Genomic DNA, 223,831 nt, shown 5'->3' with positions numbered 1-223,831 from the left:
GCGAACTGATGGAAAACCAGTATCGCGTCGGCCTGCTGCGCATGGAACGTGCGATCAAGGAGCGTATGTCGTCCGTCGATATCGACACCGTCATGCCGCATGACCTGATCAATGCGAAGCCCGCCGCGGCCGCCGTGCGCGAGTTCTTCGGTTCCTCGCAGCTTTCGCAGTTCATGGATCAGACGAACCCGCTTTCGGAAATCACGCATAAGCGCCGTCTTTCGGCGCTTGGCCCGGGCGGTCTTACGCGCGAGCGGGCGGGCTTCGAGGTGCGCGACGTGCATCCGACGCATTACGGCCGTATCTGCCCGATCGAGACGCCGGAAGGTCCGAATATCGGTCTCATCAACTCGCTGGCGACTTTCGCGCGCGTGAACAAATACGGCTTCATCGAAAGCCCGTATCGCCGCGTGAAGGAAGGCACGATGACCGATGAGGTCGTCTATCTCTCCGCCATGGAAGAGAGCCGCTACCGCGTCGCGCAGGCGAATATCGAAGTCAGCGACAAGGGCGAGATCCAGGGCGAACTGGTGAACTGCCGCGTCGACGGCGATTTCGAGATGGTGCCGCCGGAACAGGTCGACCTCGTCGACGTGTCGCCGAAGCAGATCGTGTCGGTGGCCGCGGCGCTCATTCCGTTCCTGGAAAACGACGACGCCAACCGCGCTCTCATGGGCTCGAACATGCAGCGTCAGGCTGTGCCGCTCATTCGTGCCGAGGCGCCGCTTGTCGGCACCGGCATGGAAGAGGTCGTGGCGCGTGACAGTGGTGCTGCAATCAGCGCCCGCCGCGCCGGCATCATCGACCAGGTGGATGCGGAGCGTATCGTCATCCGTGCGACCGAAGAGGTCGACTCCTCCAAGTCGGGCGTCGACATCTACAATCTGCGCAAGTTCCAGAGGTCGAACCAGAACACCTGCATCAACCAGCGTCCGCTGGTGCGTGTGGGCGATCAGGTGGCCAAGGGCGATATCATTGCCGACGGTCCGTCCACGGAGCTTGGCGATCTGGCCCTCGGCCGGAACGTGCTCGTCGCGTTCATGCCGTGGAACGGCTACAACTTCGAGGACTCCATCCTCATCTCCGAGCGCATCGTGCGCGACGACGTCTTCACTTCGATCCATATCGAGGAATTCGAAGTGATGGCGCGCGACACGAAGCTGGGCCCGGAGGAAATCACCCGCGACATTCCGAATGTGGGTGAAGAGGCGCTGAAGAACCTCGACGAGGCGGGTATCGTCTATATCGGCGCGGAAGTGCATCCGGGCGATATTCTGGTCGGCAAGATCACGCCGAAGGGCGAGAGCCCGATGACGCCGGAAGAAAAACTTCTGCGTGCCATCTTCGGCGAAAAGGCGTCCGACGTTCGCGACACGTCGCTGCGTCTGCCGCCCGGCGTTGCCGGTACGGTCGTCGAGGTCCGTGTGTTCAACCGCCACGGCATCGACAAGGACGAGCGCGCCATGGCGATCGAGCGCGAAGAGATCGAACGCCTTGCCAAGGACCGCGACGACGAATTCGCGATCCTGGACCGCAACGTCTATGCGCGTCTGGCCGATATTCTCGTCGGCAAGCAGGCGGCGAGCGGACCAAACGGCATCGAGGAAGGCGCCAAGATCACCCAGCAGATGCTGGACGATCTTTCCCGCGGCCAGTGGTGGCAGATCGCCCTTGGCAACGAGAAGGCGCAGGCCGAACTCGAAGCGCTGAAGAAGCAGTATGACGACGGCAAGGAGCGTCTCGAAGCCCGTTTCGCCGACAAGGTGGACAAGCTGCAGCGCGGCGACGAGCTGCCGCCGGGCGTCATGAAGATGGTGAAGGTGTTCGTCGCGGTGAAGCGCAAGCTGCAGCCCGGCGACAAGATGGCCGGCCGTCACGGCAACAAGGGCGTGATTTCCAAGATCGTGCCCATGGAAGACATGCCGTATCTGGAAGACGGGACGCCGGTCGACATCGTGCTGAACCCGCTCGGCGTGCCGAGCCGCATGAATGTCGGTCAGATCCTGGAAACCCATCTGGGCTGGGCCTGTGCGGGCCTTGGTCGGAAGATCGACACGGCGCTTCAGACCTATCAGCGTGAAGGCAAGCTCGACGAGCTCAAGTCGACCGTCAACACGATCTATGGTGACGACGCGACCGTGGCTTCGCTCGACGACGATCAGCTGATCGAAATGGCGGGCAACCTGACCAATGGCGTGCCGATGGCGACGCCGGTCTTCGATGGCGCTCACGAGGAAGACATCTGTGAGATGCTGGAGAAGGCGGGCATCGACCGCTCCGGTCAGGAACAGCTTCACGACGGACGCACGGGCGAACCGTTCGACCGCCGGGTGACGGTTGGCTACATCTACATGCTGAAGCTTCATCACCTTGTGGACGACAAGATCCATGCCCGTTCCATCGGCCCGTACAGCCTGGTGACCCAGCAGCCGCTGGGCGGCAAGGCCCAGTTCGGCGGCCAGCGCTTCGGCGAAATGGAAGTGTGGGCGCTCGAGGCTTACGGAGCGGCCTATACGCTGCAGGAAATGCTGACTGTGAAGTCGGACGACGTGGCGGGCCGTACCAAGGTCTATGAGGCCATCGTGCGCGGCGACGACACGTTCGAAGCCGGTATTCCGGAGAGCTTCAACGTGCTCGTGAAGGAAATGCGTTCGCTCGGCCTCAATGTGGAGCTTGCCGCCTCTCAGGCAAGCTGACGATCAGGACGAAAGGCGGTGCGCCCATGACGGGCGCGCCGCCGTCTTCCCGCGAAACGCGCGGAAGGGAATTATGGGTATCGAAATACGGGGTAGGCGGAAGGAAGGCCCCACCATCCGCGAAAATCACCCCCGTTGGCCTGGCGGCCAAAGCTCAGGAGACGTCTCATGAACCAAGAGGTCATGAACATTTTCAATCCGACGGCGCCCACGCAGACCTTCGACCAGTTGAAGATCTCTATCGCGAGCCCGGAACGGATCCTGTCCTGGTCTTACGGCGAGATCAAAAAGCCCGAGACAATCAACTACCGTACGTTCAAGCCGGAACGCGACGGCCTCTTCTGCGCGCGCATCTTCGGTCCGATCAAGGACTATGAGTGCCTGTGCGGCAAGTACAAGAGGATGAAGTACAAGGGCATCATCTGCGAAAAGTGCGGCGTGGAAGTGACGCTCTCGAAGGTTCGCCGCGAGCGGATGGGCCATATCGAGCTTGCCGCTCCCGTGGCGCATATCTGGTTCCTGAAGTCGCTGCCGAGCCGCATCGGCCTGCTTCTCGACATGACGCTGAAGGATCTGGAACGGGTTCTCTATTTCGAGAACTACATCGTTCTGGAGCCGGGCCTCACGCCGCTCAAGGAGCGTCAGCTCCTGACGGAAGAGGAGTATATCGACGCCCAGGAGCAGTATGGCGAAGACAGCTTCACGGCGGGTATCGGCGCTGAAGCGATCCGCGAAATCCTGATCGGTCTCGACCTTGAAAAGACCGCGGCCGATCTGCGCGTGGAAATTGCCGAGGCGACCACCGAGCTGAAGCCGAAGAAGCTCGCCAAGCGTCTGAAGATCATCGAGGCCTTCCTCGAATCCGGCAATCGTCCCGAGTGGATGATCATGACGGTCGTTCCGGTCATTCCGCCGGAGCTTCGTCCGCTGGTGCCGCTGGATGGCGGCCGCTTCGCGACGTCGGATCTCAACGACCTCTATCGTCGCGTCATCAACCGCAACAATCGTCTGAAGCGGCTGATGGAGCTGCGCGCGCCGGATATCATCATCCGTAACGAAAAGCGCATGCTTCAGGAATCCGTCGATGCGCTGTTCGATAATGGTCGGCGCGGCCGCGTCATCACGGGCGCCAACAAGCGTCCGCTGAAGTCTCTCGCCGACATGCTGAAGGGCAAGCAGGGCCGTTTCCGCCAGAACCTGCTCGGCAAGCGTGTGGACTATTCCGGCCGTTCGGTGATCGTGGTGGGTCCGGAGCTGAAGCTCCATCAGTGCGGCCTGCCCAAGAAGATGGCGCTCGAGCTGTTCAAGCCCTTCATCTATTCGCGTCTGGAGGCCAAGGGTCTTTCGGCGACGGTGAAGCAGGCCAAGAAGCTTGTGGAGAAGGAGCGCCCGGAGGTCTGGGATATCCTCGAAGAGGTGATCCGCGAACATCCGGTGCTGCTCAACCGTGCGCCGACGCTTCATCGCCTCGGTATCCAGGCGTTCGAGCCGACCCTCATCGAAGGCAAGGCGATCCAGCTTCATCCGCTGGTCTGCGCGGCCTTCAACGCCGACTTCGACGGCGACCAGATGGCCGTTCACGTGCCGCTGTCGCTCGAAGCCCAGCTTGAAGCCCGTGTGTTGATGATGTCGACGAACAACATCCTGCATCCGGCGAACGGTCAGCCGATCATCGTGCCGTCTCAGGATATCGTTCTCGGCCTCTATTACGTGACGCAGCAGAAAGAGAACGAACCGGGCGAGGGCATGGTCTTCGGTTCCCTGTCGGAAATCGAGTATGCGCTGGAGAACAAGGCCGTCACGTTGCACGCCAAGGTGAAGGCGCGCCGCCAGACGAAGAACGAGGATGGCGAGCTCGTCTGGGAAGTCGTGGACACGACCCCGGGCCGCATGATGGTGGGCGAACGTCTGCCCAAGCATCCCAACGTGCCGTTCGATCTCGTGAACCGTCTGCTCACGAAGAAGGACATCTCCAACATGATCGATGTGGTCTATCGCCACACCGGCCAGAAGGAGACGGTCATCTTCTGCGACCAGATCATGGCGCTCGGTTTCCGTCAGGCTTTCAAGGCCGGTATTTCCTTCGGCAAGGACGACATGGTCATCCCTGACGAGAAGGAAGCGCTGGTCGAGGAGACCAAGAAGCTCGCGACCGAATACGAGCAGCAATATATCGACGGCCTCATCACGCAGGGCGAAAAGTACAACAAGGTGGTCGATGCCTGGGCCAAGTGCACCGACCGCGTCGCCGATGTGATGATGCAGAAGATCTCCGCCGTTCAGATCGACGAGGAGACCAAGCGCGAGAAGCCCATCAACTCGATCTACATGATGGCTCACTCCGGCGCGCGCGGTTCGCCCGCCCAGATGAAGCAGCTTGCCGGCATGCGTGGCCTGATGGCCAAGCCGTCTGGCGAAATCATCGAGACGCCGATCATCTCGAACTTCAAGGAAGGCCTCACCGTTCTCGAGTACTTCAACTCGACCCATGGTGCGCGTAAGGGCCTTGCCGATACCGCGCTCAAGACGGCGAACTCGGGTTACCTGACCCGCCGTCTGGTGGACGTGGCGCAGGACTCGATCATTACCGAGGAGGATTGCGGTACGGATGCGGGCATCACGGTTCAGGCCGTGATCGAGTCCGGCGACGTGATCGTTTCGCTGGGCGCGCGCGTCCTTGGCCGTACCACGGCCGACGAAGTGACGAACCCGGCAACGGGCGAAGTGATCGTTCCGAAGAACCACCTCATCGAAGAAGCCGATGTGGACCGGATCGAGGAAGCGAATATCCAGTCTATCCGCATTCGTTCGGTTCTGACCTGCGAAACCCGCGGTGGCGTTTGCGGCGCCTGTTACGGCCGCGACCTTGCGCGCGGTACGCCGGTCAATATGGGCGAGGCGGTCGGTGTGATCGCAGCCCAGTCGATCGGCGAGCCGGGCACCCAGCTCACCATGCGTACCTTCCATATCGGTGGTACGGCGCAGGTGGCCGACAACTCCTATGTGGAGTCCAATCATGAAGGTACGGTACGCATTGCGAACCGGAACATCGTGACGGATTCCACCGGTCAGCTCGTGGTGATGGGCCGCAACGTGCAGGTGCAGGTGATCGACGAACACGGGACGGAACGCGCCTCGCACAAGCTCGTCTATGGTTCGCGCCTGCGCGTGGACGATGGCGACAAGGTCGAGCGCGGTCAACGCATCGCGGAGTGGGATCCCTATACCATGCCGCTGCTGACCGAAGTCGACGGCACGGTGGAGTTCGAGGACCTCATCGAAGGCGTTTCGATCCGCGAAGTGGCGGACGAGGCGACGGGTATTTCGAGCCGCGTCGTGGTCGATTGGCGTGCCGCGCCGAAGGGCAATGAACTTCGTCCGGCCATGGTCATTCGCGATGAGAATGGCGAGATCCGTACGCTGGCCAACGGCAATGAAGCCCGTTACCTGCTTTCGGTGGATGCCATTTTGTCGGTCGAAAACGGTTCCAAGATCCATGCCGGCGACGTGCTGGCGCGTATCCCGACCGAAGGCGCCAAGACGCGCGACATCACGGGTGGTCTGCCGCGCGTGGCGGAGCTCTTCGAGGCGCGCCGTCCGAAAGATCACGCGATCATTTCGGAGGTCACGGGCCGCGTCGAGTTCGGCAAGGACTACAAGAACAAGCGCCGCATCATCGTGCATCCGTCCGACGAGAGCATGGAGCCTGTCGAGTATCTGATCCCGAAGGGCAAGCATATTGCCATTCAGGAAGGCGACATCATCGAGAAGGGCGAGTTCATTCTGGACGGCCATCCGGCCCCCCACGACATCCTGGCGATTTCGGGTGTCGAGGAGCTGGCGGCCTATCTGGTGAACGAGATCCAGGACGTCTACCGCCTGCAGGGCGTGGGCATCAACGACAAACACATCGAAGTGATTGTTCGCAACATGCTCCAGAAGGTGGAAGTCACCGATCCGGGCGAGTCCAGCACGCTGTCAGGCGAGCAGATGGACCGTATCGAGTTCGATCAGATGAACGAGCGTCTCGAGGCGGAAGGGAAGCGGCCCGCGGTGGCGAGCCCGGTGCTGCTCGGCATCACCAAGGCCAGCCTGCAGACGCGTTCCTTCATCTCGGCCGCCTCCTTCCAGGAGACGACCCGGGTGCTCACCGAAGCCGCAGTCGCCGGCAAGGCGGACGAGCTGATGGGCCTGAAGGAAAACGTCATCGTGGGCCGTCTCATTCCGGCGGGCACGGGCGGTATGCTGCAGCGCCTGCGGGGTGAGGCCGGCAAGCGCGACGCCGAACTTCTCGAAGCCCAGGGCGGCGATGAAGTGGTGGCCAGCGAGATCTCTCCTGAGCCGACCGGCGAAGAAGTGATCTGAGGCCGTCTCCGACGATCCGGGAAACGGGCCGCGCGGGACTACCGCGCGGCCCTTTTTCTTTCACGAGGATATTTCAGGCATGTTCGGGCAAGTCATCCGATCGCTTCTGGCATTTTGCCTGGCTCTGCCATTGGCCGCCGTTCCGGCGTCGGCGCGACCGCTCGATAAGGATGAACTGGACATTTTGCGGACCGAATATGTCCTTGCGAATGCGGAGTTCACCCTGCTGCATGAGTTCGGTCATGCGGCCTTCGATGTTTTCGACGTGCCGCTCTTCAGCCGGGAGGAGGAAGCCGCCGATACGTTGGCGACCGTGCTCATGGTCCTCAATTACGACGTGCAGAGCCGGCCGAGCGGCGTCGACCGGCTACTGATGGTTTCGGCCGAGTGGCATCAGGAGTGGGAAGCCAGGGGACGGGCGACGGAGCTGAAGCCCTATTGGGACGAACACCCGCTCTCCATCGTGCGTTTCTACAACATCAACTGCCTCGCCATGGGGGCTAATCAGGATTTGCTCTCCCTCTCGCTCGATACGAAGCTCCTGCCTGTGGAGCGAGGCTGGTTCTGCGACCGGGAGTTTGCCCGGGCCAAGCGCGCGGTGGAGTGGCTGTACAGTCAGCACAGGCGTGCGCCGGAGGTGGCGAAGAGGCGGGGCGCGCGACTGCCGATGCTCTCGATGCAATACGACAAGCCGGTTGGCCCGGATAACCGGCATGTTTATGAGATCCTGAGGCGGAGCCGACTTTTCGACCGTATCGCAGACCGGCTGGACGGGCTGATGGACTGGCCGGTTCCCGTCAAGGTGTCCGTCACGAATTGCGGCGGGAGCCCCGATGCTTTCTACAAATCGCAGGTCCGTACCATCTTCATTTGTCTGGACCTCCTGGCCGATTTCGGCCGACTTGCCGACCGGCGGGCGGCGGAGGGATTCGCCGAGCTGTGTGCGAATCCGGTCATTTTCCGCGTCATGGGCCGCCGGCTGGGGTGCGATTCTGACTCGGGAGCCAACGATTCCCCCTGAAAACACCCGTCCGGCGCCCGCCGGATACAGGTTTGAGAGTGATTTTTCAGCTCCCGAGCGGACGCGGGAGCGATATTTTCCGGATTTTGCCCTCGATGCTCTCCGGACGGCAGAAATCTGGGCATTTCGTTAAGGTTGGGGTTGACGGGGGCAGGGGCCGGAAGTAACTTCCGCGCACTTTCGCTTCAGGTAGTAGAGCACTGGGCCCGAAGGCAGCCGAAACAGGCGCCGTCTCAAGGCCGATCTAGACACTGAGGCCGGTAAACCGAATACGAGGAATGGCGCATGATCCCGGGTTCCGGGGTCCTCTGCATTCTGGGACATGAGGGCCGAAAACGGCCTCGTGTTCCGCAGCGCGCTCAGCCCATTTCGATACGAAAAGGGGCTGTGCGACGTTTTTGTTTTGGACAATCAAGGTCGACAGGCGAAAAGACGAATGCCCACAGTCAACCAGCTAATCCGCAATCCGCGCAAGCCGCAGGTGAAGCGGAACAAAGTACCGGCGATGCAGGCTTGCCCGCAGAAGCGAGGCGTGTGCACGCGCGTTTATACGACGACCCCGAAGAAGCCGAACTCGGCCCTTCGTAAGGTCGCGCGTATTCGCCTGACCAACGGTTACGAAGTGACCGGCTATATCCCGGGCGAGGGCCACAATCTCCAGGAACACTCCGTGGTGATGATCCGTGGCGGCCGCGTGAAGGACTTGCCGGGCGTTCGCTACCACATCATCCGTGGCGTGCTCGATACGCAGGGTGTCAAGGATCGCCGCCAGCGCCGTTCGAAATATGGCGCGAAGCGTCCGAAGTAAGAGGATCTAGAGATGTCTCGTCGCCATCGCGCAGAAAAGCGGGAAGTCATCCCGGACGCCAAATTCGGTGATTTGGTTCTCGCCAAATTCATGAACAGCCTGATGTATGACGGCAAGAAGTCCGTTACCGAACGCATCATCTACGGGGCGTTCGACAAGATGCAGGACAAGGCCGGCGTCGATCCGCTTCGTACTTTCCATGAAGCGCTCGAAAACGTGATGCCCGCAATCGAAGTGCGCTCCCGCCGTGTGGGCGGTGCGACCTATCAGGTCCCGGTCGAGGTTCGTCCGGAGCGCCGCCGTGCGCTGGCGATCCGCTGGATCATCGCCGCGGCCCGGGCGCGCAACGAAACGACCATGGTCGACCGCCTGTCGGGCGAATTGCTCGATGCGGCCAACAATCGCGGTGCCGCGGTGAAGAAGCGTGAAGACACGCACCGCATGGCGGAAGCCAACCGCGCTTTCTCGCATTATCGCTGGTAATCAAAGGGCCCTGACGGGATCCAAGTCGCTGAGGCTGCTGCTATGACGCGTACGCATAAAATCGAGGATTATCGGAACTTCGGCATCATGGCCCACATCGATGCGGGCAAGACGACGACGACCGAGCGTATCCTTTTCTACACCGGCCGCAGCCACAAGATCGGCGAAGTGCATGATGGCGCGGCGACGATGGACTGGATGGAGCAGGAGCAGGAGCGTGGCATCACGATCACGTCCGCTGCGACGACCTGTTTCTGGAAAGACAAGCGTCTGAACATCATCGACACGCCCGGCCATGTGGACTTCACCATCGAGGTGGAGCGCAGCCTTCGTGTGCTGGACGGCGCGGTGGCGCTGCTCGACGCCAATGCCGGTGTGGAGCCGCAGACCGAGACCGTGTGGCGCCAGGCCGACAAGTATCACGTGCCGCGTATGTTCTTCGTGAACAAGATGGACAAGACCGGCGCCGACTTCTATCGCTGCGTCGACATGATGAAGACGCGCCTGGGTGCGAAGCCGGTATGCATGCAGCTGCCGATCGGCGCCGAAAGCGACTTCCGCGGCGTGATCGACCTTCTTCACATGAAGGCGATCATCTGGGACGAGGAGGGTCTGGGCGCCGAGTTCCATGAAGAAGACATTCCCGCGGACCTTGCCGACCGGGCGCAGGAATATCGCGATTACCTGATCGAGAATGCCGTCGAGCAGGACGAGGCCGCGATGGAGGCCTATCTCGAGGGCAACGAGCCCGACATCGACACGATCAAGAAGCTGATCCGCAAGGGCACGATCGCGAACGAATTCGTGCCGGTTCTCTGCGGCACGGCGTTCAAGAACAAGGGCGTGCAGCCCCTGCTCGACGCGGTGGTGGACTACCTGCCGAGCCCGATTGAAGTGGCGTCGATCAAGGGTATCGACCCGAAGACGGATGGCGAGATCGTCCGCAAGTCGGGCGACGACGAGCCGCTCTCTCTGCTGGCCTTCAAGATCGCGAACGACCCGTTCGTCGGTTCGCTGACCTTCTGTCGCATTTATTCGGGCGTGCTCGAAAAGGGCGTTTCCCTGCTCAACACGGTCAAGGACAAGCGCGAGCGCGTCGGCCGCATGATGCAGATGCATTCCAACAGCCGTGAAGACATCACGGTGGCCTATGCCGGCGACATCGTCGCCATCGCGGGCCTGAAGGAAACGACCACGGGCGATACGCTTTGCGACCCGCTGAAGCCGGTCATTCTGGAGCGCATGGAATTCCCCGAGCCCGTGATCGAGATCGCGGTCGAGCCGAAATCCAAGGCGGACCAGGAAAAGATGGGCCTGGCGCTTCAGCGTCTCGCCGCCGAGGATCCCTCCTTCCGTGTGAAGTCGGACGAGGAATCCGGTCAGACGATCATCGCCGGCATGGGCGAGCTTCATCTCGACATCATCGTCGATCGCATGAAGCGCGAGTTCAAGGTCGAGGCGAATATCGGTGCGCCGCAGGTGGCGTATCGCGAAACGATCACGCAGCTTGCCGAAATCGACTACACGCATAAGAAGCAGACCGGCGGTTCCGGTCAGTTCGCCCGCGTGAAGCTCGTTTTCGAGCCGACGGAGCAGGGCGAAGGCTTTGTCTTCGAAAGCAAGATCGTCGGCGGTTCGGTGCCGCGCGAATATATTCCGGGTGTTCAGAAGGGCATCGAGAGCGTCAAGGACAGCGGTCCGCTGGCCGGCTTCCCGATGATCGACTTCAAGGCCACTCTGATCGACGGTGCCTATCACGATGTGGACTCCAGCGTGATGGCCTTCGAAATCGCGGCGCGCGCCGCGTTCCGCGAGGCCGCGCCGAAGGCCGGTGTGAAGCTTCTCGAGCCTGTCATGGCCGTCGAGGTGGTGACGCCGGAAGAATATATGGGTGACGTCATCGGCGACCTGAACAGCCGCCGTGGACAGATCCAGGGTACGGAACAGCGGGGCATCGCCCAGGTGATCCACGCGATGGTTCCGCTTGCGAACATGTTCGGTTACGTGGGCACGCTGCGCTCGATGAGCCAGGGTCGTGCGCAGTACACCATGCAGTTCGATCACTACGAGCAGGTGCCGCAGGCGGTGTCCGACGAAGTCCGGGCGAAGCTCGCCTGATCCCGTTAAACGAAGTCAGTTCCAGAAGGATGGAGCGCCGAAATGGCTAAAGAGAAATTTGAGCGCAGCAAGCCGCACTGCAATATCGGAACGGTTGGTCATGTTGACCACGGCAAGACGACGCTGACGGCGGCGATTACGAAGGTTCTGGCCGAGACGGGCGGGGCGACGTTTTCGGCGTATGACGCGATCGACAAGGCGCCTGAAGAGAAGGCGCGCGGGATCACGATTTCGACGTCGCATGTTGAGTACGAGACGGAGAACCGTCACTACGCGCATGTGGACTGCCCCGGCCATGCGGACTATGTGAAGAACATGATCACGGGCGCGGCGCAGATGGACGGCGCGATCCTGGTGGTTTCGGCGGCGGACGGCCCGATGCCGCAGACGCGCGAGCATATCCTTCTTGCGCGCCAGGTCGGCGTGCCGGCGCTTGTGGTGTTCATGAACAAGGTGGACCAGGTCGACGACGAGGAGCTTCTCGAGCTCGTCGAAATGGAAATCCGCGAGCTTCTCTCGGCTTACGAGTTCCCGGGCGACGAAATCCCGATCATCAAGGGCTCCGCGCTTGTGGCGCTTGAGGGCGGCGATCCGAAGATCGGCGCGGAAGCGATCCTGGAGCTGATGCGGGCGGTGGACGAGTACATCCCGCAGCCGGAGCGTCCGGTTGACCAGCCGTTCCTGATGCCGATCGAGGACGTGTTCTCGATCTCGGGCCGCGGCACGGTTGTGACGGGCCGCGTTGAGCGCGGTATCGTGAAGGTCGGCGACGAGCTTGAGATCGTGGGCATCAAGGACACGCAGAAGACGACCTGCACGGGCGTCGAGATGTTCCGCAAGCTTCTGGACCAGGGCGAGGCGGGCGACAATGTGGGCGTTCTGCTTCGCGGTACGAAGCGCGAGGACGTTGAGCGCGGCCAGGTTCTTTGCCAGCCGGGCTCGATCACGCCGCATACGCGCTTCGAGGCTGAAGCCTACATCCTGACGAAGGACGAAGGCGGTCGTCATACGCCGTTCTTCACGAACTATCGTCCGCAGTTCTACTTCCGGACGACGGATGTGACGGGTGTTGTGACGCTTCCGGAAGGGACCGAGATGGTCATGCCGGGCGACAATGTGAAGATGGTGGTGCAGCTGATCGCGCCGATCGCGATGGAAGAGAAGCTGCGCTTCGCCATCCGCGAAGGCGGCCGTACCGTCGGCGCCGGCGTCGTCTCCAAGATCATCGAGTGATGTAAGAAACAGGTGAGGGCGCGCCTCGATGGCGCGCCCCGCCCAAGCCGATTACAGGCAAGGATTGAAGATGCAACAGCAGAAGATCCGCATCAGGCTCAAGGGTTTCGACCACCGTGTGCTGGACGTGTCCACGCGGGAAATCGTGAACACGGCGAAGCGTACGGGCGCCCAGGTTCTGGGTCCTATCCCGCTGCCGACGCGGCTTGAAAAATTTACGGTGCTTCGCGGCCCGCATATCGACAAGAAGAGCCGTGAGCAATTCGAAATTCGGACGCACAAGCGTGTGCTCGACATCGTGGACCCCACGCCCCAGACGGTGGACGCTCTTATGAAGCTCGACCTGGCGGCCGGTGTGGACGTGGAAATCAAGCTCTAAGCAGCTTGTTTTCTGGATCAAGACGAGGAATGGGACCATGCGTTCCGGTGTGATTGTCAAAAAGATGGGCATGACCCGCCTGTTCACCGAAGACGGGCGGCATGTACCAGTGACGGTGCTGAAGCTGGATAACTGCCAGGTTGTCAGCCAGCGGACCGAGGAAAAGAACGGCTACACCGCCGTTCAACTCGGTGCGGGGCTTGCCAAGGCGAAGAACGTGTCCAGATCGCAGCGCGGCCAGTTTGCCGTGGCGAGCGTTGAGCCGAAGCGGGAGATCGTGGAATTCCGCGTGACCCCCGAAAACATGCTCGATGTGGGCGTGGAACTGACGGCGGATCATTTCGTCGCCGGCCAGCTCGTGGATGCTTGCGGCACGTCGATCGGTAAGGGCTTTCAGGGTGCGATGAAGCGGCACAATTTCGGCGGCCTGCGTGCGACGCATGGCGTGTCGATCAGCCACCGCAGCCACGGTTCGACCGGTCAATGCCAGGATCCCGGCAAGGTGTTCAAGGGCAAGAAGATGGCCGGCCACATGGGTGCGCGTCGCGTGACGACGCAGAACCTTGAAGTGGTGCAGACCGACCCCGAGCGCGGCCTCATCATGGTGCGCGGCGCGGTACCGGGCTCCAAGGGTGGCTGGATCATGCTTCGCGACGCCGTGAAGTCCAAGCTTCCCGAAGATGTGCCGATGCCGGGCGGGTTCCGCCGGGCCGGTGAAGAAATTGCGAAGCCTGCCGAGGAAGCCGCGGAAGCGGCCGCCGAAGAGGCTCCCGCCGAGGCGCCGGCTGAAGAGACGAATGGTGCCGAAGGCGCCGACAAGGAAGGTGCGTGATGAAGGCGGACGTAACCACGCTTGATGCCGGCAAGGCAGGCTCCGTCGAGCTTCTCGACGATGTGTTTGCGCTGGAACCCCGCGCGGACATCCTGCATCGTATGGTCAGCTACCAGCTCGCCAAGCGCCAGGCCGGTACGCACAAGACGAAGGGCCGCAGCGAAATCTCGGCCACGGGCAAGAAGTTCGTGCGCCAGAAGGGCTCTGGCGGTGCGCGGCACGGCGACCGTAAGGCGCCGCAGTTCCGCGGTGGCGGCAAGGCGTTCGGCCCGGTCGTGCGCAGCCATGCGATCGACCTGCCCAAGAAGGTTCGCGCCCTTGCGCTGCGCCATGCGCTGTCCAGCAAGGCAAAGAGCGACAACCTCGTCATCCTGGACGAGGCGAAGCTGGCCGAGCCGAAGACCAAGGCGGCAAAGGATGCCCTGGCGAAGCTGGGACTGAGCAATGCGCTGATCATCGACGGCGCGGAGCTCGACACGAATTTCGCCAAGGCCGCGAGCAACATCCCGAATGTGGATGTGCTGCCGGTGCAGGGCATCAATGTGTACGACATTCTGCGGCGCGAGAAGCTCGTGCTGACCAAGGCCGCAGTCGAGAGCCTGGAGGCGCGGTTCAAATGAGCGAGACGCATTACGACATCATCGTGGCGCCGATCATCACCGAAAAGTCGACCTTCGCGGCCGAGAACAACCAGGTGGTTTTCAAGGTCGTCGATACCGCGACGAAGCCCCAGGTGAAGGAAGCGGTCGAAGCTCTCTTCAAGGTGAAGGTGAAGGCGGTCAACACGCTGAACCGGAAGGGCAAGACCAAGCGTTTCCGCGGCATCAAGGGTAAGCAGAGCGACGTCAAGAAGGCGGTCGTGACCCTCGAAGAGGGCCATTCGATCGATATCACGACGGGTCTTTGAGGAACTGGGTCCGCTAGGGCCGCCAAGGTAAGAAGCTTAAAGCTATGGCACTGAAGAAATACAAACCGACAAGCCCGGCGCAACGCGGCCTGGTGATTGTGGACCGGTCGGGTCTTCACAAGGGCAAGCCCGTGAAGACCTTGACGGAAGGCCTGACAAAGTCGGGTGGCCGCAACAACAAGGGCCGCGTGACCACGCGCTTCCGCGGTGGCGGGCACAAGCGCAGCTATCGCCTTGTGGACTTCAAGCGTCGCAAGGCCGATGTCTCCGCGACGGTCGAGCGGCTCGAATACGATCCGAACCGGACCGCGTTCATCGCGCTCATCAAGTATGACGATGGCGAGCTGAGCTACATTCTGGCGCCGCAGCGTCTGCAGACCGGCGACAAGGTGGTTTCGGGCGAGCGCGTCGACGTGAAGCCGGGAAATGCGATGCCGCTGAAGAACATTCCGGTCGGCACCATCATCCACAATGTGGAGATGAAGCCGGGCAAGGGCGGTCAGATCGCACGGTCCGCGGGCGCCTATGTGCAGCTCGTCGGCCGCGACCAGGGATATGCGCTTGTTCGCCTTTCTTCCGGCGAGACGCGCATGGTGTCGGGCGAGTGCATGGCGTCGATCGGCGCGGTGTCCAATCCGGACCACATGAACATCACGATCGCGAAGGCCGGCCGCAAGCGCTGGATGGGCAAGCGCCCGCATGTTCGCGGCGTGGTCATGAACCCGGTCGACCATCCGCATGGCGGTGGTGAAGGGCGTACTTCGGGCGGCCGTCATCCGGTGACGCCGTGGGGCAAGCCGACCAAGGGCAAGCGCACGCGCAAAAACAAGGCGACCGACAAGTACATCGTCCGTAGCCGTCACAAGCGTAAGGGTTAAGGGAACTCATTATGGCTCGTTCAGTCAAAAAAGGCCCCTTCGTCGACGGGTATCTGCTCAAGAAGGCAGAGAAGTCGGGTTCTTCGGGACGCAAGGAAGTCATCAAGACCTGGAGCCGCCGCTCGGTCATCCTGCCGCAGTTCGTCGGCCTGACCTTCGGTGTGCATAACGGCAAGAAGCATGTGCCGGTCCTGGTCACGGAAGACATGGTGGGCCACAAGCTCGGCGAGTTCTCGCCGTCGCGGACCTATTACGGCCACACGGCCGACAAGAAAGCGAAGAGGTAAGCCATGGGCAAACCTGCAGCAAAAAGGCGTCTGCCTGAGAATGAGGCGCAGGCCGTGGGTCGCATGATCCGCATCAGCCCGCAGAAGCTGAACCTCGTCGCGCAGACCATTCGCGGCAAGAAGGTGGAGACGGCGCTCGCCGACCTGACCTTCTCGCGCAAGCGTATCGCGAAGGACGTGAAGAAGATTCTGCAGAGCGCGATCGCGAATGCGGAAAACAACCACGACCTCGATGTCGACGATCTCGTCGTCTCCGAGGCCTATGTTGGCAAGAACCTGGTGATGAAGCGGTGGCATGCCCGCGCGCGTGGTCGCGTCGGCCGCATCGAGAAGCCGTTCAGCCAGCTCACGATCGTCGTTCGCCAAGTCGAGGAGACGGCCTGATGGGTCATAAAGTTAATCCGATCGGTCTGCGGCTGGGTATCAACCGCACCTGGGACTCCCGCTGGTATGCCGGCCGTCACGAATACGGCAAGCTGCTGCACGAGGATCTGAAGATCCGCGAGTTCCTGGAAAAGGAAGTCAAGCAGGCCGGCGTGTCGCGCATCGTGATCGAGCGTCCGCACAAGAAGTGCCGGGTCTCCATCCACACGGCGCGTCCGGGTGTGGTGATCGGCAAGAAGGGCCAGGACATCGAAGTCCTTCGCCGCAAGATCAGCAAGATGACGGGTTCGGAAGTTCATCTGAACATCGTCGAGGTCCGTAAGCCCGAGATCGACGCGACGCTGGTCGCGGACAATATCGCGCAGCAGCTCGAGCGCCGTGTGGCGTTCCGCCGCGCGATGAAGCGGGCGGTGCAGTCGGCTATGCGTCTCGGCGCGGGCGGCATCCGTATCACCTGCTCGGGTCGTCTGGGCGGCGCGGAAATCGCGCGCACGGAATGGTACCGTGAAGGCCGCGTGCCGCTTCACACGCTGCGCGCCGACATCGATTACGGCGTTGCGACGGCGAAGACGGCTTACGGCACATGCGGCGTGAAGGTTTGGATCTACAAGGGCGAAATCCTTGAGCACGATCCGATGGCGTCCGAACGCCGCGCGCTGGAAGGCGATGGCAGCGGCCAGCGTCAGCGCCGCGAGCACCAGAACGGCTAAAAGGGCTTAAGCACAATCGGCGGGACGAAAACATTCCCGCGATCGAGCGATAGAGAGTAACGACGATGCTGCAACCGAAGCGCACAAAGTTCCGCAAGCAACACAAGGGCCGTATCCACGGCGCCGCGAAGGGCGGAACGAATCTGGATTTCGGCGCCTATGGCCTGAAGGCCCAGGAGCCGGCTCGCGTCACCGCGCGCCAGATCGAGGCGGCACGCCGTGCGATCACGCGTCACATGAAGCGCGCGGGCCGTGTGTGGATCCGTATCTTCCCGGACGTTCCGGTTTCGCAGAAGCCGACCGAAGTCCGCATGGGTAAGGGTAAGGGCACGCCGGAATACTGGGCGGCCAAAGTGAAGCCGGGCCGGATCATGTTCGAGATCGACGGTGTTCCGCATGCGATCGCCGAAGAGGCGCTGCGCCTCGGGGCGGCCAAGCTTCCGGTCAAGACGCGCTTTGTCGCGCGTCCCGGCGAGCACGGTTGAGCGTAAGGACGGTTAAGGCAAATTTCCCGCCGTGCGGCGGCGACGAAATGAAAGGGTCGGGCCATGAAGGCCAGTGAAGTGAGAGACATGACGCCGGACCAGCTCGATGACGAGCTGGTGAAGCTGAAGAAGGAACAGTTCAACCTTCGCTTCCAGCAGGCGAGCGGCCAGCTGGAGAAGACTGCGCGCTTCCGTCAGATCCGCCGAGACATTGCGCGGATCAAGACCATGCAGCGGCAGGCCGCGCCGGCTGAACAGAACAAGGGCTGAGGACGAGAACCATGCCGAAGAGAATCCTCCAGGGTGTCGTTGTCAGCGACAAGAACGAAAAGACGGTGACAGTGAATATCGAGCGCCGCTTCAAGGACCCGCTCCTGAAGAAGATCGTGCGCCGCACCAAGAAGTATCACGCTCATGACGAGAGCAATCAGGCGAAGGTCGGCCAGATCGTGAAGATCCAGGAATGCCGCCCGCACTCTCGTAGCAAGCGATGGGAAGTCATTACGGACGAGGCCTGAGCCCCAAGGGTGAGGTTCGGTCCGAGCGAAGGCGGATGAAGTTATGATTCAACAGGAAACAAACCTGGAGGTCGCCGACAACTCTGGTGCGCGTCGCGTGATGTGCATCAAGGTTCTGGGTGGTTCCAAGCGGAAATACGCTTCCGTGGGCGACATCATCGTCGTCAGCGTGAAGGAAGCCATTCCGCGCGGCAAGGTGAAGAAGGGCGATGTGGTCAAGGCCGTGATCGTCCGCACCGCGAAGGATATCCGCCGCGCAGATGGAAGCGTCATCCGTTTCGACCGCAATGCGGCGGTGCTTGTGAACAATCAGGGCGAGCCGATCGGCACCCGTATCTTCGGTCCGGTGACCCGCGAACTTCGCGCGAAGAACCATATGAAGATCGTCTCGCTGGCCCCGGAGGTGCTCTGATGGCCCAGAAGATCAAAAAGGGTGACAAGGTCGTTGTCCTGGCGGGCAAGGACAAGGGTCGGACCGGCGAAGTTCTCGCCGTGCTTCCCAAGGAGTCCCGCGCTCTCGTTCAGGGCGTGAACATGGTGAAGCGCCACGAGAAGCCGTCCCAGGTGTCGGCCGGCGGCATTTCGACCCGCGAGGCGTCCATTCACCTGTCGAATCTCGCCATTGCCGATCCCGCTTCCGGCAAGGCGACGCGAGTTGGTTTCAAGACGCTGGACGACGGCCGCAAGGTTCGTTTCGCCAAGGCGTCGGGAGATGTGATCGATGGCTGAAGCACAGAGCTACGCGCCGCGTCTGCGCGCACAGTATAACGAGGCCATCCGCGGCCAGATGAAAGAGCAGTTCAATTACGCGAACGTGCTTCAGATCCCGCGGATCGACAAGGTCGTGATCAATATGGGCGTCGGCGAGGCCGTTGGCGACTCCAAGAAGATCAAGTCCGCCTTCGAGGACCTTCAGGCGATTACCGGCCAGAAGCCGGTCATCACCAAGGCCAAGACCTCGATCGCCGGCTTCAAGCTTCGCGAAGATATGCCGATCGGCGTGAAGGTTACGCTACGCCGCGACCGCATGTACGAGTTCCTGGACCGCCTGATCACCATCGCGCTGCCGCGCGTGCGTGACTTCCGCGGCCTGAACCCGAAGAGCTTCGACGGGCGCGGCAATTTTGCGATGGGCCTGAAAGAGCACATCGTTTTTCCCGAGATCGAATACGACAAGGTCGATCAGGTCTGGGGCATGGACATCATCGTGTGCACCACGGCGGAGACGAACGACGAAGCGCGCGAGCTGCTTCGGAAGTTCAACTTCCCGTTCACGAAGTAAGTTTCTCACGGTCCGCATGGGGCGGACCCGACGGAGGTAGGAATGGCTAAGAAAAGCGCCATCAACCGGGATCAAAAGCGCCGCAAGCTTGTTGCGCAGTATGCCGAAAAGCGCGCCAAGCTGAAGGCGATGACCAAGGACGAGTCTCTTTCGATGGAAGAGCGTTTCCAGGCGCAGCTCAAGCTCAACGAGCTGCCGCGCAATTCGTCCAAGACGCGGCTTCATAACCGGTGCGAAGTCACCGGTCGTCCCAAGGCGTACTACCGCAAGCTGCGCATGTCGCGTATCGCGCTCCGGGACCTTGCGTCCAAGGGGCAGATTCCCGGCATGGTGAAGTCGAGCTGGTAAGGAGACTACGCGCATGACAATGTCCGATCCTCTTGGCGATATGCTGACCCGGATTCGCAACGCGCAGACGCGCGGCAAGTCCAAGGTGGTGACGCCGGCTTCCAAGCTTCGTGGCTGGGTGCTTGACGTTCTCGCCGATGAAGGCTTTATCCGCGGCTATTCGAAGACCGAATATGCCGACGGCAAGAGCGAGTTCGAGATCGAACTGAAATATACCGAGGGTGAGCCGGTCATCCGGGAGATCGAGCGTGTCTCGACGCCGGGCCGCCGGGTGTACTCTTCGGTGAAGACGATGCCGACGGTCCATAACGGGCTCGGCATTTCGATCCTCTCCACGCCGAAGGGCATCATGTCCGACGCGGCGGCGAGGGAACAGAATGTAGGTGGCGAAGTCCTGTGCCGCGTCTTCTAAGACGCGACAGACCGGCTGCAACGAGTTGACGACAGGAAGCAGAGACCATGTCTCGAATTGGCAAAAGACCCATTGAGGTTCCCAAGGGCGTCGAAGCGAAAATCGACGGCCAGAAGGTGTCGGTGAAGGGCCCCAAGGGGACTCTGGAACTGACGCTGGTTGACGACGTCACAGTGGAGATGGGCGAGAACGGCATCTCCGTGCAGCCGCGCGAAGGCGCGTCGCGTGGCCGTGCCATGTGGGGCCTGAGCCGTACGCTGGTGCAGAACCTGGTGACGGGCGTGACCGAAGGCTTCACCAAGAAGCTCGAGATCAACGGCGTCGGCTACCGCGCAGCGGTGCAGGGCAAGGCGCTCCAGCTCAATCTCGGCTTCAGCCATGACGTGAAGTATCCGATCCCGGACGGCATCGAGATCAAATGCGCGAAGCCGACCGAGATCGAAGTGAGCGGTATCGACAAACAGCGCGTCGGTCAGGTCGCGGCGGAAATCCGCGCCTATCGCGCTCCGGAGCCCTATAAGGGCAAGGGCGTGAAATATGCCGGCGAGTACATCTTCCGCAAGGAAGGCAAGAAGAAGTAATCGGGTGTATCCATGAAGAACATGACCCTTTCCCAGCGGCGCGCAATGCGCAACCGCTCGCGGCTCGCGAAGAACGCGAATGGGCGCCCGAGGCTCTCGGTGTTCCGTTCGTCCAAACATATCTATGCCCAGGTGATCGACGACAAGGAGGGCAAGACGCTTGCCCATGCTTCGTCGCTCGATCCCGATCTCGGCATCAAGGCCGGCGGCAATGTCGGTGCGGCGACCAAGGTCGGCGAACTGCTGGCGAAGCGTGCCAAGGATGCAGGCGTCACCGAGGTGGTGTTCGACCGCGGCGGCTATATCTATCACGGTCGGGTCAAAGCGCTCGCGGACGGTGCGCGCGAGGGCGGACTCAACTTCTAAGGGAATTGACACGTGGCACGTAAAGACAATCGTGAACGGGAAGATCGCGACAGCGAATTCGTGGACAAGCTGGTCCATATCAATCGCGTCGCCAAGGTGGTGAAGGGCGGCCGTCGTTTCGGCTTTGCCGCGCTCGTCGTGGTCGGCGACCAGAAGGGCCGTGTCGGCTTCGGTCACGGCAAGGCGCGCGAAGTGCCGGAAGCGATCCGCAAGGCGACCGAGGCCGCCAAGCGCTCGATGATCCGCGTTCCGCTTCGCGAAGGCCGCACGCTGCATCACGATGTCGATGGCCGTCATGGCGCGGGCCGCGTGGTGCTCCGCGCGGCGCCTCCCGGCACCGGTATCATTGCCGGCGGCCCGATGCGCGCCGTTTTCGAGACGCTGGGTGTGCAGGATGTCGTGGCGAAGTCGCTCGGCACCTCCAATCCCTACAACATGGTTCGCGCGACGTTTGACGCGCTGAAGAACGAGCAGAGCCCGCGCATGGTTGCGGCGCGCCGCGGGAAGAAGGTCAGCGAAATCGTTGGTCGTCGTTCCGATGCCGCCGCCGAGAGCGGCCTCGAGTAAGCGCGGAGAGGTAACGGACAATGGCTGCCAAGAAGTCGGCGAAGACCATCACGGTTCAGCAGGTCGGAAGCCCGATCCGCCGCAAGGCGGACCAGCGAGCCACGCTGGTGGGCCTTGGACTGAACAAGATGAACAAGACGCGGACCCTTGCCGATACGCCGGCGGTTCGCGGCATGATCAATAAGCTGCCCCACCTCGTTCGCATTGTGGACGAAGGCTGATCGGGCTCAAGTGGTTGCAGAGGCAAAGCCAATGAAACTCAATGAAATCGCCGACAATGAAGGCGCCCGCAAGTCGCGCATGCGCGTGGGCCGCGGTATCGGCTCAGGCAAGGGCAAGACCGGCGGTCGCGGCGTGAAGGGTCAGAAGTCCCGCAGCGGCGTGGCGATCAAGGGCTATGAGGGCGGCCAGATGCCGATCCACATGCGCCTGCCCAAGCGTGGCTTCAAGAACCCGTTCCGGCTGGACTACAACACGGTCAATCTCGGCCGTGTGCAGCAGGCCGTCGAGGCGGGCAAGCTTGCCGAGGGTGCGACGGTCGATGCGGCCGCGCTGGTCGAGGCCGGTATCATTCGCCGGGTGAAGGATGGCGTGCGCCTGCTCAACAAGGGCGAGCTCAAAGCCAAGCTCAGCTTCCAGGTCGCGGGCGCGTCGGAAGCGGCCAAGGCCGCGGTCGAGAAGGCCGGCGGTTCGGTGACGGTTGTCGAGCCGAAAGCCAAAGCCGCTGCCGAGTAATCGACAGGGCGTGAGTTAAACGGGATTCGCATTTCTCAAGGGGCGCCAGGCGATCGGCGCAGAGGTGAGTTGAATGGCATCAGCGGCGGAACAACTTGCAGCGAATCTCAATTTCTCCGCCTTTGCGAAGGCGGAAGAGCTGAAAAAGCGCATCTGGTTCACACTGGGTGCGCTCATCGTTTACCGGCTGGGCACCTATATTCCGCTGCCCGGCATCGACCCGGCGGCGCTGGCGCGGGTTTTCAACCAGCAGCAGTCCGGCCTGCTCGGCGTGTTCGACATGTTCGCGGGCGGCGCGGTTGGCCGTATGGCCATTTTCGCGCTGGCGATCATGCCCTACATCTCGGCGTCCATTATCATCCAGCTGATGACGAGCGTTTCGCCCCATCTTGAGCAGCTCAAGAAGGAAGGCGAGCAGGGACGCAAGCAGATCAACCAGTATACGCGCTACGGCACGGTGTTCCTGGCCGCGATCCAGGGCTATGGCATCGCGATCGGCCTTGAAGGCGCGCAGAATGTGGTGATGGATCCGGGACTCTTCTTCCGGGCGACGACGACCATCACGCTTGTGGGCGGTACCGTGTTCCTGATGTGGCTCGGCGAGCAGATCACCTCGCGCGGCGTCGGCAACGGCATTTCGCTCATCATCTTCTCGGGCATCGTGGCGCAGCTGCCTCATGCGATCGTCGGCACGCTGGAACTCGGCCGGGAAGGGGCGCTGTCCACCTTCGTGATCCTGTTCCTCGTCGTCATGATCGTCGCCGTCATCATGGCGATCGTCTTCATGGAGCGCGCGCAGCGAAAGCTGATCGTGCAGTATCCGAAGCGGCAGGTGGGGAACAAGATGTATGGCGGCGACAGCTCGCATCTTCCGCTGAAGCTGAACACGGCCGGCGTGATCCCGCCGATCTTCGCCTCCTCGCTGCTGCTGCTGCCGGTGACGGCCGCCAATTTCAGCGGCGGGCAGGGCCCTGAATGGCTGAACACGATGACGGCGCTGCTGGCGCATGGTCAGCCGCTCTACATGCTGCTTTACGCGGCGGGTATCATGTTCTTCGCCTTTTTCTATACGGCAATCGTCTTCAATCCTCAGGAGACGGCCGACAATCTGAAGAAGTATGGCGGCTTCATTCCCGGCATCCGTCCAGGCACCCGCACGGCGGAATATATCGACTACGTTCTGACGCGGCTCACCCTTGTCGGCGCGATCTATCTCGTGGCCGTCTGCCTGCTGCCGGAAGTGCTGATTTCGCAGTACAAGGTGCCGTTCTATTTCGGCGGTACGTCGCTGCTGATCGTCGTCAGCGTGACCATGGATACGGTTTCGCAGATCCAGAGCCATTTGCTGGCTCACCAGTATGAAGGACTCATCAAGAAGTCGAAACTGAGGGGGCAGCGTCGATGAAACTCATTCTTCTTGGTCCGCCCGGCGCGGGCAAGGGAACCCAGGCAAAGCGGCTGGAAGAGCGATACGGCTTTACCCAGCTTTCCACCGGCGACATGTTGCGCGCCGCGGTGAAGGCCGGGACGGAAGTCGGCAAGAAGGCCGAAGCGCTGATGGAAGCCGGCGAACTCGTGCCCAACGAGGTCGTGGTGGGCATCATTGAGGAACGCATTTCCGAGCCGGATTGCGCCAAGGGCTATATCCTGGACGGTTTCCCGCGCAATGTGGCCCAGGCCGAGGCGCTGGACGCCATGCTGGCCCGTCATGGCACCCAGCTGGATGCGGTCGTGGAACTCAAGGTCGACGATAACGCGCTTCTGGCGCGCATCGAGGGCCGCGCGGCGGAGACCGAAGGCGGTCCGCGCGCCGACGACAATGCGGAGGCGCTGGCCAAGCGCCTCAAGGTCTATCATGAGCAGACGGCGCCGCTTTCCGCCTATTACGCAGGCAAGGGCCAGCTCAAGACCGTGGACGGCATGAAGGATATCGATGAGGTTACCCGCCAGATCGAGGCGGTCCTCGGGGTTTAAGGAAGACCCGGCGGCAAGCCGGTTGGACGTTGAAAAACAAAGAGGAATCTCGCTTAACGCGGTTGACTGGGATGGGGTAAATCCTATAATCCCGGCCTTCGCGACGGCTCCGATGATGTAGATTCCGGTTGGGTCCGAAAAATTGGCGGGTTTCCGCGGTTTTTCCGGAGCTAGACAACCGGTTTTTCGTGCAGGCGCCGTGTAAGCGATTCCAGGTTGCTCTAAGGAAAAGTGCCTCTCTGACAGAAGAGGGCAGTTTTCCGCCAAAAAGAGCGATCTAACCATATGAGTTAGAGCGTTTTCGCGGAAAGCGCTCTGGGTGAGCAGGAGAAAACATTGGCTCGTATCGCTGGCGTCAACATCCCGACCAATAAGCGGGTTGTCATCGCACTGACCTATATCCACGGCATCGGTGATGCCAAGTCGAAAGAGATTTGCGATCAGGTCGGCATCCCGGCCGAGCGTCGCGTCAATGAACTGACAGATGCCGAAGTCATCCAGATTCGCGAAACGATCGACCGCGACTACCTCGTGGAAGGCGATCTTCGCCGCGACGTCGCGATGAACATCAAGCGCCTGATGGATCTTGGCTGCTATCGCGGTCTGCGCCATCGTCGCGGGCTTCCGGTTCGCGGGCAGCGCACGCATACCAATGCGCGCACCCGCAAGGGGCCGGCCAAGGCGATTGCCGGTAAGAAGAAGTAAGGTTTCGAGGTTTTCACCGCGGGTGTTTGCCACGCGGTACAAGAGGTTTAGAGACGCATGGCCAAGGAAAAGGCGCGCGTGAAGCGCAAGGAACGCAAGAATATCTCGTCGGGCGTTGCTCACGTGAATTCGACGTTCAACAACACCATGATCACCATCGCCGACGCGCAGGGGAATGCGATCTCCTGGTCTTCGGCCGGTATGATGGGGTTCAAGGGGAGCCGCAAGTCCACCCCCTTCGCCGCGCAGATGGCTGCCGAGGACGCGGGCAAGAAGGCCCAGGAACATGGCATGAAGACCCTCGAGGTCGAAGTGTGCGGCCCGGGCGCCGGTCGCGAGTCCGCGCTTCGTGCGCTGCAGTCGGTGGGGTTCACCGTGACGTCGATCCGCGACGTGACGCCGATCCCGCATAATGGCTGCCGCCCTCCGAAGCGCCGCCGCGTCTGACACGACCTATCTGACAGAACCCGTTGCATGCCGGCATCGGGTTCGTCACGTCCGCTCGCACGAATGAATGGTGGAGGGGACGTTAAACAGCTCAGATGGCGGGTTAGCCCGCCCGGATGCTCCGGCATCCGTTAACGGCACGAGGTTCAAGACGTGATCCAGAAGAACTGGGAAGAGCTGATCAAGCCGAACAAGCTTGAGATCAATCCGGGCCATGATGCCCAGCGTTTCGCGACCGTTGTCGCCGAGCCGCTCGAGCGCGGTTTCGGCCTGACGCTCGGCAATGCGCTGCGGCGTGTGCTGATGTCGTCGCTGCAGGGCGCGGCGGTGACCGCGGTGCAGATCGACGGTGTGCTGCACGAGTTCTCCTCCATCGCGGGCGTCCGCGAGGATGTGACGGACATCATTCTCAACATCAAGCAGCTGGCGCTCCGCATGCACGCGGAAGGCACCAAGCGCATGACGCTGACCAAGACGGGCCCCGGCGTCGTGACCGCCGCCGACATCACCACGCCGGCGGATATCGAAGTGCTGAACCCGGAGCTGGTGATCTGCACGCTCGACGAAGGCGCCGAGATGCGCATGGAATTCAGCGTGTCGCAGGGCAAGGGCTATGTGGCGTCCGACCGCAACCGTCCCGAAGACGCGCCGATCGGCCTGATCCCGATCGACAGCCTTTACAGCCCGGTGAAGCGCGTTTCCTACAAGGTAGAAAACACGCGCGAAGGCCAGATCCTCGACTATGACAAGCTCACCATGCAGGTCGAGACCAATGGCGCGATTTCGCCGGACGACGCGGTCGCCTATGCCGCGCGCATTCTGCAGGACCAGCTCCAGACCTTCGTGAATTTCGAAGAGCCCGAGCAGAAGCAGGTCGAGGAAGCGCGCCCGGAGCTGGAGTTCAATGCCGCCCTTCTCAAGAAGGTGGACGAGCTGGAACTGTCGGTCCGTTCGGCGAACTGCCTGAAGAACGACAACATCGTCTATATCGGCGACCTCATTCAGAAGACCGAGAGCGAAATGCTCCGCACGCCGAATTTCGGCCGCAAGTCGCTGAACGAGATCAAGGAAGTGCTGGCGCAGATGGGGCTTCATCTCGGTATGGAAGTGCCGAACTGGCCGCCGGAGAATATCGAAGAGCTGGCCAAGCGCTACGAAGACCAGTATTGATTGCCCAATCGGGCGTTTGAGTTGACCGCAGCGTCTGGGAGACGCCGCAATAGACAAGGAGACGGGTCATGCGTCACGGAAATTCCGGCCGCAAGCTCAACAGGACGGCAAGCCATCGCAAGGCGATGCTCGCCAATATGGCTGTCGCGCTGATCAAACATGAGCAGATCGTTACGACGCTGCCCAAGGCGAAGGAGCTTCGTCCCTATGTGGAGAAGCTGGTGACGCTCGGCAAGCGTGGCGACCTCCATGCCCGCCGCCAGGCCTATTCGGCCCTGCCGGACAAGGAATGGGCTGCGAAGCTGTTCGACGTGCTGGGCCCGCGTTATGCGGAACGCAATGGCGGTTACACCCGTGTGCTGAAAGCCGGCTTCCGCCATGGCGACAGCGCGCCGATGGCCGTGATCGAGTTCGTCGACCGCGACGAAACGGCTCGTGGGCAGGATTCCGGCCCGGTCTATGTCGAAGGCGAGCAGGAAGCGGAGCTCGAGAACGCCTGATCATTCAGGGCGATCGAAGAATTCAAAGGGGCGGTTGCTTTGGGCAGCCGCCCCTTTCGTTTTGTGACAATTCGGTCAGATCGCCGATCGGCGCTTGAAAGCGGTGCGGCGAACCCGGAAAATCCGTTTGCGGCGGTTGGAATGGACGGGTGGAATGAGAGGCCATGAGCCACCTGTCGGTTTCTGCCGGGGGGCGAGCCGTATGTTGGTGGAGATTATGTCGCAATCGTCATTTGGGAGCGTATTGCTGATGCTGGTCACGGCGATCGTGCTCAGCGTTACGCTGGCGCTTTTCCCGTGGAGCTGGAGCAAGGCGCACGCCGAAACGCAGGTGCCGCAGAGCCGCGAGCAGATCCAGCTCTCCTACGCGCCCGTCGTGAAGCGCGTCGCACCCGCGGTGGTGAATGTCTATGCGCGGCGCGTGGTGAAGGAGCGGGCCTCGCCGCTTTTCAACGATCCCTTCTTCCAGCGGTTTTTCGGCGGTCCGTTTCAGGGCGGCCCGTCGCGCGAACGTGTGGCGCAATCTCTCGGCTCCGGGGTGATTGTTTCCGAAGACGGGCTCATCGTGACCAACAATCATGTCATCGATGGCGCGCAACAGCTCACCATTGCGCTGACGGACCGACGCGAATTCGACGCGAAGGTGGTGCTCGCGGATAAACGCACCGACCTTGCCGTGCTGAAGATCGACACGCAGGGCAAGGATCTGCCTTATCTGAAGTTCCGGGACTCAGACACGCTCGAAGTGGGGGACCTGGTCCTTGCCGTGGGTAATCCGTTCGGCGTGGGGCAGACGGTCACCACGGGTATCGTTTCGGCGCTGGCGCGCACGCATGTGGGCGTTTCCGATTATCAGTTCTTCATCCAGACCGACGCGGCGATCAATCCGGGCAATTCCGGCGGAGCGCTCGTCACGATGGATGGCAAGCTTGCCGGCATCAATACGGCGATCTTCTCGCAATCGGGCGGCAGCGTCGGTATCGGGTTTGCCATTCCGGGCAATATGGTTCGCCTCATCGTGGACGGCGCGCGCGATGGCGGCCATATCGAACGGCCCTGGCTCGGCGCCCAGCTTCAGGAGGTCGACAAGGAGATGGCGGGATCGCTCGGCATCGACCGGCCCGGCGGCGGCATCATTCGCGACATCTATCCCGACGGGCCCGCTGCGCAGGCCGGCCTGAAGGTCGGCGATGTTATCCGGGCGGTAGACGGGCACGACGTCATCGACCCGGCGGCGGTGCGCTACCGCTTTGCCACGAAGGGGCTCGGCGGCAAGGCGGATGTCTCCTATATGCGCGACGGCGAATTGCGCACGGCGCGCGTCACGCTTGCGGCGCCGCCGGAAGATCCGCCTGCGCATGAAACCGATATCGACGGACGCAATCCGTTTTCGGGCATGCGTGTCGCCAATCTTTCGCCCGCGATTGCGGACCGCCTCGGCCTGTCGGTGATGGGCGGGCAGGGCGGCGTGGTGGTGCTCGACGTGGAGCAGGGGTCGCCCGCCTCGCGTATCAAGTTCCAGCGCGGGGATGTGATCCTGGAGGTCAATCGGCGCAAGATCGGACAGGTAAAAGACCTGACCGGCCTTCTCGGCACCAGCCGTGCGCAATGGGATTTTTCAGTTCGCCGGGGCGACCGGGTGTTCAATGCGATGGTGAGCGGGTAAGGCGCCTCAGCTTTCGTCGCCTTCGCCGATCTGGGTCTGGAGATAGTTTTCGCTGCCGACCTTCTTCGCCAGCTCGAGCTGGGTTTCAAGGAAGTCGATATGGTCTTCCTCGCCTTCTAGAATGTCCTCGAAGAGTTCGCGGGTGACATAGTCCTTGGCGCCTTCGCAATAGGCGACCGCCTCGCGATAGAAAGCCTGCGCTTCCATCTCCAGCTTCAGGTCGCATTCGAGGCACTCGACCACGTCCTCGCCTATATAGAGCTTGCCGAGATCCTGCAGATTGGGCAGGCCTTCCAGGAAGAGAATCCGCTCGATGAGCTTGTCGGCATGCTTCATCTCATCGATGGATTCTTCGTATTCCTTGTCCGCGATGCGCTTGAAGCCCCAGTCCTTGAACATGCGGGCATGCAGGAAATACTGATTGATGGCGGTCAGTTCCATCTTCAGCGCCCGGTTCAGATACTCGATGACCTTGGTGTCGCCTTTCATGGGGTGCCTCTTGGATCACGCAGGGAGGAATCGCGCATCATCGTCCCCCTTCAGGCGAACGGGGTCAAATGATGAAAAGACCGGCTCTGCGGATTAATCGGCAGCTTGAACGGAGGAGGCGAGAGCGGTTTCGAGCTTCGACTCGGCGATCAACTCTGCAAGGCTCGGCAGGCAGCGGCCGCATTGAGCCTTGCAGCCATGGGCGCGGTGAAGGGCGGCGGGCGTTGCAATATGCGGCGCAGTCGCGAGCGTTTGCTTCACGGAGCGGTCGTTAATGGCATTGCAGACGCAGACGATCATGTCGATGGCCTTCCCTTCGCTCGGGAATTCTCCCGATTCCAGTGTCTTTATGTCATGGCTGCATCGTTATTGCAAGGCATTCGCAATTGCAAATTGTCGCAGGCCCAACTTTTTGCAGCGGCTTTTCCGGGTGTGGGTGAGTGTGCCCGGCAAACGTGATAAATCCCGCCCATGAGCAATCTTTTTGAAGCAGCCGGGATGGATGAGGGGGCGCCGCGTCCGCTCGCCGACAAGCTGCGCCCGCAAACGCTGGAAGAGGTGGTCGGCCAGGCGCATCTGCTGGGCGAGAAGGGGCCGCTTGCGCGGATGCTGGCGTCCGGGCACCTCTCCTCGATCATCCTCTGGGGGCCGCCGGGCACGGGCAAGACGACCATCGCCCGGTTGCTGGCGACCCGGGTGGGGCTTCATTTCGAGCCCATGTCGGCGATCTTCAGCGGCGTGGCGGATCTCAAGAAGGTGTTCGACGCCGCCCGGGCCCGCCGTCAGACGGGGCAGGGAACGCTCCTCTTCGTGGATGAAATTCACCGTTTCAACCGGACCCAGCAGGATAGTTTCCTCCCCGTGATGGAGGACGGCACGGTGACGCTGGTCGGCGCGACGACAGAGAACCCGTCCTTTGAGCTTAACGCGGCGCTTCTCTCACGCGCGCAGGTGCTGGTGCTGAACCGGCTCGACGATTCCGCGCTGGAAGAATTGCTGGCGCGAGCCGAGGCGCATAAAGGTCGCCCGCTGCCGGTAACCGACGATGCGCGGGCGAGCCTGCGCGCCATGGCCGATGGCGATGGCCGCTATGCGTTGAACCTCGCCGAAGAGGTCTATGCGCTGGCGCCGGACGAGCCGTTCGAGACGGCCGATCTCATTGCCGCGATCCAGCGCCGCGCGCCGCTCTACGACAAGGGCCGGGAAGGACATTACAATCTCGTCTCCGCGCTTCACAAATCCATTCGTGGCTCCGATTGCGATGCGGCGCTTTACTGGCTGGCGCGTATGCTCGTCGGGGGTGAAGACCCGCTCTTCATCGCAAGACGGTTGGTGCGCGCTGCGATCGAGGATATCGGCCTGGCCGACCCGGAAGCGGTGCACCAGGCGTTGGCGGCCAAGGAGGTTTTCGATTTCCTCGGTTCACCGGAGGGCGATCTGGCGCTGGCGCAGGCGACGATCTATCTCGCCACCGCGCCCAAATCGAATGCGGGCTACAAGGCGTTCGGTGCCTCGAAACGCGCGGCCAGGGAGACGGGTTCCGTCTCGCCGCCGGCCCACATCCTCAATGCGCCGACGCGGCTCATGGAAGATCTCGGTTATGGCGCAGGCTATGAATACGACCATGACGCGCCCAATGCGTTTTCGGGGCAGGACTATTTCCCGGAGGAGATGACGCGGCAGAAATTCTACTCGCCGGTGGATCGCGGCTTCGAGCGCGAGATCGCGAAGCGGTTGGCCTATTGGCAGAAACTCAGACAGGAGAAGGGTCAGTGAACGGACTTTTCGCAGTGGCAATCGGCGGTGCGGTCGGCGCGAGTGGGCGATACTTGCTTACCGCGCAGATGCTGCATTGGTTTGGTCCGAATTTTCCTTGGGGCACGTTCAGTGCGAATGTGATCGGTTCTTTCATTATGGGCTTTGTCGCGGAAGGGCTGGCGCTGAAATTCCACTTCTCTCCCGAAATGCGCAGCTTCGTCATGACGGGCCTTCTCGGCGGCTTCACGACCTTTTCCGCTTTTTCCCTCGACGCGGCCAACATGATGGAGCGCGGCGACGGGCTTCTGTCCATGCTCTATGTGGGCGGCTCGGTGGTGGGTGCAATCGCTGCGCTCTTTGCCGGGCTCTATTTCGTACGGCTGGTTCTCGTATGAGCGCTGTCGAGCAGATCGAGGTTTCGCAAGACGAAGACGGGACACGGCTCGACCGCTGGTTCAAGCGCCGTTACCCGGCGCTGACGCATGGCCGTCTCGAAAAGCTCCTGCGCACGGGGCAGGTTCGCGTGGACGGTGCGCGGGCCAAGGCCAATCTGCGGCTCGAGGCCGGGCAGACGGTGCGTGTGCCGCCGATGGGAGAGGATGTCGAAAAGCCCGCTCCGAAGAAGGAGCAGACGCTTACCGCGACCGATGCCGATTTCGTTCGCTCGCTTGTCATCTATCGCGACGATGATGTGATTGCGATCAACAAGCCGGCGGGGCTAGCCGTGCAGGGCGGAACCAAGACCGAGCGTCATCTGGACGGGATGCTGGATGCGCTCAAATTCGATGCGAAAGAACGGCCGAAGCTGGTGCACCGGCTGGACCGAGATACCTCCGGCGTGCTCGTGCTGGCGCGTCATACGAAAGCCGCGACGGAGCTTGCCCGTGCCTTCAAACAGAAGGATGCACGCAAGGTGTATTGGGCGCTGGTCGTCGGCGTGCCCTCGCCGCAGCGAGGCACGATCAAGCTGGCGCTGTCCAAGCAGGGCGGCCCGCGGGCGGAGCGTGTGTTCCCCGCCGCCAAGGGCGATCCCGAGGGTAAATATGCCGAGACGCATTATGCGGTCGTCGCAACGGCGTCTTACAAACTTGCCTGGGTCGCTTTCATGCCGATGACGGGGCGCACCCATCAGATCCGCGCTCATGCGGCGGCCATCGAAACGCCGATTGTCGGCGACGGGAAATATGGCGGTGTGAAAGCGCATCCGGGCGGCGAGATCCCACGCCAGCTTCACCTGCATGCACGCTCGCTCGACATTGCGCATCCGGCAGGCAAGGGAAAACGCCTTCACCTTGTGGCGCCCTTGCCGCCGCATATGCAGAAGAGCTGGAAGTTGCTCGCCTTCGATATGGAAGACGACGAAAACCCGTTCGAGGAGCTGGAGCTTTGAGCGATCGTCTGAAACTCGTGGTTTTCGATTGCGACGGCACGTTGATCGACAGCCAGCACATGATCGTCGCCGCCATGACTCATGCCTTTGCCAGGCACGAGATGGAGCCGCTTCCGCGCGAACAGGTGTTGTCGATTGTCGGGCTTTCGCTGGACGAGGCGATCGCGACGCTGGTGCCGCATGTGGAGCTTTCCAGGCGAGACGAGCTGACGCTTGCCTATAAGGATGCGTTTTTCGAATTACGCAAGCGAGCGGATCTGGTGGAGCCGCTGTTCGAGGGTGCGCGGGCCGCGCTGGAAGGGCTTTATGGCATCGACCATGTACTGATGGGGGTGGCGACCGGCAAATCGCAGCGGGGACTCCGGCACGCACTGGAGGCGCATGGGCTCGGGCGCTATTTCGTGACCCTCCAGACGGCGGACGATGCGCCGTCCAAGCCGCATCCGGAAATGCTGCGCCGCGCCATCAGAGAGGCCGGGGTGGAGCCCGCCGACACCGTGCTGGTAGGCGATACGACCTATGACATGGAGATGGCCCGGGCGGCGGGCGCATATGCGCTGGGTGTCGATTGGGGCTATCATGAAACGGATATGCTGAAGCGCGCCGGGGCGGGAAAAGTGCTTACCCATTTCGACGAGCTTCTGCCGGCACTCGACCGCTTATGGGCGGCGGAAGCGCCAACGGGATAGGAGATGGTGGCATGAAGGGTCTGCTGAAGGTTCTCGTCGTTCTCGTCCTTGTTTTCGGGGGCGCGCTGGTCGCGCTCAGCTTCGTCGATCTCGGGCGCTTTTCGCCGCAGATCGAGCAGGCTGCGAAAGAGGCTACGGGGCGGGAGCTCAAGATTTCCGGTCCGCTCCATATCGGCGTTTCGCTGGTGCCCACCGTCGTTGCGGAGAATGTGAGCTTCGCCAATGCCGATTGGGGCTCGCGTCCCAATATGCTCACCGCCAGGAAGCTCGGCATCCAGGTCGCGCTGGTGCCGTTGCTGGGCGGTAAGCTGGACGCGCGTTCGGTGGAGATCGACGGCGCGGACATTTATCTGGAGACGAACAGGAAGGGTGTGGGCAATTGGGAGCTGTCGACCGGCACCGCGCCCGAGCCTGCGCAATCCGAAGAGTCTTCCGGCGGTCCGAGCCTGGCTGGCATCCCGGATGTGAATATTACCGATCTCGCCATCACCTATCGCGACGGCGTGACGGGCAAGGTGAACGAAGCCAGCTTCGACGAAGTGCGGATCGATCCCGGGTTCGCCTCGACCGACGTCAAGGTCACGGGTGAGGTGAACGGCACCGAGGTTTCCCTGGCCTCGGTCGTTTCGGGAGATGCCTCGGACCTGTCGCTTGAAGATACGGCGCTTGCGATCGGCGATACCAGCGTCAGCGGCGATCTCTCGTTGAAGCGCGGTGCGAACAAGAGGATGGTGCTGAAGGGTGCGTTCACGAGCCCCGAGCTCGATGTGACGCCGCTGTTGAAAGGCGGCCGGAGCGGCGCCGCGCCGGCCAAGTCGGACGGCAAACTCTTCAGCCGCGATCCGCTTCCTTTCGATGCGCTGGAAGCGGTGGACGCCGATCTCGACCTTTCCATCGACAGGCTCGTTTATGGCGGGGTGACGCTCACGGCTCTCAAGGCGCCGCTCAAAATAGAGAAGGGCAGGCTCGATCTGCCGCTGAGCGTGCACTATCTGGATCGTCCGGTCACGGTGGATATCGGTGTCGACGGAAAGGCAAAATCGGTGAGCCTCGATGCAACATCTTCCGCCCTGGATTTCGGCCGGCTGCTGAAGGATGCGGAGGTAACGGACCTTTTGAGCGCCAAGGCGGATTTCGGCGCGTCGCTTCGCGGGCGTGGCGCCTCGCTCCATGCGATCGCGGCCAGTGCAAGCGGGCAGACCAATTTCGCGCTGGGCGAGGGAAGCATCAATTCTCGCGCCTTCGCCATGGTGTCGGACGATCTGGTGAATGTTCTCATTCCCAACGGCAAGAGCGGCGAGCGGGCGAAGCTCGTTTGTGCGCTCAGCCGGTTCGACTTCAAGAACGGCGTCGGCACGTCGAAGGCGCTGGCGCTGGAGACGAACAGCCTCGTCACAACGGGCGGCGGCACGGTCAATCTCGGGTCTGAATATGTCGACCTGTTGTTGAAACCGAAGCCGAAGAACCCCTCCCTCGTCAGCCTTGCCTTCCCGGTGCGGCTTTCCGGTCCGCTGACTGCGCCTTCCGCCGGACTGGACAAGACGGGTGTGGTGAAGGGCGTAGCGACGGCGGTGGCCGGTACCGCCCTGACGGGTGGGATCGGCGCGCTGCTGCCGCTGATGAGCACGGGCGATCAATCCGTGGCGAGTTCCGGCGGTTGCGCCGCGCTTGCGGCGACGGCGGCCAAGGACAGCGGCGTGACCGGCATCGTGAAGGGCGTCGGCGAGACGGTCGGCGGTGCCGCCAAGGGCGCCGTGGAAGGTGTCGGCGGCGCGCTTGAGGATGTCGGCAAGGGCATTGGCGATCTATTCGGCAAGTAAGGATTTCATGCAGGACGACAACGACAAGAGCGGCGGCATTTTCGATCTCGCCGGGCGGAAAGAGGGCGACGAACAGGCCGCCCATCCCGGCGGACAGAAGCTCAGAAAGCTGCCCAAACGCTTTTACGAGAAGGCGGAGGCCGCGCCCGGGGAAGGCGGGCACACGGTGCTGCTGGACGGCAAGGGTGTGAAAACTCCTTCACGCCGGTCGCTTGTCGTGCCGAGCGAGGCGCTGGCCCGTGCCATGGCAGAGGAGTGGAACGCGCAGACCGAGGAAATCGACCCCCGCGTCATGTGGTTCACACGGCTTGCCAACACCGCGCTCGATCTCGTGGAGCCGCGACATGACGTCGTGACGGAGGAAATCGTCAAATATGGCGGTTCGGATCTTACCTGTTACCGGGCGGAATACCCCGAAGGGCTCGTGGCCCTGCAGGCGGCGCATTGGGACCCGGTGCTGACCTGGGCGCGGGACGAGCTCGGGGCCTCCTTTGTCACGACCAGCAGCATCATTCAGGTACCGCAGGACGCCGATGCGCTCGACCGGCTGCGTCGCGCCGTGGCCGGCCTCGACGCCTTCCGGGTGGCGGCGCTCCACAATATGACCACGCTGACGGGCTCGGCCCTGATCGCGCTGGCCATGGTGCGGGGCAGGATGGACGCGGAGGCGGTCCATCAGGCAGCCCATGTCGAGGAAGCCTGGGCCGTGCAGCTTTGCGGCGAGGATGAGGAGGAGCGAATCCGCCTTGAAACCCGCCGCTCGGAGATCGCCGATACGGCACGGTTTCTGGCCTTGCTGGACGAGGGAGCGGTCTGACGCAGCGTCGGCGCGCCGGGGAACCGGAATAGCCTCGGAAAACCGCCGTAAACTGCCCGTACCATTGGCAATTTCTCGTACAGGGTGCTATTGAAAGCGCCTCGCACAAGGATGGCGTCCGCAGCCGCCCTGCGCCTCAGATCGGGGGGGAGGGGCAGGCCGTTTCCGGCGCCGGATAATGTCATCACGCCCGGCCACAGCCCGCCTGATTTCCAGCGGCGGGAAGCCAGCCAGCAAATAAGGGGGCGGCATGAAGGAAATTCTTCGCCAGCTTGAGGAGAGGCGTGCCACGGCGCGGCTCGGCGGCGGTCAGAAGCGCATCGACTCGCAGCATTCCAAGGGCAAGCTGACGGCCCGCGAACGCATCGAGCTTCTGCTCGACGAGGGCTCCTTCGAGGAGTTCGACATGTTCGTGGAACATGACTGCCACGATTTCGGGATGGACGGGCAGAAGATCCCCGGTGACGGTGTGGTCACCGGCTGGGGCACCGTCAATGGCCGCCCTGTCTATCTTTTCGTGAAGGATTTCACCGTCTTCGGCGGTTCGCTGTCGAAATCCCATGCCCGCAAGATGACCAAGGTGCAGGACATGGCGCTGAAGACCGGTGCGCCGATCATCGGTCTGTTCGACGCGGGCGGCGCGCGCATTCAGGAAGGCGTGGATGCGCTGGGCGGCTATGGCGAAGTGTTCACGCGCAACGTGCTGGCCTCGGGCGTGATCCCGCAGATTTCCGTCATCATGGGCCCCTGCGCGGGCGGCGACGTTTATTCGCCGGCCATGACCGACTTCATCTTCATGGTGCGCGATACCTCCTACATGTTCGTGACCGGCCCCGATGTGGTGAAGACGGTGACGAACGAGACCGTGACGTCGGAAGAGCTGGGCGGCGCGTCCATCCACACGGTGAAGTCTTCCGTCGCGGACGGTGCCTGGGACAATGACGTCATCACGCTGGGGCAAATTCGCCGCCTGATCGACTTCCTGCCGTCGTCGAACCGCGATGAAGTGCCGGAGCGTCCGTTCTTCGACGACGCGAACCGCAGCGAGCGCTCGCTCGATACGCTCATCCCCCGCAACCCCAACATGCCCTATGACATGAAGGAGTTGATCCTGAAGACGGTGGACGAGGGCGATTTCTTCGAACTGCAGGAAAACTTCGCCAAGAACATCGTCACCGGTTTCGGCCGCATCGAGGGCCGCACGGTGGGCATCGTCGCGAACCAGCCCATGGTACTGGCGGGCGTGCTGGACAGCGATGCGAGCCGCAAGGCCGCGCGCTTCGTACGCTTCTGCGACTGCTTCGATATTCCGATCGTTACCTTCGTCGACGTGCCGGGCTTCCTGCCGGGGACGGCGCAGGAATATGGCGGCCTCATCAAGCATGGCGCGAAGCTGCTCTTTGCCTATACGGAAGCGACGGTGCCGAAAGTGACCGTCATCACCCGCAAGGCCTATGGCGGTGCTTATGACGTGATGTCGTCCAAGCATCTGCGCGGCGACATCAACTATGCCTGGCCGACCGCCGAGATCGCGGTGATGGGTGCCAAGGGCGCGGTGGAAATCATCCACCGTCAGGACCTTGGCGACGATGAAAAGATCGCATCCCACACCAAGGCCTATGAAGATCGCTTCCTCAACCCCTTCGTCGCGGCGGAGCGGGGCTATATCGACGAAGTGATCATGCCGCATTCCACGCGGCCGCGGCTTGCCCGCGCGCTCGCGCTCCTTCGCGACAAGGAGCTCGAGAATCCCTGGAAGAAGCACGACAACATTCCGCTCTGAGGGCGATCTCCATGTTCAAGAAAATCCTGATCGCCAACCGAGGCGAAATTGCCTGCCGCGTCATCAAGACGGCGCGTGCCATGGGCATCAAGACGGTGGCCGTCTATTCCGAGGCGGATGCCGATGCACTTCATGTCGAGATGGCGGACGAGCATGTGTTCCTCGGCCCGCCGCCGGCGTCGGAATCCTATCTGATCGCGGACAAGATCATCGAAGCCTGCAAACAGACGGGTGCCGAGGCGGTTCATCCCGGCTACGGCTTCCTGTCGGAAAACGCGAAATTCGCGCAGGCGCTGGCCGATAACGGCATTGCCTTCATCGGGCCGAACATCAAGGCCATCGAGGTGATGGGCGACAAGATCGAGTCCAAGAAGTTCGCCAACGAGGCCAAGGTCAACACGGTGCCGGGCTATCTCGGTGTGATCGAGACGGCGGAAGAGGCGGTGAAGATCGCCAACGACATCGGTTATCCGGTGATGATCAAGGCGTCGGCCGGCGGCGGCGGCAAGGGCATGCGTATCGCATGGTCTGAATCGGAAGTGGCGGACGGGTTTGCCTCCTCCATGTCCGAGGCCAAGTCGAGCTTCGGCGACGACCGCGTCTTCATCGAGAAATTCGTGACGCAGCCGCGCCATATCGAAATTCAGGTGCTGGCCGACAAGAAGGGCAATGCGATCTATGTGGTGGAGCGCGAATGCTCGATCCAGCGCCGCAACCAGAAGGTGATCGAGGAGGCGCCGTCGCCCTTCCTCGACGAGGAAACCCGCAAGGCCATGGGCGAACAGGCCGTGGCGCTCGCAAAGGCCGTGAACTATGAGAGCGCGGGCACGGTGGAGTTCATCGTCGACAAGGACAAGAACTTCTATTTCCTCGAAATGAACACGCGCCTGCAGGTGGAGCATCCGGTGACGGAACTCATCACCGGCATCGACCTTGTGGAACAGATGATCCGCGTCGCCAATGGCGAGGAACTGAAGATCAAGCAGTCGGATGTGGAGATCAACGGCTGGGCGATGGAAAGCCGCATCTATGCGGAAGATCCGTACAGGAACTTCCTGCCGTCCACGGGGCGTCTGGTGCGTTACCAGCCACCGCAGGAGGGGACGGAAAAGGGCCTTACCATCCGCAACGATACCGGCGTCTTCGAGGGCGGCGAGATTTCGCTGTTCTACGACCCGATGATCGCCAAGCTCTGTACGCATGGGCCGGACCGGCTCTCCGCCATCGACCATATGTCGAAGGCGCTGGACAGCTTCCATATCAAGGGGATCGGTCACAATATCCCGTTCCTCGCGGCGATCATGGAGCATCCGCGTTTTCGCGAAGGCCGTCTGACGACGAATTTCATTCCCGAGGAGTATCCCGACGGCTTCAAGGGCGTGGACCTGGCCGATGAGCGCGCCGTCATGCTCGCCGTTATCGCCGTGCATATGAACAAGCTGCATGCGGACCGCGCGGTTCAGATTTCCGGTCAGTTGCCCAACAGGCCGCGTGTGCTGCCGACGGAGTGGATCGTGTCGCTGGACGAGTGGAACCAGCGTGTTTCCGCCACGGATGTGGCGGCGGGGCTGGAAGTCTTCTTCCTCGATGAAAACGGCAAGCGGCTCTCCGAGCATCTGGTGCGGTCGGACTGGACGCCAGGGCAGGCCGTCTGGCAGGGCATGATCGACGGCAAGGAATATGTCGTCGAGACGGACCGCGCCAAGCAGGGGTATCTGCTGCGTTATCGCGGTGCGACGGCCAATGCCGTCGTCCATACGGTGCGCGGCTATGCGCTTGCAGCGCTGATGCCCGAACTCAAGGTTGCCGATACATCCAAGATGCTTCTCTGCCCCATGCCGGGCCTTGTAAAGAAGCTGCACGCGGAGGTCGGCCAGGAAGTGAAGGCGGGCGAAGCGCTTGCCGTCGTCGAAGCCATGAAGATGGAAAATATTCTCCGCGCCGAAGTGGACGCGGTGGTGAAAAGCATCGAGTGTGAAGAAGGCGACAGTCTGGCGGTCGATGCCGTCATTATGGAATTCGAATAGGCGTTCCTTTCGGGGATTACGCGAAAAGGGCGCTTTCGGGCGCCCTTTTTCATATGCGGCGCTTGTGCCTATAGTGCGGGTCGAGCGTTACAAGCTGAAAGGACCGACGATGCGCGCGTTTCTGCTGGCCCTGGTGCTGCTGACCCTCCCGGTTCTGTCCGCCTTGCCGGGCGGTGCCGCCCATGCGGCCCAGAAAGGCTATGAATGGGGAACGGACGACGCTCTGTTCCTGACCGGGCAGGAAGTGACCTTCTCGCGCAAGACGGACCGGGGCCTCAATATCCTTGCCGAGACAGTGATCCTGACGCCGGATGCCGATGTCGACGGGGGTGTCTGGATCGCGGCGCGGCGCGTCGCGATGAGCGGCAAGGTCGATGGCGATGTTTCCATCCGCTCGCAGGACGCGCTCATCAATGGCGAGATCGACGGGACCGTCACCTTCTATGGCAGCCGGCTGACGCTCGGGCCGGATGCGAGGATCGACGGGGATGTGAATTACTACGCCGCCTCGCGGGCCGACATCGATCCGGGGGCGGAGATTTCCGGCAAGGTAAGCGAAAACGCCTGGTCGTCCCGCAAGGCCGAGCCACGGGCGATGCCGCAAGACCGGCGCCTGCCGCGCGAATGGGAAGAGCGAAGCCGGTCGGGCTGGTCGGCGCCGGGCTATCGCGTGTCGGCCGGCGGCGCGGTCGTGTTCGGCATTCTCGCAGCGCTGTTCGCTCTGCTGGCGCCCGAAGGGAGCGCTCGCTTGCGTGACGGGTTTACCGAAAACCCGTTGCTTGCCTTCCTTCTCGGTCTGGCCTGGATCGTCGGCGTGCCCGTTCTAGCGGTTGCCGTTGCGTTGACGATTATCGGCATTCCGGCGGCGTTCATCCTGATCCTGCTCTGGCCGCTGGGCGTGATCGCGGGGTTCCTTACCTCCATCGTCGCGGCAGGCGCCTTTATCTGGACGAAGCTCGGCGCGGTGGGCGAGGGGGCACTGGGGCGCGTCATCGGCGTCGCGATTGCGACATTCGTGTTCTGGATCGCGCTTTCCATGCCGATAGCGGGCGGCCTGTTCTGGCTTGCCATCGTAACGGCGGGGATCGGCTCTATCGTGCTGGGGATGAGGCAGGCGGATTTGCCCTAGGCGGTTTCGCTTTCGCCGAAAACCTCTTCAAAGGTTTCGCGCAGCACCATGTCGACTTCCGGAATCGAGACGAGATGTCCGAGATCGGCAAGGCTCGTCACGCCGTGCTGGCTGATGCCACAGGGCACGATGCCGGTGAAATGATCGAGGTCGGGATCGACGTTCAGGCTGATGCCGTGAAACGTCACCCAGCGGCGCAGGCGGACGCCGATGGCGGCGATCTTGTCTTCTCGGCCCGGGCCTTTTTCGGGGCGGCGAACCCAGACGCCGACGCGGTCGTCGCGGACCTCGCCTTTCACGTTGAACCGTTGCAGCGCGGCGATGAGCCATCGCTCCAGGTCCTGCACATAGGCGCGGACATCCGGCTTGCGGCGCTTCAGGTCGAGCATGACATAGGCTACGCGCTGTCCGGGACCGTGATAGGTGTACTGCCCGCCGCGGCCCGTCTTGAAGACGGGGAAGCGATCCGGCGTCAGCAGGTCCCTGGCGTCCGCGCTTGTGCCTGCCGTGTAAAGCGGCGGGTGCTCCAGCAGCCAGACCATCTCAGGCGCCTCGCCGGCGGCGATGGCGGCCGCGCGTTCTTCCATGACGGCGACGGCCTCTTCATAGGGGACGGGCGCGTCCGACACGCGCCATTCCACCCGATGCGACGCATCGGATGAGGGGGCAGGCCTGCTCGACTGGTTAACCACGGGGTAACTCCGCCATGCGAATTTGGGCTTCGGGTGGTGCTCCTCAAAGGGGCAGATAAGCTAATGGGCGCGAAAATGAATACCGTCAACAAGGTCTTTGTCGAACTATCGGTGGTGCTTGGCAAGACCACCTTGCCGATTCAGCAATTGCTGAAGATGGGGCGCGGCGCCGTGATCGAGCTCAATGCGCGCCATGAAGACGATGTGCTCCTGCTGGCCAACAATGTTCCGATCGCACGCGGCCAGATCGTTGTGGAAGGCGAAAGGATCGCCGTTTCGGTGACGGAACTGATCAGCCAGAAAGCCGATTAGACGGCTGAAACAGGGTAAATTCGCAGGAAGGGCCGGGAACGGCCCTTTTCTTCGCCTATAAACAACGTGAAAATAGTGTTATTATTGGTATAATACGTTATCTTCTTGAATTATTTTCTCCGGTTCCATATCTCTTTGGGGAATTGGAGTGTAGCAGGAGGCCGGGCGTCGATGTTTCCGATCCTGATCGATACCGACAGCGTGAATATCGTACTGATCGGGGAGGGCGACGATGCCCTGCGTCGGCTGCGCTTGCTGGATGAGGCCGGTGCGTCGCGGCTGGATGTCTATGCGCGCGATCCGGCGCCGGACTATGCCTCGGCGATCGGCGACAGGTTGCGCGGCGCGCGGCCGGAGGCCGGGGCGCTGGAGGCCGCGCGGGTGGTTTTCATCGCCGGGCTCGAGGAAGCCGAGGCCGAGAGGCTTGCCGAGGCGGCACGGGCGGCAGGCGCACTTGTGAACACGGAAGACCGCCGGGCGCTCTGCGATTTCCATGTGCCCGCCATGCTGAGGCGGGGCGAGCTGACGCTCACCGTTTCGACGGGCGGCAAATCGCCGGGCCTGGCACGCCGCCTGAAGCGCTATCTGGCCGAGAAATTTGGCCCGGAATGGGGCGGGCGGCTGGACGAACTGGCTCGCCAGCGCGAGATGTGGCGGGACGAAGGAACAGGCATTGCCGAACTCGGACGCCGGACCGATGCCCTTATCGACGAGAAAGGCTGGTTGTCATGACCGCACTCGATCTCACAAGAAAAAGCACGGGGCTGACAGACCGGCAGGCGGCGGTGATGGATGCCGAGCCCGTCACGTCCGCGCGTCTGCGCGAATTGCGCGACGCCTATGAAAGCCTTGCGCCGCAGGACCTTCTCGAGGTCATGATCAAGTCGGAGTTTCAGGGCCGGATCGCGGCGGTTTCCTCTTTCGGGGCGGAATCGGCCGTGCTGCTTCACATGATTTCGCAGATCGATCCGACGACCCCGGTCATCTTTCTCAATACGGGAAAGCTTTTCGGCGAGACGCTACGCTATCGAGACCGGTTGCAGGAAAAGCTCGGACTTGCGGATCTGCGTGCCATCGGCCCGCATCCGGACGATCTGGCGGCCCAGGACCCAAACGGGGGCCTGTGGAACGCCAATCCGGACCAGTGCTGCCATATCCGCAAGGTGCTGCCGCTGGAGCGCGCGCTCAAGGGCGTGGAGATGTCGATTACGGGCCGGAAGCGTTTCCAGACGAGCGCCCGCTCTGCCATGCACAAGATCGAGGAAGAGGCGATCCGGGGCACCGGAGAAGCGGGAGCGGCTAAATCGGGGTCCCTGGGGACCCGCTTCAAGCTCAATCCGCTGGCGGACTGGGATCAGGAGGCGCTGGAGGCCTATCTGGACGAATACAGGCTGCCGCGTCATCCCCTGGTGAAAGACGGCTATCTGTCCATCGGCTGCATGCCCTGCACGGAACGCGTGCCCGAAGGCGGGTCCTATCGCGACGGGCGCTGGGCCGGGCAGGACAAGGACGAATGCGGTATCCACCTTCCGGTGACCAATACCGACGGCGACGGCATTTAATCTCAACTTGTGCGTTCGGATGCATTTTGCCGCTTGAGTAGCCGTCAGGGATTTGTTACATGGGCGGCTCTCCAGAACGGAATCTGGTCTGGGACATGCGTGCGCGGTCGTGGCGGAATTGGTAGACGCGCAGCGTTGAGGTCGCTGTGGGGTAAAACCCGTGGAAGTTCGAGTCTTCTCGACCGCACCATGTCCTTCGGACCTGTCGGATTTCCGGTCCTCCTTCTATTCGTTCGCCGGTTCTAGCGGCTGGCAGGCAATCGCCAAATAGCGCACACTCTGCACGCTTATGCGTCGGATTCGCTTTGCCGTATCCGCGCCGTGTTTGAGTGATCCGGAGGTGCCCGTTTGGCAGATTTGGCGACCAGGACTGATACGGAAGAACCGGACGACCTTTTGAGCCCGGCCTTTGTTCGCGCGGTGGTCGATGCCATCGACCGGGCCGACCGGCCGCAGGTCCGTTCTCTGGTTCTCGACCTCAGACCGGCCGATCTCGCCGAATTGCTGGAGCTGGTGCGTCAGGACGAGCGTCATGCGCTTGTCGAGATGATCGGCTCCGATCTCAACCCCGAAACGCTTCACGAACTTGACGAATCCGTCCGCGACGACGTGATGGAGATGCTCGATCCGAGTGTGATCGCATCGGCCGTCGCCGAGATGGATTCCGACGACGCGGTCTATCTGCTGGAGGATATGGACGCGCAGGATCAGCGCGAAATCCTCGAACAGCTTCCGGCGACCGACAGGGCGGTCCTGGAAAAGTCGCTCGAATATCCCGACTATTCCGCCGGCCGTCTCATGCAGCGCGAGCTGGTGGCCGTGCCGCCGTTCTGGGACATCGGCCAGACCATCGACTATCTGCGCGAAGCCGACCAGCTTCCAGACGAGTTCTATGAAATCTTCGTCGTCGATCCGGGCTACAAGCCGGTGGGGACGGTGCCCCTTTCGCGCGTCATGCGTACCAAGCGGCCCGTCAAGATGTCGGAAGTCATGGAGGAAGAGCAGACCCTCATCCCGGTGAACATGGACCAGGAAGACGTGGCGCTGCTTTTCAGCAAATACGACCTTATTTCGGCCGCCGTGGTGGATGAGGACGAGCGTCTGGTCGGTGTGATCACGGTGGACGACATCGTCGAAGTCATCACCGAAGAGGCGACGGAAGATATCCGGCGTCTCGGCGGTGTCGGCGAGGAAGCGATTTCCGATACGGTCATCCAGACCACGCGCAGCCGTTTCTCATGGCTGTTTCTCAATCTGCTGACGGCCATTCTCGCCTCGGCGGTGATCGGGCTTTTCGACGGGACGATTTCGCAAATGGTGGCGCTGGCCGTGCTTATGCCCATCGTCGCCTCGATGGGCGGCAATGCGGGGACGCAGACGATGACGGTGGCCGTGCGCGCATTGGCGACGAAAGATCTCGTGCCCTTCAATGCCTCGCGTATCGTGACGCGCGAAGTGATGGTCGGTTTCCTGAACGGCATCATGTTCGCGCTGCTGATGGGCGTCATCGGCGGGCTCTGGTTCGAGAACCCGGCGCTGGGGATGATTATCGCGGCGGCGATGATCATCAATCTGGTGGCGGCCGGGCTTGCCGGTATTCTGATCCCGATCGGTCTCGACAAACTGGGCGTGGACCCGGCCGTGTCCTCCGCCGTTTTTCTTACAACGGTGACGGATGTGGTCGGGTTTTTTGCCTTTCTGGGGCTCGCCGCCCTGTTCCTCTTCAACTAGGCTTGCAGGTCGTTGGGGAGAGTGCGGTGTGGCAGCCTAGGTATTGTGAGGCAGGGGAAGGAGAGAAGATGACCCGGATTCGGCGTATCGTTCGTTTCGTGTCGAGCGGGATTGCGGTCCTCGTGCTTTTGGCCGCCAGCGGCATGGAGGCTTGCGCCGAAAGCTGGACGGAGGGCGCTCCCATGCTCAATGGCCGCGTCATGGCCGCCGGTGCATTGCTGGGCGACGAGCTTTATGTGCTGGGCGGCGACGCGATTGCGGGCCCGCGTTCGGATACGGAAATCTTCGACCTCAAAGGCAATTTCTGGCGGTCGACCTCGGCGCTGCCCGCGGGTGTGCAACAGGCAGCGGCGGCGGCGCTTGACGGGCGCGTCTATGTGTCCGGCGGCTACAAGGCGAACAAGACCCGGCCGGAAAAGGCTGGCGGTCCGAGCCGTTCCTTGTGGATTTTCAATCCGCGTATCGGCACCTGGGTGGACGGTGCGTCCATGCCCGCGCCGCGTGTGGGGCATGGGCTCGTGGCGGTCGACGGCAAGCTTTATGCGGTCGGCGGCAAGGGGCCTGATGCGGCCCGTGTGACCGCCTATGATCCCGCTGAAAACAAATGGACGCAGACGGGCGCCGCCATGCCCGCGCCGCGTGTGGAGGCCGCCTATGTGGCGGCGGACAACCGCATCTATGTCATTGGCGGTCTTTCCGCCTCGGGCGCTGCCATGTCGCGCGTCGACATCTTCGACGTTGCGAAGGGGAGCTGGTCGCGCGGTCCCGACCTGCCGTCGCCCCGGGCAGGGCATGTCGCAGTCGTTCTGGACGATGCCATTCACGTCTTGGGTGGCGAGCGGCGCGATCCGCCCAAGACGCATGGCGATCATTTCGTGATGGATCTGGAAGGGCAGGCGGGCTGGCGCCGTTCCGCCGCGCTGCCGACCCCGCGTCATGGCGCGGTCGCGGCGGCGGATGACAGCAAGCTCGTCGTCGCGGGCGGCAGTCCCGGCGCCGGTTTCTATTCGGTGTTCACCGAGAGCGACGTCGTGGAAATTTTCACCGCGACCGACTAATCCAGAAGCCGAAACCGACGAGGGGACTCCGTTCTATGCCGTGGCGTGAGCCGTGCCCGGTTTCATCAGGCCGAGCTTGCGAAATACCCAGGGCGCGATGCCGGTAGCATAAAGCCCAAGCAGGGCGGAGACTGCCAGCCCGGCAACGGGGTGGCCGAGGTCTGTCGCTTCCACCAGTCTCGTGGCGCCGGCCCGCAGCGCGAAGAGACCGAGCGTACCGCCTATGGCCATGACGATCCGGAGCCACCAGGCGGGAAGAACCGGCTTGTGCGGGGCGGCTTTTTTGTCGAGCGCCGCGCCGGCGAACCAGCCCAGCAGCAGGAAAAGAACGCTGGCAATCGGTCCGGGGTTCTCGCCGTTCGGCCAGATGAGCCAGAGGGCCGGGATCGAAACGACAATGACGGCGAATTCGAACCCCGCGGGCAGACTGCGGATGAAAGCGATGATCCGTTCGCTGACCAGCCAGGCGAAGATACCGAGCGTGATGAAGCCGAGGATGGTGCCGGCCAGCACATCGTCGATGTCGTGAACGCCAAGGTAAAGACGGCTGAAAATGACACCGGCGGCGATGATGGCTGCGCCGATCCATGCCCAGGGGCGACGCAGTTCCCAGGCGAGCCAGAACCACATGGCGATGGCGACCTGGGCATGGCCCGACGGGCGCCCGTAGGAATCCGCTACGCGATCGGCGTCGAGCTGAAACCGGGCTGCCGGGCGCGGGTCCTGCCAGAAATCCTTCAACCAGCCGTTCAGGACGGCGGTCAGGCCGATCAGCACGACGAGGCGGGTGAACATATCGCGGTCCCATAGCCAGTAGCCGATGGGCAGGAAGATGAGGAAGAAAGGCGCGTAGCCCAGAAAGGTAAAGCCGTAAAATACGGTCGTCGCGAGGTCGTTCCGCAGCGGAAGGACCCAGTTCATATCGTGAAGAACGCTGTACAAGGCTTTTTCCCCCTCTCCATCTCTCTTATTGTGCTCACCGATCGTTCATCGTCGGCGGCTCAAGCCGACAACAATACTCATGGGAAGCGGAAATGTCAGACGTCACCAAGGATCCCATCGTTATCGTCAGCGCTGCGCGCACGCCCATGGGCGGCTTTCAGGGCGCCCTGTCGGGTTTCAAGGCGCCGCAACTCGGTGCGACCGCCATCGAGGCGGCTTGCGAGAAAGCCGGGCTCAGCCATACGGCGGTGGATGAGGTGCTGATGGGGTGTGTGCTGAGCGCGGGTGTCGGCCAGGCCCCGGCGCGACAGGCGGCGCTGGGTGCGAAGCTCGACGAAAGCACGCCCTGCACCACGGTGAGCAAGGTATGCGGCTCCGGCATGAAGGCCGTGATGCAGGCGCATGACGCGCTGGCGCTGGGCAACGGCGCGGTCATCGTGGCGGGGGGCATGGAGAGCATGTCCAACGCGCCGTATCTTCTGCCCAAGGCGCGTGGCGGGATGCGGCTCGGCCATGCGGAGGTGAAGGACCACATGTTCCTGGATGGCCTCGAGAACGCCTATGACGGCTATCTGATGGGGCATTTCGCCGAGGAGACGGCGAAGCATTATCAGTTCAGCCGTGAGATGCAGGATGCCTATTCCATCGAGTCGCTGAAGCGCGCGCGGGCGGCCAATCACGATGGGTCCTTTTCTCATGAAATCGTGCCGGTGGAAGTGAAGTCGAAAAAGGGCGCGGTCGAGGTGACAGGCGACGAGCAGCCGGACAAGGCCGACCCCGCCAAGATCCCGACGCTGAAGCCAGCCTTCGCGGCAGGCGGTTCGGTGACGGCGGCGAATTCCTCTTCCATTTCGGATGGCGCGGCGGCACTCGTCATGATGAAGATGTCGGAGGCGGAACGGCGCGGGCTGAAACCGCTTGCCGTCATTCGCGGTCATGCCTCCCATGCGCGTGCACCGGAATGGTTCACCACCGCGCCGGTCGGCGCGATCGAGACGCTGATGGAAAAGACGGGATGGAAGACCGGCGACGTCGATCTGTGGGAGATCAACGAGGCCTTTGCCGTGGTCGCCATGGCGGCGATGCGCGAGTTGGATATCCGTCATGACAACATGAACGTCTATGGCGGTGCCTGCGCGCTGGGCCATCCCATCGGCGCGTCGGGCGCACGCATCATCGTGACACTCTTGAATGCGATGAAGCAGAAAGATGCGACAAAGGGCGTCGCCTCGCTCTGCATCGGCGGCGGCGAAGCGACGGCGGTGGCGGTCGAGCGTCTCTAGGAGGCGGCGTTCGCCAGCGCGGCCTTTACGTGCTCGGCAAGAGCGATCAAACCATTCAGCGGGCGGATGAGAACCTCGATATGTTCCATCTGCCCGTTTTCATTCACGGTGATGCGGTCGATGCCCTTGAGCTTCGTGTCGCCGAGACGTCCCTCGAATTCGAGGATCATCTCGTTCCCGTCGAACCATTCCTTCGTATATTCGAAATCCTGCAATCCTTCCGCCACGGCGCGCAGGATCGCCATCACATAGGGGCGGTCGTATTTCGGCGTGAAGAAGGCGGGGGAGGAGATGCCGGTCTTTTCCGCCACGAGCCTGTCCAGCAGGTCGGGATCGTGGTTTTCGACATAGGCATACCAGAGGGTAAGAAATTTCTCGGCTGCGGGGCTTTTCGACATGGGAGTCCTCACCTGTTTTTTGTGACGCCGTCGAGCACGAGCCGCTCGTGAATGCGGATCAGCGCTTCCCGGTCGATGCGTCCGCCGGGATCGTACCATGTGCAGATGCCCGTCAGCATGGCGAGAATGGCATAAGTCGCAACCCGAACATCCTCCACAACGAAATCGCCCGAGGCGCGGCCTGCGTCCAAAATCGCGCAGAGGCGATCTTCATAGGTTCGGCGCAGGTCGACGATGATGTCGCGGTTTTCAGGGTCGAGGCTTCTCAGCTCCGCCGAGCCGATGAAGACCTCCCGCTTTCTCTCGATGTGATAGGTGAGGTGGAAGGCCGTGAACGCCTTGAGGCTCTCTACGGGGGCGGTATGGCCCTCCAGCGCTTTGTCCAGGCTCTCCAGCAGCGTGATCATATGATTGTGGATGAGGTCGAAGAGCAGTTCCTGCTTGGTCGCGATGTGATTGTAGAGCGAGCCCGGCTGCAGCCCGACCTCCCGGGCGAGGCGCCGCAGCGTCATCGCTTCATAGCCATGTTCGTAGATAAGCTGCAGCCCGGCCTCGCGGATCGCGGCCAGCGTCTTGGCGCCAGATGAGCCGGCGGTTCTGGACATATCGGACGGGTTCCCCGCTTGCGGCGAAAAATAAAAGAACGTATGTTCGTTTTTATAATAAGCAATGACGGCTGCCGGTCAAATGCGCAATCCAGACGCCCGGCGCCGCCGACCCGGCATTCTGTGAGGAGAGGCTTCCATGCTGCCCAACGAATACCCCTCGCTCGATTTCGACCTTGGCGAGACGGCCGATGCGATCCGCGACACGGTGCGGTCCTTCACGGCGGACAAGATCACCCCTCGCGCCGATGAGATCGACAAGACGAACGAGTTTCCGCGCGATCTCTGGCCACAGATGGGCGAGCTGGGCCTTTTGGGCATGACGGTCGAAGAGGAGTATGGCGGCACGGGGCTCGGCTATCTGGAGCATGTCGTGGCTATGGAAGAGATCAGCCGCGGTTCGGCGAGCGTCGGTCTTTCCTATGGCGCGCATTCCAATCTCTGTGTGAACCAGCTCCGCCGCTGCGGCTCGGAAGAACAGAAGCGCAAATATCTTCCCAAGCTGATGACGGGCGAGCATGTCGGTGCGCTGGCCATGTCGGAGCCGGGGGCGGGGTCGGATGTCGTCTCCATGAAATTGAAGGCGGAGAAGAAGGGCGACCGTTACGTTCTCAACGGCAACAAGATGTGGATCACCAACGGTCCGGACGCCGATGTGCTGGTCGTCTATGCCAAGACGGACCCGCAAGGCGGCCCGCGCGGCATCACGCCCTTCATCGTCGAAAAGGGCATGAAGGGGTTCAGCCCGGCACAGAAGCTCGACAAGCTCGGCATGCGCGGGTCCAACACAGCCGAACTCGTCTTCGAGGATTGCGAGGTGCCGGAGGAGAATATCGTCGGCAAGCTCAATGAAGGCGTGCGCGTCCTGATGTCGGGGCTCGACTATGAGCGCGCCGTGCTTTCCGCCGGACCGCTCGGTATCATGCAGGCCTGCATGGATGCGGTGATCCCTTACGTGCATGAGCGCAAGCAGTTCGGCGAGCCCATCGGCACGTTCCAGCTCATGCAGGGCAAGCTTGCCGACATGTATTCGACCATGAATGCCTGCCGTGCTTACGTCTATGCCGTCGCCAAGGCGTGCGACCGCGGGCAGACCACGCGCAAGGATGCGGCGGGGGCTATCCTCTATGCCGCGGAGAAGGCGACCTGGATGGCGCTGGAAGCGATCCAGACGTTGGGCGGTAACGGCTATATCAACGACTATCCGACGGGCCGGCTGCTGCGCGATGCGAAGCTTTACGAGATCGGCGCGGGCACGAGCGAAATCCGCCGCATGCTGATCGGGCGCGAACTCTTCAACGAGACGGCATAAGGGGGAGGGCATGACGGTCCTGCAAAGCAGCGTCTCCACGCGCGACGACAAGTTCAAGGCCAATGCCGAAGCCATGGCGGCGCTGACCGCCGATCTCAATGCGCAGCGTGAAAAGGCTGCGCTGGGCGGCGACGAGCGCTCCCGCGAGCGGCATGTGAAGCGTGGCAAGATGCTGCCGCGCGATCGCGTTTACGGGCTGATCGACCCCGGCACGCCGTTTCTCGAACTCTCGCCCATGGCCGCGCATGGCCTCTACGGCGAGGACATCAATGCGGCGGGCATCATCACCGGCATCGGCCGCGTGGCGGGGCAGGAATGCGTCATTGTCTGCAACGATGCGACGATCAAGGGCGGTACCTATTATCCCGTCACGGTAAAGAAACATCTGCGCGCGCAGGAAGTTGCGCTCGAAAACAATCTGCCGTGCTTCTACCTGGTGGATTCAGGCGGGGCGAACCTGCCCAACCAGGCCGATATCTTTCCCGACCGTGAGCATTTCGGGCGCATCTTCTACAATCAGGCGCGTATGTCCGCTGCCGGTATCCCGCAGATCGCCGTGGTGATGGGCTCCTGCACGGCGGGCGGTGCTTATGTGCCCGCCATGTCGGACGAGACGATCATCGTGCGCCAGCAGGGCACGATCTTTCTTGGCGGGCCGCCGCTCGTAAAGGCCGCCACGGGTGAGGTGGTGAGCGCGGAAGACCTCGGCGGCGCGGATGTGCATTCACGCAAGTCCGGCGTGACGGATCATTACGCGGTGGACGATGCGCATGCGCTGGCGCTGGCCCGTCAGATCGCCTCCACGCTCAACCGCAAGAAGACGATCGACATTCCGCTGAAGGAGCCCGAGGCGCCGCTTTACGACATGGCGGAACTCGACGGCGTGGTGCCGTCCTCGCTCTCCGTGCAATACGATGTACGCGAGGTGATTGCGCGGCTGGTGGACGGGTCGGCCTTCGACGAGTTCAAGAAGCTCTATGGCACGACGCTCGTTTGCGGCTTTGCGCATCTGCACGGCATTCCGGTCGGCATTGTCGCCAATAACGGCATCCTGTTTTCGGAGTCGGCGCTCAAGGGCGCGCATTTCATCGAGTTGTGTGCGCAACGGAAAATCCCGCTCCTCTTCCTGCAGAACATTGCAGGCTTCATGGTGGGCCGCGAATACGAAACGGGCGGCATCGCCAAGGATGGGGCGAAGCTCGTCACTGCGGTGGCTTGCGCCAATGTGCCGAAGATCACGCTGGTGATCGGCGGGTCCTATGGCGCGGGTAATTACGGCATGTGCGGGCGGGCCTATTCCCCGCGCTTCCTCTTCACCTGGCCCAATGCGCGTATCTCCGTCATGGGCGGCGAGCAGGCCGCAAGTGTGCTCGCGACGGTCCATCGCGATGCGGAGAAGTGGACGCCGGAAGAGGCTGAAGCCTTCAAGGCGCCGATCCGCGAAAAATATGACGAAGAGGGGCATCCCTATTTTGCGACGGCGCGGCTCTGGGATGACGGCATCATCGCGCCGTCCGAGACGCGCCGCGTGCTGGCGCTTGCCTTCTCCGCAACGCTCAATGCGCCCGTGCCGGACACCAAGTTCGGCGTCTTCAGGATGTGAGGCAGCGGCCAATGTTCAATTCCCTTCTCATCGCCAATCGCGGCGAAATCGCTGTCCGTGTCATCCGCACTGCGCGGGCCATGGGGCTGCGCACCATCGCGGTCTATTCCGACGCCGACGCCAATGCCTTTCATGTGGCCGAGGCCGATGAGGCCGTTCATATCGGTCCCGCCGCGGCGGCTGAAAGCTATCTCCGGCCTGAAAAGATCATCGAGGCGGCCAAGCTCACCGGCGCAGAGGCGATCCATCCCGGTTACGGCTTCCTGTCGGAGAACGCCGCCTTTGCGGAGGCTTGCGCCGAAGCGGGCATCATTTTCGTCGGGCCGCCTGCGGAGGCGATCCGGGCCATGGGGCTCAAGGATGCGGCCAAGGCGCTGATGGAAAAGGCGGATGTGCCTGTCGTGCCGGGCTATCATGGCGACAATCAGGATCCGGAGTTCCTTGCCGGCGAGGCGGAGCGTATCGGCTATCCCGTGCTCATCAAGGCGGTCGCCGGCGGCGGCGGCAAGGGCATGCGCCGCGTGGACGATGCCGATGGGTTTGCCAAAGCGTTGAAGTCGGCGCAGCGTGAGGCAGGGTCCGCCTTCGGTGACGAGCGCGTGCTGATCGAGAAATTCGTGACGAGCCCGCGTCATATCGAGGTTCAGGTCTTTGCGGACGGCCATGGCAATGCCGTCTCGCTCTGGGAGCGCGATTGTTCGCTCCAGCGCCGCCATCAAAAGGTGATCGAGGAAGCGCCTGCGCCGGGCATGCCGTCCGACATGCGCGACGCGATGAGCGATGCGGCGGTGAAGGCCGCGCTCGCCATCGGTTATCGCGGGGCGGGCACGATTGAATTCATCGCCGATGGTTCCAACGGGCTGTCGAAAGACGCCTTCTTCTTCATGGAGATGAACACGCGCCTGCAGGTCGAGCATCCGGTGACGGAGGCGATCACCGGGCAGGACCTTGTGGAATGGCAGCTCCGTGTGGCTGCAGGTGAACCCCTGCCGCTCGCGCAGGATGAAATTCCGCTCAACGGCCATGCGGTGGAAGCGCGTCTTTATGCGGAAGACCCGGCGAAGAGCTTCTTTCCCTCCACGGGTCGTCTCGTTCGGCTGCGCATGCCGGAGAGCCGGTCCCAGATCCGCACCGATATGGGTGTGCGCGAAGGCGACGAGGTGACGATGTTCTACGACCCGATGATCGGCAAGATCGTCGCAAGGGGGCGGGACCGTCATCAGGCCATCGGCGCGCTGGCGAATTTTCTGCGGGGCATGGAAGTCGCGGGCCCCAGGACCAATCTGCGCTTTCTTGAACGCGTCATGGCGTCGGAGGCGTTCCGCGCCGCGCATCTCGATACCGGCTTCATCGACCGCCATATCTCGGACCTCGTGCCGAAGGGCCCCGCGCCCGCCGAGGTGATTGCGCTGGCCGCGCTTGGCCATCTGCTGGCGCGGGACGAGCGGCAGCGCACCCGGCAGCTTGAAACCGTGGAACCTCATTCGCCATGGGCGGCGAACGATGCCTTCGTGCTGGGCGGCCATCGTCGCGAAGTGCTGAGGCTCGAATGCGACGGTGATACGCTGATGGTGGCTGTTGAGCCCATGGGGAATGGCTGGCGTGTCGAACCCGAAGGCGGGGACCCGCTCACCGCATCGGGCATGCTCACTGAAGACGGTTCGCTCAGCGCGACCATCGGCATGCGGCGCCTTCGTGCGGCTTTCGTTCGTCAGGCAAAAGGCTTCCTGCTGCTGCATGAGGGTGCGGCCTATGCGTTCGACCCGCATGACGCGCTGGAAGCCGACGATGCGGCGGAAGGCGGTACCGGCGCGGTGACGGCGCCCATGCCGGGCAAGGTCATCCAGGTAGCGGTGAAACCCGGCGATCGCGTGAAGAAAGGCTCCGGGCTCATCGTGCTCGAAGCCATGAAGATGGAGCAGACGCTTTCCGCCGCTTCGGACGGCGTGGTGGCCTCGGTCAATGCGGGCGAGGGCGATCAGGTCGATGGCGGCGCCGTGCTGGTGACCTTCGAGGAAGAATAGACCGACCCGAAAAGACGGGTGACAGGCGGCCCTCTCCATGCTGAGGTTTTGGAAAAGAAACCGCAGGGAGGGAACAATGCGGCGCGATATCGAATTCAAGACCGAAGACGGCGTGACGCTTCGCGGCTGGTTCTATCAGGGCAAGGGTGTGACGGGCCCTGCGCCCACCGTCGTGATGGCGCATGGCTTTTCCGCCGTGAAGGAAATGTATCTCGGCGATTTCGCGGAATTTTTCGCGGAAGAGGGGATTTCCACGCTCGTCTACGATCACCGCAATCTTGGCGACAGCGACGGCGTCCCGCGTGGGCATATCGACCCGCGCCAGCAGATCGACGGCTATCGCGATGCGATCACCCATGCGCAGTCCATGGACGAGGTCGATGCGGACCGCATCGGCACCTGGGGATCGAGCTATTCCGGCGCGCATGTGCTCGTCGTCGGCGCGATCGACCGGCGCGTCAAATGCGTCGTCTCGCAGGTGCCGCTGGTCGCCGGACTGGAGTCCGCGCGGCGTCTCATTCGTGGCGATCACTGGGAAATGTTGCGCGCGGGCTTTGCGGCGGACCGCGCGGCGCGGATGCGTGGCGAGCCGGGTGCGCGCATGCCCGTCGCCGCGCCGGAGGGCGAACCCGCCGTATTGCCGACGCCGGATACCTATGAATTCTTCACCGAATTCGCCAAGTCGAATGAGAGCAAATGGGAAAACGACGTCACGATGCATTCGGTCGAGCTCTTCACGGAATATGAGCCGGGCGTCTATGTCCCGCGCATCTCGCCGACGCCACTGCTGCTCATCGCCGCGACCGGGGATCATCTGACTCCCTACGACCTGACCGCAAAGGCCTATGAGGAGGCGCTTGAGCCGAAGAAGTTCCTGTCGCTCCCCTGCAGACATTTCGAGGCCTATACCGGGGATATCTTCAGGATGTCCGCTCCGGTGCAGCGGGAGTGGTTCAAGACGCATCTCTGAGGGGTGAGGCTCCGGTTGCAGGCCGCTTCGCGAAAGGCATAATCGGGCGCCATGACCCTTCATCTCGTGAAACTATGCGTCGGCGCCGAGGGTGTGGACGATCTGCGGACCTGGCAGGCAGCGCGGCTCAAGGAAAAGAAGAAGAGCGGCGAGGCCCCGATTCTCGCCCATGTGACGCGCATGGTACCCAAGCGCGCCGAGGAGCTGCTGAATGGCGGATCGCTCTATTGGGTGATGAAGGGCGTCATCCGCTGCCGTCAGAAGCTCCTCGATATCGAGCCTTTCGTGGATGGCGAGGGGACGCGGCGCTGCCGCCTCGTCCTCGATCCGGATATCGTGCTGACCCAGCGGCGCGAGAAGCGCCCGTTTCAGGGCTGGCGCTATCTGGAGGTGGCGGACGCCCCCCGGGACGCCGCCACGGGCGGGGATGTGGAGGAAATGCCGGAGGAGATGCGGCGGGAACTCGAGGAGCTGGGGCTTCTCTGAGCGTATTTCCGTCGGAAACCCCCATTCCCGAATGGCCCGGTTAACCGCCCTGTGCCATATTGCGCGCTCTCTCAACGCCCGCCTTCAAAGCCATGCAGCGCTACAAAAATCCCATTCGCTGGTTCGTCCTCGTCTCGCTTTTCTTCCTGATGTTCCCGGATGTGGATATCTGGGTGTCGGGCTTCTTCTATTCGCCCGAGGCAGGCTTTTTCTGGCGCGATGCGGCGCCGATGCGCTTCGTCTATGAGGGCATTCATTTCGTTACGCGCTGGCTTTCCATCTTTCTGCTGGGCAGCCTTCTGGTGCGGCTCATCGTGGCCTGGGCGCCGCGTTTGCGGTCGCGCTATGCGGCGTCGGCTGCCGGGGCCGCGTCGCGCCGGGTGGAGCGTCGTGTCGGGGCGGCGGTGGATGCCTCGCTCATCTTCCGCATGGGGGCGGGCATATGGCGCGCGGCAAGGGGTCTCTGGCGGGAAGTCTGGGGCTTCATCAAGGGGATCGCCCACAGCGTGCCGACGGCGAAGCTCGTCTATCTTGCACTTTGCATGGCGCTGGGGCCCGGCCTTCTGGTCAATACGATCTTCAAGAACGAATGGGGGCGGGCCCGGCCGCATCAGATCGTGGAGTTCGGCGGTGCGGATCAGTTCACGCCGGTCTGGGTCATTTCCGACCAGTGCGTGAAAAACTGCTCCTTCGTCTCGGGTCACGCGGCGATGGGCTATTACCTGTTCGCCTTCGCTTTCCTGGCGTTTCCTCCCCTGCGCCGCAGCCTGTTCGCTCTTTCCATGGTCGCGGGGTTCGCCGTGGGCATGGTGCGCGTCGTCCAGGGAGACCATTTCATCAGCGACGTGATGCTGCCCGGCTTCTTCGTCTTTGCCGTCTGCGCGGCGCTGTATGAGCTCTTCGTCGCCCGCGGATGGCTTGAGGATGCGCGGCCGCCCGGTCGCTACTGAGACGGCCTATATAGGCATGTTGTCGATCAGGCGCGTATTGCCGATTTTCGCGGCGACGAGGATGCGCGCATCGCCATGTGCCCTGTCGTCCTCGAAGGGGGCTAGCGACGCGGCGTGGCGGATTTCCAGATAGTCCAGCGTGTCGAATCCGGCGGCGAGTATGCGTTCCCCGCCTTCCTTTACGGCCTGTGAAACGGGTGTGCCGCCGGCGGCCTTTCTGGCCGTCTCGCGCAGGATGACGTTCAACTCGCCGGCAATCTTGCGCTCTTCCGGGGTGAGATAGACATTGCGCGAGGACATGGCGAGCCCGTCCGCCTCTCGCATGATGGGGCCGCCGAGGATTTCCACCGGAATATTGAGATCGCGCACCATGCGGCGGATGACCATGAGCTGCTGCCAGTCCTTTTCGCCGAAAATGGCGATGTCGGGGAGGGCGGCCAGCAGCAGCTTGGAGACGATCGTGGCGACGCCTGCGAAATGGGTGGGGCGGAAGCTGCCTTCCAGCGGTTCCGAGACGCCGAAGACGCTGACCGTGGTGGAAAAGCCTTCCGGATACATTTCCTGCGCCGTGGGCGCGAAAATCAGCGAGGCCTTGCCATTGAGCGCGTCCGCATCCGCCGCTTCCTGGCGGGGATAGGCGTCGAGGTCCTCATGCGGCGCGAACTGGGTGGGGTTCACGAAAATCGAAACGACGACATGGTCGGCCTTGTCGCGGGCAAGATCCACAAGCGACAGATGGCCCGCATGCAGCGCGCCCATGGTCGGGACGAGAGCAACCGTTTCGCCTTTCATGACCCAACCGGCGACCGCGTCGCGAAGGTCTTCGATCGAGCGGGCGACGGGCAGGGCGTAGCTTTTCGTGTCGAGCGCCATATTCGTGTTCCCCGAAAGGCTGTGAGTTCTGCCGGACAATAGGCAGGCCCCGCGTTTCGTTCAATGGCGGCGGGCTTGGGGCGCCGGATAAGGCATGTCCGGTATGCGACCGTTGGGCGGCTTCCAATCGGCTGAAAACGGACTACATATTGGTTATGTCCAAAACAGCGAAATGCCTTGCCGTTCTGTTCATGCTCGCCGTTCCGGTGGTACCGGCCCACGCGGTCGACCTCATGTCTGGCGGCAAGCCCGGATCCGCGGCCTCGCCCAACTATCCCGCCCCGGAGACGAAATCCTCGACGGCGCCGGAAGTGGAGCCGCGCAAAAGTTATATTCCGGGGCATTCGAGCCGATACGGTGGCTATGTCCGCGGTCATTACGAGGAAGGACCGCCTCTGCCGCCGCATGCGCCGGGCAAGAAGTCGCAAGGTTATGTGCCCGGCCGTCACGACGCGAACGGGCGCTATATTCCAGGCCATCCCAAGTAGAAAACCGCGCGCTTGTGCCGTTTCCGAACGGAAGCGCACAGGCTTGCGCGTCAGGCTCTGCAACAAGTTGACGAGCGGTGCCCTGCGCTCGCAAACTCCGATAATCGATTCCCATTGATGTGGCGTTTGCGGGGGCGAATGAGCCAGAGCGAAGGGCGGAATGCCGCCCATGTCATTGTTCTAGGCAATGAGAAGGGCGGGTCGGGCAAGACCACTACCGCCATGCATGTCATTGCGAGCCTGCTTCACGAGGGCATGTGCGTCGGATCCATCGACCTCGACAGCCGTCAACGCTCGCTTACCCGTTATGTTGAAAACCGCAAGGCCTGGTGCGAGGCCAATGGCGTAAAGCTGGCCATGCCCGACCATCGCGTCATCGACCGCTCCAAGGCGGAAACCGTGGCCGAGGCGCAGGCGGAAGAGCAGGCGGCTTTCGATGCGGCCTATCGGGAGTTGTCCGCGACATGCGACTTCATCGTCATCGATTCTCCGGGGACGGATAATTACCTGTCCCGCGCCGGCCATTCGGTGGCCGATACGCTGATCACGCCGATGAATGACAGCTTCGTCGATTTCGACCTGCTGGGCCGGGTGGACCCACAGACCTATCAGTTGAAAGGGCCGAGCCTTTACAGCGAGATGGTCTGGGAGAGCCGCAAGCGGCGCGCCATGAAGGATGGCGGACAGATCGACTGGGTGGTGATGCGAAACCGCCTGTCGCATGTCGATGCCAAGAACAAGCGCCGCGTGGAAGCCGTACTCGAAACGCTGACCGACCGTATCGGGTTTCGTCTTGCGCCCGGTTTCGGCGAGCGCGTGATCTTCCGTGAGATGTTTCCCTCGGGCCTGACCTTGCTGGACCTGCGCGATGGCGGGGTGGATCAGCAGTTGTCGATGAGCCATGTCGCCGCGCGTGCGGAGATCAGGGCTCTTTTCGATATGCTCGAACTGCCGATCGGGGAAAAAGCGGAAAACGGGACGCCGGAGAGCGTTCGCGCCGCAGCGGCGTCGGGCTGATCAGCCGCGGTCGTTATGCGCCGTCCTGGTGCCCGCGGGCAGAGACCAGTTGGACGGCGGGATAGCGACGCAGGAGATATTCTGCCGGGAAAGGCGTCCGCAGGCCGTGCTGGCCGACTTCTCGCCGTCGAACCCTCCGAAACGCGACCGGTAAAGCGTGCGGTTGTCCGCCGTGCGCACGGGGATCGTGACCGGCACGGCCGCGTCGAGCTGGTCAGGCGCGGCGCGAATGGCGCGGCGAATGCTCTGCACGGCATCAGACTGGTTGGAATAGGCGCCGATCTGGATGACCCAGGTGCCTTCGGGAATGAGCGGTGCGCCCGCCTGCCAGTTCTGTTCGGCCGCGAGGATGCCGGCCGTCTGCTTGACCGTGGGTGCGCGAGGCTGGTCGCCGGTGCTGGCATGGGCCGGGGTCACGAGTATGTTGCCCAGGCTTTCGCCGGCCTTGGCGACGGGGCCCTTGGCCTTGCGGTAGGCGGCCACGGCGAAGGATTTGACGTCTTCGAGGGACTTCTCGCTGCCATCCTTGTCGGCCTGCGCGGCGGCGTGTTCGGGATCGGGCAGCGGGAGGATCGTGTTATCGGCGTAGGTTTCCTCATCCGGGTCGGCGCTGTCTTCTTCCAGCAGCGAGGCCAGCGCCATGCGGTCCTCGTCGCTGACGAGGTTCACAGGCCGGGCAATCGGCTGAGGGACGTTCTTGACCATGGCTGAGGCGAGACGGGTATTGCCGTCCGCCCATGCGACGGCGCGCGGCACATAACGGTCCAGAAGACCGATCATGCGGCGGTCGCGGGCCTTGGAAGTCTTGCCGCCCATCACCACGGCGATGACATAGCGGTCGTCGCGCTCGATTGTGGCTGTCAGGTTGAAGCCCGAGGCACGCGTATAACCGGTCTTGATGCCGGTCGTGCCGCGATAGTGGTACTTGGTCAGCAGGTTGTTGTGGTTCTTGTAGCGGCGACCGTTATAGGCGAAATATTTCCGGCTGAAGAAATGATAATATTGCGGGAAATCGAGGCGCATGCGCTTGGCGAGGATCGCCTGGTCGCGCGCCGTCGTCCGCTGGTAGCGGTTGGGCAGGCCGGACGCATTCTTGTAGGTGGTCTTCGTCATGCCGAGCCGGTGCGCGGTCTTGGTCATCAGCTTGGCGAATTCATATTCGGTACCGGCGATCTTTTCGCCCACGGCGGCGGCCACGTCGTTCGCCGATTTGGTGACGAGGGCGAGGATGGCGGATTCCACCGAGATGCTGCGGCCCGGCTTGATGCCCAGCTTGGACGGCGCCATGCCGGCGGCGTGGCGGGAAAAGACGACGCGGTCGTTCAGCTCGATCTCGCCCTTCTTCATCTGCTCGAAGAGGATGTAGAGCGTCATGATCTTGGTCAGCGAAGCGGGGTAGCGTTTCGCATCGGCATTGCTCGTATAGAGCACCTTGCCGCTGAAGGCGTCGATCACGATGGCGGATTGCTTGGGGGCCGCATGGGCCGTGCCGACATAGGTGCTTGCGACGGCGAAAGCGCAAAGGGCAAGAAGCGACAGGGTAAAACGGGATAGGCCGAAGCGGCGAAGAATCGCCTTTTTTGCGCCGAACCCCCTCGTTTCGGACTCCGGTACTTCCTTCGCTGAATCGCGCATGACCCATGACCCCGACTCGAGAGCCGTCCCCCCTATGGGTCGCCCCTCGTTACTTCTGTGAATACTGTAGCCGAAGAAACACAGGCGAGGAAAGCCCCGCGCGGTATCCGATGCCGGATAATCCCAGATTCTTCGGCACTTACAGGCTTATCCCGACGATAAGCACGAATTGTTACCCGATCGTTAATTTGGTTACTCTTTTCTTAACCCTCAGATTCGCGCAGGCTTTACCTTCGGTATTTACCGTAAATCGTCAGAAAACAGGGTGCCACGCTCAAGATCGGGCGGGAAGGCATGTAAAGGAAAAATGAAAACCTTTCCCATAGCGTTGCGGGGATGGGCCCCGCGTTTCAGGGGAAGGTTCTCCCGCGCCGCCGCTAAATCGCGCCGCGCAGGGCTTGCGCCGCACCGTTCCGGGCTGATTTGCTGGGGATAAAGCCAATCGGCCTTTGAAATTCCTGACGTTCGCCTATGTAATAGGAACCAGGAACCGGTTGTCGGGGCGCTTCGCGGGAGCGTTGGGCGCGCGGCAGCTTTTACGGGGCCGGCCGGAAAGGAGCAATCCAATGCAGCCGGCGGTAAGTGACTGGCAGGTATGGGCGCAGGTAAGGGCAATGTCCTACGATAAAGCGTCGGGCGAGAGAATGTCTGACGAACAGAGGCCGGACGATGATGACGGGGATGCCGGGACGGGCGTTGTTACCCGCACGAAGCCTAAAACCAAAAAGCCTTCGCTCTACAAGGTTTTGCTGTTGAATGACGATTACACGCCGATGGAATTCGTCGTTCATATCCTGGAGCGGTTTTTCAACAAGGGGCCTGAGGAGGCCATGAAGATCATGCTCCATGTGCATCAGCACGGGGTGGGCGTCTGCGGTCTCTACACCTATGAGGTGGCGGAGACGAAGGTGACGCAGGTGATGGACTTCGCGCGGCAGCATCAGCATCCGCTGCAATGCACGATGGAGAGAGAGTAGCGTTTTTGCATGTAGCGTTGAGCGTCCGGAAGGCGCCTCAGCAGAAGGGAAGGTCTAAAAGTGCCGACATTTTCTCGTAGTCTCGAAGATGGCCTTCACCGAGCGCTCGCCCTGGCGAATGACCGCAGTCACGAATATGCGACGCTGGAGCATCTCCTGCTGGCCCTGGTGGACGACCAGGACGCGGCCGCCGTCATGCGGGCCTGCAATGTCGATGTCGACCTCATCCGCCAGCAGCTCACCAATTATGTCGACAACGAACTTTCGAGCCTGGTGATCGAGGATGGCGACGACGCCAAACCGACCGCGGGCTTTCAGCGCGTCATCCAGCGTGCCGTCATTCATGTGCAGTCGTCGGGCCGCGAAGAGGTGACGGGCGCCAATGTGCTTGTCGCCATGTTCGCCGAGCGCGAGAGCCATGCCGCCTATTTCCTGCAGGAACAGGACATGACGCGCTACGACGCCGTGAACTACATCAGCCACGGCATTGCCAAACGCGCGGACATGAACGAAAGCCGGCCCGTGACGGGCGCAGGCGAACAGGCGGAGGAGGGCGAGCGCCAGCGCAACGGCAAGGAACGCTCCTCCACCGAGGCGCTCGATGCCTATTGCGTGAACCTCAACGAGAAGGCCAAGGCGGGCAAGGTCGATCCGCTGATCGGCCGTGAGCGCGAGGTGGAGCGTACCATTCAGATCCTTTGCCGCCGCTCGAAGAACAACCCGCTCTTCGTGGGCGATCCGGGCGTCGGCAAGACCGCCATCGCGGAAGGGCTTGCCAAGCGCATTGCCGATGGCGATGTGCCGGATGTGCTGAAGGACGCGACCATCTTCTCGCTCGATATGGGCACGCTGCTCGCGGGCACGCGCTATCGCGGCGATTTCGAGGAGCGGATCAAGGCCGTCATCAAGGAGATCGAGGCCTATCCGGGCGCGGTGATGTTCATCGACGAAATCCACACCGTTATCGGCGCCGGTGCGACGAGCGGCGGGGCGATGGATGCCTCGAACCTGCTGAAGCCGGCGCTTGCCAGCGGCACGCTGCGCTGCATCGGGTCTACGACCTACAAGGAATACCGCCAGCACTTCGAGAAGGACCGGGCTCTTGTCCGCCGCTTCCAGAAGATCGACGTGGCGGAGCCGAGCGTGGCGGACTCGATCAAGATCCTGAAGGGCCTCAAGCCCTACTTCGAGACCTTCCATAAGATCCGCTACACGAACGACGCCATCAAGACGGCGGTAGAACTGTCGGCGAAATACATGCATGACCGCAAGCTCCCCGACAAGGCGATCGACGTGATCGACGAGGCGGGCGCTTCGCAGATGCTGTTGCCGGAATCGCGCCGCAAGAAGACCATCGGCGTCGGCGAGATCGAAGCCGTGATTTCGACCATGGCGCGCATACCGCCGAAATCCGTGTCGAAGAACGATACGGAGAAGCTGCGCGATCTCGATACCGAGCTGAAGCGCGTGGTGTTCGGGCAGGACAAGGCGATCGATGCGCTGGCCGCTTCGATCAAGCTGGCTCGCGCGGGCCTGCGCGACGGCGAGAAGCCGATCGGTTCCTATCTCTTCTCCGGCCCCACCGGCGTTGGCAAAACCGAAGTGGCGCGTCAGCTTGCGTCCATCATGGGCGTGGAGATGCTGCGCTTCGACATGTCGGAATATATGGAGCGGCATACCGTGTCGCGTCTCATCGGCGCGCCGCCCGGCTATGTCGGGTTCGACCAGGGCGGCCTGCTGACCGACGGCGTGGACCAGCATCCGCATTGCGTGCTGCTGCTCGACGAAATCGAGAAGGCGCATCCCGATCTCTTCAACATCCTGTTGCAGGTGATGGATCACGGGAAGCTGACCGACCATAACGGCAAGAAGATCGATTTCCGCAATGTGGTGCTCATCATGACCACCAATGCGGGCGCGTCGGAAGCGGCCAAGAATGCCATCGGCTTCGGCCGGGCGAAGCGGGAAGGCGAGGACGAGGATGCGATCAAGCGCCTGTTCACGCCGGAGTTCCGCAACCGTCTCGACGCGGTGATCCCCTTCGGCCAGTTGCCGGAAGCGGTCATTGCGCAGGTCGTCGAGAAGTTCGTCATGCAGCTCGAGGCGCAGCTTGCCGACCGCAACGTCACCATCGAGCTGACGCCGGAGGCCAACAAATGGCTGGCCAATCGCGGCTATGACGAGCAGATGGGTGCGAGGCCGCTTGCCCGCGTCATCCAGGAGAGCATCAAGAAGCCGCTGGCGGACGAGGTTCTCTTCGGGCGGCTCATCAAGGGCGGTCACGTCAAGGTCGGGGTCGATGCGGAGAAGGACGAGCTGTCCTTCGATATCGAGGAAACCCCGCCCAAGGCGACGCCGAAGCGCAAGCCCGGCCAGAAGAAGGGCGGCGGCAGGTCCGGCGATTCCGGCCCGAGCGATACGGGATCGGGCGATTCCGGCGGCGGCAGCGTGCCGAAGGTGCCGCTGCTGACGGAGTAATCGCCCCGACAGGAAGTCTCGAAGACCGCCGGAGATTTATTCTCCGGCGGTTTTTTTACGTTCCATGCCGGGCGGACGGGAAGCCGGTCACGACAAAGTGCATTTCGATACGTGTTTTGTGCGCTATCGTGCCGATGGCAGCATCGCAGGGCTTTGCGACTCGATTTGCGTCGTGATCCTGCGGGACGGTCATTGGCGGGAAGCGAGGTCCGGCTTCGCACCGCACTGTCCTCGCTGCCGGAAACAAGAACAGACCTCCAGGGAGAGAATTCCGATGATCGGATATGTAACGGTAGGCACGAACGACCGGGCGCGGTCCAAGGCGTTTTACGAGCCGCTGATGGCCGAGATGGGCGCCAAGCAGCTCATGGAGAGCGACCGCTTCACCTTCTGGGGTACGGGCGAGGGCGCGATGCTGGGCGTTTTCGTGCCCTACGACCAGAAGGAAGCAAAGCCCGGCAATGGCAACATGGTGTCTCTGGCCATGCCCGACCGCGCGAAGGTCGATGCGATGCATGCCAGGGCGATGGAACTTGGCGCGCCGGACGAAGGCGCGCCGGGCGAGCGGATGCAGGGGTTTTACGGCGCCTATTTCCGCGACCCGGACGGCAACAAGATCTGCGTCTTCAAGATGGGCTGAGGCTTTCAGCCTTCACGACATCGAACCTCGGCGGGCAACTGCCGGGGTTTTCTATTGTGCGCGGGCACGGGGCTTGAAGAAGTTCCAGATTATCCGATTGGCGCTGAAATCCCGCGTGACGGGTCCGAGCAGCATGCGCGCGATGGGCCCGCGAGAACCGCCGGGCCAGCTATGGTCGCCACCTTCGACCGTGATGCCGATGACGGCGGTATCCGCCGGACAGTCGAACACGGTCTCGGTCGATCTCATGCCGTCACGGGCGGTATCGGGCAGAGGCGCCGTCGCGGCCATTTGCGAGCAGTCATTTGCCCGTGCCCATAAGCGGAGCGTGTTTTCATGGCCGATGACGCGCCCGCGATCTGTCCACCCCTTGCCGACGGGGCCGCCCTTATAGGGGACCATGCCATCATCTGTTCCGTTGACGAGCAGGACGGGCAGAGGCTGCTTTACCGGACAGGGCACGTCTTGTGGCTGGGAAGCAGCGACCACCGCGATGGCAGCGAATAGCCCCGGCGCGGTACATGCCATGTGTAACGTCATCATGCCGCCATTCGACATGCCGGTGAGATAGATGCGGGACGGGTCGGCAAGACCTTCGGCAACAAGCGTCCGGATCAGCGCTCTCAGGAAGCCTGTATCGTCAGATGCGGCGCCGCGTTCGTCCTTTCGTCCATCGTTCCAGAAATGGTCGATGGCTTCGGGATAGATGGCAAGGATGCCGTGTTCCCTGGCGAAGTCCCCGAAGCCGTTATAGGCCGCCATGCGTTCGGCGCCGCCACCGCCGCCATGCAAGACGATGACGGTCGGTGCGGGAAGGGGGAGATCGGCGGTGCGAAAGATCAGGTAGTTGCGTTCAGTGCCGTCCACATCGATGGTTGCGGCGCGGGCGGCGGTAACACCGGCAAGTGAGAGGAGACAGAGACAAGCGGCAAGCCGAATGATCTTCATTGTCTCCTCCCGAACCTCTAGTTGGCGCCGGTTTCTCTCAAACGGAATATCCGGGCCTCGATATCGGACGAGAAATAGATGTCGCCGTCGGGGCCCACGGAGATGCCGGTGGGAACATATGAGGAGGGCAGTTCGGCCGGCCCCTTCAGGCCGATGGGCAGGTCGGCCCGTAAAACCTCTCTGGTGCCGCTTTCCGGATCGACGGCGACGATGCGTTTCGCGCCGACCTCGGCGATGATGAGTTTGCCGTCCGGCGCGATGTCGAAGCCTTCGGGCGCGTCGAGATCGGCGACCAGCACGGTCCGTTCTCCGCTTTCCGGGTCGATGCGCGAGATGACGCCGCCCTCGGTCTCGCTCACATAGATGGAGCCGTCGCCCGTCGCCATCATGTATTCGGGGCCTTCAAGGCCGGTGACGATTTCGGTGCGTGCGTCGGAATGTTCCGGATCCACCATGAGGAGGCGGCCTTTGGCATATTCGGCCACGACGATGCGACCGTCCGTCATGGCGATGGCGGCGCTCGGCGTGATGAAGCCGTGCATGAGGGCGATGGATTTACCGGCTTCCTGATCGAAGACCTGCACGGCGCCCGAGGTAAGCCCGGCCACGGTGACATGGCCGTTGGCGACGGCGACATTGAGCGGGTAGTCGATATCGCCGCTCCACATGCGCGCGATTTCTTCCATCCGGCCGCTGGCGAGATGAAGTTTCCGGAAGGCGAAACCGTCGGCGATATAAAGCACATCCTCGCCGCTTTCATTGGCGCGCGCGATGCCGCCTGCCACGGCCAGCGGACCGGAGACGACCGTGCGGGATTTTCCGTTCCGGATGTCCACCGCGATGACGGCATTATCCGCCATGTTGGTGATGAAGAGGTTGCCGCCATTGTCGAAGGCGAGATTGTCGATGGCGGGTTTTACTTTCGCCACGACCTCTTTCGAGCCATCCGCGGGGTCGACGCGCACGACTTCGCCGCGCTGCGTATCGACGGCGAAGAGTTTTCCGTCGGGGCTGAAATTGACGGCGGCGGGGATGCCGAAGCCGTCGGCGACGACATCGAGCGTTGCCTTGTCCACGTCGACACGGGCGATTTCGCCCTTGTCCCAGAGCGGTCCATAGAGCTTGCCGTCGGGGCCGAAGTCGAACCCGTTCAGGCCGCCCATGCCTTCCATGATCTTGCGCGGCGATTTCTGGCCTGTGGGATCGAGTTCATAGAGCGCGTCGCCCAGAAAGACCTGGGTTGCGAAAAGGCGTCCGTCATCGGTCCAGGCGATGGAGTTGATGCCGTGCAGGCCTTCGGCGATCGTCGTCACCGTACCGTCGGGTTTGCGGGCATGGACCTTGCCGTCGATGAAGGCGGTCCAGGCGAGCGTCCCGTCGGGGCCCTGTTCCAGATCGTCCGCCATGCCTTTGGGCGGACCTTCGTAAACGGCCGTGGCGCCGGTTTCCGGATCGACTTCGTAGATGCTGCGGCCGATCACGCTGCCCGCCAGCATGGTGCCATCCTTTTCGACGGTGATCCCGTGAATGCCATGAAAGGGAGAGGGGGCCGTGACCTCTTCCATCGAAAAGCGCTGGGCGGGCGTTTCCTTCTTTTCTTCGCAGGCGGTAAGCAGCAGCACCGACGCGGCGCCTATGCCGACAGCCAGTGCCGTCATTTTTTTTGTCTTCATATTTCCCCACATGCCGCGGCGATTTCGCTTTCCGCGGCCCCCGATAAAAGCCGTTTCAGTCCAGCGCGGCGATCACGCGCTCGGCATGTTGTTTCAGAATATCCATATCGGCCATCTGACGTGCATGCAGTTTCAGGTCGATCCCCTCCGCGCGCGGAATGATGTGCGTATGGATGTGGAACACGGTCTGTCCGGCGGGTGCGCCGTTCAGCTGTGCGATCATGATGCCCGGCGCGTCGAAGGCCTTCTTCACCGCCGCGGCGACCTTTTTCGTCGTCCGTGCCATGGCGGCGGCGTAATCGGCATCGAGGTCGAACAGGTTTTCCGCCTCGGATTTGGGGATGACAAGCGTGTGGCCCTCCGCCTGCGGCATCACATCCATGAAGGCGAGGGTCATGTCGTCCTCATAGACCTTGAAGCAGGGTGCCTCGTCTCGAAGGATTTTGGCGAAAATATTGTTCTTGTCATAGGCCATGGATCAGAAGTCGTCCTCTTCGCGTTGTATTGCGTCGTTATCGTGCCGAAAGGGGGCGTATTCGCCAAGCGTTTCGATGTCGTGCTCGACATACTGGCGTTCGCGCTCCAGATATTCGCCGACAGCATTTCGGAAGCTCTCATTGGCGATCCAGTGCGCGCTATGGGTGCGCGAGGGAACGTAGCCCCGGGCGAGCTTGTGTTCGCCCTGCGCGCCGGCCTCGACCCGCTGCAGCCCTCTGTCGATGGCAAAGTCGATGGCCTGATAGTAGCAGCATTCGAAATGCAGAAAGGGATGGTGCTCCACCGCGCCCCAGTTGCGCCCGTATAGCGCGTCGGAGCCGATCAGGTTCAGGGCGCCGGCGATGTAGCGGCCGTCGCGCTTTGCCATGATGAGCAGAATGTCTTCCGGCATGCGCTCATTGACGATGCTGAAGAAGGACCGGGTGAGGTAGGGCGAGCCCCATTTGCGTGCGCCCGTATCCATATAGAACATATAGAAGGCGTCCCAGTGATCCTCGGTAAGGTCGCTGCCCGTCACCCATTCGATCTCGATACCGTTTTCCAGCGCGCGTTGTCGTTCCTTGCGGATGTTCTTGCGCTTGCGCGAGGACAGATCGGCGAGGAAATCGTCGAAGCTGCCATAGTCGCGATTGTGCCAGTGGAATTGCTGGTCGGTGCGTTGCAGCAGGCCCCGGTCGCCGAGATAGTCCCATTCCTCTTCGGTCAGGAAGGTTATGTGCAATGACGAAGTGCCGAGCCGGTTGCCGACTTCGATGCCGCCCGCGATCAGCGCGTCCCGGGAGGCGTCCATGGCGGGGCCGGGCGGCACCAGAAGCCGCCGTCCCGTCACGGGCGTGAAGGGGATGGATACCTGCAATTTGGGGTAGTAACTGCCGCCTGCGCGCTCGAAGGCGTCCGCCCAGCCATAGTCGAACACATATTCGCCCCGGCTATGGCTCTTCAGATACATGGGCATGGCGCCGGCCACGCTGCCTGCGCCGTCTTCGAGCAACAGGTGGTAGGGCAGCCAGCCGGTTGCGCGCGTGGCGGAGCCGCTTTCCTCCAGCGCGGAGAGGAAAGCGTGGCGCAGGAACGGGTTGTAGGGCTCGCCCGGCGGGTTGGCGCAGGCATCCCACGCCGCCGGATCGACCTCCGACAGGCTGTTCACCGCTCTGATAATGGCTTGTTCCGCGTCACCCATAAGCGTGAATCTAGTCGAGAGAGGCGCGGACGCAAAATCGGCAGGCGGACCGGGCCGTCACGCGATTTCCGCTACCGCTTCGATCTCGGTCGTCATCTGAAAGGGAAGGCTTGCCATGCCCACGGCGGAGCGGGCGTGGCGGCCCTTGTCGCCGAAGATCTCCACCAGCAGATCGGAGGCGCCGTTGATGACGGTGGGGTGCTGGTCGAAATCGGGGGCGCAGTTGACGAAGCCCGTCAGCTTCACGATGCGCGTCACCCGGTCCAGATCGCCGCCACAGGCTTCCTTGAGCTGGGCAATCACGTTGAGGGCCGTCAGGCGGGCCGATTTCGCCGCGGTTTCGGCGGTCTGCTCGGCGCCGACCTTGCCGGTATATTCAAGCCCGTTCGGCCCGACGGGCCCCTGGCCGGAAATGAAGACCTGATTGCCGGTGATGACGAAGGGAACATAGCTGCCGGCGGGCGCCGACGCCTTGGGCAGGTCGATCCCGAGTTCCTTGAGGCGCGTTTCTATCTGTCCACCCATGTCCTTCTCCCTTTGTCGCATGTTGGCTTCGACCGTCTTTATAGCGAAGCGGCTCCGGCCCGGCGAGGGCCGTTCGACAAGATGACGCCTGTGCAGAGCGATGTCGAAGGCCTATATTTCCGGCCTTGGGATGTCATTCGAGGATGATGCGTCATGCGGGAAGTCACATTCGCGGCCACGCAGATGGCCTGCAGCTGGGCGCGGGACGAGAATGTCGATCGCGCGGTCTCGCTGGTACGGGAAGCGGCGGAGAAAGGCGCGCAGGCGATCCTTCTGCAGGAGCTTTTCGAAACGCCCTATTTCTGCAAGGAACGCAAGCCGGAGCATTTCGAGCTCGCCGCTGAGGCGATGGAGCATGAACTCATCCAGCGTATGCGCGATCTGGCGAAGGAGTTGAAGGTCGTCCTGCCGCTTTCCTTTTTCGAGCGCGCGCATCATGCGCATTTCAATTCGCTGGTGATGATCGACGCGGATGGCGAGGTGCTGGGCCTTTATCGCAAGAGCCATATTCCCGACGGGCCGGGCTATCAGGAGAAGTACTATTTCTCGCCCGGCGATACCGGCTTCAAGGTCTGGGATACGGCCTATGGGCGGTTCGGCGCGGCGATCTGCTGGGATCAGTGGTTCCCGGAAGCCGCGCGCGCCATGGCCGTGCAGGGGGCGGAGGCGCTTTTCTATCCCACGGCGATCGGGTCGGAGCCGCCGCCCGCGCCGCCCATCGACTCGCGCGATCACTGGCAGCGCGTCATGCAGGGCCATGCGGCGGCGAATATCGTGCCGCTGGTCGCGTCGAATCGGATCGGGAAGGAAGTCGGCGAGGAATGCGAGCTGACGTTTTACGGGTCGTCGTTCCTGTCGGGTCCGACGGGCGAGATCGTGGCGGAGGCCAGCCGCGACAAGCAGGAAGTCATCACGGCGACATTCGACCTGGACGAAATCCGCAAGCGCCGCGTCGGCTGGGGCCTTTTCCGTGACAGGCGTCCGGAGCTGTATCACCCCATTTCGGCTCATCACGGGAAACCGTGAGCGCGGTCTCTAGCGTCATTCGTGCATGGTGAAGGGTACGATGCGCGGGCGTTGCTTCTTGGCGCGGTACATGGCGCGGTCGGCGCGTTCCATCAGTTCGTGACCGTCCGTCTCGCCGTGATAGGTCGCGGTGCCGAGGCTTGCCTTGACCGGCAGTTCGACATTCGAATAGACGGCCTTCAGCGAGTTGATGCCGCGCACGATGTCGCGGGCGCGTTCCCTGGCGGGGCGGATGTCGGCGCGCACGAAGATCAGCGCGAATTCGTCGCCGCCCAGACGCGCGGCGAAATCGGTCGCGCGAACGCTCCGCTTGAGATAGGCGCCCACGGCGCGCAGCACTTCGTCGCCCGCGGCGTGACCGTGTTCGTCGTTTACCGCCTTGAAGCCGTCCAGATCGATATAGGCGAGCACGCCGGTTTCGCTGTAGCGCGTGGCGCTCATCAGATTGCGGTGAAGGATGTCGTGGAAGCCGCGCCGGTTGAGAAGGCCGGTCAGTTCGTCGGTCTGGCTCAGCGCCTCCAGGCGGTGGACGCGCTCATTGAGTTCCATGATGCGGGTTTCCGCTTCCCGCGCATAGGCAAGCGCGCGTTCCATCAGATGGCGGTCCGCGCCGCTGGAGGGGCTCGCCGACATCATGTCGCGAAAGCGTGCGGTCAGAGAATCGGATCTTTCGCCCACGACGTCGGGAGACGCATAGCTTCCCATCGCCCCCAGATGATTTGTTCGTGCCATCTCTGTGTCCCCCCGATCAGGTCCCTCGTATCGTTGGTACGGGACCAGTCCTGGATTTCAGCCTGACTGGCAGGAAGCAAGCACCTTGCCAAAGTTAAAACGCACAGTTTTCTGCGAAAAAATGCCGTCAAGGTTCCGGTAAGCAGGTAATTGCTGCCGGGCATGGGGCGCCCGCTGGGAAGTTGTTTCCTTGACACGCGCGTCTGGATCGCCACTCTCGGGCCGTTACGGCGTCCCGCCCCCATGGCGGGACGAGGGAATCCGGTGCGTTCTTTCCATGAACAAGGCCGGAGCTGCCCCCGCAACTGTAAGCGGCGAGCGATTGCCCATGATCTGCCACTGGTGCCGGTGCATCGGGAAGGCGGGCCATCGCATTGAGCCGCGAGCCAGGAGACCTGCCGTAACAAGACGATGTTCATTCCTCGGGCGGGGTGCTCCGAAGGCTGACGGCAGGCGGCGTCATCCGTTTTCCTTTCAGGCCTTCATGCATTCCCCCGACGAGAGCCCGGGTGGGGCGGAAAGGAAGACGTAGAGATGAATGATAACCGGCAATGGATTCTGTTCGGTATCCTTGGCGCGGCGAGTGTGGGGTTGAGCTATGTGTTCACCTGCGCGACGCCGTTTGCGGCGCTGGCAACGGTCGCCGCCCTGAATATGAGCCGTCGCGACGGATTGTTGCTTGTCGGCGCGGCGTGGGGCGTCAATCAGGCGATCGGTTTTGGCCTTCTCGGCTATCCGCTTGCGGCGAGCACGTTCCTCTGGGGCGCTGCGATCGGCGCGGGGGCTTTGATGGCGACGCTGGCCGTTTTCCAGATACGATCCGTCATCTCGCGTTTCGGCGATTTCGGTTCCGCGGCCTTTGGGCTGATGGTGGCTTTTCTCGCATATGAAGCGGTGCTTTATATGACGGCGATGGCCATGCAATCGGGATTCGGGGCCTTCACGGGCGAAATCATGCGGGAAATTTTCGCTGTGAACGTGCTTGCGCTGGCGGGGCTCATGGCGCTGCAAAAGGCCGCGGCATATGCCGGTATCGCAGGGGACGGACGCGGCAGGCCTCACCCCGCGGGGTAAACCCGATACAAAGGCCGGACGATCTTTCTGCCCGTCAGGCGGTCACGAGATCGCCCGGCCTTTCTCCCTTGAAGAAGGCGTCGAGATTGTCGAGTGCGCGTTCGGCCATGGCCGTTCGGGTGCTGAGCGTCGCACTGCCGAGATGAGGCAGCAGGAACGCATTGGGAAGGTCCAGATACCCTTTGTGGAAGGCCGGCTCGTTGTTGAAAACGTCGAGCCCGGCGGCGGCGGGCCGTCCCGCCTTCAGCCCGGCGATCAGTGCATCGTCGTCCACAATGTCGCCGCGCGCGGTGTTCACCAGCACGGCATCGTCCGGCAGCAAGGCGAGGCGCGCGGCGTTCACCAGCCCCCGGGTTTCGGGCGTCGAGGCGCAGTTGATCGACAGCACATCCGCCACCCCGAAAAGCGTGTCCGGCGTTTCATGGTAGATGGCGCCCTCGGCCTCGCTCTCATCGAGCGCATGGCGATTGTGGTAGTGGATTTCCATACCGAAGGCACGTGCCTTGCGCGCCACCGATTGGCCGATGCGGCCCATGCCAAGAATCGCCATGCGTTTGCCGCTGACCTCGATGCCCAGCATGCCGGTGGGCGACCAGCTTTTCCATTCTCCCTCTCTCAGCATGCGTTCCGCCGAAGAGGCGCCGCGCGCCGCGCCCAGCATCAGCAGGATGGCGATTTCGGCCGTCGCCTCCGTCAGTGCGTCCGGCGTGTTGGTCACCGCGATGCCGCGCGCTTGCGCGGCGGCAACGTCGATATGGTCGTAGCCGACCGAGGCGGTGGCGATGATCTTTACCGAAGCGGGCAGGGCGTCGATGGCGGCGGCGTCGAGCCTGTCGGTTACCGTGGGCAACAGGGCGTCGCAGCCCCGGGCGGCCTCGACAAGCTCCGCCGTCGTTATCAGCCGGTCGTCTTCATTGAGACGGAGTTCATAGGTATCGGAGGCGCGGGCTTGCGCCTGCTCGGGCCATTTCCGGGTGATGAGGATTGTCGGGCGAGCCATTGTTCCATCCGCGATCTGCAAACCATAGATGATTGGTGTAGGCTCTCAGGCCGCGCCGGGGCAAGGCCCCGGGCTCTTTCGGGATCGAGATTCATGTATGTGAAACGCCTTCTTTTCGCCGCCGCCCTTGTCGTTGCGGGCTTTGCCGGCCTGAGCCCTGGGGCGGGGGCCGCGCCGCTGCAGATGCACAGGGCGATCTACGACCTTTCGCTGCTGAAGGCGGATTCGATGAGCGATATCGCCAATGTTTCCGGGCGCATGGTCGTGGAGTGGCGTGGCGGCCCGTCCTGCGACGGTTACACCTCGCTCCAGCGGGTGGTCACCGATATGCGTTCCGAGGAAAGTCTTTCGCGTAACGATGTCCGCCTCAGCACCTGGGAAGCGCTTGACGGCAAGAGCTTTCGCTATGAGCGCCTCACCTATTTCAACGGACAGCGTTCGGAAAAGGTAAGCGGGCGCGTCGACAGCGATCCGGCGGCGGACACGGCCATGATTGCCATTGACGGGGAGCCGTCCGTGCCGCTTTCCGGCGCGGTGCTGTTTCCCGCCGCGGCGAATATCGCGCTGATCGAGGCGGCGCAGGCGGGCGAAAAGATCGTTGCGCAGAAAGTGTTCGACGGGGCGGAGGATAATGCGACGCTTTCCTCCGCGTTCATCGGCGAACCCGTTCAGCCCGGCAAGGAGGCCCGTCGGGTCAAGATCGTCAATGCGCAGGCCGGCAAGCAACTGACGGGGATGAAGGCCTGGCCGGTACGGGTCTCCTATTTCGAGGATGGGCCGGGCGACAGCGAGCCCGAATTCCAGATGGTTTTCCGTCTCTATCCCAATGGCGTCGTGACGAGGCTCGAACTGGACTATCCGGATATGTCGCTTGCCGGTCATCTGGTGGGGCTGGAATATTTCCCGGCAGGGAGCTGCTGACCTATTTCTTCGGCAGCGTCCGCCCGGAGATGATGGCGTCCTTGCCGAATTTGGCACGCAGCCTGTCCATGGCGCGTTCGGCGTCTGCGCGTCGCATGGAGCCGGGGTCGAGCATGTCGGGCGGGTCGGCCAGATCGCCGTCGGTGAGTTGGGAAATGCCGACGCCGATGAGGCGGAACGGGGTGCCGTCCGCTTCGCGCACCAGCATGGGCGAGGCCGTACGGTAGATGCGGTCGGCAAGCTGGGTAGGATCGTGCAGCGTCTGGTTGCGGGTGCGTGTCTTGAAGTCGCCGGTCTTGAGCTTCAGGACGATGGTCGATCCGGCAAGGCCGGCCTCCTTGGCGCGCGCGGATACTTTCTCGCAGAGTTTCCACAATGTGCGGTCGAGTTCGGCGCGCGATGAAATGTCGGTCGGGAACGTGATCTCGGTGGAGATGCTTTTGGTTTCATGCGAGGGCTCGACGATGCGCGCATCCTGCCCGCGCGCCAGCCGCCAGAGCCTGCGGCCCATGACGCCGTAGCGGGCCATCAGGTCGTTTTCATCCATATGCTGAAGCTGGCCGATATGGGTGATCCCTTGCGCGGCGAGTTTCGCGTTCAGCGATTTTCCCACGCCCCAGATCATGGAGACGGGTCTTTCGGCGAGGAAGGCGATGGTTTCCGCCTTGCCGATCACGGAAAAGCCGCGCGGCTTGTCGAGGTCGGAGGCCATCTTGGCGAGGAACTTGTTGTGGCTGAGGCCGATCGAGGCGGTGATGCCGATATCGGTTTCGATCCGTTTCACCAGCTTCGCGGCGCTGATCGCCGGGCTTGCATGATGCAGGCGTTCGGTGCCGGAAAGGTCGAGAAAGGCCTCGTCGATGGATACCGGCTCCACCAGCGGCGTCAGATCGCGCATCAACGCGCGGACCTCTTTGGCGACGGCCGCATATTTCGTCATGTCGGGTTTCATCACCACGGCATCGGGGCAAAGGGCTTTGGCCTTGAACATGGGCATGGCGGAACGAACGCCGCGAATACGCGCAATGTAGCAGGCGGTGGAAACGACGCCGCGCGTCCCCCCGCCGATGATGAGCGGCTTGTCGCGCAAATCGGGATTGTCGCGCTTCTCCACCGATGCGTAGAAGGCGTCGCAATCCATATGCGCGATGGCGAGGCTGTCGATTTCGTCGTGCCAGACGAGGCGCGGGCGTTTGCAGGCCGGGCAGCGGGCGACGCGGCCCGTGAGGCGCGTGAAGCAGTCGCGGCAAAAGCCGGGTGTCCGGTCTTCTTCTCCTTCTTCTGTCTTTTCGGTCATGGTGTCTGCCTTTCCGGCCAGAGCCATGCCGCGCCGCGCACGCCCGAGGCGTCTCCATGACGGTGACGTTCTATCCGTGTACGCACCGTGTCGGAAAAGACGTAAGAGGGGAGAAGGTCGGGCAGCAGCGTGTAGAGGGCTGCGATATTCGACATGCCGCCGCCCAGCACCACCATGTCGGGATCGAGGATATTGACGACCGATGCCAGGGCGCGGGCAAGGCGGTCGGCATAGCGGCGGATTGCGTCGGCGGCTTTCGGGTCGCCTGCCTGCGCGGCGCGGGCGATTTCCTCCGCCGTGGCGTCGCGGCCCGTATCCCGCGCGAAGGCGGCGGAAAGGCCGGGGCCGCTCGTCCATGTTTCGATGCAGCCCTGCTTGCCGCAATAGCAGTCAGGGCCGGGCAATTCCTCTTCGCGGGGCCAGGGCAGGGGATTGTGTCCCCATTCTCCGGCAATCGCATTGGGGCCGGAGAGAAGCTGGCCGTCATGCACGATGCCGCCGCCCGTTCCGGTTCCGATGATGACGCCGAACACGGTGCGGCAGCCTGAGCCTGCGCCGTCCTTTGCCTCGGAGAGTGCAAAGCAATCGGCATCGTTGGCAAGGCGAACCTCCCGGCCCAGCCGGTCTTCCAGATCGGTTGCGAAGGGATGGCCGATGAGCCATGTCGAGTTGGCGTTCTTGACCAGTCCGCTGGCGGGCGAGATGGCGCCCGGCATACCGATGCCGACGGAGCAGCGCTCGCCGCAATCGGTTTCGAGATGCGCCACCATGCCGCGAATGGCGTTCAGCGTGTCGTCATAGTCGCCGCGCGGGGAGGGGATACGCTGTCTTGCGCGCACATTCCCCCCGGCATCGAGAACGATGCCTTCGATCTTCGTTCCTCCGAGGTCGATGCCGATCCGCATGGCGGAGACTCAAAATCCGGTTGTCGTTTGCAAAGGGCAGAATAGCGGTCCGGTCGCCCCGTCAGAAGCCTTCCGCGGCCAGCTTCTCTTCGATGAAGGCTTTTGCCTTGTTCCAGTCGGTGGTGTGGAAATGGCTGTCCTTTGCCGGGCCCAGCAGTTTCGCCAGCCGTTCATCCGCGATGAAGTGAATGCGGTACGAAGGTTCATGTGCCTCTGCCACGGAGGAGATGTTGGGCGGCAGGTCATCGAGAAAGAAGACCGGCGCCTCCACCAGTTCGGCCAGCCTGCGGACCGGACCGCCCTTCAGGCCCTGATTGGCGATGACGGGATAGTCGAGGCCCTGCGCGGCCAGATTGTCGATCCTGGCGCGGCGTTGCGTCAGGGGCAGGTTGGACAGCACCACCACCTGTGCCCGCTTCGACAGACCGGAAAGGGCCTCGGCGGCGCCTTCGACCGCTTCCAGCCGGTGGGTTTCGGTGTCGAAGAAGCGTTCGAGCAGGGCCGGCATCTCTTTCGGCGGCACGGGTTCGTTCGTGCCGCGATGCTTGATATTGCCGGAAAGGGCGAAGCTTTGAAGGTCGATCCAGAGGTCGTTCGCCTCCAGATAGCGCTCCAGCCCTTTCAGGAAGGCCACCAGCACCTCGTCGCAATCGGTGACGATGAGGGGGCGGCCGCGTTCCAGCGTCAACTCGTCGAGCTGCGCGGGGACGCTTTCGTGAAGGGCAAGCGGATCGGGCGATGTCATGCGGGGCTTTACGTCCAGTTCACGTGTTCGCCGCCGGGCAGGGCATGGCGGGCGGCCAGCGGGGTTTCGGGCGACAGCCCCTCGGCGGCGCAGAACGCCAGCACGCGCTCGTCTTCCATCAGCAGGAAGTCGAGGACGCCGATGAGAAAGCCCGGCTCGTTCAGGCGCTCGCGCAATTCGTCCGGCGAGAGGCCGGACTGAGCCAGAAAGGCGCCCATCAAATCCTGATCGTGCGCCATGAAGGTGAGCGCCTTGATGGCGATCGTTTCCGCGCGGTCGCGTTTCAATGTTCTTCTCCCTCGGGAAACCTCAACCGAATCCCGATTTTCCGTCGCAGATCTCCGGGAGACCGGTCCTTGCGCAGTTGTTTTTTGCATTTTGAGCGAGAAAGACCGCTCGCATTAATCTCGAGTTTAGCGTGAATTGCGAATATGGGGGCTCTGGAGGCAACAAGCGCGGTTTTTCCCCGATTCCGGCCATTGATAAAGAGTTGGTTAAGGATGTCGGGGGCACTATCGGGCTGATCCTGCCAGTGAATCGCGGGGATACCCCTCGCCGGTTTCGAGGTAAATTGGAGTTTCGGAGCGATGGACGCTATGTCGAAGAAAGTCCTGATCGTGGAAGACAATGAGCTTAACATGAAGCTCTTTCACGATTTGCTGGATGCCCACGGCTACGAGACGCTGCAGACGCGAGACGGTATCGAGGCCCTCGAAATCGCCAGGGAAAACCGTCCGGACCTGATTCTGATGGACATCCAGCTTCCGGAAGTTTCCGGACTCGAGGTCACGAAGTGGATCAAGGAAGACGACAGTCTCAGAGCGATACCCGTCGTTGCCGTTACAGCGTTTGCGATGAAGGGCGATGAAGAAAAGATCCGTGAGGGTGGGTGCGAGGCCTATATCTCCAAACCCATTTCCGTGACCCAGTTTCTGGAGACGGTTAAACGGTTCCTCGGCTGAGGTGAGCTTGTGACGGCCCGCATACTGATAGTCGACGATATTCCGGCGAACCTGAAGCTTCTCGACGCGAAGCTGACGGGCGAATATTTCGAAGTGTTCGCCGCCAGTTCCGGGCCGGAAGCCCTGGAGGCCGTGAAGGAATGCCAGCCGGACATCATCCTTCTCGATGTGATGATGCCGGGCATGGACGGGTTCGAGGTCTGCCGCAGGCTCAAATCCTCCTCCGAGACCGAACATATTCCCGTCATCATGGTCACCGCGCTCGACCAGCCCAAGGACCGTGTCCAGGGGCTGGAGGCAGGGGCCGACGATTTCCTGACCAAGCCGGTCAACGACCTGGCGCTCTTTGCGCGTGTGCGCAGCCTCGTTCGCCTGAAAATGGTGACCGACGAGTTGCGTCTGCGCGATGCGACGGGCCAGCGCATCGGCGCTTTCACCGCCAGGGAAGGGGCGGAGATGCTCCTGAAGGAGCCGGGCCGATTCCTCGTTATCGACGACAGGCCGTCCTCCTTGCGGCGCATCACCGACACGCTCTCCTCGGAACATACCGTCATGGTGTCGGAAACCCCGGACGAGTTGATCGAGCTGGCCGGCAACGGCAATTTCGACATGTATATCGTGAGCCTCACGCTTGAGCAGCATGACGGGCTTCGCCTGTGCTCGCAGCTCCGCTCGCTGGAGGCGACGCGACAGACGCCGATTCTGGCTATCGTCGAGGAAGGCGATACCGCGCGGCTCGTCCGAGCGCTGGATATGGGCGTGAACGACTATCTGGTCCGTCCGGTGGAGCGGAACGAGCTTCTGGCCCGTTGCCGCTCGCAGCTTCGCCGCAAGCGCTATCAGGACTTCCTGCGCGACAGGTTCCAGCAGGGCATGGAACAGGCGGTGACCGACCCGCTGACCGGGCTTCACAATCGGCGATATATGGAAGGCCATCTGGAATCGCTCGTCGGTGACGCCGCGCATACCGGCAAGCAGGTTTCCCTGCTGATCTTCGACATCGATCACTTCAAGGCGGTCAACGACACCTATGGGCATCCGGCGGGCGACGCCGTGCTGCGGGAGTTCGCCCAGCGGATCGCTCACAATGTCCGTGGCGTGGATCTGTGCTGCCGGCTGGGCGGCGAGGAATTCGTTGTCGTGATGCCCGATACGGATGCGGATTTCGCCAAAGTGGTGGCGGAGCGGCTGAGGGTCTGCATCGCGTCGCGGCCTTTCGCTCTCGACGATGACGCAACCGTGCTCGATGTGACGGTATCGATCGGTCTTTCGACCACGATCGGAGGCGGTGACAGCCCGTCGGACCTGCTGTCCCGGGCCGATGACTGCCTCTACGAAGCCAAGCGCAGCGGTCGCAACAAGGTTGTCGCCCAGGCGGCCTGAGCAGGCATTTTTCCGCGGATTCGTCCCGAAAATGGACATTTAGATCTGGCCGCTTCAGGCATTGGATGAAGTGGGGCGGCCGTTTGTTAACCTTAATTTTTTAATATGTTTCAAGCCTCTGGGCTTTGACTTTATCGTGTCACTTTATCCCTGTTGCAAGACATGGTAATTTTTTTCTAAACGCGGAATCTCGTTGCCGCACAGTCTCCCGCCCTTGCTGGGGGGTGAGGCGGATAGACGAACGGCAACGAAACGTGTCCCCGTGGGGTGCTCAGGTCCGCCGCATCTCCTGGGTCCGCGGGGCACGGCCGGTCGGGGCGTGGTAGTGGAGTGGCCTCCTCTGATACCCGCATAATTTCCCGGCCGGCCACCCCCCCCGGTGGAGGTGGCGAAGAGGCATTGAGAGGCGGAATGACGAAAGGCCGGTCCCTGGGACCGGCCTTTGTCGTGTCTGCGCCGATTTTTCGTCGGTTCGGAAACCGTGAAAGAGGGCGGATATGAAAAGAGCAGGCCGTGGCCTGCTCTGATCTTATTTGATTTTCGTCTCTTTGAACTCGACATGCTTGCGAGCGATGGGGTCGTATTTGCGGACCGTCATCTTCTCGGTCATCGTGCGGCTGTTCTTCTTGGCAACGTAGAAGTAGCCCGTATCCGCCGTGCTCTCGAGCTTGATCTTGATCGTGGTCGGCTTCGCCATGGCGCGAAATCCCTGTGGTTGCGCGGGGTTTAGGGACCCTCGCGGATGGTCGTCTCGCAATCTGAGGATGTGCGTGTTGGCGGGAGACTACTCGTGCGCCCTGCGAAGTCAAGAGCCCGATTTTCCGGGCGTTTCGCCGGGAAAACCGGTGTTGGCGGGGCCTTTCGGGCCGGTGAAGTAGCGCCAGCCCGCCACCAGCAGATAAAGCCCGCAAATCCCCCCTATGGCGATGACGAGGCCATGCGGGTCCCAAAGCTCCATCGCATAACCCGAAACGGGTGGCCCGGCGAGCGCGCCCACCGAATACATGATGACGAAGGCGCCATTGGCGCTGGCCAGGTCCGCGCCCCGGAATCGCTCGCCCAGCAGGGTGAGGCCCACCGTGTAGAGGCCCACCACCACGCCGCCAAAGACGAAAAGCGTCGGTGCGAAGGTCCAGATCGAGCCGGAAACGGCCGGAATGGCCAGAGCGCCGATCATGCCTACGGCGGCGCAGACCATAAGGACGAGCCGCCGGTCTGTGCGGTCGGCCCAATAGCCGATGGGGATCTGGAAGAGGATATTGCCGGCCGCGAAGATCGACAGGACGAAGGCCGCCGACTGTTCCGTCATGCCGATGCGCACGGCATAAACGGGAAGAAGGTTGAAAACATCCGTCTCGGTCGCGCCATAGACGAGGCCGGCCAGCGTGGCGGCGGGCGCCACCAGCACGAAGCTCAAAAGGCCCCGGCTCGGCCGTTCCGTCAGGCGGGGGGCGAGGCCGCGGCCGAAAAAGACCAACGGGATGCCGGCGGCGAGAATGACGAGCGATATGGTGACGAAGGGGGTTGCGCCTTGCGTGCCCACAAGCGCCAGCAGGATGGGGCCGGAGGCGAAGCCCGCGGAGAGTACCGTGCCGTAAATGCCGATCATGCGGCCGCGCGCTTTTTCGTCGGCCAGCGAGTTGACCCAGAATTCGCTCACCACGAAAAGGCCGGTGAGGCCGATGCCGTTCACGAAGCGGATGGCGAACCAGAGCCAGACATTCGGAAAGAGATAGTAACTCGGCATGGCCAGGCCGCAGATGAGGATACATCCCAGCAGGAAGGGGATGATCGGGACGCGCTGCAGAATGGCCGGTATGAAGGGCGTGAAGGCGAGCGTCGCGAGGGCGGGCATGGCCGTGTTGGCGCCGATCAGCGTGCCGGAAAGCCCCTCACGCTCCATCATCAGCGCGAGAAGGGGGATCGAGACGCCAAGCCCCATGCCCACGACCGAAATACAGGCGATGACGGCGATGAGGCTGTTTCGGCGCTGACGGGGCGTCAGTTCGCCCTGCCGCATCCCGGGCGGGACTTCCATGGTCAGCGTCTGTTGCGTGTCGTCCATTCTACTTCCGCAAAAGCGGCCGCCCGTTTCTGTAGGCGAAGAGCGGGACCGGCCTGTCGCCCGATGCCTGCTCGGGTATGCCGGTTCTAACCTCATGAAGTACGAATTCGGTGACATCGATCACCGGCAGCTTCAGCGCTTCCGACAGGGGATACCAGTCGAGGTCTTCCAGTTCGCCGCTGCCGCGTAGTTCGCCCGCGGCGATTTCGGCGGGCGCGGCATAGAAGCGGGCGTGAAAGCGGATCGGGCTTTCGGTGGGCGTGATGGCGCGGGCGACAAAGCGCAGCGGCGCCAGATGCGGGGCGAGCCCCTGTTCGCGGAAAGGAGACCAGGCTTTGCCCGACGCCTCGCCGACATCGCCCGGTGCGGCGATCATGAGGCCCGTTTCCTCCATGGTCTCGCGAATGGCGGCCATGGCGAGCGCCGCCGCCCGCCGTCCCAGCGCCGGGGTTTGCGCAATCTGCGCTTTCATTTCGCTATCGAACGCGGTTGCCGGTTTCGCCTTTTCGTCCGTGGCGTCGAGCTTGCCGCCGGGAAAGACGAAAGCGTCGGGTACGAAGGACATTTTCGAATGGCGGCGGCCCATCAGGATACGCGGTTCCTCGCCCGAGCGGTCGATCAGGACGAGGCTGGCGGCGTCGCGCGGGCGCACCGCGCGGGTTTTGGGGGCGGCAGGCTGCAAGAGGCTCAGTCCTTGATTTCGTCGCGGATGGCCGAGCCGTTGCGGAAGTGAATGAAGGGGACGGGCCTGCGCGCCTGGGCGGCTCTGTTCTGCGTCAGGCGTTCCTCGATCTCGTCCAGCACCACGCGGGTGATGTTGGGCAGGTCGAGATCGCGCGCATCGGCGAGCGTCAGCCAGTGCAGGCCCTGTAATTCGCCCGACCCGGCCACGGCGAGCGGGTCGCCCTGAATATGTTCGGCGTCCGCGATAAAGAAGCGCGTGTCGAAACGGCGCGTGCGATAGGGTGGGGTGATGGCGCGGGCAACGAAGTCGAGCCGTCCGAGCGCGGGCGCCACGCCTTGCGCGAAATAGGCCGCCCAGTCTTCATGCTTGCTCGACATGGCATCGCGCACGGGCTTGCCGAGAACGAGACCGGTCTCCTCGAAGGTTTCGCGGATGGCGGCCATGGCGAGTGCGCGGGCACGGTTTTCGCTGGGCGTACCGCGCATGCGGGTCATCAGGCGCCGCGTGACGACGGGGCGCAAGTCTTCGGCTGCGCGCACGCGGCTGTCGGCGCGGTCCACGCGGCCGCCGGGAAAGACGAATTTGTTCGGCATAAACTTATGGTTCGCATGCCGTTGTCCCATCAGAACCTTGGGCCGGCTCGTATCGTTGTTGACGATGATGAGGGTCGCGGCATCGCGCGGGCGCACCGCGCGGGTGGCGCCGTCGCGATATTCCTGACCGCGCGATTGTTTGGGATCAAAAGTGCCCCGGGCGCTCTCTGTCATGCGCCATCCTCCCTGACGTTTCTGAATTGCTTTGGGCAGAGGATGGCCCGGCGCCAATGGACTGTCCAGTCGGCTGTCCCGCGAGGCTCAGTTCGGGGTGGTGCCCCGTTCCACGTCTGGATTGCCGAAACCGTGCATGCGGGCGGCCCATTGCCAGCCCACAATGCCGCCTTTCAGGCGTGGTAGCAGCCATAGCGACAGAAGCAGGGTAAGGGCCGGCCAAAGCGCCATATGCACCCAGACAGGCGGCAGATATTCGAGTTCCAGCCAGAGCATCATCGGCACGATGACATGCCCGACGATCATGATCGTGAAATAGGGCGGGGCGTCGTCCGCCTGGTGGTAGTGCAGCGCCTCGCCGCAATCCGGGCAGTGATCGGACACTTTAAGGAACTTGTAGAACATACGGCCCTTGCCGCAGGCCGGACAGCGCATGGTCAGCCCGCGCAGGATCGCCTGTTTGGCAGGCCGCGGCGCGGTTTCGCTTTGCTCGTAGATTTCAGGCCGGGACATGTCCAAGGAGGCACTCATTTCGTTCACGCGGATAAACCCCACGACTTCGGAGACTCAAGTCCGACTAAAATGGTAGGTAAAGCGGCCGGGCGGAATGTGGCAGGTTGCCGCGCTTGATTTCACTCAATGACGGCGTCCTTTTCCTGTGCCGCCCGATTTGCGCTTGCCTTTCGACTTCGATGCGGATTTCGGCGGGCCCCGGCGCCGCGCGGTGCCAGGTCGCCCGCGACCGGAGGCGTTGCGGCGGCGCCCGGCGGAACCGCCGGCGCTGCCTCCGTCGAGCAGTTCGAAGCGCATACCCCCGGTGATGGGGGCCGCTTCGGCAAGTTTCACGCGCACGGCTTCGCCCAGACGGTAGGTGGTGCGGCTGCGTTCGCCCACCAGCGCATGGCCGACTTCGTCGTGATGGAAATATTCCGCGCCGAGCGTGGCGATGGGCACGATGCCGTCCGCGCCGTTGTCGTCGAGCTTCACGAAGAGGCCGAAGCGCGTCACGCCCGAAATATGTCCCTTGAATTCCGCGCCGATCCGCGCTTCGAGATATTGCGCGATGAAACGGTCCTTGCTGTCGCGCTCCGCCATCATGGAGCGGCGCTCGGTCATGGAGATATGGGTTGCGATCTCTTCGAGTGCGCGCTCTTCCTCTTCCGGCTGGCCGTCTTTCTTCACATCCGGCGTCAGGTTCAGCGAGGCAATGAGCGCGCGGTGAACGGTCAGGTCCGCATAGCGGCGGATGGGTGAGGTGAAATGCGCGTAGCGGCGCAGATTGAGACCGAAATGCCCGATATTGTCCGGCGAATAGATGGCCTGGGCCTGTGAGCGGAGGATCACCTCGCTCACCATGCGGTCATGCTCGGTGTCGTGGACCTGCTTCAGGATACGATTGAAATTCTGCGGGCGCACGACCTCGCCCTTGGAGAAGCTGATGTCGAGCGTGTCGAGAAACTCCGCCAGTGCCATGATGCGTTCGCGGCTCGGGCCGTCGTGTACGCGGTAGATGACGCGCTTGCGCTTTTCTTCCACCGATTCCGCGGCGCAGACATTCGCCTGGATCATGCATTCCTCGATCAGGCGCATGCTCTCGAAGCGTTCGTATTCCTTCACCTGCACGACTTTTCCGTCGTCATCGAAGCCGATCCGGTATTCGGGCAGGTCGAGTTCCAGCGGCCCGCGCTGTTCGCGCCCCTTCAGCATGGTTTGATAGGCGTTCCAGAGCGGCTGCAAGACGGTGTCGAGCAACGGGCCCGTCTTGTCGTCCGTCTTGCCGTCGATCGCTTCCTGCATCTGGCGGTAGGTGAGGCTTGCCGCCGATTTCATCAAACCGCGAATGAATTCATGGCCGACCTTGGTGCCGTGCCGGTCGAAAACCATGCGCACGGCGATGCAGGCGCGGTCTTCCTTCTCCCGCAGCGAGCAGAGATCGTTCGAAATGCGCTCCGGCAGCATCGGGACGACGCGATCGGGGAAATAGGTCGAGTTGCCGCGTTTCTTCGCTTCCTCGTCCATCGGCTCGCCGGGGCGCACATAGGCGGCCACATCGGCGATGGCGACGATGACGATATGGCCGCCCTCGTTTTTCGGATTGTCGTCGGCCATCGCCCAGACGGCGTCGTCATGGTCGCGCGCATCCGCGGGATCGATGGTGACGAGGGGAATGTCGCGCAAATCCTCCCGGCCCTTGAGGCCGCGATGACGCATGCGGGCGGCGGATTTCACCACTTCTTCGGGAAAGGCGTCGGGAATGCCATGCGCATGGATGGCGATGAGGCTGACGACGCGCGGGTCGTCGCGATTGCCGAGCACCTCGATCACGCGGGCGCGGGGTCGGCCATGCTGTTTGCCGGGAATGGTCTCGCCCATGACGAGATCGCCGTCTCCGGCCTTGCCGGCATCGCTTTTCCCGACTTCGAATTCGTGCCGGGCCTTCTTGTCCACGGGCAGGATGCGCCCGCCGCGCGCTTCCGGTTTGAAGACGCCCAGCACACGCTCCGCGCCCTTGCCGACGCGCTTGATGACGCGCGCTTCGTAGGGATAGGTCTCGGGCTCGTCCGTATTCTGTGCGATGCGCGCCAATACGCGGTCGCCTATGCCGGTCGGGGCCTCCCCGGCAAAGCGTTTGCCGCGTCTTTTTTCCGGCACGATGACGATGAGGGGAGCGGGCTCTTCGCCGGTCCAGTTAAGCGGCTTGGCGATGAGGTCGCCATCCATGTCGGCATGGGTGACTTCCAGCAGGGTGACGGAAGGCAATTCGCCCGGTCGGCGCAGCTTTTTGCCGCCATCCTTCTCCAGCAGGCCTTCCGCTTCCAGTTCGCGCAGCATCCGCTTCAGCGGAATGCGGTCGGAACCCTTGATGTTGAAGGCGCGGGCGATTTCGCGCTTGCCGATATTGCCTTCGGTCTCGGAGATGAAGGTCAGAATCTGCTCGCGGGTGGGCAGACCTCCGGCGCCGTCATCCTTCGCCTTTCCGGCAGGTGCCTTTTTCTTCGGTCTCGGCGGCGTTTTGCGCGCGGTCACTCAGTTTTGGCCTTTGCGGAAGCGGTTTTGCTGGCCGCCGGCTTTTTCTTCGCAGCCGGCTTCTTTGCAGGCGCCTTTTTTGTCGTCGCGGTCTTTTTGGCTGCGGGTTTCTTCGCGGCCGTTTTGGTTGCCGTCTTCTTGGCAGCGGCCTTCTTCTTGCCTTTGGCCGGCACTTTTTCCGCGATGAGTTCCAGCGCCTGCTCGAAGGTCACATCGTCGGCCTCCGTGCCCTTGGGCAGCGTCACATTGGCGGTGCCGTAGCGGATATAGGGACCGTATTTGCCCTCGCGGATCTGCACGGGCTTTTTCGTGTCCGGATGCTCGCCCAGCTCCTTCAGGATCTTGCCGGCGCGTTTTTCTGCCCGTTCGATCTTTTCCGCGAGCACGGTGAGCGCGCGGTTGAGGCCGATGGTGAAGAGCTCTTCCGGGTCCTTGATATTGGCGTAGGTACCGTCGTGATAGATATAGGGACCGAAGCGGCCGAGCCCCGCCGTGACCTTCTTGCCCGTTTCGGGGTGAAGTCCGATCTCGCGGGGCAGGGTGAGCAGCTTCAGCGCCTTTTCAAGGTCGACATCGGCGGCTGCGAGCCCGTTGGGCAGGCCGGAGCGCTTCGGCTTTTCGCCTTCTTCCAGCGGTGCGCGCTCCACATAGGGACCGAAGCGGCCGGATTTCAGCGTGATCTCCGCACCGGTATCTGGATCCTCGCCCAGCGCACGGTCGCCGGTCGCCGCGGCGCTGTCGGCGTCGAGCGCGGCGGTCAGCGGGCGGGTAAAGCGGCATTCGGGATAGTTGGAGCAGCCCACAAAAGCGCCGAACTTGCCGACCTTGAGCGACAGCCGCCCATCCTCGCAGGTGGGGCATTTGCGCGGGTCGGAGCCGTCTTCCTTTTCCGGGAAGACATGGGGCGCCAGCACCTCGTTCAGCCGGTCCAGCACTTCGGTAATGCGCAGATCCGCGATGTCCTCGACGGTGCCGGTGAAGCCTTTCCAGAAGTCGCGCAGCAGCTCCTTCCAGTCGAGTTCGCCCGCCGACACCTTGTCGAGCTTTTCTTCCAGATCGGCGGTGAAGCCGTATTCGACATAGCGCTCGAAGAAGTTTTCCAGGAACGCCGTCACCAGGCGGCCCTTGTCGTCGGGCACGAGGCGGTTCTTGTCCATCGTCACATAGCCGCGGTCGCGCAGCGTCTGCAGCGTCGAGGCGTAGGTGGAGGGACGGCCGATGCCGAGTTCTTCCATACGCTTCACAAGCGTCGCTTCGGTGAAGCGGGGCGGCGGTTCGGTGAAATGCTGGTCGGGACGCACGTTCACAAGGCTGGGTTTGTCGCCCTTTGCCATTCTCGGCAGGCGGTTGCCGTCCTCGCCGTCGGCGGCCTCGTCGTCCTTGCCTTCCTGATAAAGGCGCAGGAAGCCGTCGAAAACGATGACCGACCCCGTCGCGCGCAGGCCGATGGGCGCATCATTCGCTTCGATTTCGATGGTGGTGCGTTCGAGCTGCACGCTTTCCATCTGACTGGCGACCGTGCGGTTCCAGATCAGTTCGTAGAGGCGGCGCTGGTCGTCGTCGAGTACATGCGCGACCTTCTTGGGCAGGCGCGACAGCTCCGTCGGGCGAATGGCTTCATGCGCTTCCTGCGCATTCTTCGCCTTGGTCTTGTAGACGCGCGGGCTGTCCGGCAGATAAGCCTCGCCGAACTCGTTGTTCACCACGGTACGGGTCGCCGCGATCGCTTCGTCGGCAATCTGCACGCCGTCGGTACGCATATAGGTGATGAGACCGGTGGTCTCGCCGTCCAGTTCCACACCTTCATAAAGGCGCTGGGCGACCTGCATGGTACGGCTCGCGGAAAAACCGAGCTTGCGCGAGGCTTCCTGCTGCAGGGTGGAGGTCGTGAAGGGCGGGTTCGGATTGCGCCTGGTCGGCTTGCTCTCGACGGAGGTGACGGTGAATTTCGAAGAGCGGATGCGCGCCTCGATGTCCTTCGCCGTCTTTTCGTCGGGAATGGCGAACTTGTCGAGCTTCTTGCCGTCGAGCTGCGTCAGGCGGGCAATGAAATTTTGTGACTTTTCGGTCTGGAAATCGGATTCGACGGTCCAGTATTCCTGGGCGCGGAAGGACTCGATTTCGAGTTCCCGGTCGCAGACGAGGCGCAGCGCGACCGATTGTACACGGCCCGCCGAGCGGGAGCCCGGCAGCTTGCGCCAGAGCACGGGCGACAGCGTGAACCCTACCAGATAGTCGAGGGCGCGGCGGGCGAGATAGGCGTCGATCAGTTCTTTGTCGAGGTCGCGCGGATGCTTCATCGCTTCCGTCACGGACTGCTTCGTGATCGCGTTGAAAACCACGCGCTTCACGTCCTTGTCGCCCAGCGCCTTCTTGTTCCGGAGCACTTCCAGCACGTGCCAGGAAATGGCCTCGCCTTCGCGGTCGGGGTCGGTTGCGAGGATCAGGCCGTCGGCGTCCTTCACGGCCTTCACGATGTCGTTCAGCCGTTTCTGCGACTTTGCGTCGACATCCCAGTGCATGGCGAAGTCTTCGTCCGGCTGCACGGAACCGTCCTTGGACGGCAGGTCGCGCACATGGCCATACGAGGCCATGACCTTGTAGTCCTTGCCCAAATACTTGTTGATGGTTTTCGCCTTGGCCGGCGATTCTACAATGACGACGTCCATCTAGGGCTCGAATGCTCTCCTGTGGGGCAAGAAAATTCGCCGGCCTGTCCGCCCGTATATCGGTGATCCGGGCGGCTGCCTTGCGCCGACGCGGGACAATGCGGAAAAGCCCGGGACCTGTCAAACTTCCTCGCAAGGCGCGGAAAGCCTCATGTATTAGAAAACTGCCTTTTTCGTTTTATTCAAAATGACGATTTTTACCGCGAGAAACGGCGCGGATTTTGTGTGACCCGGACTAATAAGGGGGCAATAATTCAACAAGAGATTAGTAATTTTGAATGTTCGCGCGCTGGGGACGTTTTCAGGGGAGCAGGAGGAAATTAATGAGAAACCCTGTCGGCGGAGCCGAGCGGAAAGTGAAGCCCGATGGCGCCGGAGGCCGGGTGCGTCCGGGACGCCCGTCGCAAGACGCGCAGGTGATGGATGGCGGCGATGGGCAGAGCGGCGAAGTTGCCGAATATCTTCTCGATATGCTGACAAGCGCGCGCCAGCTGGCGGCGGCTCAGGGCTACCGCTTTCTCGCCTATCTTCTCGGCCTGGCATTGGAGGAGGCCCGCCAGCTCGCGCACAAAGGCGAGTCGTGGTCGACCTCATGGCGCGACCGGCCTAGCGGGAGCGATGCGCCTCGGGAATAAGGCTCAGGCGGTCGCCCGGGTCGCGTTGCAGGCGGCCGGCAAGTTCCAGCTCGATCAGAACCGCGCGGACCGATCCGGGGGCGGCGTCGGCCTCGTTCAGGAGGTCGCCGAGCGGCGTCGGTGTCGGTCCCAGCGCTTCGAGGACGCGCAGGCGGATCGCGTCATCCGGCTCCGCGCTCGGCACGGGCTGCGAAAAGGCGACATGCCGGGGTTCTGCCAGCCGCCGATGCGCCTGATGGGGGGCACCGAGCGCGTCCACCACATCCTCCGCCGTTTCCACCAGTGTCGCACCCTGTTTGATGAGGCGGTTCGCGCCGTGCGCGCGCGGATCGAGTGGTGAGCCGGGCACCGCGCAGACGTCGCGGTTCTGCTCCAGCGCGTAGCGCGCGGTGATGAGCGAACCGGAGCGTAGCGCGGCCTCGACTACCACCGTCGCCAGCGACAGGCCGGAGATCAGCCGGTTGCGGCGCGGAAAATGGCGGGCCTGCGGGCTCGTGCCGAGTGGCATTTCACCCATCAGCAGTCCCTCTTCGCCGATGATGCGTTGCAGTTTCTCGTTTTCCGGCGGGTAGAAGATGTCGAGGCCGCCTGCGACCACCGCGATCGTTCCGCTGGCCAGCGACGCCTGATGCGCTGCCGTGTCGATGCCGCGGGCAAGGCCGGAGGCGACGACATATCCGCGTTCCGAAAGGCCCTTGGCGATATCGCCTGCGATCCGGCGGCCCGCGGCGGAGGCGTTGCGCGAGCCGACCATGGCGATGGTGTCGCGTGTCAGCAGAGACAGCTTTCCCTTTACCGCGATGACCGGCGGCGGCGGGTCGGTGAGGGCGAGGGGCGGCGGATAATCGGCATCGCCCAGGACGAGAAGCGTTGCGCCCAGCTTTTCCAGCGCGGCCATCTCGCGCTCCGCATCGCCGACGCTTGCGACCCTGATATTGCGCTTGCGTCCGCCGCGCGCCGCGAGATCGGGCAGGGCTTCGAGCGCGGTTTCGGCGGATCCGAAATGCTCGAGCAGATCGCGAAAGGTGACGGGGCCGATATTTTCGCTGCGTGCGAGCCGCAGGCGCGCCAGGCGCTCTTCCTGCGGCAGCGGGATCATTGACCCGCCTCGCTATCGGCTTCGGGGGTGTTTTTCTTCGCGCCGATCTTGGGCTCCGCGCCGTTGAGCAGGCGCGCGATGTTTTCCCGGTGCGCCCAGTAGATCAACACCACCAGCGGCACGGAAAGCGCCACAAGCTGCCACTGGTCGAGCCATGCGAGGTAGAGCGGCGTCAGCAGCGCGGCCACGAGCGCGGAAAGCGAGGAATACCGGCCGACAATCGCCACCGCGAGCCAGGTCGCACAGAAGAGCAGGCCGATGGGCCAGTAAAGTGCCAGCAATATGCCGATAAAGACGGCAACGCCCTTGCCGCCCTTGAATTTGAGCCATACCGGGTAGAGGTGGCCGAGAAAGGCGCCGATGCCTGCAACCCCTGCCATGGGGATCGGATGCGCGCCGAATTCGCGCATGATGAGGACGGCGGCAATTCCCTTGCCCGCATCGCCGAGAAGCGTGCCGGCCGCGACCCAGCGATTGCCGGTCCTGAGCGCGTTGGTGGCGCCGATGCTGCCCGATCCGATGTCGCGAATGTCGCCCAGGCCCGCCAGGCGGGTCAGCAGCAGGCCGAACGGGATCGACCCCAGCAGATATCCGACGATCAGCGCTCCGGCGAGCCAGGGCCCGTCAGTCGCCAGTGTCACCCCCTCGAACATGCTCAGTCCTCTTCCCCGTGAACGAAAACCATCCGGCCGCCGACAATAGTCCGCAAAACCCGGCCTTGAAAGCGCCGGTCCTCGAAGGGTGTGTTCTTGGAAACGGATTTGAGCGCTTCCGGCTTCAACTGCCAGGGCATATCCGTATCGATGAGGATTAGGTCTGCGGGCAGGCCGGCGGCGAGCCGCCCCGTGCCGAGGTCCAGCAGGTCGGCGGGCACATGGGTCATGGTATCGAGCAGGCGCGCCAGCGGCACATCGCCGGAATGGACGAGGGCCAGCCCCGCGGCCAGCAGCGTTTCAAGCCCGATGGCGCCGAAATTGGCTTCTTCGAAGGGCCGGCGTTTGACGTCGGCGTCCTGCGGATCGTGGCCGGAGACGATGACGTCGATCGTGCCGTCGGCCAGCCCGGCGACGAGCGCCTGACGGTCCTGTTCGCTGCGAAGCGGCGGCGAGAGCTTGAAGAAGGTCCGGTAGCCCTGAATGTCGAGTTGGTTGAGTTGCAGATGCGCCGCCGAGACGCCGCAGGTGACCGGCAATCCCCGGTTCTTCGCCGCGCGAATGATCTCGACCGAGGCTTCGCAGGAAATCTGCGCAATGTGGAGACGTCCGCCGGTGAGTTCCATGAGGCGCAGATCGCGCTCGATCATGATGGTTTCGGCGGCTGCCGGAATGCCGGTCAGGCCCCAGCGGCTCGACAATTCGCCTTCATGCATGACGCCGCTGGCCAGGCTCGGCTCTTCGGCGTGCTGCACCAGCAATGCGTCGAAGAGCTTGGCGTAGGACATGGCGCGGCGAACGACCTGCGCATTGGCGACCGCCTTGTCGCCATCCGTAAAGGCGACCGCGCCTGCCTCCTTCAGCAGGCCGATCTCCGTCATCTCCTGTCCCTTGAGGCCCTTGGTCAGCGCCGCCATGGGGTGGACGTTGACGATGGCCGTGTCGCGGGCGCGGCGCTCCATGAAATCCACCAGCGCCACATCGTCGATCACCGGATCGGTATTCGGCATGACGATGACGGTGGTGACGCCGCCGGCGGCCGCTGCCTGGCTGGTGAGTGCCAGCGTCTCGCGGTGTTCCGCGCCGGGCTCGCCCGTAAAGACGCGCATATCCACCAGGCCGGGGCAGAGGACCTTGCCGCCGCATTCCACCGTTTCCACGCCTTCGGGAATACCGTCCTTGAAAAGCTCCGGTCCCAGATCGACGATCCTGCCGTCCTCGACGAGCAGGCTTCCGGTCTGGTCGTAGCCGCTGGCCGGGTCGAGCAGGCGCGCATTGACGAAGGCGGTGCGGGTCATTTCGCAGTCTCCGCAATCGACGGGTCGTTGGGCAGGTTGCGCGCCAGCGCATCGAGCACGGCCATGCGCACCGCGACGCCCATTTCCACCTGTTCGCGGATCAGGCTGCGGTGAATGTCGTCGGCCACCGCGCTGTCGATCTCGACGCCGCGGTTCATCGGGCCGGGATGCATGACGAGCGCATCGGGTTTCGCCGCGGCGAGCTTGTCGTAATCGAGGCCGTAATAGCGGAAATATTCGCGCTGCGAGGGCACATAGGAGCCTGCCATGCGCTCAAGCTGCAGGCGCAGCATCATCACGATGTCGCAATCCTCCAGCCCCTTCTTCATGTCGTGGAATATCTCGACGCCGAAGCGCTCGATGCCGGTGGGCATCAGCGTGGGCGGCCCGATTACGCGGACGCGCGCGCCCATGGTATGCAGGAGCAGGATATTGGAGCGCGCCACGCGGCTGTGCAGGATGTCGCCGCAGATCGCGACCCGAAGGCCCTGCAGCTTGCCCTTGCGGCGGCGGATGGTCAGCGCATCGAGCAGGGCCTGTGTCGGGTGCTCATGCGCGCCGTCGCCCGCATTGACCACCGAGCAGGAGACCTTCTGCGACAGAAGCTCCACCGCGCCGGAATTCTGGTGCCGCACCACGATCATGTCCGGGTGCATGGCATTGAGCGTCACCGCCGTGTCGATCAGCGTTTCGCCCTTCTTCACCGAGGAGGTGCCGACCGACATGTTCATCACATCGGCGCCGAGCCGCTTGCCCGCCAGCTCGAAGGAGCTTTGCGTGCGCGTGGAAGCTTCGAAGAAGAGGTTGATCTGGGTCCGGCCCCTGAGTACCGCGCCCTTTTTGTCGATCCGCCGGTTCTGCTCGACATAGGTGTCGGCGAGGTCCAGCAGGGCGGTGATGTCTTGGGGAGAAAGCCCCTCGATCCCGATCAGATGACGATGCGGGAAGATGGGGGCGGGGGATGTTTCCGGACTGCTCATTAAAGCCGAATGTATAGGTGCGATTCCCGGTTCCAGCAAGGAACAATGTCTGTTTTGGCGCTGACGGGACTGCGTCTATTCGCGCGGGTTGCGCCAAGGGTGACGTTGGGTCTCCAATAGGCTCCAAAATGTCAGGAGGTGGCCCAAATGGACAATCCCGAGTTCGAGCCCGAGGCTTTTGCCACGCATGAGGTGTTCAACCAGCCGCCCGCGCTGGAAAACTACAATCTCTTCACCAGCGATATTGCGCTGCGGGAGACGGTGGCGCGGGAAGGCGGCGGGGCCGCCGAAGACAATCTGGCGGCATTCGGCGGCAAGATCGGTACGTCCGAGGTGATCGATCTCGGGCGGCAGGCCAATGCCTATCTGCCGGTTCTGAAGAGTTTCGATCGTTTCGGCCACCGCATCGACCGGGTGGAGTTCCATCCCTCCTATCACGAGCTGATGTCGCTTTCGGTGGCGCAGGGGCTCCATGGCAGCCCGTGGGATCATCTGAAGGACAAATCCGAACCGAAAAAGGGCGCCATCGTCTCGCGGCTTGCCGGCACCTACATGATGACGCAAATCGAATCCGGTCATGGCTGCCCCATCACCATGACCAATGCGGCGGTGCCCGCGCTGCTGTTCCAGCCGAGCCTCGCCGAGGAATGGATCCCACGCATCCTGTCGCGCGACTACGATCCGTCCTTCAAGCCCGCGAGCGAAAAGACCGGCGTCACGCTGGGCATGGGCATGACGGAAAAGCAGGGCGGCACGGATGTGCGCGCCAACACCACCCATGCGCAGCCGGTGAATGGCGGCGGGCCGGGCGAGGAATATCGCATCACCGGGCATAAATGGTTCTTTTCCGCGCCCATGTGCGATGCTTTCCTCGTCCTGGCGCAGGCTCCCAACGGGCTTTCCTGTTTCCTCATGCCGCGCTTCACGCCGGACGGGGAGCCGAACCGTATCCGCATCCAGCGCCTGAAGGAGAAGGTCGGCAACAAGTCCAACGCCTCCTCGGAAGTCGAGTTCCAGGCGGCGGCGGGCTGGCTGATCGGCGAAGAGGGGCGCGGCGTGCGCAACATCATCGAGATGGCGACCTATACGCGGCTGGATTGCGCGGTGGCGACGGCGGGGATGATGCGGCAGGCGGTGGCGCAGGCCGTGCATCATTGCAGCTACCGGCGCGTCTTCCAGAAGCACCTGATCGACCAGCCGCTCATGTCGGGCGTGCTCGCCGACCTCGCGCTCGAAACGGAAGCGGCAACGGCGCTCTCCTTCCGCGTGGCGCGGTCTTTCGACGAAGCGTTCACGGACGAGCAGGAGGCCGCCTATCGCCGCATCATGACGCCGGTCGCGAAATACTGGGTCTGCAAGCGCGCGCCGAATCTCGCCTATGAGGCGATGGAGTGTCTCGGCGGCAATGGCTATGTGGAAGAGGGCATCGCGGGCCGTATCTATCGCGAGATGCCGGTGAATGCGATCTGGGAGGGCTCGGGCAATGTCATGTGCCTCGACGTGCTGCGTGCGCTGGGCCGCGAGCCGGAAGCGCTGGATGTCGTTTTCGCCGAGTTCGACGCCGCCAGGGGTGCCAATGCGCATTACGACAAGGCGGTCGATCTCCTGAAGCAGCAATTCACCGATCTCGGCACGCTGGAAATGCGCGCCCGCACGGTGGTGGAGGACATGGCGAAGGTCGCGGCGGCGTCCGTGCTGGTGAAGCATGCGCCGGACTATGTGTCGGATGCATTCTGTGCCACGCGCCTCAACCGCGACTGGGGCGATCTCTACGGCACGCTGCCGGAGGGTGTGGATCAGCGCGCGATCATCGACCGTTCACGGCCTATGGCGTGATCTCATGCTGCGCTGGACAAGTGGAGTTGTCGGGCTGCTGTTGATCGCTTGGGGTGTTTTGTTCGTCACCGGAGGCGGTCTGCTGGTTCGTGACGATCCGCTATGCGGAACAGTCGAGTTTGAGGATGCAGCTTGTACCTATCTCACGGCTTCAGGTCTGAAGACGGTTTATCGCTACGGCATCAAGCACTGTCCGAAAATCTCGGAGAGTGTCGATTTTTGGGCCTACAACTCAGCAAAGAGTACCTGTAGCCGTTGAGCTGCAGAGTCACCTGTTGCGGTTCGAGAATTCGCGACTGCCGTCCGGGAAAGTGATTTCCCAGACTTCGTATCCCGTGAAGTTCAGAACTTGCAGCGCCGTGTCATCGGAAAATTCGATGTCGAGATCGCCGGTTCGACCGTCAAGCGTTGCCATTTTCACGGATTTTCCTGTCAGCATCTGGCGTAGCTGAGAGACTGCATTGATGAGAGTTTCGAGGCCGTATTGCTGTCCATCGTCGAAGCTGCTGACGCACTGGCGGTTGGCCTGTATTGCTCGCCAATAGGTCGCCTGGAGCAACGTGTTATCGCTGAATTTCAGGATGACTGACGCATCGCCATCCCCTCGGTCCACGGACGAGACGGTGGAGTTTTCCAGTGCGGCCAGATTCTTCAAAAAACTTGTTGCCATGCAGGCTCTCTTATCCCAGCAGCCAGAGCATCAGCGGCATTGTGATAGCGGCGAGGATCGTGCCTCCGGTGATGAGGCTTGCCATCAGCGTGGCGTCGCCGCCGAGCTGGCGGGCGAGGATGTAGGAGGACGTCGCGCCCGGCACGGCGCCGCAGACGAGCACGACGAGGCGCGGCAGGCCGGTGACGCCGAAGACGTAGCACCAGCCCATCATCATCAGTGGCATGGCGATGAGGCGCAGACCGCTCGTCAGCAGCACGATCCATTTCGTGTCGAAGGCATGAGCGGGCTTCAGGCCTGCACCGATGGCGATGAGACCGATGGTGAGGGCGGCCTTGCCGAGAATGTCGAGCGTCGGGTCGAGCGGGCCGGGAAGCCCGATGCCAGAGACGTTGAGCGCGATCCCCGCTGCGCAGGCGAGGATGAGCGGGTTCTTGACGAGCAATCGTCCCACCGTGCCGAGACCGGCAGGCGTGTCGCCCGCGTAGCGCGTGAGGATGAGAACGGAGAGCACGTTCACGGCGGGCACCAGCACCGCGAAACCGACCGCAGCGAGCGCCACGCCTTCATGACCATAGAAGGAGGCGATGGCCGCCAGCGCCACGAAGCCGTTCCAGCGTGCCGCGCCCTGAAAGACGGAGGAGAATTGAGGTCCGGTCAGCGGCAATATCTGCTTCAGCACCATCAGCAGCACGACCATGCTCGCAAGGCCAGCGGCAAGCGCGGACGCCATGGGGCCGATGTCATAGGGGCCGAGATCTGCCACGGCGAGCGTGCGGCAGAGGAGGGCGGGGAAGAAGACGTAATAGGTCAGCTTGTCCAGCGGCGCCCAGATTTCCTCACCCAGAAAATCCATCCGCTTGATGGTCCAGCCGAGCGCGATGACGAGGAAGACGGGAATGAGGGCGTTGAGGATCTGGAGCATGGAAAACCGGCGCGGTTTGGCCGCCCGCCTTATTTTGGTCTTGTCGGGGCGAAGAGTAACTCTCCTACCAGAAGGCGGGAGGACAAGCCACAAACGCTCATGTCATCCCGGGACTTGTTCCCGGGCCTTCGCTGCGCCGCAGTGGCTTCGGCCACGCAGGCGGGATCCATTGGCGGTGCAACAGGCTGAAAGGCGAATGGGTCCCGGCAACGAGTGCCGGGACGACAATTGCGGGCCGTCATTGCGAGGAGCGTAAGCGACGAAGCAATCCAGTTCTGAGCTTGCCGCTTCTGGATTGCTTCGCTTCGCTCGCAATGACGGTAGGTCGCGGACGCCTAGAGGTTCCGCAGCCGGTCGAGCGCTCCCTGAAGGATATGGGCGGCGGCCATCTTGTCCACCAGCTCGGCGCGCCGGGCGCGGCTGGCGTCCGCTTCCAGCAGGGTGCGTGTCACCGCCTGGGTGGACATGCGCTCGTCCTGAAAGACGACGGGAAGATCGGTCAGCTTTTCCAGATTGCGGACGAAGGCGCGGGTGGACTGGCAGCGAGGGCCCTCCGTGCCGTCCATATTGAGTGGCAGGCCCACCACGAGCCCGGCCACATCATATTGGGTGGTCAGAGCGAGGAGGCGCTCCGCATCGGCGGTGAATTTCGTCCGCTTGATGGTTTCGAGCGGCGAGGCGACGAAGAGCGACACGTCGGAGAGGGCGAGGCCGATGGTTTTGGTGCCGAGATCGAGCCCCATCAGGCGGTCGTTCCGGCCCAGACGGGCCTTCAGCTCTTCCAGCGTCGTTATATTGCCGCTCAAACCCGCGAAATCCCTTAAAATCCGGCTCTACAAGGCCGGGACAATAGGCGGCGTTGCGGCTTCGGCCAAGGCTTTGTTATGTTGCCGCCGATTCAAGCGAGAATTGGGCGCATGCGGGGCTTTCAGGGCCTTTCTTCGTCCGCTCTCCAAACCCCAACAAAGGCAGGCCTATGTCGGTCGATCAGAACACCGTCCGGCACATCGCCCGGCTTGCGCGGATTGCCGTGCGGGACGATGAGCTGGAACATCTCGCCAGCGAACTCAACAGCATTCTCGACTGGGTGGAACAGCTCGGCGAGCTCGACACCTCCGACGTCGAGCCGATGACCAGCGCCGTGGAAACCACGATGAAAATGCGTGAGGACGACGTCACGGTCGGCAATATGCAGGACGAGGTCACGCGCAACGCACCTGCGTCCGAAGACGGCTTCTTTGTCGTCCCGAAAGTGGTGGAGTAAGGCGCATGGCGAAGAATGACGAACTGATCGGCCTTTCGCTGGCGGAAGCGCGCGACAAGCTGAAGGCGAAGGAAATCACCTCCGCCGAGCTGACCGACGCCTATATCGCCGAGATGGAAGCAGGCCGCGATCTGAACGCCTATGTGCTGGAAACGGCGGAGCAGGCGCGCGAGATGGCGAAAGCCTCCGATGCGAAGCTCGCCAAGGGCGAGGGCGGCGCCATCGAGGGCGTGCCGCTCGGCATCAAGGACCTGTTCTGCACAAAGGATGTGCGCAGCACCGCCTGCAGCCACATTCTCGACGGTTACACGCCGGCCTATGAATCCACCGTCACCTCGCAGCTCTGGCGCGACGGCGCGGTGATGCTCGGCAAGCTCAACAATGACGAGTTCGCCATGGGCTCGTCCAACGAGACGAGCTTCTACGGCCCCGTCACCAATCCCTGGCGTCGCAATGGCGACGACACGAAGCTCGTGCCGGGCGGCTCGTCCGGCGGCTCGTCGGCCGCCGTGGCGGCGAAGCTCTGCCTGGGGGCGACGGCGACCGATACGGGCGGTTCCATCCGCCAGCCGGCGGCTTTCACCGGCACGGTCGGCATCAAGCCGACTTACGGCCGTTGTTCGCGCTGGGGCATCGTGGCGTTCGCCTCCTCGCTCGATCAGGCCGGTCCGATCACGCGCGATGTGCGCGACGCGGCGATCATGCTGAAGTCGATGGCCGGGCACGATCCGCAGGATACGACGAGCGTCGACCGCCCCGTGCCGGACTATGAAGCGGCGCTGGGGCAGGGCGTAAAGGGCCTCACGGTCGGTATTCCGAAGGAATATCGCGTGGACGGCATGCCGGAAGAGATCGACGCGTTGTGGAGCCAGGGCATCGAATGGCTGAAGGCGGCGGGCGCGAATATCAAGGAAGTGAGCCTGCCTCACACGAAATATGCGCTGCCGGCCTATTACATCGTGGCGCCGGCGGAAGCGTCCTCCAACCTCGCGCGCTATGACGGCGTGCGCTACGGGCTCCGCGTGGACGGCAAGGACATCACCGAGATGTATGAGAACACGCGGGCGGAAGGCTTCGGCGACGAAGTGCGCCGCCGCGTGCTGATCGGCACCTATGTGCTCTCGGCGGGCTATTACGACGCCTATTATCTGAAGGCGCAGAAGGTACGTTCGCTCATCGCGCATGATTTCCGCCAGGCGTTTTCCGAAGTCGACGTGCTGCTAACGCCCACGGCGCCGTCGGCCGCGTTCGGCATCGGGGAAAAGTCGGACGATCCGCTTTCCATGTATCTGAACGATGTTTTCACCGTGACGGTGAACCTTGCGGGGCTTCCCGGCATTTCGGTGCCCGCGGGCCTGTCGAAAGAAGGGTTGCCGCTGGGGCTTCAACTCATCGGACGCGGTTTCGACGAGGAAACTTTGTTCCGCACTGCACACAAACTCGAAGAGGCCGCGCAGTTCACGGCGGCGCCTGAAGCCTGGTGGAGGTCGTGATGGAAATCGGCAAGCGCGTCGCGCGCGAAGAAGACTGGATTCAGGGCGCCACGGGCGATTGGGAAATCGTGCTGGGCCTCGAAGTCCATGCGCAGGTGACATCGAAGGCGAAGCTCTTTTCCGGCGCTTCGACCGAGTTCGGCGCAGAGCAAAATACCCATGTCAGTCTGGTGGACGCGGCCTTGCCGGGCATGTTGCCCGTCATCAACCGCGTTTGCGTCGAACAGGCGGTGAAAACGGGTCTCGGCCTCAAGGCGAAGATCAATCTGCGGTCCGTTTTCGACCGGAAGAACTATTTCTATCCGGATCTGCCGCAGGGCTATCAGATTTCGCAGTTCAAACACCCGATTGTGGGCGAGGGCGAAATCGAGATCGACCTGCCGGAAGAACGCACGGAGAAAATCGGCATCGAGCGTCTGCATCTGGAGCAGGATGCGGGCAAGAGCGTGCATGACATGCATCCCAGCATGAGCCATGTCGACCTCAACCGCTCCGGCGTCGCGCTCATGGAAATCGTGTCGCGCCCGGATATGCGTTCGGCCGAGGAAGCGCAGGCCTATGTGCGCAAATTGCGCACGATTCTGCGCTATCTGGGCACGTGCGACGGCAATATGGAGCAGGGAAGCCTGCGCGCGGACGTCAATGTGTCGGTGCGCAAACCCGGCGGTGAACTTGGGACGCGCTGCGAGATCAAGAATGTGAATTCTATCCGTTTCATCGGTCAGGCGATCGAACACGAAGCGCGTCGTCAGATCGAAATTCTCGAAGAGGGCGGCAAGATCGATCAGGAAACGCGTCTTTTCGACCCGAAAACGGGCGAGACGCGCTCCATGCGCTCCAAGGAAGAGGCGCATGACTATCGCTACTTCCCCGATCCGGATCTTCTGCCGCTGGAATTGCAGCAGGAAGATGTCGACCGCATTGCAGCATCGCTGCCGGAACTGCCGGATGAAAAGAAAGAGCGCCTGATGGCCGACTACGGATTGTCGGCATACGACGCGACCGTTCTGGTCAGCGACGGGGCGCGTGCGGACTTCTTTGAAGAGGTTGCGAAAGGACGCGATCCGAAGCTCGCGGTGAACTGGGTGAACGGCGATTTGTTCGCTGCGTTGAACCGCGAAGGGCACTCTCTGGAAGCGTCTCCGGTGTCTGCGAAACAGCTCGGAGAGCTGCTGGACCTCATTTCCGACAACACGATTTCAGGTCGAATCGCGAAGGACGTTTTTGATTCGATGTACAAAACGGGCCGAAATGCCATCGAAATCGTCGAAAAAGAAGGTCTTCGTCAGGTTACGGATACAGGCGCTATCGAAGCGGCCATCGATGAGGTGATCGCGGCCAATCCGGATAAGGTCGAACAGGTAAAAACCAAACCGAAACTTGCGGGCTGGTTTGTCGGTCAGGTCATGAAAGCCACGTCTGGCAAGGCTAATCCGCAACTCGTCAATGAAATCCTCGCGAAGAAAATAGACATACCTTCAGAGGACTGACGAACGAATCCATGTTCCCGATGAACTGTTTGTAAACCACTTTCACATGAAAGTGGCGCGACTGCGCTTGCGTAAAACTGTTGCAATTTGTTGCCGAGCGCATTTGTGACGCCCATAGTAACAATGTGCGCCTTGATGGGTACGGGGGCACGTGAGTTTGTGTGCGTTGCAAGTCTTTGGATTGTCGCCAACACAAATGGCACATCAGGAGCTGAATGAACATGGCTACCACGACGAGAAAGGCGAAGCCGAAAACGGCGACCGCCCGTAAGACGACCGCTCGCAAGACGACGGCCGCCAAGAAGACTACCGCTCGTAAACCCGCGGCGAAAAAGACAACCGCGAAGAAACCGGCGGCGAAGAAAACCACTGCGAAGAAGCCTGCAGCCAAGAAGACCACGGCTGCGAAGAAGCCTGCGGCCAAGAAGACGACCGCTCGCAAGCCCGCAGCCAAGAAGACGACGGCTGCGAAGAAGACGACCGCCCGCAAGCCAGCGGCCAAGAAGACGACAACGGCTCGCAAGCCTGCGGCGAAGAAGACCACCGCCCGTAAACCTGCGGCGCGGAAGACCACGGCTGCCAAGAAGACGACAGCCCGTAAACCCGCCGCCCGCAAGACGACTGCGCGCAAGACGACGACAGCTCGCAAGACGACGGCGGCCCGCAAGCCTGCGGCTCGTAAGACCACGGCTCGCAAACCCGCCGCGAAGAAGACGACTGCCCGTAAGACGACAGCTCGTAAGACGACGGCGGCTCGCAAGCCCGCGGCCCGTAAGACCACGGCCCGTAAGCCTGCGGCGAAGAAGACGACGGCTCGCAAGCCCGCCGCCAAGAAGACGGCAGTCCGGAAGGCGCCTGCGCGCAAGACCACGGCTCGCAAGACGTCTGCTACCCGTCGTTCGACGGTTCGCAAGGCGCCGGCTCGCCGTACGACGACGCGCCGGACGACTGCGGCCCGCAAGCCCGCGACCCGTCGCAGGACGGCAGCCAAGAAGTAATGGCTGCGCGCCGGAAAACATCCGAGGGGACTACTCGAAAAGCGGCTCCGGCGAAGCGATCCGCTTCGACCGGGGCCGTGCGCTCCTCCGACAAGCCGATCGAACTCCATTACTGGCCCACACCCAATGGCTGGAAGGTTTCGATCATGCTGGAGGAGTGCAGGCTTCCCTATGTGATGAAGCCGGTGAATATCGGCATTGGCGACCAGTTCAAGCGATCCTTTCTCCGGATCGCGCCGAACAACAGGATGCCCGCCATCGTCGATCCGGATGGCCCCGGGGGGCAATCCATCTCGATCTTCGAATCCGGTGCAATCCTGCAATATCTCGGCCGCAAGACGGGGAAGTTCTACCCGTCAAACGAGCGGCAGAGGGTTGAGGTCGATCAATGGCTGTTCTGGCAAATGGGGGGTCTGGGGCCAATGGCCGGCCAGGCGCATCATTTCCGGCAATACGCTCAGGAGAAAATTCCGTATGCGATCAAGCGGTACACGAATGAGGTGAACCGGCTCTATGGCGTGATGAACAAGCGCCTGAGGGACCGCGATTACCTTGCGGGCCGTTATTCCATCGCAGACATGGCTTGCTGGGGCTGGGTCGTACCCTACAAAAACCAGGGCCAGAAGCTTGAGAATTTTCCACATCTCAAAAAATGGTTCGAACGGGTGAGTGCCCGTCCGACCGTTCAACGGGGGTTCGCTCTGGGGCGCGATTTGCGTCAGGGCACCCTGGGAGACAAGACCAAAGACGCCGAGAAGGCTCGCAAGATCCTTTTCGGGCAACGCGCAAACTAAGATGCGGCACATGGGCGGGACTTCATGTCCCGCGACGGTGTGCTAGGCTTGCAGCGCATCCGCGAATTTCGCGGGTGCGCTGTTCTTTTTGGACGAGGGGAGCAAGATGTTGAGAAGCAAACGCGCAGGCAAAAGGCTCGCATTCGCCCTGGCGGCGGTTCTGGTCGCGGTGCCTCAGGCAGCGTTCGCCGCGTCCGTCACCGGTACGGGCTCGGTGGTCAAGCATGACGACTATGGAACGGAGCGCGAATGGGGACGCGATCTCGTTCTGCCGGAGAGCGGCGAAATCACGCGCGTCATCGACGGCACCTATGGTTTCAGCCTTTATCACGGCAGCGAGCAGGTGGCCGCCTTCATCACGCCGGAAAGTGCGGTGGGGACAAAGCTGCCTGCCGGACGCTACCGGATCGAACCGAATGTCTGTCCGACGCATCGTCACCACCATGTGGAGGTGACGGCACAATACTGATTGCCGGCGCCGGGATCGTCCCGCGCGGCGGCGGAAGGAAGGCGCAGATGGTCGACAAGCGGTCCGTGCGCGTGCGGATCAGCGGCGAGGTTCAGGGCGTGGGATACCGCGCCTGGACGGTGCGTCGGGCGTCCGCTCTCGGCCTGTCCGGCTGGGTGCGCAATCTGCCCGACGGCGATGTCGAAGCGGTTTTCTCGGGGCCCGCGGAGAGCGTCGCCGAGATGATCGTCGCATGTCGCGAAGGGCCGCGCATGTCCACGGTCCGCGCCGTGGAGGAGGTCGAGGCCGTCGAGCCGGTTTCCGGCCGTTTCGAGGTGCGCTAGACGAGTTTCATCCCGGATTGCGAGCGGCAATCCCGGCGATGCGGCATGTATTGCTGGCAATGCGCCGTCACGCTGCCCATATCGCTCTGGTTACGCCATTCATGCCGCCGGGAGGCCCTCATGATCGATCTCTACACCTGGACCACGCCCAATGGGCGCAAAGTCTCCATCATGCTGGAGGAGACCGGCCTGCCTTACGAAGTGCATGCCGTCGATATCGGCAATAACGAGCAGTTCGACCCCGACTTTCTGCGGATTGCGCCCAATAACCGTATACCGGCCATCGTGGACCGGGACGGCGACGGCGGTGCGCCGCTGACGCTGATGGAGTCCGGGGCGATCCTCATCTATCTCGCCGAGAAGACGGGCAAGTTTCTTGCCGCGAAGGGCGGTCAGCGCGCCAAGGCGCTGGAATGGCTGATGTGGCAGATGGGCGGGGTCGGCCCGATGATGGGGCAGGCCAATCATTTCCTGAACACCGCGCCGGAGCAGATCCCCTATGCCATCGACCGCTATGTGAGCGAGAGCGCACGCCTCCTCAAGGTGATGGACGGGCGTCTGGGGCAGGCGGACTATCTGGGCGGGGATTATTCCATCGCAGATATGGCGACCTATCCCTGGGTGGCGGTCGGTTTCGATCTTATCCGTCAGGCGAAGCCCGATATTGTGGGCGAGGGCGCCAATGTCGAGCGGTGGCTGAAGACAGTCGGGGCGCGTCCCGCCGTGCAGCGCGGTATGGAAATACCTTCCGTCTGATTTCGGTCAATTCAGGTCGAATTGTTGTAAAGCTGCGTCACTCCCGGGCGCGGCGTTAACCATTCTTTCAAAACGGTCATGAAAGCATCCTCAATGACGCAAGGGGTGGCCTTGCGATCATGAACAGCCAGCCGGCGGGCACGCACAAGACGCGTCCGGCCTGTTTATGGGGGTTTTGAAACCATGGCTCGTATGCAATTCGACGTTGCCGACAAGAGTGAACTTGGGGCGCCGGGCGGTTCGGGTGACGCTCTTTTCAATCTCGGCCTGATGTATTCGACGGGACGCGGCGTGGACGTCGATCTCGTCACGGCTCACAAATGGTTCAATCTGGCGGCCATGCGCGGCAACATACCGGCGCGCGACTACCGGGCGGAACTGGCCCGCGAGATGTCGCAGGGCGAGGTCGCCGAAGCGCAACGCCAGGCGCGCGAGTGGCTCGCCAGTCAGTAAGAGCCCGTCGCGGCAGGCGCCTCGGCCCGAGGGTAGCGGGCAGGCGCGTTTGAGCCTATGTTCCGGCCCATTCCGCTAGCTTTTTCGCGATGGATGGGACCATGCCGGACGCCGTAGAAGACCTGATTCAGATACTCGACCTCGAACCGATCGAGCAGAACCTTTTCCGGGGTCACAGCCCCGATGTGAGCTGGCAGCGCGTATTCGGCGGCCAGGTGATCGGTCAGGCGCTGGTCGCGGCCTATCGCACGGTGGAAGACCGCATCTGCCACTCGCTTCACGCCTATTTCATTCGTCCGGGCGACCCGAAAGTGCCGATCCTTTACGAGGTGGACCGCGCGCGGGACGGCAAGAGCTTCACCACGCGGCGCGTCGTTGCGATCCAGCACGGCAAGCAGATCTTCAATCTCGCCGCTTCCTTCCAGATTCAGGAAGAAGGCTTCGAGCATCAGGCCGACATGCCCGACGTGCCGATGCCCGAAGACCTCAAGACGGAATCGGAGCTGCGCGAGGCGGTGAAAGACAAGCTCACGCCGGAAATCGCCGCGCATTTCTCCCGGCCCCGTCCCATCGAGATCCGGCCCGTCGACCCGCAGAATTATTTCGATCCCGAGCCCATGGAGCCCGCTCAGCATGTCTGGTTCCGGGCGGTGAAGGATGTGGGCACGACCGAATCCATCAATCAGTGCGTTCTCGCCTATGCGTCCGACATGACGCTGCTCGACACCTGCATTCGCCCGCACGGGGTGAGCTGGATGCAGGGCAAGCTCCAGTCGGCAAGTCTCGATCACGCCATGTGGTTCCATGCGCCGGTCCGCACCAGCGACTGGCTCCTCTATGCGCAGGACAGCCCCAGTGCCTCCGGCAGCCGGGGCTTCAACCGGGGCAGCATCTTCACGCGGGATGGCCGGCTGGTGGCCTCGGTCGCGCAGGAAGGCCTGATCCGCTATCACGGCAAGAAGCGCTAAATCTCTGAAAGAGAAGAAAATCCCCGGCTTTTCGCGTCAGCCCTCTTGAAGCCGCGCCCGAACTTGGGCATACACGGCGGTGGAGAGGTGGCCGAGTGGCTGAAGGCGCTCCCCTGCTAAGGGAGTATACGTTAACCGCGTATCGTGGGTTCGAATCCCATCCTCTCCGCCAGCCTTCCGGGCTGGTGGCCCGGGGGGCCAAAGACCGATTTCCCCGATACCCTCCGTTCTTTCCCACTTCCATGGTTCTCTTCGTCTGAATGGTCCGTTTAGCGTCCGACAAGTGCCGGGGGCACGGCGTTCTTCGTCCAGTGTTTGATCGGCATTTATCCGAATGACGAAAGCCTTGCGTCATTTGATGCGCGCTCTGGGCCCTGCAGTCGCGGCGGCTTCCTTGCGCGAGTCTGTTCGGGCAGGCTTCGGGGCGGTGCTGGGGCTCGGTCTGGTTGGATTGCTCGTACTCGCTCCGACAGTGGATCTGCAGCTTGGGCTTTATCTGATCGCTCCTTTCGGTGCGACATCGGTCCTGATATTCGCTGTCCCCAACAGTCCTCTTGCGCAGCCATGGTCGGCAATCGTCGGGAATACACTTGCAGCTGTGGTTGGCGTTGCCGTTTGTCTGACGGTCCGCGATCCGGCCTTGCGCATAGCTCTGGCTGTCGGAAGTGCAATTACGCTCATGAGTCTTGCACGGGCCGTTCATCCTCCGGCAGGGGCGGTTGCCATGACGGCGGCCATGAGCCCGGATGCTATCCATGAATTGGGGTTTCGCTTCGCGTTGGCACCGGTTGCCGCCGGTACGACGCTTCTGGTTCTCGTTGCATGGATCTATGCGCGGACGACGGGACGACGCTATCCATTCCGCCAATTTGAAGAGACGAATTCACAAGGTACATACGACCCGCCTCCTGCGGAGCGTCTTGGTCTCAGCGAAGCCGAGCTCACCGACATCCTGCAGCGCTACCGGCAATCTCTGAACCTCGGCGTCGAGGATCTGGCGCGGTTGATCGGCGCAGCGGAATTACAGGCGGCCAGTCATCAAACGGCCCCGCTTGCGGCAGCCGACATCATGTCGCATGAACTCATCACCGTGGCGCGGGATACGCCTTTGATCGAAATTGCGGAGCTGTTCAAACGCCACCGTTTCACGTCGCTTCCGGTCGTTGGGCCGAATGCGGAATTCCTCGGGGTTATCTTTCAGATGCACCTCATTGCCCGGGCCAGGGATGACGCCCGCTATTTTGGCGGCGGTTTCCTGTCTGCACTCAAAGGCCTGCTCAATCGCGGGAGAGACAAGCCGGTGTACGCGGGAGACGTGATGAATGTGACCGGTCCACGGGCCGCGGTAACAACATCGCTTGGCGATTTGCTTCCCATGATGGCCGACGGTGAGGTCGATGCCGTGCCGGTGCTGCGAGATGAGCGCATCGTCGGTATCGTCACTCGAACCGATGTTATCGCGGCAATGGCGCGGCACGTCGCCCGCAACCAGTGATCCATGCGCGTTTGAGGGAATGATGCCGTTTCCGAGAAATGGGCGGCAGGCGTCAGCTCGTTCGCGCGGTATCCGTTTCCCGCTGTCACAACGGCCAGATCATCGGCACGACCGTTACCGTGATGGCGGTGGCGATGAGGTTCATCGGGATGCCTATCTTCATGAAGTCGGTGAAGCGGTACCCGCCGGGGCCGTAGACGAGCGTATTCGTCTGGTAGCCGATGGGCGTGGCGAAGCTTGCGCTGGCGGAGAACATCACCGCCACCACGAAGGGGCGCGGGTCGAATCCCAGTTGATGGGCAAGGCCGATGGCGATGGGGGTCATCACGATGGCGACGGCATTGTTGGTCACAAGCTCTGTCATGATCGACGTCATGACATAGACCGCGAGAAGCGCGACCAGCGGGGGCAGTTCCGTCAGCCATGGCGCGACGCCGTTCACGATGAGCGCCACCGCTCCGGATTTGTCCAGTGCCGCGCCGACGGCGAGCATGGAAAAGATCAGCACCAATATGCGCCCGTCTATCGCGCGGAAGGCGTCGTCGGCATCGAGGCAGCCGGTGAACAGCACCACGCCCACGCCGATCACCGCGAGGGCGGAAAGCGGCATCACGTTGAGCGCACCGAGCAACACCACGCCCGCCAGCACGGCAAATGCGAGCGGCGCCTTGTTGCGGCGATAGCCGCGTTCGGCGGGCTCGGTGAGGTTCAGCAGGTTCATCTCTTCCGACAGCCGCTTCACGTCTTCCGCGGCGCCTTCGATCAGCAGCGTGTCGCCCGCCTGGGGGGCGATCTCGCCGATCTGGCGGCCCAGGTTTTCGCCATGGCGGTGCACGGCGAGAATATAGATCGCATAGCGGCGGCGCAGGCGCTGGTGTCGCAGCTCCGTCCCGATCAGGCCGCTATTGGGCGCAACCAGCGCTTCCACCACCACGGCCTCGCGCTGGCCGACTTCGGAGAGGCCTTCGGGCGCAAGCTGAACGCTCGCCTCCGAGCGCAGGCTCAGCACCTCGGCCATGCTGGATTCGAAGACGATGCGGTCGCGCGGCTGCAATACCAGCGTGTCGAGCCGGTGGCGCTGCGAGCGTTCGTTGCGCACCACGTCCACCACGCGAATGTCGCGCTTGCGGAAGGTTTCGATGTCGCCCACACGCTTGCCGATAAAGGGAGAACCGGGGTTGAGCAGCGCGTCGGTGAGAAAGCGTTGCGATTTGCGCTCGCCCAGCATGCCCGCCAGCGTCATGCGCTCCGGCAGCAGGAAATGCGCCATCACCATCATCGCCGTGCCGCCGAGAACCGTCAGGGTAAGGCCCAGCGCGGTGATCTCGAACATGCCGAAAGGCTCCATGCCGTTGGCGACTGCGACGCCATTGACCAGCAGGTTGGTCGAGGTGCCGATCAGCGTGCAGGTGCCGCCCATGATCGACGCATAGGAAAGCGGGATCAGCATGCGCGAAGGCGCCGTCTTCAGCTTGGCCGCCATGCCCATCACAATGGGGATCATCACCATCACGACCGGCGTATTGTTGATGAAGGCGGAGGCTGCGGCGGTCAGCCCCATCAGCCAGGAGAAGACCCCGCGTTTTCCGTTTTCCGCTGCCCGCTGGAAGCGCGCCGTCAGATTGGCGAGAAAGCCCGTGCGCACCAGCGCGCCGGACAGGATGAACATGGCTGCGATCGTGACCGGGGCGTCATTGGCGAAGGAGGACAGCATGGAATCCGCCTCGAGCAGGCCCGTGGCCAGCAGCACGCCCACGCCGCCGACCGCCACCACTTCGGGCGGGAACCTCTCGGTGGCGAAGAGTACGAGCATGATGGCGATGACGCCGATGACGGCGTAGGGGGCCAGGGGAGCGGCTGCTTGGAACATGCTACCAGTCGTTTCGGCGTGCCGGCCGGCATCTGCCGGGGGCGCGGGGGTCGGATGGGGAGAAGGTGAGACGGCGGCGCAAAAAATTCAATAAAAAAATGTGCTTTAATTCATTCAACAAAAATGTGGTGTAAAAATTAACCCGTATTTTCTTCCGCGAAAAAAATGCTATCTACCCCGGCGCCGCGCGGACGGTTTCGTATAGGGATGCAGGATGGGGAAAATGCCAGAACTCAAGGCGTTGTTCGAGCGTAACCGGGAGTGGGCCGAAGGGGTCAAGGAGCGCGATCCGGAATTCTTCAACCGTCTTTCCCGACAGCAGGCGCCCGAGTTTCTCTGGATCGGCTGCGCCGACAGCCGCGTTCCGGCCAACCAGATCATCGACCTGCCGCCGGGCGAGGTCTTCGTTCACCGCAATATCGCAAATGTGGTGGTCGCCTCGGATTTGAACTGCCTCTCCGTGCTTCAGTTCGCGGTGGAGGTGCTGAAGGTGAAGCACATCATCGTCACGGGCCATTATGGCTGCGGCGGCGTGCGCGCCTCGCTGGAGCGGGCCGATCACGGCCTGATCGACAACTGGCTCAACCATATTCGTGCCGTGTACAGGCTGCACCGCCATCATGTGGACGCGGCGGAGGATGAGGACGGCCGGGTGGATCGTCTCTGCGAGCTGAATGTGCTCGAACAGGTGCGCAATGTCTGCACCACCACCATCGTCCGCGATGCCTGGGCCAAGGGGCAGGACCTTCGGGTCCATGGCTGGTGCTATTCGATCAAGGACGGTCTGGTGCGCGGCCTGTGCTCCCACGGGGCGCAGGACGATATCGACACGGGCCTCGGCGACGATCTGGAAGCGCTGGCTGCGCGGTGGCTGACGGGCGAGGTCTAGGCCCTTTTCGCGCCTCTAAATCCGTCATTGCGAGGTCCATGGGACCGAAGCAATCCACGCCTTGCCGTGTCGTGCTGGATTGCTTCGCTTGCGCTCACAATGACGGCAAGAGCCGTCCGTCGCATTACTGCATGTACCAGCCATGGCTTACCACCACGGACTGGCCGGTCAGCGCATTGCTGGGGAAACTTGCAAACATCAGGGCGACTTCGGCGACGTCTTCCACGGTCGTGAACTCGCCGTCGACGGTCTGCTTCAGCATCACGTTCTTGATGACTTCTTCTTCGGAAATGCCGAGTTCCTCGGCCTGTTCGGGGATCTGCTTGTCCACCAGCGGCGTGCGCACGAAGCCGGGGCAAATGACATTGGCCCGCACGCCATGCTCGGCCCCTTCCTTCGAGACGGTGCGGCAGAGACCCAGCAATCCGTGTTTGGCCGTCACATAGGCCGATTTCAGGACCGAGGCCTCCTTGGAGTGGACCGAGCCCATATAGATCACGCTGCCCGAGCCCTGTTTGTACATGTGCGGCAGGCAGGCCTTGGTGGTGAGGAAGGCGCCGTCGAGATGGATCGCCAGCATCTTCTTCCAGTCCTCGAAGGCGAAATTTTCCACTGGGTTGACGATCTGCACGCCGGCATTGCTTACCAGCACGTCGATCGTGCCCCATTTGTCGACGATCTTTTGCACGCCGTCATTCACGGCCTTTTCGTTCGTCACGTCCATTTCGACGGCCATGGCCTCGCCGCTGCTGCCATTGTCGATTTCCTTGGCCGTTGCCTGCGCCTTGTCGGCGTCGAGGTCGGCGATCGCGACTTTCGCGCCTTCGGAGGCGTATCGGGTGGCGATGGCCTTGCCGATGCCGCTCGCCGATCCGGTGATGAGGGCAACCTTGTCTTTCAGTTTCATGCTTGCACTCCTTTCAGTGCTGACGCTCAGTCGGTCGCATCCCGCGTCAGGTCGAAGACCTGGATGCCGCTTTCGGGGCGATGGCGGTCGCGCCATGCCTGGTGGCGCAGCGTGCGCGTCACGTCGTTGCGGCCCGCTTGCCAGTGATCGCCGATCGTGGCGCGGGAGAATTCATAGTCCTTCGCGTGATTGTGGTAGCGCATGCGGCGATGGATGAGATGGATGATGGTGATGGCGTTACGCCGGTCGCATTCGCGCAATGCCTGCACATCGGGATCGTCGGCGAATTCGGGCGGCAGTTTCTTCAAAAGATTGCTGACGGCCTTTTCCATGCGGTGGCGGCGGCGGAAGACGTCGGTGTTGAGGCGTGTGCGGCTGGAAAAGCGAATGTCCTTTTCGCGCTCGGCCACTTCGCCGATGGTGCGGGGGAGAGGGCCGCGCGCATTGAAGAGATCGACCTGAAAGACGCACATGTCGTCCACCGGGTCTTCTTCCAGCACATATTGAAGCGGCGTGTTGGAGACGATGCCACCGTCCCAGTAATATTCGCCGTCGATTTCGATGGGCGGGAAGCCGGGTGGAAGCGCGGCGGAGGCCATGACATGCTTCGGTCCGACCTCCATGTCGTGATTGTCGAAATAGACGAAATTCCCGCTGCGGATGTTCACCGCGCCGACGCTGAACCGCACATCGCCCCCGTTCAGCCTGTCGAAATCGACAAGCTCCTCCAGCGTGTCGGCGAGCGGGGCGGTGTCGTAGAAGCTGAGCGCGGCGGGGCTGCCGGCGGGGTGCAGAAAGGGAGGCGGCATACGCGGCGTGAAGAAGCTCGGTATGCCGAAGGCGAGGGCCGTGGCGGCGCTGGCACGCGCATAGAGGCTGCGCGCTTCCAGCCCGGGCATGAAAGGCTCGCCCGGCAGCGAGCCGGAGACGCGGTCCCAGAAGGATTTGAGCTTTTCCACGCGGTCTTCCGGTCGGTTGCCCGCAATGATCGCCGCGTTGATGGCGCCGACGGAAATCCCCGCCAGCCATTGCGGCTCGATCCCGGCCTCCGACAGGGCGCAATAGACGCCCGCCTGATAGGCGCCGAGCGCGCCGCCGCCCTGCAAGACGAGCACCGAACATTCCGCCCTTGAGGGGGCGGAGCGTTTCGGGTCGGATCGGGACGGGGTCTGCGCGGCCATGGGAAGCTCCGTAAGCAACCGTTCTATCGGGTCATGTGGGGAGCTCTTTCGCAACTGCAAAATGAAATTTTTGAGAGACTCGCGCCGGTTTGCCCTAGTTTCGCGATGAGGGACCGAAAGGATGAGGGGAGGAGAGAATGGAACAATGGCGTATCGGCGATGTCACCGTGACGCGGATCGTCGAGATGGAGATGGCGGGCGGCACGCGCTTCATCCTTCCCCAGGCGACGCCGGAGGCGGTCGCGCCCTATGAGTGGATGAAGCCGCATTTCGTGACGGAGGAGGGCAAGCTCGTCATGAGCATTCACGCCCTCATCGTCGATACGCCGTCGGCCCGGATCATGGTCGATACCTGCCTCGGTAACGACAAGCAGGGCCGCATGGCGCCGATCTGGAACGACCGGCACGAACCCTTTCTGGAGCGCATGGCGGAGGCGGGCTACCCCGCGTCCTCCATCGATATGGTGATGTGCACCCATCTGCATGTCGATCATGTCGGCTGGAACACCATGCTCAAGGATGGCGAATGGGTGCCGACCTTTCCCCAGGCGCGCTATCTGATGGCGCGCCCTGAATTCGAGCACTGGCGGTCCCAGAGCGAGAACGAAGAGCAGCTTGCTGTCTTTGCCGATTCCGTGAAGCCCGTCTTCGACGCGGGGCTGGTCGATCTGGTGGAGATGAATCACCGGCTTTGCGATGAAGTCTCCCTTGTTCCCACCGTCGGGCACACGCCGGGCCATGTCAGCGTCAGGATTTCCTCGAAAGGGGAGGAAGCGTTGATTACCGGCGATTTCATCCACCATCCCTGCCAGTTCGCGCGGCCGGACTGGGCGTCGTCGGCGGATGTCGACTCGACCGGATCGACGGCGACTCGCGAAAGAATGTTCGAAAACCTCGCGGAAACCTCGGTTCTTGTGATCGGAACGCATTTCGCGGCGCCGACGGCGGGCTATGTGAAGCGCGAGGGAAAAGCCTACAGGCTCGACATATAGGAACGGTTTTTTGAAGGAAGTTTTTCAGAAAAATGAAATATCGAATTGAAAACAAAGAGTTTTCAAAAGTTTTTCCGTCCTGCTGTTGATACCTCATAGGGCCTTTGTTACGGTCCTGACCGTCGGGTGACGGGTTCTCCGGCGCAGCGTTCATGCTGTGCTGTCCATTGAGGATTTGGCCCCGGCAGCACCCTCTATGCGGCTTCCTATGCTGCGCGGTCGCCACCATCGGCGATCTGTTTGGTGCGGTCTGCCTTGCGCATCCTGCGCTCATCTCCGTGCAGACCTTAAAAATCGAGAGCTATGACGCCGGCACGAGGTCGGTGTCGCCACAAATTGACCGAACTGCGGAGCGCGCTTTTGCGCGCCCGGCATGTCGGCATTTTTGAAGGGGCAATATGTCTGGTACCGTACTCAAGAAAGAACAGGATTTCGGCGAGGATCCCCTCGCGGTTCGTGAATCCGATCACTATCAGCACGAATACACGGAATCCTTCGTCGACAAATGGGATCAGCTGATCGACTGGAAGGGCCGCGCCGAAGGCGAGGGCCGTTTCTTCATCGACCTGCTGAAAAAGCTCGGCAAGCACAAGATCCTCGACGTCGCTGCAGGTACAGGTTTCCACTCGGTGCAGCTCGCCAAGGCCGGTTTCGACGTGACCACCGTCGACGGCGCCAAGGAAATGCTGATCAAGGCGTTCGACAATGGCCGCGACAACGGCATCGTTCTTCAGACCATCTGCGCGGACTGGCGCTGGCTGAACAAGGACGTCCACGGCAAATACGACGCCATCGTGTGCCTCGGTAACTCCTTTACCCATCTCTTCGAGGAGAAGGACCGTCGCCGGGCGCTTGCCGAATTCTATGCGGCGCTGAAGCATGACGGCGTCCTCATCCTGGACCAGCGCAACTACGACCTGATCATGGATGAAGGCTTCAGCACGAAGCACAAATACTACTATTGCGGCGACCAGGTGACGGCCGAGCCGGAGCATGTCGACGACTCGCTGGCGCGTTTCCGCTACACCTTCCCGGACGACAGCGTCTATCACCTCAACATGTTCCCGCTGCGCAAGACCTATGTGAAGCGCCTCATGCATGAGATCGGCTTCCAGAAGATCACCACCTATGGCGACTTCGAGGCGAACTACGACGAGAAGGAAACCGACTTTTACGTTCACGTTGCGGAGAAGGCCTACGATGACGAGTCCTAATGCGAACGCCGTCGCCAAGGCGGAAGAGTATTACGACAGCGACGATGCGGATAAGTTCTACTTCACCATCTGGGGCGGTAAGGACATCCACATCGGTCTCTACAAGGACGATGTGGAGCCGGTCGGCGATGCGAGCCATCGCACCGACGAGACCATCGCGGCCAAGATCGAGAATCTCGGTCCCGATACCAAGGTGCTCGACATCGGGGCCGCCTATGGCGGGGCTGCGCGTTACCTGGCGGAGACCTATGGCTGTCACGTCACCTGCGTGAACATCTCCGACAAGCAGAACGCCATCAATCGCGAGATGAGCGAGAAGGCCGGCCTGTCGGACAAGATCGCGGTCAAGCATGGCAGCTTCGAGGACATTCCGGCGGAGGACAATTCCTTCGACGTCGTCTGGTCGCAGGACTCGATCCTGCACAGCGGCAATCGCGTCAAGGTGATGGAAGAAGTGGCCCGCGTGCTGAAGCCGGGCGGTCAGTTCATCTTCACCGACCCGATGCAGTCGGATAACTGCCCGGCGGATGTGCTGCAGCCGATCCTCGACCGCATTCACCTGTCCACCCTCGGGTCCCCGGGCTTCTACGAGAAGACGCTGACGGGAATGGGCTTCGAGAAGATCGGTTTCGACGATCATGTCGACCAGCTTCGCCGGCACTATTTCCGTGTGGGGCAGGAGCTCAAGAAGAACTATGACAAGCTTGTCGAGGTCGGCGTGAGCCGCGAATATATCGACAACATGATCAAGGGTCTTGAGCACTGGGTGAACGGTGCCGACAAGGGCTATCTCGCCTGGGGCATCATGCACTACCGCAAGGCGAAGTAATCGCTTGGCGAAAAGCTAGGGCGGGCGTAGTCTCCCGCTCAACGAATGAGGATCGAATGACTTACGTCGCGCACAAGATGATCGGTTGGTGGACCGCCTGAGGGTGGCCCTGGACCAGATCGTGCGTCGATCCGACAGAAAGGCCGCCCGCTTCGAGGCGGCCTTTTTCGTTTCCTCCACCGGAGAAGGCCGTTTCCGAAAATGGCCTGAAAGGAGAGCCGGTGATGGAGATGGAGCAGGAATTCAGACTGGACGGGATCGTGCCCTGGGGGCGGCGCCTCTGGGAGTATCGCGCCTTCTTCGCGTTGGAGGAGGCGGATCTTCGCCATGCCGTTCTGGATGTGGGGGCGGGGCCGTCGTCTTTCGCGGCGGAAGCCTCGGCCGCGGGCGCGCGGGTGACCGCCGCCGATCCGCTTTACGCCTTGCCCGGCAAGGCGATCGCGCAGCGTTTCGAGGAGACGCGCGGCGCGATGATGGAGGGCCTGCGTCAGGCGCGCTATCGCTTCCGCTGGTCGCATTACGGATCGCCGGACACTATCGAGAAGATCAGGCGCGAGGCGCTGGCGCTTTTTCTGGCCGATTACGGCCGTGAAGCTGCGCGGCGCTATGTCGAGGCGTCACTGCCGCGTCTGCCGTTTGCGGACAACGCGTTCTGCCTCGCGCTCTCATCGCATCTGTTGTTCCTTTACGGCGACGATCTCGATTTCGCTTTCCACATAGAGGCGCTGCGCGAACTGCTGCGTGTCGCGGAGGAGGTGCGCGTCTTTCCGCTCGTCAACCTCGACGGACGCCCGTCGAGCCATCTGCCCGGTGTGCTGGCGCAGTTTGCACGGGACGGCATAAGGGCCGAGCTGGTGCCCGTGCCTTACGAGTTTCAGAAAGGGGCGACGAAGATGCTGCGGCTGAGACGGTAATCAGAGGGCGTGACGTTCGAGGAAGTCCGCAATGACGTCGAATTCGGGCTGGCTGTCGAGGAAAGGGGCGTGCCCCTGGTCGGGCAGCGTGACCGGCGTCAGCGCGGGATGTTCCTCGGCCATCTTCGCCAGCGTCTCGGCGGAGAGGATGTCGGAGTTCTCGCCGCGCAGCGCAAGCACGGGCACATGGGAGAGTGCCTTGAACTGGGCCCACATATCGGGCAGCTCGCCCTTGGCGGCGTCGAGCCCCTTGCGCATGGCGGTGCCGATCTTCGGATCGTAGTCCATTTTCGGCGCGCCGTTTTCATCGGTGGCGAAGGTGCGTTGCGAGAAGGCGCGCCATTCCGCGCCGGTGACGTTGGGAAAATCGCGCTCGTTCATCATGCGCAGCTTGACCGCCGCCTCGTCCCAGGTCGAGGGCGTTTCCATTGTGCCCGCATAGCCTGCGATGCGCTCCAGGCCCTTTGCCTCGACCTCGGGGCCGATATCGTTGAGGATCGCGGCCTTGAGGGCGACGGGGCGGAAGGCGGCCATCAGCATGGCGATGAGGCCGCCGCGCGAAGTGCCGATGAAGACCGCCTGATGGATGCCCGCCGCCGTCATCAGGTCGAGCGTGTCCATCAGTTCGTTCTGGGGCGTGTAGGCGTCCGCGCCGCCCGCATATTCCGACAGGCCGCGCCCGCGCAGGTCCGGGCAGAGTACGCGCCGTTCATGCGAGAGGAAGCTCGCCAGCGCGTCGAAATCCTTGGAATTGCGCGTGAGGCCCGGCAGGCAGATGACCGGCGTTTTCGGCGCGGTCCGCTCGCCATAGTCGCGCGCATAGAGCCTCAGCCCTTCCTGCGTGGTGTAGAGGAAGTCCCGGTAGGGCGTGGGCTGCATGCGTTATCTCCCGCGGGTCGTCACAAAATGGGGTCAGCGATCGTCCGCCTCGACGACGGGAGCCATATGGCCTTTGGGGGCCGGGCGCACAAGCGGTAAATCGTCGGGTTTGCGCTCGGGCGGTGGGGCGGTGATGGCCGGTCCGGTATTGCGCCGGAGATCGGCGCCGAGCCGGATGGGCTGTTCCTTGCCGTCCAGCCGTGCGCGATAGACTTCGAGGTTCTCCATCACGCGCTGCACATAGTTGCGGGTTTCCGAATAGGGAATGTTCTCGATCCAGTCGATGGGATCGACGGCGGTGGAGCGCGGGTCGCCATATCGGTCCACCCATTGGTCGACGCGCCGCTTGCCGGCATTGTAGGCGGCGATGCTCATGATGTAGGAGCCGCCGAACTCGTTTTGCACGAGATCGCCGAGATGGGCGGCGCCCAGCGTCGCGTTGTATTCCGCGTCGGTCAGGCGGCTGCGCGAATAGGGCAGGTTGAACTGCCGCGCCACCAGCCGCGCCGTGGAGGGCATGAGCTGCATCAGGCCGCGCGCGCCGGCATGGCTCACGGCGTCGGCGTCGAATTCGCTTTCCTGCCGCGACAGGCCATAGACGAGCGAGGGCTCCACGCTCGGGCCGACCGGTTTCCAGCTCGGCATCAGGTTCGTCGGATAGGCCCTGTCCGCCAGCACGATATTGCGCATCGCCGCCGATTTGGCGACACGGATCGAGAGCTTCGGATTGCCGAACTGCCGGGCCAGATCGGCGAGCGCTGCAAGTTCGGCCGGGTCGTTCAGCCGGTCCGCCATATGCAGCATGAAGGTCCAGAGCGTGCTTTGCCGGTCGATCTGGTGGAGGATTTTCGCCGCCTGCACGAGTTCGCGCTTTTCAAAGCTCTGCTTTTCCTTCTGCGGCAATGTCGGGTCGTTGGCGAGTTTCAGCATCCCGTCGCCGCCCTGCGCGGCCTCGGCGGCGATGGCGAGTTGGCCGTAAAACGTCGTCGGATAGGCGGAAGCCTCGGTATAGAAGCGCTTGGCCCGGTCGGCATGGCCGCCGGCCTCGGCTGCGCGGGCCAGCCAGTATTTCGCGCGCGCCTTGCTGATCGGCGTCGAGACGCCCTTGTCCAGCCGGTCGAAATGGGCGGCGGCCTTGGCCGGTTCGTTCAGATATTGAAGGGCGATCCAGCCGGAGAGGAATTCGGCTTCCGCAAAGTCGCCGCCTTCGGTGAGGCCGTGTTCGGAGGCGATCTTGTAGGCTTGCGAGAAGAGCCCGTCCGCCAGTGCCTTTCTGGCCGCGATGCGCCGTTCCACCCACCAGCTATCGGGACGGACCATATCGCCCGGGCTTGCCGGCGCGGTCAGCAGCAGCGGCAGGGCCATCGTGTCATTGCCCTTGCGGCGCTCGTAGCGGACCTGATCGAAGATCAGGCCGGGGTCGCGCCGCAGATAGGGGGGCACACGGGACAGCGCGTTTTCCGCCTTGCTGGAACGGCTCGCGAGATGGATGCGCGCATCGGCGAGTTTTTGAGCGTCTTCGCCCAGCAGGGCCGCCGTCTTGCGCGCATCGGTGCTGCGGCGTTCCCAGAGAAGCCGCGCGAGCCGCGCCATCTGCACGTCCTGCGTCAGATATTGGCCGTATTGCGCGATGATTTCCTTCTGCCTGGCGGTGGAGAAATCGTTTTCCGTCCAGGCCCGCCGGATCCAGTCGGCGCCGCGCTCCTTGTCGCCGGACAGGATCAGCGTCTCGCCATAGCGGATCTTGCCGTCGCCGGTGACGGGGGGGTGGGCGGCAAACCAGCTCAGCGTGTCCTGCGCGCCGGCGGAATAGCTGAGAAGGGCCTCCTCGGCGCGCCGGTCGAGCAGCGACTGGAGCGGCCAGTCGGGATTGGCGTTCTGGAAGGCGGCGATGTCGGCGAGTTTGGCGCCGCTGTCCTTCTCCACCAGCTTGTCCCAGAGCAGGAGCTTTCTTGCGACGGGGTTTTTCACCGCGGCGGCTTCGCCGTCGAATATCGTCCAGTGGCCGTCATCGGCCAGGTCGAAGGCGCGTGCGACATGGCTCCAGTCGGCAGCGTCCAGTATGCCGGCCGGGGCCGTGGGGGCGGGGACGGGCGTGGGAGCGGATGCGGCGGTTGCCGCGGCCCCCGCCGCCGGGCGGGCCAGCGGGACTTCCGCCGCGCCGGCCGGCGCGGCAAGGCCGAGCGCCGCGCAGGGCAACAGGCAGGCGGCTGCCAGCCGGAAACAGGTCAGAGAAGAAATACGCCTTCCATATCGGCCCATCACGGCACGACCTCGCAGTCACTGGAGGATTGGGCCCCCGCTGCGACAGGCGTCGCCTCATGGCCCCATTTACCCTAAAAGCACGTCCGGCCCCCCGGCCCACGGCATTCGAGACTGCCTTTTCGTCCTCAGCTTACAGAGCCACGACTTCGCGCTGCAATAGGGATCGTCATGAAAGGGGCATTTCCTTGCCGCTTCAGAAAGTTACGGTTATGTTGCGCGCCTTCAAAACGCCAGCCCCCGCTATGGAGCCAAGTCATGTTCAAGGGATCCTTTGTCGCTCTCATCACCCCGTTTCGCGACGGCAAGGTGGACGAGGCTGCCTTTGAGAAACTGGTCGAGTGGCACATCGAGCAGGGCACGCACGGGCTGGTGCCCTGCGGTACCACGGGCGAGTCGCCCACGCTCAGCCATGACGAGCATCGCCGGGTAATCGAGCTGTGCGTGAAGGCGGCGGCGGGCCGTGTGCCGGTCATGGCCGGAACGGGCTCCAACAACACCGCCGAGGCGGTGAGCCTGACGCGCTTTGCGATGGAGGCGGGCGCCGACGGGGCGCTGGTTGTCACGCCCTATTACAACAAGCCCGGCCAGGAAGGGCTCTATCGGCACTTCAAGGCGGTGAACGACGCCGTCGATATTCCGATCTTCATCTACAATATCCCCGGCCGCAGCGTGATCGACATGAGCGTGGAGACCATGGCGCGGCTCTTCGAGCTGAAGAATATCCACGGCGTGAAGGATGCGACCGCCAATCTCGCCCGGGTGAGCCTGCAGCGCGAGGCGATGGGCGAGGGCTTCTGCCAGCTTTCCGGCGAGGATGCGACGGCGCTGGGCTTCAATGCGCATGGCGGCGTCGGCTGCATTTCGGTCACGGCCAATGTGGCGCCGAAGCTGTGTTCGGAATTTCAGGAGGCGACGCTGACGGGTCATTTTGCGAAGGCGCTGGAGCTTCAGGACCGGCTGATGCCGCTCCATACTGCGCTCTTTGTGGAATCCAATCCGGCGCCCGCCAAGTTCGCGCTCAGCGAGCTGGGGCTTTGCAGCGACGAACTGCGCCTGCCGCTGATCGGCATTTCCGACGCCACCAAGGAGCAGGTACGCGGGGCCATGCGGCACGCGGGCCTGCTGAACTGATACAGACCCCATGTCCTCAAAGAGCGGTGGCGCAAAGAAGAAAGCCGGTGACGGATCGAAGGTGATCGCGGACAACCGGCGCGCGCGCTACGACTATGCCATCGGCGAGACCTTCGAGGCGGGGATCGAGCTTTTCGGCACGGAAGTGAAATCGCTGCGCGGCGGGCAGGCGAGCCTCAACGAGGCCTATGTGGAGGTGAAGGACGGGGAGGCGCGGATCATCAACTGCTTCATCCCCGAATATCAGCAGGCCGCGAGCATGTTCAATCACGAGCCGCGCCGCCCGCGCCGCCTGCTTCTGCACAAGAAGGAAATCGCCAAGCTCTGGAATGCGACGCAGCGTCAGGGCATGACGGTCGTGCCGCTCAGGCTCTATTTCAACGACCGGGGGCTCGCCAAACTCCAGATCGCGCTGGCTCAGGGCAAGAAGCACGCCGACAAACGCGAGACCATGAAGGAACGGAGCTGGCAGCGCGACAAGGCGCGCCTCCTGCGCGACAGGGGCTAGGCCGTGAGCGCGGTGCTGGGGGCAGGCCGGTGGATGTATCAGCGGCCCTGGCTTCTTCTTTTCTTTACGGCGTTGTTCTGGGCGGGAAACGCGATCGTGGGGCGCGCCGCGGTGACGGCCGTGCCGCCAATCGGGCTTGCCTTCTGGCGCTGGTTTTTCGCCTTCCTGGTCCTGCTGCCTTTTGCATGGCGGCCCGTATTGAATGACCGCGAAGCCCTGAAACGCAGTTGGCCGGTCATCGTGGCGCTGGGCGTCATCGGCATCGCTACCTTCAATACATGTCTCTATATCGGGCTCGGCAATACGCAGGCGATCAATGCGGGTCTGCTGCAGGCGGCGATGCCTGCCATCATCGTCGTCTTTCTGCTCTTTCTCGGGGAACGGCCTGGCTGGCGGGAACTTGCCGGCATGGTGCTGGCGCTTGCCGGGGTGATCGTCACGCTCTTCAAGGGCGATTGGCAGCGGCTTGCGGCGCTGTCCCTCAATGAGGGCGATGCGTGGGTCTTTGCGGGCGTAGTGTTATACGCGGCCTATTCGGTGGGCCTGCGCTGGCGGCCGCAAATCCATCCCATGACCTTTCTCAGCCTGACCTTCATGACGGGCTGGGTCGCACTCCTGCCGCTCTATATCTGGGAGAGCTTCCACACGCAGCCCTTCACGCTCGGCTGGGACAGCATTCTGGCCGTACTCTATGTGACGATCTTCCCCTCGATCCTTGCCTATGTCTGTTTCAACAGGGGCGTGGAGCTTCTGGGGGCGTCCAGGGCCGGGCTCACGCTCTACTTCGTGCCCATTCTCGTCAGCCTGCTTGCCGTGTTTTTGCTTGGCGAGCCGTTTCGGTTTTATCATCTGGCGGGCCTTGCCCTTATTCTGGGCGGCGTTGTCTTTGCCCAGTTGCGCCGGAAAGACACCCCCAGGGCAGAAAGCGTGGAGACGGATCGTGAGTGACGACGATGACCCAAATCTTCTCGGACGCATCAAGGACAAGCTCATCCGCTCCAAGCAGAAGACGGCGGAAGAGGGCCGCCATCTGACGGGTGCGCCGGACCGCGCTCACGAGAACCGTCTGCCGCCGGGCCAGCATCTGGTCGAGAAATGGCCGGTGCTCGATCTCGGTGTGCAGCCCGATCTCGACAAGGCGACATGGAAGCTGCGGATCGAGGGGCTGGTCGAAAAGCCCGTCACGCTCTCCTTCGACGAGTTCATGGCGCTGCCGCAGGCGGAAGATGTCAGCGACATTCATTGCGTCACGACATGGAGCCGCTACGACAATCGCTGGGCGGGCGTGCCGTCGCGGGCGATCGTCGATCTCGTCCGACCCAAGGCGGACGCACGGCATGTCGTTTTTCATGCCTATGACGGCTATACGACCAATCTCACGCTGGAGGCGTTTCTGGCGCCCGATGTGCTGATCGCCCATAGCTGGGAGGGCGCGCCGCTGACGCGCGAACATGGCGGGCCGGTGCGCGCCATCGTGCCGCAATGGTATTTCTGGAAGAGCGCGAAGTGGATCCGCCGCATCGAGTTCAGCGCGGTGGACAAGCCCGGCTTCTGGGAAGAGCGCGGCTACCACAATGAAGGCGATCCGTGGACGGAGCAGCGCTACGGCTAGATTTCGTCATTGCGAGGAGGCGGAGCCGACGAAGCTGCTTCGAGACGCGGCTCCGCCGCTCCTCAGCATGAGGAACCGGAAAAGACGGCCTCATCCTGGGGAGGGCCGCAAGGCCCGTCTCGAAGGACGGATTGCTTCGCTTACGCTCGCAATGACGGTCCGGGGTTACTTCCCCAAATGTGCCGCCACCAGATCGAACACGTCATGGAACATCGCCTCGGTGAGGCGGCCCGTGTTCGTGTTGTAGCGGGAGCAGTGATAGCTGTCGAAAAGCGTCAGCCCGCCGCCGATATCGTGCGATGCGCCATGCGCGAACTTGTATTGCGACTTTCTGAGGTCGCGTACCGTCAGCACTGCGTCATGCGCGATGCGTCCCAGCGCCAGCAGGCAGGTGAGGTTGGGCATGGCTGCGATCCGAGCAGAGAGGAAGGAGAGGCAATTGCGCGTTTCCTCGCCCGTCGGCTTGTTCTGCGGCGGCACGCAGCGCACCGCATTGGTGATCATCGCATCGCGAAGTCGCAGCCCGTCATCGGGCCGGGCGCCATAGCTGCCTTCCGAAAAACCGTATTTTGCGAGCGTCGCGTAAAGAAGATCGCCCGCATAATCGCCGGTAAAGGGGCGGCCCGTCTTGTTCGCGCCCTGAAGGCCGGGGGCCAGCCCGACGATCAGCAAGCGCGCGTCGTCCGGTCCGAATGAAGGCACCGGCTTGTTGAACCAGTCGGGATGGGCCGCCGCATTGTCATGGCGAAAGGCGGCGAGCCGCGGGCAGACCTCGCAATCGGCCGGCGGTTCCGGCCGGGAGGCGGTGACGGTAGGCTTTGCCGGCATCAGCCGCGTCCGGGACGAGTATCTTCGTCGTCGTCCTCGTAATCGTCGTCATCGTCATATTCGTCGTCGTAATCGTCGTCATCGTCGTCGCGCTGGGGCCGTTCGGCATGTTTGCGGCCGACGGCGTCGCGAAGCGCTTCGAGTTCCAGGAAGACATCCGCCTGGCGGCGCAGTTCGTCGGCGATCATGGGCGGCTGCGACCGCATGGTGGAGACGACGGTCACGCGCTTGCCCTTGCGCTGCACGGCATCGACAAGGCGGCGGAAATCGCCGTCGCCGGAAAAGAGCACCAGATGGTCGATCTTGTCGGCGATTTCGAGCGCGTCGATGGCCAGCTCGATATCCATATTGCCCTTGATGCGGCGGCGGCCGTTGGTATCGGTGAATTCCTTGGCGGGCTTGGTGACGACGGCATAGCCGTTATAGTCCAGCCAGTCGATCAGCGGACGCAGCGGGGAATATTCCTGATCTTCGAGAAGAGCGGTGTAGTAGAAGGCGCGGACGAGAATGCCTTTGGCGCGGAAATGGTCGAGAAGTTTCTTGTAGTCGATATCGAAGCCGAGACCGCGCGCGGCGGAATAGAGGTTTGCGCCGTCGATGAAAAGGGCGACGCGTTCGTTCGGGTAAAATGTCATGAGTATAAATTCTCCGGAGATCGGGAAGCGTTCAACCGCGATCCGGCCAGTGGGCGCCGGATGCGGGTTCACCTATAGCCTTGCCGTTTTCCGCTGAAAAGGAGTTTCGGATTTCATGAACAAGCCTTCATCTCCCGGCGCGCGGGACGAGCCCGTCATTCTGATCGCGCTTGGCGGGAACCTGCCGACGGAATACGGATCGCCGCGGCGGACGCTGGAGGCGGCGCTGCGGGAGATGGACGGGCGGGGCATCCGAGTCGTGGCCGTGTCGCGTTTCTATCGCACGCCGCCCGTCTCGCCGCATGAGCAGCCGGATTTCGTGAACGCGGTCGCGCAGGTGGAGACGGACAGGGCCCCGGAGGCCTTGCTGGCCGAGCTGCATGAGATCGAGCGGCATTTCGGCCGGGAGCGGCGTCTGCGATGGTTCGAGCGGACGCTCGATCTCGACCTGCTCGACTATCGCGGGCAGGTGGTGGCCGCCGAGGGCGAGCGGGGCGTTGAGGCGGGGACCGGGCCGCTGCCTCTGGCGTTGCCGCATCCGGGCATTGCGGAGCGGGGCTTCGTTCTCGTGCCCCTGAAGGATGTGGTGCCGGGCTGGCGGCATCCGGTTACGGGAAAAAACGTCGATGCACTGATCGGGGCGTTGCCGCCGGATGCGCTTCGGAGGATTGAGCCGCTAAAGCCTTGACGCGATGCAATAAATGGCGTAAGTGCCCGTGTTTCATTGCTTTCCGCCGCCGCTGTGCCTATATGAGAGCAAGATTTTCGCATTCGCCTGAACTGGAGTTGCATGAATGGCCCGCGTGACCGTTGAAGACTGCGTTGACAAGGTCCCGAACCGCTTTGAGCTGGTTCTGCTGTCCGCCCACCGGGCGCGCGCCATGTCCGCGGGCTCCGAGCTGACCGTCGACCGCGACAATGACAAGAATCCTGTCGTTGCGCTGCGCGAGATCGCCGAAAAGACGGTCGGTCCCGACGATCTTCGCGAAGACCTGATCGGCAGCATGCAGAAGCGGGTGGAGTCGGAAGACACCGAAACCGAAAATGTGCAGCTTCTGCTGGCGGGTTCCGAAGAGGCCGAGGCCGTGCCGGATACGTTCGGCACCTCCGGCGAGGAAGGCGGCGAGCGTATGAGCGAGGAAGACCTTCTGCGCGCGATCCAGAGCCAGATCGATTCGCCGCAGCAGAAATCCTCGGATGCCGAGGACGGAGAATCGGACGTTTGATCGTGTGAGGCGCGGCGTCCGCCCCGCCAGTGCCGCGAAGTTTTCGAGACGCCGCCCGGCCGAAAGGTGATGGGCGGCGTTTTGCGTTTCGGGCCTGTTTCGGTCCGTTGATGGAGTGAAGGAGAGCGCTGACGATGATGCGTCAGTACGAATTGGTGGATCGCGTACTGGCCTACGACCCCAAGGCGGACGAGGCGCTCATCAACCGTGCCTATGTCTATGCCATGAAGCAGCATGGCAGCCAGAAGCGGGCGAGCGGCGATCCCTATTTCTCCCATCCCATCGAGGTCGCGGGCATCCTGACCGACCTCAAGCTCGACAGTGCCACCATCGTGACGGCGCTTCTCCACGACACGGTGGAAGATACCGGCAGCACGATGGACGAACTGACCGAGCTTTTTGGTCCGCAGGTCGCCCAGCTTGTGGACGGTGTGACCAAGCTCACCCGGATCGAGCTGACATCGGAGCATTCCAAGCAGGCGGAGAATTTCCGCAAATTCATGCTGGCGATGTCGAACGACATTCGCGTGCTGCTGGTGAAGCTCGCCGACCGCCTGCACAACATGCGCACGCTGCACTTCATCAAGTCGCAGGAAAAGCGTCAGCGCATCGCGCAGGAAACGATGGAGATCTATGCGCCGCTGGCCGGCCGTATGGGTATCCAGGAATTCCGCGACGAGCTGGAAGACCTCGCCTTCAAGGAACTCAATCCCGAGGCGCGCGAAACGCTTCTGAAGCGTCTCAACGATTTCCGCGAGGAAAGCGGCGACGCGGTCGAGAACATTCGCGAGGAACTGATCGCGAAACTTGCTGAGCACGGCCTTCATTGCACCGTGGCGGGCCGCGAGAAGCGGCCTTATTCGATGTGGCGCAAGATGGAGCGCCGCGGCATCTCGCTCGAACAGCTTTCCGATATTTTCGGCTTCCGCGTCATCGTCGATAGCGAGGAAGAGTGTTATCGCGCGCTGGGCATTCTTCACACCTCATGGCCGATGGTGCCCGGGCGCTTCAAGGATTACATCTCCACGCCGAAGAACAACGGCTATCGCTCCATTCATACGACGATGATCGGGCCGTTGCGCAAGCGCGTGGAAGTGCAGATCCGCACGAAGAAGATGCATGAGGTCGCCGAGCTCGGTATTGCGGCGCACTGGATCTACAAGGAAGCGGCGGGCGATGCGGCGGCGACGCAGGAATTCGCCGCGACCTTTCGCTGGCTCCGGCAGCTCGTCGAGATGCTGGAGCATGGCGGCACGCCGGAGGAGTTTCTGGAATACTCCAAGCTCCAGATGTATTCCGACCAGGTCTTCTGCTTCACGCCCAAGGGATTGCTCATCACGCTGCCGCGCGGCGCGACGCCCATCGATTTCGCCTATGCCGTTCATACCGACATCGGCGATACCTGCGTGGGCTGCAAGATCAACGGGCGGCATCTGCCGTTGCGGACCGTCCTGAAGAATGGCGACGAAGTGGAGATCATCCGGTCCGCCGCGCAGCGTCCGTCGCCGGCCTGGGAGGCGTTCGTCGCCACCGGCAAGGCGCGCTCGGCCATCCGGCGCTCCATCCGGGCGAGCAAGCAGGCGGAGTTCAGCCGCCTCGGCAAGCAGATCCTGAAGGGCGTGTTCGACAGCGCGGGCAAGGAGTCGAGCGACGCGGTTCTGGAGCGCGCGCTGGGCGCCTTGCGCAAGCAGGACCTGACGGAGCTTTTCGCTTCCGTCGGCGACGGGACGCTCGATCCGGGCCGCGTGCTGGAAGTGGTCTATCCCGAGTTCGAGGGCACCAAATTCGCCAAGACCGGACTAAAAAAGGCGGCCAACGGCAAGGACGGGCTTTCCGCCGTCAAGCTCACGGGCCGCAGCGAGGGGCTGGCAATCCGTTTCGCGCCCGAAACATATCCGCTGCCGGGCGAGCGCATCGTGGGTATTCTGACGCCGGGCGAGGGGATCACGGTCTATCCGATCGATGCGTCGGCGCTTCAGGAGTTCGACGAGGAATCCCAGCGCTGGATCGACCTTACCTGGGAAACGGACCCGGAAAATCCGCAGACCTTCACGGCCCAGCTCCGCGTGATCGCGCGCAACGAGGTGGGGTCGCTCGGCCACATCGCCATGCTGATTGCCGATTACGGGTCGAACATTACCAATTTGAGTCTGGCGCAGCGCGACGTGGATTTCTATGACATACAAATCGATCTCGACGTGCGCGATCTGAAACATTTGACGCGCATCATGTCGGCGCTGAACGGGCTGTCCTGCGTCAACAAGGTCATCCGGCCGCGCCGCTAGGCGGCTGAAGCCCAATTAGAGGGAAGGCGAATGAAGGAAGAGAAAGTCCTGAAAGAATTTGAAAAGGCCGGTGCGTTGCTCCGGGGCCATTTCATCCTTTCCTCCGGGCTCCACAGCCCGATTTTTTTGCAGAAGGCGCTGGTCTTCCAGAACCCCAAGCGCACTTCCAGGCTGTGCAAGGCACTGGCCAAAAAGGTCGAGAAGGCGGAGATTGGCAAGATCGACGTGATCGTGTCGCCCGCCGTGGGCGGCATTATTCCCGGTTACGAGACCGCCCGGCACATGGATGTGCCCGCCATGTATGTCGAGCGCGAAGAGGGCGAGTTCCGTCTGCGTCGCGGCTTCGAGCTGAAGAAGGGCGCGAAGGTGCTTGTGGTCGAGGACATCGTGACGACGGGGCTTTCCTCGCGCGAATGCATCGACGCCGTGCGCAAGGTTGGCGGCGACGTGGTGGCCGAAGCCTGTCTGATCGACCGTTCCGGCGGCAAGGCGGATGTGGGTGCGCCGCTCATCTCGCTCGCGCAGATCGATATTCCCACCTACAAGCCCGACGACCTCCCGCCCGAGCTGCAAGGCACGCAAGCCGTGAAGCCGGGCAGCCGGGGCCTTGCCTGAGCGCGTCGAACGGAGAGCATGCCATGTCGGCAAACGACAACAGCTATCTGCGTCTCGGGGTCAATATCGACCATGTCGCCACGATCCGGAATGCGCGCGGCGGGGATCATCCCGATCCGGTCCGCGCCGCGCGGCTCGCGGCGGAAGCGGGGGCCGACGGCATCACCGCCCATCTGCGCGAGGACCGGCGCCATATCCGCGATCGCGACATTGAGCGCCTCAAGGCGGAAATCGGCCTGCCGCTCAATCTGGAGATGGCGGCGACGGTTGAAATGCTCGAGATCGCGCTTCGTCACAAGCCGCATGCCTCCTGCCTGGTGCCGGAGCGTCGCGAGGAAGTGACGACCGAGGGCGGGCTCGACGCCGCGGGGCAGCATAATCATCTGAAGTCCTATATCGCGCAGCTCAACGAAGCGGGCATTCGCGTCTCCCTCTTCATCAATGCCGACCGGGCGCAGCTCGACGCCGCCGTCTCGCTCGGCGCGCCGGTGGTGGAGCTTCATACCGGCGCTTATTGCGAGGCCGCCTTCGCGGGCGACGAGGCGCAGATGGAGACGGAGTTTCAGCGCATCGCCGAGGCGGCGCGTTATGGCGCGGAAGCGGGGCTGGAGGTTCATGCGGGCCATGGCCTTACCTTCGAGACGGTGGGGCCGGTCGCGGCCATCCCGGATCTGAAGGAACTCAATATCGGCCATTTCCTGATCGGCGAGGCGATCTTCGGCGGGCTTCATTCGACCATCAAGCGCATGCGCGCGGCGATGGACGAGGCGCGCTCGGGCCGCGCCGTGGTGGGCAGGTGAGCATGATTATCGGCATCGGCAACGACATCATCGACATTCGGCGGGTGGAGAAGACGCTGGAACGGTTCGGCACTCGCTTCACCGACCGTATCTTTACCGAGATCGAACGCGAAAAGTCGGAAAAGCGGCGGATGCGCGCGGCCTCCTATGCCAAGCGCTTCGCCGCGAAGGAAGCCTGTTCCAAGGCGCTGGGCACCGGGCTTCGGCGCGGCGTCTTCTGGCGCGATATGGGCGTGGTCAATTTGCGCGGCGGGCAACCGACCATGTCGCTCACGGGCGGGGCTCATGCGCGTCTTGTCGAACTCGTTCCCGACGGGATGGACCCCGTGATCCATCTCACCATCACCGACGATCATCCGCTCGCTCAGGCGATCGTCATCATTTCGGCCGTTCCCAAGGCCCAGGTGTAACAAGCCGGCAACAGATTGGCGGGGCGGCGGGGCTGCCGCGCTGCCCCATTATGGTATGGTCCCGCGAATGTGGTCGCCCCGGCGGGTGCGGGTCTTGCGAGTATCCCGGCGGCAGGAGTTGGAAAATGTCCATGTCTGAGAATGTGAAGAAAGCGCATAGCGCCGGTTGGACCGACAATCTGAAGACGGTCGGTTATGCGCTGCTGATCGCGCTCTTCATCCGCGCTTTCCTGTTCCAGCCCTTCAACATTCCCTCGGGCTCGATGATCCCGACCCTGCTGATCGGCGATTATCTCTTCGTGGCGAAATACAGCTATGGCTATTCGCATCACTCGCTGCCTTTCAGCCCGCCGGTCTTTTCGGGCCGCGTATTCGGTGCCGAGCCCCGGCGCGGCGATGTGGCCGTTTTCAAGGTGCCGACCGACAACCGCACCGACTTCATCAAGCGCGTGATCGGACTGCCCGGCGACAAGATCCAGATGATCGACGGCGTTCTCTACCTCAACGGCAAGGCCGTGCCGAAAGTGCGGGTGGAGGATTTCGTGGAGCGCGATTCCTATGGCGGCGTCCGGCGCATCCCGCAATACAAGGAGACGCTTCCCAACGGGAAGTCGTATATGACGCTCGATCTCGTCCGCAACAGCGTGACCGACAATACCGGCGTCTATACCGTGCCGCCCGGGCATTACTTCATGATGGGCGACAATCGCGACAATTCCAGCGACAGCCGCGTGCCCAATGTGGTGGGATATGTGCCGGCGGAAAATCTGATCGGCAAGGCGGAGATCATTTTCTTCTCCAGCGACGGCACGGCCCATTTCTGGCAATTCTGGCGCTGGCCCTGGGCGATCCGGTGGGATCGCATCGGCCAATGGGTCGACTAGGCGGATCGGCCCGGCAGGTCGATCGGGGGTGGATTTCGGGTCCACTTGAACGGAGCAGCGAATGACGAAGAAGGCGGGGAAAAAGAACCTCGCCCAGCTTGAGGAAAACCTCGGTTACAAGTTCAAGGACACCGGCCGTTTGCGGCATGCGCTCAGCCATTCCTCCGCGCTCGATGCGGGGATTGTCGAGCAGACGAACCAGCGGCTCGAATTTCTGGGCGACCGTGTCCTGGGCCTTGTGATGGCCGAATGGCTGATGGAGGATTTTCCGCAGGCCGAAGAGGGCGAGCTGGCCATGCGTCTCAATGCGCTTGTGCGCAAGGAGGCCTGCGCGGCGGTGGCCGAAGCGGTCGATCTCGGCTCCTATCTCCTGCTGGGGACGAGCGAGCAGCGCGGCGGCGGCCGTCGGAAACTGGCCATTCTGGGCGATGCCTGCGAAGCGGTCATCGCGGCGGTCTATCTCGATGGCGGATATGAAGCTGCCAGACGGTTCATCCGCACCCATTGGGAGGATATGGCGAGCCTGCCGGAACATGCCCGGCCCGATGCCAAGACGGCGTTGCAGGAATGGGCGCAGGCGAAGGGCGCGGGTCTGCCGCGCTATCAGGAAATCGAACGGGAAGGACCGCCGCACGCGCCGGTCTTTACCATGGAAGTAAACATCAGCGGCGTGGAGCCGATCCGGGCGACCGGGACCAGCAAGAGACAGGCGGAACAGAATGCGGCGGAGGCCATGTTGATCGGTATTGGCGAGTGGGAAGCTCATGAGTGAAACTGAGGCAGGCGGCACCCGCGCGGGCTTCGTCGCCATTATCGGCGCGCCCAATGCGGGCAAGTCGACGCTCCTGAACCAGCTTGTCGGCTCCAAGGTCGCCATCGTCACGCATAAGGTGCAGACGACGCGCGCTCGCATTCGCGGGATCGCCATCGAAGGCAATGCGCAGATCGTGTTCGTGGATACGCCGGGTATCTTCAAGCCGAAGCGCCGTCTCGACCGGGCCATGGTGGATGCGGCCTGGGGGGGCGCGAAGGATTCCGATCAGGTATTGCTGCTGATCGATATCCAGAAAGGCATCACGGAAGAAGTCCGGGCGATCCTCAAGTCGTTGGAAGACTCCCAGCGCAAGGTGCTTCTGGCGCTCAACAAGATCGACGGCGTGCCGCATGCCAAGCTGCTGGAGATGGCGCAGGAGCTGAACGAGACCGGTCTCTTCAGCGACATCTTCATGATCTCCGCCCTGACGGGCGACGGCGTCGGCGACCTTCGGCGCCATGTGGCCGCGCTCATGCCGGAGGGGCCGTGGCTCTATCCGGAAGACCAGATTGCCGATGTGCCGATGCGCTCGCTTGCCGCGGAGATCACGCGCGAGAAAGCCTATCTGCGCCTGCATGACGAGCTGCCCTATGCGCTGACCGTGGAAACCGAAAGCTGGGAAGAGAAGAAGGACGGGTCCATCCGTATCCAGCAGGTGATCTATGTCGAGCGCGACAGCCAGAAGAAGATCGTGCTGGGCAAGGGCGGTCAGAGCATCAAGACCATCGGCCAGCTCGCCCGCGAGGAGATGCAGGAACTGCTGGAGACCAAGGTCCATCTCTTCCTGTTCGTGAAAGTGCGCGAGAACTGGGGCAATGACCGCGAACGCTTCGGCGCCATGGGGCTCGATTTCCCGACGGGGTGAAAATCCCTTGTGACGTCATTGCGAGGAGCGGAGCGACGAAGCAATCCAGCTCTGAGCTTGCCGCTGCTGGATTGCCGCGCGCCTTCGGCGCTCGCAATGACGAATCCGAAAAAGCTATACTGCCTGGATGAGCGAAAGAACCGCAAAGCGGGGCCGGTATGGAATGGCGTGACGAGGGGATCGTTCTCTCCGCCAGGACCTATGGCGAGTCCGGCGCGATCCTGGAAGTCTTTACGCGCGAGCATGGCCGTCATCTGGGACTTGTCCGGGGCGGGGCCTCGCGGCGTCTGCGCGGTCTTTTGCAGCCGGGCAACAGTCTCGCGGTGCATTGGCGTGCGCGGCTGGCCGACCATCTGGGGACCTTTACCGTCGAGCCGCTGAAACCGCGCGCTGCCACGCTGATGGAAGATCCCTTCGCGCTGACGGGCTTGAGCGCGGCCAGTACGATGGCGGGCATCATCCCCGAGCGGGAGGAGCATCCGGCGCTGTTCGAGGCCTATGAGCTGCTGCTCGACACGATGGAAGACGAGGATATCTGGCCGGCCATTTTCGTGCGCTGGGAGCAGGGGCTGCTGCAGGAGCTGGGGTTCGGCCTCGATCTCTCGCGCTGCGCGGCCACAGGCAGCCGGGACGACCTCGTCTATATCTCGCCGAAAAGCGGCGGCGCGGTCAGCCGCGAGGCGGGCGAGTCCTATAAAGACCGGCTGTTCAGGCTTCCCGGTTTCATGATCGGCGCCCAGGCGGGCGACGCCGGGCTCGCCGATGTGGCCGAGGGATTGCGCGTGACAGGCCACTTTCTGGAGCGCCATCTCTTCGCGCCGCAAGACCGGCACCTGCCGGACGCCCGCATCCGTCTCGCTGAGCGCGTGGCAAAGCGCGCCGAGGCAGAGACTACGCCGAATCGTTGATATAATTGTTCGTCATTGCGAGGAGCGTAGCGACGAAGCAATCCAGTCCGGCGCTTGCCGTGAGCACGGTCTGGATTGCTTCGCTGCGCTCGCAATGACGGGGAAGGGGTGTCTGCCGATGAAGCAGCCGGCTGTGTACATCATGGCGAATAGGCGGAACGGTACGCTTTATACCGGCGTTACCTCCAATCTCGTTCAACGGGTCTGGCAGCATCGCGAAGGCGGGGTTGAAGGCTTTACGCGTCGCTATGGCTGCAAGTCGCTGGTCTGGTATGAATGTCATGATGAGATGTTGCCGGCGATTCAGCGGGAGAAGCAGATCAAAGGCGGCTCTCGCGGCAGGAAGCTCGCTCTTATCGAATCAATGAATCCCGATTGGCGGGATTTGTATGAGGACCTCATTTAGATGCGTCATTGCGAGCGCAGCGAAGCAATCCAGAAGCGGCGGATTCTGAGCCGGATGCCTTCGCCCCGCTTCGCTCGCAATGACGACTAACGACTGGAAGTACCCCCGATGGCCAAAGTTGCGCCGCCCCCAGAACCCGAGCATGACGTCAATCTGCGCGAAGCGCTGGAGGAGCGATACCTTGCCTATGCGCTCTCCACCATCATGCACCGCGCGCTGCCGGATGTGCGCGACGGGCTGAAGCCGGTGCATCGCCGTGTGCTCTATGCCATGCGGCAGCTCAAGCTCGATCCCGGTTCCGGCTTCAAGAAATGCGCCCGCGTGGTGGGCGACGTGATCGGTCGCTACCACCCGCATGGCGACCAGTCGGTCTATGACGCGCTGGTGCGTCTCGCGCAGGATTTTTCCGTGCGCTATCCGCTGGTGGACGGGCAGGGCAATTTCGGCAATGTGGACGGCGATAACGCCGCCGCCATGCGATACACCGAAGCGCGGATGACCGAGGTCGCCGCGCTGCTGCTGGACGGGATCGACGAGGACACGGTCGATTTCCGCGAGACCTATGACGGCGAAGACAGCGAGCCCGTCGTTCTGCCGGGCGCCTTCCCGCAGCTTCTGGCCAATGGCGCGGCGGGCATCGCGGTCGGCATGGCGACCAGCATACCGCCGCACAATGTCGCCGAGCTTTGCGACGCGGCGCTTCATCTCATCAAGCACCCCAATGCGTCGGCGGCAAAGCTCGTCGACCTCGTGCCGGGCCCGGATTTCCCGACCGGCGGGGTGATCGTGGAATCGAAGGAATCCATCGCGGAAGCCTATGCGACGGGGCGGGGCGGTTTCCGCGTGCGCGCGAAGTGGGAAAAGGAAGAGCTGCCGCGCGGGCTGTGGCAGATCGTCGTCACCGAAATTCCCTATATGGTGCAGAAGTCGAAGCTGGTGGAAAAACTCGCCGAACTTCTGACGGCACGCAAACTGCCGCTGCTCGAAGATGTCAGGGACGAGTCGGCGGAGGAAATCCGCCTCGTGCTGGTGCCGCGGAGCAAGACGGTCGATCCCGAACATCTGATGGAGTCGCTTTTCAAGGCGAGCGATCTGGAAAGCCGTTTTCCGCTCAACCTCAACGTGCTGTCCGCTGGGCAGGTGCCGGGCGTGATGAATTTGCGCGAGGCCCTTCGCGCCTGGCTGGAACACCGAAAGGATGTGCTGGTCCGCCGCACCAATTTCCGTCTCGACAAGATCGAGAAGCGGCTGGAGGTGCTGGACGGCTATCTGATCGCCTATCTCAACCTCGATGAGGTCATCCGCATCATTCGCGAGGAGGACGAGCCCAAGAAGGAGCTCATCAAGACCTTCAAGCTGACCGACAATCAGGCCGAGGCCATCCTCAACATGCGCCTGCGCAGCTTGCGCAAACTTGAGGAAATGGAGATCAAGACCGAGCACAAATCGCTCAGCGACGAACAGAAGGCGCTGAGGAAGCTGGTCAAGTCGGACAAGGCGCAGTGGGACCGGATCGGCGACGAAATCAAATCGCTGAAAACCACTTTCGGTCCCAAAACCGATCTCGGCCGCCGACGTTCGCAATTTTCCGATGTGCCGCAAATCGAGGAAGTGCCGCTCGAAGCGATGATCGAGCGCGGGCCTATTACCGTCGTCTGCTCCAACAAGGGCTGGATCCGGGCGATGAAGGGGCATCTGGCCGAGGATACCGAGATCAAGTTCAAGGAAGGCGATGGCGAGAAGGTCCGCCTTCATGCGCAGACGACGGACAAGATCGTCATTTTCGCGACCAATGGACGCTTTTATACGCTGGGCGCGGACAAGCTGCCGGGCGGGCGGGGGCATGGCGAACCGATCCGCCTGCTGATCGATCTCGATGAAAGTCACGACATCGTTCAGCTCTTCGTGCACGAACCGGAACGCAAGCTCCTCGTCGCCTCGCGCGAAGGCTATGGCTTCGTCGTGCCGGAAGCCGAAGTCGTGGCGATGCGCCGCGCCGGCAAGCAGGTGCTCAACGTCGCCGGTCAGGACGAGGCTGTGGCCTGCGCCATCGTGTCGGGCGATCATGTGGCGGTGATCGGCGAGAACCGGAAACTTCTCTGTTTCCCGCTGAAAGAGCTGAACGAGATGACGCGCGGTAAGGGCGTGCGGTTGCAGCGCTACAAGGATGGCGGCCTCGGCGATGTGAAGACCTTCACGCTGAAGCAGGGGCTCATCGCCTATGACCGCTCCAACAGGGCGCGCACCTTCGACTCGCTCAAGGACTGGCTCGGCCAGCGCGCACAGGCCGGGCGCCTGCCGCCCAAGGGATTCCCGGTTGGGCACAGTTTCGGCGGCGGCTTCGGTTCCGCGTGATGTGAGCCATCTATCGAAAAGCGTTGTTTCGCTGCATCGCGCAGGCGGGAAAGTCGTTCTTTCCGTAAATGCGTGACCTGCCTTGCTTCGCGCATCTCTCTCCAGACGCTAGGAATGTGCGTCGGGGGGCCGGTGTCAGCTATTTGAAGGAGAGCAGGAGCAGATGAAAAAGCTTCTGATTGCAGGCGCGGCGGCGTTTGCGTGCGCGGTCATTGCCGGTCCGGCAAGCGCCGAGGACAATACGTTCGGTCCCGAACCCAGCTTTGACTGGTCGGGCTTCTATCTTGGCCTGCAGGGCGGCTATGCCTGGTCGGAAGACGACTGGGAGGTCGGCAACGTCTCGTTCGACAGCGACGGCATGTTGCTGGGCGGCACCGCGGGCTTCAACGGCGACACCGGTTCCTGGGTGTTCGGCGCGGAAGCCGATATTTCGTGGGCGGATGTTTCCGGCGAACAGAGCGGCTGCGGCATCGGCGGTGCATGCGAAACCAAGATGGAATATTTCGGCACCTTCCGGGGCCGCCTCGGCTATGACCTCGGCAGTGTGGATCAGGGGCTCCTGGTCTACGGCACGGGCGGTATCGCGATGGGCGGGCTGAACTACAAGTCCGCGGGCGGCGGCGAAGATTTCAATACCGGCACCGGCTGGGTGCTTGGCGGCGGCGTGGAGACGACGTTCGGCGAAACATCCAGCGCCAAGCTCGAATATCTGCATTACGAGCTTGAGGCGGATGCAACGCTGAGCACGGCGGCTTTCAACCCCAATACCAAGGGCGACATCGTCCGCGCAGGATATAATTTCCGCTTCTGATCCCGATGGCGGTCGGCCCTGACGGCCCGAACGAAAGGCCCCGGCATGCTCTTGCCGGGGCTTTTTTTGTGCGCTATTCGATGGTCACCTGCTGGCGGCCCTCATAGCCCCAATAGCGCATGAAGAGCACATAGTCCCCGGGCTGGACGCGGCGACGGTCCAGCTCCAGCGTGAACTTGTCCGTCATCTTGTGATGCGGCTCGATGAAATTGGTCGCGGGCACGTCGGCGCAGTTGGAATCGGGAAGCTGCGCTTCGATGAGCGCGCCGTCCATATCGAGCAGGAACCACTGGAATATCTTGCACTGCGTTTCGGACTGGACGGTCAGGGTCTCGTCGCTGTCATTGACGATGGTCACCTCGGCGCTCAGCGCGGGGCCCCGGTCCTGCTCGTAGTCCACGGTCTGTTCGACGCTTGCATCCATGCGGACGGGATCGCCCATATCCACCTTGCCGCTGTAGATGAAATAGGCGACGACGCCGACCACAGACAGCATGACGAGCGAGGAGAGGGAGACGGTACGCCGCAGCGAGCTGCGCTGATCTTCCGGTGACATGGGGAGCCTTTATCCGAAAATGAGATGGGGGAGCCAGGTCGCCAGCCCCGGGACGAGTGCGATCACGACGAGCGCGAAAATCTGAATCATCACGAAAGGAACGACCCCGCGATAGATCTGGCCGGTGCGGATCGTTTCCGGCGCGACGCCGCGCAGATAGAACAGCGCGAAGCCAAAAGGCGGCGTCAGGAACGAGGTCTGCAGGTTGATCGCCATCATGATGCCGAGCCATATGGGGTCGATCCCCATTTGCAGCAACACCGGCGCGACGAGCGGCACGACCACGAACACGATCTCGATGAAGTCGAGAAAGAAGCCGAGCAGGAACATGATCGCCATGACGGTGATCATCGCGCCCATGGCGCCGCCCGGCATGTTGGTCAGGAAATGTTCCACCGTGGTGTCGCCGCCCAGCCCGCGGAAGACGAGGCTGAAAAGCGCCGCGCCGATCAGGATGACGAACACCATGGAGGTGACGCGCGCGGTCGATTGCGACGCTTCCTGAAGCGTCTTCTGCCGGGCGAGCTGGATGAGGCTTGCCAGCAGGCTCCAGGCGATTGCGGCGCAGAGCGCGAAGGCCACCCATATGCCGATCGTGTCGACCACGCCGATATCGCTGCGCGAGGTACGCAGATCCATGAAGGAGGTTTCGATCAGCAGGGCGACGAGCGCCAGCGCGGCAATGCGCACCGCGCGCCGCGTGCGCTCGTGCCGTTCGCCCGCCAGCAGGATCGCACCCACCGCGCCCACGGCGGCGGCTTCGGTCGGCGTCGCGATGCCCGCCAGGATCGAGCCCATCACCGAAATGATGAGCGTAACCGGCGGGATCAGCGCGCGCAGCGTACGGCTATAGAGTTCCTTGCGCGTCAGGTCGTCTTCGGGCGGCATGGCGGGCGAGGAGGCCGGGTCGGAATAGGCGCGCCAGGCCTGATAGGCGATATAGAAGCCGACCAGCATCAGGCCGGGAATGATGGCGCCGGCGAAGAGATCGCCCACCGAAATCGTGTCCAGCGCGAAGATGCCCTGTGCGCGCTGTGCATCGGCATAGGCGTTTGCCATGGTGTCGCCCAGCAGCACGAGCACGATGGAGGGCGGAATGATCTGGCCGAGTGTGCCGGCCGCCGCGATGGAGCCGCAGGCAAGCGACGGGTCGTAGCCGCGCCGGACCATGGTGGGGAGCGAGAGGAGCCCCATGGTCACCACGGTTGCGCCGACGATGCCGGTGGAGGCGGCCAGCAGGGCGCCCACGATGGAGACGGAAAAGCCCAGGCCGCCGCGCAGGCTGCCGAAGAGCCGCGCCATGTTTTCGAGCAGTTCCTCCGCGACGCGCGAGCGCTCCAGCATGGTGCCCATGAAGATGAAGAGCGGCACCGCCATCAGCACTTCATTCGTCATGTTGCCGTAGATGCGCTGCGGCAGCACGGCCATGAAGCCGAAATCGAAGACGCCGAACCACATGCCCGCGAGACCGAAGATCAGCGCCACGCCCGCCAGCGTGAAGGCGACCGGAAAGCCGCAGAGCAGCGCGCCGCAGGCCACGGCGAACATCAGGATGTCTAGCCACTCGCTGATTGCCATAGCTGCGCTCAGATATGTTGTTCGTCTTCTTCCGCGGGCAGTTCGAGCCCGCGGAGAACACGCAGTGAATGGATGAGCGTCGAGAGGCCTTGCAGCGCCAGCAGGACGGCAAAGACGGGGATCACGCTTTTCAGCAGGAAGACCGCCTGGATGCCGCTGGTTTCCTTCGAGCCTTCATGAACGAGCCATGAGCTGCGCACATAGGGCCAGGCCACGGTGAGGATAAGATAGCAGACCGGCCAGAGCAGGAGCAGCACGCCGGCCAGGTCCACCGACGCCTTGAAGCGCGGCGAGGCTTCCCGGTAGATCACGTCCACGCGCACATGGGCGTTGTGCAGCAGCGTGTACCCCGCCAGCAGCATGAACATGGAGGCGTGCATATAGACGATGGATTCCTGCGTCCAGATCGAGCCGATGCCGAAGACGTAGCGCATCACAACCACGACGAACTGCGTCAGCACCATGAGGACCGCGAGCCAGGACAGCACGCGGCCGATGCGCTCGTTCAGGCCGTCGATGGCATCGGCCACTTGCTTCATTCCGTCCTTCCTCCGGCTCAGGCGTCTTCGCGCGCCTGCACGAAGGCCTGGTCGCCGATGCGGGTCCATTCCTTCGACAAGGCGAGCGATTTGCTGAAGCTGTCATATACCTTCCTGGCATAGGGGTCGGCGTCGGCGGTTTCCTGAAGCACCTCGGCGGACGCTTTTTTTAGCGCCGTCAGGATTTCCGGCGAGAACCGGCGCAGCTTCACGCCGTGCTTTTCGACCAGCGTCTTCAGGGCCTGGCCGTTGAAGTGATTGTATTCGGCAAGGGAGTAGTCGTTCTCCGCCGCGCAGGCCGCTTTGACGACTTCCTTCTGCGAATGGGTGAGCGAGTTCCAGACCGTAAGGTTGAAGCCCGCCGACATGCAGGAGCCCGGCTCGTGCCAGCCCGGCCAGTAATAATAGTCGGCGACCTGATAGAAGCCGAACGCCATGTCGTTCCACGGACCGACCCATTCGGTCGCGTCGATGGCGCCGCTTTGCAGGCTGGGGAAGATCGAGCTGCCCGCCATGGTGACCGCCGCCGCGCCCAGCTTGCGCATCACCTCGCCGCCGAGACCGGGCATGCGGATCTTCAGGCCTTTCAGGTCTTCCGGCGAGTTGATTTCCTTGCGGTACCAGCCCGACAGTTGCAGGCCGGAATTGCAGGCCGCAAAGGCCTTGACGTTGAACTGCGCGGAAAGCTCGTCCCAGAGCTCCTGCCCGCCGCCATGATAGATCCAGGCATTGATCTCGTTCGCCGTCATGCCGAAGGGGACAGCGGTGAAGAAGTTGAAGGCCTTGGATTTGCCCTGCCAGTAATATTCGGCACCGTGATAGATGTCGGCCGCGCCGCCGGACACCGCGTCGAAGGCTTCCAGCGCGGGCACCAGTTCGTCGGCTGCGTAGACCTTCACCGTCAACGCGCCGTCGGTCATGTCGGTGATGCGTTGGGCGAGGCGCGCGGCGGACGTTCCCATGCCCGGAAAGTTCTCCGGCCATGTCGTCACCATCTTCAGTGTGCGCTTGCCGGAGGCGATGGCCGGCGCAGGCAGTGTTGTGGCGGCGACGGCGGCCGTGCCGGCACCGGTCAGAAACGAACGGCGTTTCATCAATGGGCTCCCCGAATGCTAGTCCCCAACTGGTCCCGTCCCGCGTCTCCTCTTGGCGGGGCGGTCTGCGCAGCCCTTGTTGCCCGGGTCCTTGCGCGCGGGCCAGTATAGGCGCGCGCCGCGAGGGCGCAATGGCTGCCTCAAACGGCTGATTTCGGCGAATTTCGCGGGGCTTTCGCGACGATCCGGCGCATCAGTTCGTCGACGCAGCTCTCCGGGCTCCGGCCCGCCGTGTCGATCGCGATGCGCTCGATATGCCAGTCGTGATATTCGCGGGCCTGTACCTTCCGCCAGTCCGGCTGTTCGAGACCCTCGATGTCGGAGACGCGGCTTTCCACGCGCGCCCGGTGTTCGTCCTTGTCGGCACAGACGATCTCGACGTCGATGGCGGGGCAGCCGGCGGCCCGGGCCGGTTTGTGCCAGGCATCGCGGGTGATGCGCAGCGGATTGACGCTGTCGGCCAGCACGATTGCGCCGAGCCGCAGATTGTCCTCGGCCAGCGCATAGCCGACGCTGTAGCCGCTTTCCGGCACCTCGGACATATCGATGCCCGCATTCGCCATGCTCTGTTCGATGGTGTCGATACGCAGATGCACGGCGCCCAGACGGCGCGCCAGTTCGCGGGCGATGGTGGTCTTGCCGCTGCCGGGCAGGCCGGAAAAAACGATGAGAAGAGGGCCGGATATCCGGCCCGGCGGTTCAGAAGGCATCTTCGTAGCGCCGCCAGCCGTCCCGGGTAAGGGCTTCCAGCGGCTGGAAACGGGTCTTGTAGGTCATCTTGCGGCAATCGGCGATCCAGTAGCCCAGATAGACATAGGGCAGGCCCATCCGTCTGGCGCGCTCGATATGATCCAGCACCATCCAGCTCCCGAGGCTCCGCGTCGTCGCGGCGGGGGAGTAGAAGCTGTAGACCATGGAGAGACCGTCATGCAGCCGGTCGGTCAGCGCGGCGGCGATGAGCGGCGGCTGGCCGCCGGGGTCGGGGGAGGCGACCGCCGGGTCCGCCGCGCGGTATTCGATGACCTCGGTCTCGATGGTCGTGTCCTCGATCATGGAGCTGTAGTCCATGGCCGTCATATCGGCCATGCCGCCATCGGGATGGCGGGCATCGAGATAGGTGCGCAGCAGGGCGAATTGCTCCTGCGTGGCACGGGGCGGGCGCGATACCGCGGTAATATCGGCGTTGCGGTTCAGCAGCTTGCGGAAATTCCGGCCCGGTGCGAACTCGTCCACGATCACGCGGACGGAGACGCAGGCATCGCAGCCGTCGCAGGCGGGCCGATAGGCGATGTTCTGGCTGCGGCGGAAGCCGGCTTCGGTCAGCAGGTCGTTGAGGGCGACCGGATCTTCGCCGAGGAGATGGGTGAAGACCTTCTTCTCGTAGCGTCCGGGCAGATAGGGGCAGGGCTGCGCGGTCGTGATGTAGAACTGCGGATAGCGTATGCCGGCTCGTTCGTTCACCTGATCCTCGTTTGTCCTCGTCCCTGCTTGCGGCCGAGGGCCCGGTCTCAGAGACCGAAATACCAGGGCGCAAAGACAGAATAGGCCAGCCAGAGCAGGATGACGAGGGGGACGCCCGCGCGCAGGAAATCCCGGAACTCGTAATGGCCCGGCCCCATGACCAATAAATTGGTCTGATACCCCATGGGTGTGGCGAAGGAGCAGTTGGCGGCGAAGATCACGCAATAGATGAAGATCATCGGATCGATGCCGATCTGGTTCGCCGCGCTGATCGCAATGGGGGTGAACAGCACCGCTGTTGCGTTATTGGTCAGAATATTGGTGGCGATGGCCGTCACGAGGAAGAAGGCGGAGAGCATGACGCTCGGCCCCTGATCCTGGAAGAGCGAGACGACCGCCATGGCGGCGGCCTCCGCGCCGCCGGTCACCTGAAGCGCGCTGGCCAGCGCCAGCATGGTGCCGACCAGCAGGAAGATGCGCCGGTCGATGGCGCGCGATGCCTGCCGCGTATTCAGGACGCCGGTCAGCACCATGGCGCCCGCGCCCGCGACGGAGGCGATCTCGATGGGCAGGATGCCGGCCAGGACGCTCAGCACCATCGTGCCGAAAACGGCGAGCGCGCGTCGCGCAAGCGCCGGGTTCGGCAGTTCCGTCGCCGACCATTCCAGCAGCAGCACGTCGCGGTTCGTCCGCAGGCCGTGCACCGCCTGCGGTTTGCCGAGCAGCAGCAGCACGTCGCCCGCTTCCAGCCGGATGTCGTTCAGCAGGGTGCGGATCATGCGGCTGCGGCGCTGAATGCCGACCACGATGCAGCCCGTCTGATGGCGAAAGGCGATCTGTTCCACCGTGAGGCCGATCATGCGCGAGGCGGGCGCGACGACGGCTTCGGCGACGGTCAGTTCGCCGCTGGTCTTGCCGCGCGGCGTGTCGTTCTCGTCGCGGTCGGCAAGGGTTTCCTCCAGCATGCCCTCGAATATCTTGGAGCCGGATTTCAGCGCCTCGGTGAGCGTGTTGCGCGTCGCCGCCACGATGACGACGTCGCCCGGGCGCAGTTTCACATCCTCATAAGGGGGCAGGATGGGGTGTTCGCCGCGCTGGATCATGCGCACGGTCATGTCCTTCAGCGGTGGGAAAAGCCCCGCGCGCGAAGTGGTGCCGACCAGCGGGTGGCCCGGCGTCACTTCGATCTGGGCGATATATTGCTTGCCGCTGGTGCCTTCCTGTCCGGCGAGTTCGGTGGAAGGGTCGCCCCTGTCGGGCATCAGAAGAGGCGCAACGGCGATCGAATAGATCATGCCGATTGCGGCGAGGAAAAGCGCCGGAACCGTGAAATCGAAAATGCCGATGGGCCGCAGGTCGTAGCTGTGCACGACGCCGGCGGCGAGCAGGTTGGTCGAGGAGCCGATCAGCGTCGTCATGCCGCCGAGGATGGAGACGAAGCTCAGCGTCATCATGATTTTGGGTGTGCGCCGGCCGAGCTTGCCCGCCATCGTCGCCAGAACGGGAATAAACATCACCACAACGGGCGTATTGTTCAGGAACGCGCTCACCACGGCGACGAGCAGCAGTGTCAGTACGATGGTCAGTTGCGGCATTTTCGAGCCGCGCTCCGAGATGAAGCGGGCAGGGCCGTCCAGCGCGCCGGTCTGGAACATGCCGTGGCCGACCACCAGCAGCGCCAGCACGGTTATCAGGGCGGGGTTGGCGAAACCCGCCAGAAGTTCGCCCGGGCCGAGCATGTTTTCGCCGGCGTCTCCGGCGACGGGGAAGAAATAGAAAAAGATCAGCGCCACGACCAGAACGGCCAGCGACGACGTTTCGAGCGGAAGCCTGTCGATGCTGAACAGCACGACCGCTCCGGCGATCAGGCCGTAGACAACCCACATTTGCCAGACAAAGGGAGTCAGAGCTTCCATGCGCGCAAATCTGTGAGAGGGATCAAGCCGCCCTCCTGTCCGCGGAAAGGAGAACGGGCGCCGGTCGCCGCCCGATGGCCAGGCGGCAGCATCGCCGGGGCGACAGGAGAATCGTTATCAGATTTAGCGGCGTACAACCACTGTTCCGCACAGATAGTCGTGCAGGAAGCGTTTGCGTGAGTTGAAGAAGGGCATCAGCAGGGTCAGGAAGAACACCATGCTGCTGATCGCGAAAATCCCATAGGCGACAAGGGCATGGAGCGCGCCCTGTATGAAACCGGGACGGCGTCCGTCCCAGGTCCTGACTTCGATTCCCTGCCAGGACATGCCCGGCGTCGCGGAGGCCGGGCCGCCGAGATAATAGCCGAAATAGAGGAAGGGAACGAGCGGCACGAGACCGAAGGCCAGCCATGCGAGGCCCAGCGTGAGAATGCCGAAAATCGCCAGCAGGATGTAGCAGGCGCTGACCACGACGATGAGAATCAGCAGATCGGCGAAAAGCGCTGCGAGGCGGCGGGACACCACGCCGTCGAAACTTCCGGCGGGCCAGACGGGGCCCTCGCCGTCGAAGGTCGGCGCGGCTCTGGCGACATCGTTATCGAAGCTCATCCCTCATCCCGAGACTGGTGATCGGCCTGTGTGAGATAGGGTGCTCCCACAGCCCTTTCAAGGACAGGGTTTTTCAGGGCTTGAAGCCGGGCGGGGCGACGGGCGCCTCGCGCAGCAGCACGAGCGACAGGCGGCGATTGCCGGGCAGATAGGGGTCTTCGGGAAAGAGCGGTTCGGAATCGGCCTTGCCGACCACCTGATAGATGCGGTCCTGCGGAATGCCCGCGGTTGCGAGAATGCGGCGCGTGGCGTTGGCGCGGTCGGCGGTCAGCTCCCAGTTCGAATAGCCCTTGTCGCCGGGATAGGGTGTGGCGTCGGTATGGCCGGAAATGCTGATCCGGTTGGGCAGGCGCAGAAGCGTCTTGGCGACGGTCTTCAACAGCAGGCGCGTGCGTTCATAGGGCTCGGCATAGCCCGGCGGGAACATGGAGCGGCCATCCTGGTCGACGATCTGGATGCGCAGGCCTTCCGGCGTTTCGTCGATGATGACATTGCGCGACAGCTCGGCGAGGTCGGGATTGTCGCGCATGGCCTGGCGGATGCTTTCGGCCGCGCTTTCGAAACTGCGTTCCTCACGCGCGTTCATCACTTTTTCCCGGTTCAGGCTGGCTTCCTTGGCCTCGGCGCTGGAACGGTCGTCCTTTTCGCCGTTTTTCGTGCCCTGACCGGCAGCGGCGGCGCGCAAATCGTCCGTGTCCGGACTTTTTGGCGCGGCGGGCGTCGATTTCGTCATCATCACCTGCGGCTTGGAGCCGGGCATGCGGGCGCCGTTGCTATCGAAGGCGGTGCCGCCCATCACGCCGCCGGACCCCGATGTGGAGCGGCTGACATTGGGCGGGGCGAAATAGTCGGCAAGGCCCTGCTTCTGTTCCGGTGTGGTCATGGAGATCAGCCACATCAGCAGGAAAAAGGCCATCATCGCGGTCACGAAGTCGGCATAGGCGATCTTCCAGGCGCCGCCATGATGGGCATGCACCTGTTTCTTGACCTTCTTGATGATGATCGATTGTTCGTTACCGGCCATGCCGCTTTCGCCCGTTCAGCAGGGGCGCCTTTCGGTTGTCAGGTGGCTGCCTGAAGGTTGGCGGTCGTGGCTTCCACCTCTGCGAAGGTCGGCCGGACATCGGACATCAGCGCCTTCCGCGCGAATTCGATCGAGACGGCGGGCGCATAGCCGGCCATATGCGCAAGAAGGCCGGCCTTCATGGAGAGATAATATTTGCCTTCCGCCTCGTAGATGTTGCGCAGGGATTGCGCCATCGGGGCGAAGAAACCATAGGCGCAGAACACGCCGAAAAAGGTGCCGACAAGCGCGCCGCCGATCAGGTGGCCCAGCACTTCCGGCGGCTGGTCGATGGAGCCCATGGTCTTGATGACGCCCAGCACCGCGGCGACGATGCCCAGGGCGGGGGTGCCGTCGGCCAGCGCCTGGAGCGCATTGACCATGCGTTCCTGTTCCTGATGGTGGGTTTCGAGTTCCTCGTCCATCAGCGCTTCGAGTTCGTAGGCATTCTCCGTGCCCAGCGTGATCATGCGCAGGTAGTCGCACATGAACTCCACGGCGTGATGGTCTTTTGCGAAGCCGGGAAACTGGGCGAAGATCGAGGAATCGCCGGGATTTTCCACATGGGCTTCCAGCGCGAGATTGCCCTTGCTCTTGGCGAGCTTGAACAGCGTGTACTGGAGGCCGAGCAGCTCCAGATAGGCGTCCTTGTTGTAGCGCGAGCCGCGTCCCAGCGTGGCGAAGGTCTTGCCCATCGATTTCAGCACCGAACCCGGATTGCCGATCACGAAGGCGCCGATCGCGGCACCGAGAATAATGACGAATTCGAAGGGCTGGAAAAGCACTTCGAGATGGGCGCCCATCGCGGCATAACCGCCAAAGACGCTAAGAATGACTACCAAAAGCCCGACTATCAGCCGCATTGCCCAAATGCTTCCATGATATTTTTACCCCCGGTCGCTTCCTGCGATCCGGCGCCACACAGCCCACATAGTGGAGGCGGGCCTGTTAACAGGCGGTTTAACCAAAACGCTTTGCATCGACGCATTGGTGATTTGCGCGAATGCTCGGTTGCTCCTCTGTCGGGGCGTTCCTAAAACCTTAATATCCGAGCATTCCGCTGCGCTTTCCGCGCGGAACGGATTCTGACGGGCGTATCGGAGACGGATTGAGTCATGAGTACGATCGAAGGCACTGCACTGGACCAGCGTAAATTCCGCGATGCGCTGGGATGTTTCGCGACCGGCGTGGCGGTGGTGACGACCTGTACCGACGGCGAGCCCATCGGCATCACCATCAATTCCTTCTCGTCGGTCTCGCTCGATCCGCCGCTCGTCCTGTGGTGCCTCGACAAGAATTCCGACACGCTGGACGTCTTCCAGAAGAGCGAAACCTTCACGGTGAACGTCCTGCGGGACGAGCATATGGAGGTGTCCAACCGGCTGGCGAAGCCCGGCGATCACAGCCTCGAAGGGATCGAGATGATCGGCGGCGTGAACGGCTGCCCGCGGCTGGTGCAGGCGCTTGCGCATTTCGAGTGCGAGGTCGATGCCAGGCACGATGCGGGCGATCACATCATTTTCGTCGGCCGGGTGCTGCATTTCGACCGGGCGGTGGAGGGCGAACCGCTCGTCTATCACCGCGGGTCCTACCGGGCGCTGTCGATCGACAGCTGATCCCGCCGGTCATGCCCGGAAGCGGTTTTCCTGCTTTTCGGCCAACGACACCTTGTAGCGTTCCTCGAACACTTTGCGCGTTTCCTCGATCGTGGGCTGTAGCTTGACGATCAGCATGTCGAAACGCGCCGTCTCGGTTTCCTCGGTGACGAGGCGCTGCAGTTCGGCGGCGAGCAGGCCGAGCCTTTTCGCGCCGAAATTCAGCGCCGTTCCCTTCAGCGAATGCAGCGTCGCCCGCGATTCCTCCGGCATGCCCTTGGCCAGGTCGCGGCGGAGCTTGGCGGCGAAGCTCTCGAAGGCCTCGAAGGAGGAGATGACAAGCGTGGCCAGGGCGCCGGAGCCGAGGCGGTGTTCCAGCTCGTCGAGCTGGGCGCTTTCGCGCAGCGGTACGTTCTGCAGCTCCCTCTCGAAGAGGCTGAGCGAAGCCTGCTGAAGGTCGGGGACGGGGGCGGCGTTGTCGCCGGACTGCGTATGGGTGCGCAGCGCCTTCTGCAAGGCCGTCCAGTTGATCGGCTTGGTGAGGAATTCGCTGAGCCCGATGTCGAGATATTGCTGGCGGCGTTCCAGGATCGCATCCGCCGTCAGCGCGACGATGGGCAGCCGTGCCGCCGTGCTGTCGAGGGCGCGGATACGCCGCGTGGCCTCCACGCCGTCCATCACCGGCATGTTCATGTCGAAGACCGCGATATCGAATGTTTCGTCCTGGACCGCCCGCAGCGCTTCGGCGCCGTTCGTCACGATGGTGACGCTGTGCCCCATTTTGCTCAGCATACTGTCGAGCAGCATGGCGTTGACCTCATTGTCCTCGGCCACCAGCACGCGCAGTCCGTCATTATCGTTGTCCTGCACAGTTGCATCGCCGCCGACAGCATCCGGCGCGGGGTCGGCTTTGCCGTATGCGAGGGGAAAGGTGACGTCGAAACGAAAGGTCGCGCCGTGATTGAGTTCGCTTTCGACCTCGATCTGTCCGCCCATGGTTTCAACGAGGCGTTTGCAGATCGCCAGTCCGAGGCCCGTGCCGCCATAGAGGCGGCTGGTGCTGGCATCGGCCTGGCCGAAGGATTCGAAAATGCGGCCGAGTTGTTCCTGCGCAATGCCGATGCCGGTATCGGACACCTCGAAGCGCAGCGTCACCTCGTCGGTACCCGTTTCCACGAGATGGCAGCCCAGCGTAATCGATCCTTCCCGGGTGAATTTGATCGCATTGGAAACGAGGTTGGCCAGCACCTGGCGCATCCGCGTCGGGTCGCACAGCACGGAAGGAAGGGAAACGTCGGTGTCGACGCAGAGTTTCAGGCCCTTCTTCTGCGCTGAGGGCAGGTTCGTCGAGGCGATGGAGTCGATCAGCTCGCGCGGCTGCAGCGGAATGCTTTCCAGCGTCAGGCGTCCGGCCTCCACCTTGGAAAGGTCGAGGACGTCGTTGAGCAGGGTGAGGAGGTTTTCCGCGCATTCGCGGGTCTGGCGCAGATAGGTCTTCTGCTCCGGCGTCAGCGCGGTCGTTCCCATCATGTCGAGCATGCCGAAGATGCCGGTCATGGGGGTGCGCAATTCGTGCGACATGGTGGCGAGAAAACGAGATTTCGTCCTGTTCGCCTCTTCCGCGTCCCGCCGCGCCTGCATCAGGCGTTCGACGGATTGCATCTCTTGCAGCTCGTTGGAAATCCATTGCTCGAACTGCCGCATGAACTCCTCGTCCTGTGACGAGAAAGGGCTCCGTTTCGCTGTCGGGCTTGAGAAGTTCACGGTGCCGTATTGCTTGCCGTCCACGGTCAGGGGCAGGCCGATATAGGATTCGAGCTGGAATTCCCGGTAGCAGGGATGCGTGGCGATCTCGCTGTCGCCGGCATTGTGAAACGTGGTCACGTCGTCTCTGGCCAGCGTGTGGACGCAATAGGTGTTTTCCACCGGGAAGACGCTGTTCGGTTTGAGGCTCTGGTCGGGCGAGGTGGCATATTCGACCGTATAGGTGTCGTCGGCGATGCGGGAGACGATGCCGAAATCCATCGAAAAATGTTTCGCGCCAAGTTCCAGGATGGACTGGATCTTCTGTTGTCCCGTGAGCCGCTGGTCGGTCGAAATCTTGTAGAGTTCGTGCAGGCTGTTTTCCGTGCGGACCTGGTCGCTGATGTCGCGGATCAGACCGAAATAGCCGAGGATTTCGCCGTCCTGGTCGCGAACGGGACCGCCGATCGTCTCGCTGGGAAAGACCTCGCCCGATTTACGCTTGTAGCTGATGCGATAGGCTTCCGTCCCGGCAGGCGCCGACGAACTGAAACGCAACTGTCCCTGTTCGTGGAACTGGGATTCATCGGCATAGAGGATCGATGTCTGCTGGCCGATCAACTCGTTGGGGCCATAGCCGAACATTTCGAGCGTGGCCGGATTGACCTGGACGATACGGCGGTTCTCGTCCGCGAACATCGCCGCTTCGGATGCGCCCTTGAACACGGCCTCGATCAACTCGTGCCGCGTGAAGGTTTTCTCATGCATGCGTTTCGCACCTTTGCCTCGGGTTGCCCTCATTCCGTGGCGGCTATCCGACTGTGCCGATGGACCCCGGCCGCGTGCTGGATGAATGACCCTAGGCTTCGGTATGTTACCCAAACCTGAATGGATTGGTCCGAATACGGCGTTTTTTCAGGACGTGTGATTCAACCGCTGAAAAAATGAGATCGTCCCGCCGGTGGACTCCCGGACCGTTTCGTATCGGGACGGGCGCGCGAGGAAAAAGACGGCTCGGCGCGCAGATTACGCGCCCTGTTTCGTCGCGGCGGGGAGGTCTTCTTCCGCCTGATTCATCCGCGCCAGATTGTCATGCATCCGCGACAGGCAGTCGATCATCGTCAGATAATCATGGGGGGCGATGCCCTCGGTTGCGGTGGCATGGATGCGGGCAAAAGCCTGCTGGGCGTGGGGCACCTGCGTTTTCAGGTGGGAGGTCAGGTGGATGCATTTCGCCCGCCCGTCGGTCGGGTGCGCTTCGCGGGCCACGAGGTTCAGCGCTTCCAGTTCCGCAATGTGCAGGCCGACGGAAACCTTGTGCATGTCGAGCCGGTGCGCGATTTCGGTCTGGGTGAGGCCGTCCTCCCGCATGAGGGCGACCAGGATGCGGTTCTGGTTTCGCGTGAGGCCCGTGGCGTCGTCGTAGAGCTGGCTGAGTTGTTCGCCCACGGCGCCGAGCAGCTGGCCGAAATAGGCGGCGGACATTTCATGTCCGGCATCGCCGGACAGTGCCGCCTCGATGCGTTCCCCCTTGGCTCCTGCCATCGGGTTACCCCCGTTTTTCATGCTTCTTGCGTTATATTCTGCGATCCGGCGATGATCGCCGCGCGGGTAATATTATTTTGCTACAGATCCACAATGTGGCTCTTGACCGAAGAGGTCAACGATGATCTCGTAAAGATAATTTACTAAAAAGGGCGATCGGGACGGGACAGGGAGTTCCGGATCGGCGGGGGGCCCGGAGGGAGCAGGGAAGGAGAATAGATGCCGGATGCAGCTCAGACGGCTGCCGACGCGACGTCGGCTGCCAATGGCGGTGCGGATGCCGCGGTCGCGGGTGCGGATCAGGCGGCGGGGACGATTAAGGGCGCGGCCGATGCGCTCGCGGCGGGGGGCTCGGATCCCTGGTACAGCCTGGCGTCTCTGGTGGACAAGGGCGGCGTCATCGTCGTCATCCTCATTGTGTTGTCGATTATTTCGGCGGCGGTCATTCTGCTGAAACTCTGGCAGTTCTGGCGGTCCGACCTGAAGCGGCACAATTTCGTCGACCCGGCCGTCGACAAGGTGGAGGCGGGCGACCCGGAAGGGGCTCTCGCCATTCTCTCCAAATACAAGACGCCGCTTTCGCGGGCCATGGCGGCCGGCGTGCGGGCCAAGGCGCGCGGCGATCTGCGCGACGAGGATGTCGCCGCGGAAATTTCCCGTGTCGGCGCCGTCGAACTCGGCGCGTTGCAGCGTCATTTCCGCTGGCTGGAAGTGATCGGCAATATCTCGCCCTTGCTCGGCCTGCTGGGCACGGTGATCGGCATGATCGAGGCGTTCCAGCAGCTTGAGGAATCGGGGTCCAAGGTCGACCCGGCATTGCTCTCGGGCGGTATCTGGCAGGCGCTTCTGACCACGGCGGTCGGCCTTATCGTGGCGCTGCCGGCGATCACCGCGCTCAATCTTTTCGAGGGCCGTGTCGATCAGGTCCGGCTTTCGATGCGCGATGCGTCGGCCCGGATTCTCGCCGCGCTCCATGCCCGTCCGATGAGCCGGCCCGCCAAGGCGGCGGACTGAGCCGGACCAGAGCCGGAGCAAGCGCCATGGCAGATACGTTCGACGTACCGGTTCGGCGGCGGCGGATGACCAGTCTCACGCCGCTGATCGACGTCGTCTTTCAGTTGCTGATCTTCTTCATGCTCACCACGAGCTTCCTGCAGACGCAGGCGCTGTCCGTGGTAACCCCGGCGGCCGACCGGAAGGAACTGCCGGAGGATGCCCGCGTGGTCGAGATCTGGCTGATGGGAGACGGGTCGCTGCGCGTGGACGGCGATCCGGTTTCCCCGGAAGGGTTGGCCGATGCGGTCGGCGACAAGATCGGCGATCGGACGGACATGACCGTGACCATTCTGGCGGAGCGGGATTCGCATACGCAGCAACTGGTGCGCGCGGTGGAAGCGGCACGTGAGGCGGGTGCGACGAATGTCGGCACGGCAAGGGTGGAGCGTCTGGGCCAATGATCGAGTTCGACGAACAGGATGGCGCGCCGGCGCCGCGGCGGGAGTTCGAGACGACGATCCCGCTTATCAATGTGGTGTTTCTGCTGCTGATCTTCTTTCTGCTGGCGGGCACGCTGGGCGAGAGCAGCGACGTAGGCGTGACGCTGCCGAGCGGGACGATCGACGATCCGGCGCCGCCGCAAAAGGTCACGCTTTATGTTGAGTCGGACGGGTTCGTCTGGGTCGGCGATCAGGTGATGGAGCCCTCGCTCGCGGGCTTCATGCTGAAGGACTTCATGAAGGACAAGGACAAGTCGCGCGTCTCCATCAAGGCCGACCAGGCTGCGCCTGCCGAAAGTGTGCTGACGCTGATGGAGGGACTGCGCGGCGCGGGCGTGCAGCAGGTGACGTTGCTGACGGAGCGTAGTTCATGAGCGTGGCGTGGGACGAAAAGGCGACCGCCGTTCCGGAGCCGCGCCTGCGCGGTTTTCTCGTCGCGGCGGCATTGCTGCATCTGGCTCTGTTTCTGTGGCTCACCATGGCGGGCGGCATTTTCGGCGGGCCGGGGCCCGGCGGCGGCGATTCCGTGACGTTCCAGCTTGCCGCGGGTTCCATGAACGACCGCTATGCCGCGCCGCGTCCGCGCAAGGCGGCCGCGAAGCCGCAACCGAAACCGGAAGTGAAACCGGAACCGCCCAAGCCCAAGCCGGAGCAGGCCGTGCGCAAGGCGGACAAGCCCCTGCCCAAGCCGGAGAGGAAACCCGAACCCGTGCCCGAACCACAGGAAGAGCCGCAGGCCTCCGCGGGCAACGGCGTGGAAGGCGGCAAGGGCGGCGGCGCCGGGGGCGACGCGAAGAAGACGATCCTCAACCGCAAGGGCAATGCGCTGACCGGCGGGCAGATCCGCTCGCATATGGTGGGCAAGACCCTGAAGCTCGAAATGGGCCGTATCGAACGGCAGGGCTCCAACAAGCTCATCAACATGACGCTGGAGCTTGATGCCGACGGCAGCATGGACGTGGAACTGACCCAGTATCTCGCCACGAACTATCTGAAGGAATATTCCAGCGAGAAGCACAAATCCGGGTCGGGCAAATGGTGGATCGAGAACAACCGTTTCTGCTTCAGCTCGTCGGAGATCCAGTATGGCGCCCGGGACTGTTTCGACATGACGCTGGACGGCGATCTGCTGCGTCTCTACTACGCCCCCTGTTCGGCGCAGTCCTCTCTCATCTGCCGCAGCGGCGATCTCGCCGGGCAGGGCCGCATCGTCATGACCTCTCGCTGACACGCGCCGCGCCGCTTTTGGACGGACCCCATTTCGCCTGATACATATGCCACTCCTTTGCGGATCGAAGATGGAGTGACGATATGGCGATGAAGGTGGCGTTTCTGGGTCTCGGCGTGATGGGCTATCCCATGGCGGGTCATCTGAAGAAGGCCGGTCACGAGGTCACCGTCTACAACCGCACCGCCGCAAAGGCCGAAAAATGGGTCGCCGAATATGGCGGCGCGTCCGCGCCGACGCCGAAGCAGGCCGTGGCGGGCGCCGACATCGTGTTTGCCTGTGTCGGCAATGACGACGATCTGCGCGAGGTCGTTGCCGGGGCGGAGGGCGCCTTTCACGGCATGGAGAGCGGAACGGTTTTCGTCGACCACACCACGGCGTCTGCCGAGGTCGCGCGCGAGCTTTACGCGGCCGGGGCCGAGCGCGGCATCGCCTTCGTCGATGCGCCGATTTCCGGCGGGCAGGCGGGTGCGGAAAACGGCGTCCTCACCGTCATGTGCGGTGGCGACGAGGCCGCCTTCGCAAAGGCCGAGCCCGTGATCGACTGCTTTGCGCGGTCGGTGAAGCTGCTGGGCGGCTCCGGCGCGGGCCAGCTCACCAAGATGGTCAACCAGATCTGCATTGCCGGGCTTGTGGAAGGGCTGTCGGAGGGCATTCACTTCGCCAGGGCGGCGGGCCTCGACCCCGAAGCGGTCATCGACGTCATCTCCAAGGGCGCGGCGCAGAGCTGGCAGATGGAGAACCGTTACAAGACCATGATAGAGGGCGAGTTCGACCACGGTTTTGCCGTGGACTGGATGCGCAAGGATCTGGGCATCTGTCTCGCCGAAGCCCGCCGCAACGGGGCGAGCCTGCCCGTGACGGCGCTTGTCGATCAGTTCTATGGCGAGGTGCAGACCATGGGCGGCAATCGCTGGGACACGTCGAGCCTGATTGCGCGGCTTGAGAACTTCGGCAAGAAAAACTGAACGCGGTCGCATAACGGGCAGGACGGGAGACGGATATGAGCGAGCAGCAGCTCCGCAGGCATTCGCGCGAAACGCGGTTTGCGTCGGTCGACGACGTAATCGACCGGCTGAACCCGTCCTATCCCGTGTTCTGCGTCTTTCCCGACATCCTGCGCGAACGGGCGCAGACTTTTGTCGAGGGGTTTCCCGGCACGGTTCTCTATGCGGTGAAGTGCAATCCGCATCCTTACGTGCTGCGGTCGCTGTGGGAGGGCGGTATCCGGCATTTCGATACGGCTTCCATCTTCGAGATCGCGAAGGTGACGGAGCAGTTCCCGGAAGCGCATTGCTATTTCAACCATCCGGTGAAGGGCCGCGGCGCGCTGGACAGTGCCGTCGATGTCTACGGGCTCACGGATTTCGTCGTGGACGACATGCATGAGCTCGACAAGGTGATCCGCTATGCCGGCACCGACATTACCGTCGAGGTGCGTCTGGCCACGCCCAAGGGCAGGGCGGTCTACAATCTCTCCGCCAAGTTCGGGGCGCCGCCGGACGATGGCGTGGCCCTGCTGAAGGAGGCCAGCCGGCGCGGCTGCCGCACCGCGCTTGCCTTTCATGTCGGCAGTCAGTGCCTTGACCCGGATGCGTTCCGCATCGCGATGGAGCTTGCCATGGACGTGGCCGGGAAGGCGGATGTACCGCTGGAATATCTCGATGTGGGCGGCGGCTTCCCGGCGCGCTACAAGATGGACGTGCCGCCGCTGCGGGACTATTTCGACGTCATCCGGGAGACCAGAGACCGGCTCGGGATCACCGTGCCGCTGATGGGCGAGCCGGGGCGCGCGCTTGTCGCCAGCGGCTGCTCGGTGCTGACGCAGGTTCATCTGCGCAAGGGCAACGATCTCTATATCAATGACGGCATTTACGGTTGCCTGTCGGAAATCCGCGACGGCGATCTCGACCCGCCGGTTCGCGCCATCCGCCGCAAGGGCGAGGCGCTTGCCGGGCACACCCAGCCGTTCCGGATTTTCGGTCCGACCTGCGACAGTCTCGACGTGCTGAAGCTGCCTTTCCATCTGCCGGACAATATTCAGGAAGGCGACTGGATCGAGTTCGGCCTGATGGGCGCCTATTCCATCGGCATGCAGACCGGCTTCAATGGTTTCGTTACCGATACGATCGTCCGCATCGACGGCACCCATAGCGATTTCGATTTTTAAAGATTATGTCATGATCCGTTCACGGAGCGTTCTTCCATTAAGGTTTACTTTCAATGTTAACGTCGATAACATCCGGCTTCTCGGGCACAAAGGGGGAACGCGATGGCCAGGGCACGGATGCGGGGACAGAAGACCGGCTATCATCACGGCGATCTCAAACAGGCGCTGATGGATGCGGCGGCGACGCTGCTCGATATTCGCGGGCGCGATGCGCTGACCCTTCGCGAGGCGGCGCGGCGCGCGGGCGTATCGGAGGCCGCGCCCTATCGTCATTTCGACAATCTGGACGCGCTGCTGGGCGCGGTCGCGGTGGAAAGCCTCGACATGCTGCTTGAGGATGTGGGCGCATCGGGGAGCGCCGTGCGCATGCGGCGGGCCTATCTCGACTTCGCGCAGGATTTTCCGGGCCGCTACGAGCTGATGTTCTCCCGCCTCCAGGACAAGGCGAGTTGGGAGGACCGGGCGAGCGCGGTGGCGCAACTGGCGGAGATGCTGGAACGCGCCGGCGGTCTGCCCGCGCTCCATGGCGAAGCCTCGCTCATGCTGGCGGGGTTTGAAGGTTTTTAGGGAAGCGTCATTGCGAGCGCCCGGGAGGGCGCGCGGCAATCCAGGGGCGGCGGACGCCGGGCTGGATTGCTTCGTCGCGTTGCTCCTCGCAATGACGGGAATGTGTCTGAGCCTCAGCCCCGCAGCAGCTTCGCCGCTTCCGGGGCGAAATAGGTGAGCACGCCATCGGCGCCCGCGCGCTTGAAGCCCAGCAGGCTTTCCAGGATCACGCGGTCCCGGTCGAGCCAGCCGCGTTCGATGGCGCCGGCGATCATCGCGTATTCGCCCGACACCTGATAGGCGAAGGTCGGCATGCCGAATTCGCGCTTCACGCGGCTCACAATGTCGAGATAGGGCATGCCGGGCTTTACCATCACCATGTCGGCACCCTCGGCGATGTCGAGCGCGACCTCGCGGATCGCCTCGTCGCCGTTGGCCGGGTCCATCTGATAGGTACGCTTGTCGCCCTTGAGCGCCGAGCTGGAGCCGATCGCATCGCGGAACGGCCCGTAAAAGGCGGAGGCGTATTTCGCGGCATAGGCCATGATCTGCGTATCGTGACGGCCGGTCGCTTCGAGTGCGGTGCGGATCGCCGCAATGCGTCCGTCCATCATGTCGGACGGCGCGATGATGTCGCAGCCGGCTTCCACCTGATTGAGCGCCTGACGCACCAGCACTTCCACCGTCTCGTCGTTGAGGATCGTTTCCTCGCGGATGAGCCCGTCATGGCCATGGCTGGTGAAGGGGTCGAGCGCCACGTCGCAGAGAATGCCGATCTCCGGAAAGGCCTTCTTGATGGCGCGTGTCGCGCGGCAGACGAGATTTTCCGGATCGGTCGCGAGAGAGCCTTCCTCGTCGCGGTCTTCTGTCGCCGTATAGGGAAAGAGCGCCAGCACCGGAATGCCGAGTTTCACCGCTTCCTCAGCGGCCCGCACGGCCTGATCCACGCTCAGCCGTTCCACGCCCGGCATGGTGGGGACGGCTTCGCGCTTTTTCTCGCCATCCACCAGGAAAAGCGGCCAGATGAGATCGTTCGCGCTCAGCGCGTTCTCCGCCACCAGGCGGCGGGACCAGTCGGTGCGGCGATTGCGGCGCATCCGCGTCGCGGGGAAGCTCGGTGTGGGCATAAAGGCTCCTCTTTTGGCCGAAACTCATATCCCCTGGACCGGCCTCTGGCAAATGTTCCAGCCTGCCGCTGCGGTAGCGTTAAGATGGGCCCGCGGCCCGCGTTGACAGGGCCGGGGGCGGCCAGTAAACCGCTGAAAACCCGGCGAGAAGATTGAAATTACGCCGGGAAAGCCGTCATTCGGGGAGATTCCATGGAATTCGAACTCAGCGAAGATCAGCGGGCGTTTCAGGAGGTCGCGCAGAATTTTGCCGCGTCCGAGCTCGCCCCCCACGCGGCGGACTGGGACCGGGATGCGATTTTCCCCGTGCCGGTCATGCGAAAGGCCGCCGAACTCGGCTTTGCGGGCATTTATGTGCGCGAGGATGTGGGCGGCTCCGCGCTTTCCCGTCTCGATGCCGCGCTCATCTTCGAGGCGCTGTCGGAAGGCTGCACCTCCACCGCGGCCTTCATTTCCATCCATAATATGGCGTCCTGGATGATCGACACCTTCGGCAGCGAAGAGCAGCGCCAGCGCTGGCTGCCGCGCCTGACCTCGATGGAGATCATCGCCAGCTACTGCCTGACCGAGCCCTCCAGCGGGTCGGACGCCGCCTCGCTCAAGACGAAGGCCGTGCGCGACGGCGATCACTATGTGCTGAACGGCTCCAAGGCATTCATCTCGGGCGCGGGCACGTCGGACATTTATGTCTGCATGGTGCGCACCGGCGGCGCGGGCGCGGGCGGCGTTTCCTGCATCGTGGCGGAAAACGGCACGCCCGGTCTTTCCTTCGGGGCGCCGGAAAGGAAGATGGGCTGGAACAGCCAGCCGACCGCGCAGGTGATCTTCGAGGATTGCCGCGTGCCGGTCGAAAACCGCATCGGCGAAGAGGGCGAAGGCTTCAAATTCGCCATGATGGGGCTCGATGGTGGGCGGCTCAATATCGGTGCCTGCTCGCTCGGCACCGCGCGCGCCGCGCTGAAGCAGGCGCAGAGCTATATGACCGAGCGCCAGCAATTCGGCAAATCGCTCGCCCAGTTCCAGGCGCTTCAGTTCAAGCTCGCCGACATGGCGACCGAACTCGAAGCCGCGAAGCTGATGATCTATCAGGCCGCCGCCAAGGTGGATGCCAAGACGCCGGATGCGACGAAATTCGCGGCCATGGCCAAGCGCTTTGCGACCGATGCGGGTTTCAACGTCATCAACGATGCGCTGCAGCTTCATGGCGGCTATGGCTATCTCAAGGATTTCCCGCTGGAGCGTCATCTGCGCGATGCGCGCGTGCATCAGATTCTGGAAGGCACGAACGAGATCATGCGTGTCATTATCGCCAGAGAAATGCTCAAAGAGTAAGCGAGTACCACTTCATGTCCGATGAAGCACCCAAGAGCGAAGAAGTCCTGTTCGAAAAACGCGGCGTGGCGGGCATCGTCACGCTGAACCGTCCCAAGGCGCTCAATGCGCTGACGCTCGGCATGGTGCGGCTCATTCACCCGCAGCTCGATGCATGGGCGAAGGACGACAGCGTTCAACTCGTTATCATCGAAGGCGCAGGCGAAAAGGGCTTTTGCGCGGGCGGCGACATTCGCGCCCTGCATGACTGGGGCCGCGCGAACGACCGCACGGCGCTCGACTTCTGGAAAGAGGAATATCTCCTCAACATCGCCATCAAGCGCTTCCCCAAGCCCTATGTCGCGCTGATGGACGGCGTGAATATGGGCGGCGGCGTCGGTCTGTCCGTTCACGGATCGATGCGGATCGCGACGGAGCGGCTCACCTTCGCCATGCCGGAAACCGGCATCGGCCTTTTTCCGGATGTCGGCGGCACTTACTTCCTGCCGCGCTGTCCGGGCGAAACCGGCCTCTATCTCGGGTTGACCGGCGCCCGCCTCAAGGCGGCGGATGCGGTCTATGCAGGCATTGCGGACACCTATGTGCCGTCCGCCGCGCTGGAGACGCTGAAAGACCGTCTCTGCGGCGGCGCGAACCTGCGCGAGGCGCTTCAGGAAGTCGAGGCGGATACGGAAACCGCGCCGCTTGCCGGTCTCCAGGGCGCGATCGACCGGCATTTCGCCGCGTCCTCGGTGACGGAGATCGTGGCGTCGCTGCGCGCGGCGGGCGATGAATGGGCGGTGAAGACCGCCGACACCATCGAAAGCAAATCGCCTCTCAGCACGCTCGTCGCCTGTCGCCAGATCCGCGAGGGTCGCGATCTCGATTTCGAGGCGGCGATGGCACTGGAATATCGCCTCACCCAGTCTTTCTTCGCAGGGCATGATTTTTACGAAGGCGTGCGCGCGACCATTCTCGACAAGGACGGCGCGCCGCAATGGAAACCGGCAACGCTTGCCGATGTGACGCTCGACGAGATCGACAGCTATTTCTCGGGCGCGGGCAAGGAAGCGCTGAGGTAAGGCCCGGCGGAACAAGGGCCCCTAAAAGTTCAGGCAGGAGGAGACGACAATGGCGGCAATCGGATTTATCGGTCTCGGCAATATGGGCGGCCCCATGGCGCTCAACCTCGTCAAGGCGGGACACGACCTCACCGTCTTCGACCTGTCGAAGGATCCGGTCGCAAAACTCACGCAGGCAGGCGCCAGCGCGGCGGACAAGGCCTCGGATGTCGTGAAGGGCGCGGAATTCGTCGTCACCATGCTGCCGGCGGGCGCGCATGTGAAATCGGTCTATCTGGGCGATGACGGTCTTCTCGCAGCGGCCGAGAAGGGCACGCTCTTCATCGACAGTTCCACCATCGACGTGCCCTCGGCGCGCGAGGTGATCGCGGCGGCGGAGGAGGCGGGCATGCCGATGGTCGATGCGCCGGTCTCGGGCGGCGTCGGCGGTGCGGAGGCCGGTACGCTCACCTTCATGGTGGGCGGCGCGGAGGCGGCCTTTGCGAAGGCGAAGCCGGTGCTCGAGGTGATGGGCAAGAACATCTTCCATGCCGGTCAGGCGGGGAACGGGCAGGTCGCCAAGGTCTGCAACAACATGATCCTGGGCATTTCCATGATCGGCGTCTGCGAGGCTTTCAGCCTGGGCGAGAAGCTCGGCCTCGATGCGCAGACGCTGTTCGACATCTCCTCCACCGCGTCGGGCCAGTGCTGGTCCATGACCTCCTATTGCCCGGTGCCGGGGCCGGTGCCGGCGGCGCCCTCCAACCGGAACTATCAGCCCGGCTTCTCGGCGGGCATGATGCTGAAGGATCTGCGGCTGGCGCAGGACGCGGCGACCGGCGTCAAGGCGGCCACGCCCTTGGGCGCGGCGGCGGAGCAGCTCTACACGCTGATGGAAGCGGCCGGGGCCGACAGCCTGGATTTTTCCGGAATCATCAAGCTCATTCAGGGAAATCTGACGAAATAGCCGTTTTTTGGTTCATATGAGGACAGGCCAAATCGGGTCTTAAGCCATCATTAGTATGGCACCGCTATGTTTTTCGGCGAGTCGGGTCAGAAGGACCCGGGTGTGTAACAGCTTGCTTGGGCCGAAGTCATGGGTGCGACACAAATGAAGCCGAATCCGGTTGTCCGCGACGGCGAAGACGCCAATCAGAATGATGAAGCGTCGAAGACGACCTATCTCGAAGCGCTGACATATGTCGAGCGTCTGCATCGACGTCTCCTGGACGTCATAAAGGATGAGCTGGAGCGCCAGAACTGCTCCGAAATCAACTCCGTTCAGGCATTGCTGCTCTTCAATATCGGCGGTTCCGAGATGACCGCGGGCGAATTGAAGACGCGGGGCCACTATCTGGGCTCCAATGTCTCCTACAATCTCAAGAAGCTTGTCGAGACGGGCTATATCAATCATCAGCGCTCCAATGTGGACCGCCGTTCGGTGCGGGTACGCCTGACGGACAAGGGCCGCGAGATTTGCGCGGTGATCGACCGGCTCTACGACAAGCATTGCGAGCAGATCGCGGAAGTGGGCGACATTTCGGTGGAAGAGCTGCGCCAGCTCAACCAGACGCTTTTCAAGCTCGAACGCTTCTGGACCGACCAGATTCGCTACCGTCTCTGAGGCGCCGTTTGCACGGGGGTTGCAAGGGGTGGACTTGTGTCGCGCCCCGGCGCACCCATTTGCAACACTGGGGGCCTAATTCGGCCATGTCGGGGGCGTCCGGATTGTGAACAATCGCGCTCCCTGTCCCGAAATGGTAAACATGGCGGGAAGCGCGTCCTTCGCGCGCGGGGCTGGAAAGAGCAGGTCGGTGGTTCGTTTTTTCTCATATTTGCCGTTCAGGGCCGTTTCGACGGCCCTTTTCGGGCTCGGCCTTGCCGCCGCCGTTTCGGCGGGCGCGGTGCAGGCGCGGGGGCTCGACGGCTCGGCGGACGCCTGGGTCGATCCCTGGGACGCCCCGGCGGTGGACGATGCGGGGCTGTCGACGGCGGATGCGCCGGGCGGCGCCGCCGCGGCGGCCGACGAGATCGACGAGGTTCCGGTCGCCCAGAGCAGTGTGCCGACGCTTGGCGGCGAGGCCGTCGGGCGTATCGACCATGCGATTGCGCTTTACCGGGAAATCGAAAGCTGGGGCGGCTGGCCGCGCATTCCGCAGGGCGAGAAGCTCGAACTCGGCGTGACCGAGCGGCGCGTGGCGCTGCTGCGCGAGCGGCTGGTGGCGGGCGGCGACATGAAGGCTTCCGAGGCCGACCCCTATCTGTTCACGCCGCAGGTCGATGCCGCGGTGAAGCGCTTTCAGCGCCGCAACGGGTTGAAGCCCGACGGGGTGGTCGGCCCGCGCACGCTCGAAATGATGAATGTGCCGGTGTCGCGGCGTATCGCGCAGCTCCGGCAGAACCGGTCCCGGCTGGCGGAGATGGGCCCCAGGGTGGCCGGCAGCAAACGCTATGTCTTCGTGAACATCGCCGCGCAGGAAGTGGAGGCGGTTGCCGATAACCGCGTCGAGTTCCGCCAGCGCGTCGTGGTCGGCAAGCGCGACCGGCAGACGCCGGAACTGTCGAGCGCCGTCAGTTCGGTCATCCTGAACCCCTACTGGTTCGTGCCGAAATCCATCGCGATCAAGGACAAGCTCTCCAAGATCAAGGCCGATCCCGGCTATCTGCAGCGCGCCGGCTTCAAGCTGATGGCCGGGTGGGGCGATACCGCGCGCGAGATCAATCCCTATTCGGTCGACTGGTCGGCGGATACGTTCAACCGCTATTACCTGAGGCAGGATCCGGGCAAGTGGAATGCGCTGGGACGGGTGAAGATCGACTTTCCCAATCAGCATGCGGTCTATCTGCACGACACGCCGACGCGCTATCTCTTCCAGCTCAGCTCGCGCAGCTTTTCGTCGGGTTGCGTGCGTGTGAAGGAAGTGCGCACGCTCGCCACCTGGCTGCTCGAAGGCAAGGAGGGCTGGAACCGCGCGCGCATCGACGCCACCATTTCCAGAGGCTATCTCCAGGCCGTCGGGCTGAAGCAGGCGGTGCCGATCCATCTGAAATACATCACCGCCTGGGTGGATGGCGACGGCATGGTCAATTTCCGACCCGACATCTATAATCGCGACCGCCTCTACAGCACTGCGACCGCGCAGTACTGACCGGCGATCTGATGCGGTTGCATCGATTTCAAAGGGATCGTCATTGCGAGCGCCCTTCAGGGCGCGCGGCAATCCAGAAGCGGTTGGTTCGGCGCTGGATTGCTTCGTCGGCTGCGCCTCATCGCAATGACGGGAACAGGAAGAGTCCTGAGGAAAGGACGAAATTCAGGTGACGCTGCCCGCCAGATTTCCCTATCTCGAATTCGACGGCCTTCTCGCTTTCGCGCATCGCGGCGGCGCGGGCGCCTGGCCGGAGAACACCATGCCCGCCTTTCAGGGCGCGGTGGATCTCGGCTATCGCTATATCGAGACCGATGTCCATGCGACGCGGGACGGCGTGCTGCTCGCCTTTCACGACGACCGGCTCGACCGGGTGACGGACCGCTCGGGCCTCATCCGCGAGATGGACTATGCCGAGGTGAAGCCGGCGCTGGTCGCGGGCGAGGAGCCGATCCCGCTTTTTGCCGACATGCTCGCCGCCTGGCCCGATCTCAGGATCAATATCGACCCCAAGCTCGACAATGCGGTAGAGCCGCTGATCCGCGTTCTGAAAGAGCAGCGGGCGATCGACCGGGTCTGTGTGAATGCGTTTTCCGACCGGCGTATCGCGGCCGTCCGCGAGGCGCTGGGGCCGGATCTGTGCACCGGCATCGGCCCGCTGGGCACGACGCGGCTGCGTTTTTCAAGCTGGAGCGGGCCGCTGGGCTTTCTGTGGGGCGGTTTCGCGGCGGGATGCGCCCAATTGCCCGTTCGCCAGCACGGCATTCCCATCGCCGACCGGCGGCTCGTCGAGCGTGCGCATGAACTGGGCATGCAGGTCCATGTCTGGACCATCGACGATCCGGAGGAGATGCATCGCCTCATCGATATCGGGGTGGACGGGCTCATGACCGACGAGCCGAAAATCCTGAAATCGGTTCTGGAGGAGCGCGGTCTTTGGGCCTCGTCCTGATCCCCCATCAATGCTATGAAAATAATGCGACAATTCGCGTCTGGCCCCGCGGTTTCAAACGGTTAGTTTGCGCAAGGACCCGTTTGGGGGCGGCATTGAGCGGTGTCGCGTGACGTTTGCGTGCCTTCTCACGGAGAGGCTCCCGGCACAGGCCGGGGAAAGGCAGGATAGGGCGATGGATTACGACAAGAAACTGGCGGACGCGCTGCAGGCGGTAAAGGATGAAGGGCGGTATCGCGTCTTCACCGACATCGTGCGTCATCGCGGCAATTTTCCGCGCGCGACCTATCACACGCCCGAAGGCACGAAGGAAATCACCGTCTGGTGCTCCAACGACTATCTGAGCATGGGCCAGCACCCCAAGGTGGTCGCGGCCATGAAGCAGGCGGTGGACGAAGTCGGCGCGGGCTCCGGCGGTACGCGCAATATTTCCGGTACCACGCATTACCATGTCGAGCTGGAACAGGAGCTTGCCGATCTTCACCAGAAGGAATCGGCGCTGCTTTTCACCTCGGGCTATGCCGCGAACGACGCGACGCTCTCCACGCTGGCGCGCATTCTCGGCGACTGCGTGATGATCTCCGACGAGATGAACCACGCCTCCATGATCGAGGGCATTCGCCGCGGCGGCGGGCCCAAGCGCGTCTGGCGTCATAACGATCTTCAGCATCTGGAAGAGCTGCTGCGCGAGATCGATCCCGACCAGCCGAAGATCGTCGCTTTCGAGAGCGTCTATTCGATGGATGGCGACATTGCGCCCATCGGTGAGATCTGCGACCTGGCGCATCGCTACAATGCGCTGACCTATCTGGACGAGGTGCATGCGGTCGGCCTTTACGGGCCGCGCGGTGGCGGCATTGCCGAGCGCGACGACGTGCTCGACAAGGTCGACATCATCGAAGGGACGCTGGCCAAGGGCTTCGGCGTGATGGGCGGCTATATCGCGGCCTCCTCGACGCTGATCGACGTCGTGCGCTCCTATGCGCCGGGCTTCATCTTCTCCACCTCGCTTGCGCCGGTGCTCGCGGCGGGCGTGCTGGCGTCCGTCCGCCACCTGAAGAGCAGCAATGCGGAGCGCGAGCTGCATCAGGAACGGGCGCGCACCCTGCGTTCCATGATGGCCGAAGCGGGCCTGCCGGTGATGATGTGCGAAAGCCATATCGTGCCGGTCATGGTGGGCGACCCGGTGGTCTGCAAGGCCGTCTCCGACGAGCTTTTGATGGATTTCGACATCTATGTGCAGCCCATCAACTATCCCACCGTGCCGCGCGGCACGGAGCGGCTGCGCTTCACGCCCTTGCCCGTTCATACCGACGAGATGATGCGCGAACTCGTGGGCGCGCTCGACAAGGTGTGGACACGCCGGAACATCAGGCGTGCCGCCTGACGATCCCGAAAAGGGCGGCGGGGGCCGTCCCGGAACGCCGGCGGGCGCCGGCGGGGAAGTCATTTTCGAATTTCAGCCCATGGGCGGCAGCGTCAAGGTGTCGGCGATCGATGTCGAAACCGGCGTCGAGGTGTCGGTGATCGGATCGCACACCGCGCCGCAGCGCGAGCTGGAGCGCGTGGCGCTGGGCAAACTTCGCTATCGTCTCAAACGGCTGGAAGAGGGCGCGGAAAAAGCACCTGAAAAAACGACCCCCCGAAACTCCGGGGGAGGATCGGGGGGCGGTATCGTCGTCTGACCGGTCGGCGCTTACTTCTTGCGGCGGCCGCGGGTGGGGGCGGTGCCGGCGCGGCCGAGACCGATCTGCTTGGCAAGTTTGGAGCGCTGCGCGGCGTAGTTCGGCGCGACCATCGGATAGTCGTGCGGCAGGCCCCAGCGGGCGCGGTATTCTTCGGGCGTCATGCCGTATTGCGAGCGCAGATAACGCTTCAGCATTTTCAGCTTTTTGCCGTCTTCAAGACAAATGATGTAATCGGGCGTCACCGATTTCTTCACCGGCACGGCGGGCGTCAGGTCGGGCTCGGTGCTGTCCGTTCCCTGTCCGAGGTCGGCCAGTGTCGAATGAACCGTGCGGATCATTGCCGGCAGGTCGGCCGAAGACATCGCGTTATTACTTACATAGGCAGAAACGATCTCAACAGCGAGGCCAAGATAGTCGCTGTTCTGGGCTTCGTCGCCGGTGGTGTTCTGGTCCATCCTGAGAATTTACCTTTAATTTTCGTGAGATCGGCGCACTGAGAATCTCTCAGTGGCAATAACGCCCAACTTCTAGCGCGATACAACATTGGGCTGCAAGCAATTAACCTGCTTCTTTTTACGAAAACATCAACAAACGCCGTGTGAGTTACTGGCGTCGTGATTTAGCTGAAGCAGATAGACGAGAAAAACATGAGATCGGCAAATATTAGATAGAATATTTAGTGAAACGTCTATTGTTCCATGGCGGAAATCGGCACTCCGTATTTTTGCCCGTAGGTTCTAAATGGATATTTCCGTCCGGATTCTATTCTTGAACAGGCGATTGTCTCTTAACGAGACGGTAACGGTTTGCCGCTCCGTTCCCGCGTTTGCCGCATGGGGGTCAATTGCTCTCAAACGGCCATATATGGTATGACGCCGCCACTGGCCGGTCCCCCGGGCCCGCCCGAACCGAAGGCGACGGATTAAGCGGCAATACCGATGCGAGAGCGCTGGAACTCCTGCGCTTTGATGGTGGTGTTGAAGGGCCCCGCGGCACAAGGTTCGTACGACCGGCCACCGCGGGGCGCGCGAAGCGCCCGCGGGCAATATGAACTGAAAAAGGTAGATTTATGTCTCTAAGCAAAGCTGCGACCGGCGCTGGTCAGTCCGCCGGTTTCTTCACCGCGAGCCTCGCGGAGAGCGATCCTGAAATCACGAAGGCGATCGAGCAGGAGCTCGGGCGCCAGCAAACGCAGATCGAGCTCATTGCTTCCGAGAACATCGTGTCCCGCGCCGTGCTTGAGGCGCAGGGATCGGTGCTGACGAACAAATATGCGGAAGGCTATCCGGGCCGCCGCTATTATGGCGGCTGCGAGTTCGTCGATATTGCCGAGAACCTGGCCATCGAACGCGCCAAGCGCCTGTTCGATTGCGCCTATGTGAATGTGCAGCCCAATTCCGGTTCGCAGGCGAACCAGGGCGTCTTCCAGGCGCTGCTGCAGCCCGGCGATACGATCCTGGGGATGAGCCTTGCCGCCGGCGGTCACCTGACGCATGGCGCGGCGCCCAACCAGTCGGGCAAATGGTTCAATGCGGTTCAGTATGGCGTGCGCCAGCAGGATCATCGCATCGACATGGACGAGGTCGAAAGCCTCGCCATGGAGCATAAGCCCAAGCTCATCATCGCGGGCGGTTCGGCCTATCCGCGCCAGATCGACTTCAAGGCGTTCCGCGAGATCGCCGACAAGGTCGGTGCCTATTTCATGGTCGACATGGCGCATTTCGCCGGTCTTGTGGCCGGTGGCGCGCATCCCAGCCCGCTGCCGCATGCCGATGTGGTCACCACCACGACGCACAAGACGCTGCGCGGTCCGCGCGGCGGCATGATCCTGTCCAACAACCCCGATCTCGGCAAGAAGATCAATTCTGCGATCTTCCCCGGCATTCAGGGCGGTCCGCTCATGCATGTGATCGCGGGTAAGGCGGTTGCGTTCGGCGAAGCGCTGCGGCCCGACTTCAAGGTCTATGCGCAGGGCGTCGTCGACAATGCCCGCGCGCTGGCCGCGACGCTGGTCGATGGCGGTCTCGACATCGTTTCGGGCGGTTCCGACACGCATGTCGTGCTGGTGGATCTGCGTCCGAAGTCGCTGACCGGCAATATCGCCGAGAAGGCGCTGGAAGAAGCGCGCATCACCTGCAACAAGAACGGCATTCCCTTCGATCCGGAAAAGCCGACCGTCACTTCCGGCGTGCGTCTGGGCACGCCCGCGGGCACGACGCGCGGTTTCGGCGTGACGGAGTTCCAGGAAGTCGGCCGCATGATCGTCGACGTGCTGAACGGCCTGGCCGCCAATGGCCCGGAAAAGAACGCCGATGTCGAACAAAAGGTCGGCGCGGACGTTCTGGAGCTGTGCAAGCGGTTTCCGATCTATGGCGGTCCGCAGTAGACTGGGACCGATCTTTTTCTGAGGGGCACATATCGGCCTGAAGGCCGATGGAAAGGCGGGGGCGGCATCGCATGCGTTGTCCATATTGCGGAAACGAAGATACCCAGGTGAAGGACTCGCGTCCCACCGAGGACAACACGGCGATCCGGCGCCGCCGCTTCTGCCCGGCCTGCGGCGGGCGGTTCACGACCTTCGAGCGTGTTCAGCTCCGCGAGCTGACCATTGTGAAGAGCAATGGCCGCCGGGTGCCCTTCGATCGGGACAAGCTTATGCGTTCCGTGCAAATTGCCGTGCGCAAACGCCCGGTTGAGCAGGAACGCATCGAGCGTATGGTATCGGGCATCGTCCGGCGGCTTGAGAGCATGGGCGAGAGCGAGATTCCCTCCAAAATGGTGGGAACGCTCGTGATGGAAGGCCTCAGCTCTCTCGACGCCGTGGCCTATGTACGCTTCGCCTCGGTTTACAGAAACTTCCGCGAAGTCAAGGATTTCGAAGAGTTTCTGGGCGAGTTGAGCGGCCCGGAACCGGACGTGGACGAAGATCGGGACTAGCTTTTTCCCTGCCGGGCCCGGTCTTGTCTGAAGAGCCCGCGGGAGATGAGCATGGTCCGGCCCTACGATACGGATTGCATGAAAATGGCGCTGGCGCTGGCTGCGCGCGGTCTGGGCCGTGTGGCGCCGAACCCGGCTGTCGGTTGCGTCATCGTGCGCGAGGACGAAGACGCTCCGCGCGTCGTCGGGCGCGGCTGGACCCGGCCCGGCGGCCGTCCTCATGCCGAAACGGAAGCGCTGGGGCGCGCAGGCGAGGCGGCGCGTGGCGCGACCGCCTATGTCTCGCTTGAGCCCTGCGCCCATCACGGACAGACGCCGCCCTGCGCCCAGGCGCTGATCGATGCGGGGATTGCGCGCGTCGTCGCGGCGATCGCCGATCCGGACCCGCGCGTCGGCGGGCGTGGGCTCGCACTGCTGGAAAAGGCGGGCATCGAGGTCGAAGACGGCGTCTGCGCGCTCGAGGCCCATGCGCTCAATGAAGGTTTCTTCCTCAAGGTAAGCGACAATCGCCCGCTGGTGACGCTCAAGATCGCCAGCACGCTGGACGGGCGCACCGCGACCCATTCCGGTCATAGCCAGTGGATCACCGGCGAGGCCGCGCGCGCCCGCGGACATCTTTTGCGCGCCACGCATGACGCCATCATGGTTGGCAGCGCCACCGCCATCGTCGACGATCCCGAACTCACCTGCCGCCTGCCGGGCATGGCCGACCGCCATCCGATCCGCATCGTCGCGGACGGGCGCCTGCGTCTGCCGCTGACCTCGAAGCTCGTCGGCACGGCGAAGGATGTGCCGCTCATCGTCCTCACCCATCCGGAAGGCGATACGGAGCGGCGCAAGGCGTTCGAGGGATGCGGTGTGGACCTTGTCGACGTCGCGCCCGACAAAAACGGCGTCATGGATATGCGCATCGCCATGGAAAAACTCGCCGAACGCGGATTGACCCGCGTGCTGGTCGAGGGTGGGGCGCGGCTTGCCTCCTCGCTCATTCAGGCGCATCTCGTGGACCGGCTCGAATGGTTCCGCGCGCCGACGCTGCTGGGCGGCGACGGCTATCCCGCCATCGCCTCGCTCGGCATCGGGCGCGTCGGCGATGCGCCGGGTTTCATTCACACGCACAGCATGAAGCTCGGCGACGATACGCTGTCGAGCTATGTCTTTCGGAGCTGATCGATCATGTTCACCGGTATCGTGACGGACATAGGCACCGTTCGCGCCGTCGAAAAGCGCGGCGACACGCGCTTCGTCATCGCCACGGCATACGACCCCGCCGGCATCGACATGGGCGCGTCCATCGCCTGTTCGGGCTGCTGCCTCACCGTGGTGGACAAGGGCACGGACGGCGGCAACTGGTTTGCCGTCGATGCCTCCGCCGAGACGCTCGACTGCACCGTTCTGGGCGGCTGGAAAGAGGGTACGCGGATCAATCTCGAACGTGCGCTGAAAGCGGGCGACGAGTTGGGCGGCCATATCGTCTCCGGCCATGTGGACGGGGTGGGGCGGATCGTCGTCATCCGCGACGAGGGCGATTCCAAACGCTTCACCTTCGAGGCGCCGGCATCGCTTGCCCGCTATATCGCCTCCAAGGGCTCCATCACCATCAACGGCACCTCCCTCACCGTGAACGAGGTCGAGGACCAGGCCGACGGCACCTGCCATTTCGGCGTCAACATCATTCCGCATACCCAGGAGGTCACCACCTGGGGCGGCGCCCGCGAGGGCGATGCGATTAATCTTGAAATTGATATGCTGGCCCGCTATGTCGCGCGCCTGGCTGAGAAGGACTAAGGCTCCGTGTACAAGGAATTTCTGTCGCCCATAGAAGAAGTCATCGAAGACGCGCGCAACGGCAAGATGTTCGTGCTGGTCGATGCGGAGGATCGGGAAAACGAGGGCGATCTCGTCATCCCGGCGCAAATGTGCACGCCGGAAGCGGTCAACTTCATGGCGAAATACGGCCGCGGGCTCATCTGCCTGTCGCTGAATGCCGACCGGGCGAAAGAGCTCAATCTGCAGCTCATGTCGAGCCACAACCAGTCGCGCCACCAGACGGCCTTCACCGTCTCCATCGAGGCGCGCGAGGGCATCTCCACAGGCATTTCCGCGCATGACCGCGCACATACCGTGTCGGTTGCCATCGACCCGACCAAGGGCGCGCATGACATCGTGTCGCCCGGCCATGTGTTTCCGCTGGTCGCGCGCGATGGCGGCGTGCTGGTGCGCGCGGGCCATACCGAAGCCGCGGTCGACATCGCGCGTCTCGCCGGTCTTTATCCCGGCGGCGTCATCTGCGAGATCATGAACGATGACGGCACCATGGCGCGTTTGCCGGATCTGGTGAATTTCGCGCAGCTTCACGGCCTCAAGATCGCGACCATCGCCGATCTCATCGCCTATCGCCGCCGCTACGACAATTTCATCCGCCGTGCCATCGAGAGCGAGCTGACGAGCGAGTTCGGCGGCGACTTCAAGCTGATGGTCTATCAGAACACGGTCGAATATGCCGAGCATGTCGCGCTGGTGAAGGGCGACATCTCCACGCCGGAACCCGTGCTGGTGCGCGTTCATGCCGTCAACATATTCGACGACGTGCTGGGCGCATCCGGTCCGCGTTCCTCGGTGCTGAAAGACAGTATGCGGATTATCGGCGAGGAAGGGCGCGGCGTGGTCGTGCTCATCCGCGACACCACCTCGACCGTGATTTCCGACAGGCTGCTCCACAAGGGCGAGGGCGAAAGCGAGGATCAGGGCATGCCGCGCCGCCTGCGCGAATATGGCGTCGGCGCGCAGATCCTTCTCGATCTCGGCATTCACGAAATGGAACTTCTCTCCGATACGGACCGCAGCCTGGTCGGCCTTGAGGGCTACGGGCTCAGGATCACCGGTCAGCGCTCCGTCGCGGCGGGCGGCGCGAAGGCGAAACCGGTCAAGGAAAAGGCGGAATGAGCGACAGCAAACCCCATATCCTCATTGTCGAGGCGCGTTTCTACGACGAGCTGGCCGACGAGCTGGCCCGGGGCGCCATTGCCGAGATCGAGGCGCGCGGCGCCAGCTATGAGCGCGTGGCCGTGCCGGGCGTGCTGGAAACGCCCGCCGCCGTCAAATTCGCGCTGGAAGGCATGACCCATGGCGGCCCGAAGGCTCGGTTCGACGGCTATGTCGTTCTGGGCTGCGTGATCCGGGGCGAAACGACGCATTATGACATCGTGTCCAACGAATCCGCCCGTGCGCTCATGAATCTGACCGTCGATCGCGCCTTGGCCCTTGGCAACGGCATCCAGACAGTGGAAAACGAGGGGCAGGCATGGGCCCGCGCCAACGTCTCCGACAAGAACAAGGGCGGCGGCGCGGCAAAGGCATGCCTCGACATGATCGACCTGAAAAAGCGCCTCGGGGCCTGAGCCCCGTTTCGCCCGTTCTTTGAAAGCGACAGCCGCAAGTGACGAGTAACGCCGAACACGCCGACAACCGGAAAACCGATCCGCGCGCCCGCAGCGCCGCGCGGCTGGGGGCCGTTCAGGCCCTTTACCAGATGGATGTGGCGGGCACGCCCATGGAAGAGGTCGTGGCCGAGTTCAAGACCTACCGTCTGGGCGAAACCATCGAGGGCGAGGAAATCGTCACGGGCGACGCCGCTCATTTCGAGGATCTCGTGCGCGGCGTGCTGCGCGAACAGCGCGACATCGACACCCATGTGAACAAGTCGCTCGCCAGGGGCTGGGCTTTGGCCCGCGTCGATTCCACGCTGCGGGCCATCCTGCGCGCCGGCGCCTATGAGCTGCGCCGCTGCAAGGACGTGCCGGTAAAGGTCGTCATCAACGAATATGTCGATATCGCCCACGCCTTTTTCGAGGGCGACGAGCCGGGCGTGGTGAATGCCGTGCTCGATCGCATGGCGAAGGAAATTCGTCCCCCCCAGGCCGGGAAGCGCTGATCGTGGCGGGCGGGAAAGCTGACAGGCCCCGCCCCGGCGAGTTCGAGCTGATCGCCGAACTCTTCGCCCCGCTGGCGCGCAATGCCGCCGGCGCGTTCGGGCTGACCGACGATGCCGCGCTTTACCGCGCCGCGCCAGGCATGGAGACGGTGCTGACGGTCGATGCGATGGTGGCGGGCGTTCATTTCCTTCCCACCGATCCGCCCGACACGGTTGCCCGCAAACTTCTCCGCGTGAACCTGTCCGACCTTGCCGCCAAGGGCGCGCGCCCGCGCGGCTATCTTCTCGTCACCGCGCTCTCCGAAGAAACCTCCATGCCCTGGCTGGAGGATTTCGCCGCCGGGCTTGCCGCGGACCAGGCCGAATTCGGGATCTCGCTCTGGGGCGGCGACACGGTTTCGACGCCCGGCCCGCTGACGCTGTCGCTCACCGCCATCGGCGAGGTGAAGGAGGGCGCCATGCTGCCGCGTGGCGGGGCGAAGGCGGGTGACAGGGTCTATGTCACCGGCACCATCGGCGATGCGGCGCTCGGTCTTGCCGTGCTGCGGGACCGGCTGCCCTCCGCCTCGGAGGCGGACCGCGCCTTTCTGGCGGACCGCTACCGCCTGCCGCGGCCGCGCACGACGCTGGGGCCTTTGCTTTCCGGCGTCGTCCACGCCGCGCTCGACGTGTCGGACGGGCTTGTCGCCGATCTGACGCATATGTGCGACGCCTCCGGTCTCGCGGCCACGATCCGGGCGGCGGACGTGCCTTTCTCCGGCGCGGCGGCGGCCATGCTCGTCGCCGAGGCCGATGTCACTTTCGCGTCGCTTCTCACCGGCGGCGACGATTACGAACTGCTTCTCGCCGTGCCCGCCGAGGAGGAAGAGGCGTTTCTCGCCATTGCCGCAGGGGCAGGGGTACCGGTGGCCCTCATCGGTCATCTTGAGGAGAGGGCGAATCGTGCGCCCGAAACGCTCGTCCGGCTGGTCGATGCGGAGGGCGAGCCCATCGCCGTTCCCCATCAGGGTTTTCGCCATTTCTGAGCGTCTTCATGGCCCCGCGGACGCTTGCGGACCCCTTTATAAAATGAGTGCATCGGTCCGGTTGCTTTCATCTTGAGCATTTGGCATCGTTTTTCCCGCTTAAGAGTATGGCCGGGGAGGTAGAGGGGATTCCCAGGGAGGTTTGGGGGATTTCTCTCGTCTTGTGTTTGTTGCGTGCGTAACAGCCGACCTGACCTTCATAAAAATTAAGGACAGAGAGAATGAGCACAATGTGGGCTATCATTGCTTGCGGCGTGCTCGCGATCCTCTATGGCATGTGGGCGATCCGCTCCGTGCTGGCAGCGGACGCGGGCAATGAACGCATGCAAGAAATTGCGAGTGCGATCCAGGAAGGCGCCGCCGCCTATCTCAATCGTCAGTACACGACGATTGCGATTGCCGGTTTCGCCATTTTCATCATCGTTTCCTATCTTCTCGGCCTTCGCGTCGGCATCGGCTTCGTCATCGGCGCCGCGCTGTCGGGTCTTGCGGGCTATATCGGCATGCTGGTGTCGGTGCGCGCCAATGTGCGCACGACGCAGGCTTCCGCGACCAGCCTTGCCGCCGGTCTTGCGATCGCCTTCCGCTCCGGCGCGGTGACGGGCATGCTCGTTGCCGGTCTCGCGCTGCTCGCCGTGGCCGTCTATTTCACGGTGCTCACTTTCGGGCTGGGCCTGAACCCCGGCGACCGCGAAGTGATCGACGCCATGGTGGCGCTCGGCTTCGGCGCCTCGCTCATCTCCATCTTCGCCCGTCTCGGCGGCGGTATCTTCACCAAGGGTGCGGATGTCGGCGGCGACCTCGTCGGCAAGGTCGAAGCGGGTATCCCGGAAGACGATCCGCGCAACCCGGCCACCATCGCCGATAATGTCGGCGACAATGTCGGCGACTGCGCGGGCATGGCCGCCGACCTTTTCGAGACCTATGCGGTGACCGTGGTTGCGACCATGGTGCTGGCCTCGATCTTCTTCAGCGGCATGGCCGAAACGGCGATGATGACCTATCCGCTCGCCATCGGCGCGGCCTGCATCGTCACCTCCATCATCGGCACCTTCTTCGTGCGCCTCGGCAAGAGCCAGAACATCATGGGCGCGCTCTACAAGGGCTTCATCGCCTCGGCGGTGCTGTCGCTGATCGCGCTCTATTTCGTCACCGACTGGGTGGTCGGCCTCGAGACGGCCTATTCCTTCGGGACCTTCTCCTTCACGGGCATGACGCTTTACATTTGCGGCATTGTCGGTCTGGCGGTGACGGGCTTCATCATCTGGGTGACGGAATACTACACCGGCGTGAACTTCCGCCCGGTGAAGAGCATTGCCGCCGCTTCGGAAACGGGGCACGGCACCAACGTCATCCAGGGCCTCGCGGTTTCGATGGAAGCGACGGCGCTGCCCGCGATCATCATCGTGATCGGCATTCTGATCGCCTTCAACCTCGCCGGCCTCTTCGGTATCGCCATCGCGGTGACGACCATGCTGGCGCTGGCGGGCATGGTGGTCGCGCTCGACGCTTTCGGTCCGGTGACGGACAATGCGGGCGGCATCGCGGAAATGGCCGAACTGCCTGAGGACGTCCGCAAGACGACGGATGCGCTCGACGCGGTCGGCAACACCACCAAGGCGGTGACCAAGGGCTATGCCATCGGCTCGGCCGGTCTCGGCGCGCTGGTGCTGTTTGCAGCCTATACGCAGGATCTGACCTTCTTCGCGGCCAATCCGGCCGATTACCCGTATTTCGCGGGCGTGGTGGCGGACTTCTCGCTCTCCAACCCCTATGTGGTGATCGGTCTCTTCATCGGCGGTCTTCTGCCTTACCTCTTCGGCTCGATGGGCATGATGGCCGTGGGCCGCGCAGGCGGCGCCGTGGTGGAAGAAGTGCGCCGTCAGTTCAAGGCGGATCCGGGCATCATGCAGGGCACCTCCAAGCCCGATTATGCCCGCGCGGTGGACATGCTCACCAAGGCGGCCATCAAGGAGATGGTGGTTCCCTCGCTGCTGCCGGTGCTGTCGCCGGTCGTGCTGTATTTCGTCATCGCGCAGATCGCCGACAAGTCGGCGGCCTTCTCCGCGGTCGGTGCGATGCTGCTCGGCGTCATCATCACCGGCCTCTTCGTGGCGCTTTCCATGACCGCCGGCGGCGGTGCCTGGGATAACGCCAAGAAGTACATCGAAGACGGCAATTACGGCGGCAAGGGCTCGGAAGCCCACAAGGCGGCCGTGACCGGCGATACGGTCGGCGATCCCTACAAGGATACGGCCGGCCCGGCGGTGAACCCGATGATCAAGATCACGAACATCGTGGCGCTGCTGCTGCTGGCGATCCTGGCGCACTAGGCGTCGGATATCGAAAAACGGAAGGCCCCGGCGGAAACGCCGGGGCCTTTTGCTTTGCCCCGCTCGACGATATGCCCCCCGCGGGGAATGGCCCGCGACTTGAAACGCGAACACCGCATAAGGACGGCGGACGCAAAAACGGCGCAAAGGGCCGGTCGGGCTGTCCAGCTTTCGGACAGGCATCTGTCCGGCAGGCGTTTCGTATCAATTCGGGATGGGGCAGATGAACGGGCGGGGCGATACGGCGAAGGGCAGAAACATTCCCGATTCCATTTCCGTGCTTCTCGACGTGTCGCGGGCGTTTCTCGCGCTCGCCGTCGCGGGCGCGCACTGGACCCAGAGCTATTTCCAGCAGGACTGGCCGGATCTCACGATCTTCGGCGTTGCCGCCGTTGGCGGGTTTTTCGTGCTGAGCGGTTACACGATCAGGATGGTCTATCCGGACGGGAATAATTTCGACGAGACCCGCTATTATGTCGACCGCCTGTCGCGTTTGTGGTCGGTGGTGCTGCCCGCGCTTCTCGCCACGATCGTTCTCGATGCTGTCTCGCGATATGCCGCGCCCGATTATTATATGAGCCATTGGGGCGGGGAGACCGATCGCCCGCTGTTCCGCCTCGCGGCCAATGCCGGGTTCTTCGGGCAGATCTGGGGCTACAGCATCTATCCGTTTTCCAATTCGCCCTTCTGGTCGCTCGGTTACGAGGCCGCCTTCTATCTGATGTACGGCCTTTATCTGTCGCGCCGCTATGTGCTGCTCGGGCTGACGGCGCTGCTGCTGGGGCCGAACATTCTCTTCATGCTGGCGGTCTGGGTCGGCGGGGCGGCGCTATACGATGTCTACAGCCGCAAGGAGCGCAGGGTCGGCACCGTCATTCGCGCCGCGGTGGCCGCGCTCGCCGTCGCGGTGATGGCGCTCGCCGCCATCGATCTCAACGGCTTCGCCGAGACGATCCGGCATGTCATCGAGGTCTTTTTCGGCGCGCTGCATGTGGACCCGGCGCGCGTGTCGGTCTCGCTCGTGCTGCCGTCCATCGCGGCGCTTGCCGCTTTCGCCCTGATTTTCTGGGCGCTGGATGCGCTCGGTCCGCGGCTGCGCGTGCCGGAACGTCTCAGGACGCTGGCCCGGAAGGCGGGCGATGCGACCTTCCCGATCTATCTTTTCCACTTCCCGATTTTCGTCTGCGTTGCCGCGCTCGGGCTTTACGACGCGCATTCCACGCCGCAAAAGCTCGCCGTCTTTCTCGGCGTGATCGGCGTCACCGTGCTCATCACGCCCTGGACGAACGCGATGAAGGACGTCCTGCGTCGGCATCTGCGCACAGGCGCGGGCTATGTCAGGCTGAAATTCGCCTGACCGTTGCCGTTGAGCGTTGCGGGCCTGCGCGGCCCGCCGCGCGATCAGTTGCCGGGTTGCGGCTGGTTGGCGCCCGCATTGTTGTAGCGGCCGATATTGGAGAAGAGCTGTTCGAGAACCGTCATCTCCTTGCCGCGCGTCGGCGTCTTGCGGTCGGCGAAATTGATCACATTGCCGTCTTCCAGTCCGTAATAGGCGACATCATCCACGATGCCGGACTTGTCGAAATAGACGGCTGCGACCTTGCGGTCGACCTCTTCGGGCGCGTAAAAGGCGTAGGTTTCGAACGTGCTGGAGATGTAGTACCAGGCTTCGCCGCTGACGGTGGAAACGGTCGAGGGCGTGCCGAGGAGCCGTTTCACCTGTTCGCGGCTGTCGCCGGCATGGACCTGTTCCAGGTCTTTCGCGTCGAAGATGTAGCCGCGCTCTTCCACGACGGGGGAGCAGGCAACCGTCAGCGAGGCGCTGGTCGCGATCAGGGCTGCGGCCAGGACGGCCTTGAACTTACGGCGCGGGTGAGCGGACTTCATGGCGTGATTGCCTCCTCGACACATCTGCTTCATGCGTTGACCTACCCTTGTCGGCTACTAAATTCAATCGGCATGTCAGGCCGAGTTCGCGGTGCCCGGCGGGTCGGGCAGGAGATTACCGAATGATATGGAACAAATTGTTTCGCCGTCCCCAAAACGATGACGCCGCCTTCCGGCTCTACCGGGCGGTAAGCGAACAGGCGCGCCGCGCGGAATTCTATCGTCATGCGGGCGTTCCCGATACCGTGGAAAGCCGTTTCGAGATGGTCGCGCTCCACGCCTTTCTGGCCATGCACCGCCTGAAACAGGGCGGCGACGGCGCCAAGGCCCTCGGGCAGCGCTTTTTCGACGTGTTTTTCGACGATCTGGACCAGACCATGCGCGAAATGGGCGTGGGCGATCTCAGCGTCGGCAAGAAGGTCAAGAAGCTCGCATCCTCCTTTTACGGCCGGATTTCGGCCTATGAGGCGGGGCTGGCGGGCGATCGGGACGCCTTGCGCGAGGCGATTCGGCGCAATATCTACGGCGATGCGGCCGTCGATGCGGCGCAGCTTGCCCTGATGGCGGCCTATGCGGTCCGGGCCGCCTCGGCGCTGACGGCACAGCCCGAAGCCGGGCTTACCGGCGGCGAAATCCGCTTTCCCGCGCCGCCCGCCGCCGAAGACGTGGCCGCCACGCGCGCCGCTCTGGGCATCGGTGAGCCCGCGGCGCATGAAATCTCGGCCTGAGGAGCAGCTTTTGAGCGATCCCGTGAACGACAAGGGCAGGAAGCCGGAGTTTCGCCGTCTGGTCTCCGCCCATGAGGTGCCGCCCAAGGGCGTCTCCATCCCCTTCGAGGCCGATGAGGCCGAATGCGCGGCGCTGGCCCGCCGCTTCGCGATCCCCGGTATTTCGCGGCTTTCCGGCGTGGCGCGGCTGCGGCCCTGGCGCAAGACGGGTCTGACCCTGGAATGCGCCTATGAAGCCGCGCTGGCGCGCGAATGCGTCGTGACGCTGGAGCCGATGACGGAAGAGATTTCCGAGGAATTCACCCTGCATTACCTGCCCGACGAGCAGATCGAGCGGGATGCGCGCTTTTCGGGGGCCGAGGAGAAGGAAATTCTCATCGACCCGGAAGCGGTGGAGCCGCCCGAGCCGTTTCTGAACGGCGACAGGGTGGACTATGGCGAGGCGGTGGCCGAGCAGCTCTCGCTGGCCATGGAGCCTTATCCCCGCAAGCCCGGCGCGGCCTTCGAAGGGCCCGCCGAGGAAGCGCCGCCGGAAGAGGCCGACGCTGGGGAAGAGCGTGAAAATCCCTTCGCCATATTGGAAAAACTCAAGAAAAACGACTAGTCGCATACCATGGCGGTGCCGTACCGGCTCTGTTTGTTGGGTGTTGTATCGGGGTATGATGGCTGTATGTTCGGGGCGCGCGAGTCTGGTCGGCGGGACCCTTCCCGGTTCGATTCGCCCGTTTGACCCCGTTTGGCCTCGAAGCCGGGGCATTGAGCCGTATCAGGAGGGGCTGGAATGACGCGAGGACTTACGATTTCCGTGGACGGGATGGGCGGCGATTACGGTCCCGAAACCGTGATCGGCGGCATCGACATCGCGTCGGTCCGGCATCCCGATGTGCGCTTCCTCGTCTATGGCGACGAAGAGAAGCTGAACGCGGTGATGGAGCGCTTCCCGCGCGTCGCCTCGGTCAGCGAGGTTCATCACTGCGACGTCTCCATTTCCATGGACGACAAGCCGAGCCAGGCGCTCCGGCGCGGCCGCAAGGTCTCCAGCATGTGGCAGGCCATCGACGCGGTGAAGGAGGGGCAGGCGCAGGCCGTCGTCTCCGCCGGCAATACCGGCGCGCTGATGGCCATGTCCATGTTCATCCTGAAGACGCTGCCCCATGTGGAGCGCCCGGCCATTTCCGCGCTCTGGCCGACCACGCGCGGCGAGAGCGTGGTGCTGGATGTGGGCGCCACCATCGGCCCGGATGCGATGCAGCTCGTGCAGTTCGCGGCGATGGGCGAGGCCTATGCCCGCGTCATCTTCAATGTCGACAAGCCCACCGTCGGCCTTCTCAATATCGGCGAGGAGGAAGTGAAGGGTACCGAGCAGGTGAAGGCCGCCGCGCAGATGCTGCGCGAGAGCGCGCTTCCCATCGTCTTCAAGGGCTTCGTCGAGGGCGACGATCTGGGCAAGGGCACGGTCGATGTCGTGGTGACAGACGGTTTCACCGGCAATATCGCCCTCAAGACGGCGGAAGGCACGGCGCGGCAGATTTCCGAATATTTGCGCGCGGCCATCTCGCGGTCGCTGCTGGCGAAGATCGGCTATTTCTTTGCGCAGGGCGCGTTCAAGGCGCTCTCCACACGGCTCGATCCGCGCGCCAATAATGGCGGTCTCTTTCTCGGCCTGAACGGGCTGGTGGTGAAGAGCCATGGCGGCACGGACGCGCTGGGCTTCGCCGCGGCCATCGACGTGGCCGTCGATGTGGCGGCGGCGGACCTGCTGAACAAGATCGTGACCGATCTCGGTCATCTGGACGGGCTGGAACAGCTCGCGAGCGGCCGCAATGGCGGTAAACAGGACACTCAAGAATCCGAGGCAGCTCTGCCGTGACATCAGTAAGAAGTATCGTGGCCGGTGCCGGCAGTTATCTGCCGGAACGGATCATGACGAATGACGATCTGGCAAAGGTCGTCGACACCACCGACGATTGGATCACCGAGCGGACCGGCATCAAGAGCCGGCATATCGCGGCGGAGGGGGAACTTACCTCCGACCTCGCGCTTCACGCGGCCCGGGCGGCGATCGCCGATGCGGGCATCGACGTCCAGGAGATCGACACGATCATCATGGCGACGACGACGCCGGACAACACCTTCCCGGCGACGGCGACCACGGTGCAGGCGGCCCTCGGGCTGGAGCACGGCGCGGCGTTCGACGTGCAGGCGGTCTGCTCCGGCTTCGTCTATGCGCTCACCATCGCCGATACCTTCATCCGCGCAGGCCAGTCGAAAACGGCGCTGGTCATCGGCGCGGAGACCTTTTCCCGGCTGCTGGACTGGACCGACCGCACGACCTGCGTGCTGTTCGGCGACGGGGCCGGCGCCATGATCGTCAAGGCGGGCGAGGGCGAGGGGACGAATGCCGACCGGGGCATCCTCACCGCGCATCTCCATTCCGACGGGCGGCTGAAGGAAAAGCTCTATGTCGATGGCGGCCCGTCCTCCACCGGCACGGTCGGTCATGTCCGGATGGAAGGCCGAGAGGTCTTCCGCCATGCGGTAGTGAATATCGCCGAGGCCATCACCGAGTCGCTCGAGGCGACGGGGCTCGGCGTGGACGATATCGACTGGTTCGTGCCGCATCAGGCCAACAAGCGTATCCTGGACAGCACGGCCAAGCGGATCGGCCTGCCGCCGGAAAAGGTGGTGATGACGGTGGCCGAGCACGGCAATACCTCCGCGGCGTCCGTGCCGCTCGCCTTCGACGCGGCGCTCCGGGACGGTCGAATCAAGCGGGGCGATCTCGTTCTGCTCGAAGCGATGGGCGGTGGGTTCACCTGGGGATCGCTTATGCTGCGCTATTGAACCGGCGCAGGACATAATCGCGGCCATCCATGAAACGGGCGATTAGAAAAATCGGCCAATTCATTGATATTGACGGGTTTCTGGGCTAGCCCTACGCTTGGAAACGAAATGACAGAGGTGCGGCGATGGGGGATACGATCACGCGCGCTCATCTGAGCGAAGCGGTTTATCAGGAAGTCGGCTTGTCGCGGAACGAGTCGGCGGATCTGGTCGAGCGGGTATTGCAGGAAATTTCGGACTGTCTGGCCGGCGGCGACACGGTGAAGCTGTCGTCCTTCGGGTCGTTTTCCGTCCGGCAGAAGGGCGGCCGTATGGGCCGTAACCCGAAAACGGGCGAGGAAGTGCCGATCAAACCCCGGCGCGTTCTCGTGTTCCGTCCGAGCCATGTCCTGAAGGAGCGCATCAACGATGCGTTGAGCAGCAAGGCCGCGGCGGCGGATTGAGGCTCGCAAGTGCCGGCGCTCCCGCCGGCTTCGCGTAGAATATGGTAAAATCTGTGGTCGGAAACCGGATTGAGGACGGTCGGCAAGTGCCTCATTCTACTGCACAAAAATCGCCTGAAGCCTTTCGGACAATCAGCGAAGTCGCTGCCGAACTCGATGTGCCGCAGCATGTGCTGCGTTTCTGGGAAAGCAAGTTCAGTCATATCCGTCCGCTGAAGCGCGGCGGCGGGCGGCGCTACTACCGCCCCGAAGACGTGGACCTTCTGCGCGGCGTGCGCACGCTTCTCTACAATGACGGCTACACCATCAAGGGCGTGCAGAAGGTCTTTCGCGAGCAGGGCGCGAAATTCGTTTCAGAGACGGGCCGGGGCACGGCCGACGCCTCGCTCGCAGAGCTTGCTCGCGAGGCGGTACAGCGATCCGACCATGACGGAGACGAGGAAGACGTCCAGGCCGCGGGCGATTCCATCGGCACCTCCGGACGCCGCCGGCTCTTGCGAATCCTCGACGATCTGGTCTCCCTGAAGGAAGAGATCGACGAGACGCTCTGGGAAGAGGAAGAAGACGAAAATTAAGGGCGGATGCACCGTTTTCTGCGGTTGCCGAGCCGAAAGGGCGCGTCTATAGTCCGCGCCTTCACAGCCGACGGAGCGTAGCGCAGCCCGGTAGCGCACTTGTCTGGGGGACAAGGGGTCGTGGGTTCGAATCCCGCCGCTCCGACCATTCTGTGAAGATGAAGGGCCGCCCGGTATTTCGCCGGAGCGGCCCTTTTCTTTTGCGCGAAGCTGGGGCACATTGCGGCCCAATCGGCGCCGGGACCCGAGCATTCGACCGGGCGCTTCGTTCAGCTTTCCATCCGCCGGAGTTTATCGATGGCCAATATCCTTCCCATCGTCCTGTTTTTCGTCGCGATCCTGTTCTTCAACTATCTGAAGACCGGCCGGCTGATGTAATCGCCGGCTGATGCGATCGGATGTCGGCCTATTCCTCTTCGGGGTCGGGCCGGACCATCCAGACGATCAGATATTTCATCGGAAACGCCCAGATGACGCCCGCCGTCAGGTAGTAGACGAATTCGATGAAGCCGTTTTCCGGCAGGTGGCTGACCGCGATGGTCATCACCAGAAAAGCGTAAAGCGTCAGGAAGACCAGAAGCACGATGGTGCCGATCAGCTTCCTTGTGCGGATATTGAGGCGCATGTCCGTCTCCATTGGGAATGCCACCTGATAGGACATTCTCGCCCGCGGGGCAAAGCCCGGATCGCGAAAAGAGACGAGCAAAGGCCCCCGCGCCGCGCGCCTCGACCCCGCCTTCATGACCGAAATTTCAGGCCCGAAAGAGCCGGTGCGACCTTTCACGGGCTAGGCTTTTCGCGGCGGGCGCGCTAAATCAGCGGCATGACCGTACAGAGCATCGACACCGCATCCTCGTCCCATCTGGGCGCCAAGCCCGAGGCCAACCGCCGGATCGCCGTCTGGCTCTTCGGCGTGGCCGCGCTCATCTTCGTGATGGTGGTCGTCGGCGGGCTGACCCGGCTCACCGAGTCGGGGCTCTCCATCACCGAATGGAAGCCGGTGACGGGCGCGCTCCCGCCGCTGAGCCAGACCGACTGGCAGCGCGAATTCGATCTCTACAAGCAGATCCCCCAATATGCCGCGCTCAACAAGGGCATGTCGCTGTCGGAATTCAAGCAGATCTATTGGTGGGAATGGGCCCATCGGCTGCTCGGTCGCCTCATCGGCTTTGCCTTCCTTATTCCGTTCCTCTGGTTCGTCGCCACGAAAAAGGTCGAGCGCGCCCTGGTGCCGAGGCTCGCCATTCTGTTCGTGCTGGGCGGCCTGCAGGGCGCGCTCGGCTGGTGGATGGTGAAGAGCGGCCTCGTGCATCGCACCGAGGTGAGCCAATACCGTCTCGCCGCGCATCTGACGCTGGCGCTCATCCTCTTCGCCTACATATTCTGGACGGGGCTCAGCCTGTGGCGCAGCAGCCGCGAGGCGGTGTCCCGCGCGCCGGAGGCGGGGCAAGGGCTGTCCACCGCCGCGCGCTGGCTGATCGCGGCATTCTTCTTTCAGATCGTGCTGGGCGCTTTCGTGGCGGGCACGCGGGCGGGCTTCATCCACAACACATGGCCGCTCATTCAGGGCGCCTTCTTCGCGCCCGAGGGGCTTTTCCATCTTCAGCCCTGGTGGTCCAACTTCTTCGAGAACCTGCTCACCGTGCAGTATCAGCACCGCATGGTCGCCTATGCGCTGGTGATCCTCACCGGCTGGCACTGGTGGCGCGTCCGCGCCAGCGGCGTGCGCGAGGCCATGCTGTCGGCCAACTGCCTGCTGGCCGCCCTGCTGGGGCAGGCGGCGCTCGGCATCGCGACGCTGGTCATGGTGGTGCCGATCCCCATGGGCGCGGCGCATCAGGGCGGCGCCGTCATCCTGCTCGCCGCCGCCGTCTGGCACGCCCACCGGCTGACGCCCTCGGCAAGGCTGGGCGTGGCGACAGGCTGAACAATATTCCGCAGTGTCATCCCGGGACTTGTTCCCGGGATCCAATCGCGGTGCCCAGGCTTTCCGAGAGGTGAGTGGGTCCCGGCAATAAATGCCGGGACGACACCCTTTGTTTGATCAGGCCAGCGCCTGCTCCAGGTCGGCGATGATGTCTTTCGCATCCTCGATGCCGACCGAAAGCCGCACTACGTCGGGCCCCGCGCCCGCCGCCTTTTGCTGATCTTCCGACAACTGACGATGCGTGGTCGAGGCCGGGTGGATGATGAGGCTGCGCGTGTCGCCGACATTGGCGAGATGGCTCAGCAGTTTCACCGAATTCACCAGCTTCACGCCTGCGTCGTATCCGCCTTCGACGCCGAAGGTGAAGACCGCGCCCGCGCCCTTGGGCGAGTATTTCTTCATCAATGCGTGATGCGGGTCGTCGGGCAGGCCCGCATAGGAGACCCAGCTCACCTTGGGGTGGTTCTTCAGGAAGGTCGCCACTTCCAGCGCATTGTCGCAATGGCGCTGCATCCGGAGCGGCAGCGTTTCGATGCCGGTCAGGATCATGAAGGCATTGAAGGGCGAGATGGCGGGGCCGAGATCGCGCAGGCCCAGCACGCGGCAGGCGATGGCGAAGGCGATATTGCCGAAGGTCTCATGCAGCTTCATGCCGTGATAGCTCTCGCACGGTTCGGAGAGCGTCGGGTATTTGCCGTCCTTCGACCAGTCGAAGCCGCCGCCGTCCACGATCACGCCGCCCATGGAGTTGCCGTGCCCGCCGAGGAACTTCGTCATGGAATGCACGACGATGTCCGCGCCATGCGCCAGCGGGTTGCACAGATAGGGCGAGGCCAGCGTGTTGTCGACGACGAGCGGAATGCCGGCATTATGCGCAATGTCGGCAATCGCCTTGATGTCCGTCACCACGCCGCCGGGATTGGCGAGGCTTTCGATGAAGACGGCCTTGGTCTTCTTGCCGATGGCGGCCTTCACATTTTCCGGGTCGGACACGTCCACCCAGTCGACTTCCCAGCCGAACTTCTTGAAGGCATGGCCGAACTGGTTGATGGAGCCGCCATAGAGCTGCTTGGCCGCCACGAAATGATCGCCCGGCTCCAGCATGGTGTGGAAGACGAGGAGCTGCGCCGCGTGACCGGACGCCACGCCCAGTGCCGCCGTGCCGCCTTCCAGCGCTGCCACGCGCTCTTCCAGCACCGCCGTCGTCGGGTTGGTGATGCGCGTATAGATGTTGCCGAAGGCCTGCAGTCCGAACAGGTTCGCCGCGTGGTCGACATCCTCGAACGCAAACGAGGTCGTCTGGTAGATCGGCGTCGCGCGCGCGCCCGTGGTCGGGTCCGGCTGCGCACCGGCGTGAATGGCAAGCGTGTTGAAAGCCTGGTCGCTCATTTTCCTGTCCTGTCTTGGCTGGTCTTGTCTTCTTCTTGGGCTGTCATCCCGGCCTTGTGCCGGGATCCAGGGGCAACGGACTCTGTGCTCGAAGCCCTGGACCCCGGGACAAGCCCCGGGGTGACATATGTGGGGTCACAACCCCAATTTCGGAATCTCTATCTTCGGGCAGTGGTCCATCACCACGTCGAGGCCCGCGGCCTCGGCGCGCTTGGCCGCATCCTCGTTTACCACGCCGAGCTGCATCCAGACGGCGCTGGCGCCAATGGCGATCGCTTCGTCGGTGACGCCGCCCGCCGCTTCGGAATTGCGGAAGATATCCACCATGTCCACGGGTTCCTTGATGTCGGCCAGCGACCCGGCGACCGTCTCGCCGTTGATCTCCTGACCGGCAAGGCCGGGGTTCACCGGGATCACGCGATAGCCCTTCGACTGCAGGAAGGCCATCACCTTGTTGCTGTCGCGCTCGGGCTTGTTGCTCGCGCCCACCAGCGCAATCACTTTCGCGTTGCGCAGGATCTTCTCGATGGTTTCGGGTTCGCTTGCCATGTCTAACGATCTTCCCATTTCGGTTCGCGTTTTTCGATGAAGGCGCCGATACCTTCCTCCGCGTCGCGGGCGAGCATATTGCGCACCATCACCTCGCTTGCATAGTCGTAAGCATCGCCGACGCCCATTTCGAGCTGGTGATAGAAGGCCTCTTTGCCGATGGAGACAGTGAGGCCCGATTTCGACGCAATGATGTCGGCAAAGTGATGCACCGCCGCGTCGAGTTCGTCCGCCGTCACGACCTTGTTCACGAGCCCCATCTCGGCGGCGCGCGCGGCGGGGATCATCTCGCCCGTCAGCAGCATTTCCATCGCATGTTTGCGCGTCACATTCCGCGACAGGGCGACCATGGGCGTCGAACAGAAGAGCCCGATATTGACGCCGGGCGTGGCGAATTTCGCTTCCTCCGCCGCCACGGCGAGATCGCAGCTCGCGACGAGCTGGCAGCCCGCCGCCGTTGCGATCCCGTGCACGCGCGCGATCACCGGCTTGGGGCTGCGCATCACGCTCTGCATCAGCGTCGAGCATTGCTTCATCGTCTTCTCGAAAAAGGCGCGCCCCCGGTCTTCCGCCTGCCGGGCCTGGGTGAGTTCCTTGAGGTCGTGTCCGGCGCAAAAGCCCGGCCCGTTCGCCGCCAGCACCACGGCCTTCACCGTGCCGTCTTCGGCGATCCGGTGCAGTTCCGCCGTCAGCGCCTCCATCAGCGCGCCGGACAGGCTGTTCCGCTGTTTCGGGCGGTTCAGCGTCAGCGTGGCGACGCCGCCTTCATCCGCGCGCAGCAGGACAGGCTCGGCAGGGACCGATTGTTCGGCAGGCTGGCTCATGGCGCTCTCCCTTTTGTTTTGGAGCAGCATAGCGGGACGGGGAGGGGGTGTCAGGTGGTGTGGCTAGTCACAAAAAAGAGTGTCATCCCGGCGAAAGCCGGGACCTCCGGGATTCATTGAACCTTCCCCTCATCGTTACCTTCGTTCCTCACCCTGAGGAGCGGCGAAGCCGCGTCTCGAAGGGCGAGGCCCGGGTGGGCGCCATCCTTCGAGACGGGCCTAACGGCCCTCCTCAGGATGAGGTCTTTAATCGACGGAAGAGCGAGTGGGTCCCGGCTTTCGCCAGGATGACGGCACTGGTTTTGGCTATCGCCCGGGAGAAATCCGATAAAGCACATGCCGCCTCAGCGGATGACCCTCGGCCAGGTTCGGATGGTCGAAATCGCCGCCAGCATCCCGCGTCATGCCGATCCGCTCCATCACGGCTTGGGAGCGTAAATTGCCTTCCGCCGTGAAGGAGACGATTTCGGAGAGCCCCAGTTCGCCAAAGCCATAGGCGAGCGCCGCCCGGGCGGCCTCGCTCGCATAGCCCTTGCCCCAATGCGCGCGGGCCAGCCGCCAGCCGATTTCCACCGCGCTCGCGGGCGGGGCGGGCGTGAAGGGGGCCTCGAACGTCACGTTCTGGATGCCGGCAAAGCCGATGAAAGGCGCCTCGCCCGGCACCTCCAGCGCCCAGAAGCCGATCCCGTTTTCCTCGATCAGCGATTTGAGCCTTTCCGCCACCGCGTCGCTTTCCGCGCGGCTGAGCGTGGCGGGGAAATATTCCATCACCGCCGGGTCGGCGGACATGGCGGCGAAGGGCTCGAAATCCGCCTCGGTCCAGGGCCGGAGAATGAGGCGGTCCGTGGTCAGCGTCGTCATCGGGGCTCCTCCATCCGGTTGGGGCGGCATTTTTACCTCAGGCGCCGATGGGGTAAAAGCGGCCAACAAGAATTGAAACGAGGGAGGGCCCGGTGAGCGAGATGAAGCCGGTGATGAGCGTGGCGGAGCTGGAAGCGTTTCTGGACAAGGTGTTCCCCCAGATCCGCGAAGAGGGCGCGCGCAGCGAGATCGTGTCCATCGGCCCCGGCACGACGCGGCTGCATCTGCCGTTCCATGACCGCAATCTGAGGCCCGGCGGCACGCTCTCCGGGCCGTCGCTCATGGCGCTGGCGGATTATGCCATGTATGCCGTGGTGCTCGCTCATATCGGCCCGGTGGAACTCGCCGTCACGACGAACCTCAACATCAATTTCCTCAGGAAGCCCGATCCGGCGGACGTCTATGCCGATGCGCGGCTCTTGAAGCTCGGCCGCCGCCTCGCCGTGGGCGAGGTCTCCATCGAGCAGGAAGGCCAGGACGGCCCCGTCGCGCATGTGACCACGACCTATTCCATTCCGCCGAACCGGTGAGCGCCGGGCAGGACGGGGGAGGGATTTCGTTCTCCGGATCGTCATTGCGAGGAACCACGCGACGAAGCAATCCAGTCTCTGCCGTGCCGCACTGGATTGCTTCGCTGACGCTCGCAATGACGGAGTACAGGAACCCTTGTCCGGGGCGAATTGAGGGCGGGGCTCTCGCAAAGCGGCGGGAACAGGGCTATACCGTTACGTAAAGCCATTTCCATTGCGTCCGGCGGCCACGCCCGGCGGGCGCTTCAAGTGACCCTGCATGTTCAAGCCCTTCAAGGGAGTGCCGGAGGACGGCCTTCCCAATCCCCAGCGCTATTTCGCCATTGCCACGGTCGCCGCCGGCGTCACCATGGCCGTGCTCGACGGGGCGATCGTGAACATCGCGCTGCCCACCATTGCGCGCGATTTCAACGTCACGGCAGCGGATTCGGTCTGGGTGGTGAACGCCTATCAGTTCATCGTGCTGGTGTCGCTGCTGGCTTTTTCCTCGCTGGGCGACATTTACGGCTATCGCCATATCTACCGTTTCGGGCTCGCCGTTTTCGGTGTGGCCTCGCTGGTCTGCGCCTCGGTCGACAGCCTCTGGGCGCTGGTCGCCGCGCGCCTGTTGCAGGGGCTGGGCGCGGCGGCGATCATGAGCGTCAATACCGCGCTGGTGCGCTTCATCTATCCGCGCGCGCAGCTGGGGCGCGGCATCGCCATCAATGCGCAGGTGGTGGCCGTCGCCGCGGCGGCGGGGCCGACGCTGGCCGCCGCCATCCTCTCCTTCACCTCCTGGCACTGGCTTTTCCTCATCAATATTCCCTTCAGCCTGCTGGCGCTCTGGCTGTCGCGCTATCTGCCTCTTTCCCGGCAGGGGCGGCACCGCTTCGACCTGCCGAGCGCGGTTCTCAACGCGGCGACCTTCGCACTGCTCATCGTCGGCATCGAGCAGCTCGGCCATGGGGTGGAAAATCTCGTCGTGCCGCTGGCCGCCTTTGCCGGGGCGGGGCTGGCGGGCTTCCTTCTCGTCCGCCGTCAGCTCGGCCGCCACGCGCCGCTCTTCCCGGTCGATCTGCTGAAGCTGCCGATTTTCAGCCTGTCGGTCGCGGCCTCGGTGACGAGTTTTATCGCGCAGCTCATGATCTTCATTTCGCTGCCTTTCTATTTCCAGAACGTGCTGGGCTTTTCCGAGCTCGATACCGGCCTTCTGATGACGCCCTGGCCGGTGGCGCTGCTGCTTTGCGCGCAGATCGTGGGGCGGATGACGGACCGCGCCCATCCCGGCTATCTCGGCTCGGCGGGGCTCGTCGTGCTGCTGGCCTCCGTGCTGTCGCTGTGGCTGATGCCCGCCGATCCCGGCTATTTCGACATTATCTGGCGCATGTTCTTTGCCGGGCTCGGCTTTGCCTTCTTCCAGACGCCGAACAACCGCACCCTCATCAATGCCGCGCCGGCCGAGCGTACGGGCGGGGCGAGCGGCACGCTGGGCATGGCGCGTCTGCTCGGCCAGACCACGGGCGCGGCTTTCGCGGCGGTGATTTTCCGCATTTCGGGCGAGGGCGCGGCGCGCGAAGCGCTCATGGTGGCGGCGGTCTGCGTGGCGCTGGCGCTCGTTCTCAGCCTGTCGCGGCTGTCGCGCCGGGGCGGCCGGGGCAGGGATGCGGGCCGCGAGGTCGACGATTTTTGAGGTATTTAGATACCGCAAAGATAAGTTGCTGTTTTAAAGCCGTTTTTCTGGACCTCTGTCGGCGCTTTGCTGTTGACAGCGAGCGTTCCCTCCCGTAAATCCAGCGCCAATCGAGGCCGGAATCTCCTTTTTCCGGCCTCCTTTTCATTGTTCTCCATCCAAGGCTTGAGCGGGCTTTCAGGGCCGGCGACCAGCCGACAGGGAAAATTCGCATGAAGACCTATTCCGCGAAGCCCGCCGAGGTCGAGAAGAAGTGGATCGTGATCGACGCCGAAGGCGTCGTGGTGGGGCGTCTTGCCTCGTTCGTTGCGAACCGGCTGCGTGGCAAGCACAAGCCGACCTACACGCCCCATATCGATTGCGGCGACAATGTCATCATCGTGAACGCCGACAAGGTCGTGTTCTCGGGCCGGAAGTATGACGACAAGCGCTATTACCGTCACACGGGCTATCCGGGCGGTATCAAGGAGACCTCTCCCAAGCGCATCCTGGAAGGCGCGCATCCCGAGCGCGCGCTTGAACTCGCTGTCCAGCGCATGGTTCCGCGCGGTCCGCTTGGTCGCAAGCAGCTTTCCAATCTCCATGTTTATGGCGGTGCGGAGCATCCGCATGAGGCGCAGAAGCCGGAAACGGTCGATTTCGCTGCCCTGAACCGCAAGAACGCGAGGACTGCCTGATGTCCGACACACACAGCCTTGAAGACCTGAAGGACGCGATGGAAGGCACGCCTTCCGATGCGTCGGCGCCGGCCGCGGAAGAAACCGCCGCGCCCGCCGAGCCGAAGCTCGACAAGTTCGGCCGCGCCTATGCCACGGGCCGCCGCAAGGACGCGGTCGCCCGCGTCTGGCTGAAGCCCGGCTCCGGCAAGATCACGATCAACGGCAAGGAACTGGACCGCTATTTCGCGCGTCCGGTGCTGCGCATGATCCTGAAGCAGCCGATCGAGACCGCTCAGCGCGAAGACCAGTTCGACATCACCTGCACGGTGGTGGGCGGCGGTCTGTCCGGTCAGGCCGGTGCGCTGCGTCACGGTATTTCCCGCGCGCTGACCTATTACGAGCCGGCGCTCCGCCCGGCGCTGAAGGCCGAAGGCTTCCTCACCCGCGACCCGCGCGTCGTGGAACGCAAGAAGTACGGCAAGCGCAAGGCGCGCCGCAGCTTCCAGTTCTCGAAGCGCTAAGCGTTCCGAAGGACACGAAATCAGGGCGCCCCGGATTGCCGGGGCGCCCTTTTTTGTTTGTTCGGAATGCCGTCTCTATTTTGATGTCACCCCGGGCTTGTCCCGGGGCCCAGGGGCCGCAAGCACTGAGTCTGACGCCCTGGATCCCGGCACAAGGCCGGGATGACAATAATGGCAGGGCTCAAAACTCCCGCAGATTGTCCCGCAGCAGCTTGTGCTTGTACTCGGTGCGCATCAGGCCGCGCTTTTGCAGCGCGGGGACGAGGCCGTCGGTTACTTCCACCACATAGCGGCGGCTGACGCGCAGCGTCGGCGTCGTCACGAGAAAGCCGTCTCCGCCCACTTCCGCCATCGCCTCGCCCATGCGCTCGGCCACCTGGTCGGGCGTGCCGATCAGTTCCATGGACGACACCATGCCGCCGCCGCTGTCGGCGGCGAGTTCGCGCAAGGTTTTGCCGCTGCCCCATTGCTGGAACTTGTCGAGCGTGCCGGACTCGCCGTTCGTCTCCAGCTTTTCCGGCAGCGGCTTGTCGAGGTCGAATTGCGCGAAGTCGATTTCGGTGATGCCCGACATGGAAATCAGAATGTCGGTGACGAAATTGTCCGACATCATCACGCGCTCGTATTTCTCGCGCGCTTCCTTTTCCGTATCGGCCAGCGTCGGCGTGATGCAGAAAAGCACCTTGATATCGTCCGGATTACGGCCGAGCTTTTCGGCGCGCGCGCGAATGTCGTCGCGGAAGGCCTTCATGCCGTCGATGCCATTGGCGACCGAGATGATCGAATCCGCATGGGTCGCGGCGAAATCGCGGCCGCGCGGCGAGGCGCCGGCCTGCACGAAGACGGGCTTTCGCTGCGGCGAGGGCACGGTATTGAGCGGCCCGCGCACGCTGAAGAACTCGCCCTTGTGGTCGATGGTGCGGACCTTGGACGGATCGGCATAGATGCCGTTCTCGCGGTCCAGCACCACCGCGTCGGGGTCCCAGCTTTCGAAAAGCTTGTGCACGACTTCCATATATTCGTCGGCCATCGCATAGCGTTGCTCGCGCGGTGGAAGCACGTCCATGCTGAAATTCTGCGCGGCGAGGTCTTCCGCGCTCGTCACGATGTTCCAGCCGAAGCGGCCTTTGGTCAGGCTGTCGATGGTGGAAGAAAGCCGCGCCAGCATGAAGGGCGGGTAGGCCATGGTGGACATGGTGGCGATGACGCCGAGATGTTGCGTGGCCATGCCCATGGCGACGGCCAGCGGGGCGGGGTCGTGCTTGGGCGCGATCATCGCGGCCCTCAGCGCCAGGTCGCGGCTGCCGCCATAAATCTCCGGCACCATGAGCTTGTCCTCGATCATGATGTAGTCGAAGCAGGCCCGCTCCAGCATCTTCGCCATCTCGATATAGAACTCGCCGTCCCAGGGCATGCCGCCATTGCCGAAGGGCTCGCGCCATTCGTCCGGCGTGAAGTTCATGAACCAGGAGAGGTGAAAACGCTTGTCGGTCATTGCAGATCCTTGAAACTCTGCCGCCCGGGCGCGGCGCGCGCGCAGGCGGATACGAAACGAACGGGTGACGCCGCTATTAAGCGCTTGTTTAATAGTGGCTGGCAAGGATTTTGTTGTAGGCATGAAAGCCCCGATGCGCCGTAAGGAAATTTTGCAATGAGGGGCGGGTGTCACTAGCTTGTGCGCCGGCCCCTGAAGAGCCCGACGATCGGACACGGAAGATGAGCGGCAAACAGACGAGAAAACGGCTGGACCCGGCGGAGCGCAAGGAGCTGATCCTGGAAGGGGCGCTCAGGCTCTTTGCCGAGCGGCACTACACCACCGTCACGGTGCGCGATATCGCGCGCGGCTGCGGGATGAATGTCGCGCTCATCTATCACTATTTCGACGACAAGGATCATCTGGTCCGCTCCACGCTCGCCCATGCGATCGGCGGCTTTCTGGAGGCCTATTCGGCGCGCACCAAAGCGCCGGGCGACGATCCGCTCGGCGAGATCGGGGCCTGGCTCGACGCCAATGTCGAGATGGCGCCGACGCTTCTCAGGATGGTGAAGCTGATGGCGGATTATTCCGTCTCCGGCGACCGGCATGACGAGATCGGGCAGATGATCGGCGAATTCTATGCCCGCGAGCAGGCGGTGCTGGAAAAGGCGATCCGGCGCGGCATCCGGCAGGGCCATTTCCGCAAGGTGGATGTGAAGCGCACCGCAAGGCAGGTCAGCCTGACGCTGGACGGCATCTTCTATGCCTCCGCCTCCCGCGCGGACGACCGGATCGCGGCGGATATCGCGGATCTCGCCGATCTGCTGCGCCAGGTTCTGGGCGTGGAAGAGGGCGAGACGCCTGCGAAACCGCCGAAAAAGCCCCGCCGCAAGCCGGCGGCGGCGGGCTAGCCGGGCACATCGCCTTTCCGCGGTGTCTTGCGGTCTCTCCCCGTTCCATATATCCCCTCGCTCTCGGACAGGAGCTGGAAACATGGCGACCAGAATTTTCATCGACGGCGAAGTCGGCACGACGGGTCTTCAGATCAAGTCGCGGCTCGCCACGCGCACCGATCTCGACTTCATCTCGCTCGGCGAGGAGAAGCGCAAGGACGCCGCCGCCCGTCGCGAGGCGCTCAACGAGGCCGATGTGGTTGTTCTCTGCCTGCCGGACGATGCCGCGCGCGAAGCCGTCGCGCTCATCGACAATGACCGGACCCGGGTGATCGACGCCTCCACCGCGCATCGGGTGGCCGATGGCTGGACCTACGGTTTCCCGGAGATGACGCCCTCGCAGAAGCAGCAGATTTCCGGCGCGATGCGCGTCACCAATCCCGGCTGTTATCCGACCGGCATGATCGCGCTCGTCCGCCCGCTGGTGGATGCCGGGCTCGTGCCGTCGGGCTGGCCGCTTACCGTCAATGCCGTGTCGGGCTATTCCGGCGGCGGCAAGGGCATGATCGCGGAGTTCGAGGACGAAACCGCCTCCAACTTCACCAAAGACAATTACCGGACCTATGCGCTCACGCTGGCGCACAAGCATGTGCCGGAAATGCAGGCCTATGGCGGCCTTGCCCATCCGCCGCTTTTCGCGCCCGCCGTGGGCCGTTATGCGCAGGGCATGATTGTAGACGTACCGCTGCAGCTCTGGGCGCTCGACGGCGCGCCGACGCCCGATGCGCTGCGCGATGTGCTGGCGACGCATTTCGAGGGCCGGCAGTTCGTCAGCGTGGCGAGCGCGGCGGAAACCGACGCCATGAAGGGTCTCGACCCGGAAGGTCTCAACGGCACCAACCGGCTGAAGCTCTTCGTCTTCGGCAACGAGGCGACGCAGCAGGCCCGCCTCGTGGCGCTGCTCGACAATCTCGGCAAGGGCGCTTCCGGACAGGCCGTGCAGTGCCTCAACATCATGATCGGCGCGGAAGAGGGACTGGGCGTCGATCTCTAGGAAGAGCGGCACCACATCTGTGTCATCCCGGCGAAAGCCGGGACCCATTGGCGTCTCGGCAAATCGGAAAAGTTGATTGGGTCCCGGCAACAAGTGCCGGGACGACACCGGTTTTTTTGTTCCGCCTGACCCAAACAACAAATGTCATCCCGGGACTTGTTCCCGGGATCCATTGGCACTTCGGCAAACTGGAGAAGCGAGTGGGTCCCGGCCTTCGCCGGGATGACAGCCTTGTGCTGAAAACTTTCTCCGACCGAATTCCCCCTTCCTTCCCTATGGCAGGCCGGAACGGAGGTTGCCGGTCTCACACCCTCAGCAGCACGACCCCCGCCGCCACGACGCAGGCGGCGATGAGGGCGCGAGGGCCGAGGCCTTCCTTCAGCACCAGGCCTGAAATCAGCGCGGCGAAGACGACGCTGGTTTCGCGCAAGGCCGAGACGGGCCCCAGCGGGGCGGATTTCATCGCCCAGATCACGATCCCATAGGCGAGCATGGACATCGCCGCGCCGCCGATGCCCGCCAGCGCCACATTGCGCGAGGCGAACAGCTTTGCCGGTCCGCGCCGGTAAAGCGCGATGAGCGCGATGGGAAAGCCGTGCAGCAGGAAGAGCCAGACCGTATAGGCCTGCGGCGTCGCGGCGGTGCGTCCGCCCACGCCGTCGAGCACGGAATAGCTCGCAATGGCAAGCCCGGTGCCGAGCGCATAGGTGATGCCGCGCAGGTCGCGCGGCTCGGCGTCCCCGTCGGGCCGCCGCCGCCAGGCCAGGCTCACGATCCCTGCGATGATGAGGCCGATGGCCAGCATGGCGTGCGGGGCCAGCGTCTCGCCCATGGCAAGGCCCGCCATGGTCACGATAGCGGGGGCGAGCCCGCGCGCCAGCGGATAGACCTGCCCGAAATCGCCATGCTCATAGGCCCGTCTCAGCAGCAGCATATAAGCCGTGTGGATGCAGACGGCGGGTCCAAGGATTTGCAGGACCTCCCATGACGGCGGGTCCACGAAAAAGGCGAGCGGCAGCGCGATGACGCTGGTCGCGCCCGCGATCCAGGCCATCATCACCAGCCGGTCGCCGGTGGACTTCACCATGGCGTTCCAGCAGGCATGCAGCAGGGCGGCGAAAAGGACGAGGAAAGTGACGCTGGCGGACAATCGAAACTCCTGACGCCGCGGGATGGCAGCAGGGGGGACCCTAGCCCGAGCGGGCCGCGATTCGGAGCCTGCTTTTTGGGAAAACGCTTTGCGGAAACCTCATAAGGGTGTCATCCCGGCGAAAGCCGGGATCCACTCGCGACAGCCACTTGCCGAAAAGCCAATGGGTCCCGGCTTTCGCCGGGATGACGCATAATTTTATGGCGCAATCCGTCGAAACCACTCAATCTGGCCGGCTTTGCTTTTCAGGGGAGGATGGCATGCCAAGGCAGGACAAGGGCGGGCAGGGTGAGGATTGGCGCGAGCAGAACCGGGCGATGTGGGACGCGACGCTGCCGGGCCATCTCAAATCGCCGGTTTACGATGTCGAGGCCTTTCGCGCGGGCGCGCTCTCGCTGCAAAAACACGAGGTCGAAGATCTGGGCGATGTTCGAGGGAGATCGCTCGTCCATCTCCAGTGCCATTTCGGTCTCGACACGCTGTCCTGGGCGCGGCTCGGGGCGCAGGTCACGGGGCTCGACTTTTCGGGCGCGGCGATGGCGGCGGCGCGGGCGCTTGCGGCTGAAACCGGGCTCGAAGCGCGCTTCGTCACGGCGGATGTCTATGACGCGCCGTCAGCCCTCGGCGAGACCTACGACATCGTTTACACCGGCGTCGGCGCGCTGCCCTGGCTGCCGGATATGGACCGCTGGGCGCGCGTCGTGCGCGATCTCCTGAAGCCCGGCGGCGAGCTTTATCTCTTCGAGTTCCATCCGGTCGAATGGATGCTGGACGAGGCGGGCGACGGCACGCGGCTGCGCTATTCCTATTTCACGCCGCCCGAGGGCTTTCGCGAGGGCGGGGCCGTCACCTATGCGGGCGGGCATGAAAGCGAGTCCGATGCCTCCAGCGTGCAGTGGAACCATCCGCTGGGCGAGGTCGTCACCGCGCTCATCCACGCCGGGCTCACGATCATGGAACTGCGCGAACTCGACCGCAACATCCTCGAGAGTTGGGAGAGCATGGTGAAGACGGAAGACGGCCTCTACGCCATGCCGCCCGGCAAGCCGTCGCTCCCGTTCATGTATGTGCTGCGGGCGAAGTGCTAACAATGTCATCCCGGCGAAAGCCGGGACCCATTGGCCTTTCGGCAGGCGACTATTGCGAGTGGGTCCCGGCAACAAGTGCCGGGACGACATTCTTTCGTCATTGCGAGCGCAGCGAAGCAATCCAGAAGCGGCAACCTCAGCGCTGGATTGCTTCGTCGCTCTGCGCCTCGCAATGACGGCGACGCCTCAATCCTCCGACTTCACCGTCACGTAAGACCCCGGCGCTTCTTCGATCACGTCGAGCTTGCCGTCGCCCGGTGCGCGGGCGGGGATCATGTCGCCGGATTTCTCGTCGAGCCATTCCACCCAGTCCGGCCACCAGGAGCCGGGATGCTGTTCGGCGGTGTCGGCCCACACATAGGGCGACTCCGGGAACTCCTCATTGGTGAGATAATAATATTTGTTCGCCAGCGGCGGGTTGATGACGCCCGCGATATGGCCGGAGCCCGCCACGATGAAGCGCATCGGCCCGGAAAAGAGCTTCGTCGCCTTGTAGACGGAGTTGAAGGGCGAGATGTGGTCTTCGCGGCTCGACTGCAGATAAGTCGGTATGCTGATCTTCGTGAGATCGAGCTTCTCGCCGCCCAGCACCATTTCGCCCCTGGAGAGGCGGTTCTCCAGATAGCATTGCCGCATATAGAACACATGCATGGCGGCGGGCAGCCGCGTCGCATCGGCATTCCAGTAGAGAATGTCGAAGGGCATGGGTTCGCGGCCCAGCATGTAGTTGTTGACGACGTAGTTCCAGATCAGGTCGTTGGAGCGCAGCATGTTGAAGGTGTTGGCCATGGTCGACCCCTTCAGATAGCCGCCTTTCTGCTTCATCTCCTTTTCGATTTCGGAAATCTGGTCCTCGTCGATGAAGACCTGCAGATCGCCCGCTTCGGAAAAGTCCACCTGCGCGACGAGGAAGGTCGCCGACTTGATGCGCTTGTCGCCCTTGGCCGCCATATGGGCGAGCGAGGAGGCGAGCAGCGTGCCGCCGATGCAATAGCCGACCGTGTTGACTTCGTTTTCGCCGGTCGCCTGTTCCACCGCGTCGAGCGCGGCATAGACGCCTTCATACATGTAGTCCTCGAAGGTCTTCATGGCGAGGCGCGCATCCGGGTTCACCCAGCTTGCGACGAAGACGGTGTATCCGTTGTCGACGCAATATTTGATGAGCGATTTCTGCGGCGTCAGGTCGAGGATGTAATATTTGTTGATCCAGGGCGGGAAGATGAGCAGCGGCGTCCTGTGCACGGTTTCCGTCGTCGGCTCGTACTGGATGAGCTGCATCAGCTCGTTCTGGTAGACGACCTTGCCTGGCGTCAGCGCGATGTTCTTGCCGAGCTCGAAGGCCGACATATCCGTCTGCTGGATTTGCAGCTTGCCATGCCCCCGGTCCACATCCTCGAAAAGATGCTTCATGCCCTTGGCGAGGTTTTCGGCATTGGTGGCCAGCGTCGTGCGCAGGATTTCCGGATTGGTGATGGGGAAGTTCGACGGCGAGATCGCGTTGGAGAGCTGGCGCATATAGAAGTCGGCCTTCTGGCGCGTGTGCCGGTCCAGCCCGTCGGTCTGTTCCACCTGGTCGACGAGCCATTTCGCGGTCAGCAGATAGGCCTGCTTCATCACGTCGAAGACGAGGTTCTCCTGCCAGTCGGGGTCGCGGAAGCGCTTGTCCGAGCGGGCGGGCTCGGCCAGCGGCGCCACGGGTTCGCCCATCATCCGCCGCGTCATGGCGTTGGCGAGGTTGAAATAGCCTTCCCAGAGGGCGGCCTGCGCCTCGACCAGCTTGAAGGGGTCGCGCATATAGCCGGAGGCGACCTCCATCAGGGTTTCGCCCACGCGGCGAAGGTCGGAGAGGGCGCCGCCGAAATCGGAGGTCTCCTCGTTCTTCATCAGCAGGCGGGCGGCCTTCTGGCCATAGGTCGCGGCCTGAATGAGGTTGATGGCCATTTCGGCCATATCCGGCATCGGATAGTCCTGGAAGGAGCGATTGGCCGATTTCGGCTCGTCCTTGCCCGGAGCCGCCTTGCCCGACGCCGCCTTGTCCGCGCCGGGCTTGTCGCTGCCGGCCTTGCTCTGCCCGGATTTGGCTTCCGGCTTTACGGGCTGCTCCGCCTTCTTCGCGGCCTTCTTTTCCGGCCTGGCGGCGGCCTTCGCGGTAGATTTCTTGCCGGCCGCGGCCGCCTTCTTCTTCGGAGCGCTCTTTCCCGCATTGGCGGATTTGGCGCTTTTGGTGGTCTTGGCGGTGGACCTGGTGGCCGACGGGGCGGCGGTTTCGGCGGCCTGTTTCGCGGGCTCGTTCCCGGCAGGCGCGGTCTTGTCGGCTTTTTCGGAGGCAGTGGCGGATTTTGAGCTGCTCGACGCCGTATCGGTCATGTGTGTTCCGATCCCTCGTGTTCGGGGGGTGGATTTCAGGGACGCTCCCTTGCGTGGGGCTCTCGTCCATTGTGCGCCCGCCTGCGGGGCGTTCCGGTTTCGCCGGTTGGTGCTTTACTGTACATTCTCTGCCGCCTGCCGATTGAAGCGCAGAGTGCGTCCCGCGCCAAGGGGTGAGGCGGCGAGAAATCGGCATATTCGATAGATGTTGCAGGAATTTGGCAGCGGGCGGGGCGGTCCGTTGCGGCAAGTCAGGGAGAAGACAATGAAGATCGGCAAAGTGGCAGGGCGTTCAATCGGCGGCGAGGGGCGGATGGCCGCCAGGCATACCGCCATTACCCGCGCGGGCGCCGCGATTCTTCTTGCTGCCACGCTGGCGGGTTGCGGCATCTTCGGCGGCGACGAGCCGCCCGCGCCCGCGACCTCCAATGAAAACTATCCCGATCTGAAGGACGTGCCGGGCCAGGCCCCGGTCACCACCTCGCTCGATGAGCGCGAGGACATCGCCGAGGGCCTCGTTTCCGACCGCAAGAACGCGATGCATTCCGACCAGGCGCTGCGGGGCGGGACCGAGCCGCCCGCGCCCGCGCCGGAGGCGGTGAAGCCGAGCCCGGTGCCCGAGCTGAAGGACGTGCCGGAAAGCTCCATGGAAGATATGGAAAAGCAGTCCGAATATGACGCCAAGGGCGCCATTCCGATGCCCGGGCGGGGCGGTCACGACAGCTTCGCCGCACTTCAGAAGCCGTCGGACGGCGCGGACGAGGACGCGGTTGCCGCGGCAGAAGCCGCGTCGGCCCCCACCGGCGAGGACGAGAACATCGCCGCCGCGCCCACCGGCGACGTGGACGTGGCGCCCGCCGGCCAGCAGGTCAGCCGGACCGCCGAGGTGGCCCGCTAAGTCCGGGCGGCGGCGTCCGGGCCGGCCGGGGCGGACGTTCCGGCCCCGATCCCGGCGCTTTCCCGTCATAATCCACCCGCAATTCGGGTGGATTTATCCCATGTGCCGCGCTGTGAATTTGCATGGTCGCGGCGGCAAGTTGAAGCTATAAGAAGCGCCCTGAACCCAAGCCTTTCCGCGCGTCCGAACGTCACGAGTCGCACCCTCGCGGGCCGGGCTGGAGGGATTTGAACCGGCAGCCGGCGCGCAAACCCGCCCCCGGCGCCACTGGATTGAGCCATGAGCGAAGAATTTCACCGTATCAAACGTCTGCCGCCCTACGTCTTTGAAGTGGTCAACAAGCTCAAGGCCGAGGCGAGGGCACAGGGGCGTGACATCATCGATTTCGGCATGGGCAATCCGGACATGCCGACGCCGCCCCATATCGTGGAAAAGCTGGTGGAGACGGTGCGCGACCCGCGCACCCACCGCTATTCCTCCTCGCGCGGCATTCCGGGGCTGCGCCGGGCCCAGGCCGCCTATTACAAGCGCCGTTTCGGTGTGACGCTCGATCCGGAAAGCCAGATCATCGCCACGCTCGGCTCCAAGGAGGGGCTGGCGAACCTCGCCCAGGCCATCACCGCGCCGGGCGACGTGATCCTGGTGCCGAACCCCAGCTACCCGATCCATGCCTTCGGCTTCATCATTTCGGGGGCCGTCATCCGCAACATTCCGATGGATGTCGAGGGCGATTTTTTCGCCAGCGCGGAGCGCGCCGTGCGCCATTCGGTGCCCAAGCCCATCGCGCTCGTCATCAACTACCCGTCGAACCCGACGGCGCAGGTCGCCAGCCTCGACTTCTACAAGGAAGTCGTCGCCTTCTGCGCGCGCCACGACATGTATCTGATTTCCGATCTCGCCTATGCCGAGATCTATTTCGACGATGCGACCCCGCCGCCATCCGTCCTGGAGGTGCCGGGCGCGATGGAGCGCACGGTGGAGTTCACTTCGCTCTCCAAGACCTTCTCCATGCCGGGCTGGCGCATGGGTTTTGCCGTCGGCAATGAAAAGCTCATCGGCGCGCTTGGCCGCGTGAAGTCCTATCTGGACTATGGCGCGTTCACGCCGGTACAGGTCGCGGCCGCCGCCGCGCTCAACGGGCCGTGGGAATGCGTGGAGGAAATCCGCAAGACCTATGAGACGCGGCGCGACGTTCTGGTCGAGAGCATGTCGCGCGCGGGCTGGGACATTCCCGCGCCGCCCGCCACCATGTTCGCCTGGTCTCCCATTCCGGAGAAGTTCGCGCATCTGGGCTCGCTCGCCTTCACTACGCTGCTTCTTCAGCATGCGGATGTTGCCGTGGCGCCCGGTATCGGCTTCGGCGAGTATGGCGACGGCCATGTGCGCCTCGGCCTTGTCGAGAACGAGCAGCGCATCCGTCAGGCCGCGCGCAGCGTGAAGAAGTTCATGCAGAACGCCGACAGGATCCTGGCCGATTACGAGGCCGAAAGCGGCAAGGTCGTGGACCATCCCAGCGCCACGCGGGCGGGCCGGTCGTAGAGTTTGGAAATGGATCAGGCGTCATTGCGAGGCGCGAATGCGCCGAAGCAATCCATCCTTCGAGACGGGCCTGCGGCCCTCCTCGGGATGAGGGCCGACAACGACAAACCTCATGCTGAGGAGCGGCGAAGCCGCGTCTCGAAGCATGGCGGCAATAACAGAAGTAGAATGAAAGACTAAGCGAGGCGTTTTGAGCGAGGCATTGAGGATAGGGGTCGCAGGGCTCGGAACGGTTGGCGCGGGCGTGCTCAAGATACTGGCCGCCCAGGGCGACAGGCTAACCGCCGTGTGCGGGCGTTCGGTCGAGGTCGTGGCCGTCAGCGCGCGCGACCGCAACAGGGATCGCGGCGTGGACCTTTCGTCCATGCGCTGGGAAGACGATCCGATGGCGCTGGCCGCCGCCTCCGACATCGATCTCGTGGTCGAACTCATCGGCGGTTCGGAAGGCATCGCGAAAGACCTCACCGAGGCCGCGCTCAAATCCGGCAAGCATGTCGTCACGGCCAACAAGGCCATGGTCGCCCATCACGGCGTCGCGCTTGCGAAGCTGGCGGAGGCCAGCGGCGTCGCCCTCAATTACGAGGCGGCGGTGGCCGGCGGCATTCCCATCGTCAAGGCGATGCGCGAGGGGCTGGCGGCGAACGAGATCGCCTCCATCCACGCCATTCTCAACGGCACCTGCAACTACATCCTCACCGAGATGGAGGAAACCGGCCGCGACTTCGCCGACGTGCTGAAGGACGCGCAGGATCTCGGCTATGCCGAGGCCGATCCGAGCTTCGATGTCGGCGGTATCGACGCCGCGCACAAGCTGGCGATCCTCGCCACGCTCGCCTTCGGCACCGAACTCGATTTCGATACCGTCCATATCGAGGGGATCGAGACGATCAGCGCGACCGACATCCATTTCGCCGCCGAGTTCGGCTACAAGATCCGGCTGCTCGCCATTGCCGAGAAGATCGGCGACGGGCTGGTGCAGCGCGTGCATCCCGCGCTCGTGCCGGTCGGCACGCCGCTTGCCGCCGTCTCCGGCGTCTATAATGCGGTGGCGGTCGATGGCGACCGGATCGGCCATGCGGTGCTGGAAGGCCGCGGCGCGGGCGAGGGGCCCACGGCCTCCGCCGTTCTCTCCGATCTGATCGATATTGCGCGCGGTCTCGTCGTTTCGCCCTTTATGTTGCCGGTGGACCGGCTGAAGGCGAAAGCCCCGTCGGCCATGGCGCAACACAAGAGCGCCTATTATCTGCGTCTGCGCGCGGTGGACCGGGCGGGCAGCATGGCGGCGATCACAAAGGCGCTCGCGGAGGCCTCCGTGTCGATCGAACGCATTGTCCAGCGCGGTCCGAAGGGGGACAAGAAAGGGGGCGGCAGCGATGCCAGCGGTCGTCTTCCTGTCGTATTCGTCACGCATGAATGCGACGAGGCGACCATGGTGCGCGCCATGGATCTGCTGAAGGCCCATGAAGATGTGGCAGGCGAGCCGTTGATGATCCGCATCGAGGATGGCGAGCTTCGCTAGAAGAATAAAACAATTGGTCTGAACCTGATGCCCGGCGACCGGGCGAACTAGACGGGGGTCCGCATGGCGGCGAAATCTAAAGGTCTGAACAGAATGCTGGCGCTGGAGATGGCGCGCGTGACGGAACGCGCGGCTGTCATGTCGTCGCTCTGGGTAGGCCGGGGCGACGAGAAGCAGGCCGACCAGGCCGCGGTCGATGCCATGCGCAAGGAACTCAACGTCCTCGACATCGACGGCGTCGTGGTGATCGGCGAGGGCGAGCGCGACGAAGCGCCCATGCTCTACATCGGCGAGAAGGTCGGCACGGGCAAGGGACCGGCGGTCGACATCGCGCTCGATCCGCTGGAAGGCACGACGCTCACCGCCAAGGCGATGCCGAATGCGATGGCCGTGCTGGCGGCGGCGGAGGGCGGCACGCTGCTCAACGCGCCCGACACCTATATGGACAAGATCGCCATTGGCGGCGGCTATCCCAAGGGCCTTGTCGATCTCGATGCCGACCCCGTCGACAATATCCGCGCGCTCGCCAAGGAAAAGGGCGTGGCGGTGGAACAGATCACGGCCTGCATTCTCGACCGGCCGCGCCATGCCGACATCATCCGCAAGGTACGCGAGGCGGGCGCCCGGGTGCAGCTCATCACCGATGGCGACGTGGCGGGCGTGATCGCGACCACCGATCCCGATACGGGCGTCGATATCTATATGGGGCAGGGCGGCGCGCCGGAAGGCGTACTGGCGGCGGCGGCGCTGCGCTGTATCGGCGGCCAGATGCAGGGCCGTCTCGTCACCGAGAAGGAAGAGCAGAAGTCCCGCGCCGCCAAAATGGGCGTCGAGGATTTCAACAAGAAATACGAGCTTGAGGAAATGGCCTCGGGCGACGTCATCTTCGCCGCCACCGGCGTCACGCCGGGCTGGCTGCTGGACGGTATCCACAATGTGCGCGGCGGCATCACCACCCATTCCATCGTGATGCGCTCCTCCACCAAGACGGTCCGCCAGGTGAAGTCCTTCCATCCGAGCATCGAGAAGTTCAAGTAATCCTCGTCATTGCGAGGAGGCGCAGCCGACGAAGCAATCCAGCCCGTGCCGCGGGGCTCTGGATTGCTTCGCTGGCGCTCGCAATGACGCCTTCATGGAGAACCACTCCCGCCCTTTGATCTTTCTCAAGGGCCGGGGCAGCATGATCGTCTAGAAGCCGGTAACCGGAACCACAAGGCGGTGCGATGCTCGGAAAGCTCTTCTCCACGCTGGAAAACGTCTCTCCCAAGAGCCTGAAATTCCTCACCGATCCGCTCAACCGGCTGACCCGGGGCCGCCTCTGGCTGCAGGTGCTGATCGGCATGGTGCTGGGCATCGCCACCGGTCTCTTCCTCAATCCCGATTCGGGGTTCGTGTCCCTCCCGGTCGCCAATGCGCTCGGCGAATGGCTGGCGCTGCCGGGCAATCTCTTTCTCGTCTTCATCCAGATGATCGTCGTGCCGCTGATCCTGGCCTCCATCGTCAGGGGTATCGCGGCGGCGACCGATGTGCGCCAGCTCAAGAGCACCGGCATGGGGCTCGGGGTCTATTTCGTCGTCTCCACGATTGCCGCCGCCGTGCTCGGCATCGTGATCGGCCTCACGCTGAAGCCCGGCGATTATGTGGACCGCGCCGTCGCGCCGCAGGTCGAGCTTCAGGGCCCGGTCGGCGAGATGGTCGCCGCCGAGGTCGAAAAGGCGAAAGAGGATGCGAACGAGGATCCGGCGGCCCGGCTGAAGGAGCTGCCCGGCAAGATCACGGATGTGCTGCCCTCCAATCCGCTCGGCTCCATCGTTAGGGGCGACATGCTCCAGATCGTCATCTTCGCCATCGTGCTGGGGGTGGGGCTTTTGAGCGTGCCGGTGGCGTCGTCCAAGCCGCTTTTCGAGCTCCTGGGCTCGGTGCAGGAAGTCAGCATGGCCATCGTCGCCAATGTCATGCGCTTTGCGCCGGTCGCCGTGTTCGGCCTTTTGGCGCAGGTCATGATCAAGACCGGGCCGGACGTGCTGACGGGGCTTGTCGCCTATGCCGCCGTCGTCGTCTTCGGCATGCTCGTGCTGCTGGTCGCCTATCTGCTGACGGCGATGGTGCTGGGCGGTCGCTCGCCCGTCTTCATGCTGAAGGCGATCCGCGAGCCGCTGCTGCTCGGCTTCTCCACCAATTCTTCCGCCGCCACCATGCCCGTCACGGTGAAGACGGCTGAGGAAGTGCTGAAGGTGCGGCCCTCGCTCTCGCAATTCATCGTGCCGCTCGGTGCGACCATGAATATGGGCGGCACCGCGCTTTATCAGGCGCTTGCGACCATCTTCATGGCGCAGCTCTACCAGATCGACCTGCCGGCGAGCGTCCTGATCGCGCTCATCGCCACCACGGTCGGCGCCTCCATCGGCACGCCCGCCGTGCCGGGCGTCGGCATTGTGGTGCTTGCCTCGGTGCTGTCGAGCGTCGGCGTGCCGCTGACGGGGCTCGCGCTCATCATCGGCCTCGACCGCATCCTGGAGCGCTTCCGCGCCAGCCTCAACATCACGGGCGACCTCGTCGCCTGCGTGGTGATGGACCGCTGGACCAAATCCGAAACCCCGCGCGCGGAGGAAATGCGCGAAGCCGCCCGCACCGAATTCCTCCAGGAAGTGAAGAACGAGGACGTGGTGATCAGTTCGTGAGGCAAAACAACGGCGTTATCCGATAGGGCTCAGGACGGGCACCAAATGATGCTGTCACCCCGGGCTTGTCCCGGGGCCCAGGGGCCGCAAGCACTGACTCTGTTGCCCCTGGATCCCGGCACAAGGCCGGGATGACAAGGTTTTGTTTGGTGGAGAATAACGCCACACATCCATTCGACCCGGACCCCGTCCCCGCGCTATCCTCGCCCCATGCCCGACTCAACCCCCATAGCGAGCGCGCGATGAGCCTCGCCGCCCCGTCATCCGCCTCCGACCGATCCTTTCTCGGCGTGGAGCGTTCCGCGACCGGCCGCCAATGGGTGAGCCGTCTGGCCGACGACCGCCTCGCCATGGCGATCGCGCAGCGCGAGGGCCTGCCGGAGATCGTGGCGCGGGTGCTGGCCGGGCGCGGCATCGCGCCGGAGGAGGTCGCGGCCTATCTGACCCCCAGCCTCAAGACGCTGATGCCCGACCCCAGCGTGCTCGTGGACATGGACAAGGCCGCCGCCCGCGTGGCCGAGGCCGTCGCCAATGACGAGAAGGTCGCCGTCTTCGGCGATTACGATGTCGACGGCGCGACCTCCAGCGCGTTGTTGCATCGCTATTTCTCCGCGCTCGGCAAGCCCTTGCGCATCTACATCCCCGACCGGATCGACGAAGGCTATGGCCCCAACGCGCCGGCCATGAAGCGGCTGGCGGGCGAGGGAGTGAAGGTTCTCGTCACCGTCGATTGCGGCACCATGGCGCACAAGGCGCTCGGCGTTGCGAAGGACGAAGGTCTGGATACCGTCGTCCTCGACCATCATCAGGCCGAGCCCGCGCTACCGCCCGTCCATGCGCTGGTGAACCCCAACCGGCTCGACGACGAGAGCGGCCTCGGCCAGCTCGCCGCCGTGGGCGTCACCTTCCTTTTTGTCGTCGCGCTCAACCGGGCGCTGCGCCAGCGCGGTTTCTTCGAGACGCGCGACGAGCCGAACCTGATGGACTGGCTCGACATCGTCGCCCTCGGCACGGTTTGCGATGTGGTGCCGCTTCTGGGGCTCAATCGCGCGCTCGTTTCGCAGGGCTTGCGCATCATGGCGCGGCGCAAGAATATCGGCCTTACCGCGCTCGGCCAGGTCGCCCGGCTCGAAGGCGCGCCCAATCCCTATCATCTCGGTTTCCTGCTCGGCCCCCGCGTCAATGCGGGCGGGCGCGTCGGCAAGGCCGATCTCGGCGCGCGCCTGCTCACCACCGACAATGCGGACGAGGCGCGCGAACTCGCCGAAGCGCTCGACACCTTCAATGCCGAGCGGCAGGCCATCGAGGCCCGCGTGCTGGAAGAGGCGATGGCGCAGGTGGAGGAGAGGCTTTCCGCCCAGCGGCGCAACACGCCGCCGCCGCTCATCCTCGCTCATGCGGCGGGCTGGCATCCCGGCGTCATCGGCATCGTCGCAAGCCGCCTCAAGGACAAATACGAGCGCCCCACCTTCGTCGTCGCCATCGATAGCAAAGGCGAGGGCAAGGGCTCGGGCCGCTCCATCAACGGCGTCGATCTCGGCCGCGCCGTCACCGCGGCGCTGGAGGCCGGGCTTCTCGTCAATGGCGGCGGCCATGCCATGGCGGCGGGCATCACGCTGAAGGAAGACAAGCTCGCAGCGTTTGAGGATTTCCTCTCGAAGCGGCTGGAAGAGCCCGTCATGGCGGCGTCGGAATCGCGCGCCGTGCGGCTCGACGGGGCGCTTTCCCTGCGCGGCGCGACACGCGACCTTTACGAGCTTCTCCAGCAGGCCGGGCCCTATGGCGCGGGCAATTCCGAGCCGCGTTTCGCGCTCCCCTCGGTCCGGGTCGTCCGGGCCGACATCGTGGGCAAGAATCACGTCCGCTGCATCCTCAGCGCGGAGGATGGCGGGCGGCTGAAAGCCATTGCCTTCCGGGCGGCGGAATCGCCTCTGGGCGCGCTCCTGATGGACAAGGGCGCGGGCGCGCTCCATCTTGCCGGACGCCTCAAATCCGACGATTGGCAGGGCCGCCGCGACGTCCAGTTCCAGATCGAGGACGCGGTGGCCGCGCGCGATGCCGCGCCTTGAGCGAAATCTCGGAAAAACGAGGTATTTCCGGGCTTTCCGGGGCTTGCAATCCGTCCGCTGGAGCCGTATAAGGCGGCCTCGCTTGCAGATTTCCGCTGCAATGCCGCGAGCAGGTATGCGCCCTTCGTCTATCGGTTAGGACGCCAGATTTTCATTCTGGAAAGAGGGGTTCGACTCCCCTAGGGCGTACCACTCGCTTTTCTCCGAAATCTTTGCCTCTTCCCCTAGCCGGGCTCCGGCTAAGTACGCTTTAATTCCGTGAATTTCATCACGGATGCGAGGCAATGCGATGCGCGCGACACGGTTTCTGGCGGCGACCCTTTTCTCCTTCGCCCTTGGCGGCGCCACGCTGGCGCAGGCCGAGCCGACGGACATCACCGTCCGCGTTCTCAGCAAGGACGCGAAATTCATCGGCACCAGCATGGGCGGCATGCGCGTGACGCTCTCCGATGCCGAAACGGGCGAGGTGCTGGCCCAGGGCCTCACCGAAGGCGGCACCGGCAACACGAAACTCCTGATGCATGAAAGCGGCGACCGCCGCGCGCCGATGGCCGACGACAGCGCGGCGAAATTCGCCGCCACGCTCGATCTCGATGCGCCGCGCCTCATCGAGGTGGAGGCCTATGGCCCGCTCGGACATCCCGCCTCCGCGCACAGCGCCAGCGCCACGCAATGGGTCGTGCCGGGCCGCGATCTTACCGGCGGCGACGGCTGGGTGCTGGAGCTTCCCGGTTTCGTCGTGGAGCTTCAGGCCCCGGCCACGCCCATCGTCGCATCCGCCTCGGGCGAGCCCGTCGCGCTCAAAGCCAAAGTAACGATGATGTGCGGCTGCCCCATCACCCCCGGCGGCCTCTGGGATGCCGACGGCTATGAGGTGAAAGGCCTTCTCTACAAGGATGGCGAGAAAGCGGGCGAAACCCCGCTCGCCTATGCCGGCGAGACCAGCATGTTCGCCGGCGAATTGGCGACGCCTAAGCCCGGCCGCTACGAACTCGTCGTCTATGCCTATGACAAGGCCAACGGCAATACCGGCGTGGCCAGAGCGGCACTGGTCGTGGCCGAGTAGGCCACTCGGCGCGCCGGGCCGCCCACATTCCCTTACGAAATAGGGGTGGCCCCCGGGGCTTCGCATCTCGATAATGCCCGCCACTGCATTTCGAGAGGGGAGACAAGATTCATGAGTATCCAGCGCCCGCTGATCGAGTGGCTGCTTCGCTGGCAGGTGAAGGGGAAATTCAGGAAGAATCCGGACGTCCAGCTTCTGCGGCCGATCATGAAGCAGATGGAACCGCGCGTCTCCAAACTGCCGAAGGAGATCGAGGCCACGCCGCTCTCGCTGGGCGGCGTACCGGCCGAAAAGCTCACCTCGGCGGAACCGCGCCAGGACGCGGCCTTTCTCTATATTCATGGCGGCGGCTTCGTGGGCGGCTCGCCGCTCACCCATCGCCCGCTGACCTGGCGTTTCGCCCGGGACATCAACATCCCCGTCTATGCGATCGATTACCGCCTCGCGCCGGAGCATAAATATCCCGCCGGGCTGGACGATTGCGTGACCGCCTACAAGGCGCTGCTCGATATGGGCATCGCGCCCTCGGCCATTCTGGTCGGCGGCGACAGCGCGGGCGGCAACCTCACCCTGACGCTGGCCTTGCGCCTCAAGGCGGAGGGGCTGCCGCAGCCTGCCGGCCTTGTCTGCCTCTCGCCCGCGACGGACATGACCGGCAGCGGCGCGTCGCGGCAGGAAAACGCCGAGGCCGACGCGCTGTTCGTGGCCGAGATGATGGACAGCCTGGAGGCGGCCTATTGTCCGGGCGGCGACGAAAAGAATCCCTTCCTCTCGCCGCTCTTCGGCGATCTGGCCGGTCTGGCGCCGACCTTCATCCAGGTCGGCCAGAAGGAGCTGCTGCGCGACGACAGCACCCAGATGGCCGATGCGCTGCAAAAGGCGGGGGTGGAGACCACGATCGAGGTCTGGCCCAAGGTCTGGCATGTCTGGCAGCTCAATGCCGACATGCTGCCGGAAGCCCGCGAGGCGATTGCCCGTATCGTGGCGTTCGCGCGCCGGAGACTGGGCTGACCTCTCGCCGGGGACCCGCCGCTATATTGCACCCGTTTCGTCCGGGGCGTCCAATGCCGGACGCCGGAGACAGCAGGGAGCGTTTCGATGGAAAACCCTCACGGGCCTCGGACCGGAAACCGTCCGCGCGTCGTCATCGTGGGCGGCGGGTTCGGCGGGCTCGAGGCGGCGAGCGGGCTGGCGGATGCGCCCGTCGACGTCACGCTTATCGACCGGCAGAGCTATCCCTGTTTCCAGCCGCTGCTCTATCAGGTAGCAACCGCATCGCGGTCGCCTTCAGCTGGGCGTGGGAATACGTCACCTATCAGCGCCGTGCACGGCTCATCACCGGGCGGCCGGACCCGCGCATCTTTCCCGAAGACGGGGCGGGGAAGGGCGGCGGCGCCGCTCCCTGACGGGCGGCGCCATTCTCTTTCATTGACGCAACAAAGCCCCGGCCGGGCCGGAAAACGGCGGATGTGTGCGTTATCTGCAATTAATTTGGCCCTATTTCGTCTGCCTGTAATGGCGGCAGATCATTACGGCGCAGGATTTGGAAAAGATGCCCTCACGCGGCCTTTTCTTGAATTTGTTTTATTAGAAGAAATAACTCAAAGTATAACAATCGTATTGCCGTAAAATAATATGGTTACGGCGATGGCGATCAAGATGTTTCAAAAGGAGAACGGTCCGAGTTTTAATAAAACCGTAAGCCGGTCCCATAATTCTGAATCAGGGTGTCCGTTGGAATTTGGGTCGAAAAGGTGACTGAAGTGCCGGATATCATTCTTCAGGATCTGCTGGCGACGGCGGACCATGCGACGCTTGTGCTGTCCGCCGAGCGCCGGATCGTTGCGGTCAACGACAATGCGCGGCGGCTCGTCTCGCCGGGCGATCCCCATCTGGAGGGCCGGCCGCTCTCCGATGTCTGTTCGGGCGGGCTCGCGCATTTCTGCCGTCTGGTGACGAGCGCCATGGAAAGCGGCGAGGCGGTGACGGAGTGCGACGTCGCGCTCGGCATGGCGGCCTGCAAGCTCTCCGTGAAACGGGGCGAGCGCTACTGGGTGGTCCGCATCCGCGACGTGACCGTCGAACTCTCCAATCTCTACCGCCTGCGCGAGGCTGAAGCGGAAAAGGACGAGATGCGGGCGATGATGATGACCGCGCTCAACGGTCTCTCCGTCGGCATCGTGGTGATGGATACCGACAACCGGCCCGTCTATGTGAACCGGTTCGCGCGGCGTTTCGTCGGCGATCTGATGGAACGGGGGACGCCGGGCGAGTTCGCCTCCGCGGTCGGCCTGTTCGAGGCGGACGGCGTGACCCCGCTGACGCGGCAGCGCCGTGTCATCCCGCGGGCCCTGCGCGGCGAGACGGTGCGCGACGAGAAGATCGTGCTCAAGAACGAGATCACCGAGCGGTCGCTCAACATCGATTCCAATGCCGCGCCCTTCTATGACCGGGACGGAAAAATCGTCGGTGCGGTCGGCTGGTACTATCTGCGCGGCGAACTGGCCGAGGGCACGAAGCCAGCGGAATTCACCGACACCGCCAATGTCATCGAACTGATGGCCCGGGACGTCTGACGCGCGTCGGCGCTCTCCGGGGGCGGGTGCCGGGAGACCGGTCGTCCCGGTTTACCAGTGGCCGGTATTTTCCATCGAGGCCCAGGGCTCCTGCGGCGGTAGCGGCGCGCCTTCCTGCAGCAATTCGATGGAGACATTGTCGGGCGAGCGCACGAAGGCCATGCGGCCGTCGCGGGGCGGGCGGTTGATGGTGACACCCGCATCGGCGAGCTTCCGGCAGGTCTCGTAGATATTTTCCACCTGATAGGCGAGATGGCCGAAATTGCGGCCTTCGCCGAGTTCTTCCGGGTCCCAGTTCCAGGTGAGTTCGACCTGGGCTTCCTTCTGGCCGGGCGCGGCGAGGAACACCAGCGTGAAGCGGCCCTCTTCGATGTCGAAGCGGCCGATATTCTCCAGCCCCAGCTTGTTCACGTAGAAATCCAGCGAAGCGTCGAGGTCGCTGACGCGCACCATGGTGTGCAGGTATTTCATAGCGGTTCTCCGTTGGCTTTTCCCTGTTTCGTCATGCCCCGCTTCATGCGGGGCATCCACGTCTTGGCGGCAACGAAGGAAGACGTGGATGGCCCGGACAAGCCGGGCCATGACGGCCGGAAATAGGCCCTGCATTGAAATTCGGTTCCTGAGCCCGCATGATTCACGTCGATACGCGAAAGTCAAAGGGAACGAACATGAACGAGCTGAAGCGCGCCATAGCGGAGGCGCATCGCATTGTGGCCTTCACGGGCGCGGGCATCAGCACGGAGTCGGGCATTCCCGATTTCCGCTCGCCCGGCGGCATCTGGACGAAGATGGCGCCCATCTATTTCGACGATTTCATCTCATCCGACGAAATGCGGCGCGAAGCCTGGCGGCGGAAATTCGCCATGGATGAGAGCTTCGCAAAGGCCATGCCGAACAAGGGCCATATGGCGCTCGCCAAGCTCGCCGACGAGGGCCGCATCAGCCACATCATCACGCAGAATATCGACAATCTGCATCAGGATTCCGGCGTGCCCGACGACAAGGTGATCGAGCTGCACGGCAACACGACCTATGCCAGATGCCTCGACTGCCGCGAGCGCTACGAGCTTGAACCGTTGCGCGCCGCCTTCGAGGAAACGGGCGAGGCGCCGCTCTGCGTCTCCTGCGGCGGCTATGTGAAGACGGCGACGATTTCCTTCGGCCAGGCCATGCCGGAGGCGGAGATGGAGCGCGCGCATGAGGCGACGCTTCTCTGCGATCTCTTCATCGCCATCGGTTCGTCGCTGCAGGTCTATCCGGCGGCGGGCTTTCCGATCCTCGCCAAACGGAACGGCGCGCGGCTCGTCATTATCAATCGCGATCCGACCGAGCTCGACGAGATCGCGGATCTCGTCATCAACGACGAGATCGGCGCCACGCTCGGTCCCGTCGCGATGCTGAATATGTAACAAGGGATGCCGTCGTCCCGGCACTTGTTGCCGGGACCCATTGGCATTGCGGCGACCGGAGGGGAGTGGATCCCGGGGACGAGCCCCGGGATGACACATGAAGAGGAATGCCTCACCCCTTCTTTTGCGGCTTCCCTTTGGGCTTTCCCTTTGCGGCCTTGTTTCCGGTATTGGCCTTGGCAAAATTCGATTTGCCGAACTTCGCCTTCGCCGCCTTCGACGGGCCGCCGGCCTTGCCCTTGAAGCCGCCCGGCTTTCTGGGGCCGGGTTTCTTCTTGCCCTTCGGTTTCGCAGGTGCTGCGCCTGTGCCGCTGGCCTCGTCCGCATAGCCGGCAAAGGGGTTCGCCTTCGGCGCGACGGCGCCTTCGGGCGGCTTCGGCCTTGCGCGATGCGTCGCCTCGGGCTTGCCCGCATATTTCTTCGTCGATTTCTTTTTGGGCTTCTTCGGCGGCGGCGCATTGCGCGGCGGTTCGTGATGCCGCCCTTCATGCGAGGGGGCTTCCGGCGCGTCCTCGTCGAGGCGCGAGACGCGGATGCTCTTTTCGAGCGTCATGTTGTCGCCGAGCCCGGCGAGGAAGGCGTCCGCCGCGCCGGTGGCGACTTCCACATGGGTCTCGTCGGCCTGAATGCGGATCGCGCCGATATCGCGCTTCGTCAGATCGCCTGCGCGGCAGATCATCGGCAGGAGCCAGCGCGGTTCGGCATTCTGCTTGCGGCCCACCGACAGGCGGAACCACACCGCCTCGCCGAAGGGCTGGCGTTCCTTCTTCTCGCGCGGCTCCCGGCGCTCGCCGCGTTCGGGCCGCTCGGCGATCGGCTGCACGTCTTCCGGCGCGGATTTGCCTTCGCGCGCCAGCCGCATGAAGCCGGCGGCGAGCCCTTCGGCGCCATGCTTTTCCAGCAGCGCCTCCACCATGGCGCGCTCCTCCTCGCTCACCGGTTCGGCGAGCAGCGGATGGGCGAGCAGGCGGTCATTGTCGCGTTCCATCACGGCCTGCGCGGAAGGCGGCGGCGTCCAGTCGGCATTGATTTTCGCCATGCGCAACAGGCGTTCGGCGCGCCGCCGCGCATTCACCGGCACGATGAGCGCGGAGACGCCCTTGCGGCCCGCGCGGCCCGTCCGGCCGGAGCGGTGCAGCAGCGTTTCGGGATTGGTCGGCAGGTCGGCATGGATCACGAGTTCCAGCCCCGGCAGGTCGATGCCGCGCGCGGCGACATCGGTCGCGACGCAGACGCGGGCGCGCCCGTCGCGCATGGCCTGCAATGCGTGCGTCCGCTCGCTCTGGCTCAGCTCGCCCGACAGCGCCACCACCGAAAAGCCGCGATTGTTGAGCCGCGCCGTCAGATGGTTCACCGCCGCGCGCGTCGAACAGAAGACGAGCGCATTGCGCGCCTCGTGAAAGCGCAGCACATTGATGATGGCGTGTTCGCGGTCATGCGGCGCGACCGTCATCGCCTGATAGTCGATATCGGCATGCTGTTCGCGCTCGGCGGTCGTGGTGATACGCACTGCGTCGCGCTGATAGTTTTTCGCCAGCGTCGCGATGGCGCGCGGCACGGTCGCGGAAAACATCAGGGTACGGCGCGTTTCCGGCGCGCTGCCCAGGATGAATTCCAGGTCTTCGCGGAAGCCGAGATCGAGCATCTCGTCCGCCTCGTCGAGCACCACGGCGCGAAGGGCGGACATGTCGAGCGAATGGCGTTCGATATGATCGCGCAGCCGCCCCGGCGTACCGACCACGATATGAGCGCCGCGTTCCAGCGCCCGCCGCTCGGTCCGCATATCCATGCCGCCCACGCAGGAGGCGATGGCGGCACCCGTCGGCTCGTAAAGCCAGTCCAGTTCGCGCTTCACCTGCAGCGCCAGTTCGCGCGTCGGCGCGATGGCGAGTGCCAGCGGTGCGCCTGCGCGCGGGAAATAGTGCTCGTCGCCCAGCAGGGTCGGTGCCAGCGTCAGGCCGAAGGCCACCGTCTTGCCGGAGCCGGTCTGGGCGGAGACGAGCGCATCGGCATCCGCCATCTCGGGCGCCAGCACGGCCTGCTGCACGGGGGTAAGCGTTTCATAGCCGCGCTTTTCCAAAGCGGCGGCAAGCGGGGGAAAAATCCCCTCGAAATTCGTCATGTCGGGTCTTTCGGAACGGGGTGCCCGCCGGGCGCGGCCGCCTTTTCAGGCCAGGGCGCGCGCGGGGGGCGGGGCGAGCCGCTGTTCCTAGAGGTTTGCGGGGCTTTTGTATAGGGGCGAGGCCCCCGAAGGTGTCGCCGGAACGGCCCGGTGCCGTTGCGGCAGCCCGTGCCGCGGGCCCCATGACGCCCGCTCACGCGCGCCATTCCGGGAATATCCGGCATGTCTTCTCGATTCCGGACTGCTACCCTTGAGCGAAGATAGATTCTGAGTCGGCGGTCGGTCGCGATGCTGGCTGAGGGCCATCGCGTGGAACTGGAGAACATGGGAAAGAAAGGCCTGCGGCGCCGCCTCGATACATTCCTGCACGGAAAAACGACGGACAGGCGGAAGGCCCGGCTGTTCCGGCGCTCGACTACGGGGTCGCTGAAACTCATCCGCCGGGGGCCCATCGGCGCGCGGATCGCGTTTATTTCCACCTTCTGGCCCGGCGGCAACGGTCGCCTCACGCCTTTCGCGCTGGCCGCCGCCCTGGCCGGGGTCGGGTTCTCGCCCGTCCTCATCGTCACGGCCGGCCGGATGCCGGATTTCGATGCCGTCTTCGCGAAACTGGCCGGGGAGGGCGCGCCCCTCGGCGATGCGACGGTCGTCTGGCGGCGGAATCTCGGACGGGATTTCGGCGGCTACAAGGACGCCTTTCACTTCTTCGGCGACGAGCTGTCGGCGGCGGAGCGCGTCTTTCTCGGCAATGACGGCCTGATCGGCCCGCTTTTCCCCTCCGACTATTTCCAGCGCCTGCAACAGAGCGGCCCGGGGCTTTGGGGCGCGACGGAATCCTTCGACCATGCCTATCACCTGCAAAGCTCGCATCTGCTCTTTTCCGGGCGGGACGCGGTGGAGGCGGCGCGGGCGTTTTTCAGGCAATATGATTTCTACGATCACCGCGCGAATGTCATCCGCTATGGCGAGCTGGAACTCAGCCAGTGGTTCGTCGAGCGGCATATTCCGGTCACGCCCTATTATCCGGCGGAGCTCCTCGCGGCGGAAAAGAAATGCGATACCGTCAGCGGGCGAAAGCAGGGCGCGTGGTACGCGCTCAATGCGCAGCACTATTATTTCGACACGCTGATGTCTCTGGGCTGCCCCTTCGTCAAGCGCGAGCTGCTCGCCCTCAATCCGCTGCAATTGCCCGATCTCTACGAGCGGGTGTTCGCGCAGATGGAGCAAAGAGGCCAGAGCGCCGACCTCCTGTACCGCCACCTCCGGCCCCTGTAAGGCGCGCGCCGCCTCATAGTGTCACCCCGGCCCTCCTTGCTTACGAAGGTGGCCGGGACCCCCTCGCATCCACCACATGCCGCGGCCGCCAATGGGTCCCGGTAACGAGCGCCGGGACGACACTTGATGTTTTGGCTTCTTCGGAAACCCGAAAGAGGGCTGTCATCCCCCAAAGCCTCGGTCTCCTCATATGCGGGGAGGGGGGAGTGGAGTTTTGACAAAATTTTGCACTAGATTTCCGGGAACAAATAGTGAACTATCTCGGCCGCGCTGTAACACGTTGTGCAAATTGTCTCCAAATGTTGTGCCGGACCAATGTTCTGCCCGAGACATTTGGATTGAGATACCGCTGCGAGTCGGCCAAATTCATATCAATTGCATGGAGGCAAAAGGGTGAAATCCAGCGTCGAGTTGTTCACTGGCTGTGGCGGGCTTGCTCTGGGAATATCTCGGGCAGGCTTTCGCTCGCAGCGGATGGTCGAGTGGGACCGGCATTCCGTAGCGAATGTTCAGCACAATGTGGATAGAAAAATCACCCATGTGGCTGATTGGCCGATTCATCAGGAAGATGTGCGCGCTGTTGATTGGTCGAGATACGGTGATATCGACCTTGTCGCTGGTGGCCCCCCGTGTCAGCCGTTTTCCATTGGTGGGCGCCATCGTGGGCATGAAGATGATCGCGATATGTGGCCTGAGGCTGTCAGAGCTGTTGGTGAGATCGAACCTCGTGCTTTCATTTTTGAGAATGTGCGTGGACTCACACGCGTGGCGTTTTCTGATTATTTAGATTGGATTCTGAATGCACTCGCGCATCCGACAAATCGGCTTCGCGATGGTGAGAGTCGAGGGGAACATCTTTCACGTTTAAAAAGACACTCCAACAGTCTTTACCGTGTAGCTTTGACCAAGGTGAATGCGGCGGATTACGGCGCGGCTCAAAAAAGGCATCGGGTGATCATAGTTGGTGTGCATCGAGATCTGGATGCTTTGCCCCCTAAATTGAAAGCGACTCATTCTCGCGAGCGTTTGCTCTGGGATCAATGGGTGACTGGTGAATATTGGGAGAGGCACGGAGTTAGGCCGCCGAGGAGCGGACCGGCGAAAAGTGATATTGCGACGGTCCGTCGGTTGAAGCAGGGCATGATCGTGCCAGATGGGAATCCTTGGCGAACGGTGCGCGATGCTATCTGGGATTTGGGTGAACCCGGAACCGGTGATTGGACAAACCACGTGTTGCAGCCGGGAGCAAAGTCTTATCCAGGCCACACCGGTAGTCCTCTCGATATGCCTGCGAAGGCTTTGAAGGCAGGCGTGCATGGTGTCCCAGGAGGGGAGAACATGCTTGCCTTGGAAAAAGGTAAGGTTCGTTATCTTACGGTTCGCGAAGCGGCGCGGCTTCAAGGTTTGCCGGATGACTATGAATTTGTTGGTTCGTGGTCTGAGAATATGCGGCAGCTGGGAAATGCTGTGCCCACAGAACTTTCCGAGGCTGTGGCTCATCTTGTAGGAGATGTCGTCAACAACAACTCTTCCTTGAAGTCGATGAGAAAAAGAGCGGCTTGATGAAGGGCTACGGCGAGTTTGAACTGGATATTCCTAGCGTTATGAGGGAGCAGTTGCCGCGCTTCTTTTCTAACCTAGAAATAGAAACTTTGAACTTGGAGAACATTGGAAAAATTCCGGAGGGCGCACAAGGCGCATACTTATTGTTTCTCCGTGATGAACTTGTCTACGTAGGAAAAACTGATGCTCAGGCAGGGTTTCGAAATCGGCTAACGAGACACTTTAATAGTATTCAGCATAGGCATAATCTCCTTCCCAAGGAGGTCGGGTTTAAGGCAACAAGGATATTTGTCTTTTCGACCTTTGATATAGAAACAATGTTGATTGAAGAATATTCACGGCACTACGAATTGCGCCCCGCTTGGAATTTTAGTGGTTTTGGTTCGAATGACCCCGGACACAATCGCGAAAATCAACATCCCGCTCAGTTCGATTTGGATTATCCAATCGACATAGACCGCCCAATTGAATTTTTGCCTCCTGGCCAGCACACCCTCGTGGACGTGGCAAAGGAATTGAAGTCCTATCTTCCCTATCTTTTTCGATACGAAGGAGCGCGTGGAGAAGGGCATCCGGATATGCAGAATCTAGAAATTGTAATTCCGGCTGAAACAGTAACGATGCGAGATGTGTTGAAGTTGATTCTTGATGCACTTCCTCCTAGCTGGCAGGCAACTGTTCTTCCTAGTAGGGTAATTTTATATCGCGAAAATAGAACTTATCAGGCGCAAGCTGAAATATTGCGTCGGGAATTTTGACTCAACGAACCACCCCTGAGCGAAGCGCGCAAATGGCGCGCGTCCGATCTAAGAATACGAAGCCTGAGCTTGTGGTCAGGAAATTAGCCCACTCGCTCGGCTACAGATATAGACTTAATCGTCGCGATTTGCCGGGTACTCCGGATCTAGTATTTCCTCGGCTTAAGAAAATCATTTTCGTTCACGGTTGCTTTTGGCACCAGCATAAAGACGCTAATTGTTGGCGAAGCCGAATTCCGAAAACGAGGCAAGACTTTTGGATACCTAAACTTCAAGGCAATGTCGCGCGGGATACCAGATCGCAAGATGAGTTGCGGCGAATGGGGTGGGACGTCTTAGTTGTTTGGGAGTGCGAAACAACGCCATCTCAGATAGATAAACTTAAAGAGACGATCTCAGATTTTCTTTCGCATTAGTATTCACCGCGCATTCGCCCAACCGCCTGAGAACCCGATCACCTGACCCGTCACGAAGCCGCTTTCCTCGCCCGCGAGGTAGGAGACGAGGGCGGCGGCTTCTTCCGGTTCGCCGAGGCGGTTCAGCGGAATGTTTTTCAAAATCTTCGCGGCCTTCGTTTCGTCGGCCATCAGTTCCGGCGGGAAGTAGTCGGGGTTCGACACGAAGTTCGCCGCCACCGCGTTCACCGACACGTTGAAGGGTGCGAGTTCCTTGGAGAGCGCCACGGCGAGCGCGTTCGCCGCGCCGCGCGCCGCGCAATACATGGAATAGTTGGCGAGCCCGTTCATGGGCGCGGCCGACGACATGATGACGATGCGGCCTTCCTTGCGCGCCTTCATGTGTTTCGCGGCGGCGCGCGTTACCCGGAAGCATTTGAAGACCAGCGCCTCGAAGCCCGCTTCGAGGTCGTCATCCGCGAAGGCGTCGATCGTCGCGCGGATCGCGGGGAAGGCGTCGTTGTTCACCAGCACGTCGAGCTTGCCTTCCGCGGCGATCACCTCGGCCACGGCCTTTTCCGGGTCGGTTTCGGCAAGCGTTTTCACGCCGGGCGCGCGCTCCTCGAAGGCGGCGCGGGCGGCGGCGTCGCCAAAGCCCGCATCCGTGCCGTAGACCGCGCAGCCATCCGCGATCAGCCGCCGGGCCGCGGGCGCGCCGACGAAATGGGCGATATCGGTGATGAGCACGCTGCGTGCCATGAGGGCCTCCCGGTTTTGCGTCCGTCATGCTTCGAGACGAGCCTGACGGCTCTCCTCAGCATGAGGTCGTTATTTATACGGTCCTCATCCTGAGGAGGCGCGTTCGCGCCGTCTCGAAGGATGATTCAATGTTCCGGCCAGTGTCGCGCCGGGAAGTGGACCGCGCAAGGCGGCAGCTAAACCTTCAGTGTCATCCCGGCGAAAGCCGGGACCCAATCCACGTCTCAGCAATTTGCAGAGCGAGTAGATTCGGGACCTCGGCCTCCGCCGGGGCAGGCAGGTCCCCGGATGAGAGCCCTTTGTATTTTCCGAAAACCCAAAAACTCAGTGTCGTCCCGGCACTCGTTGCCGGGACCCAATGGCGGCTGCGGCGAGCGGCTGATGCGAGTGGGTCCCGGCTTTCGCCGGGATGACATCCGAGAGAGGGGGAGGCACCCCCGCCTTGCCACCTTCCCCGCGCCCATGCACTCTGTCGCAAAGCAAAAAGCGCAGGGGAGAGCGGCGCATGGCGGTTCAGGGCGAAGCGGGGGACTGGTGGAAAGGCGCGGTCGTCTATCAGATCTATCCGCGCAGTTTTCTCGACACGAATGGCGACGGCATCGGCGATCTTGCCGGCATCGAGCGCAAGCTCGACCATATTGCCGGGCTCGGCGCGGACGCCGTCTGGCTTTCGCCTATCTATCCCACGCCCAATCGCGATTTCGGCTATGACATTTCCGACTATGTCGGCATCGCGCCGGAAATGGGCACGCTGGACGATTTCGACCGTCTGCTCGCCGCCGCGCATGCGCGCGGGCTGAAGCTCATTCTCGATCAGGTGTTGAGCCATACCTCCGACCAGCATCCGTGGTTTCTCGAAAGCCAGCTCTCGAAGGACAACGAAAAATCCGACTGGTATGTCTGGGCGGAGGCGAAGGAAGACGGCACCGTGCCGAACAACTGGCTGTCGGCCTTTGGCGGGCCCGCCTGGTCGTGGCACCCGCTCAGGCGGCAATATTACTTCCACAAATTTTTAAAGCAGCAGCCCAAGCTCAATTTCCACAATCCGGATGTCGTCGCCGCCTGCATGGATGTGTTGCGCTTCTGGCTCGACCGGGGCGTGGACGGGTTCCGCCTCGACGTGGCGAACAGCTATGTCCACGATCCTCAGTTGGCGGATAATCCGCCGGTGCCGCGCGAGGAACGCAGCTTTCTCGACTGGGCCCATGCGCCGCGCCTGCAGCAGCATGTTCACGACGCCAACACGCCGGAAAACGAATGGGCCATGCGCGAGGTGCGCAAGGTGATGGACGAGTATGAAGGCCGCTTCGCCTTCGGCGAGTTTTCCGAGCGGCCGGAAATGCTGGGTGCCTATACGGGCCCCGAACATCTCCACAGTGCCTATACCTTCGCCTTCATCGAAGACTTCATGTTCCAGCCGCCGCTCTTCCGCGACTATTACGAGAAGCTGCTGGCGGCGCTGCCGGACCTCACGCCCTGCGTGACCTTTTCCAATCACGATGTCGTCCGTCCCGTCACCCGCTGGGGCGGGGGGCAAGGCGACGATGCGCTGGCGACGCTCGCGCTGACGCTGCTCCTGTCGCTCAAGGGCACGGTGCTGATGTATCAGGGCGAGGAGCTGGGCCTGCCGGAGGTGGATCTGGAAGAGAAGGACATTCACGATCCCGTCGGCGATCTCTATTTCCCCTGGGCCAAGGGGCGCGACGGTTGCCGCACGCCGATGCCCTGGGCGGCGAAGGGCGCGCCCTGGCTGCCGATCCCGGATTATCACCGCGAGCGCGCGGTGGACGTTCAGGCGGCGGATGTGGGAAGCGTGCTCGCCCATGCCCGTGCCGTCGTCGCGATGCGCCATGCGAACCCGGCGCTCATGGGCGGGGATATTTCCTTCCTCGACACCGAAGGCAGTGTGCTCGCCTTCACGCGAGACGGGGGCGGGGAAAAGATTCTCTGCGTCTTCAATCTCGGCAAGACCGACGAGGCGCGCTTCGCGCTGCCGGACGGTCTGTCGATTGCCGGGGACATCCTTTCGCTCGCCGGGGCCGCCTCGTCGGGCGGCGCGGTCGCGCTGCCGCCGCGCGGGGCGTATCTCGCCAGGGTCGAGTGAGGGGAGGCGGGGATAATCCATCCTTCGAGACGGACCTTGCGGTCCTCCTCAGGATGAGGGCCCAAGAGACGACCTCATCCTGAGGAGCGGCGAAGCCGCGTCTCGAAGGATGGCGACCTTCTCCGGAGGCTCGGGACGAACCTCTCCCAACCTCACTTCAATCTCACCCGAACCTCACTTTAATCTCACCGAAAGCATGCTTCATTCATGCCCTTGGGCTTTCCGGCGGCGTGCCTCCAGCGAGGTCATGAGGTCGATATCCTTCAGCGTCGCATCGTCGGGCATGGGCACTTCGGCGATCTCCTCGGCATGGGTGGCGAAGAGCTGTTTTGCGCCGGTATCGCCCGTAAGACCTTGAATTTCTTCAAAATATTCCGCGCCCCAGAGCACCGGGTTGCCGCGTTTGCCTTCCCAGGTCGGCACGCAGATGGCGCGGCCTTCCTCCGGGTCGAAGGCCGCGATCAGCCGGTCGATATGCGCCGCCGTCACGTCCGGCATGTCGCCCAGCAGCACCACCGCGCCGTCCACCGCATCCGGCAGCGCCGCAATTCCCGCTTTCAGCGATGTGCTAAGTCCTTGATCGTATTCGGGGTTTTCGATCACCCCCACATCGCGCGCGCCAAGCGCGGCCTCCACCTTGTCCCGCTCATGCCCGGTCACCACGACGATTTTCGACACCCCGGCTGTCAAAGCAGCGTCCGCCGCCCGCGCCACCATCGGGTCTCCATCCACCTCTTCGGTGAGCTTATTCACCGCGCCCATCCGGGTGGATTTGCCCGCCGCGAGGATGATCGCCGCGATTTTCGGCGCGGAACCGGCGGATTTCCGCGGGTTTCCGGCGCGCGGCTGGGGCCGGGTCGCGATCTCTTTCAAGAGGCCGCCACCGCCCATCAGCATGATGTCCTTCGGTTCCACCCTGAGCCCGGCGAGGATCCGCGCCAATACCCAGTCGAAGCCGTTGAGCTTCGGCGAGCGCGCGCAGCCCGGCAGGCCGATCACCGGCGTTTGTCCGTGGGCGGCCAGCAGCAGCAGGTTGCCGGGGTCCACCGGCATCCCGAAATGCTCTATTTCTCCGCCACTTAGCTCGATCCCGGCCGGCACCACGTCGCGCCGGTCCACCGTCGCCGAGGCGCCGAAAACGAGGATCGGCGACAGCCCGTCGGCCAGCAATTCGCTGACCGCCGCGCTCACTTCGCGCTCGTCATGGCCGCAGCGGATTTCCCGCGCGATTTCGGAGCCCATGCCCGCCAGCCGCTCGTCCAGCACGCCCCGCGTCTTGTCGAGCACGCTTTCCTTCGTATCCGGCAACCTCGTTGCCACAAGCCCCGCCTTGTGCGGCCTGAAAGCGTGGAGATGGAGCAGGGGCCCCGGCTCGCCCGCGCGTTTCAGCGCCAGGCGCAGGCTTTCGCGCGGCGCGGCAAAGGGGATGATCTTCACCGTCGCCACCATCTGCGCCGCATGCACCCGCGAAAACGGCTCCAGCGTCGCCAGCGTGACCGCCTCGTCCACGATGTTGATATGGTCGAGCCGGTGCCGGTCGATCTCGAGCACGCCGTCCGCATCGGCAAAGAGGTTCGCCCGGCCGGTAAAGGACTCGCCCGCGCGAATGCCGGGGCCGCAGAGCGCTGTGGCGAGTTCGCGCGCGGCCTCGTCCTCCGGCACGTCGTCCGGGCCGTATTGCGCCACGATAACCTCTTGAAATCCTGCCTCTTTCAGCGCCGTCACATCGTCCGCGCTCAGGATCCGGCCCTTCTTGAAAGTGGTGCCGCCCACCTTCTGCGAGTGCGCCAGCACCGCGCCTTCGGCCTCGTCCGGCGCAACCGGGCCGAACCTCATGTCCTCAGCCTTTCGGTCATCTCGGCCATGATGGAGATGGCGATTTCCGCCGGGCTCCGCGCACCGATATTGAGCCCCACCGGCCCGTGAATGCGGGCAATCTCGTTGTCGCTGAAGCCCGCCTCCGTCAGCCGTTCCACGCGGCTCCCATGCGTCTTTCGGCTTCCCAGTGCGCCGATATAAAAGCAGGGGCTTTTGAGCGCCGCATGAAGCCCGGGATCGTCGAGCTTCGGATCGTGGGTGAGGGTGACGACCGCCGTGCGCGTGTCGAGGTCGATTGTCTCCATCGCCTCGTCCGGCCAGTCGGTGACGAGCGTTACCCCCGGAAAGCGTTCTTCGGAGGCGAAGGCCGTGCGCGGGTCGATCACGGTCACGTCGTAATTGGCGAGTTCGGCGATTTTCGCCAGCGGCTGCGCGATGTGAACGGCGCCGAGGATGACGAGCCGCAGCGGCGGGTTGAACGGATTGAGGAACCAGTCTTCCCCGTCAGGGTCCGCCTGGACGCGTCCCTTGTCGGCGCGCAGCACTTCAGAAACCGCTTCAACAAGCCAGTTTTCTGTTTGTGTATCAGTTTGATACACAAGTTTTTCAACCCCATCGCTCAGGCGGGTTGCCAGCACGGCGGGGCGCTTTTCGGCGCGGGCGCGGACCAGCTCCTCGAG

Annotated in this window: 226 protein-coding genes, 4 tRNA genes, 1 pseudogene and 1 riboswitch (2 of these 232 cut by a window edge); of the genes and pseudogenes, 162 read left to right on the top strand and 69 right to left on the bottom strand. The window is 63.1% G+C overall.

What is annotated here, in order from left to right:
- From rpoB to FHS78_RS01800, 35 genes are all read left to right on the top strand, one after another.
- Positions 1-2,696, top strand: the 3' portion of a protein-coding gene (rpoB, locus tag FHS78_RS01970; RefSeq protein WP_167089730.1) for a DNA-directed RNA polymerase subunit beta. 1,393 nt of this gene lie to the left of the window's left edge; 2,696 of the gene's 4,089 nt are visible here — the last part of the coding sequence; the start codon falls outside the window, past its left edge; it ends in the stop codon at positions 2,694-2,696.
- Between the two features lie 168 nt (positions 2,697-2,864).
- Positions 2,865-7,061 carry a DNA-directed RNA polymerase subunit beta' gene (rpoC, locus tag FHS78_RS01965; protein ID WP_167089728.1) on the top strand — a complete coding sequence of 1,399 codons (4,197 nt, stop codon included), beginning with the start codon at positions 2,865-2,867 and terminating at the stop codon, positions 7,059-7,061.
- Positions 7,062-7,140: 79 nt separating this feature from the next.
- On the top strand, positions 7,141-8,082 hold the full coding sequence (locus FHS78_RS01960) for a DUF4344 domain-containing metallopeptidase (RefSeq protein WP_167089726.1): 942 nt from the start codon (positions 7,141-7,143) through the stop codon (positions 8,080-8,082).
- Positions 8,083-8,518: 436 nt separating this feature from the next.
- Positions 8,519-8,890, top strand: coding sequence for a 30S ribosomal protein S12 (gene rpsL, locus FHS78_RS01955; protein WP_167089964.1), 372 nt, complete (start codon positions 8,519-8,521; stop codon positions 8,888-8,890).
- 12 nt (positions 8,891-8,902) lie between these two features.
- Positions 8,903-9,373 (top strand): 30S ribosomal protein S7, encoded by a 471-nt coding sequence (rpsG, locus tag FHS78_RS01950; RefSeq protein WP_167089724.1) that lies wholly within the window; start codon positions 8,903-8,905, stop codon positions 9,371-9,373.
- A 42-nt stretch (positions 9,374-9,415) separates the two neighbouring features.
- The gene (fusA, locus tag FHS78_RS01945; protein WP_167089721.1) at positions 9,416-11,491 is read left to right on the top strand and encodes an elongation factor G; all 2,076 of its coding nucleotides are present in this window, start codon (positions 9,416-9,418) and stop codon (positions 11,489-11,491) included.
- Between the two features lie 42 nt (positions 11,492-11,533).
- A complete protein-coding gene (gene tuf, locus FHS78_RS01940; protein WP_167089719.1) occupies positions 11,534-12,724 on the top strand; it encodes an elongation factor Tu in 1,191 nt (396 codons plus the stop codon).
- Between the two features lie 70 nt (positions 12,725-12,794).
- The gene (gene rpsJ / locus FHS78_RS01935) at positions 12,795-13,103 is read left to right on the top strand and encodes a 30S ribosomal protein S10 (RefSeq protein WP_167089717.1); all 309 of its coding nucleotides are present in this window, start codon (positions 12,795-12,797) and stop codon (positions 13,101-13,103) included.
- A gap of 37 nt (positions 13,104-13,140) precedes the next feature.
- On the top strand, positions 13,141-13,935 hold the full coding sequence (gene rplC / locus FHS78_RS01930; RefSeq protein ID WP_167089715.1) for a 50S ribosomal protein L3: 795 nt from the start codon (positions 13,141-13,143) through the stop codon (positions 13,933-13,935).
- Positions 13,935-14,555, top strand: a complete 621-nt coding sequence (gene rplD, locus FHS78_RS01925; RefSeq protein WP_167089713.1) for a 50S ribosomal protein L4 — start codon at positions 13,935-13,937, stop codon at positions 14,553-14,555. The genes rplC and rplD overlap by 1 nt, the downstream gene beginning before the upstream one ends.
- The gene (locus FHS78_RS01920; RefSeq protein WP_167089711.1) at positions 14,552-14,842 is read left to right on the top strand and encodes a 50S ribosomal protein L23; all 291 of its coding nucleotides are present in this window, start codon (positions 14,552-14,554) and stop codon (positions 14,840-14,842) included. The genes rplD and FHS78_RS01920 overlap by 4 nt, the downstream gene beginning before the upstream one ends.
- Before the next feature lie 44 nt (positions 14,843-14,886).
- A complete protein-coding gene (gene rplB, locus FHS78_RS01915) occupies positions 14,887-15,720 on the top strand; it encodes a 50S ribosomal protein L2 (protein WP_167089709.1) in 834 nt (277 codons plus the stop codon).
- A gap of 11 nt (positions 15,721-15,731) precedes the next feature.
- Positions 15,732-16,007 carry a 30S ribosomal protein S19 gene (gene rpsS / locus FHS78_RS01910; RefSeq protein ID WP_167089707.1) on the top strand — a complete coding sequence of 92 codons (276 nt, stop codon included), beginning with the start codon at positions 15,732-15,734 and terminating at the stop codon, positions 16,005-16,007.
- Positions 16,008-16,010: 3 nt separating this feature from the next.
- Positions 16,011-16,391 carry a 50S ribosomal protein L22 gene (rplV, locus tag FHS78_RS01905; protein WP_167089706.1) on the top strand — a complete coding sequence of 127 codons (381 nt, stop codon included), beginning with the start codon at positions 16,011-16,013 and terminating at the stop codon, positions 16,389-16,391.
- A complete protein-coding gene (gene rpsC / locus FHS78_RS01900) occupies positions 16,391-17,101 on the top strand; it encodes a 30S ribosomal protein S3 (RefSeq protein ID WP_167089704.1) in 711 nt (236 codons plus the stop codon). The genes rplV and rpsC overlap by 1 nt, the downstream gene beginning before the upstream one ends.
- 65 nt (positions 17,102-17,166) lie before the next feature.
- Positions 17,167-17,586, top strand: a complete 420-nt coding sequence (gene rplP / locus FHS78_RS01895) for a 50S ribosomal protein L16 (protein WP_167089702.1) — start codon at positions 17,167-17,169, stop codon at positions 17,584-17,586.
- Between the two features lie 63 nt (positions 17,587-17,649).
- Entirely contained in the window at positions 17,650-17,856 is a 207-nt protein-coding gene (gene rpmC, locus FHS78_RS01890; protein WP_167089700.1) for a 50S ribosomal protein L29, read from the top strand.
- An 11-nt stretch (positions 17,857-17,867) separates the two neighbouring features.
- On the top strand, positions 17,868-18,104 hold the full coding sequence (gene rpsQ / locus FHS78_RS01885) for a 30S ribosomal protein S17 (RefSeq protein WP_167089698.1): 237 nt from the start codon (positions 17,868-17,870) through the stop codon (positions 18,102-18,104).
- A gap of 43 nt (positions 18,105-18,147) precedes the next feature.
- Positions 18,148-18,516 (top strand): 50S ribosomal protein L14, encoded by a 369-nt coding sequence (rplN, locus tag FHS78_RS01880; protein ID WP_167089696.1) that lies wholly within the window; start codon positions 18,148-18,150, stop codon positions 18,514-18,516.
- Entirely contained in the window at positions 18,516-18,833 is a 318-nt protein-coding gene (rplX, locus tag FHS78_RS01875) for a 50S ribosomal protein L24 (RefSeq protein ID WP_167089694.1), read from the top strand. The genes rplN and rplX overlap by 1 nt, the downstream gene beginning before the upstream one ends.
- Positions 18,826-19,386, top strand: coding sequence for a 50S ribosomal protein L5 (gene rplE, locus FHS78_RS01870; protein WP_167089692.1), 561 nt, complete (start codon positions 18,826-18,828; stop codon positions 19,384-19,386). Before rplX ends, rplE begins: the two co-directional genes overlap by 8 nt.
- Before the next feature lie 42 nt (positions 19,387-19,428).
- A complete protein-coding gene (gene rpsN / locus FHS78_RS01865) occupies positions 19,429-19,734 on the top strand; it encodes a 30S ribosomal protein S14 (protein WP_167089690.1) in 306 nt (101 codons plus the stop codon).
- Positions 19,735-19,747: 13 nt separating this feature from the next.
- Positions 19,748-20,146: a 30S ribosomal protein S8 gene (gene rpsH / locus FHS78_RS01860; protein WP_167089688.1), complete on the top strand. Its 399-nt coding sequence runs from the start codon at positions 19,748-19,750 to the stop codon at positions 20,144-20,146.
- 47 nt (positions 20,147-20,193) lie between these two features.
- Positions 20,194-20,727: a 50S ribosomal protein L6 gene (gene rplF, locus FHS78_RS01855; protein ID WP_167089686.1), complete on the top strand. Its 534-nt coding sequence runs from the start codon at positions 20,194-20,196 to the stop codon at positions 20,725-20,727.
- 12 nt (positions 20,728-20,739) lie between these two features.
- A complete protein-coding gene (gene rplR, locus FHS78_RS01850) occupies positions 20,740-21,093 on the top strand; it encodes a 50S ribosomal protein L18 (RefSeq protein ID WP_167089684.1) in 354 nt (117 codons plus the stop codon).
- Between the two features lie 12 nt (positions 21,094-21,105).
- On the top strand, positions 21,106-21,660 hold the full coding sequence (rpsE, locus tag FHS78_RS01845; RefSeq protein ID WP_167089682.1) for a 30S ribosomal protein S5: 555 nt from the start codon (positions 21,106-21,108) through the stop codon (positions 21,658-21,660).
- 20 nt (positions 21,661-21,680) lie between these two features.
- Positions 21,681-21,881 carry a 50S ribosomal protein L30 gene (gene rpmD / locus FHS78_RS01840; RefSeq protein ID WP_167089680.1) on the top strand — a complete coding sequence of 67 codons (201 nt, stop codon included), beginning with the start codon at positions 21,681-21,683 and terminating at the stop codon, positions 21,879-21,881.
- A 31-nt stretch (positions 21,882-21,912) separates the two neighbouring features.
- Positions 21,913-22,395 carry a 50S ribosomal protein L15 gene (gene rplO, locus FHS78_RS01835; protein WP_167089678.1) on the top strand — a complete coding sequence of 161 codons (483 nt, stop codon included), beginning with the start codon at positions 21,913-21,915 and terminating at the stop codon, positions 22,393-22,395.
- A 73-nt stretch (positions 22,396-22,468) separates the two neighbouring features.
- Entirely contained in the window at positions 22,469-23,800 is a 1,332-nt protein-coding gene (gene secY / locus FHS78_RS01830; RefSeq protein WP_167089676.1) for a preprotein translocase subunit SecY, read from the top strand.
- Positions 23,797-24,369: an adenylate kinase gene (locus FHS78_RS01825; RefSeq protein ID WP_167089674.1), complete on the top strand. Its 573-nt coding sequence runs from the start codon at positions 23,797-23,799 to the stop codon at positions 24,367-24,369. The genes secY and FHS78_RS01825 overlap by 4 nt, the downstream gene beginning before the upstream one ends.
- 336 nt (positions 24,370-24,705) lie before the next feature.
- Complete coding sequence (gene rpsM / locus FHS78_RS01820) at positions 24,706-25,074, top strand: 30S ribosomal protein S13 (protein ID WP_167089672.1); 369 nt, start codon at positions 24,706-24,708, stop codon at positions 25,072-25,074.
- A 57-nt stretch (positions 25,075-25,131) separates the two neighbouring features.
- A complete protein-coding gene (gene rpsK / locus FHS78_RS01815; protein WP_167089670.1) occupies positions 25,132-25,521 on the top strand; it encodes a 30S ribosomal protein S11 in 390 nt (129 codons plus the stop codon).
- Between the two features lie 153 nt (positions 25,522-25,674).
- Entirely contained in the window at positions 25,675-26,691 is a 1,017-nt protein-coding gene (locus FHS78_RS01810) for a DNA-directed RNA polymerase subunit alpha (protein ID WP_167089668.1), read from the top strand.
- Positions 26,692-26,759: 68 nt separating this feature from the next.
- The gene (gene rplQ, locus FHS78_RS01805) at positions 26,760-27,191 is read left to right on the top strand and encodes a 50S ribosomal protein L17 (RefSeq protein ID WP_167089666.1); all 432 of its coding nucleotides are present in this window, start codon (positions 26,760-26,762) and stop codon (positions 27,189-27,191) included.
- Positions 27,192-27,441: 250 nt separating this feature from the next.
- Positions 27,442-28,857 carry a DegQ family serine endoprotease gene (locus FHS78_RS01800; RefSeq protein WP_246220298.1) on the top strand — a complete coding sequence of 472 codons (1,416 nt, stop codon included), beginning with the start codon at positions 27,442-27,444 and terminating at the stop codon, positions 28,855-28,857.
- A 6-nt stretch (positions 28,858-28,863) separates the two neighbouring features.
- Here the strand turns inward: FHS78_RS01800 and bfr are convergent, their stop codons facing one another.
- Together bfr and FHS78_RS01790 are read right to left on the bottom strand one after the other, a co-directional pair.
- Positions 28,864-29,346, bottom strand: coding sequence for a bacterioferritin (gene bfr, locus FHS78_RS01795; RefSeq protein WP_167089662.1), 483 nt, complete (start codon positions 29,344-29,346; stop codon positions 28,864-28,866).
- A gap of 93 nt (positions 29,347-29,439) precedes the next feature.
- Complete coding sequence (locus tag FHS78_RS01790; RefSeq protein WP_167089660.1) at positions 29,440-29,646, bottom strand: (2Fe-2S)-binding protein; 207 nt, start codon at positions 29,644-29,646, stop codon at positions 29,440-29,442.
- A 171-nt stretch (positions 29,647-29,817) separates the two neighbouring features.
- Between FHS78_RS01790 and FHS78_RS01785 the strand changes: the two genes are divergently transcribed.
- The 9 genes from FHS78_RS01785 to FHS78_RS01745 all read left to right on the top strand — a co-directional run bounded on the left by FHS78_RS01785 (position 29,818) and on the right by FHS78_RS01745 (position 40,759).
- Positions 29,818-31,122: a replication-associated recombination protein A gene (locus FHS78_RS01785; protein ID WP_167089658.1), complete on the top strand. Its 1,305-nt coding sequence runs from the start codon at positions 29,818-29,820 to the stop codon at positions 31,120-31,122.
- Positions 31,119-31,499 carry a fluoride efflux transporter CrcB gene (crcB, locus tag FHS78_RS01780; RefSeq protein WP_167089656.1) on the top strand — a complete coding sequence of 127 codons (381 nt, stop codon included), beginning with the start codon at positions 31,119-31,121 and terminating at the stop codon, positions 31,497-31,499. Before FHS78_RS01785 ends, crcB begins: the two co-directional genes overlap by 4 nt.
- On the top strand, positions 31,496-32,494 hold the full coding sequence (locus FHS78_RS01775; RefSeq protein ID WP_167089654.1) for an RluA family pseudouridine synthase: 999 nt from the start codon (positions 31,496-31,498) through the stop codon (positions 32,492-32,494). The genes crcB and FHS78_RS01775 overlap by 4 nt, the downstream gene beginning before the upstream one ends.
- A complete protein-coding gene (locus tag FHS78_RS01770) occupies positions 32,491-33,183 on the top strand; it encodes an HAD family hydrolase (protein WP_246220297.1) in 693 nt (230 codons plus the stop codon). Before FHS78_RS01775 ends, FHS78_RS01770 begins: the two co-directional genes overlap by 4 nt.
- Positions 33,184-33,194: 11 nt before the next feature.
- Complete coding sequence (locus tag FHS78_RS01765; protein ID WP_167089652.1) at positions 33,195-35,003, top strand: AsmA family protein; 1,809 nt, start codon at positions 33,195-33,197, stop codon at positions 35,001-35,003.
- Positions 35,004-35,010: 7 nt separating this feature from the next.
- Positions 35,011-35,820 (top strand): ATP12 family chaperone protein, encoded by an 810-nt coding sequence (locus FHS78_RS01760; RefSeq protein WP_167089650.1) that lies wholly within the window; start codon positions 35,011-35,013, stop codon positions 35,818-35,820.
- Between the two features lie 250 nt (positions 35,821-36,070).
- Positions 36,071-37,603, top strand: coding sequence for an acyl-CoA carboxylase subunit beta (locus FHS78_RS01755; RefSeq protein ID WP_167089648.1), 1,533 nt, complete (start codon positions 36,071-36,073; stop codon positions 37,601-37,603).
- An 11-nt stretch (positions 37,604-37,614) separates the two neighbouring features.
- On the top strand, positions 37,615-39,630 hold the full coding sequence (locus FHS78_RS01750) for an acetyl-CoA carboxylase biotin carboxylase subunit (RefSeq protein ID WP_167089646.1): 2,016 nt from the start codon (positions 37,615-37,617) through the stop codon (positions 39,628-39,630).
- Positions 39,631-39,739: 109 nt separating this feature from the next.
- Positions 39,740-40,759: a DUF8173 domain-containing protein gene (locus FHS78_RS01745; protein WP_167089644.1), complete on the top strand. Its 1,020-nt coding sequence runs from the start codon at positions 39,740-39,742 to the stop codon at positions 40,757-40,759.
- Here FHS78_RS01745 and lipB read toward each other — a convergent pair.
- Positions 40,756-41,451, bottom strand: coding sequence for a lipoyl(octanoyl) transferase LipB (lipB, locus tag FHS78_RS01740; RefSeq protein WP_343041915.1), 696 nt, complete (start codon positions 41,449-41,451; stop codon positions 40,756-40,758). The genes FHS78_RS01745 and lipB overlap by 4 nt on opposite strands.
- A 63-nt stretch (positions 41,452-41,514) precedes the next feature.
- On the opposite strand from lipB, the gene FHS78_RS01735 reads away from it, so the two are divergent.
- From FHS78_RS01735 to FHS78_RS01710, 6 genes are all read left to right on the top strand, one after another.
- Positions 41,515-41,763, top strand: coding sequence for a FliM/FliN family flagellar motor switch protein (locus FHS78_RS01735; protein ID WP_343041914.1), 249 nt, complete (start codon positions 41,515-41,517; stop codon positions 41,761-41,763).
- Positions 41,764-41,934: 171 nt separating this feature from the next.
- Entirely contained in the window at positions 41,935-42,495 is a 561-nt protein-coding gene (locus FHS78_RS01730) for a precorrin-2 dehydrogenase/sirohydrochlorin ferrochelatase family protein (protein ID WP_167089642.1), read from the top strand.
- Positions 42,492-43,325 carry a phosphoadenylyl-sulfate reductase gene (locus FHS78_RS01725; protein WP_246220296.1) on the top strand — a complete coding sequence of 278 codons (834 nt, stop codon included), beginning with the start codon at positions 42,492-42,494 and terminating at the stop codon, positions 43,323-43,325. The genes FHS78_RS01730 and FHS78_RS01725 overlap by 4 nt, the downstream gene beginning before the upstream one ends.
- Positions 43,326-43,428: 103 nt before the next feature.
- Positions 43,429-43,515 (top strand) — tRNA-Leu (locus FHS78_RS01720).
- Between the two features lie 158 nt (positions 43,516-43,673).
- On the top strand, positions 43,674-45,056 hold the full coding sequence (gene mgtE, locus FHS78_RS01715) for a magnesium transporter (RefSeq protein ID WP_167089640.1): 1,383 nt from the start codon (positions 43,674-43,676) through the stop codon (positions 45,054-45,056).
- A 68-nt stretch (positions 45,057-45,124) separates the two neighbouring features.
- Entirely contained in the window at positions 45,125-46,114 is a 990-nt protein-coding gene (locus tag FHS78_RS01710) for a Kelch repeat-containing protein (protein ID WP_167089638.1), read from the top strand.
- Positions 46,115-46,147: 33 nt separating this feature from the next.
- Here the strand turns inward: FHS78_RS01710 and FHS78_RS01705 are convergent, their stop codons facing one another.
- Positions 46,148-47,056 carry a phosphatase PAP2 family protein gene (locus tag FHS78_RS01705; protein WP_167089636.1) on the bottom strand — a complete coding sequence of 303 codons (909 nt, stop codon included), beginning with the start codon at positions 47,054-47,056 and terminating at the stop codon, positions 46,148-46,150.
- Between the two features lie 92 nt (positions 47,057-47,148).
- Between FHS78_RS01705 and FHS78_RS01700 the strand changes: the two genes are divergently transcribed.
- Positions 47,149-48,339 carry an acetyl-CoA C-acyltransferase gene (locus FHS78_RS01700; RefSeq protein WP_167089634.1) on the top strand — a complete coding sequence of 397 codons (1,191 nt, stop codon included), beginning with the start codon at positions 47,149-47,151 and terminating at the stop codon, positions 48,337-48,339.
- Here FHS78_RS01700 and FHS78_RS01695 read toward each other — a convergent pair.
- Positions 48,336-48,737, bottom strand: a complete 402-nt coding sequence (locus FHS78_RS01695; RefSeq protein ID WP_167089632.1) for a nuclear transport factor 2 family protein — start codon at positions 48,735-48,737, stop codon at positions 48,336-48,338. The genes FHS78_RS01700 and FHS78_RS01695 overlap by 4 nt on opposite strands.
- Before the next feature lie 8 nt (positions 48,738-48,745).
- Positions 48,746-49,342: a TetR/AcrR family transcriptional regulator gene (locus FHS78_RS01690; protein WP_167089630.1), complete on the bottom strand. Its 597-nt coding sequence runs from the start codon at positions 49,340-49,342 to the stop codon at positions 48,746-48,748.
- A gap of 139 nt (positions 49,343-49,481) precedes the next feature.
- On the opposite strand from FHS78_RS01690, the gene FHS78_RS01685 reads away from it, so the two are divergent.
- From FHS78_RS01685 to FHS78_RS01660, 6 genes are all read left to right on the top strand, one after another.
- On the top strand, positions 49,482-50,654 hold the full coding sequence (locus FHS78_RS01685; RefSeq protein WP_167089628.1) for an isovaleryl-CoA dehydrogenase: 1,173 nt from the start codon (positions 49,482-49,484) through the stop codon (positions 50,652-50,654).
- A 10-nt stretch (positions 50,655-50,664) separates the two neighbouring features.
- Positions 50,665-52,257: a carboxyl transferase domain-containing protein gene (locus FHS78_RS01680; RefSeq protein WP_167089626.1), complete on the top strand. Its 1,593-nt coding sequence runs from the start codon at positions 50,665-50,667 to the stop codon at positions 52,255-52,257.
- Positions 52,258-52,268: 11 nt separating this feature from the next.
- On the top strand, positions 52,269-54,281 hold the full coding sequence (locus tag FHS78_RS01675) for an acetyl/propionyl/methylcrotonyl-CoA carboxylase subunit alpha (protein WP_167089624.1): 2,013 nt from the start codon (positions 52,269-52,271) through the stop codon (positions 54,279-54,281).
- A gap of 76 nt (positions 54,282-54,357) precedes the next feature.
- Positions 54,358-55,251: an alpha/beta hydrolase gene (locus tag FHS78_RS01670; RefSeq protein WP_167089622.1), complete on the top strand. Its 894-nt coding sequence runs from the start codon at positions 54,358-54,360 to the stop codon at positions 55,249-55,251.
- Between the two features lie 51 nt (positions 55,252-55,302).
- Positions 55,303-55,737 (top strand): DUF1489 family protein, encoded by a 435-nt coding sequence (locus FHS78_RS01665; RefSeq protein ID WP_167089620.1) that lies wholly within the window; start codon positions 55,303-55,305, stop codon positions 55,735-55,737.
- Between the two features lie 92 nt (positions 55,738-55,829).
- On the top strand, positions 55,830-56,687 hold the full coding sequence (locus FHS78_RS01660) for a phosphatase PAP2 family protein (RefSeq protein ID WP_167089618.1): 858 nt from the start codon (positions 55,830-55,832) through the stop codon (positions 56,685-56,687).
- Between the two features lie 6 nt (positions 56,688-56,693).
- Here the strand turns inward: FHS78_RS01660 and panC are convergent, their stop codons facing one another.
- Positions 56,694-57,560: a pantoate--beta-alanine ligase gene (panC, locus tag FHS78_RS01655; RefSeq protein WP_167089616.1), complete on the bottom strand. Its 867-nt coding sequence runs from the start codon at positions 57,558-57,560 to the stop codon at positions 56,694-56,696.
- A gap of 155 nt (positions 57,561-57,715) precedes the next feature.
- On the opposite strand from panC, the gene FHS78_RS01650 reads away from it, so the two are divergent.
- Together FHS78_RS01650 and FHS78_RS01645 are read left to right on the top strand one after the other, a co-directional pair.
- The gene (locus FHS78_RS01650; RefSeq protein ID WP_167089614.1) at positions 57,716-58,048 is read left to right on the top strand and encodes a hypothetical protein; all 333 of its coding nucleotides are present in this window, start codon (positions 57,716-57,718) and stop codon (positions 58,046-58,048) included.
- Positions 58,049-58,186: 138 nt separating this feature from the next.
- Positions 58,187-59,065 (top strand): division plane positioning ATPase MipZ, encoded by an 879-nt coding sequence (locus FHS78_RS01645; protein WP_167089612.1) that lies wholly within the window; start codon positions 58,187-58,189, stop codon positions 59,063-59,065.
- Here the strand turns inward: FHS78_RS01645 and FHS78_RS01640 are convergent, their stop codons facing one another.
- Positions 59,066-60,700, bottom strand: coding sequence for a D-alanyl-D-alanine carboxypeptidase (locus tag FHS78_RS01640; protein ID WP_167089610.1), 1,635 nt, complete (start codon positions 60,698-60,700; stop codon positions 59,066-59,068).
- Positions 60,701-61,344: 644 nt separating this feature from the next.
- Between FHS78_RS01640 and clpS the strand changes: the two genes are divergently transcribed.
- From clpS to FHS78_RS01625, 3 genes are all read left to right on the top strand, one after another.
- On the top strand, positions 61,345-61,677 hold the full coding sequence (gene clpS, locus FHS78_RS01635) for an ATP-dependent Clp protease adapter ClpS (RefSeq protein ID WP_167089608.1): 333 nt from the start codon (positions 61,345-61,347) through the stop codon (positions 61,675-61,677).
- A 60-nt stretch (positions 61,678-61,737) separates the two neighbouring features.
- Entirely contained in the window at positions 61,738-64,155 is a 2,418-nt protein-coding gene (gene clpA, locus FHS78_RS01630) for an ATP-dependent Clp protease ATP-binding subunit ClpA (protein WP_167089606.1), read from the top strand.
- 274 nt (positions 64,156-64,429) lie between these two features.
- Positions 64,430-64,795, top strand: coding sequence for a VOC family protein (locus FHS78_RS01625; RefSeq protein ID WP_167089604.1), 366 nt, complete (start codon positions 64,430-64,432; stop codon positions 64,793-64,795).
- Between the two features lie 51 nt (positions 64,796-64,846).
- Here the strand turns inward: FHS78_RS01625 and FHS78_RS01620 are convergent, their stop codons facing one another.
- The 5 genes from FHS78_RS01620 to FHS78_RS01600 form a co-directional block, all read right to left on the bottom strand.
- Positions 64,847-65,743: a CE1 family esterase gene (locus FHS78_RS01620; protein ID WP_167089601.1), complete on the bottom strand. Its 897-nt coding sequence runs from the start codon at positions 65,741-65,743 to the stop codon at positions 64,847-64,849.
- A gap of 17 nt (positions 65,744-65,760) precedes the next feature.
- Complete coding sequence (locus FHS78_RS01615) at positions 65,761-67,401, bottom strand: SMP-30/gluconolactonase/LRE family protein (protein WP_167089599.1); 1,641 nt, start codon at positions 67,399-67,401, stop codon at positions 65,761-65,763.
- A 70-nt stretch (positions 67,402-67,471) separates the two neighbouring features.
- Positions 67,472-67,891 carry an HIT domain-containing protein gene (locus FHS78_RS01610; RefSeq protein ID WP_167089597.1) on the bottom strand — a complete coding sequence of 140 codons (420 nt, stop codon included), beginning with the start codon at positions 67,889-67,891 and terminating at the stop codon, positions 67,472-67,474.
- A gap of 3 nt (positions 67,892-67,894) precedes the next feature.
- Complete coding sequence (locus FHS78_RS01605) at positions 67,895-69,094, bottom strand: GNAT family N-acetyltransferase (RefSeq protein WP_167089595.1); 1,200 nt, start codon at positions 69,092-69,094, stop codon at positions 67,895-67,897.
- Positions 69,095-69,151: 57 nt separating this feature from the next.
- Positions 69,152-69,619, bottom strand: coding sequence for a RidA family protein (locus tag FHS78_RS01600; protein ID WP_167089593.1), 468 nt, complete (start codon positions 69,617-69,619; stop codon positions 69,152-69,154).
- A gap of 153 nt (positions 69,620-69,772) precedes the next feature.
- Between FHS78_RS01600 and aguB the strand changes: the two genes are divergently transcribed.
- Positions 69,773-70,645 (top strand): N-carbamoylputrescine amidase, encoded by an 873-nt coding sequence (gene aguB / locus FHS78_RS01595; RefSeq protein WP_167089591.1) that lies wholly within the window; start codon positions 69,773-69,775, stop codon positions 70,643-70,645.
- 15 nt (positions 70,646-70,660) lie between these two features.
- On the opposite strand, the gene FHS78_RS01590 is transcribed toward aguB, so the two are convergent.
- Positions 70,661-71,377 carry a GGDEF domain-containing protein gene (locus FHS78_RS01590; RefSeq protein ID WP_167089589.1) on the bottom strand — a complete coding sequence of 239 codons (717 nt, stop codon included), beginning with the start codon at positions 71,375-71,377 and terminating at the stop codon, positions 70,661-70,663.
- Positions 71,378-71,588: 211 nt separating this feature from the next.
- A riboswitch (cobalamin riboswitch) is annotated at positions 71,589-71,794 on the top strand.
- 117 nt (positions 71,795-71,911) lie between these two features.
- Here FHS78_RS01590 and FHS78_RS01585 point away from each other — a divergent pair.
- Complete coding sequence (locus FHS78_RS01585; RefSeq protein ID WP_167089587.1) at positions 71,912-72,451, top strand: hypothetical protein; 540 nt, start codon at positions 71,912-71,914, stop codon at positions 72,449-72,451.
- Between the two features lie 34 nt (positions 72,452-72,485).
- Here FHS78_RS01585 and FHS78_RS01580 read toward each other — a convergent pair whose 3' ends face one another.
- Positions 72,486-73,451, bottom strand: a complete 966-nt coding sequence (locus FHS78_RS01580; protein ID WP_167089585.1) for a 2-hydroxyacid dehydrogenase — start codon at positions 73,449-73,451, stop codon at positions 72,486-72,488.
- 93 nt (positions 73,452-73,544) lie between these two features.
- Between FHS78_RS01580 and FHS78_RS01575 the strand changes: the two genes are divergently transcribed.
- On the top strand, positions 73,545-74,372 hold the full coding sequence (locus tag FHS78_RS01575; protein WP_167089583.1) for an EipB family protein: 828 nt from the start codon (positions 73,545-73,547) through the stop codon (positions 74,370-74,372).
- Position 74,373: 1 nt separating this feature from the next.
- Here FHS78_RS01575 and FHS78_RS01570 read toward each other — a convergent pair whose 3' ends face one another.
- The 4 genes from FHS78_RS01570 to FHS78_RS01555 form a co-directional block, all read right to left on the bottom strand.
- Positions 74,374-75,669, bottom strand: coding sequence for a DNA polymerase IV (locus tag FHS78_RS01570; RefSeq protein WP_167089581.1), 1,296 nt, complete (start codon positions 75,667-75,669; stop codon positions 74,374-74,376).
- Positions 75,666-76,574, bottom strand: a complete 909-nt coding sequence (locus FHS78_RS01565) for an ROK family protein (protein ID WP_167089579.1) — start codon at positions 76,572-76,574, stop codon at positions 75,666-75,668. Before FHS78_RS01565 ends, FHS78_RS01570 begins: the two co-directional genes overlap by 4 nt.
- Positions 76,575-76,635: 61 nt before the next feature.
- Positions 76,636-77,319 (bottom strand): hypothetical protein, encoded by a 684-nt coding sequence (locus FHS78_RS01560; RefSeq protein ID WP_167089577.1) that lies wholly within the window; start codon positions 77,317-77,319, stop codon positions 76,636-76,638.
- 8 nt (positions 77,320-77,327) lie between these two features.
- Complete coding sequence (locus tag FHS78_RS01555) at positions 77,328-77,606, bottom strand: DUF3572 domain-containing protein (protein ID WP_246220295.1); 279 nt, start codon at positions 77,604-77,606, stop codon at positions 77,328-77,330.
- Between the two features lie 309 nt (positions 77,607-77,915).
- Here FHS78_RS01555 and FHS78_RS01550 point away from each other — a divergent pair, with 309 nt between their 5' ends.
- Together FHS78_RS01550 and FHS78_RS01545 are read left to right on the top strand one after the other, a co-directional pair.
- Positions 77,916-78,281 (top strand): response regulator, encoded by a 366-nt coding sequence (locus FHS78_RS01550; RefSeq protein WP_167089572.1) that lies wholly within the window; start codon positions 77,916-77,918, stop codon positions 78,279-78,281.
- Between the two features lie 9 nt (positions 78,282-78,290).
- Positions 78,291-79,664 carry a PleD family two-component system response regulator gene (locus tag FHS78_RS01545; RefSeq protein WP_167089570.1) on the top strand — a complete coding sequence of 458 codons (1,374 nt, stop codon included), beginning with the start codon at positions 78,291-78,293 and terminating at the stop codon, positions 79,662-79,664.
- A 529-nt stretch (positions 79,665-80,193) separates the two neighbouring features.
- Here the strand turns inward: FHS78_RS01545 and rpmG are convergent.
- The 7 genes from rpmG to topA all read right to left on the bottom strand — a co-directional run bounded on the left by rpmG (position 80,194) and on the right by topA (position 88,877).
- On the bottom strand, positions 80,194-80,361 hold the full coding sequence (gene rpmG, locus FHS78_RS01540; protein WP_167089568.1) for a 50S ribosomal protein L33: 168 nt from the start codon (positions 80,359-80,361) through the stop codon (positions 80,194-80,196).
- Positions 80,362-80,469: 108 nt separating this feature from the next.
- Positions 80,470-81,729 (bottom strand): MFS transporter, encoded by a 1,260-nt coding sequence (locus FHS78_RS01535; protein ID WP_167089566.1) that lies wholly within the window; start codon positions 81,727-81,729, stop codon positions 80,470-80,472.
- 1 nt (position 81,730) lies between these two features.
- Positions 81,731-82,411 carry an NUDIX hydrolase gene (locus tag FHS78_RS01530; protein WP_167089564.1) on the bottom strand — a complete coding sequence of 227 codons (681 nt, stop codon included), beginning with the start codon at positions 82,409-82,411 and terminating at the stop codon, positions 81,731-81,733.
- A gap of 5 nt (positions 82,412-82,416) precedes the next feature.
- Entirely contained in the window at positions 82,417-83,181 is a 765-nt protein-coding gene (locus FHS78_RS01525) for an NUDIX hydrolase (protein ID WP_167089562.1), read from the bottom strand.
- 87 nt (positions 83,182-83,268) lie between these two features.
- The gene (locus tag FHS78_RS01520) at positions 83,269-83,694 is read right to left on the bottom strand and encodes a DUF983 domain-containing protein (RefSeq protein WP_246220294.1); all 426 of its coding nucleotides are present in this window, start codon (positions 83,692-83,694) and stop codon (positions 83,269-83,271) included.
- A gap of 123 nt (positions 83,695-83,817) precedes the next feature.
- A complete protein-coding gene (rnr, locus tag FHS78_RS01515) occupies positions 83,818-86,208 on the bottom strand; it encodes a ribonuclease R (protein ID WP_167089558.1) in 2,391 nt (796 codons plus the stop codon).
- Entirely contained in the window at positions 86,205-88,877 is a 2,673-nt protein-coding gene (topA, locus tag FHS78_RS01510) for a type I DNA topoisomerase (protein WP_167089556.1), read from the bottom strand. The genes rnr and topA overlap by 4 nt, the downstream gene beginning before the upstream one ends.
- A 323-nt stretch (positions 88,878-89,200) precedes the next feature.
- Here topA and FHS78_RS01505 point away from each other — a divergent pair, with 323 nt between their 5' ends.
- Positions 89,201-89,512 carry a hypothetical protein gene (locus FHS78_RS01505; protein WP_167089554.1) on the top strand — a complete coding sequence of 104 codons (312 nt, stop codon included), beginning with the start codon at positions 89,201-89,203 and terminating at the stop codon, positions 89,510-89,512.
- Here FHS78_RS01505 and dprA read toward each other — a convergent pair.
- From dprA to FHS78_RS01485, 4 genes are read right to left on the bottom strand one after another with little or no spacing between them, the layout of a single operon-like run.
- Positions 89,484-90,611 (bottom strand): DNA-processing protein DprA, encoded by a 1,128-nt coding sequence (gene dprA / locus FHS78_RS01500; protein WP_167089552.1) that lies wholly within the window; start codon positions 90,609-90,611, stop codon positions 89,484-89,486. The genes FHS78_RS01505 and dprA overlap by 29 nt on opposite strands.
- Complete coding sequence (plsY, locus tag FHS78_RS01495) at positions 90,608-91,264, bottom strand: glycerol-3-phosphate 1-O-acyltransferase PlsY (RefSeq protein ID WP_167089550.1); 657 nt, start codon at positions 91,262-91,264, stop codon at positions 90,608-90,610. The genes dprA and plsY overlap by 4 nt, the downstream gene beginning before the upstream one ends.
- 2 nt (positions 91,265-91,266) lie before the next feature.
- Positions 91,267-92,562: a dihydroorotase gene (gene pyrC / locus FHS78_RS01490; protein WP_167089548.1), complete on the bottom strand. Its 1,296-nt coding sequence runs from the start codon at positions 92,560-92,562 to the stop codon at positions 91,267-91,269.
- On the bottom strand, positions 92,559-93,542 hold the full coding sequence (locus FHS78_RS01485) for an aspartate carbamoyltransferase catalytic subunit (RefSeq protein ID WP_167089546.1): 984 nt from the start codon (positions 93,540-93,542) through the stop codon (positions 92,559-92,561). The genes pyrC and FHS78_RS01485 overlap by 4 nt, the downstream gene beginning before the upstream one ends.
- 147 nt (positions 93,543-93,689) lie before the next feature.
- Between FHS78_RS01485 and FHS78_RS01480 the strand changes: the two genes are divergently transcribed.
- Complete coding sequence (locus FHS78_RS01480; RefSeq protein ID WP_167089544.1) at positions 93,690-95,378, top strand: isovaleryl-CoA dehydrogenase; 1,689 nt, start codon at positions 93,690-93,692, stop codon at positions 95,376-95,378.
- A 4-nt stretch (positions 95,379-95,382) separates the two neighbouring features.
- Positions 95,383-95,637 (top strand): hypothetical protein, encoded by a 255-nt coding sequence (locus tag FHS78_RS01475; RefSeq protein ID WP_167089542.1) that lies wholly within the window; start codon positions 95,383-95,385, stop codon positions 95,635-95,637.
- Between the two features lie 9 nt (positions 95,638-95,646).
- On the opposite strand, the gene FHS78_RS01470 is transcribed toward FHS78_RS01475, so the two are convergent.
- The 3 genes from FHS78_RS01470 to ruvX form a co-directional block, all read right to left on the bottom strand.
- Positions 95,647-96,048: a DUF6188 family protein gene (locus tag FHS78_RS01470; RefSeq protein ID WP_167089540.1), complete on the bottom strand. Its 402-nt coding sequence runs from the start codon at positions 96,046-96,048 to the stop codon at positions 95,647-95,649.
- 10 nt (positions 96,049-96,058) lie between these two features.
- Positions 96,059-96,973, bottom strand: a complete 915-nt coding sequence (locus FHS78_RS01465) for an AEC family transporter (RefSeq protein ID WP_167089538.1) — start codon at positions 96,971-96,973, stop codon at positions 96,059-96,061.
- A gap of 335 nt (positions 96,974-97,308) precedes the next feature.
- The gene (ruvX, locus tag FHS78_RS01460) at positions 97,309-97,716 is read right to left on the bottom strand and encodes a Holliday junction resolvase RuvX (RefSeq protein ID WP_246220317.1); all 408 of its coding nucleotides are present in this window, start codon (positions 97,714-97,716) and stop codon (positions 97,309-97,311) included.
- Between the two features lie 233 nt (positions 97,717-97,949).
- On the opposite strand from ruvX, the gene gatC reads away from it, so the two are divergent.
- The 7 genes from gatC to FHS78_RS01425 all read left to right on the top strand — a co-directional run bounded on the left by gatC (position 97,950) and on the right by FHS78_RS01425 (position 103,804).
- Positions 97,950-98,237, top strand: a complete 288-nt coding sequence (gene gatC / locus FHS78_RS01455; RefSeq protein ID WP_167089534.1) for an Asp-tRNA(Asn)/Glu-tRNA(Gln) amidotransferase subunit GatC — start codon at positions 97,950-97,952, stop codon at positions 98,235-98,237.
- A gap of 5 nt (positions 98,238-98,242) precedes the next feature.
- On the top strand, positions 98,243-99,730 hold the full coding sequence (gene gatA, locus FHS78_RS01450) for an Asp-tRNA(Asn)/Glu-tRNA(Gln) amidotransferase subunit GatA (protein ID WP_167089532.1): 1,488 nt from the start codon (positions 98,243-98,245) through the stop codon (positions 99,728-99,730).
- Positions 99,730-101,220 (top strand): Asp-tRNA(Asn)/Glu-tRNA(Gln) amidotransferase subunit GatB, encoded by a 1,491-nt coding sequence (gatB, locus tag FHS78_RS01445; protein WP_167089530.1) that lies wholly within the window; start codon positions 99,730-99,732, stop codon positions 101,218-101,220. The genes gatA and gatB overlap by 1 nt, the downstream gene beginning before the upstream one ends.
- A gap of 221 nt (positions 101,221-101,441) precedes the next feature.
- On the top strand, positions 101,442-102,218 hold the full coding sequence (locus FHS78_RS01440) for a histone H1-like repetitive region-containing protein (RefSeq protein WP_167089528.1): 777 nt from the start codon (positions 101,442-101,444) through the stop codon (positions 102,216-102,218).
- A gap of 146 nt (positions 102,219-102,364) precedes the next feature.
- On the top strand, positions 102,365-103,012 hold the full coding sequence (locus FHS78_RS01435) for a glutathione S-transferase family protein (RefSeq protein WP_246220293.1): 648 nt from the start codon (positions 102,365-102,367) through the stop codon (positions 103,010-103,012).
- A 106-nt stretch (positions 103,013-103,118) separates the two neighbouring features.
- Positions 103,119-103,481, top strand: coding sequence for a hypothetical protein (locus FHS78_RS01430; RefSeq protein ID WP_167089524.1), 363 nt, complete (start codon positions 103,119-103,121; stop codon positions 103,479-103,481).
- Positions 103,482-103,528: 47 nt separating this feature from the next.
- Complete coding sequence (locus FHS78_RS01425) at positions 103,529-103,804, top strand: acylphosphatase (protein ID WP_167089523.1); 276 nt, start codon at positions 103,529-103,531, stop codon at positions 103,802-103,804.
- Here FHS78_RS01425 and FHS78_RS19565 read toward each other — a convergent pair.
- The gene (locus FHS78_RS19565) at positions 103,801-103,926 is read right to left on the bottom strand and encodes a hypothetical protein (RefSeq protein ID WP_281356543.1); all 126 of its coding nucleotides are present in this window, start codon (positions 103,924-103,926) and stop codon (positions 103,801-103,803) included. The genes FHS78_RS01425 and FHS78_RS19565 overlap by 4 nt on opposite strands.
- Here FHS78_RS19565 and FHS78_RS01420 point away from each other — a divergent pair.
- The 5 genes from FHS78_RS01420 to FHS78_RS01400 all read left to right on the top strand — a co-directional run bounded on the left by FHS78_RS01420 (position 103,925) and on the right by FHS78_RS01400 (position 107,476).
- Positions 103,925-104,560 (top strand): glutathione S-transferase N-terminal domain-containing protein, encoded by a 636-nt coding sequence (locus FHS78_RS01420; RefSeq protein ID WP_167089520.1) that lies wholly within the window; start codon positions 103,925-103,927, stop codon positions 104,558-104,560. The two genes, FHS78_RS19565 and FHS78_RS01420, sit on opposite strands and share 2 nt — an antisense overlap.
- Before the next feature lie 183 nt (positions 104,561-104,743).
- Positions 104,744-105,013, top strand: a complete 270-nt coding sequence (locus tag FHS78_RS01415; RefSeq protein WP_167089518.1) for an SEL1-like repeat protein — start codon at positions 104,744-104,746, stop codon at positions 105,011-105,013.
- Positions 105,014-105,114: 101 nt separating this feature from the next.
- Complete coding sequence (gene tesB / locus FHS78_RS01410; RefSeq protein ID WP_167089516.1) at positions 105,115-105,981, top strand: acyl-CoA thioesterase II; 867 nt, start codon at positions 105,115-105,117, stop codon at positions 105,979-105,981.
- An 81-nt stretch (positions 105,982-106,062) separates the two neighbouring features.
- Positions 106,063-106,153, top strand: a tRNA-Ser gene (locus FHS78_RS01405).
- Between the two features lie 162 nt (positions 106,154-106,315).
- Complete coding sequence (locus tag FHS78_RS01400) at positions 106,316-107,476, top strand: HPP family protein (RefSeq protein ID WP_167089514.1); 1,161 nt, start codon at positions 106,316-106,318, stop codon at positions 107,474-107,476.
- 85 nt (positions 107,477-107,561) lie between these two features.
- Here FHS78_RS01400 and FHS78_RS01395 read toward each other — a convergent pair whose 3' ends face one another.
- Positions 107,562-109,346: an SLC13 family permease gene (locus FHS78_RS01395; RefSeq protein WP_167089512.1), complete on the bottom strand. Its 1,785-nt coding sequence runs from the start codon at positions 109,344-109,346 to the stop codon at positions 107,562-107,564.
- Positions 109,347-109,569: 223 nt separating this feature from the next.
- Between FHS78_RS01395 and can the strand changes: the two genes are divergently transcribed.
- Positions 109,570-110,235: a carbonate dehydratase gene (gene can, locus FHS78_RS01390; protein WP_167089510.1), complete on the top strand. Its 666-nt coding sequence runs from the start codon at positions 109,570-109,572 to the stop codon at positions 110,233-110,235.
- Between the two features lie 124 nt (positions 110,236-110,359).
- Here the strand turns inward: can and FHS78_RS01385 are convergent, their stop codons facing one another.
- Both FHS78_RS01385 and FHS78_RS01380 read right to left on the bottom strand, forming a co-directional pair.
- Entirely contained in the window at positions 110,360-111,142 is a 783-nt protein-coding gene (locus FHS78_RS01385; protein ID WP_167089508.1) for a 3-hydroxybutyrate dehydrogenase, read from the bottom strand.
- A gap of 26 nt (positions 111,143-111,168) precedes the next feature.
- Positions 111,169-112,323 carry a DUF3734 domain-containing protein gene (locus FHS78_RS01380; protein ID WP_167089506.1) on the bottom strand — a complete coding sequence of 385 codons (1,155 nt, stop codon included), beginning with the start codon at positions 112,321-112,323 and terminating at the stop codon, positions 111,169-111,171.
- 137 nt (positions 112,324-112,460) lie between these two features.
- On the opposite strand from FHS78_RS01380, the gene FHS78_RS01375 reads away from it, so the two are divergent.
- From FHS78_RS01375 to FHS78_RS01360, 4 genes are all read left to right on the top strand, one after another.
- Positions 112,461-113,315, top strand: a complete 855-nt coding sequence (locus tag FHS78_RS01375) for an MBL fold metallo-hydrolase (RefSeq protein ID WP_167089504.1) — start codon at positions 112,461-112,463, stop codon at positions 113,313-113,315.
- 398 nt (positions 113,316-113,713) lie between these two features.
- A complete protein-coding gene (locus tag FHS78_RS01370) occupies positions 113,714-114,529 on the top strand; it encodes a glycine/sarcosine N-methyltransferase (protein WP_167089502.1) in 816 nt (271 codons plus the stop codon).
- A complete protein-coding gene (locus FHS78_RS01365; RefSeq protein ID WP_167089500.1) occupies positions 114,516-115,358 on the top strand; it encodes an SAM-dependent methyltransferase in 843 nt (280 codons plus the stop codon). Before FHS78_RS01370 ends, FHS78_RS01365 begins: the two co-directional genes overlap by 14 nt.
- A 224-nt stretch (positions 115,359-115,582) precedes the next feature.
- Positions 115,583-116,272, top strand: a complete 690-nt coding sequence (locus tag FHS78_RS01360) for a hypothetical protein (protein WP_205305149.1) — start codon at positions 115,583-115,585, stop codon at positions 116,270-116,272.
- Here the strand turns inward: FHS78_RS01360 and FHS78_RS01355 are convergent, their stop codons facing one another.
- Complete coding sequence (locus FHS78_RS01355; RefSeq protein WP_167089498.1) at positions 116,273-117,151, bottom strand: alpha/beta fold hydrolase; 879 nt, start codon at positions 117,149-117,151, stop codon at positions 116,273-116,275.
- 33 nt (positions 117,152-117,184) lie between these two features.
- Positions 117,185-119,413, bottom strand: a complete 2,229-nt coding sequence (locus FHS78_RS01350) for a lytic transglycosylase domain-containing protein (RefSeq protein WP_246220316.1) — start codon at positions 119,411-119,413, stop codon at positions 117,185-117,187.
- Positions 119,414-119,671: 258 nt separating this feature from the next.
- Between FHS78_RS01350 and dapA the strand changes: the two genes are divergently transcribed.
- The 4 genes from dapA to FHS78_RS01330 are packed head-to-tail and all read left to right on the top strand — an operon-like array spanning position 119,672 to position 122,667.
- The gene (gene dapA, locus FHS78_RS01345) at positions 119,672-120,547 is read left to right on the top strand and encodes a 4-hydroxy-tetrahydrodipicolinate synthase (RefSeq protein WP_167089494.1); all 876 of its coding nucleotides are present in this window, start codon (positions 119,672-119,674) and stop codon (positions 120,545-120,547) included.
- A 10-nt stretch (positions 120,548-120,557) separates the two neighbouring features.
- Positions 120,558-121,055 (top strand): SsrA-binding protein SmpB, encoded by a 498-nt coding sequence (gene smpB, locus FHS78_RS01340; protein ID WP_167089492.1) that lies wholly within the window; start codon positions 120,558-120,560, stop codon positions 121,053-121,055.
- 3 nt (positions 121,056-121,058) lie between these two features.
- Positions 121,059-122,003 carry an EamA family transporter gene (locus FHS78_RS01335; protein ID WP_167089490.1) on the top strand — a complete coding sequence of 315 codons (945 nt, stop codon included), beginning with the start codon at positions 121,059-121,061 and terminating at the stop codon, positions 122,001-122,003.
- Positions 121,996-122,667 carry a sulfite oxidase-like oxidoreductase gene (locus FHS78_RS01330; RefSeq protein ID WP_343041913.1) on the top strand — a complete coding sequence of 224 codons (672 nt, stop codon included), beginning with the start codon at positions 121,996-121,998 and terminating at the stop codon, positions 122,665-122,667. Before FHS78_RS01335 ends, FHS78_RS01330 begins: the two co-directional genes overlap by 8 nt.
- A 165-nt stretch (positions 122,668-122,832) precedes the next feature.
- Here FHS78_RS01330 and FHS78_RS01325 read toward each other — a convergent pair whose 3' ends face one another.
- Together FHS78_RS01325 and FHS78_RS01320 are read right to left on the bottom strand one after the other, a co-directional pair.
- A complete protein-coding gene (locus FHS78_RS01325) occupies positions 122,833-123,495 on the bottom strand; it encodes a uracil-DNA glycosylase (protein ID WP_167089488.1) in 663 nt (220 codons plus the stop codon).
- Entirely contained in the window at positions 123,495-124,130 is a 636-nt protein-coding gene (locus FHS78_RS01320; RefSeq protein WP_167089486.1) for a LabA-like NYN domain-containing protein, read from the bottom strand. Before FHS78_RS01320 ends, FHS78_RS01325 begins: the two co-directional genes overlap by 1 nt.
- A gap of 115 nt (positions 124,131-124,245) precedes the next feature.
- On the opposite strand from FHS78_RS01320, the gene folK reads away from it, so the two are divergent.
- The 13 genes from folK (at position 124,246) to FHS78_RS01255 (ending at position 136,509) form a co-directional block, all read left to right on the top strand.
- Positions 124,246-124,818: a 2-amino-4-hydroxy-6-hydroxymethyldihydropteridine diphosphokinase gene (gene folK / locus FHS78_RS01315; protein ID WP_167089484.1), complete on the top strand. Its 573-nt coding sequence runs from the start codon at positions 124,246-124,248 to the stop codon at positions 124,816-124,818.
- A gap of 106 nt (positions 124,819-124,924) precedes the next feature.
- On the top strand, positions 124,925-125,356 hold the full coding sequence (gene rpoZ, locus FHS78_RS01310; protein WP_167089482.1) for a DNA-directed RNA polymerase subunit omega: 432 nt from the start codon (positions 124,925-124,927) through the stop codon (positions 125,354-125,356).
- Between the two features lie 134 nt (positions 125,357-125,490).
- The gene (locus tag FHS78_RS01305; RefSeq protein ID WP_167089480.1) at positions 125,491-127,641 is read left to right on the top strand and encodes a RelA/SpoT family protein; all 2,151 of its coding nucleotides are present in this window, start codon (positions 125,491-125,493) and stop codon (positions 127,639-127,641) included.
- Between the two features lie 30 nt (positions 127,642-127,671).
- Positions 127,672-128,256 carry an orotate phosphoribosyltransferase gene (gene pyrE / locus FHS78_RS01300; protein ID WP_167089478.1) on the top strand — a complete coding sequence of 195 codons (585 nt, stop codon included), beginning with the start codon at positions 127,672-127,674 and terminating at the stop codon, positions 128,254-128,256.
- Between the two features lie 23 nt (positions 128,257-128,279).
- A complete protein-coding gene (locus FHS78_RS01295) occupies positions 128,280-129,056 on the top strand; it encodes a pyridoxine 5'-phosphate synthase (RefSeq protein ID WP_167089476.1) in 777 nt (258 codons plus the stop codon).
- A gap of 2 nt (positions 129,057-129,058) precedes the next feature.
- A complete protein-coding gene (gene acpS / locus FHS78_RS01290; RefSeq protein WP_167089474.1) occupies positions 129,059-129,466 on the top strand; it encodes a holo-ACP synthase in 408 nt (135 codons plus the stop codon).
- A gap of 125 nt (positions 129,467-129,591) precedes the next feature.
- A complete protein-coding gene (lepB, locus tag FHS78_RS01285) occupies positions 129,592-130,350 on the top strand; it encodes a signal peptidase I (RefSeq protein WP_167089472.1) in 759 nt (252 codons plus the stop codon).
- A 61-nt stretch (positions 130,351-130,411) separates the two neighbouring features.
- A complete protein-coding gene (gene rnc / locus FHS78_RS01280) occupies positions 130,412-131,122 on the top strand; it encodes a ribonuclease III (RefSeq protein ID WP_167089470.1) in 711 nt (236 codons plus the stop codon).
- Positions 131,115-132,029 carry a GTPase Era gene (gene era / locus FHS78_RS01275; protein ID WP_167089468.1) on the top strand — a complete coding sequence of 305 codons (915 nt, stop codon included), beginning with the start codon at positions 131,115-131,117 and terminating at the stop codon, positions 132,027-132,029. Before rnc ends, era begins: the two co-directional genes overlap by 8 nt.
- A 158-nt stretch (positions 132,030-132,187) precedes the next feature.
- Positions 132,188-132,937: a DNA repair protein RecO gene (gene recO, locus FHS78_RS01270; RefSeq protein ID WP_167089466.1), complete on the top strand. Its 750-nt coding sequence runs from the start codon at positions 132,188-132,190 to the stop codon at positions 132,935-132,937.
- Positions 132,938-133,055: 118 nt separating this feature from the next.
- Positions 133,056-133,343 carry a GIY-YIG nuclease family protein gene (locus FHS78_RS01265; RefSeq protein ID WP_167089464.1) on the top strand — a complete coding sequence of 96 codons (288 nt, stop codon included), beginning with the start codon at positions 133,056-133,058 and terminating at the stop codon, positions 133,341-133,343.
- 108 nt (positions 133,344-133,451) lie between these two features.
- Positions 133,452-135,698, top strand: a complete 2,247-nt coding sequence (gene parC / locus FHS78_RS01260) for a DNA topoisomerase IV subunit A (protein ID WP_167089462.1) — start codon at positions 133,452-133,454, stop codon at positions 135,696-135,698.
- A 163-nt stretch (positions 135,699-135,861) separates the two neighbouring features.
- Entirely contained in the window at positions 135,862-136,509 is a 648-nt protein-coding gene (locus tag FHS78_RS01255) for an outer membrane protein (protein ID WP_167089460.1), read from the top strand.
- A 73-nt stretch (positions 136,510-136,582) separates the two neighbouring features.
- Here the strand turns inward: FHS78_RS01255 and FHS78_RS01250 are convergent, their stop codons facing one another.
- From FHS78_RS01250 to motA, 10 genes are all read right to left on the bottom strand, one after another.
- Entirely contained in the window at positions 136,583-137,065 is a 483-nt protein-coding gene (locus FHS78_RS01250; RefSeq protein ID WP_167089458.1) for a hypothetical protein, read from the bottom strand.
- 9 nt (positions 137,066-137,074) lie between these two features.
- The gene (locus FHS78_RS01245; RefSeq protein ID WP_167089456.1) at positions 137,075-138,643 is read right to left on the bottom strand and encodes a TRAP transporter large permease; all 1,569 of its coding nucleotides are present in this window, start codon (positions 138,641-138,643) and stop codon (positions 137,075-137,077) included.
- 8 nt (positions 138,644-138,651) lie between these two features.
- On the bottom strand, positions 138,652-139,182 hold the full coding sequence (locus FHS78_RS01240; RefSeq protein WP_167089454.1) for a TRAP transporter small permease subunit: 531 nt from the start codon (positions 139,180-139,182) through the stop codon (positions 138,652-138,654).
- A 17-nt stretch (positions 139,183-139,199) separates the two neighbouring features.
- Entirely contained in the window at positions 139,200-140,276 is a 1,077-nt protein-coding gene (locus FHS78_RS01235) for a TRAP transporter substrate-binding protein (protein WP_167089452.1), read from the bottom strand.
- Positions 140,277-140,416: 140 nt separating this feature from the next.
- A complete protein-coding gene (locus tag FHS78_RS01230; RefSeq protein WP_167089450.1) occupies positions 140,417-140,986 on the bottom strand; it encodes a P-loop nucleotide/nucleoside kinase family protein in 570 nt (189 codons plus the stop codon).
- Positions 140,976-141,737 carry an arginyltransferase gene (locus FHS78_RS01225; protein WP_167089448.1) on the bottom strand — a complete coding sequence of 254 codons (762 nt, stop codon included), beginning with the start codon at positions 141,735-141,737 and terminating at the stop codon, positions 140,976-140,978. Before FHS78_RS01225 ends, FHS78_RS01230 begins: the two co-directional genes overlap by 11 nt.
- A gap of 47 nt (positions 141,738-141,784) precedes the next feature.
- Entirely contained in the window at positions 141,785-143,653 is a 1,869-nt protein-coding gene (locus FHS78_RS01220) for an SLC13 family permease (RefSeq protein ID WP_167089446.1), read from the bottom strand.
- 123 nt (positions 143,654-143,776) lie between these two features.
- Positions 143,777-144,262, bottom strand: a complete 486-nt coding sequence (locus tag FHS78_RS01215; protein ID WP_167089444.1) for an RDD family protein — start codon at positions 144,260-144,262, stop codon at positions 143,777-143,779.
- Between the two features lie 73 nt (positions 144,263-144,335).
- Positions 144,336-145,286 (bottom strand): flagellar motor protein MotB, encoded by a 951-nt coding sequence (locus tag FHS78_RS01210; protein WP_167089442.1) that lies wholly within the window; start codon positions 145,284-145,286, stop codon positions 144,336-144,338.
- Between the two features lie 38 nt (positions 145,287-145,324).
- On the bottom strand, positions 145,325-146,188 hold the full coding sequence (gene motA / locus FHS78_RS01205) for a flagellar motor stator protein MotA (RefSeq protein WP_167089440.1): 864 nt from the start codon (positions 146,186-146,188) through the stop codon (positions 145,325-145,327).
- Between the two features lie 252 nt (positions 146,189-146,440).
- Here motA and FHS78_RS01200 point away from each other — a divergent pair, with 252 nt between their 5' ends.
- Complete coding sequence (locus tag FHS78_RS01200) at positions 146,441-146,941, top strand: flavin reductase family protein (protein WP_167089438.1); 501 nt, start codon at positions 146,441-146,443, stop codon at positions 146,939-146,941.
- 9 nt (positions 146,942-146,950) lie between these two features.
- Here FHS78_RS01200 and FHS78_RS01195 read toward each other — a convergent pair whose 3' ends face one another.
- Together FHS78_RS01195 and FHS78_RS01190 are read right to left on the bottom strand one after the other, a co-directional pair.
- The gene (locus FHS78_RS01195; protein ID WP_167089436.1) at positions 146,951-149,431 is read right to left on the bottom strand and encodes an ATP-binding protein; all 2,481 of its coding nucleotides are present in this window, start codon (positions 149,429-149,431) and stop codon (positions 146,951-146,953) included.
- 258 nt (positions 149,432-149,689) lie between these two features.
- Complete coding sequence (locus FHS78_RS01190) at positions 149,690-150,208, bottom strand: MarR family winged helix-turn-helix transcriptional regulator (RefSeq protein WP_167089434.1); 519 nt, start codon at positions 150,206-150,208, stop codon at positions 149,690-149,692.
- 219 nt (positions 150,209-150,427) lie between these two features.
- Here FHS78_RS01190 and FHS78_RS01185 point away from each other — a divergent pair, with 219 nt between their 5' ends.
- From FHS78_RS01185 to FHS78_RS01155, 7 genes are all read left to right on the top strand, one after another.
- Positions 150,428-151,222, top strand: a complete 795-nt coding sequence (locus FHS78_RS01185; RefSeq protein WP_167089432.1) for a MotA/TolQ/ExbB proton channel family protein — start codon at positions 150,428-150,430, stop codon at positions 151,220-151,222.
- 26 nt (positions 151,223-151,248) lie between these two features.
- Positions 151,249-151,665, top strand: coding sequence for an ExbD/TolR family protein (locus tag FHS78_RS01180; RefSeq protein ID WP_167089431.1), 417 nt, complete (start codon positions 151,249-151,251; stop codon positions 151,663-151,665).
- On the top strand, positions 151,662-152,078 hold the full coding sequence (locus FHS78_RS01175; protein WP_167089429.1) for an ExbD/TolR family protein: 417 nt from the start codon (positions 151,662-151,664) through the stop codon (positions 152,076-152,078). Before FHS78_RS01180 ends, FHS78_RS01175 begins: the two co-directional genes overlap by 4 nt.
- A complete protein-coding gene (locus tag FHS78_RS01170; RefSeq protein ID WP_167089040.1) occupies positions 152,075-152,932 on the top strand; it encodes a hypothetical protein in 858 nt (285 codons plus the stop codon). Before FHS78_RS01175 ends, FHS78_RS01170 begins: the two co-directional genes overlap by 4 nt.
- 89 nt (positions 152,933-153,021) lie before the next feature.
- Positions 153,022-153,900, top strand: a complete 879-nt coding sequence (locus FHS78_RS01165; protein ID WP_167089950.1) for an NAD(P)-dependent oxidoreductase — start codon at positions 153,022-153,024, stop codon at positions 153,898-153,900.
- A 35-nt stretch (positions 153,901-153,935) separates the two neighbouring features.
- Positions 153,936-155,102 (top strand): type III PLP-dependent enzyme, encoded by a 1,167-nt coding sequence (locus FHS78_RS01160; protein ID WP_167089427.1) that lies wholly within the window; start codon positions 153,936-153,938, stop codon positions 155,100-155,102.
- 102 nt (positions 155,103-155,204) lie between these two features.
- Positions 155,205-155,669, top strand: a complete 465-nt coding sequence (locus FHS78_RS01155) for a TetR/AcrR family transcriptional regulator (protein WP_205305147.1) — start codon at positions 155,205-155,207, stop codon at positions 155,667-155,669.
- A gap of 113 nt (positions 155,670-155,782) precedes the next feature.
- Here the strand turns inward: FHS78_RS01155 and hemB are convergent, their stop codons facing one another.
- Positions 155,783-156,775, bottom strand: a complete 993-nt coding sequence (gene hemB, locus FHS78_RS01150) for a porphobilinogen synthase (protein ID WP_167089425.1) — start codon at positions 156,773-156,775, stop codon at positions 155,783-155,785.
- Between the two features lie 192 nt (positions 156,776-156,967).
- On the opposite strand from hemB, the gene FHS78_RS01145 reads away from it, so the two are divergent.
- The 8 genes from FHS78_RS01145 to FHS78_RS19205 all read left to right on the top strand — a co-directional run bounded on the left by FHS78_RS01145 (position 156,968) and on the right by FHS78_RS19205 (position 164,933).
- Positions 156,968-158,107 (top strand): isobutyryl-CoA dehydrogenase, encoded by a 1,140-nt coding sequence (locus tag FHS78_RS01145; RefSeq protein ID WP_167089423.1) that lies wholly within the window; start codon positions 156,968-156,970, stop codon positions 158,105-158,107.
- Between the two features lie 14 nt (positions 158,108-158,121).
- Positions 158,122-159,168 (top strand): enoyl-CoA hydratase/isomerase family protein, encoded by a 1,047-nt coding sequence (locus FHS78_RS01140; protein ID WP_167089421.1) that lies wholly within the window; start codon positions 158,122-158,124, stop codon positions 159,166-159,168.
- 49 nt (positions 159,169-159,217) lie between these two features.
- On the top strand, positions 159,218-160,114 hold the full coding sequence (gene mmsB, locus FHS78_RS01135; protein ID WP_167089419.1) for a 3-hydroxyisobutyrate dehydrogenase: 897 nt from the start codon (positions 159,218-159,220) through the stop codon (positions 160,112-160,114).
- 144 nt (positions 160,115-160,258) lie between these two features.
- On the top strand, positions 160,259-160,771 hold the full coding sequence (gene ldtR, locus FHS78_RS01130; protein WP_167089946.1) for a transcriptional regulator LdtR: 513 nt from the start codon (positions 160,259-160,261) through the stop codon (positions 160,769-160,771).
- A 190-nt stretch (positions 160,772-160,961) separates the two neighbouring features.
- Positions 160,962-162,296, top strand: a complete 1,335-nt coding sequence (locus tag FHS78_RS01125; protein WP_167089417.1) for a L,D-transpeptidase family protein — start codon at positions 160,962-160,964, stop codon at positions 162,294-162,296.
- A 169-nt stretch (positions 162,297-162,465) separates the two neighbouring features.
- Entirely contained in the window at positions 162,466-163,248 is a 783-nt protein-coding gene (locus FHS78_RS01120; protein ID WP_167089415.1) for a glycerophosphodiester phosphodiesterase family protein, read from the top strand.
- A 175-nt stretch (positions 163,249-163,423) separates the two neighbouring features.
- Positions 163,424-164,635, top strand: a complete 1,212-nt coding sequence (hemA, locus tag FHS78_RS01115) for a 5-aminolevulinate synthase (protein ID WP_167089413.1) — start codon at positions 163,424-163,426, stop codon at positions 164,633-164,635.
- Entirely contained in the window at positions 164,625-164,933 is a 309-nt protein-coding gene (locus tag FHS78_RS19205; RefSeq protein ID WP_205305146.1) for a DUF6898 family protein, read from the top strand. The genes hemA and FHS78_RS19205 overlap by 11 nt, the downstream gene beginning before the upstream one ends.
- 11 nt (positions 164,934-164,944) lie before the next feature.
- On the opposite strand, the gene FHS78_RS01105 is transcribed toward FHS78_RS19205, so the two are convergent.
- Positions 164,945-165,391, bottom strand: coding sequence for a Ros/MucR family transcriptional regulator (locus tag FHS78_RS01105; RefSeq protein ID WP_167089411.1), 447 nt, complete (start codon positions 165,389-165,391; stop codon positions 164,945-164,947).
- Between the two features lie 614 nt (positions 165,392-166,005).
- Between FHS78_RS01105 and glyA the strand changes: the two genes are divergently transcribed.
- The 10 genes from glyA to FHS78_RS01055 all read left to right on the top strand — a co-directional run bounded on the left by glyA (position 166,006) and on the right by FHS78_RS01055 (position 176,522).
- Positions 166,006-167,322 (top strand): serine hydroxymethyltransferase, encoded by a 1,317-nt coding sequence (gene glyA / locus FHS78_RS01100; protein WP_167089410.1) that lies wholly within the window; start codon positions 166,006-166,008, stop codon positions 167,320-167,322.
- Between the two features lie 71 nt (positions 167,323-167,393).
- Entirely contained in the window at positions 167,394-167,873 is a 480-nt protein-coding gene (gene nrdR, locus FHS78_RS01095; protein WP_167089408.1) for a transcriptional regulator NrdR, read from the top strand.
- Positions 167,874-167,924: 51 nt separating this feature from the next.
- Positions 167,925-169,043 (top strand): bifunctional diaminohydroxyphosphoribosylaminopyrimidine deaminase/5-amino-6-(5-phosphoribosylamino)uracil reductase RibD, encoded by a 1,119-nt coding sequence (gene ribD, locus FHS78_RS01090; RefSeq protein WP_205305145.1) that lies wholly within the window; start codon positions 167,925-167,927, stop codon positions 169,041-169,043.
- A gap of 6 nt (positions 169,044-169,049) precedes the next feature.
- The gene (locus FHS78_RS01085; RefSeq protein ID WP_167089406.1) at positions 169,050-169,661 is read left to right on the top strand and encodes a riboflavin synthase; all 612 of its coding nucleotides are present in this window, start codon (positions 169,050-169,052) and stop codon (positions 169,659-169,661) included.
- 6 nt (positions 169,662-169,667) lie between these two features.
- A complete protein-coding gene (gene ribB / locus FHS78_RS01080; protein WP_167089404.1) occupies positions 169,668-170,819 on the top strand; it encodes a 3,4-dihydroxy-2-butanone-4-phosphate synthase in 1,152 nt (383 codons plus the stop codon).
- Entirely contained in the window at positions 170,816-171,274 is a 459-nt protein-coding gene (gene ribH / locus FHS78_RS01075) for a 6,7-dimethyl-8-ribityllumazine synthase (protein WP_167089403.1), read from the top strand. The genes ribB and ribH overlap by 4 nt, the downstream gene beginning before the upstream one ends.
- A gap of 38 nt (positions 171,275-171,312) precedes the next feature.
- Positions 171,313-171,807, top strand: a complete 495-nt coding sequence (nusB, locus tag FHS78_RS01070; RefSeq protein WP_167089401.1) for a transcription antitermination factor NusB — start codon at positions 171,313-171,315, stop codon at positions 171,805-171,807.
- Between the two features lie 2 nt (positions 171,808-171,809).
- On the top strand, positions 171,810-172,832 hold the full coding sequence (gene thiL, locus FHS78_RS01065; RefSeq protein ID WP_167089399.1) for a thiamine-phosphate kinase: 1,023 nt from the start codon (positions 171,810-171,812) through the stop codon (positions 172,830-172,832).
- A gap of 221 nt (positions 172,833-173,053) precedes the next feature.
- Positions 173,054-175,165, top strand: coding sequence for a sodium-translocating pyrophosphatase (locus FHS78_RS01060; RefSeq protein ID WP_167089397.1), 2,112 nt, complete (start codon positions 173,054-173,056; stop codon positions 175,163-175,165).
- 223 nt (positions 175,166-175,388) lie between these two features.
- Positions 175,389-176,522, top strand: a complete 1,134-nt coding sequence (locus FHS78_RS01055) for an acyltransferase family protein (RefSeq protein ID WP_167089395.1) — start codon at positions 175,389-175,391, stop codon at positions 176,520-176,522.
- 44 nt (positions 176,523-176,566) lie between these two features.
- Here the strand turns inward: FHS78_RS01055 and FHS78_RS01050 are convergent, their stop codons facing one another.
- A complete protein-coding gene (locus FHS78_RS01050) occupies positions 176,567-177,052 on the bottom strand; it encodes an outer membrane protein assembly factor BamE (protein ID WP_167089393.1) in 486 nt (161 codons plus the stop codon).
- A 122-nt stretch (positions 177,053-177,174) separates the two neighbouring features.
- Here FHS78_RS01050 and FHS78_RS01045 point away from each other — a divergent pair, with 122 nt between their 5' ends.
- The 7 genes from FHS78_RS01045 (at position 177,175) to FHS78_RS01015 (ending at position 181,790) form a co-directional block, all read left to right on the top strand.
- Positions 177,175-177,780, top strand: a complete 606-nt coding sequence (locus tag FHS78_RS01045) for a ubiquinol-cytochrome C chaperone family protein (protein WP_167089390.1) — start codon at positions 177,175-177,177, stop codon at positions 177,778-177,780.
- Complete coding sequence (locus FHS78_RS01040) at positions 177,764-178,384, top strand: YceD family protein (RefSeq protein WP_167089388.1); 621 nt, start codon at positions 177,764-177,766, stop codon at positions 178,382-178,384. Before FHS78_RS01045 ends, FHS78_RS01040 begins: the two co-directional genes overlap by 17 nt.
- A gap of 177 nt (positions 178,385-178,561) precedes the next feature.
- Entirely contained in the window at positions 178,562-179,650 is a 1,089-nt protein-coding gene (gene plsX, locus FHS78_RS01035; RefSeq protein ID WP_167089386.1) for a phosphate acyltransferase PlsX, read from the top strand.
- On the top strand, positions 179,647-180,624 hold the full coding sequence (locus tag FHS78_RS01030; RefSeq protein WP_167089384.1) for a beta-ketoacyl-ACP synthase 3: 978 nt from the start codon (positions 179,647-179,649) through the stop codon (positions 180,622-180,624). Before plsX ends, FHS78_RS01030 begins: the two co-directional genes overlap by 4 nt.
- A 125-nt stretch (positions 180,625-180,749) precedes the next feature.
- Positions 180,750-181,067: an integration host factor subunit alpha gene (locus FHS78_RS01025; protein WP_167089382.1), complete on the top strand. Its 318-nt coding sequence runs from the start codon at positions 180,750-180,752 to the stop codon at positions 181,065-181,067.
- Positions 181,068-181,153: 86 nt separating this feature from the next.
- Positions 181,154-181,642, top strand: coding sequence for a MerR family transcriptional regulator (locus FHS78_RS01020; protein ID WP_343041912.1), 489 nt, complete (start codon positions 181,154-181,156; stop codon positions 181,640-181,642).
- Between the two features lie 71 nt (positions 181,643-181,713).
- Positions 181,714-181,790: transfer RNA gene (locus tag FHS78_RS01015), tRNA-Pro, on the top strand.
- 258 nt (positions 181,791-182,048) lie between these two features.
- Here FHS78_RS01015 and FHS78_RS01010 read toward each other — a convergent pair.
- The gene (locus FHS78_RS01010; protein ID WP_167089378.1) at positions 182,049-182,267 is read right to left on the bottom strand and encodes a DUF2842 domain-containing protein; all 219 of its coding nucleotides are present in this window, start codon (positions 182,265-182,267) and stop codon (positions 182,049-182,051) included.
- A gap of 198 nt (positions 182,268-182,465) precedes the next feature.
- On the opposite strand from FHS78_RS01010, the gene FHS78_RS01005 reads away from it, so the two are divergent.
- On the top strand, positions 182,466-183,569 hold the full coding sequence (locus FHS78_RS01005) for a COX15/CtaA family protein (protein ID WP_167089375.1): 1,104 nt from the start codon (positions 182,466-182,468) through the stop codon (positions 183,567-183,569).
- Between the two features lie 117 nt (positions 183,570-183,686).
- Here FHS78_RS01005 and FHS78_RS01000 read toward each other — a convergent pair whose 3' ends face one another.
- From FHS78_RS01000 to FHS78_RS00985, 4 genes are all read right to left on the bottom strand, one after another.
- Positions 183,687-184,958, bottom strand: coding sequence for an O-acetylhomoserine aminocarboxypropyltransferase (locus FHS78_RS01000; RefSeq protein WP_167089373.1), 1,272 nt, complete (start codon positions 184,956-184,958; stop codon positions 183,687-183,689).
- 135 nt (positions 184,959-185,093) lie between these two features.
- Entirely contained in the window at positions 185,094-185,507 is a 414-nt protein-coding gene (locus FHS78_RS00995) for a CoA-binding protein (protein ID WP_167089370.1), read from the bottom strand.
- A 2-nt stretch (positions 185,508-185,509) separates the two neighbouring features.
- Positions 185,510-186,331, bottom strand: a complete 822-nt coding sequence (locus tag FHS78_RS00990; RefSeq protein WP_167089367.1) for an enoyl-CoA hydratase — start codon at positions 186,329-186,331, stop codon at positions 185,510-185,512.
- 306 nt (positions 186,332-186,637) lie between these two features.
- The gene (locus tag FHS78_RS00985) at positions 186,638-187,192 is read right to left on the bottom strand and encodes a GNAT family N-acetyltransferase (protein ID WP_167089364.1); all 555 of its coding nucleotides are present in this window, start codon (positions 187,190-187,192) and stop codon (positions 186,638-186,640) included.
- A 101-nt stretch (positions 187,193-187,293) separates the two neighbouring features.
- Here FHS78_RS00985 and FHS78_RS00980 point away from each other — a divergent pair, with 101 nt between their 5' ends.
- The 4 genes from FHS78_RS00980 (at position 187,294) to rpsI (ending at position 190,571) form a co-directional block, all read left to right on the top strand.
- Positions 187,294-187,722 (top strand): PaaI family thioesterase, encoded by a 429-nt coding sequence (locus FHS78_RS00980; protein WP_167089942.1) that lies wholly within the window; start codon positions 187,294-187,296, stop codon positions 187,720-187,722.
- Between the two features lie 259 nt (positions 187,723-187,981).
- Complete coding sequence (locus tag FHS78_RS00975; protein ID WP_167089362.1) at positions 187,982-189,391, top strand: MFS transporter; 1,410 nt, start codon at positions 187,982-187,984, stop codon at positions 189,389-189,391.
- A gap of 212 nt (positions 189,392-189,603) precedes the next feature.
- Positions 189,604-190,068, top strand: a complete 465-nt coding sequence (gene rplM / locus FHS78_RS00970) for a 50S ribosomal protein L13 (RefSeq protein WP_167089360.1) — start codon at positions 189,604-189,606, stop codon at positions 190,066-190,068.
- Entirely contained in the window at positions 190,068-190,571 is a 504-nt protein-coding gene (gene rpsI, locus FHS78_RS00965) for a 30S ribosomal protein S9 (RefSeq protein ID WP_167089358.1), read from the top strand. The genes rplM and rpsI overlap by 1 nt, the downstream gene beginning before the upstream one ends.
- 181 nt (positions 190,572-190,752) lie before the next feature.
- On the opposite strand, the gene FHS78_RS00960 is transcribed toward rpsI, so the two are convergent.
- Positions 190,753-192,066 (bottom strand): NtaA/DmoA family FMN-dependent monooxygenase, encoded by a 1,314-nt coding sequence (locus FHS78_RS00960; RefSeq protein WP_167089356.1) that lies wholly within the window; start codon positions 192,064-192,066, stop codon positions 190,753-190,755.
- Between the two features lie 221 nt (positions 192,067-192,287).
- On the opposite strand from FHS78_RS00960, the gene FHS78_RS00955 reads away from it, so the two are divergent.
- Both FHS78_RS00955 and argC read left to right on the top strand, forming a co-directional pair.
- Positions 192,288-192,959, top strand: a complete 672-nt coding sequence (locus tag FHS78_RS00955; protein WP_167089354.1) for a TetR/AcrR family transcriptional regulator — start codon at positions 192,288-192,290, stop codon at positions 192,957-192,959.
- A gap of 82 nt (positions 192,960-193,041) precedes the next feature.
- Positions 193,042-193,995, top strand: a complete 954-nt coding sequence (argC, locus tag FHS78_RS00950; RefSeq protein ID WP_167089352.1) for an N-acetyl-gamma-glutamyl-phosphate reductase — start codon at positions 193,042-193,044, stop codon at positions 193,993-193,995.
- Between the two features lie 304 nt (positions 193,996-194,299).
- Here the strand turns inward: argC and FHS78_RS00945 are convergent, their stop codons facing one another.
- Positions 194,300-195,145 carry an EamA family transporter gene (locus tag FHS78_RS00945; RefSeq protein ID WP_167089350.1) on the bottom strand — a complete coding sequence of 282 codons (846 nt, stop codon included), beginning with the start codon at positions 195,143-195,145 and terminating at the stop codon, positions 194,300-194,302.
- A gap of 260 nt (positions 195,146-195,405) precedes the next feature.
- On the opposite strand from FHS78_RS00945, the gene FHS78_RS00940 reads away from it, so the two are divergent.
- Entirely contained in the window at positions 195,406-196,233 is an 828-nt protein-coding gene (locus FHS78_RS00940; RefSeq protein ID WP_167089348.1) for a class I SAM-dependent methyltransferase, read from the top strand.
- A gap of 186 nt (positions 196,234-196,419) precedes the next feature.
- Here FHS78_RS00940 and phaC read toward each other — a convergent pair whose 3' ends face one another.
- Positions 196,420-198,600 carry a class I poly(R)-hydroxyalkanoic acid synthase gene (gene phaC, locus FHS78_RS00935; protein ID WP_205305144.1) on the bottom strand — a complete coding sequence of 727 codons (2,181 nt, stop codon included), beginning with the start codon at positions 198,598-198,600 and terminating at the stop codon, positions 196,420-196,422.
- A gap of 265 nt (positions 198,601-198,865) precedes the next feature.
- Here phaC and FHS78_RS00930 point away from each other — a divergent pair, with 265 nt between their 5' ends.
- From FHS78_RS00930 to FHS78_RS00880, 11 genes and pseudogenes are all read left to right on the top strand, one after another.
- On the top strand, positions 198,866-199,498 hold the full coding sequence (locus FHS78_RS00930) for a hypothetical protein (protein WP_167089347.1): 633 nt from the start codon (positions 198,866-198,868) through the stop codon (positions 199,496-199,498).
- Positions 199,499-199,777: 279 nt separating this feature from the next.
- Positions 199,778-201,037, top strand: a complete 1,260-nt coding sequence (locus FHS78_RS00925; protein ID WP_167089346.1) for an LL-diaminopimelate aminotransferase — start codon at positions 199,778-199,780, stop codon at positions 201,035-201,037.
- Positions 201,038-201,227: 190 nt separating this feature from the next.
- Entirely contained in the window at positions 201,228-202,556 is a 1,329-nt protein-coding gene (locus FHS78_RS00920) for a homoserine dehydrogenase (RefSeq protein WP_167089345.1), read from the top strand.
- 63 nt (positions 202,557-202,619) lie between these two features.
- Positions 202,620-203,594, top strand: coding sequence for a class II fructose-bisphosphatase (gene glpX / locus FHS78_RS00915; protein ID WP_167089344.1), 975 nt, complete (start codon positions 202,620-202,622; stop codon positions 203,592-203,594).
- Between the two features lie 185 nt (positions 203,595-203,779).
- Positions 203,780-205,237, top strand: coding sequence for a dicarboxylate/amino acid:cation symporter (locus FHS78_RS00910; protein ID WP_167089343.1), 1,458 nt, complete (start codon positions 203,780-203,782; stop codon positions 205,235-205,237).
- Between the two features lie 242 nt (positions 205,238-205,479).
- A complete protein-coding gene (gene recJ, locus FHS78_RS00905) occupies positions 205,480-207,306 on the top strand; it encodes a single-stranded-DNA-specific exonuclease RecJ (protein ID WP_167089342.1) in 1,827 nt (608 codons plus the stop codon).
- A gap of 117 nt (positions 207,307-207,423) precedes the next feature.
- Positions 207,424-207,498, top strand: a tRNA-Glu gene (locus FHS78_RS00900).
- 97 nt (positions 207,499-207,595) lie between these two features.
- Entirely contained in the window at positions 207,596-208,372 is a 777-nt protein-coding gene (locus FHS78_RS00895) for a hypothetical protein (RefSeq protein WP_167089341.1), read from the top strand.
- A 111-nt stretch (positions 208,373-208,483) separates the two neighbouring features.
- Positions 208,484-209,383, top strand: a complete 900-nt coding sequence (locus tag FHS78_RS00890) for an alpha/beta hydrolase (protein WP_167089340.1) — start codon at positions 208,484-208,486, stop codon at positions 209,381-209,383.
- An 87-nt stretch (positions 209,384-209,470) separates the two neighbouring features.
- Positions 209,471-209,662: pseudogene (locus FHS78_RS00885) on the top strand (FAD-dependent oxidoreductase); the annotation flags it as partial.
- A 473-nt stretch (positions 209,663-210,135) separates the two neighbouring features.
- A complete protein-coding gene (locus FHS78_RS00880; RefSeq protein WP_167089339.1) occupies positions 210,136-210,948 on the top strand; it encodes a PAS domain-containing protein in 813 nt (270 codons plus the stop codon).
- 51 nt (positions 210,949-210,999) lie between these two features.
- On the opposite strand, the gene FHS78_RS00875 is transcribed toward FHS78_RS00880, so the two are convergent.
- Entirely contained in the window at positions 211,000-211,419 is a 420-nt protein-coding gene (locus tag FHS78_RS00875; protein ID WP_167089338.1) for a VOC family protein, read from the bottom strand.
- A gap of 197 nt (positions 211,420-211,616) precedes the next feature.
- Between FHS78_RS00875 and FHS78_RS00870 the strand changes: the two genes are divergently transcribed.
- Positions 211,617-212,357 (top strand): SIR2 family NAD-dependent protein deacylase, encoded by a 741-nt coding sequence (locus FHS78_RS00870; RefSeq protein WP_167089337.1) that lies wholly within the window; start codon positions 211,617-211,619, stop codon positions 212,355-212,357.
- A gap of 112 nt (positions 212,358-212,469) precedes the next feature.
- Here FHS78_RS00870 and FHS78_RS00865 read toward each other — a convergent pair whose 3' ends face one another.
- Entirely contained in the window at positions 212,470-214,479 is a 2,010-nt protein-coding gene (locus tag FHS78_RS00865) for a DEAD/DEAH box helicase (protein ID WP_167089336.1), read from the bottom strand.
- A gap of 288 nt (positions 214,480-214,767) precedes the next feature.
- Between FHS78_RS00865 and FHS78_RS00860 the strand changes: the two genes are divergently transcribed.
- The 4 genes from FHS78_RS00860 (at position 214,768) to FHS78_RS00845 (ending at position 218,491) form a co-directional block, all read left to right on the top strand.
- On the top strand, positions 214,768-215,754 hold the full coding sequence (locus FHS78_RS00860; protein ID WP_167089335.1) for a rhamnan synthesis F family protein: 987 nt from the start codon (positions 214,768-214,770) through the stop codon (positions 215,752-215,754).
- A 393-nt stretch (positions 215,755-216,147) separates the two neighbouring features.
- Positions 216,148-217,317, top strand: a complete 1,170-nt coding sequence (locus tag FHS78_RS00855; RefSeq protein ID WP_167089334.1) for a DNA (cytosine-5-)-methyltransferase — start codon at positions 216,148-216,150, stop codon at positions 217,315-217,317.
- Positions 217,317-218,075 (top strand): GIY-YIG nuclease family protein, encoded by a 759-nt coding sequence (locus FHS78_RS00850; protein ID WP_167089333.1) that lies wholly within the window; start codon positions 217,317-217,319, stop codon positions 218,073-218,075. The genes FHS78_RS00855 and FHS78_RS00850 overlap by 1 nt, the downstream gene beginning before the upstream one ends.
- Positions 218,072-218,491, top strand: coding sequence for a very short patch repair endonuclease (locus FHS78_RS00845; protein ID WP_167089332.1), 420 nt, complete (start codon positions 218,072-218,074; stop codon positions 218,489-218,491). The genes FHS78_RS00850 and FHS78_RS00845 overlap by 4 nt, the downstream gene beginning before the upstream one ends.
- A gap of 3 nt (positions 218,492-218,494) precedes the next feature.
- Here the strand turns inward: FHS78_RS00845 and FHS78_RS00840 are convergent, their stop codons facing one another.
- Positions 218,495-219,229 carry an SDR family oxidoreductase gene (locus tag FHS78_RS00840; protein ID WP_167089331.1) on the bottom strand — a complete coding sequence of 245 codons (735 nt, stop codon included), beginning with the start codon at positions 219,227-219,229 and terminating at the stop codon, positions 218,495-218,497.
- 505 nt (positions 219,230-219,734) lie between these two features.
- Between FHS78_RS00840 and FHS78_RS00835 the strand changes: the two genes are divergently transcribed.
- Positions 219,735-221,333, top strand: a complete 1,599-nt coding sequence (locus tag FHS78_RS00835; RefSeq protein ID WP_167089329.1) for an alpha-glucosidase — start codon at positions 219,735-219,737, stop codon at positions 221,331-221,333.
- Positions 221,334-221,534: 201 nt separating this feature from the next.
- Here FHS78_RS00835 and FHS78_RS00830 read toward each other — a convergent pair whose 3' ends face one another.
- Positions 221,535-223,169 (bottom strand): NTP transferase domain-containing protein, encoded by a 1,635-nt coding sequence (locus FHS78_RS00830; protein WP_167089327.1) that lies wholly within the window; start codon positions 223,167-223,169, stop codon positions 221,535-221,537.
- On the bottom strand, positions 223,166-223,831 hold the 3' portion of the coding sequence (locus FHS78_RS00825; protein WP_167089325.1) for an XdhC family protein. It continues 15 nt past the right edge of the window; 666 of the gene's 681 nt are visible here — the last part of the coding sequence; the start codon falls outside the window, past its right edge; the stop codon is at positions 223,166-223,168. The genes FHS78_RS00830 and FHS78_RS00825 overlap by 4 nt, the downstream gene beginning before the upstream one ends.

It is taken from the genome of Parvibaculum indicum (genome assembly GCF_011762095.1).
In the GTDB taxonomy this organism is placed as follows: Bacteria; Pseudomonadota; Alphaproteobacteria; order Parvibaculales; family Parvibaculaceae; genus Parvibaculum; species Parvibaculum indicum.
Note: the sequence above shows the minus strand (reverse complement) of the source record. Positions and strands in the feature narration are given on the sequence as shown.

Excerpts from the sequence above, each read along its gene's own strand:
- FHS78_RS01785 (WP_167089658.1), top strand. The coding sequence starts at position 29,818 with ATGAGCAATCTTTTTGAAGCAGCCGGGATGGATGAGGGGGCGCCGCGT.
- FHS78_RS01435 (WP_246220293.1), top strand. The coding sequence starts at position 102,365 with ATGCTGGAGGAGTGCAGGCTTCCCTATGTGATGAAGCCGGTGAATATC.
- FHS78_RS01755 (WP_167089648.1), top strand. The coding sequence starts at position 36,071 with ATGAAGGAAATTCTTCGCCAGCTTGAGGAGAGGCGTGCCACGGCGCGG.
- rpsK (WP_167089670.1), top strand. The coding sequence starts at position 25,132 with ATGGCCAAGGAAAAGGCGCGCGTGAAGCGCAAGGAACGCAAGAATATC.
- pyrE (WP_167089478.1), top strand. The coding sequence starts at position 127,672 with ATGAAGGAAGAGAAAGTCCTGAAAGAATTTGAAAAGGCCGGTGCGTTG.
- FHS78_RS00975 (WP_167089362.1), top strand. The coding sequence starts at position 187,982 with ATGTTCAAGCCCTTCAAGGGAGTGCCGGAGGACGGCCTTCCCAATCCC.
- FHS78_RS01050 (WP_167089393.1), bottom strand. The coding sequence starts at position 177,052 with ATGAAGTCCGCTCACCCGCGCCGTAAGTTCAAGGCCGTCCTGGCCGCA.
- FHS78_RS00980 (WP_167089942.1), top strand. The coding sequence starts at position 187,294 with ATGAAGCCGGTGATGAGCGTGGCGGAGCTGGAAGCGTTTCTGGACAAG.
- FHS78_RS01725 (WP_246220296.1), top strand. The coding sequence starts at position 42,492 with ATGACCGCACTCGATCTCACAAGAAAAAGCACGGGGCTGACAGACCGG.
- FHS78_RS01480 (WP_167089544.1), top strand. The coding sequence starts at position 93,690 with ATGGACAATCCCGAGTTCGAGCCCGAGGCTTTTGCCACGCATGAGGTG.
- FHS78_RS01350 (WP_246220316.1), bottom strand. The coding sequence starts at position 119,413 with ATGGGCCGATATGGAAGGCGTATTTCTTCTCTGACCTGTTTCCGGCTG.
- FHS78_RS01230 (WP_167089450.1), bottom strand. The coding sequence starts at position 140,986 with ATGCCTTCTGAACCGCCGGGCCGGATATCCGGCCCTCTTCTCATCGTT.
- rpmD (WP_167089680.1), top strand. The coding sequence starts at position 21,681 with ATGGCTGCCAAGAAGTCGGCGAAGACCATCACGGTTCAGCAGGTCGGA.
- FHS78_RS00835 (WP_167089329.1), top strand. The coding sequence starts at position 219,735 with ATGGCGGTTCAGGGCGAAGCGGGGGACTGGTGGAAAGGCGCGGTCGTC.
- FHS78_RS01425 (WP_167089523.1), top strand. The coding sequence starts at position 103,529 with ATGGTCGACAAGCGGTCCGTGCGCGTGCGGATCAGCGGCGAGGTTCAG.
- FHS78_RS01055 (WP_167089395.1), top strand. The coding sequence starts at position 175,389 with ATGAACGGGCGGGGCGATACGGCGAAGGGCAGAAACATTCCCGATTCC.
- FHS78_RS01485 (WP_167089546.1), bottom strand. The coding sequence starts at position 93,542 with ATGAGCAGTCCGGAAACATCCCCCGCCCCCATCTTCCCGCATCGTCAT.
- FHS78_RS01645 (WP_167089612.1), top strand. The coding sequence starts at position 58,187 with ATGAGCCAGAGCGAAGGGCGGAATGCCGCCCATGTCATTGTTCTAGGC.
- rpoC (WP_167089728.1), top strand. The coding sequence starts at position 2,865 with ATGAACCAAGAGGTCATGAACATTTTCAATCCGACGGCGCCCACGCAG.
- topA (WP_167089556.1), bottom strand. The coding sequence starts at position 88,877 with ATGGACGTCGTCATTGTAGAATCGCCGGCCAAGGCGAAAACCATCAAC.
- gatC (WP_167089534.1), top strand. The coding sequence starts at position 97,950 with ATGTCGGTCGATCAGAACACCGTCCGGCACATCGCCCGGCTTGCGCGG.
- FHS78_RS01550 (WP_167089572.1), top strand. The coding sequence starts at position 77,916 with ATGTCGAAGAAAGTCCTGATCGTGGAAGACAATGAGCTTAACATGAAG.
- FHS78_RS01025 (WP_167089382.1), top strand. The coding sequence starts at position 180,750 with ATGGGGGATACGATCACGCGCGCTCATCTGAGCGAAGCGGTTTATCAG.
- gatB (WP_167089530.1), top strand. The coding sequence starts at position 99,730 with ATGGAAATCGGCAAGCGCGTCGCGCGCGAAGAAGACTGGATTCAGGGC.
- FHS78_RS01960 (WP_167089726.1), top strand. The coding sequence starts at position 7,141 with ATGTTCGGGCAAGTCATCCGATCGCTTCTGGCATTTTGCCTGGCTCTG.
- folK (WP_167089484.1), top strand. The coding sequence starts at position 124,246 with ATGAACAAGCCTTCATCTCCCGGCGCGCGGGACGAGCCCGTCATTCTG.
- FHS78_RS01430 (WP_167089524.1), top strand. The coding sequence starts at position 103,119 with ATGTTGAGAAGCAAACGCGCAGGCAAAAGGCTCGCATTCGCCCTGGCG.
- FHS78_RS01415 (WP_167089518.1), top strand. The coding sequence starts at position 104,744 with ATGGCTCGTATGCAATTCGACGTTGCCGACAAGAGTGAACTTGGGGCG.
- ruvX (WP_246220317.1), bottom strand. The coding sequence starts at position 97,716 with ATGGGGCTCGATCTCGGCACCAAAACCATCGGCCTCGCCCTCTCCGAC.
- rpsN (WP_167089690.1), top strand. The coding sequence starts at position 19,429 with ATGGCTAAGAAAAGCGCCATCAACCGGGATCAAAAGCGCCGCAAGCTT.
- rplO (WP_167089678.1), top strand. The coding sequence starts at position 21,913 with ATGAAACTCAATGAAATCGCCGACAATGAAGGCGCCCGCAAGTCGCGC.
- FHS78_RS01620 (WP_167089601.1), bottom strand. The coding sequence starts at position 65,743 with ATGAAGATCATTCGGCTTGCCGCTTGTCTCTGTCTCCTCTCACTTGCC.
- FHS78_RS01825 (WP_167089674.1), top strand. The coding sequence starts at position 23,797 with ATGAAACTCATTCTTCTTGGTCCGCCCGGCGCGGGCAAGGGAACCCAG.
- FHS78_RS01045 (WP_167089390.1), top strand. The coding sequence starts at position 177,175 with ATGATATGGAACAAATTGTTTCGCCGTCCCCAAAACGATGACGCCGCC.
- FHS78_RS00960 (WP_167089356.1), bottom strand. The coding sequence starts at position 192,066 with ATGACCGACAAGCGTTTTCACCTCTCCTGGTTCATGAACTTCACGCCG.
- FHS78_RS01320 (WP_167089486.1), bottom strand. The coding sequence starts at position 124,130 with ATGACATTTTACCCGAACGAACGCGTCGCCCTTTTCATCGACGGCGCA.
- FHS78_RS01790 (WP_167089660.1), bottom strand. The coding sequence starts at position 29,646 with ATGATCGTCTGCGTCTGCAATGCCATTAACGACCGCTCCGTGAAGCAA.
- recJ (WP_167089342.1), top strand. The coding sequence starts at position 205,480 with ATGAGCCTCGCCGCCCCGTCATCCGCCTCCGACCGATCCTTTCTCGGC.
- FHS78_RS01180 (WP_167089431.1), top strand. The coding sequence starts at position 151,249 with ATGGCAGATACGTTCGACGTACCGGTTCGGCGGCGGCGGATGACCAGT.
- FHS78_RS01185 (WP_167089432.1), top strand. The coding sequence starts at position 150,428 with ATGCCGGATGCAGCTCAGACGGCTGCCGACGCGACGTCGGCTGCCAAT.
- rpsI (WP_167089358.1), top strand. The coding sequence starts at position 190,068 with ATGTCCGACACACACAGCCTTGAAGACCTGAAGGACGCGATGGAAGGC.
- FHS78_RS01385 (WP_167089508.1), bottom strand. The coding sequence starts at position 111,142 with ATGAAACTGAAAGACAAGGTTGCCCTCATCACCGGATCGGCGAGCGGC.
- FHS78_RS01520 (WP_246220294.1), bottom strand. The coding sequence starts at position 83,694 with ATGTCCCGGCCTGAAATCTACGAGCAAAGCGAAACCGCGCCGCGGCCT.
- FHS78_RS01800 (WP_246220298.1), top strand. The coding sequence starts at position 27,442 with ATGCTGGTCACGGCGATCGTGCTCAGCGTTACGCTGGCGCTTTTCCCG.
- tesB (WP_167089516.1), top strand. The coding sequence starts at position 105,115 with ATGCCGGACGCCGTAGAAGACCTGATTCAGATACTCGACCTCGAACCG.
- ribD (WP_205305145.1), top strand. The coding sequence starts at position 167,925 with ATGGTCCGGCCCTACGATACGGATTGCATGAAAATGGCGCTGGCGCTG.
- era (WP_167089468.1), top strand. The coding sequence starts at position 131,115 with ATGAGTGAAACTGAGGCAGGCGGCACCCGCGCGGGCTTCGTCGCCATT.
- FHS78_RS01190 (WP_167089434.1), bottom strand. The coding sequence starts at position 150,208 with ATGGCAGGAGCCAAGGGGGAACGCATCGAGGCGGCACTGTCCGGCGAT.
- FHS78_RS01605 (WP_167089595.1), bottom strand. The coding sequence starts at position 69,094 with ATGGGTGACGCGGAACAAGCCATTATCAGAGCGGTGAACAGCCTGTCG.
- FHS78_RS01085 (WP_167089406.1), top strand. The coding sequence starts at position 169,050 with ATGTTCACCGGTATCGTGACGGACATAGGCACCGTTCGCGCCGTCGAA.
- hemA (WP_167089413.1), top strand. The coding sequence starts at position 163,424 with ATGGATTACGACAAGAAACTGGCGGACGCGCTGCAGGCGGTAAAGGAT.
- FHS78_RS01580 (WP_167089585.1), bottom strand. The coding sequence starts at position 73,451 with ATGGCTCGCCCGACAATCCTCATCACCCGGAAATGGCCCGAGCAGGCG.
- FHS78_RS01535 (WP_167089566.1), bottom strand. The coding sequence starts at position 81,729 with ATGGACGACACGCAACAGACGCTGACCATGGAAGTCCCGCCCGGGATG.
- rpsC (WP_167089704.1), top strand. The coding sequence starts at position 16,391 with ATGGGTCATAAAGTTAATCCGATCGGTCTGCGGCTGGGTATCAACCGC.
- rpmG (WP_167089568.1), bottom strand. The coding sequence starts at position 80,361 with ATGGCGAAGCCGACCACGATCAAGATCAAGCTCGAGAGCACGGCGGAT.
- FHS78_RS01375 (WP_167089504.1), top strand. The coding sequence starts at position 112,461 with ATGGAACAATGGCGTATCGGCGATGTCACCGTGACGCGGATCGTCGAG.
- FHS78_RS01575 (WP_167089583.1), top strand. The coding sequence starts at position 73,545 with ATGTATGTGAAACGCCTTCTTTTCGCCGCCGCCCTTGTCGTTGCGGGC.
- plsX (WP_167089386.1), top strand. The coding sequence starts at position 178,562 with ATGACGCGAGGACTTACGATTTCCGTGGACGGGATGGGCGGCGATTAC.
- FHS78_RS00890 (WP_167089340.1), top strand. The coding sequence starts at position 208,484 with ATGAGTATCCAGCGCCCGCTGATCGAGTGGCTGCTTCGCTGGCAGGTG.
- clpS (WP_167089608.1), top strand. The coding sequence starts at position 61,345 with ATGTCTGACGAACAGAGGCCGGACGATGATGACGGGGATGCCGGGACG.
- FHS78_RS00895 (WP_167089341.1), top strand. The coding sequence starts at position 207,596 with ATGCGCGCGACACGGTTTCTGGCGGCGACCCTTTTCTCCTTCGCCCTT.
- FHS78_RS01525 (WP_167089562.1), bottom strand. The coding sequence starts at position 83,181 with ATGACAGAGAGCGCCCGGGGCACTTTTGATCCCAAACAATCGCGCGGT.
- nrdR (WP_167089408.1), top strand. The coding sequence starts at position 167,394 with ATGCGTTGTCCATATTGCGGAAACGAAGATACCCAGGTGAAGGACTCG.
- rplX (WP_167089694.1), top strand. The coding sequence starts at position 18,516 with ATGGCCCAGAAGATCAAAAAGGGTGACAAGGTCGTTGTCCTGGCGGGC.
- FHS78_RS01590 (WP_167089589.1), bottom strand. The coding sequence starts at position 71,377 with ATGGCACGAACAAATCATCTGGGGGCGATGGGAAGCTATGCGTCTCCC.
- FHS78_RS01195 (WP_167089436.1), bottom strand. The coding sequence starts at position 149,431 with ATGCATGAGAAAACCTTCACGCGGCACGAGTTGATCGAGGCCGTGTTC.
- FHS78_RS01395 (WP_167089512.1), bottom strand. The coding sequence starts at position 109,346 with ATGTTCCAAGCAGCCGCTCCCCTGGCCCCCTACGCCGTCATCGGCGTC.
- FHS78_RS01145 (WP_167089423.1), top strand. The coding sequence starts at position 156,968 with ATGGAATTCGAACTCAGCGAAGATCAGCGGGCGTTTCAGGAGGTCGCG.
- FHS78_RS01565 (WP_167089579.1), bottom strand. The coding sequence starts at position 76,574 with ATGCGGATCGGCATCGACCTCGGAGGAACGAAGATCGAAGGCATCGTT.
- can (WP_167089510.1), top strand. The coding sequence starts at position 109,570 with ATGCCAGAACTCAAGGCGTTGTTCGAGCGTAACCGGGAGTGGGCCGAA.
- FHS78_RS01235 (WP_167089452.1), bottom strand. The coding sequence starts at position 140,276 with ATGAAACGCCGTTCGTTTCTGACCGGTGCCGGCACGGCCGCCGTCGCC.
- FHS78_RS01040 (WP_167089388.1), top strand. The coding sequence starts at position 177,764 with ATGAAATCTCGGCCTGAGGAGCAGCTTTTGAGCGATCCCGTGAACGAC.
- motA (WP_167089440.1), bottom strand. The coding sequence starts at position 146,188 with ATGCGGCTGATAGTCGGGCTTTTGGTAGTCATTCTTAGCGTCTTTGGC.
- phaC (WP_205305144.1), bottom strand. The coding sequence starts at position 198,600 with ATGACCGATACGGCGTCGAGCAGCTCAAAATCCGCCACTGCCTCCGAA.
- FHS78_RS01170 (WP_167089040.1), top strand. The coding sequence starts at position 152,075 with ATGAGCGTGGCGTGGGACGAAAAGGCGACCGCCGTTCCGGAGCCGCGC.
- rpsS (WP_167089707.1), top strand. The coding sequence starts at position 15,732 with ATGGCTCGTTCAGTCAAAAAAGGCCCCTTCGTCGACGGGTATCTGCTC.
- tuf (WP_167089719.1), top strand. The coding sequence starts at position 11,534 with ATGGCTAAAGAGAAATTTGAGCGCAGCAAGCCGCACTGCAATATCGGA.
- rpsQ (WP_167089698.1), top strand. The coding sequence starts at position 17,868 with ATGCCGAAGAGAATCCTCCAGGGTGTCGTTGTCAGCGACAAGAACGAA.
- rplB (WP_167089709.1), top strand. The coding sequence starts at position 14,887 with ATGGCACTGAAGAAATACAAACCGACAAGCCCGGCGCAACGCGGCCTG.
- mmsB (WP_167089419.1), top strand. The coding sequence starts at position 159,218 with ATGGCGGCAATCGGATTTATCGGTCTCGGCAATATGGGCGGCCCCATG.
- rnc (WP_167089470.1), top strand. The coding sequence starts at position 130,412 with ATGACGAAGAAGGCGGGGAAAAAGAACCTCGCCCAGCTTGAGGAAAAC.
- FHS78_RS01355 (WP_167089498.1), bottom strand. The coding sequence starts at position 117,151 with ATGCAGCCCACGCCCTACCGGGACTTCCTCTACACCACGCAGGAAGGG.
- smpB (WP_167089492.1), top strand. The coding sequence starts at position 120,558 with ATGTCCTCAAAGAGCGGTGGCGCAAAGAAGAAAGCCGGTGACGGATCG.
- pyrC (WP_167089548.1), bottom strand. The coding sequence starts at position 92,562 with ATGACCCGCACCGCCTTCGTCAATGCGCGCCTGCTCGACCCGGCCAGC.
- rplP (WP_167089702.1), top strand. The coding sequence starts at position 17,167 with ATGCTGCAACCGAAGCGCACAAAGTTCCGCAAGCAACACAAGGGCCGT.
- FHS78_RS00840 (WP_167089331.1), bottom strand. The coding sequence starts at position 219,229 with ATGGCACGCAGCGTGCTCATCACCGATATCGCCCATTTCGTCGGCGCG.
- fusA (WP_167089721.1), top strand. The coding sequence starts at position 9,416 with ATGACGCGTACGCATAAAATCGAGGATTATCGGAACTTCGGCATCATG.
- rplE (WP_167089692.1), top strand. The coding sequence starts at position 18,826 with ATGGCTGAAGCACAGAGCTACGCGCCGCGTCTGCGCGCACAGTATAAC.
- FHS78_RS01920 (WP_167089711.1), top strand. The coding sequence starts at position 14,552 with ATGAGCGAGACGCATTACGACATCATCGTGGCGCCGATCATCACCGAA.
- FHS78_RS00830 (WP_167089327.1), bottom strand. The coding sequence starts at position 223,169 with ATGAGGTTCGGCCCGGTTGCGCCGGACGAGGCCGAAGGCGCGGTGCTG.
- FHS78_RS01470 (WP_167089540.1), bottom strand. The coding sequence starts at position 96,048 with ATGGCAACAAGTTTTTTGAAGAATCTGGCCGCACTGGAAAACTCCACC.
- FHS78_RS00870 (WP_167089337.1), top strand. The coding sequence starts at position 211,617 with ATGAACGAGCTGAAGCGCGCCATAGCGGAGGCGCATCGCATTGTGGCC.
- FHS78_RS01240 (WP_167089454.1), bottom strand. The coding sequence starts at position 139,182 with ATGAAGCAAGTGGCCGATGCCATCGACGGCCTGAACGAGCGCATCGGC.
- FHS78_RS01400 (WP_167089514.1), top strand. The coding sequence starts at position 106,316 with ATGACGAAAGCCTTGCGTCATTTGATGCGCGCTCTGGGCCCTGCAGTC.
- dapA (WP_167089494.1), top strand. The coding sequence starts at position 119,672 with ATGTTCAAGGGATCCTTTGTCGCTCTCATCACCCCGTTTCGCGACGGC.
- rplV (WP_167089706.1), top strand. The coding sequence starts at position 16,011 with ATGGGCAAACCTGCAGCAAAAAGGCGTCTGCCTGAGAATGAGGCGCAG.
- rpoZ (WP_167089482.1), top strand. The coding sequence starts at position 124,925 with ATGGCCCGCGTGACCGTTGAAGACTGCGTTGACAAGGTCCCGAACCGC.
- FHS78_RS01215 (WP_167089444.1), bottom strand. The coding sequence starts at position 144,262 with ATGAGCTTCGATAACGATGTCGCCAGAGCCGCGCCGACCTTCGACGGC.
- FHS78_RS01365 (WP_167089500.1), top strand. The coding sequence starts at position 114,516 with ATGACGAGTCCTAATGCGAACGCCGTCGCCAAGGCGGAAGAGTATTAC.
- FHS78_RS01000 (WP_167089373.1), bottom strand. The coding sequence starts at position 184,958 with ATGAGCGACCAGGCTTTCAACACGCTTGCCATTCACGCCGGTGCGCAG.
- FHS78_RS01250 (WP_167089458.1), bottom strand. The coding sequence starts at position 137,065 with ATGTCACCGGAAGATCAGCGCAGCTCGCTGCGGCGTACCGTCTCCCTC.
- FHS78_RS00875 (WP_167089338.1), bottom strand. The coding sequence starts at position 211,419 with ATGAAATACCTGCACACCATGGTGCGCGTCAGCGACCTCGACGCTTCG.
- panC (WP_167089616.1), bottom strand. The coding sequence starts at position 57,560 with ATGGCGCTCGACACGAAAAGCTACGCCCTGCCCGTCGCCCGCTCGATC.
- secY (WP_167089676.1), top strand. The coding sequence starts at position 22,469 with ATGGCATCAGCGGCGGAACAACTTGCAGCGAATCTCAATTTCTCCGCC.
- FHS78_RS01505 (WP_167089554.1), top strand. The coding sequence starts at position 89,201 with ATGAGAAACCCTGTCGGCGGAGCCGAGCGGAAAGTGAAGCCCGATGGC.
- FHS78_RS01200 (WP_167089438.1), top strand. The coding sequence starts at position 146,441 with ATGAGTACGATCGAAGGCACTGCACTGGACCAGCGTAAATTCCGCGAT.
- FHS78_RS01245 (WP_167089456.1), bottom strand. The coding sequence starts at position 138,643 with ATGGCAATCAGCGAGTGGCTAGACATCCTGATGTTCGCCGTGGCCTGC.
- FHS78_RS01650 (WP_167089614.1), top strand. The coding sequence starts at position 57,716 with ATGTCCAAAACAGCGAAATGCCTTGCCGTTCTGTTCATGCTCGCCGTT.
- ribH (WP_167089403.1), top strand. The coding sequence starts at position 170,816 with ATGAGCGACAGCAAACCCCATATCCTCATTGTCGAGGCGCGTTTCTAC.
- FHS78_RS01690 (WP_167089630.1), bottom strand. The coding sequence starts at position 49,342 with ATGTCCAGAACCGCCGGCTCATCTGGCGCCAAGACGCTGGCCGCGATC.
- parC (WP_167089462.1), top strand. The coding sequence starts at position 133,452 with ATGGCCAAAGTTGCGCCGCCCCCAGAACCCGAGCATGACGTCAATCTG.
- FHS78_RS01700 (WP_167089634.1), top strand. The coding sequence starts at position 47,149 with ATGTCAGACGTCACCAAGGATCCCATCGTTATCGTCAGCGCTGCGCGC.
- aguB (WP_167089591.1), top strand. The coding sequence starts at position 69,773 with ATGCGGGAAGTCACATTCGCGGCCACGCAGATGGCCTGCAGCTGGGCG.
- FHS78_RS01295 (WP_167089476.1), top strand. The coding sequence starts at position 128,280 with ATGTCGGCAAACGACAACAGCTATCTGCGTCTCGGGGTCAATATCGAC.
- FHS78_RS00860 (WP_167089335.1), top strand. The coding sequence starts at position 214,768 with ATGCTGGCTGAGGGCCATCGCGTGGAACTGGAGAACATGGGAAAGAAA.
- rpsL (WP_167089964.1), top strand. The coding sequence starts at position 8,519 with ATGCCCACAGTCAACCAGCTAATCCGCAATCCGCGCAAGCCGCAGGTG.
- FHS78_RS01210 (WP_167089442.1), bottom strand. The coding sequence starts at position 145,286 with ATGGCCGGTAACGAACAATCGATCATCATCAAGAAGGTCAAGAAACAG.
- FHS78_RS01610 (WP_167089597.1), bottom strand. The coding sequence starts at position 67,891 with ATGGCCTATGACAAGAACAATATTTTCGCCAAAATCCTTCGAGACGAG.
- gatA (WP_167089532.1), top strand. The coding sequence starts at position 98,243 with ATGGCGAAGAATGACGAACTGATCGGCCTTTCGCTGGCGGAAGCGCGC.
- FHS78_RS01465 (WP_167089538.1), bottom strand. The coding sequence starts at position 96,973 with ATGCTCCAGATCCTCAACGCCCTCATTCCCGTCTTCCTCGTCATCGCG.
- FHS78_RS01155 (WP_205305147.1), top strand. The coding sequence starts at position 155,205 with ATGGCCAGGGCACGGATGCGGGGACAGAAGACCGGCTATCATCACGGC.
- FHS78_RS01670 (WP_167089622.1), top strand. The coding sequence starts at position 54,358 with ATGCGGCGCGATATCGAATTCAAGACCGAAGACGGCGTGACGCTTCGC.
- rpmC (WP_167089700.1), top strand. The coding sequence starts at position 17,650 with ATGAAGGCCAGTGAAGTGAGAGACATGACGCCGGACCAGCTCGATGAC.
- rplM (WP_167089360.1), top strand. The coding sequence starts at position 189,604 with ATGAAGACCTATTCCGCGAAGCCCGCCGAGGTCGAGAAGAAGTGGATC.
- FHS78_RS01370 (WP_167089502.1), top strand. The coding sequence starts at position 113,714 with ATGTCTGGTACCGTACTCAAGAAAGAACAGGATTTCGGCGAGGATCCC.
- rplR (WP_167089684.1), top strand. The coding sequence starts at position 20,740 with ATGAAGAACATGACCCTTTCCCAGCGGCGCGCAATGCGCAACCGCTCG.
- FHS78_RS01265 (WP_167089464.1), top strand. The coding sequence starts at position 133,056 with ATGAAGCAGCCGGCTGTGTACATCATGGCGAATAGGCGGAACGGTACG.
- argC (WP_167089352.1), top strand. The coding sequence starts at position 193,042 with ATGGCGACCAGAATTTTCATCGACGGCGAAGTCGGCACGACGGGTCTT.
- dprA (WP_167089552.1), bottom strand. The coding sequence starts at position 90,611 with ATGATCCCGCTGCCGCAGGAAGAGCGCCTGGCGCGCCTGCGGCTCGCA.
- FHS78_RS01440 (WP_167089528.1), top strand. The coding sequence starts at position 101,442 with ATGGCTACCACGACGAGAAAGGCGAAGCCGAAAACGGCGACCGCCCGT.
- FHS78_RS01625 (WP_167089604.1), top strand. The coding sequence starts at position 64,430 with ATGATCGGATATGTAACGGTAGGCACGAACGACCGGGCGCGGTCCAAG.
- rplF (WP_167089686.1), top strand. The coding sequence starts at position 20,194 with ATGTCTCGAATTGGCAAAAGACCCATTGAGGTTCCCAAGGGCGTCGAA.
- FHS78_RS01730 (WP_167089642.1), top strand. The coding sequence starts at position 41,935 with ATGTTTCCGATCCTGATCGATACCGACAGCGTGAATATCGTACTGATC.
- FHS78_RS01570 (WP_167089581.1), bottom strand. The coding sequence starts at position 75,669 with ATGACCGAAAAGACAGAAGAAGGAGAAGAAGACCGGACACCCGGCTTT.
- FHS78_RS01675 (WP_167089624.1), top strand. The coding sequence starts at position 52,269 with ATGTTCAATTCCCTTCTCATCGCCAATCGCGGCGAAATCGCTGTCCGT.
- rplN (WP_167089696.1), top strand. The coding sequence starts at position 18,148 with ATGATTCAACAGGAAACAAACCTGGAGGTCGCCGACAACTCTGGTGCG.
- bfr (WP_167089662.1), bottom strand. The coding sequence starts at position 29,346 with ATGAAAGGCGACACCAAGGTCATCGAGTATCTGAACCGGGCGCTGAAG.
- FHS78_RS01615 (WP_167089599.1), bottom strand. The coding sequence starts at position 67,401 with ATGACGGCACTGGCTGTCGGCATAGGCGCCGCGTCGGTGCTGCTGCTT.
- FHS78_RS01305 (WP_167089480.1), top strand. The coding sequence starts at position 125,491 with ATGATGCGTCAGTACGAATTGGTGGATCGCGTACTGGCCTACGACCCC.
- FHS78_RS01175 (WP_167089429.1), top strand. The coding sequence starts at position 151,662 with ATGATCGAGTTCGACGAACAGGATGGCGCGCCGGCGCCGCGGCGGGAG.
- ldtR (WP_167089946.1), top strand. The coding sequence starts at position 160,259 with ATGAAGCCGAATCCGGTTGTCCGCGACGGCGAAGACGCCAATCAGAAT.
- FHS78_RS01360 (WP_205305149.1), top strand. The coding sequence starts at position 115,583 with ATGGAGATGGAGCAGGAATTCAGACTGGACGGGATCGTGCCCTGGGGG.
- FHS78_RS01760 (WP_167089650.1), top strand. The coding sequence starts at position 35,011 with ATGCAGGACGACAACGACAAGAGCGGCGGCATTTTCGATCTCGCCGGG.
- plsY (WP_167089550.1), bottom strand. The coding sequence starts at position 91,264 with ATGTTCGAGGGGGTGACACTGGCGACTGACGGGCCCTGGCTCGCCGGA.
- FHS78_RS01775 (WP_167089654.1), top strand. The coding sequence starts at position 31,496 with ATGAGCGCTGTCGAGCAGATCGAGGTTTCGCAAGACGAAGACGGGACA.
- FHS78_RS01710 (WP_167089638.1), top strand. The coding sequence starts at position 45,125 with ATGACCCGGATTCGGCGTATCGTTCGTTTCGTGTCGAGCGGGATTGCG.
- rpsG (WP_167089724.1), top strand. The coding sequence starts at position 8,903 with ATGTCTCGTCGCCATCGCGCAGAAAAGCGGGAAGTCATCCCGGACGCC.
- FHS78_RS01685 (WP_167089628.1), top strand. The coding sequence starts at position 49,482 with ATGCTGCCCAACGAATACCCCTCGCTCGATTTCGACCTTGGCGAGACG.
- rplC (WP_167089715.1), top strand. The coding sequence starts at position 13,141 with ATGCGTTCCGGTGTGATTGTCAAAAAGATGGGCATGACCCGCCTGTTC.
- FHS78_RS01765 (WP_167089652.1), top strand. The coding sequence starts at position 33,195 with ATGAAGGGTCTGCTGAAGGTTCTCGTCGTTCTCGTCCTTGTTTTCGGG.
- FHS78_RS01380 (WP_167089506.1), bottom strand. The coding sequence starts at position 112,323 with ATGGCCGCGCAGACCCCGTCCCGATCCGACCCGAAACGCTCCGCCCCC.
- FHS78_RS01680 (WP_167089626.1), top strand. The coding sequence starts at position 50,665 with ATGACGGTCCTGCAAAGCAGCGTCTCCACGCGCGACGACAAGTTCAAG.
- FHS78_RS01660 (WP_167089618.1), top strand. The coding sequence starts at position 55,830 with ATGCAGCGCTACAAAAATCCCATTCGCTGGTTCGTCCTCGTCTCGCTT.
- FHS78_RS01010 (WP_167089378.1), bottom strand. The coding sequence starts at position 182,267 with ATGCGCCTCAATATCCGCACAAGGAAGCTGATCGGCACCATCGTGCTT.
- FHS78_RS00850 (WP_167089333.1), top strand. The coding sequence starts at position 217,317 with ATGAAGGGCTACGGCGAGTTTGAACTGGATATTCCTAGCGTTATGAGG.
- FHS78_RS01060 (WP_167089397.1), top strand. The coding sequence starts at position 173,054 with ATGAGCACAATGTGGGCTATCATTGCTTGCGGCGTGCTCGCGATCCTC.
- rpsH (WP_167089688.1), top strand. The coding sequence starts at position 19,748 with ATGACAATGTCCGATCCTCTTGGCGATATGCTGACCCGGATTCGCAAC.
- FHS78_RS01005 (WP_167089375.1), top strand. The coding sequence starts at position 182,466 with ATGACCGTACAGAGCATCGACACCGCATCCTCGTCCCATCTGGGCGCC.
- FHS78_RS00985 (WP_167089364.1), bottom strand. The coding sequence starts at position 187,192 with ATGACGACGCTGACCACGGACCGCCTCATTCTCCGGCCCTGGACCGAG.
- FHS78_RS01255 (WP_167089460.1), top strand. The coding sequence starts at position 135,862 with ATGAAAAAGCTTCTGATTGCAGGCGCGGCGGCGTTTGCGTGCGCGGTC.
- glpX (WP_167089344.1), top strand. The coding sequence starts at position 202,620 with ATGGCGGCGAAATCTAAAGGTCTGAACAGAATGCTGGCGCTGGAGATG.
- FHS78_RS01585 (WP_167089587.1), top strand. The coding sequence starts at position 71,912 with ATGAATGATAACCGGCAATGGATTCTGTTCGGTATCCTTGGCGCGGCG.
- FHS78_RS01420 (WP_167089520.1), top strand. The coding sequence starts at position 103,925 with ATGATCGATCTCTACACCTGGACCACGCCCAATGGGCGCAAAGTCTCC.
- FHS78_RS01220 (WP_167089446.1), bottom strand. The coding sequence starts at position 143,653 with ATGGAAGCTCTGACTCCCTTTGTCTGGCAAATGTGGGTTGTCTACGGC.
- FHS78_RS01745 (WP_167089644.1), top strand. The coding sequence starts at position 39,740 with ATGCGCGCGTTTCTGCTGGCCCTGGTGCTGCTGACCCTCCCGGTTCTG.
- FHS78_RS01600 (WP_167089593.1), bottom strand. The coding sequence starts at position 69,619 with ATGGGTGGACAGATAGAAACGCGCCTCAAGGAACTCGGGATCGACCTG.
- rplD (WP_167089713.1), top strand. The coding sequence starts at position 13,935 with ATGAAGGCGGACGTAACCACGCTTGATGCCGGCAAGGCAGGCTCCGTC.
- FHS78_RS00995 (WP_167089370.1), bottom strand. The coding sequence starts at position 185,507 with ATGGCAAGCGAACCCGAAACCATCGAGAAGATCCTGCGCAACGCGAAA.
- rplQ (WP_167089666.1), top strand. The coding sequence starts at position 26,760 with ATGCGTCACGGAAATTCCGGCCGCAAGCTCAACAGGACGGCAAGCCAT.
- FHS78_RS01475 (WP_167089542.1), top strand. The coding sequence starts at position 95,383 with ATGCTGCGCTGGACAAGTGGAGTTGTCGGGCTGCTGTTGATCGCTTGG.
- FHS78_RS01105 (WP_167089411.1), bottom strand. The coding sequence starts at position 165,391 with ATGGACCAGAACACCACCGGCGACGAAGCCCAGAACAGCGACTATCTT.
- FHS78_RS00910 (WP_167089343.1), top strand. The coding sequence starts at position 203,780 with ATGCTCGGAAAGCTCTTCTCCACGCTGGAAAACGTCTCTCCCAAGAGC.
- FHS78_RS01665 (WP_167089620.1), top strand. The coding sequence starts at position 55,303 with ATGACCCTTCATCTCGTGAAACTATGCGTCGGCGCCGAGGGTGTGGAC.
- acpS (WP_167089474.1), top strand. The coding sequence starts at position 129,059 with ATGATTATCGGCATCGGCAACGACATCATCGACATTCGGCGGGTGGAG.
- hemB (WP_167089425.1), bottom strand. The coding sequence starts at position 156,775 with ATGCCCACACCGAGCTTCCCCGCGACGCGGATGCGCCGCAATCGCCGC.
- recO (WP_167089466.1), top strand. The coding sequence starts at position 132,188 with ATGGAATGGCGTGACGAGGGGATCGTTCTCTCCGCCAGGACCTATGGC.
- FHS78_RS01750 (WP_167089646.1), top strand. The coding sequence starts at position 37,615 with ATGTTCAAGAAAATCCTGATCGCCAACCGAGGCGAAATTGCCTGCCGC.
- FHS78_RS00925 (WP_167089346.1), top strand. The coding sequence starts at position 199,778 with ATGAGCGAAGAATTTCACCGTATCAAACGTCTGCCGCCCTACGTCTTT.
- FHS78_RS01140 (WP_167089421.1), top strand. The coding sequence starts at position 158,122 with ATGTCCGATGAAGCACCCAAGAGCGAAGAAGTCCTGTTCGAAAAACGC.
- FHS78_RS01325 (WP_167089488.1), bottom strand. The coding sequence starts at position 123,495 with ATGCCGGCAAAGCCTACCGTCACCGCCTCCCGGCCGGAACCGCCGGCC.
- lepB (WP_167089472.1), top strand. The coding sequence starts at position 129,592 with ATGTCCATGTCTGAGAATGTGAAGAAAGCGCATAGCGCCGGTTGGACC.
- FHS78_RS01735 (WP_343041914.1), top strand. The coding sequence starts at position 41,515 with ATGGGCGCGAAAATGAATACCGTCAACAAGGTCTTTGTCGAACTATCG.
- FHS78_RS01640 (WP_167089610.1), bottom strand. The coding sequence starts at position 60,700 with ATGCGCGATTCAGCGAAGGAAGTACCGGAGTCCGAAACGAGGGGGTTC.
- FHS78_RS00940 (WP_167089348.1), top strand. The coding sequence starts at position 195,406 with ATGCCAAGGCAGGACAAGGGCGGGCAGGGTGAGGATTGGCGCGAGCAG.
- FHS78_RS01160 (WP_167089427.1), top strand. The coding sequence starts at position 153,936 with ATGAGCGAGCAGCAGCTCCGCAGGCATTCGCGCGAAACGCGGTTTGCG.
- FHS78_RS00930 (WP_167089347.1), top strand. The coding sequence starts at position 198,866 with ATGAAGATCGGCAAAGTGGCAGGGCGTTCAATCGGCGGCGAGGGGCGG.
- glyA (WP_167089410.1), top strand. The coding sequence starts at position 166,006 with ATGTCTCTAAGCAAAGCTGCGACCGGCGCTGGTCAGTCCGCCGGTTTC.
- FHS78_RS00865 (WP_167089336.1), bottom strand. The coding sequence starts at position 214,479 with ATGACGAATTTCGAGGGGATTTTTCCCCCGCTTGCCGCCGCTTTGGAA.
- rpsJ (WP_167089717.1), top strand. The coding sequence starts at position 12,795 with ATGCAACAGCAGAAGATCCGCATCAGGCTCAAGGGTTTCGACCACCGT.
- FHS78_RS00990 (WP_167089367.1), bottom strand. The coding sequence starts at position 186,331 with ATGAGCCAGCCTGCCGAACAATCGGTCCCTGCCGAGCCTGTCCTGCTG.
- FHS78_RS01560 (WP_167089577.1), bottom strand. The coding sequence starts at position 77,319 with ATGACATCGCCCGATCCGCTTGCCCTTCACGAAAGCGTCCCCGCGCAG.
- FHS78_RS01165 (WP_167089950.1), top strand. The coding sequence starts at position 153,022 with ATGAAGGTGGCGTTTCTGGGTCTCGGCGTGATGGGCTATCCCATGGCG.
- FHS78_RS19565 (WP_281356543.1), bottom strand. The coding sequence starts at position 103,926 with ATGAGGGCCTCCCGGCGGCATGAATGGCGTAACCAGAGCGATATGGGC.
- FHS78_RS01695 (WP_167089632.1), bottom strand. The coding sequence starts at position 48,737 with ATGTCGAAAAGCCCCGCAGCCGAGAAATTTCTTACCCTCTGGTATGCC.
- FHS78_RS00955 (WP_167089354.1), top strand. The coding sequence starts at position 192,288 with ATGAGCGGCAAACAGACGAGAAAACGGCTGGACCCGGCGGAGCGCAAG.